General features: G+C 38.9%; 175 protein-coding genes, 1 rRNA gene, 1 pseudogene and 3 riboswitches. Of the genes and pseudogenes, 53 read left to right on the plus strand and 124 right to left on the minus strand.

What is annotated here, in order from left to right:
- Nucleotides 1–296: 296 nt before the first annotated feature.
- Nucleotides 297–1,190 carry a nucleotidyltransferase-like protein gene (locus AC3II9_RS04005; RefSeq protein WP_431027958.1) on the minus strand — a complete coding sequence of 298 codons (894 nt, stop codon included), beginning with the start codon at nucleotides 1,188–1,190 and terminating at the stop codon, nucleotides 297–299.
- Between the two features lie 137 nt (nucleotides 1,191–1,327).
- Between AC3II9_RS04005 and AC3II9_RS04010 the strand changes: the two genes are divergently transcribed.
- Nucleotides 1,328–1,672, plus strand: a complete 345-nt coding sequence (locus AC3II9_RS04010; RefSeq protein WP_391375306.1) for a YgzB family protein — start codon at nucleotides 1,328–1,330, stop codon at nucleotides 1,670–1,672.
- A gap of 104 nt (nucleotides 1,673–1,776) precedes the next feature.
- Here the strand turns inward: AC3II9_RS04010 and perR are convergent, their stop codons facing one another.
- The 3 genes from perR to bcp all read right to left on the minus strand — a co-directional run bounded on the left by perR (nucleotide 1,777) and on the right by bcp (nucleotide 3,821).
- Entirely contained in the window at nucleotides 1,777–2,232 is a 456-nt protein-coding gene (gene perR / locus AC3II9_RS04015) for a peroxide-responsive transcriptional repressor PerR (protein ID WP_489153328.1), read from the minus strand.
- A gap of 177 nt (nucleotides 2,233–2,409) precedes the next feature.
- Nucleotides 2,410–3,354, minus strand: coding sequence for a D-2-hydroxyacid dehydrogenase (locus tag AC3II9_RS04020; protein WP_489153330.1), 945 nt, complete (start codon nucleotides 3,352–3,354; stop codon nucleotides 2,410–2,412).
- 5 nt (nucleotides 3,355–3,359) lie between these two features.
- Nucleotides 3,360–3,821, minus strand: a complete 462-nt coding sequence (gene bcp / locus AC3II9_RS04025; protein ID WP_489153332.1) for a thioredoxin-dependent thiol peroxidase — start codon at nucleotides 3,819–3,821, stop codon at nucleotides 3,360–3,362.
- 120 nt (nucleotides 3,822–3,941) lie between these two features.
- On the opposite strand from bcp, the gene AC3II9_RS04030 reads away from it, so the two are divergent.
- Together AC3II9_RS04030 and AC3II9_RS04035 are read left to right on the plus strand one after the other, a co-directional pair.
- Nucleotides 3,942–5,228: a glutamate-1-semialdehyde 2,1-aminomutase gene (locus tag AC3II9_RS04030; protein WP_489153334.1), complete on the plus strand. Its 1,287-nt coding sequence runs from the start codon at nucleotides 3,942–3,944 to the stop codon at nucleotides 5,226–5,228.
- A gap of 61 nt (nucleotides 5,229–5,289) precedes the next feature.
- Complete coding sequence (locus tag AC3II9_RS04035; RefSeq protein WP_489153336.1) at nucleotides 5,290–6,381, plus strand: FUSC family protein; 1,092 nt, start codon at nucleotides 5,290–5,292, stop codon at nucleotides 6,379–6,381.
- Between the two features lie 88 nt (nucleotides 6,382–6,469).
- On the opposite strand, the gene AC3II9_RS04040 is transcribed toward AC3II9_RS04035, so the two are convergent.
- From AC3II9_RS04040 to mutY, 9 genes are all read right to left on the minus strand, one after another.
- On the minus strand, nucleotides 6,470–7,363 hold the full coding sequence (locus AC3II9_RS04040) for an ABC transporter permease (RefSeq protein WP_489153338.1): 894 nt from the start codon (nucleotides 7,361–7,363) through the stop codon (nucleotides 6,470–6,472).
- Nucleotides 7,364–7,376: 13 nt separating this feature from the next.
- Complete coding sequence (locus tag AC3II9_RS04045) at nucleotides 7,377–8,381, minus strand: ABC transporter permease (RefSeq protein WP_489153340.1); 1,005 nt, start codon at nucleotides 8,379–8,381, stop codon at nucleotides 7,377–7,379.
- Nucleotides 8,382–8,515: 134 nt separating this feature from the next.
- A complete protein-coding gene (locus AC3II9_RS04050) occupies nucleotides 8,516–10,147 on the minus strand; it encodes an ABC transporter substrate-binding protein (RefSeq protein ID WP_489153342.1) in 1,632 nt (543 codons plus the stop codon).
- 34 nt (nucleotides 10,148–10,181) lie between these two features.
- A complete protein-coding gene (locus tag AC3II9_RS04055; RefSeq protein WP_489153344.1) occupies nucleotides 10,182–11,162 on the minus strand; it encodes an ABC transporter ATP-binding protein in 981 nt (326 codons plus the stop codon).
- Nucleotides 11,137–12,156: an ABC transporter ATP-binding protein gene (locus AC3II9_RS04060; RefSeq protein WP_489153346.1), complete on the minus strand. Its 1,020-nt coding sequence runs from the start codon at nucleotides 12,154–12,156 to the stop codon at nucleotides 11,137–11,139. Before AC3II9_RS04060 ends, AC3II9_RS04055 begins: the two co-directional genes overlap by 26 nt.
- 190 nt (nucleotides 12,157–12,346) lie before the next feature.
- Nucleotides 12,347–14,092, minus strand: a complete 1,746-nt coding sequence (locus AC3II9_RS04065) for an ABC transporter ATP-binding protein (RefSeq protein ID WP_489153348.1) — start codon at nucleotides 14,090–14,092, stop codon at nucleotides 12,347–12,349.
- Nucleotides 14,093–14,248: 156 nt separating this feature from the next.
- Nucleotides 14,249–14,797 (minus strand): nucleoside tri-diphosphate phosphatase, encoded by a 549-nt coding sequence (gene ntdP / locus AC3II9_RS04070; protein WP_391375341.1) that lies wholly within the window; start codon nucleotides 14,795–14,797, stop codon nucleotides 14,249–14,251.
- Nucleotides 14,798–15,110: 313 nt separating this feature from the next.
- Complete coding sequence (locus AC3II9_RS04075) at nucleotides 15,111–15,320, minus strand: hypothetical protein (protein ID WP_489153350.1); 210 nt, start codon at nucleotides 15,318–15,320, stop codon at nucleotides 15,111–15,113.
- A 50-nt stretch (nucleotides 15,321–15,370) separates the two neighbouring features.
- Nucleotides 15,371–16,411, minus strand: a complete 1,041-nt coding sequence (mutY, locus tag AC3II9_RS04080; protein WP_489153352.1) for an A/G-specific adenine glycosylase — start codon at nucleotides 16,409–16,411, stop codon at nucleotides 15,371–15,373.
- A 125-nt stretch (nucleotides 16,412–16,536) separates the two neighbouring features.
- On the opposite strand from mutY, the gene AC3II9_RS04085 reads away from it, so the two are divergent.
- A complete protein-coding gene (locus tag AC3II9_RS04085) occupies nucleotides 16,537–17,523 on the plus strand; it encodes a metal-dependent hydrolase (RefSeq protein ID WP_489153354.1) in 987 nt (328 codons plus the stop codon).
- A 42-nt stretch (nucleotides 17,524–17,565) separates the two neighbouring features.
- Here AC3II9_RS04085 and AC3II9_RS04090 read toward each other — a convergent pair whose 3' ends face one another.
- Genes AC3II9_RS04090 through recX form a run of 3 tightly spaced genes read right to left on the minus strand, consistent with a single transcriptional unit; the run spans nucleotide 17,566 to nucleotide 18,969 of the window.
- Entirely contained in the window at nucleotides 17,566–17,835 is a 270-nt protein-coding gene (locus tag AC3II9_RS04090; protein ID WP_489153356.1) for a YfhJ family protein, read from the minus strand.
- A 1-nt stretch (nucleotide 17,836) separates the two neighbouring features.
- Nucleotides 17,837–18,166 (minus strand): YfhH family protein, encoded by a 330-nt coding sequence (locus AC3II9_RS04095; protein ID WP_489153358.1) that lies wholly within the window; start codon nucleotides 18,164–18,166, stop codon nucleotides 17,837–17,839.
- Entirely contained in the window at nucleotides 18,163–18,969 is an 807-nt protein-coding gene (gene recX / locus AC3II9_RS04100) for a recombination regulator RecX (protein ID WP_489153360.1), read from the minus strand. The genes AC3II9_RS04095 and recX overlap by 4 nt, the downstream gene beginning before the upstream one ends.
- A gap of 95 nt (nucleotides 18,970–19,064) precedes the next feature.
- Between recX and AC3II9_RS04105 the strand changes: the two genes are divergently transcribed.
- From AC3II9_RS04105 to AC3II9_RS04130, 6 genes are all read left to right on the plus strand, one after another.
- On the plus strand, nucleotides 19,065–19,964 hold the full coding sequence (locus tag AC3II9_RS04105) for a TIGR01777 family oxidoreductase (protein ID WP_489153362.1): 900 nt from the start codon (nucleotides 19,065–19,067) through the stop codon (nucleotides 19,962–19,964).
- Nucleotides 19,965–20,159: 195 nt separating this feature from the next.
- Complete coding sequence (locus AC3II9_RS04110) at nucleotides 20,160–20,921, plus strand: polysaccharide deacetylase family protein (protein WP_489153364.1); 762 nt, start codon at nucleotides 20,160–20,162, stop codon at nucleotides 20,919–20,921.
- A 78-nt stretch (nucleotides 20,922–20,999) separates the two neighbouring features.
- Nucleotides 21,000–22,379 (plus strand): 23S rRNA (uracil(1939)-C(5))-methyltransferase RlmD, encoded by a 1,380-nt coding sequence (gene rlmD / locus AC3II9_RS04115; RefSeq protein ID WP_489153366.1) that lies wholly within the window; start codon nucleotides 21,000–21,002, stop codon nucleotides 22,377–22,379.
- A 489-nt stretch (nucleotides 22,380–22,868) separates the two neighbouring features.
- Complete coding sequence (locus AC3II9_RS04120; protein ID WP_489153368.1) at nucleotides 22,869–24,260, plus strand: hypothetical protein; 1,392 nt, start codon at nucleotides 22,869–22,871, stop codon at nucleotides 24,258–24,260.
- 148 nt (nucleotides 24,261–24,408) lie between these two features.
- Nucleotides 24,409–24,843, plus strand: coding sequence for a DUF6526 family protein (locus AC3II9_RS04125; RefSeq protein ID WP_489153370.1), 435 nt, complete (start codon nucleotides 24,409–24,411; stop codon nucleotides 24,841–24,843).
- 47 nt (nucleotides 24,844–24,890) lie between these two features.
- Nucleotides 24,891–26,192 (plus strand): MFS transporter, encoded by a 1,302-nt coding sequence (locus tag AC3II9_RS04130; RefSeq protein WP_489153371.1) that lies wholly within the window; start codon nucleotides 24,891–24,893, stop codon nucleotides 26,190–26,192.
- 54 nt (nucleotides 26,193–26,246) lie between these two features.
- Here the strand turns inward: AC3II9_RS04130 and AC3II9_RS04135 are convergent, their stop codons facing one another.
- Entirely contained in the window at nucleotides 26,247–27,206 is a 960-nt protein-coding gene (locus AC3II9_RS04135) for a M23 family metallopeptidase (RefSeq protein WP_489153616.1), read from the minus strand.
- A 277-nt stretch (nucleotides 27,207–27,483) separates the two neighbouring features.
- Between AC3II9_RS04135 and AC3II9_RS04140 the strand changes: the two genes are divergently transcribed.
- Both AC3II9_RS04140 and AC3II9_RS04145 read left to right on the plus strand, forming a co-directional pair.
- A complete protein-coding gene (locus AC3II9_RS04140) occupies nucleotides 27,484–28,329 on the plus strand; it encodes a DegV family protein (RefSeq protein ID WP_489153373.1) in 846 nt (281 codons plus the stop codon).
- Nucleotides 28,330–28,503: 174 nt separating this feature from the next.
- Nucleotides 28,504–29,337 (plus strand): ion transporter, encoded by an 834-nt coding sequence (locus AC3II9_RS04145; RefSeq protein ID WP_489153374.1) that lies wholly within the window; start codon nucleotides 28,504–28,506, stop codon nucleotides 29,335–29,337.
- A 53-nt stretch (nucleotides 29,338–29,390) separates the two neighbouring features.
- Here the strand turns inward: AC3II9_RS04145 and AC3II9_RS04150 are convergent, their stop codons facing one another.
- Nucleotides 29,391–31,088, minus strand: a complete 1,698-nt coding sequence (locus AC3II9_RS04150) for a methyl-accepting chemotaxis protein (RefSeq protein WP_489153376.1) — start codon at nucleotides 31,086–31,088, stop codon at nucleotides 29,391–29,393.
- Between the two features lie 284 nt (nucleotides 31,089–31,372).
- Nucleotides 31,373–32,551 carry an MFS transporter gene (locus AC3II9_RS04155; protein WP_489153378.1) on the minus strand — a complete coding sequence of 393 codons (1,179 nt, stop codon included), beginning with the start codon at nucleotides 32,549–32,551 and terminating at the stop codon, nucleotides 31,373–31,375.
- 414 nt (nucleotides 32,552–32,965) lie between these two features.
- On the opposite strand from AC3II9_RS04155, the gene AC3II9_RS04160 reads away from it, so the two are divergent.
- Nucleotides 32,966–33,154, plus strand: a complete 189-nt coding sequence (locus tag AC3II9_RS04160; protein ID WP_391375397.1) for an SE1561 family protein — start codon at nucleotides 32,966–32,968, stop codon at nucleotides 33,152–33,154.
- A 41-nt stretch (nucleotides 33,155–33,195) separates the two neighbouring features.
- Here AC3II9_RS04160 and AC3II9_RS04165 read toward each other — a convergent pair whose 3' ends face one another.
- Nucleotides 33,196–33,972, minus strand: a complete 777-nt coding sequence (locus tag AC3II9_RS04165; RefSeq protein WP_489153380.1) for a YwqG family protein — start codon at nucleotides 33,970–33,972, stop codon at nucleotides 33,196–33,198.
- A 232-nt stretch (nucleotides 33,973–34,204) separates the two neighbouring features.
- Here AC3II9_RS04165 and AC3II9_RS04170 point away from each other — a divergent pair, with 232 nt between their 5' ends.
- Both AC3II9_RS04170 and AC3II9_RS04175 read left to right on the plus strand, forming a co-directional pair.
- Nucleotides 34,205–35,746, plus strand: a complete 1,542-nt coding sequence (locus AC3II9_RS04170; protein WP_489153381.1) for a fumarate hydratase — start codon at nucleotides 34,205–34,207, stop codon at nucleotides 35,744–35,746.
- 197 nt (nucleotides 35,747–35,943) lie between these two features.
- Complete coding sequence (locus AC3II9_RS04175) at nucleotides 35,944–37,842, plus strand: heavy metal translocating P-type ATPase (protein WP_489153383.1); 1,899 nt, start codon at nucleotides 35,944–35,946, stop codon at nucleotides 37,840–37,842.
- Nucleotides 37,843–37,876: 34 nt separating this feature from the next.
- On the opposite strand, the gene AC3II9_RS04180 is transcribed toward AC3II9_RS04175, so the two are convergent.
- The 3 genes from AC3II9_RS04180 to AC3II9_RS04190 all read right to left on the minus strand — a co-directional run bounded on the left by AC3II9_RS04180 (nucleotide 37,877) and on the right by AC3II9_RS04190 (nucleotide 39,991).
- Nucleotides 37,877–38,818, minus strand: coding sequence for a YihY/virulence factor BrkB family protein (locus tag AC3II9_RS04180; protein ID WP_489153385.1), 942 nt, complete (start codon nucleotides 38,816–38,818; stop codon nucleotides 37,877–37,879).
- A 31-nt stretch (nucleotides 38,819–38,849) separates the two neighbouring features.
- Nucleotides 38,850–39,179 carry a YtxH domain-containing protein gene (locus AC3II9_RS04185; RefSeq protein WP_489153387.1) on the minus strand — a complete coding sequence of 110 codons (330 nt, stop codon included), beginning with the start codon at nucleotides 39,177–39,179 and terminating at the stop codon, nucleotides 38,850–38,852.
- A 110-nt stretch (nucleotides 39,180–39,289) separates the two neighbouring features.
- Complete coding sequence (locus AC3II9_RS04190) at nucleotides 39,290–39,991, minus strand: SDR family oxidoreductase (RefSeq protein WP_489153389.1); 702 nt, start codon at nucleotides 39,989–39,991, stop codon at nucleotides 39,290–39,292.
- A 123-nt stretch (nucleotides 39,992–40,114) separates the two neighbouring features.
- On the opposite strand from AC3II9_RS04190, the gene AC3II9_RS04195 reads away from it, so the two are divergent.
- Nucleotides 40,115–40,336 carry a DUF1128 domain-containing protein gene (locus tag AC3II9_RS04195; RefSeq protein WP_431027994.1) on the plus strand — a complete coding sequence of 74 codons (222 nt, stop codon included), beginning with the start codon at nucleotides 40,115–40,117 and terminating at the stop codon, nucleotides 40,334–40,336.
- A 72-nt stretch (nucleotides 40,337–40,408) separates the two neighbouring features.
- On the opposite strand, the gene AC3II9_RS04200 is transcribed toward AC3II9_RS04195, so the two are convergent.
- From AC3II9_RS04200 to motA, 4 genes are all read right to left on the minus strand, one after another.
- Nucleotides 40,409–41,317 carry a pseudouridine-5'-phosphate glycosidase gene (locus AC3II9_RS04200; RefSeq protein WP_489153391.1) on the minus strand — a complete coding sequence of 303 codons (909 nt, stop codon included), beginning with the start codon at nucleotides 41,315–41,317 and terminating at the stop codon, nucleotides 40,409–40,411.
- Nucleotides 41,317–42,405 carry a carbohydrate kinase gene (locus AC3II9_RS04205; protein ID WP_489153393.1) on the minus strand — a complete coding sequence of 363 codons (1,089 nt, stop codon included), beginning with the start codon at nucleotides 42,403–42,405 and terminating at the stop codon, nucleotides 41,317–41,319. Before AC3II9_RS04205 ends, AC3II9_RS04200 begins: the two co-directional genes overlap by 1 nt.
- 101 nt (nucleotides 42,406–42,506) lie before the next feature.
- Nucleotides 42,507–43,307, minus strand: coding sequence for a flagellar motor protein MotB (gene motB / locus AC3II9_RS04210; protein ID WP_489153395.1), 801 nt, complete (start codon nucleotides 43,305–43,307; stop codon nucleotides 42,507–42,509).
- Nucleotides 43,291–44,091 (minus strand): flagellar motor stator protein MotA, encoded by an 801-nt coding sequence (gene motA / locus AC3II9_RS04215; RefSeq protein WP_489153397.1) that lies wholly within the window; start codon nucleotides 44,089–44,091, stop codon nucleotides 43,291–43,293. Before motA ends, motB begins: the two co-directional genes overlap by 17 nt.
- 201 nt (nucleotides 44,092–44,292) lie before the next feature.
- On the opposite strand from motA, the gene AC3II9_RS04220 reads away from it, so the two are divergent.
- The 3 genes from AC3II9_RS04220 to AC3II9_RS04230 all read left to right on the plus strand — a co-directional run bounded on the left by AC3II9_RS04220 (nucleotide 44,293) and on the right by AC3II9_RS04230 (nucleotide 46,554).
- Entirely contained in the window at nucleotides 44,293–45,528 is a 1,236-nt protein-coding gene (locus tag AC3II9_RS04220) for an aminopeptidase (protein ID WP_489153399.1), read from the plus strand.
- 119 nt (nucleotides 45,529–45,647) lie between these two features.
- The gene (locus AC3II9_RS04225) at nucleotides 45,648–45,809 is read left to right on the plus strand and encodes a hypothetical protein (RefSeq protein WP_391375431.1); all 162 of its coding nucleotides are present in this window, start codon (nucleotides 45,648–45,650) and stop codon (nucleotides 45,807–45,809) included.
- Between the two features lie 178 nt (nucleotides 45,810–45,987).
- Nucleotides 45,988–46,554, plus strand: coding sequence for a beta-class carbonic anhydrase (locus tag AC3II9_RS04230; RefSeq protein WP_489153401.1), 567 nt, complete (start codon nucleotides 45,988–45,990; stop codon nucleotides 46,552–46,554).
- 40 nt (nucleotides 46,555–46,594) lie between these two features.
- On the opposite strand, the gene AC3II9_RS04235 is transcribed toward AC3II9_RS04230, so the two are convergent.
- From AC3II9_RS04235 to AC3II9_RS04245, 3 genes are all read right to left on the minus strand, one after another.
- The gene (locus AC3II9_RS04235) at nucleotides 46,595–47,200 is read right to left on the minus strand and encodes a GNAT family N-acetyltransferase (protein WP_489153403.1); all 606 of its coding nucleotides are present in this window, start codon (nucleotides 47,198–47,200) and stop codon (nucleotides 46,595–46,597) included.
- On the minus strand, nucleotides 47,160–48,953 hold the full coding sequence (locus AC3II9_RS04240; protein ID WP_489153405.1) for a M3 family oligoendopeptidase: 1,794 nt from the start codon (nucleotides 48,951–48,953) through the stop codon (nucleotides 47,160–47,162). The genes AC3II9_RS04235 and AC3II9_RS04240 overlap by 41 nt, the downstream gene beginning before the upstream one ends.
- Nucleotides 48,954–49,133: 180 nt before the next feature.
- Nucleotides 49,134–50,003, minus strand: coding sequence for a polyphosphate kinase 2 family protein (locus AC3II9_RS04245; RefSeq protein ID WP_489153407.1), 870 nt, complete (start codon nucleotides 50,001–50,003; stop codon nucleotides 49,134–49,136).
- A 113-nt stretch (nucleotides 50,004–50,116) separates the two neighbouring features.
- Between AC3II9_RS04245 and AC3II9_RS04250 the strand changes: the two genes are divergently transcribed.
- Nucleotides 50,117–50,854: a tryptophan-rich sensory protein gene (locus AC3II9_RS04250; protein ID WP_489153409.1), complete on the plus strand. Its 738-nt coding sequence runs from the start codon at nucleotides 50,117–50,119 to the stop codon at nucleotides 50,852–50,854.
- 27 nt (nucleotides 50,855–50,881) lie between these two features.
- Here AC3II9_RS04250 and map read toward each other — a convergent pair whose 3' ends face one another.
- Together map and AC3II9_RS04260 are read right to left on the minus strand one after the other, a co-directional pair.
- Entirely contained in the window at nucleotides 50,882–51,634 is a 753-nt protein-coding gene (map, locus tag AC3II9_RS04255) for a type I methionyl aminopeptidase (RefSeq protein ID WP_489153411.1), read from the minus strand.
- A gap of 67 nt (nucleotides 51,635–51,701) precedes the next feature.
- Complete coding sequence (locus AC3II9_RS04260; RefSeq protein ID WP_489153412.1) at nucleotides 51,702–52,211, minus strand: GNAT family N-acetyltransferase; 510 nt, start codon at nucleotides 52,209–52,211, stop codon at nucleotides 51,702–51,704.
- 203 nt (nucleotides 52,212–52,414) lie between these two features.
- On the opposite strand from AC3II9_RS04260, the gene AC3II9_RS04265 reads away from it, so the two are divergent.
- Together AC3II9_RS04265 and AC3II9_RS04270 are read left to right on the plus strand one after the other, a co-directional pair.
- A complete protein-coding gene (locus tag AC3II9_RS04265; protein WP_489153414.1) occupies nucleotides 52,415–52,738 on the plus strand; it encodes a magnetosome magnetite crystal formation protein family in 324 nt (107 codons plus the stop codon).
- 83 nt (nucleotides 52,739–52,821) lie between these two features.
- Nucleotides 52,822–52,941, plus strand: a complete 120-nt coding sequence (locus AC3II9_RS04270; protein ID WP_489153415.1) for a hypothetical protein — start codon at nucleotides 52,822–52,824, stop codon at nucleotides 52,939–52,941.
- Nucleotides 52,942–53,111: 170 nt separating this feature from the next.
- On the opposite strand, the gene AC3II9_RS04275 is transcribed toward AC3II9_RS04270, so the two are convergent.
- The 8 genes from AC3II9_RS04275 to AC3II9_RS04310 form a co-directional block, all read right to left on the minus strand.
- Entirely contained in the window at nucleotides 53,112–56,189 is a 3,078-nt protein-coding gene (locus AC3II9_RS04275; RefSeq protein WP_489153417.1) for an AAA family ATPase, read from the minus strand.
- Nucleotides 56,186–57,355, minus strand: coding sequence for an exonuclease SbcCD subunit D (locus AC3II9_RS04280; protein ID WP_489153419.1), 1,170 nt, complete (start codon nucleotides 57,353–57,355; stop codon nucleotides 56,186–56,188). Before AC3II9_RS04280 ends, AC3II9_RS04275 begins: the two co-directional genes overlap by 4 nt.
- Nucleotides 57,356–57,577: 222 nt before the next feature.
- A complete protein-coding gene (locus tag AC3II9_RS04285; RefSeq protein ID WP_489153421.1) occupies nucleotides 57,578–58,444 on the minus strand; it encodes an SGNH/GDSL hydrolase family protein in 867 nt (288 codons plus the stop codon).
- Nucleotides 58,445–58,474: 30 nt separating this feature from the next.
- Nucleotides 58,475–59,704: an aminopeptidase gene (locus AC3II9_RS04290; protein WP_489153423.1), complete on the minus strand. Its 1,230-nt coding sequence runs from the start codon at nucleotides 59,702–59,704 to the stop codon at nucleotides 58,475–58,477.
- A gap of 3 nt (nucleotides 59,705–59,707) precedes the next feature.
- Nucleotides 59,708–60,919 carry a DEAD/DEAH box helicase gene (locus AC3II9_RS04295; RefSeq protein ID WP_489153425.1) on the minus strand — a complete coding sequence of 404 codons (1,212 nt, stop codon included), beginning with the start codon at nucleotides 60,917–60,919 and terminating at the stop codon, nucleotides 59,708–59,710.
- Between the two features lie 84 nt (nucleotides 60,920–61,003).
- The gene (gene cuyB, locus AC3II9_RS04300) at nucleotides 61,004–61,696 is read right to left on the minus strand and encodes a cysteate racemase (protein ID WP_489153427.1); all 693 of its coding nucleotides are present in this window, start codon (nucleotides 61,694–61,696) and stop codon (nucleotides 61,004–61,006) included.
- Nucleotides 61,697–62,926, minus strand: coding sequence for a carboxylate--amine ligase (locus AC3II9_RS04305; RefSeq protein WP_391375473.1), 1,230 nt, complete (start codon nucleotides 62,924–62,926; stop codon nucleotides 61,697–61,699). It abuts the gene before it with no gap.
- 162 nt (nucleotides 62,927–63,088) lie between these two features.
- On the minus strand, nucleotides 63,089–64,270 hold the full coding sequence (locus tag AC3II9_RS04310; protein WP_489153429.1) for an acetyl-CoA C-acetyltransferase: 1,182 nt from the start codon (nucleotides 64,268–64,270) through the stop codon (nucleotides 63,089–63,091).
- Between the two features lie 373 nt (nucleotides 64,271–64,643).
- Here AC3II9_RS04310 and AC3II9_RS04315 point away from each other — a divergent pair, with 373 nt between their 5' ends.
- A complete protein-coding gene (locus AC3II9_RS04315; protein WP_489153431.1) occupies nucleotides 64,644–65,240 on the plus strand; it encodes a metallophosphoesterase family protein in 597 nt (198 codons plus the stop codon).
- Between the two features lie 17 nt (nucleotides 65,241–65,257).
- On the opposite strand, the gene AC3II9_RS04320 is transcribed toward AC3II9_RS04315, so the two are convergent.
- From AC3II9_RS04320 to AC3II9_RS04340, 5 genes are all read right to left on the minus strand, one after another.
- A complete protein-coding gene (locus AC3II9_RS04320) occupies nucleotides 65,258–66,130 on the minus strand; it encodes a radical SAM/SPASM domain-containing protein (RefSeq protein WP_489153432.1) in 873 nt (290 codons plus the stop codon).
- Between the two features lie 194 nt (nucleotides 66,131–66,324).
- Nucleotides 66,325–66,951: a C40 family peptidase gene (locus AC3II9_RS04325; protein ID WP_489153434.1), complete on the minus strand. Its 627-nt coding sequence runs from the start codon at nucleotides 66,949–66,951 to the stop codon at nucleotides 66,325–66,327.
- Nucleotides 66,906–67,232 (minus strand): hypothetical protein, encoded by a 327-nt coding sequence (locus AC3II9_RS04330; RefSeq protein ID WP_489153436.1) that lies wholly within the window; start codon nucleotides 67,230–67,232, stop codon nucleotides 66,906–66,908. The genes AC3II9_RS04325 and AC3II9_RS04330 overlap by 46 nt, the downstream gene beginning before the upstream one ends.
- Nucleotides 67,225–68,319 carry a dipeptide epimerase gene (locus AC3II9_RS04335; RefSeq protein WP_489153438.1) on the minus strand — a complete coding sequence of 365 codons (1,095 nt, stop codon included), beginning with the start codon at nucleotides 68,317–68,319 and terminating at the stop codon, nucleotides 67,225–67,227. The genes AC3II9_RS04330 and AC3II9_RS04335 overlap by 8 nt, the downstream gene beginning before the upstream one ends.
- 11 nt (nucleotides 68,320–68,330) lie before the next feature.
- Nucleotides 68,331–69,254, minus strand: a complete 924-nt coding sequence (locus AC3II9_RS04340; RefSeq protein WP_489153440.1) for a S66 peptidase family protein — start codon at nucleotides 69,252–69,254, stop codon at nucleotides 68,331–68,333.
- 267 nt (nucleotides 69,255–69,521) lie between these two features.
- On the opposite strand from AC3II9_RS04340, the gene AC3II9_RS04345 reads away from it, so the two are divergent.
- From AC3II9_RS04345 to AC3II9_RS04360, 4 genes are all read left to right on the plus strand, one after another.
- Nucleotides 69,522–69,746: a spore coat associated protein CotJA gene (locus tag AC3II9_RS04345; protein WP_489153442.1), complete on the plus strand. Its 225-nt coding sequence runs from the start codon at nucleotides 69,522–69,524 to the stop codon at nucleotides 69,744–69,746.
- On the plus strand, nucleotides 69,743–70,006 hold the full coding sequence (locus tag AC3II9_RS04350; protein ID WP_489153444.1) for a spore coat protein CotJB: 264 nt from the start codon (nucleotides 69,743–69,745) through the stop codon (nucleotides 70,004–70,006). The genes AC3II9_RS04345 and AC3II9_RS04350 overlap by 4 nt, the downstream gene beginning before the upstream one ends.
- Before the next feature lie 28 nt (nucleotides 70,007–70,034).
- Nucleotides 70,035–70,604: a manganese catalase family protein gene (locus AC3II9_RS04355; RefSeq protein WP_391375523.1), complete on the plus strand. Its 570-nt coding sequence runs from the start codon at nucleotides 70,035–70,037 to the stop codon at nucleotides 70,602–70,604.
- Nucleotides 70,605–70,770: 166 nt separating this feature from the next.
- Nucleotides 70,771–72,441: a ribonuclease J gene (locus tag AC3II9_RS04360; RefSeq protein ID WP_489153446.1), complete on the plus strand. Its 1,671-nt coding sequence runs from the start codon at nucleotides 70,771–70,773 to the stop codon at nucleotides 72,439–72,441.
- Nucleotides 72,442–72,474: 33 nt separating this feature from the next.
- Here AC3II9_RS04360 and AC3II9_RS04365 read toward each other — a convergent pair whose 3' ends face one another.
- A complete protein-coding gene (locus tag AC3II9_RS04365; RefSeq protein ID WP_489153448.1) occupies nucleotides 72,475–73,539 on the minus strand; it encodes an LLM class flavin-dependent oxidoreductase in 1,065 nt (354 codons plus the stop codon).
- A 140-nt stretch (nucleotides 73,540–73,679) separates the two neighbouring features.
- On the opposite strand from AC3II9_RS04365, the gene AC3II9_RS04370 reads away from it, so the two are divergent.
- Nucleotides 73,680–73,898 (plus strand): hypothetical protein, encoded by a 219-nt coding sequence (locus tag AC3II9_RS04370; RefSeq protein ID WP_391375501.1) that lies wholly within the window; start codon nucleotides 73,680–73,682, stop codon nucleotides 73,896–73,898.
- Between the two features lie 305 nt (nucleotides 73,899–74,203).
- Here AC3II9_RS04370 and AC3II9_RS04375 read toward each other — a convergent pair whose 3' ends face one another.
- The 8 genes from AC3II9_RS04375 to AC3II9_RS04410 form a co-directional block, all read right to left on the minus strand.
- Nucleotides 74,204–74,698, minus strand: a complete 495-nt coding sequence (locus tag AC3II9_RS04375) for a YehS family protein (protein ID WP_489153450.1) — start codon at nucleotides 74,696–74,698, stop codon at nucleotides 74,204–74,206.
- Nucleotides 74,699–75,087: 389 nt separating this feature from the next.
- Nucleotides 75,088–76,560 carry a sodium:solute symporter family protein gene (locus AC3II9_RS04380; protein WP_489153452.1) on the minus strand — a complete coding sequence of 491 codons (1,473 nt, stop codon included), beginning with the start codon at nucleotides 76,558–76,560 and terminating at the stop codon, nucleotides 75,088–75,090.
- A gap of 11 nt (nucleotides 76,561–76,571) precedes the next feature.
- Nucleotides 76,572–77,324 carry an SDR family NAD(P)-dependent oxidoreductase gene (locus AC3II9_RS04385; protein WP_489153454.1) on the minus strand — a complete coding sequence of 251 codons (753 nt, stop codon included), beginning with the start codon at nucleotides 77,322–77,324 and terminating at the stop codon, nucleotides 76,572–76,574.
- Complete coding sequence (locus AC3II9_RS04390; RefSeq protein ID WP_489153456.1) at nucleotides 77,324–79,063, minus strand: methyl-accepting chemotaxis protein; 1,740 nt, start codon at nucleotides 79,061–79,063, stop codon at nucleotides 77,324–77,326. The genes AC3II9_RS04385 and AC3II9_RS04390 overlap by 1 nt, the downstream gene beginning before the upstream one ends.
- 547 nt (nucleotides 79,064–79,610) lie before the next feature.
- Complete coding sequence (gene thpR / locus AC3II9_RS04395) at nucleotides 79,611–80,177, minus strand: RNA 2',3'-cyclic phosphodiesterase (protein WP_489153458.1); 567 nt, start codon at nucleotides 80,175–80,177, stop codon at nucleotides 79,611–79,613.
- 228 nt (nucleotides 80,178–80,405) lie between these two features.
- A complete protein-coding gene (locus AC3II9_RS04400) occupies nucleotides 80,406–80,894 on the minus strand; it encodes a PaaI family thioesterase (RefSeq protein ID WP_489153460.1) in 489 nt (162 codons plus the stop codon).
- 50 nt (nucleotides 80,895–80,944) lie between these two features.
- A complete protein-coding gene (locus tag AC3II9_RS04405; RefSeq protein WP_489153462.1) occupies nucleotides 80,945–81,937 on the minus strand; it encodes a zinc-binding dehydrogenase in 993 nt (330 codons plus the stop codon).
- 170 nt (nucleotides 81,938–82,107) lie between these two features.
- A complete protein-coding gene (locus tag AC3II9_RS04410; protein WP_489153464.1) occupies nucleotides 82,108–82,674 on the minus strand; it encodes a cupin domain-containing protein in 567 nt (188 codons plus the stop codon).
- Between the two features lie 239 nt (nucleotides 82,675–82,913).
- On the opposite strand from AC3II9_RS04410, the gene AC3II9_RS04415 reads away from it, so the two are divergent.
- Together AC3II9_RS04415 and AC3II9_RS04420 are read left to right on the plus strand one after the other, a co-directional pair.
- On the plus strand, nucleotides 82,914–84,617 hold the full coding sequence (locus AC3II9_RS04415) for a methyl-accepting chemotaxis protein (protein WP_489153466.1): 1,704 nt from the start codon (nucleotides 82,914–82,916) through the stop codon (nucleotides 84,615–84,617).
- Nucleotides 84,618–84,819: 202 nt separating this feature from the next.
- On the plus strand, nucleotides 84,820–85,506 hold the full coding sequence (locus AC3II9_RS04420; RefSeq protein ID WP_489153618.1) for a ZIP family metal transporter: 687 nt from the start codon (nucleotides 84,820–84,822) through the stop codon (nucleotides 85,504–85,506).
- Between the two features lie 161 nt (nucleotides 85,507–85,667).
- On the opposite strand, the gene AC3II9_RS04425 is transcribed toward AC3II9_RS04420, so the two are convergent.
- Genes AC3II9_RS04425 through AC3II9_RS04445 form a run of 5 tightly spaced genes read right to left on the minus strand, consistent with a single transcriptional unit; the run spans nucleotide 85,668 to nucleotide 89,377 of the window.
- Nucleotides 85,668–86,687, minus strand: coding sequence for a ThiF family adenylyltransferase (locus AC3II9_RS04425; RefSeq protein ID WP_489153468.1), 1,020 nt, complete (start codon nucleotides 86,685–86,687; stop codon nucleotides 85,668–85,670).
- Nucleotides 86,684–87,451: a thiazole synthase gene (locus AC3II9_RS04430; protein ID WP_489153469.1), complete on the minus strand. Its 768-nt coding sequence runs from the start codon at nucleotides 87,449–87,451 to the stop codon at nucleotides 86,684–86,686. Before AC3II9_RS04430 ends, AC3II9_RS04425 begins: the two co-directional genes overlap by 4 nt.
- A 3-nt stretch (nucleotides 87,452–87,454) precedes the next feature.
- Nucleotides 87,455–87,658 carry a sulfur carrier protein ThiS gene (gene thiS, locus AC3II9_RS04435; protein ID WP_489153471.1) on the minus strand — a complete coding sequence of 68 codons (204 nt, stop codon included), beginning with the start codon at nucleotides 87,656–87,658 and terminating at the stop codon, nucleotides 87,455–87,457.
- A gap of 14 nt (nucleotides 87,659–87,672) precedes the next feature.
- Nucleotides 87,673–88,785 (minus strand): glycine oxidase ThiO, encoded by a 1,113-nt coding sequence (gene thiO / locus AC3II9_RS04440; RefSeq protein ID WP_489153473.1) that lies wholly within the window; start codon nucleotides 88,783–88,785, stop codon nucleotides 87,673–87,675.
- A complete protein-coding gene (locus AC3II9_RS04445) occupies nucleotides 88,769–89,377 on the minus strand; it encodes a thiamine phosphate synthase (protein WP_489153475.1) in 609 nt (202 codons plus the stop codon). Before AC3II9_RS04445 ends, thiO begins: the two co-directional genes overlap by 17 nt.
- 116 nt (nucleotides 89,378–89,493) lie before the next feature.
- Nucleotides 89,494–89,603: riboswitch (TPP riboswitch) on the minus strand.
- Nucleotides 89,604–89,836: 233 nt separating this feature from the next.
- Here AC3II9_RS04445 and AC3II9_RS04450 point away from each other — a divergent pair.
- Nucleotides 89,837–90,253: a DUF1284 domain-containing protein gene (locus AC3II9_RS04450; protein WP_489153476.1), complete on the plus strand. Its 417-nt coding sequence runs from the start codon at nucleotides 89,837–89,839 to the stop codon at nucleotides 90,251–90,253.
- Between the two features lie 157 nt (nucleotides 90,254–90,410).
- Here AC3II9_RS04450 and phaC read toward each other — a convergent pair whose 3' ends face one another.
- From phaC to AC3II9_RS04465, 3 genes are all read right to left on the minus strand, one after another.
- Nucleotides 90,411–91,508, minus strand: coding sequence for a class III poly(R)-hydroxyalkanoic acid synthase subunit PhaC (gene phaC, locus AC3II9_RS04455; protein ID WP_489153478.1), 1,098 nt, complete (start codon nucleotides 91,506–91,508; stop codon nucleotides 90,411–90,413).
- 43 nt (nucleotides 91,509–91,551) lie between these two features.
- Complete coding sequence (gene fabG / locus AC3II9_RS04460) at nucleotides 91,552–92,328, minus strand: 3-oxoacyl-[acyl-carrier-protein] reductase (protein WP_391374590.1); 777 nt, start codon at nucleotides 92,326–92,328, stop codon at nucleotides 91,552–91,554.
- An 81-nt stretch (nucleotides 92,329–92,409) separates the two neighbouring features.
- Nucleotides 92,410–92,841 carry a polyhydroxyalkanoate biosynthesis repressor PhaR gene (locus tag AC3II9_RS04465; protein WP_489153480.1) on the minus strand — a complete coding sequence of 144 codons (432 nt, stop codon included), beginning with the start codon at nucleotides 92,839–92,841 and terminating at the stop codon, nucleotides 92,410–92,412.
- Between the two features lie 219 nt (nucleotides 92,842–93,060).
- On the opposite strand from AC3II9_RS04465, the gene phaQ reads away from it, so the two are divergent.
- Together phaQ and AC3II9_RS04475 are read left to right on the plus strand one after the other, a co-directional pair.
- Nucleotides 93,061–93,591 (plus strand): poly-beta-hydroxybutyrate-responsive repressor, encoded by a 531-nt coding sequence (phaQ, locus tag AC3II9_RS04470; RefSeq protein ID WP_489153482.1) that lies wholly within the window; start codon nucleotides 93,061–93,063, stop codon nucleotides 93,589–93,591.
- 68 nt (nucleotides 93,592–93,659) lie between these two features.
- Complete coding sequence (locus AC3II9_RS04475; protein WP_489153484.1) at nucleotides 93,660–94,157, plus strand: PhaP protein; 498 nt, start codon at nucleotides 93,660–93,662, stop codon at nucleotides 94,155–94,157.
- A 234-nt stretch (nucleotides 94,158–94,391) separates the two neighbouring features.
- Here the strand turns inward: AC3II9_RS04475 and guaD are convergent, their stop codons facing one another.
- The 3 genes from guaD to AC3II9_RS04490 form a co-directional block, all read right to left on the minus strand.
- A complete protein-coding gene (gene guaD / locus AC3II9_RS04480; RefSeq protein ID WP_489153486.1) occupies nucleotides 94,392–95,756 on the minus strand; it encodes a guanine deaminase in 1,365 nt (454 codons plus the stop codon).
- A gap of 265 nt (nucleotides 95,757–96,021) precedes the next feature.
- Nucleotides 96,022–99,450: a pyruvate carboxylase gene (gene pyc, locus AC3II9_RS04485; protein ID WP_489153488.1), complete on the minus strand. Its 3,429-nt coding sequence runs from the start codon at nucleotides 99,448–99,450 to the stop codon at nucleotides 96,022–96,024.
- An 18-nt stretch (nucleotides 99,451–99,468) separates the two neighbouring features.
- Nucleotides 99,469–101,139 carry an L-lactate permease gene (locus AC3II9_RS04490; RefSeq protein WP_489153490.1) on the minus strand — a complete coding sequence of 557 codons (1,671 nt, stop codon included), beginning with the start codon at nucleotides 101,137–101,139 and terminating at the stop codon, nucleotides 99,469–99,471.
- A 197-nt stretch (nucleotides 101,140–101,336) separates the two neighbouring features.
- Here AC3II9_RS04490 and AC3II9_RS04495 point away from each other — a divergent pair, with 197 nt between their 5' ends.
- The 4 genes from AC3II9_RS04495 to AC3II9_RS04510 all read left to right on the plus strand — a co-directional run bounded on the left by AC3II9_RS04495 (nucleotide 101,337) and on the right by AC3II9_RS04510 (nucleotide 105,178).
- Nucleotides 101,337–102,053, plus strand: a complete 717-nt coding sequence (locus tag AC3II9_RS04495) for a FadR/GntR family transcriptional regulator (RefSeq protein WP_489153492.1) — start codon at nucleotides 101,337–101,339, stop codon at nucleotides 102,051–102,053.
- A gap of 252 nt (nucleotides 102,054–102,305) precedes the next feature.
- A complete protein-coding gene (locus tag AC3II9_RS04500) occupies nucleotides 102,306–103,022 on the plus strand; it encodes a (Fe-S)-binding protein (RefSeq protein WP_489153494.1) in 717 nt (238 codons plus the stop codon).
- A gap of 13 nt (nucleotides 103,023–103,035) precedes the next feature.
- Nucleotides 103,036–104,460, plus strand: a complete 1,425-nt coding sequence (locus AC3II9_RS04505; protein ID WP_489153496.1) for a LutB/LldF family L-lactate oxidation iron-sulfur protein — start codon at nucleotides 103,036–103,038, stop codon at nucleotides 104,458–104,460.
- A gap of 1 nt (nucleotide 104,461) precedes the next feature.
- Nucleotides 104,462–105,178: a LutC/YkgG family protein gene (locus tag AC3II9_RS04510; protein WP_489153498.1), complete on the plus strand. Its 717-nt coding sequence runs from the start codon at nucleotides 104,462–104,464 to the stop codon at nucleotides 105,176–105,178.
- A gap of 75 nt (nucleotides 105,179–105,253) precedes the next feature.
- On the opposite strand, the gene AC3II9_RS04515 is transcribed toward AC3II9_RS04510, so the two are convergent.
- From AC3II9_RS04515 to yeiL, 10 genes are all read right to left on the minus strand, one after another.
- Entirely contained in the window at nucleotides 105,254–106,660 is a 1,407-nt protein-coding gene (locus tag AC3II9_RS04515; protein WP_489153499.1) for a SpoVR family protein, read from the minus strand.
- A gap of 24 nt (nucleotides 106,661–106,684) precedes the next feature.
- The gene (gene yhbH / locus AC3II9_RS04520; RefSeq protein ID WP_489153501.1) at nucleotides 106,685–107,848 is read right to left on the minus strand and encodes a sporulation protein YhbH; all 1,164 of its coding nucleotides are present in this window, start codon (nucleotides 107,846–107,848) and stop codon (nucleotides 106,685–106,687) included.
- Between the two features lie 527 nt (nucleotides 107,849–108,375).
- Entirely contained in the window at nucleotides 108,376–110,271 is a 1,896-nt protein-coding gene (locus AC3II9_RS04525) for a PrkA family serine protein kinase (protein WP_489153620.1), read from the minus strand.
- A gap of 304 nt (nucleotides 110,272–110,575) precedes the next feature.
- Nucleotides 110,576–110,776, minus strand: a complete 201-nt coding sequence (locus AC3II9_RS04530; protein ID WP_489153503.1) for a gamma-type small acid-soluble spore protein — start codon at nucleotides 110,774–110,776, stop codon at nucleotides 110,576–110,578.
- 72 nt (nucleotides 110,777–110,848) lie between these two features.
- Nucleotides 110,849–111,070 (minus strand): hypothetical protein, encoded by a 222-nt coding sequence (locus AC3II9_RS04535; protein ID WP_489153504.1) that lies wholly within the window; start codon nucleotides 111,068–111,070, stop codon nucleotides 110,849–110,851.
- A 96-nt stretch (nucleotides 111,071–111,166) separates the two neighbouring features.
- Complete coding sequence (locus AC3II9_RS04540) at nucleotides 111,167–111,751, minus strand: helix-turn-helix domain-containing protein (protein WP_489153506.1); 585 nt, start codon at nucleotides 111,749–111,751, stop codon at nucleotides 111,167–111,169.
- 261 nt (nucleotides 111,752–112,012) lie between these two features.
- Nucleotides 112,013–112,771, minus strand: coding sequence for an ABC transporter ATP-binding protein (locus AC3II9_RS04545; RefSeq protein ID WP_489153507.1), 759 nt, complete (start codon nucleotides 112,769–112,771; stop codon nucleotides 112,013–112,015).
- 5 nt (nucleotides 112,772–112,776) lie between these two features.
- Nucleotides 112,777–115,095: an ABC transporter permease gene (locus AC3II9_RS04550; RefSeq protein WP_489153509.1), complete on the minus strand. Its 2,319-nt coding sequence runs from the start codon at nucleotides 115,093–115,095 to the stop codon at nucleotides 112,777–112,779.
- A 125-nt stretch (nucleotides 115,096–115,220) separates the two neighbouring features.
- Nucleotides 115,221–115,847 carry a TetR/AcrR family transcriptional regulator gene (locus tag AC3II9_RS04555; RefSeq protein WP_489153511.1) on the minus strand — a complete coding sequence of 209 codons (627 nt, stop codon included), beginning with the start codon at nucleotides 115,845–115,847 and terminating at the stop codon, nucleotides 115,221–115,223.
- A 294-nt stretch (nucleotides 115,848–116,141) separates the two neighbouring features.
- Entirely contained in the window at nucleotides 116,142–116,822 is a 681-nt protein-coding gene (gene yeiL, locus AC3II9_RS04560; RefSeq protein ID WP_489153513.1) for a transcriptional regulator YeiL, read from the minus strand.
- 77 nt (nucleotides 116,823–116,899) lie between these two features.
- Between yeiL and AC3II9_RS04565 the strand changes: the two genes are divergently transcribed.
- On the plus strand, nucleotides 116,900–117,595 hold the full coding sequence (locus AC3II9_RS04565) for a YjjG family noncanonical pyrimidine nucleotidase (protein ID WP_489153514.1): 696 nt from the start codon (nucleotides 116,900–116,902) through the stop codon (nucleotides 117,593–117,595).
- Nucleotides 117,596–117,722: 127 nt separating this feature from the next.
- Here the strand turns inward: AC3II9_RS04565 and AC3II9_RS04570 are convergent, their stop codons facing one another.
- From AC3II9_RS04570 to AC3II9_RS04600, 7 genes are all read right to left on the minus strand, one after another.
- Complete coding sequence (locus AC3II9_RS04570; protein ID WP_489153515.1) at nucleotides 117,723–119,036, minus strand: alkaline phosphatase family protein; 1,314 nt, start codon at nucleotides 119,034–119,036, stop codon at nucleotides 117,723–117,725.
- A complete protein-coding gene (locus AC3II9_RS04575) occupies nucleotides 119,033–120,280 on the minus strand; it encodes an MFS transporter (RefSeq protein WP_489153517.1) in 1,248 nt (415 codons plus the stop codon). The genes AC3II9_RS04570 and AC3II9_RS04575 overlap by 4 nt, the downstream gene beginning before the upstream one ends.
- Before the next feature lie 190 nt (nucleotides 120,281–120,470).
- Nucleotides 120,471–121,028, minus strand: a complete 558-nt coding sequence (locus AC3II9_RS04580) for a DUF4256 domain-containing protein (RefSeq protein ID WP_489153518.1) — start codon at nucleotides 121,026–121,028, stop codon at nucleotides 120,471–120,473.
- 248 nt (nucleotides 121,029–121,276) lie between these two features.
- Nucleotides 121,277–123,613 carry an ABC transporter permease gene (locus tag AC3II9_RS04585; protein ID WP_489153622.1) on the minus strand — a complete coding sequence of 779 codons (2,337 nt, stop codon included), beginning with the start codon at nucleotides 123,611–123,613 and terminating at the stop codon, nucleotides 121,277–121,279.
- A 10-nt stretch (nucleotides 123,614–123,623) separates the two neighbouring features.
- A complete protein-coding gene (locus tag AC3II9_RS04590; protein ID WP_489153520.1) occupies nucleotides 123,624–124,385 on the minus strand; it encodes an ABC transporter ATP-binding protein in 762 nt (253 codons plus the stop codon).
- A gap of 127 nt (nucleotides 124,386–124,512) precedes the next feature.
- Nucleotides 124,513–125,781 carry a HAMP domain-containing sensor histidine kinase gene (locus AC3II9_RS04595; RefSeq protein WP_489153522.1) on the minus strand — a complete coding sequence of 423 codons (1,269 nt, stop codon included), beginning with the start codon at nucleotides 125,779–125,781 and terminating at the stop codon, nucleotides 124,513–124,515.
- Nucleotides 125,778–126,467, minus strand: coding sequence for a response regulator transcription factor (locus AC3II9_RS04600; protein ID WP_489153523.1), 690 nt, complete (start codon nucleotides 126,465–126,467; stop codon nucleotides 125,778–125,780). The genes AC3II9_RS04595 and AC3II9_RS04600 overlap by 4 nt, the downstream gene beginning before the upstream one ends.
- A gap of 302 nt (nucleotides 126,468–126,769) precedes the next feature.
- Between AC3II9_RS04600 and AC3II9_RS04605 the strand changes: the two genes are divergently transcribed.
- Nucleotides 126,770–128,566: an AAA family ATPase gene (locus AC3II9_RS04605; RefSeq protein WP_489153624.1), complete on the plus strand. Its 1,797-nt coding sequence runs from the start codon at nucleotides 126,770–126,772 to the stop codon at nucleotides 128,564–128,566.
- Nucleotides 128,567–129,203: 637 nt separating this feature from the next.
- Here the strand turns inward: AC3II9_RS04605 and AC3II9_RS04610 are convergent.
- Nucleotides 129,204–130,172, minus strand: coding sequence for a tRNA dihydrouridine synthase (locus AC3II9_RS04610; protein ID WP_489153525.1), 969 nt, complete (start codon nucleotides 130,170–130,172; stop codon nucleotides 129,204–129,206).
- A gap of 647 nt (nucleotides 130,173–130,819) precedes the next feature.
- Nucleotides 130,820–130,920: riboswitch (purine riboswitch) on the plus strand.
- 158 nt (nucleotides 130,921–131,078) lie between these two features.
- Here AC3II9_RS04610 and AC3II9_RS04615 point away from each other — a divergent pair.
- Together AC3II9_RS04615 and AC3II9_RS04620 are read left to right on the plus strand one after the other, a co-directional pair.
- On the plus strand, nucleotides 131,079–132,152 hold the full coding sequence (locus AC3II9_RS04615; RefSeq protein WP_489153527.1) for an NCS2 family permease: 1,074 nt from the start codon (nucleotides 131,079–131,081) through the stop codon (nucleotides 132,150–132,152).
- Nucleotides 132,153–132,167: 15 nt separating this feature from the next.
- Nucleotides 132,168–132,704 carry a phosphoribosyltransferase family protein gene (locus AC3II9_RS04620; protein WP_489153528.1) on the plus strand — a complete coding sequence of 179 codons (537 nt, stop codon included), beginning with the start codon at nucleotides 132,168–132,170 and terminating at the stop codon, nucleotides 132,702–132,704.
- A 252-nt stretch (nucleotides 132,705–132,956) separates the two neighbouring features.
- Here AC3II9_RS04620 and AC3II9_RS04625 read toward each other — a convergent pair whose 3' ends face one another.
- From AC3II9_RS04625 to AC3II9_RS04645, 5 genes are all read right to left on the minus strand, one after another.
- Nucleotides 132,957–134,948: a methyl-accepting chemotaxis protein gene (locus tag AC3II9_RS04625; protein ID WP_489153529.1), complete on the minus strand. Its 1,992-nt coding sequence runs from the start codon at nucleotides 134,946–134,948 to the stop codon at nucleotides 132,957–132,959.
- Nucleotides 134,949–135,538: 590 nt separating this feature from the next.
- Nucleotides 135,539–136,390 (minus strand): DegV family protein, encoded by an 852-nt coding sequence (locus AC3II9_RS04630; RefSeq protein ID WP_489153531.1) that lies wholly within the window; start codon nucleotides 136,388–136,390, stop codon nucleotides 135,539–135,541.
- Nucleotides 136,391–137,274: 884 nt separating this feature from the next.
- Nucleotides 137,275–138,129, minus strand: a complete 855-nt coding sequence (locus tag AC3II9_RS04635; RefSeq protein ID WP_489153533.1) for a malate synthase — start codon at nucleotides 138,127–138,129, stop codon at nucleotides 137,275–137,277.
- A 1,083-nt stretch (nucleotides 138,130–139,212) separates the two neighbouring features.
- Complete coding sequence (locus AC3II9_RS04640) at nucleotides 139,213–140,679, minus strand: HAMP domain-containing sensor histidine kinase (RefSeq protein WP_489153535.1); 1,467 nt, start codon at nucleotides 140,677–140,679, stop codon at nucleotides 139,213–139,215.
- Nucleotides 140,667–141,347 (minus strand): response regulator transcription factor, encoded by a 681-nt coding sequence (locus tag AC3II9_RS04645; protein WP_489153537.1) that lies wholly within the window; start codon nucleotides 141,345–141,347, stop codon nucleotides 140,667–140,669. Before AC3II9_RS04645 ends, AC3II9_RS04640 begins: the two co-directional genes overlap by 13 nt.
- A 140-nt stretch (nucleotides 141,348–141,487) precedes the next feature.
- On the opposite strand from AC3II9_RS04645, the gene AC3II9_RS04650 reads away from it, so the two are divergent.
- Nucleotides 141,488–142,711, plus strand: coding sequence for a DUF418 domain-containing protein (locus AC3II9_RS04650; protein WP_489153539.1), 1,224 nt, complete (start codon nucleotides 141,488–141,490; stop codon nucleotides 142,709–142,711).
- 757 nt (nucleotides 142,712–143,468) lie between these two features.
- Complete coding sequence (locus AC3II9_RS04655) at nucleotides 143,469–144,764, plus strand: Na+/H+ antiporter NhaC family protein (protein WP_489153541.1); 1,296 nt, start codon at nucleotides 143,469–143,471, stop codon at nucleotides 144,762–144,764.
- Nucleotides 144,765–145,054: 290 nt separating this feature from the next.
- On the opposite strand, the gene AC3II9_RS04660 is transcribed toward AC3II9_RS04655, so the two are convergent.
- The 4 genes from AC3II9_RS04660 to AC3II9_RS04675 all read right to left on the minus strand — a co-directional run bounded on the left by AC3II9_RS04660 (nucleotide 145,055) and on the right by AC3II9_RS04675 (nucleotide 148,843).
- Nucleotides 145,055–145,726: a DUF6946 family protein gene (locus tag AC3II9_RS04660; protein WP_489153543.1), complete on the minus strand. Its 672-nt coding sequence runs from the start codon at nucleotides 145,724–145,726 to the stop codon at nucleotides 145,055–145,057.
- Nucleotides 145,727–145,799: 73 nt separating this feature from the next.
- Complete coding sequence (locus AC3II9_RS04665; protein ID WP_489153545.1) at nucleotides 145,800–146,108, minus strand: hypothetical protein; 309 nt, start codon at nucleotides 146,106–146,108, stop codon at nucleotides 145,800–145,802.
- Nucleotides 146,109–146,202: 94 nt separating this feature from the next.
- The gene (rlmD, locus tag AC3II9_RS04670; RefSeq protein ID WP_489153546.1) at nucleotides 146,203–147,564 is read right to left on the minus strand and encodes a 23S rRNA (uracil(1939)-C(5))-methyltransferase RlmD; all 1,362 of its coding nucleotides are present in this window, start codon (nucleotides 147,562–147,564) and stop codon (nucleotides 146,203–146,205) included.
- 364 nt (nucleotides 147,565–147,928) lie between these two features.
- Complete coding sequence (locus AC3II9_RS04675; RefSeq protein ID WP_489153548.1) at nucleotides 147,929–148,843, minus strand: diacylglycerol kinase; 915 nt, start codon at nucleotides 148,841–148,843, stop codon at nucleotides 147,929–147,931.
- 275 nt (nucleotides 148,844–149,118) lie between these two features.
- Here AC3II9_RS04675 and AC3II9_RS04680 point away from each other — a divergent pair, with 275 nt between their 5' ends.
- From AC3II9_RS04680 to AC3II9_RS04700, 5 genes are all read left to right on the plus strand, one after another.
- Nucleotides 149,119–150,768, plus strand: coding sequence for a peptide ABC transporter substrate-binding protein (locus AC3II9_RS04680; RefSeq protein ID WP_489153550.1), 1,650 nt, complete (start codon nucleotides 149,119–149,121; stop codon nucleotides 150,766–150,768).
- 103 nt (nucleotides 150,769–150,871) lie between these two features.
- A complete protein-coding gene (locus AC3II9_RS04685; protein WP_391374724.1) occupies nucleotides 150,872–151,801 on the plus strand; it encodes an ABC transporter permease in 930 nt (309 codons plus the stop codon).
- The gene (locus AC3II9_RS04690) at nucleotides 151,801–152,736 is read left to right on the plus strand and encodes an ABC transporter permease (RefSeq protein ID WP_489153552.1); all 936 of its coding nucleotides are present in this window, start codon (nucleotides 151,801–151,803) and stop codon (nucleotides 152,734–152,736) included. The genes AC3II9_RS04685 and AC3II9_RS04690 overlap by 1 nt, the downstream gene beginning before the upstream one ends.
- 13 nt (nucleotides 152,737–152,749) lie before the next feature.
- On the plus strand, nucleotides 152,750–153,802 hold the full coding sequence (locus AC3II9_RS04695) for an ABC transporter ATP-binding protein (RefSeq protein ID WP_489153554.1): 1,053 nt from the start codon (nucleotides 152,750–152,752) through the stop codon (nucleotides 153,800–153,802).
- Nucleotides 153,792–154,697 (plus strand): ABC transporter ATP-binding protein, encoded by a 906-nt coding sequence (locus AC3II9_RS04700; protein ID WP_489153556.1) that lies wholly within the window; start codon nucleotides 153,792–153,794, stop codon nucleotides 154,695–154,697. The genes AC3II9_RS04695 and AC3II9_RS04700 overlap by 11 nt, the downstream gene beginning before the upstream one ends.
- 48 nt (nucleotides 154,698–154,745) lie before the next feature.
- On the opposite strand, the gene AC3II9_RS04705 is transcribed toward AC3II9_RS04700, so the two are convergent.
- From AC3II9_RS04705 to AC3II9_RS04765, 13 genes and pseudogenes are all read right to left on the minus strand, one after another.
- The gene (locus AC3II9_RS04705; RefSeq protein WP_489153558.1) at nucleotides 154,746–155,303 is read right to left on the minus strand and encodes a thioredoxin family protein; all 558 of its coding nucleotides are present in this window, start codon (nucleotides 155,301–155,303) and stop codon (nucleotides 154,746–154,748) included.
- A gap of 96 nt (nucleotides 155,304–155,399) precedes the next feature.
- Nucleotides 155,400–156,845: an Asp-tRNA(Asn)/Glu-tRNA(Gln) amidotransferase subunit GatB gene (gene gatB / locus AC3II9_RS04710; RefSeq protein WP_489153560.1), complete on the minus strand. Its 1,446-nt coding sequence runs from the start codon at nucleotides 156,843–156,845 to the stop codon at nucleotides 155,400–155,402.
- 2 nt (nucleotides 156,846–156,847) lie between these two features.
- On the minus strand, nucleotides 156,848–158,311 hold the full coding sequence (gene gatA / locus AC3II9_RS04715) for an Asp-tRNA(Asn)/Glu-tRNA(Gln) amidotransferase subunit GatA (RefSeq protein WP_489153562.1): 1,464 nt from the start codon (nucleotides 158,309–158,311) through the stop codon (nucleotides 156,848–156,850).
- Nucleotides 158,312–158,330: 19 nt separating this feature from the next.
- The gene (gene gatC, locus AC3II9_RS04720; RefSeq protein WP_489153564.1) at nucleotides 158,331–158,621 is read right to left on the minus strand and encodes an Asp-tRNA(Asn)/Glu-tRNA(Gln) amidotransferase subunit GatC; all 291 of its coding nucleotides are present in this window, start codon (nucleotides 158,619–158,621) and stop codon (nucleotides 158,331–158,333) included.
- 309 nt (nucleotides 158,622–158,930) lie between these two features.
- The gene (locus AC3II9_RS04725) at nucleotides 158,931–160,100 is read right to left on the minus strand and encodes a CamS family sex pheromone protein (protein WP_489153566.1); all 1,170 of its coding nucleotides are present in this window, start codon (nucleotides 160,098–160,100) and stop codon (nucleotides 158,931–158,933) included.
- A gap of 15 nt (nucleotides 160,101–160,115) precedes the next feature.
- Nucleotides 160,116–162,116 (minus strand): NAD-dependent DNA ligase LigA, encoded by a 2,001-nt coding sequence (gene ligA, locus AC3II9_RS04730; protein ID WP_489153568.1) that lies wholly within the window; start codon nucleotides 162,114–162,116, stop codon nucleotides 160,116–160,118.
- Between the two features lie 12 nt (nucleotides 162,117–162,128).
- Entirely contained in the window at nucleotides 162,129–162,641 is a 513-nt protein-coding gene (locus tag AC3II9_RS04735) for a hypothetical protein (RefSeq protein WP_489153570.1), read from the minus strand.
- Between the two features lie 37 nt (nucleotides 162,642–162,678).
- On the minus strand, nucleotides 162,679–164,457 hold the full coding sequence (locus AC3II9_RS04740; protein ID WP_489153572.1) for a reverse transcriptase domain-containing protein: 1,779 nt from the start codon (nucleotides 164,455–164,457) through the stop codon (nucleotides 162,679–162,681).
- Between the two features lie 626 nt (nucleotides 164,458–165,083).
- A pseudogene (gene pcrA, locus AC3II9_RS04745) lies at nucleotides 165,084–166,925 on the minus strand (DNA helicase PcrA); the annotation flags it as partial.
- 38 nt (nucleotides 166,926–166,963) lie between these two features.
- Nucleotides 166,964–167,656 carry a heptaprenylglyceryl phosphate synthase gene (pcrB, locus tag AC3II9_RS04750; protein ID WP_489153574.1) on the minus strand — a complete coding sequence of 231 codons (693 nt, stop codon included), beginning with the start codon at nucleotides 167,654–167,656 and terminating at the stop codon, nucleotides 166,964–166,966.
- Between the two features lie 221 nt (nucleotides 167,657–167,877).
- A complete protein-coding gene (locus tag AC3II9_RS04755; RefSeq protein WP_391374760.1) occupies nucleotides 167,878–168,198 on the minus strand; it encodes a YerC/YecD family TrpR-related protein in 321 nt (106 codons plus the stop codon).
- A gap of 18 nt (nucleotides 168,199–168,216) precedes the next feature.
- Nucleotides 168,217–169,263 carry a DUF3048 domain-containing protein gene (locus AC3II9_RS04760; RefSeq protein WP_489153576.1) on the minus strand — a complete coding sequence of 349 codons (1,047 nt, stop codon included), beginning with the start codon at nucleotides 169,261–169,263 and terminating at the stop codon, nucleotides 168,217–168,219.
- Nucleotides 169,264–169,282: 19 nt separating this feature from the next.
- The gene (locus AC3II9_RS04765) at nucleotides 169,283–171,013 is read right to left on the minus strand and encodes an adenine deaminase C-terminal domain-containing protein (protein ID WP_489153577.1); all 1,731 of its coding nucleotides are present in this window, start codon (nucleotides 171,011–171,013) and stop codon (nucleotides 169,283–169,285) included.
- A gap of 213 nt (nucleotides 171,014–171,226) precedes the next feature.
- Here AC3II9_RS04765 and AC3II9_RS04770 point away from each other — a divergent pair, with 213 nt between their 5' ends.
- Nucleotides 171,227–171,466, plus strand: coding sequence for a YgaP-like transmembrane domain (locus AC3II9_RS04770; RefSeq protein ID WP_489153578.1), 240 nt, complete (start codon nucleotides 171,227–171,229; stop codon nucleotides 171,464–171,466).
- Nucleotides 171,467–171,607: 141 nt separating this feature from the next.
- On the opposite strand, the gene AC3II9_RS04775 is transcribed toward AC3II9_RS04770, so the two are convergent.
- Together AC3II9_RS04775 and AC3II9_RS04780 are read right to left on the minus strand one after the other, a co-directional pair.
- Nucleotides 171,608–172,213 carry an exosporium glycoprotein BclB-related protein gene (locus tag AC3II9_RS04775; RefSeq protein ID WP_489153580.1) on the minus strand — a complete coding sequence of 202 codons (606 nt, stop codon included), beginning with the start codon at nucleotides 172,211–172,213 and terminating at the stop codon, nucleotides 171,608–171,610.
- 180 nt (nucleotides 172,214–172,393) lie between these two features.
- Complete coding sequence (locus AC3II9_RS04780) at nucleotides 172,394–173,314, minus strand: hypothetical protein (protein ID WP_489153582.1); 921 nt, start codon at nucleotides 173,312–173,314, stop codon at nucleotides 172,394–172,396.
- A gap of 211 nt (nucleotides 173,315–173,525) precedes the next feature.
- Between AC3II9_RS04780 and AC3II9_RS04785 the strand changes: the two genes are divergently transcribed.
- The 4 genes from AC3II9_RS04785 (at nucleotide 173,526) to AC3II9_RS04800 (ending at nucleotide 175,946) form a co-directional block, all read left to right on the plus strand.
- Nucleotides 173,526–174,161, plus strand: a complete 636-nt coding sequence (locus AC3II9_RS04785; protein ID WP_489153583.1) for a BMQ_0737 family morphogenetic spore coat protein — start codon at nucleotides 173,526–173,528, stop codon at nucleotides 174,159–174,161.
- A gap of 120 nt (nucleotides 174,162–174,281) precedes the next feature.
- Nucleotides 174,282–174,857, plus strand: a complete 576-nt coding sequence (locus AC3II9_RS04790) for a hypothetical protein (protein ID WP_489153585.1) — start codon at nucleotides 174,282–174,284, stop codon at nucleotides 174,855–174,857.
- The gene (locus tag AC3II9_RS04795; RefSeq protein ID WP_489153586.1) at nucleotides 174,854–175,141 is read left to right on the plus strand and encodes a hypothetical protein; all 288 of its coding nucleotides are present in this window, start codon (nucleotides 174,854–174,856) and stop codon (nucleotides 175,139–175,141) included. The genes AC3II9_RS04790 and AC3II9_RS04795 overlap by 4 nt, the downstream gene beginning before the upstream one ends.
- Before the next feature lie 19 nt (nucleotides 175,142–175,160).
- Nucleotides 175,161–175,946 (plus strand): hypothetical protein, encoded by a 786-nt coding sequence (locus AC3II9_RS04800; protein WP_489153588.1) that lies wholly within the window; start codon nucleotides 175,161–175,163, stop codon nucleotides 175,944–175,946.
- A gap of 236 nt (nucleotides 175,947–176,182) precedes the next feature.
- Here the strand turns inward: AC3II9_RS04800 and purD are convergent, their stop codons facing one another.
- From purD to rrf, 17 genes are all read right to left on the minus strand, one after another.
- Nucleotides 176,183–177,433: a phosphoribosylamine--glycine ligase gene (purD, locus tag AC3II9_RS04805; protein WP_489153590.1), complete on the minus strand. Its 1,251-nt coding sequence runs from the start codon at nucleotides 177,431–177,433 to the stop codon at nucleotides 176,183–176,185.
- 450 nt (nucleotides 177,434–177,883) lie between these two features.
- Nucleotides 177,884–179,419, minus strand: a complete 1,536-nt coding sequence (purH, locus tag AC3II9_RS04810) for a bifunctional phosphoribosylaminoimidazolecarboxamide formyltransferase/IMP cyclohydrolase (RefSeq protein WP_391374775.1) — start codon at nucleotides 179,417–179,419, stop codon at nucleotides 177,884–177,886.
- A 510-nt stretch (nucleotides 179,420–179,929) separates the two neighbouring features.
- Nucleotides 179,930–180,496 (minus strand): phosphoribosylglycinamide formyltransferase, encoded by a 567-nt coding sequence (purN, locus tag AC3II9_RS04815; protein ID WP_489153592.1) that lies wholly within the window; start codon nucleotides 180,494–180,496, stop codon nucleotides 179,930–179,932.
- Nucleotides 180,496–181,551 (minus strand): phosphoribosylformylglycinamidine cyclo-ligase, encoded by a 1,056-nt coding sequence (gene purM, locus AC3II9_RS04820; RefSeq protein WP_489153594.1) that lies wholly within the window; start codon nucleotides 181,549–181,551, stop codon nucleotides 180,496–180,498. The genes purN and purM overlap by 1 nt, the downstream gene beginning before the upstream one ends.
- 29 nt (nucleotides 181,552–181,580) lie before the next feature.
- On the minus strand, nucleotides 181,581–182,999 hold the full coding sequence (purF, locus tag AC3II9_RS04825; RefSeq protein WP_489153596.1) for an amidophosphoribosyltransferase: 1,419 nt from the start codon (nucleotides 182,997–182,999) through the stop codon (nucleotides 181,581–181,583).
- Nucleotides 182,975–185,209: a phosphoribosylformylglycinamidine synthase subunit PurL gene (gene purL, locus AC3II9_RS04830; RefSeq protein ID WP_489153598.1), complete on the minus strand. Its 2,235-nt coding sequence runs from the start codon at nucleotides 185,207–185,209 to the stop codon at nucleotides 182,975–182,977. The genes purF and purL overlap by 25 nt, the downstream gene beginning before the upstream one ends.
- Nucleotides 185,196–185,879 carry a phosphoribosylformylglycinamidine synthase subunit PurQ gene (gene purQ, locus AC3II9_RS04835; protein WP_489153600.1) on the minus strand — a complete coding sequence of 228 codons (684 nt, stop codon included), beginning with the start codon at nucleotides 185,877–185,879 and terminating at the stop codon, nucleotides 185,196–185,198. The genes purL and purQ overlap by 14 nt, the downstream gene beginning before the upstream one ends.
- Before the next feature lie 4 nt (nucleotides 185,880–185,883).
- Complete coding sequence (gene purS, locus AC3II9_RS04840) at nucleotides 185,884–186,129, minus strand: phosphoribosylformylglycinamidine synthase subunit PurS (protein WP_489153602.1); 246 nt, start codon at nucleotides 186,127–186,129, stop codon at nucleotides 185,884–185,886.
- 3 nt (nucleotides 186,130–186,132) lie between these two features.
- Nucleotides 186,133–186,843: a phosphoribosylaminoimidazolesuccinocarboxamide synthase gene (gene purC / locus AC3II9_RS04845; RefSeq protein WP_489153603.1), complete on the minus strand. Its 711-nt coding sequence runs from the start codon at nucleotides 186,841–186,843 to the stop codon at nucleotides 186,133–186,135.
- 17 nt (nucleotides 186,844–186,860) lie between these two features.
- Nucleotides 186,861–188,156: an adenylosuccinate lyase gene (gene purB / locus AC3II9_RS04850; protein ID WP_391374795.1), complete on the minus strand. Its 1,296-nt coding sequence runs from the start codon at nucleotides 188,154–188,156 to the stop codon at nucleotides 186,861–186,863.
- 14 nt (nucleotides 188,157–188,170) lie between these two features.
- Nucleotides 188,171–189,295 carry a 5-(carboxyamino)imidazole ribonucleotide synthase gene (purK, locus tag AC3II9_RS04855; protein ID WP_489153605.1) on the minus strand — a complete coding sequence of 375 codons (1,125 nt, stop codon included), beginning with the start codon at nucleotides 189,293–189,295 and terminating at the stop codon, nucleotides 188,171–188,173.
- Nucleotides 189,292–189,780 carry a 5-(carboxyamino)imidazole ribonucleotide mutase gene (gene purE / locus AC3II9_RS04860; RefSeq protein ID WP_489153607.1) on the minus strand — a complete coding sequence of 163 codons (489 nt, stop codon included), beginning with the start codon at nucleotides 189,778–189,780 and terminating at the stop codon, nucleotides 189,292–189,294. The genes purK and purE overlap by 4 nt, the downstream gene beginning before the upstream one ends.
- A gap of 165 nt (nucleotides 189,781–189,945) precedes the next feature.
- A riboswitch (purine riboswitch) is annotated at nucleotides 189,946–190,045 on the minus strand.
- A 98-nt stretch (nucleotides 190,046–190,143) separates the two neighbouring features.
- A complete protein-coding gene (locus AC3II9_RS04865; RefSeq protein WP_489153609.1) occupies nucleotides 190,144–190,332 on the minus strand; it encodes an NETI motif-containing protein in 189 nt (62 codons plus the stop codon).
- Between the two features lie 242 nt (nucleotides 190,333–190,574).
- Nucleotides 190,575–191,627, minus strand: a complete 1,053-nt coding sequence (locus tag AC3II9_RS04870) for a LolA family protein (protein ID WP_489153611.1) — start codon at nucleotides 191,625–191,627, stop codon at nucleotides 190,575–190,577.
- Complete coding sequence (locus AC3II9_RS04875) at nucleotides 191,627–193,069, minus strand: HAMP domain-containing sensor histidine kinase (RefSeq protein WP_489153613.1); 1,443 nt, start codon at nucleotides 193,067–193,069, stop codon at nucleotides 191,627–191,629. Before AC3II9_RS04875 ends, AC3II9_RS04870 begins: the two co-directional genes overlap by 1 nt.
- Nucleotides 193,066–193,764 carry a response regulator transcription factor gene (locus AC3II9_RS04880; RefSeq protein WP_489153615.1) on the minus strand — a complete coding sequence of 233 codons (699 nt, stop codon included), beginning with the start codon at nucleotides 193,762–193,764 and terminating at the stop codon, nucleotides 193,066–193,068. Before AC3II9_RS04880 ends, AC3II9_RS04875 begins: the two co-directional genes overlap by 4 nt.
- 337 nt (nucleotides 193,765–194,101) lie before the next feature.
- Nucleotides 194,102–194,217 (minus strand): 5S ribosomal RNA (rrf, locus tag AC3II9_RS04885).
- Nucleotides 194,218–194,383: the final 166 nt, after the last annotated feature.

Consider the following 194,383-nt stretch of genomic DNA (forward strand, 5'->3'; position numbering starts at 1 on the left):
TTTGATGTCCAAAATTTTGTTTCTTATTCAGAAACATTTATTGTTAACGTTTTGCTTGTTCAGTTTTCAAAGTTCATATTGTTTTTCGCTCGTTTCAGCGACTTCTCTAATTTAACATTTCTACTTTCGATTGTCAACAACTTTTTTTAAAAAAGTTTTTTTATGACTCTCGGAAATTTATGTTTTAAAGCGTCACGTCTTAGCGACAATTAATATATTACAATACAGGAATATTAAATGTCAACACTTTTTCAAAAAAAATTTCGAGGCATGTTACACATGCCTCGATTACTATACTATAAGCCATATTCGCTTTCAATAAACTGTTTGTCTACTCGATAATGACGATGGAATACGATTTCATTTTTTGCGATTACAGGTTCTACAATAATGTAGCCTTTATCAATTAAATACTCGACAAATACTTCTAAATCCGTAGAGTAATAACTTAACTCTTCATGCGCGTGTAACTCTTGAATTTTCCAAGTCGGTTTAGTAAGCATTACTTCTACTATATGTTGAGCTCCATCGTGCGTTCTTGAATTAATGAGGAATTCGCTTGCTAGAAATAATAGCTCTAATCGTTTATCCAATGTCTCATTACTCGTAATCAATTCTTCATATAGTTTATACACAGCTGGTTCAATCTTTTTCACCTGCGCCCACACTGTCACTTCAGGATACAGACCACTATCAATGACCGATAAACGCCCAAGATGATGGAGCGACTCCACTACATAATTATAGGCATCTAAATAATCACCTCGTTCAAAAAACTCCTTCCCTTCTAAATACCGGCGGATTAACTTACTAAATTGAATACCGGTTTTAATTTTACGTCCGTAAAACGGAAACTCTTGTAGTTCAGAACGTAATTTATATAAAAATTCATTTCGGTCAAAGAGCACTTTCCCGAAGAAAATCCAATCGACTAACTTTCGGTTCGAGCCAATGAAAAGCCACTTTCGTAAACGTTTTTCAGTTACGACGTGCATCACCATCTTCGTATCACTATACAAATAATGCTTTGTAAAAATAGGTTGATCCGCCTCTTTTACAATAATTAATAATACCGAATCAAATGTATCTGTTAGATTGATGGCATCATCACGTTTATTAATCAATATTACACCTAATGTATCAGGATGACTCGCACGCTCCTGATAGATTGGACGTAAAATGTGTTCCATAAAAGTACCCCCTAAAGTTTACACTATTACTATGCTGAAATGTTCGACGTACTATTTAGTAAATCCTTTCAAAAGATTATAATTCTAAAATAAATTCAATCTATGGTATAGTAATTTTAGATTGGGAGGCAAATAAAATGAAGAAGTATTCTAGCAAAATAAATAAAATCCGTTCATTTGCACTATCACTTATCTTTATTGGATTTGTTATTATGTACGGTGCGATTTTCTTCCGCGAAAATCAAATTTTAGTACTGATCTTTATGTCACTTGGACTATTATGTGTGATTGGAAGTACAGTCGTCTATGGTTGGATTGGTTTATTGTCAACCAAAGCTGTACAAGTCGAATGTCCGAATTGCGGTAAACACACAAAAGTACTAGGTCGTGTCGATATGTGCATGTACTGTAACGAACCACTGACACTAGATCCTACACTCGAAGGAAAAGAATTCGATCAAAGCTATAATAAGAAGAATTAAAGGCTGGTGGTTAGCGCTAGCTTTTTTCTTTTCCTACAAGTAAGCTCATCACTTATCTTAAAACATAAAAAACCTAGTAGCTGTTTTACTACTAGGTTCACATGCTATAACGCTGTTTTGTTTTCTTTTGTCAGACACTCTTGGCAAGTTCCGTAAACTTCCAGACGATGCGAATTTACTTGGAAACCTGTCACATGCGAAGCAAATTGTTCTACTTCGTTAAGACCAGGATAGTGGAAGTCTACAATTTTACCACAACATTCACAAATCATATGGTAGTGATCGTTTGTGACAAAGTCAAAACGACTTGCTGCATCTCCATAAGTCAACTCTTTTACAAGTCCCACTTCACGGAACACACGTAAGTTGTTGTAAACTGTCGCGACACTCATATTTGGGAATTTACCTTCCAGCGCTTTATATATATCATCTGCTGTAGGATGAATCATGGAGTTAATTAGATATTCCAAAATAGCATGACGCTGTGGAGTAATTCGAACACCCGTAGTCTTTAACGTGTCTAATGCGTCTTTTAAATGCATTTCATCAGACATCGCCATGCACCTCATTTCATAAATAATTATTAATTTATAATTGTTACAAACAGTGTACGAAATTTATCCACAACTTGTCAACAATTCCTTAGCTATCTCCATACTTTCCCACATTAAAAGAGCGTTTTAGCTAAAAATATTCTCAATTAAATTAAATTAATTGAGAATTAAAAGTGTTTCCTTTTAATAACCTCTTAACAGATCCATTTCGTTTTCGAGCTGTCTCTCTCCATTTAACCATTTACGAAGACTTGGTTTAAAAATTTCCAGGCTACGCTCTACATAACGGGATGAATGACTGGATAAATGCGGTGATACCGTCACATTTTTCAATTGCCATATCGGACTGTTAGCTGGTAATGGCTCTTCTGCATACACGTCTAATACTGCGTGAGCAATGAGGTTTTCTTGTAACGCTTGTACAAGTACATCTTCCTCTACTAAATCCCCACGACCAAAGTTCATGAAAATCGCACTGTCCTTCATCACTTCAAAATGTTCACGCCCGATTAAGTTTTTTGTCTTTGGCGTACTTGGCAGCATGGAAATGACGATATCCGCTTTTGATAAATGCTGTAGCAAATCGGCCATCGGATATGTTTCGTTCATATAATGGGCCATTTCCCCTGAACTATTAATACCTATTGTATGTACGTCAAACGCCTGTAGAATACACCCAATTTCCTGACCAATGGCTCCTGGTCCTAAAATAAGTGCTGTGCTACCGTTTAACTCTGTTAACCGAACTTTTTTATTCCACTCACTACGAGCTTGTTGGGCATAAATACTCGGTAGCCCACGTTTTAATGATAAAATATGGGCTAAAATCGATTCGGTCATTGGCTTCTTATGAATACCGCGCACATTCGATACGTAAATGCCGCGCTCGGCAATAGCTTGCGCTGGCATTTTCTCGACCCCTGCAGAGGCCACAAAAATCCACTGTAATTTCTCCGCGACCGCAATTTTGTCGTCCGTTAAATCTTCGCCGTATGTGACAAGAATATCCGTTTCGCGAAGCACATCGTCCCGAACCCCTTGCTCAAAAATGAACTCCACTTCAGGAAACTCTTCTACTAATGGCTTACTTAAATTTGGCCTTGGTTCAAATGTAAAATAGACGCGCATCTCTCTTATTCCCCTTTTAACTGCGATAATACCGCTTCAATATGATTTTTCACTTTTACTTTACGCCATTCCGCTACAATGATTCCTTCTTCATTAATCAGGAATGTAGAGCGTTCAATCCCCATATATTCACGGCCGTACATTTTCTTTAGCACCCATACACCGTACTTTTCTGCAATTTCATGATTCGCATCCACTAGTAACGAAAATGGTAGACCATGCTTTTCAATAAATTTTGTATGCTTATTCGCATCATCCATACTGACCCCTAAAATCACTGCATTTAATGAAGAAAAATCTTCATACGCATCACGGAAATCACATGCTTCCGTCGTACATCCTGGTGTCATATCTTTCGGATAAAAATAAAGCACCACCTGTTTTCCTTTAAAATCAGACAGACTCACTTGCTCGCCCTTTTCATTTTCTAACGTGAAATCTGGTGCCTTTTGATTTAACAATGACATCGAATCCCTCCCTATCTTTTCTCTATCGTACCGAAGTCTCGTCAGTCTTTCAATTTCTTTGGCGTTTCAAAGAGATTGGGACTACAATAGACATGACAAACTAAGTTTGGAGGCAAAACAATGAATCATTCAAAATCCGAAGAAATTTATAAAGAAGCATGCGAACATATCGTAGGTGGTGTGAATAGCCCATCTCGATCATATAAAGCAGTTGGCGGTGGCGCACCTGTTGTCATGGCGCGTGGGAAAGGTGCATATTTTTGGGACGTAGATGGTAATCGCTACATTGACTACTTAGCAGCATACGGTCCAATCGTAACAGGTCACGGTCATCCACATATCACAAAAGCAATTACTCATGCAGCAGAAACAGGCGTATTATATGGTACACCAACTGAGCATGAAGTGAAATTTGCGAAAATGTTAAAAGAGGCTATTCCTACTTTAGACAAAGTACGATTTAACAACTCGGGTACAGAAGCGGTTATGACGACTGTTCGTATTGCCCGTGCATACACAGATCGCAATAAAATCATTAAATTCGCTGGTTGCTATCACGGTCACTTTGACCAAGTATTAGTAGCTGCTGGTTCTGGTCCTGCAACACTCGGCTCTCCTGATTCTGCAGGGGTACCACAATCCGTTGCAACAGAAGTGATTACCGTACCATTTAATAATATAGAAGAATTCAATTTAGCGATGGAACGTTGGGGCAACCAAGTAGCCGGTATTTTAATCGAGCCAATCGTTGGGAACTTCGGTATTGTGGAACCGCACCCTGGCTTCTTAGAACATGTACATGCACTTGCAAAACAATACGGCGCATTGACAATTCACGATGAAGTCATTACAGCATTCCGCTTCCATTATGGTGCAGCGCATACGATGTTAGGTTTAACACCTGATTTAGTGGCAATGGGGAAAGTCATTGGTGGTGGTCTACCAATCGGTGCTTACGGCGGCCGAAAAGAAGTAATGGAAACTGTTGCACCACTTGGGCCAGCATACCAAGCGGGAACAATGGCTGGGAATCCAGCGTCTATGCTTGCAGGTATCGCCTGCCTTGAAGTATTAGCACAACCTGGTGTATACGATGAAATGGATCGTCTCGGTGCTATCCTTGAAAAAGGCATTTTAGAAGCCGCTAAGAAACATGATGTGACAATTACGGTGAATCGCTTAAAAGGAGCATTGACAATTTACTTCACAGATGAGAAAGTAGAAAACTATGAACAAGCCGAAAACTCCAATGGTGAAATTTTTGGTCATTTCTTCAAACTAATGCTTTCAAAAGGTGTAAATTTAGCACCTTCTAAGTACGAGGCATGGTTCTTAACAACGGAACATACAGAAGAAGATATTTTAGAGACAATCGCTGCGGTTGATTACGCATTTTCACAACTATAAGAAATCATCCGGCGAAGTGTCTTCAGTGATTATCACATAGAAAGAGAGGGCTTCACGTTTTATGAAATTAGGTGCCCGTGTATTCAAAACTGGTGTCGCCATTATATTTGCACTATTTTTAGCTGAGCTACTCCATTTACCTTCGCCGGTATTTGCTGGAATCGCTGCGATTTTTGCGATTCAACCGTCTATTTATCGTTCTTATTTAAGTATCTTAGAGCAAATTCAAGGGAACTTAATCGGCGCTGCGGTTGCGGTGATCTTTGGCTTGCTATTTGGCCATCATATTGTTGCCATTGGCATGGCAGCCATTATCGTTATCGGGTTAATGATGAAATTTAACCTCGAAAAATCAGTAACATTAGCGCTTGTTACGGTTGTTGCCATTATGGAAATTCAGGGCGATGACTTTTTAATGTTTGGTCTTATTCGTTTTACTACGGTCATGGTCGGAGTCTTTGCAGCGTTTATTGTGAATTTAGTGTTTATCCCACCGCGCTATGAAGTGAAATTATTTAAAACGATTAACGCGCTTCAAGATGATATTATTCGCTGGACGCGCCTTGCGGTTCGCCAAGCAAGTGAGCATACATCAACGAAGACGGCATTAAAAAAATTAACAACTCGTATGAGTGAAGTGGATAATTTATATGACTTTTACAAAGAGGAACGGAGATACTTCCACAATCAAAAATTTGTAAAGGCTCGTAAACTTGTCGTGTATCGCCAAATGATAATCACTTCTAAAAAAAGTTTAGAGCTACTGCAGCGGCTACACAAACATGAAAACGAACTCGGCAATTTACCTGAACAGTTCCGTCTCATGATTCAAGAACGACTCGATTTCTTACTGACGTACCATGAGCAATTGTTACTTAAGTACACAGGGAAATTAAAGCCTGAACATTCACAGTGGATGCAACACGAGGAATATTTGCAGCGCAATGAAGTGATGGAAATTTTCATTAAACAAATTGCCTTAGCACAAGAGCTAGAAGATGAAGAGGAATTTTCAAGTTATCACTTACTCTATATTTTATCGCGTATTTTAGATTATGAGGAAAATCTAGAGCATTTAGATACGCTCATCGTGTCGTATCGTAGCTATCACGGAAAAGAAAAAAATGTGGATTTAGAAGAAGAGTTTTATTAACCGGTAAGCGAATCGCTTGCCGGTTTTTTTACGTGAGTTGAAGCTACCCATAAAAAATAGGAGCCCGTTGAAAAGCCCCTGTACGTGTCTAATTTTTCATCTTCGGATCAAGTGCATCGCGTAAGCCATCGCCCATTAAGTTAAAGCCAATCACCGTTAGCATGATCGCCAACCCTGGGAAAATCATTGCCCACGGTGCATTCAGTAAAAAAATACGCGCATCTGCTAACATTTTCCCCCACTCGGGTGTAGGTGCTTCTGCGCCAAGTCCTAAAAATCCTAATGCTGCTGCTTCAATAATCGCTGTAGCAACCGCTAAAGTCCCTTGTACAATAATCGGCGTCATCGAATTCGGTAAAATATGGCGCCATAAAATACGGGCATTTTTCATCCCGATTGCTCTAGCCGCATGGATATATTCTTCTTCTTTCACGGTGAGTACACGTGAACGAATGAGTCGTCCAAAATTCGGGACGTTAATAATCGCAATCGCAATTAAAGCATTTTGTAAAGACGGACCTAAAATGGATACAATCGCAATGGCTAATAAAATACTTGGAAAAGCGAGCATAATATCAAACAACCGTGAAATCATCGTATCGAGCCAGCGTCCATAATAACCTGCAATAATACCTAAAAAGCTCCCCGTAACGGCAGATAAAATGACTGCTGTAAAACCAACCGTTAATGAAATACGTGTCCCATGCAAAATGCGTGAAAAAATATCGCGTCCTAAGTCATCCGTCCCAAACCAGTACTCACTCGATGGAGGAGCTAGACGCTCAGCTAAATTTTGCTCATTAATCCCTTGCGGTGCAATGTAAGGACCAATTATAGCGAGAAGGATGAAAAATAGCACAATCCCCATGCCAACAAGAGCTGATTTGCTTTTTTTAAAGCTTCGCCACGCTTCTTTCCATGGACCAACTACTTTTTCTTCTTTGATTTCTTGCATGGGCGCATTGGATACAATCTGAGACATTTCTCATCCTCCCCTAATTATATTTAATCCTTGAGTCAATAACGGTATATAAAATGTCTACAAGTAAATTAATCATGACGAATAAAAATGCGACGATTAAAATCCCTGACTGAATAACAGGATAATCTCGGTAGCCGATTGCTTCATAAATATAGCGACCAATACCTGGCCAACTGAAAATCGTTTCTGTTAAAATGGCCCCACCTAACAGCAGCCCTGTTTGTAAACCAATTACCGTTAACACAGGAATTAACGCGTTTTTCAGTGTATGTTTATAAATGACAATCAACATGCGTTGCCCTTTTGCGCGAGCCGTACGGACAAAATCTGAACGCATCACTTCTAGCATAGAAGCTCTTGTCATCCGAGCGATAATGGCTGTTGGAATCGTCGCTAACGCGGTACCCGGTAGCACTAAATGTTTTAATACGATAACAAACTGATCAAAACGTCCTTGAATCAACGTATCGATTAAATAAAAATGCGTAATAGCGATGACCGGATCTCGTACTTCTTCACGGCCTGAAGTTGGGAGCCACCCGAGCTTAATACTAAAAAGCCATTGTTCAACTAATCCAAGCCAAAAAATTGGCATCGAAACACCGACTAATGCAATCAACATCACGATGTAGTCAAACTTTGAATTTTGGAACCATGCTGAAATAATGCCCGCGTTCATACCGACAATAACAGCAATCGCCATCGCGAAAAATGCCAACTCAAATGTAGCAGCTAAATACGGCCAAACTTCTGTCGTAATCGGTTGCCGTGTACGCAAGGAGTCTCCTAAATCGCCCGTGACGATATCTTGCAAGTAGCTAAAATACTGGACATACCACGGATTATTTAACCCCAATGATTCACGCAATGCTGTAACGGCCTCTGCTGTTGCTTGTTGACCTAAAATGACTTGCGCCGGATCTCCTGGAATGGCATGAATAATTAAAAAGACAATAATAGACATTCCTAGTAAGACTGGAATTAAATGAATAAGCCGTTTCATAATATAGTGAAGCATTGTCTTCACCTCTTCTAAAGAATTTGCTAGAAATTTAGACAAGCGCTGGAGCTACATACCGTTCAAACAGACAAATCGCTATGCTCTTATCTTTTTAGAAAAAAGGGAGGCAATATTCCTCCCTTTCTATTTCACTATTCCATTGATACATTCGATAAAATATCAGAGCCTGTTGGATGTGGTAAGAAACCTTTTACCGTTGATTTTGCCGCAAGTAATGGTGTCGAGTGTGCTAATGGTGCCCACGGTGCATCCGCATGAATCATCTCTTGCGCCTGTTTATACAAATCATTGCGCACATTTTCGTCAATTTCCGATTGTGCCGCGATTAATAAATCGTGCACTGCATCATTTGAGTAATATGCATAGTTATTGCTTCCGATATTATCTTTATCTAGTAACGTATATAGGAAGTTATCTGCGTCACCATTGTCACCCGTCCAACCAAGCATGAACGCATCCGCTTCCCCGTTCTTCGTCTTCTCTAAATAGACCGCCCATTCATATGTCACAATTTTTGACGGAATCCCTACATCTTCAAGGTTTTTCTGAATCACTTCCGCCACTTTCATCCCATCTGGCATATATGGACGTGGCACTGGCATTGCCCATAGTTCAATTGGAGAGCCATCATAACCAGCTTCTGCTAATAACGCCTTTGCTTTCTCCGGGCTATATTCATAGCCTTCGATTTCATCGTTATAGCCGCTAATTGATGATGGCATCGGATTGACGGCTACTTCTGCACGCCCTTCGAAAAATGCATCTACAATGGCTTGCTTATTAATCGCATGGTTCACCGCCTGACGTACTAATTTGTTGTCAAATGGTGGACGTGTATTCGTTAAACCTAAGTAACCAATATTCATAGATGGACGTTCGATTAATTGAAGTGCTGCATTCGACTCAATTGAAGTACCATCAGATGGATTAATCCCATCAGCTAAATCAATATCACCTGCTGTTAAAGCATTTAAACGTGCTGAGTTATCCGGAATTGAACGGAAAATAACACGATCTAATTTTGGTAATCCTTCTTGCCAGTAATCTGCAAACTTTTCAATCGTAATCGAATCATTGCGCTTCCACTCAACAAATTTAAACGGTCCTGTACCAACTGGATTGTCGCCAAATGAATTGCCCGCTGATTCAAACGCAGTTGGTGATGCGATGCCGAATGGGCTCATCGCTAAGTTCTTTAAAAATGGTGCTTGTGGACGAGATAATGTAAATACGACTGTATGCTCATCTTCCGCGATAACATCTGTAATAATATCTGCCCCTTCTGCTTTAAACATGGAATTGAAGTAATAGAAGTCTTCTTCTGTTCCAGCTTTCCAACGATTCACGTTTTTCACAACAGCTTCCGCATTGAAATCTGTCCCATCATGGAATTTAACACCTTGTTGCAATTTGAATGTGTACGTTAACCCATCGTCACTAATTTCCCAGCTTTCTGCTAAGCTAGGATTTACTGTTGTATCTTGTTCACCAAACTCTAGTAATGTTTCAAAAATATTTTTAGTTACTTTAAATGATTCGCCATCTGTTACAATAGCGGGATCAAGTGATACGGAATCGCCACCACGCCCAAACACTAACACTTGTGGTGACGTTGGTGCATCATTCTCACCATTTCCCTCTGTCTCACTTTCAGTACCTGTGTCCGTTGTTGCCGAATCGTCTGTTGCATCTGAATTACAGGCAACAAGCACAAGCGTTAACAGGAGCAATAATAGCCCAAGTGACCAAACTTTTTTATTCATTTTAAACCCCTCCTTATTTCTTTCACTTTTATCATTAGTGCTGCACATCATTGTATAAATGACAAGCAACAGAATGACCTGGTTTTACTTTTCTAAACAATGGTGCTGTCACTTTACAAATGTCACTCGCATACGGGCAGCGTGTATGAAATGCACAGCCAGCTGGTGGATTCGAAGGACTCGGTATATCCCCTTCCAATACAATGGGTTCCCGGTGATGTAGCGGATCAGGAATCGGAACTGCTAATAATAATGCCTGTGTATACGGATGAAGTGGTTCTTCATAAAGTGAATCGCTACCCGCAAGCTCCACCATACGTCCGAGATACATTACGCCAACGCGGTCGCTAATATGTCGAACAACACCTAAATCATGCGCGATAAATAGATACGTTAGCTTCAAATCCTCCTGTAGCTTTTGCATCAGGTTTAATACTTGCGCTTGAATCGATACATCTAATGCAGATACGGGTTCATCGGCAATGATGAGCTTCGGATTTGTCATTAATGCACGGGCAATGCCAATACGCTGCCGTTGCCCTCCGCTAAATTGATGCGGATAGCGCTTTGCATGATACGCACTTAATCCAACGATTTCTAAGTATTCATGGACCTTTTCTTTTCGCTCTTTCGCTTTCCCCATTCCGTGTACGATAAGCGGCTCTTCTAGTATTCTTTCAACCGTATGACGAGGATTTAAAGAAGCATATGGATCTTGGAACACCATTTGAATATCTCGCCGCATTTTACGCATTTCTTTTTCCGATAATGCGGTTAGCTCTACACCGTCAAAAGTCACTTTTCCACTTGTCGGTTCAAAAAGTCGCATAATGGCACGCCCCGTCGTCGATTTCCCACAACCCGACTCTCCTACAATGCCGAGTGTTTCTCCTTCATATAATTCAAAGGAAAGGTCATCCACTGCTTTTACTTCTCCTTTATTTGCAGAAAATAAACCGGTACGAATCGGAAAGTATTTTTTCAGATGCTCAACTTTCAACAACAACTTCGTCATATACTTCACCTCCTGCCCTTTCTTCTACTAAGAAGCACCGCGCCTCATGCCCATCCGTCGCTTTATACATAGGCGGATTTTCTTGTAGACACCGTTCCTGTGCAAACTGACAACGAGGCGCAAAACGGCATCCTGTCATAATCGAACCAGGCTTCGGCACATTTCCCGGAATCGAGTGCAAACGCTCCTTTTTAAATCGCATGTCTGGGACAGATTGAATTAGCCCTTTCGTATAAGGGTGTTGCGGATTTTTAAATATTTCTTTTACAGGTGCTTCTTCCACGATTTGCCCCGCATACATCACAATAACGCGCTCACATGTTTCTGCTACTACACCTAAATCATGTGTAATAAACAAAATGGCTGTATGTAATCGCTTATTTAAATCTTTCATTAGCTTTAAAATTTGCGCCTGAATCGTTACATCTAATGCGGTAGTTGGTTCATCGGCAATAAGAATTTTCGGATCACAAATCAATGCCATAGCAATCATGACACGCTGACGCATGCCACCTGATAATTGATGTGGATATTCTTTCATCAACTCTTTGGGACGAGGTAAACCAACGAGCTTCATCATTTCCATAGCCCTTTTTTTCGCACGTCTTTTAAACCACATTTTATGATGGATTGACAATGCCTCTACCAGTTGATTTCCAATCGTAAAAAGTGGGTTAAGTGAGGTCATTGGCTCTTGGAAAATCATCGCCATCTCTTTTCCACGGATTTTTCGCATTTCTTTTTCCGAAAGAGACGTTAAATCTCTGCCATTTAATAAAATCTTTCCTCCTGTAACCTTCCCTGGTGGATTCGGTACAAGCCCCATAATGGATAGAGAGGTCACACTTTTTCCACATCCTGATTCGCCAACGATCCCCACGATTTCACCGGCACGAACAGAAAAGCTAATTTGATCGACTGCTACAATATTTCCATCATCTGAAAAGAATGTCGTTTCTAAATTTTTCACTTCAAGTAATTGATCTGAATCCATCGAGCTGCCTCCTTTTCAAAAATGGCACTGCATTCTGTGTATCAAAACGGACTATTATTTATCTTTGAAAGTAGAATTTTTCTATCTTTTATTAATAGTATTCTCGAAGCAGCAAAAATATTAATCTTTCTCTTTTATTCCGTTTTGGAGAATCTATATAAAAATAAAAAAGAGAGGCGAATGCCTCTCTTTAATCTAACTTTTGAACTTGGAATAAATTATAATATGCACCTTGCTTTGCCATAAGCTCCTCATGGGTACCTGATTCAACCACTTGTCCATACTCGATGACGAAAATTTTATCTGCATGTGTAATCGTGGATAGACGATGGGCGATGACGATTGTTGTACGGTCGTGTGCTAATCGATCAAGTGACTCTTGAATGAGTGCCTCACTTTCTAAATCGAGCGCAGATGTCGCTTCATCTAAAACGAGGATTGGTGGGTTTTTTAAAAATACCCGCGCAATCGCTACACGTTGTTTTTGACCACCTGATAGCTTTACGCCTCGTTCCCCGACTTTTGTGTCATAACCTTGTGGTAAACTCATAATAAAATCATGCGCATTGGCCGCTTTAGCAGCAGCAATGACTTCTTCATCAGTTGCATTTGGATTGCCCATTAAAATATTTTGTTTCACCGAATCACTAAACAAAATATTATCTTGCAACACAATACCAATTTGCGAACGAAGTGATGTTAATGTCACATCACGTACATCGCGGTCATCTATTTTTATAGCTCCTGTGCTTGCATCATAAAAACGTGGAATTAAGCTAACAATCGTCGACTTACCGCCACCACTCATCCCAACAAATGCCGCTGTTTGCCCCGGCTCAATTGTAAAATCTACATGATCTAAAATAGTTTTACCTTCTTTTTCGTAATAGAACGTGACATTTTCAAAGGCAAGCTTTCCTTCTACTTCTTTTAGCTCTAGAGCATTCGGCTTATTTTCTACATCATATTTTTCATCCATTAACTCAAACATCCGGTCCATCGATGCAATGGCTTGTGTTAATGTTGTTGATGAACTAACTAAACGACGTAGTGGTCCGTACAGCCGCTCAATATAAGCATAAAAAGCAACCATCACCCCGATGGATAAATTGTCGTGAATCACTTCATAACCTGCATAAGCAATCACAAGTAGCGGCGCGATATCCGTAATCGTATTGACAACCGCAAATGATTTCGCATTCCAACGCGAGTGAGTTAATGCTTTATTTAAAAATTCCCCATTTGTCTCGTCGAAAATCGTTTGTTCATGTTTTTCGAGCGTAAAGCTTTTAATAATGCTCATGCCTGTTACACGCTCATGCAAGTAACTTTGTACACCTGCCAAAGCTTGTGAGCGCGCACGTGTTAATGCACGTAATCGCCCAAAGAAATACTTCACACTAAACGCGTAAAATGGAAGTGCAATTAACGAAACGATGGTCAGCTTTACATCCATGGAAAACATAATCGCTACAACAATGATGACTGTGACTAAATCGAGCCATAAATTCATAAGCCCCGTCATCACGAAGTTTTTCGTTTGCTCTACGTCATTGATCATACGCGAAATGACTTCTCCTGCGCGCGTATTCGCATAATATTTTAAGCTTAGCTTTTGCAAATGCCCATATAGCTCTTTCCGGATATCAAATAAAATATTATTACTTAAATTTTGTGCAAAATATTGGCGGTAATATTCAATTGGTGGACGTACCACGAAGAATAGAACAAGTGCAATGCCAATCCATGTAAATAGTTGCTTTGTTTTCTCCTCAGCTGATAAACTTTCTTCCAATAAAATATCATCTAAAATAATTTGTACTAACCACGGTAAAAATAGTGGAATAGCAAATTTCAAAATGCCAATTACAATTGTAAACATTAATAACCACTTATACGGCTTAACAAAGCGCATATATCTCTTTATACTATCCAATTGCTTCTCCCCTTCATTCTTTTCGCAATGTTTATTACTATATCACATTTTAGGGTGATGAATTAATCACTATATCTCCCCTCACTCACCAAAGCCTCCCAAAAGAAAAACATAGACAAATTTAGTATTGTCTATGTTTTAGTCATAACTTATTTTTTACTGTTGGTCTGCTTGGATTTCACGATACAGTTCATAGCGGTTTGTCCAAACTTCGATAAAATCTGGCGCAAACGGTCCTCGTCGCTGTTGAATCCAGCTAATTAATTTTGTTAAGTTGCGCTTTAAAATTTTATCAATGACTTCCGGATAGGCCATTTCTTGTTTATGTTGCTCATATTCATCCTCATCAAGCAATGTATAAGACATATCGGGAAAAACCTTCACATCCAAGTCATAATCAATATATTTTAAGGCATGGTTATCAAACACAAACGGTGAACTCATATTACAGTAATAGTACACGCCATCTTCACGCAACATACAAATAATATTAAACCAGTGTTCCGCATGAAAATAACAAATGGAAGGTTCTCTTGTGAGCCACGTACGACCGTCTGACTCCGTTACAAGTGTTTTTTCATTTGCACCAATTACAATATTTTTTGTACCTTTCAAAACCATTGTTTCTTGCCAGACACGGTGGATACGACCATTGTGCTTATAGCTATGTATTTGTATCGTTTCGCCTTCTACGGGTAATGCCATATTGAAGCCCACCTTTTCGTCGTCTACGCTATCTATAATCTAGCAGTCTCCTACTTATTATAACAATGGATGAATAAAAGGTGTAGTTAGAAAAACATAAATTTCGCAATACGTTGTAAAAACAAGGCGCTTTTTTGTCAATTGACGAAATAGTGTTAATCTTGGTGAGAAAAGCAAGAAAGGCTTCACTAATTTACCCACGGTTCCATTACCTAATAAGAAAGCCGGCATGTCTTTAACAGACACACCGACTTTTGCAGGGAATTCATACGTTTAACAACATTTCACTGCAGACATAGCTATTTAGCTTGTCTTACATATTGTTGTTATTGTTGCGGCGGTTTTGTTGGTTTTGTTGATTTTGTTGATTGTTTTGACGCTCAACTCGATTACGTTGTTGCTGCAACTGTTGGAAATCTTGTTCGTTGCCGAACTCCTCCATATTGTTTTGGTTCTGGTTGTTGTTCAGGAACTCGTTGTTGTTGTTGTTGTTATTATTTTGTTTGTTTTGATTTCTTTTCATGATGAATTCACCTCCACGCTACCTATTGTGTACCGCGCAGAATTTTTTATTCATTTAATTTCATTCCAAATTTTTAACATAGGGACTGGCATAGGTAAACGCTCGATTTGTTCTCGTGTAAAAAATTTTTCATCATTGGTTGCTTCCACTTCCACAAGCTCTGCTTCAATATGCCATGTTAAATGTGAAAAGATGTGTTTAAATGTAAGTACTTTTCCATGCTCTACCTTCACCTTCACATCATACTGTTGGATTAATTTATTTAATGCATCTTCCTCTTTTTTTATTTCAATCATCGGAAACTGCCACATATTTGCCAACAGCCCATTCGCATCACGCTTTTCTAATAAATAACGTCCTTCTTTGTCACGTACAATATATACTTTATAGTGTAGATTTTTCATTTTTGTTTTTTTTGTTTTTACTGGCAGCTGTGCAGCATCGCCCGCTTCAAATGCGCGGCAATACTCACGAACCGGACATAGTAAACACTTTGGCGAAGTTGGTGTACAAATCAGTGCCCCAAGCTCCATTAAGCCTTGATTAAAAGAAGATGCATTGTTTGGGTCAATTAGTTCTGTTACGGCTTCTTCAAATATTTTTTTTGTTTTCGGCAATGCGATATCATCATGAATGTGCAGTACACGACTTAATACACGCATTACATTCCCATCTACTGCATGTTCCGGCTTGCCATAAGCAATACTAAGAACAGCACCTGCCGTATATGGACCTACACCTTTTAGTTTAGATATATCTACTCGGTTATTCGGCACAACCCCACCATATGTTTCGACTACTTCTCGTACACCTGCTTGTAAGTTTCGTACGCGTGAATAGTAGCCAAGCCCTTCCCACATTTTTAAAATATCCTCTTCTGGGGCATAGGCGAACGTTTGCGGTGTAGGAAATTTTTCTACAAAACGATTGTAATAAGGGATGACTGTATCTACACGCGTTTGCTGAAGCATTACTTCTGAAACCCAAATTTTATAAGGATCGATTGTATGTCGCCAAGGTAGATCCCGCTTTTCTCGATTAAACCAATCCACTAATTCTTTGCGAAATTCTTCTGTATATTCATAATTCATTTAATTCACCTATAATTCGATTTTATTTTTGCTTTAAAGGGTATATTATTAATTATGATAGGAAATGTTAATTTTTCCCCATCATTGTTCGTATATTCGTTGCCATATACAAGGAGTTGATTGCTTTGGACACAGGTACACATTTAGTCATGGGTATTGCCATTGGAGGTTTAGCACTTGTCGATCCCGTCGTTGCAGAAAGCTCAGCCATGTTCGGTGCTGTTATGGCTGGTACGATTTTGGGGCAGCAAGCACCGGACGTAGATACGATTTTAAAATTACGCAATAATGCGATTTATATACGTCATCACCGCGGCATTACACATTCCATACCTGCTACTATTCTTTGGCCTATTGCCATTACGGCTATTTTATCGTCAATTGTCCCCGACGCCAACCTATTGCACTTATGGCTGTGGACACAAATCGCCGTTTTTCTCCATGTATTTGTTGATATTTTTAATGCCTATGGTACACAAGCATTTCGCCCACTTTCAAAAAAATGGGTAGCACTTGGTGTTATTAATACATTTGATCCATTTATTTTTGCTCTGCATTGTGTAGGGATTGTATTATGGGTGTTCGGGGCAAATCCTGTATGGACGTTCAGCGTCATGTATGTCATTATTGTAGGCTATTATATTTTACGTTTTATGGTGCAAAGAGCGGTTAAACAAGCGGTACACAACACGATTCAAGATGAAGAATACGTAATTGTAGCGCCCACGATGCGATTCTTTTATTGGCGCATTGCCGCTGCCTCTAAAACGCATTATTATGTCGGTCGTGCCTATCGTCGTTCGGTGAATATTTACGATAAATTTGAAATCGTTCCATTACCGCGCACACCCTATGTAAACGCCGCTATGCAAGATGAAAATTTGCGCTCATTTGTCTCGTTTTCTCCGCTGTACCGTTGGGAAATTGCTGAACTACCGAGCGGTTTAACAGAAGTACGTTTAATCGACTTACGCTACCGTAGTAATGATCGTTATCCTTTTGTTGCGGTTGCACATGTAAATGATAATTTAGAAGTCGTTAATTCATATACAGGTTGGATTTTCAGCGAGGATAAACTACAGCGCAAGCTACAAATCGGGGCGAGTGAATAAAGTGTGCGAAAGGCTCACGCTAAGTTAGCGTGAGCCTTTTGTTTATTGCACCGTATCTTCAGATGTGTTTAGTAAATGGGCATACTTTGGATTACGTGCGGCAAATAAATGGAGCTTATCGCCGTAACTTGTAATTAACTGACGAACTAAGTTTTCTGTGTACTCTGCTCCGCGAAATGCATAGCCTGCCTTCGCCGAAGTGGCTTCATAATCACTCCACAATAGCTCTACCCACACACGCGCTCGTCCTGCTGGCATTTCAGGGTTTTTCGCTAGCAACTCTTCTGTTAACTTTGCGATATTTGCTTCCATATTACTTCCCTGCCTTTATCGGTGCTAAAATTGATACTGGTAGTGCTTCCTCGTAACGGTCGCCCCCTAAACGGTACCCCCAAGCAAAGCGTCCTTTTAAACGTTCTACCATAAAGTACTCCCCTGGTGAGCCATCGATTTTATACATTTCGCCTGGCACAATCGTATCTAGGTCCACTAAATATGCGGCTGCCATTAATGCTTTTCGCTCATATACAGCATACTCATTCACAATCCCTAGCTGTTCTGCTTTACGTGCTTTCTCTTTTAAACGTGCAATTTCTTCGCGTAACTCATGTTCTGTCATCGTCGCATAGTTTTTTTCCATCATGCTTCTTCTTGCTCCTTTTCTTCAATAAAACGATTGATTACTTCTATAGGAAAGCCCTTTTGGTAAAGAGCTTGCTTTACTTTTAAGTTGCGCTCAGTTCCTGCAAACTTGGCTGCATACTTGCTCCATATTTTTTCCCCTTGCGCGGCAATCATTTCTTCCCACTCATCTTCTTCACGCTCTAACGTAATGCGTTCTAACACATCGCTTACAATACTAAAGGAATACCCTTTTCGCAGCAACACATCTTGGATTTTTTGTTTCACTTGTGCCGGTGTTTTTCGGTTTCCTGCTCGTACTTCTTTCTCTGCTAATTGTATTGCAATTTCAAGTTGTTCTTCATATGAAAACGACTCAAGCACTTCATCTTGCAATGATTTGTCGATTCCTTTTTTCTTTAAATCTTGCCTGATAGCATGGGGACCTTTTTTCATTGTGCGTTTTTTTGTTTCCAGCAATGCTTTGGAATACGTTTCATCATTTAAAAATCCAAGTGCCTCGAGTTTACGGATCGCTTCTAACACAACGGCTTCTCCGTATCCCGCATCCTGCAATTTTTTCTTTACTTCATATTCACTCCGCATTTGAAAACTTAAAAACGATAGGGCTTTATTAAAGGCTTTCGCAATCTCATCCTCGTATGTAATTTCATCGATATCAAACTGCTCGAGCACTTTGCCTTTTATTAAGCCAAATTTAATAAGTGTACCTTCATCTACTGCAAACGCATATTCATCGTTCAAATAAATATTATACCGCTCTTTGTTATTTTTTTGACGACCTATTTTTGTAATAACCTGCATGCGTTCACCTTCCTTTTCTCTCTAGTATACATATTTTTACGAAACGTTTCACGATTGGATATAATAGGGAAAGAAAAGCTTTGGAGGTGCTGGAAATGAAAGTAGCAATTTCAGGTGGTACAGGATTAGTTGGCAAAAGACTATGTGCATTATTAAAAGCACGTGGCGATGAAGTGATTGTCTTAACGCGAGGGAAAACAAAAGAAGAAAATAGCATTCGCTATGTAAAATGGCTCGGTGGCGAAACACCGGAAAAAGAGTTAGAAGGTATTGATGCATTCGTCAATTTAGCAGGTGTATCCTTAAATGAAGGACGCTGGACAGAAGAACGAAAAAGTGCTATTTATACTAGTCGAATGAACGCAACGGATGAAGTCATTCGCATCATTGAAAATTTAGAAACAAAGCCACAAGTACTTGTCAACGCAAGTGCAATCGGTATTTATCCATTTTCCACATCGAATGTTTATACAGAAAACGAAGTAAATTTAGCAAAAAATTTCCTGGGAAAAACAGTAGCTGATTGGGAGGAGCGAGCGAGTCGCGCAGCTACGTTAGGCGTTCGCGTTTGTTTAATGAGGCTTGGTGTAGTACTAGCACGGGATGCGGGCGCACTACCATTAGTTGCCTTGCCTTATCAGCTGTTTGTAGGTGGGACAGTAGGCTCAGGTGAGCAATGGCTATCTTGGATTCATGTGGATGATGTGTGTGGGGCCATCATTCACGCAATCGAAAAGCCTGAACTAGCAGGACCAATCAACGTTACATCACCGAATGCAAAACGGATGAAAAAATTTGGAAAAACAGTCGGGCATGCGTTAAATCGTCCACACTGGCTCCCTGTTCCAAGCTTTGCATTAAAACTCACACTCGGCGAAAAAAGTCAGCTTGTATTAGAAGGACAGTATGTCGTACCTGAAAAACTGCTACAATCAGGCTATCAATTTAAATTCGCATCCTTAGAAGATGCCATTGTTGATTTGTATAATATGTAGATAAGAAAAAACATCAAATAATAACCCCAATCACTCTTAGAAAGACATATCTCGACTAAAATAGTTCGAGATAATGTCTTTCTTATATGAAGATCCATAATTTTCAAACTCCCTTTCACATTCACACCATGAAAATCCATGTATAGTAAAACGATACGGTCGCAACCTACGTGTAAAAAGGAGGTTGCATTTTTTATGAAAAAAACAATTGGTCTTGCTGTTAGTATTACCATCATTTTGTTTTCCATCGTATCATTTGCTTTTGCAGATGAACTGCACTGGGGATTCAAAAAAGCATCCGGTGGTGCACAAATTGAAATTGGCAGTGAGCTTGAAAATATGCTGACGAAATATGATGCTATCTACCGTGGTGATCCAGAGTCCAAAACGATTTACTTAACATTTGATAACGGATACGAAAACGGCTTTACCGAAAGGATTTTGGATACATTAAAAAAAGAGGATGTCTCCGCTACATTTTTCTTAACAGGTCATTACGTAACGAGTGCCTCTGATTTAGTGAAACGAATGGTGAAAGATGGACACATTATCGGCAACCATTCCGATAAACATCCGAACATGGCTCGTTTATCCGAAGCACAGATGGTGACAGAATGGAAAAATTTCGATAAAAAGCTAAAAGAGGTAGCAGGTATCGAACGCACGTACTATACACGTCCACCAGAAGGCGTCTACAATGAAGCTGTGCTCGCAGCCGGGTTAAAGCATGAATATCGTCATATTTTCTGGTCGATTGCCTTTAAAGACTGGGAAAAGGATGTACGCCGTGGTGGAGACTATGCCTACAACGAACTTATGAAGCAGCTACACCCAGGAGCGATTATTTTAATGCACACGGTTGCGGAAGATAATGCAGATGCCATTCCAAAATTTATTAAAGATGCGAAAGCACAAGGATACACATTCGGCTCATTAGATGATTTATATAAAAAATAATTTAGTTCCACCTGCTTCCTTTTCTTTCGCTCTTCCGTCCGTTATAATAATGCGATGAACTTAAAGGACGTGAAGGCAATGAATCAAGTAACAATGGAAATCGGTCAAAAATTTCCGTTAACGATTAAACGGCTCGGCATTAATGGAGAAGGTGTTGGCTTTTATAAACGCAATGTTGTATTCGTAAAAGGCGCAATTCCTGGAGAAGAAGTAACCGTTAAAGTAACAAAGCTTCAGCGGAATTTTGCGGAAGCAGAAATTTTAACGATTCGTAAACGTAGCGAATCTCGTCAAGAGCCACCATGTGCTGTGTATGAACAGTGCGGTGGTTGTCAATTGCAACATATGACATACGAGGCTCAGCTTCTAAATAAACGAGATATCGTCGTACAAGCGATGGAAAAATACGCGCGCGATATCGCAGAACATACAGAAATCCGCACAACACTTGGTATGGACAATCCATGGAATTATCGCAACAAAAGTCAGTTCCAAGTACGAAAAGAAGGTAAGCGTGTATACGCTGGTCTTTTCACAGAAGGCTCAAATAAGCTGTTAAACATTAACGATTGCTTAGTACAGCACCCGATTACATCGCGTATTACAGTAGACGCGCGTAAAACATTACAAAAGCTAGGGATTACGATTTATGACGGGAAAACATTAAACGGTCTCGTGCGTACAATCGTCGTCCGTACAGGCATGCGCACAGGTGAAACACAACTTTGTATCGTTACAACACGCAATGAATTCCCACATAAAGAAGAGTTTATTGCCCGTATGAAAAAGCTACACCCAGCGATTGTCTCGATTACACAAAACATTAATCGTGAAAAAACGTCACTGATTTTTGGTGATGAAACGATTGTATTAGACGGCAAGGAAACGATTCATGAAGAATTAGGTGAATTAGCGTTTGATTTATCGTCTCGTGCATTCTTCCAATTAAATCCTGAACAAACTGTTCATTTATATAATGAAATTAAAAAAGCAGCCGCGCTGACAGGGAAAGAAACAGTTGTAGATGCGTACTGCGGTGTTGGTACAATTGGTTTATGGCTAGCAGGCGAAGCGAAAGAAGTGCGCGGCATGGACATCGTACCGGAAAGCATTCAAGATGCAAAAGCGAATGCACGTAACCATGGCTTTAAACATGCTCGCTATTACACAGGGACAGCTGAAGACTGGTTAGCTCGTTGGCGCCGTGAAGGCTTTACACCGGATGTCGTAACAGTCGACCCACCGCGCACGGGCCTCGCGCCAAGCTTTATTAAAACCGTATTAAAGATTCAACCAAAACGCATTGTGTATACATCTTGTAACCCTTCCACACTGGCAACGGATTTAAAAGAGCTCTCAAAGCTTTATGAGGTGAAATACATTCAACCAGTGGACATGTTTCCTCAGACGAGTCATGTGGAATGTGTCTCACAACTCATTTTAAAAGAAAAAAGATAGTACTTTTAAATTTTCATTTCGCCTACAAGCAGGCAGTGATTATTTGATAAAAACATGTAACACATTCATGAATAAAAAGTGACTAGTAGGTCATACTAAGTTCGGTTCCACTTCTAATCGATCATGAAACAGGAGGGTTACTACGATGAGTAAATCTGGCGCAAAAGATTCAACATCACAGGATGATCCGCCACGTTACGTTTCATGAATGATAAGTGTCACCTAGAGGCTTTCCTAAAAAGGGAAGCCTCTTTTCATTTGTTTGCAAATAAGCATTCATAAAGCCATGTCCGCTTTTAGTAGTTCTCCATTCTACTTTTCATATTGTTATCCTGTTCTAATAAAACATAGGAGTGAGAACATATCTTTTTTTTAATAAGAATAAACTAGGCTTTTTCCCTACAGCTCCCAAAATTATTTATTATTTTTAGGCGCTCACCACCTATCTTTTCCTTCCATATGCTATACAAAAAGGAAAAGAGGGAGACTATGGGGATTGAGTTAGTGGCTCTCCATTGGATATATATTGTATTCATCGTCCTCATCATAGGATTTATGGTGAAACGACTCGATACAACGCTGATTTGTATTTTAGGGATTTTCATTATTGCGATTGTAGCAACCGGGGATCTGACGGCTTCCATTAGTGGGGTGTTTAATAGCTTCATTTATGCCATTACCGAGCTATTATCAACCATTCTTATCATTTCCATTATTGTGGCGATGAGTCGTGTACTCGCCAAAACAGGGATTAATGAAGTAATGGTCGCGCCATTTACAAAAATCATTAAAAATGCAACACTGGCATATTGGACGATTGGGATTTTAATGATGATCATTTCTTGGTTCTTCTGGCCATCGCCAGCTGTCGCACTTTTAGGGGCTGTGCTACTCCCCGTTGCGATACGGGCTGGACTTCCTGCACTTGGTGTTGCTGTAGCAATGAACTTGTTTGGTCACGGCATTGCATTGTCGAGTGATTTCGTCATTCAAGGAGCACCAAAGCTAACAGCAGATGCAGCGGGGATTCCAGTAGCAGATGTCGTTGCTGCGAGCATACCACTTGTTATAACAATGGGCGTTGTCACAACGCTTGTTGCCTACTTCTTATTAAGACGCGATATGAAACGTGGAAAACTGGAATTAGTCGGAGCATACGAAGGCGAAATCGAGCAAGAAAAAACAGAAGATTTACTCACGATGACACAGAAACGATTTTTTGCGATTTTAATCCCGATAGCGTTTATTTTAGATGTAGTCGCGATGGCTATATTCAACTTACAAGGCGGGGATGCCACTGCTTTAATAGGTGGTACATCGGTATTCATTTTACTACTACTGTGTATCATTGCTCATAAGAAGAAAGGGCTTGAGGAAACAACTAATTATTTTGTTAAAGGTTTTCAATTCGGCTTTAAGGTGTTTGGTCCTGTTATTCCAATTGCAGCTTTCTTCTATCTCGGTGACTCCGGCTTCACGGCCATTATCGGGGATTATTTACCAAAAACATCTCACGGCATTGTGAATGATCTTGGTGTGGCTTTAGCCGCAATCGTCCCTCTTACTAAAGAAATCGCCGTTATGACGCTAACAGGAGTAGGCGCTATTACAGGATTAGATGGCTCTGGATTTTCAGGGATCTCACTCGTTGGGTCCATCGGTAATTTATTCGGGACTGCGATTGGAGAAGGCACCGCTACCTTAACAGCACTTGGTCAAATTGCGGCCATTTGGGTTGGTGGTGGAACGCTTATCCCGTGGGCACTCATCCCAGCCGCGGCCATTTGTAATGTCAGTCCGTTTGAGCTTGCCCGGAGAAACCTTATCCCTGTTGTCATTGGATTAATTGTTACAACCATCGTCGCTGTATTTTTAATTTAAATTTAGTTATTTACAAAGAGGCAATCACCCTTGCCTCTTTTTACTGTGCTTATAAGTACTCATCAAACATACAACCGCAAACAAATTAATCGCTTCTTCATCTCTAAATCTATATAATACCCATATAGGTATAATAGGAGGTGAAGAAGTGAAACAGCAATCCGCAACGAATCATACGAGATTTCATCCATTACAGCATTTTGTCTGGCTACCATTAAGCTTTGTTATGCTTTTGTCTATTATCATATACATAGTTTATAATGTTATGCATAAAACATTTTCAGTAGCATTGCTCATTTTACTAGGTGTCGTAATATTAGCTATTATTCCAGGTATGCTTGCGCGTATTTATGCGTTAACACTACAAGATCGTTTAATTCGTACAGAAGAACAATTGCGCTACTATATGTTAACAAATAAACGTATTGATAATCGCATTACAACACAACAACTCATCGCATTACGTTTTGCATCCGATGAAGAGTATGTACAACTAGTAGAAAGAACGTTAATAGAAAACCTATCAACAACAGATATTAAACAAGCTATCCAAACGTGGCGAGCTGATCACCATCGTGTGTAGCAGTTTTATACCTTGTTATGTATAAGGTGTAGAAGGGAGTCGATTTCATGAATCAAAAGAATTCCGCTGTGTTCGATCAATATATCAGCTCAACTGCTGCACAGCAAAAACTTTATAAACGGACATTAATCATCGTATTGATGTCTCAAATATTTGGCGGGGCAGGGCTTGCAGCGGGGATTACGGTAGGTGCTTTACTAGCAAAAGATATGCTCGGAACGGAAAGCTTTGCTGGATTACCTTCTGCACTGTTTACACTCGGTTCAGCACTCGCCGCATTTATCGTAGGACGACTTTCACAACGGTTAGGACGTCGATACGGGCTCTCTTTTGGCTTCATCGCTGGAGGGATTGGGGCAATTGGTGTCATATTTGCGGCCAATCTCAATAGTGTCGCATTATTATTTATTGCGTTATTTATTTACGGGGCAGGTACTTCGACAAACTTACAGGCACGCTATGCAGGAACTGATTTGGCCAATGAAAAGCAACGAGCAACAGCGACAAGTATCGCTATGGTGGCTACAACATTTGGTGCAGTTGCAGGACCAAATTTAGTGACGCCGATGGGAAAAGTAGCAACAGCTTTCGGTATGCCCGCTTTAACTGGACCGTTCATGTTAGCGGCAGTGGCTTATATTTTAGCTGGTCTGACACTGTTCATTTATTTGCGTCCCGATCCATTACTTGTGGCGAAAGCCATCGCAGAACAACAAGAACAGCAACAGATGAAATTAACGAATACCGTTAACGGCACACAACAGAAAGTAAATCGTATTGGCATTTTCGTTGGAGCCCTTGTATTAGTACTGTCACATGTTATTATGGTTTCGATTATGACGATGACACCGATTCATATGCAAGGACATGGCAGTAGCTTAAGTGCAATCGGCATGGTCATTGGATTACACGTTGCGGCGATGTATTTACCGTCACTCGGTACGGGATTACTCGTTGATAAAGTAGGACGCACATTTGTCGTCATTGCTTCTGGTATTACATTAGCATTAGCAGGCTTGTTAGCCGCTTTCGCACCAGGTGATTCGCTAATTTGGTTAGCCATTGCACTCATGTTATTAGGATTAGGTTGGAATTTTGGCTTAATTAGTGGGACAGCCATTATTATTGACTCCACGACGATTCACAACCGTGCCAAAACACAAGGCTCCATCGACGTATGGGTAGCGCTAGGTGGATCAGCTGGTAGTCTGTTATCTGGTGTCGTAGTTGCCTATTCAAGTTATGCTTATTTAGGATTTATCGGTACTTACTTAGCCCTATTTTTAGTCCCTGTTGTTATTTGGGCTCACATAAAGAAAAAAAATAAAATGGTGAATTCATCAGCCTAAAAACACGGTAAGCAAAAACCAGCACGATTAATCAGTGCTGGTTTTAAGTTTATATTATTTTGCTGCTGCTTTAGATTGTCGTTCCCATTGCTGGAGAGATGGGTATGGGTCAAATGCCCATTCTGTTCTCCCATTAAATTTATAAATACCGTAATGCAAGTGCGGTGGGAATTTGCCTGATGTACCCTCTTTCCCATACCCAGAGCTTCCCACATAACCAAGGATTGTACCTGGCTCGACGATCTCCCCTACTTTGATGCCTTTGTTATAATAGGCAAGATGCGCATAATAATGATACGAGTTATGGTTGTCCCGTACACCGACACGCCATCCACCGAAGTCATTCCATCCCATTACTTCCACAATACCATACGAGGTTGATACAACAGGTGTGCCATAGCTAGCGAAAATATCGGTCCCTTCATGAATCCTTCTTCCACCCCAGCCTCGATTAGCACCCCACGTTCCTCTATAGCTATAATGATGCTTTACGGGAATCGGAAAGGCATGTGTATCTAAATCAATCGTATTATAATGTTTATACAGCTTTGCCATCGTGACAATTTGGTTCACGGCTTTTTCACTTTGGTAATATTCCCACAGCGCTAATTTAAAGTTTTCTTCCCCTAATCCAAATTGCCCTAAATAACTCGCCATGGTAAAGAGGATATCTTCATCATCATCACGACTTGCCACCCCATCACTATTGCCATCCAGTCCCATCCCACCAAAATAACCGATTGTCACGGGAGATGTATCGTCACTTGATGGATTTAATGGCCCCGACCAGTATTCCTCTGAAAACTGGATAGCGATTAGACTGTCGCGCTTCGGAATATCAGAACGAACCGATTGTATATTTCGTTCGTATTGGTCAACCGCAGCTAAAAAGTACCAAGGAACAAGTAACTCTCCAAAATGTACGTAATGCGCGAGACGTTGCTCCAAAATTTCTTCCTTAGATGGCTCTTCATTTGCTGATGCACTAGTTGAAAAAACAGTGTTCCCAAACATAACTAATGCAAAAAAGGGAACAAGATATCGTCCCAAAAGACCAAACCTCCTTTTCCTTTTCTTTAGGATAACCGAATTTTTCTTTCCCATGAGTACATGTAATTTTTTTACATATTTTATTTGTAGCAATTATTCCTTTTTTATTGTGCTTTTACTCTTATCGGGATTTGACTTAAAAATTACATTTGTATACGTTGCTCTTTTTTATGCATATGCTTTATATAAACATACACATATTACATGAAATCTGTTTCTCTATAATGATTATGGAGGTGTAATGGCATTGATTAAAATTACAGCAGATAGCACTTGCGACCTCCCTCCAACAATTTTGAGTGCATTAGAGATAACAATTAATCCGCTACATGTTTTAGTAGATAACGCAAACTTCCGTGACGGCATTAACATCACACCACAAGATCTATTTAAGTATGTAGAAGTAGAAAATAAAAAATGTACAACAGCAGCTATTAATATTTATGAATACGAGGGATTTTTTGCTCCATTTGCAAAAGAATATGAGGCGGTAATTCATATTAATGTAGGTGCTCGCTTTTCTTCCTGTTATGCAAATGCAAAAATGGCAGCACAGCGTTTCGATAATGTGTATATTATCGATTCACAAAATTTTTCAACTGGTAGTGGGCATCTTGTATATGATGCAGCGTTATTAGCAAAACAAGGCTCTTCCGCTGAGGAAATTGTCGAGAAGATTGAAGCACTTGTCCCCAAACTTAATACAAGTTTTCTGATGGATCGTTTAGATTACTTAAAAAAAGGTGGTCGTTGTACAAATATCGAGCTATTTGCCACAACATTATTAAAAATTAAGCCTGCGATTGAAGTAAGGAATGGAGAAATGGTTGTAGGTAAAAAATATCGTGGCACCCTTTTAAAATGCTTAGAAAAGTATATAAAGGACCGATTCCAAAATAATAAAGACATCGATTACAGTCGTTTATTTATTACACATTCGATGTGTCCACCTAAAATCGTTGAACAAGTGAAAGCTTGGGTTATTCAATATGCACAGTTTCATGAAGTCATCGAAGCCTATGCTGGTACGGCACTATCTGTACATGCTGGTCCCAACACACTCGGCCTTTTCTATAAGCGAACATAAATCGTATATTTATTTTAGAACCCTTCATTTTTTCTAATCAGTGTAATCGATCACTTTATAAGGAATCGTTTACGCTTTTTTCTTGGCCAAAAAATTTCAAGCGTTTTACCTATTTTTAATATTCGTATGTTTACATTAACTTTATATACAGGAAAATAGAAAGGTCGATTTTTCATGAATTTTAAAAATTTTATTGAACATCCACTCTTTTCAAAGGCTATTATGACATTCATTGTTATTAATGCGATTTTGATTGGTCTAGAAACGTATCCAACGATTTATAATGATAACCAAATGTTTTTCAAAGTGTTTGATATTGCTTTACTTAGTATTTTTACAATCGAGATTATATTAAAAATAATCGTTTATAAAGGAAAGTTCTTTGTAAATGGTTGGAATGTATTTGATTTTACGATTGTAGCACTCAGTCTTCTTTTTATCGGCTCAAGCTTTATTAGTGTCCTACGTATTTTACGTGTGCTACGTATACTACGAACATTATCGACCTTTCCTTCATTACGTAGAATCGTCAATGCCTTATTTATGTCCATCCCGATTATGGGGAGTACTTTATTGTTGATGATGATTATGTTTTATATTTATAGCATTATCGGTACCCTGTTTTTTGGTAACACATCTCCTGAGTATTTTGGGAATTTGCAGCTCTCACTGTTAACATTATTCCAAATATTTACACTTGAAGCATGGGCAAGTGAAATATTCCGCCCAATTTTCGAAACACATAGCTGGTCGTGGATGTATTTTGCAAGCTTCATTATTTCAAGTGCATTTATTGTGGCAAACATCTTCTTCGGGGAACTTGTCAATAACGCGCAAAAACTATCTACAGAGCTTGAAACAGAAAACAATGCGATTGTCAACGAGCTGGATAGTGTACAAACCGAACTAATGAAATTACACAAACAAAACCAATTACTCCATATGAAATTAGATAAAATGACAAGACTAATGGAAGAAACAACTAAAGAAAAAGCACATGAAATATAGATTAATCCCAAATTACAAAAATCCACCTCGCTTGTGCGGAGGTGGATTTATCATTACAATTTAAATTGTTGTACTTCTGCATTCAATTGTTCTGCTAAAGCAGCTAATTGATCGGCACTTCTTACGACTTCTTCCATCGTGCTCACCGTTTCCTCTGTCGTGGCTGTCGTCTGTTCTACACCAGCAGCCGATTCCTCAGAAATGGATGCAATTTCGTCAATGGATGTACCGATTTCTTCTGTACTTGCTAACACATCATTTAAGTTAGCTGCAATCGTATCAATACTTTTAATCATATATTCTACAGCGCCAGAAATATCATTAAATGTTTCATTTGTTTCAGTAATTTGTTCTGTTCCTTTTTTCACTTCATTATAGCCATCTTGCAATGAACGCGTGACATTCCCTGTTTCTTGTTGGATACGACCCACAATCGCTGAAATGTCCGCTACTGAAAACTGCACTTGCTCTGCCAGCTTACGTACTTCATCTGCTACAACCGCGAACCCTTTCCCATGCTCTCCTGCACGTGCTGCTTCAATAGCGGCGTTTAACGCAAGCAAGTTCGTTTGATTTGAAATATCGTCAATAACAGATACAAGTTTTGAAATTTCTGCTGATTGCTCATTGAGTTCCTCTACTTTGCGAACGGACTCTAATACAATCTCATTGATGGTAGACATTTGCTCCGTTGAGCTCGTCATTAATCCTTTACCGGATTCTGTTAGTTTTTGAACTTGACTGGAATTATTTTTTAGTGTCATACTTTCTTGTGTTGTTTCTTGAATACGATGTGAAAACGTACGCATCGCCTCCGCTAAGTCTCCAGCAGTTGACGCTTGTGTTTCTGTCCCCGCTGCAAGCTCCTGCATAGTATAGACGACTTGCTCTGCCCCTGTTTTGACTTCATTTGAAGATTGTGCTAACTCTTCACTGCTTGAAGCAACGGTTACAGAAACTTCAGAAATGGATTGAATTGTAGATTTTAACTTATCATTCATACCATTTGCTGCTGTCATTAATGTACCCACTTCATCACGTCGTTGCCCTACCTGTAACGGTTCATTGCCTAAATGACCATCTGCTAGCTGTTGCATTCGATCTGCTACTGCTTGGATTGGTCTTGAAATTTGATTTGCTGTTAATAGCGCTAATACAATACCAATTACGGTAATTGCTAAACTAACGACTAGCCCTATTATTTTATTATTTGAACTTGTCTGTACTACATCATTTCCAACTGTTTCAATGCTCTGTGCTCGCTCACTCGCCATTTTCTCATAACCCGTTCGGACTTCTGTGACAAGACTGTTAATCGCCGTTAAGTTTTTAAGTGCCTGTTCTGCATCACCACTTTGGTACACAGCAAATACATCATTTTCTACCCCATTACTCCATGTACGTGCCGTTTCGACTAACTTATTCCGTTCTTCTGTATTCACATATTGCTCAATGATGGCGTTATTTTCTTCTGCCAGTTTACGGTATTCATTAAACACATCTATGTAAGTAGCATCACCTGTGATTACATAGCTTAATGCTGCAGATAATCGAACACTTACTGAAGTAGCTAAATTTTGACTTGCATTTAAGATAACAATATCTTCTTCTACGAGGGATTCCGCTTTGTTTTCCATTTGCGTATTGGAGAAAAAATTATAGCCTGCAAATATAGCAAGAAATACTAGTAAAATAATAAATACACTTAGAATACGCGTTTTAAGTGATCTAAAATTGAGTAAAGCTAACATTTAAAAAACTTTCCTTCCTTTTTAGATTATTTTTTATATTATAACAAATACCATTCTATAACGATTCTTATAATGATTTCAAAAGTTTTTCTAATATACTGTAAAAAAGGTGTTTTTGGCATAACGGGCGTATAAATAGTCATTAACGCCTTATTCCTTATAGGGTATTAGAACTATATGACCAAACTTTACTAATATAACACTATTCTTATTAGTATAAGAAAACTAGAAATAATCTATAAGATATAGTAAATATAATTTCAACAATTTGGTGCCATTCAAAGTTAGCGTGATAACCTCTTTGTGTTTTTAAATCGATAATACACATTTGCACATAAGCCGATACATAAAATACTTGCAATTAATAATAAAAAACTCATGCCTTCTGCAAGTTGTAAATAAAGTCCCCCTAGTGTTGGTCCACTTAGACTACCCAAACTAAAGAAAATACCACAAAGGAGGTTTCCTGTTGGAAGTAATTCTTTCGGCGTTAAATCGGCCATATACGTAATCCCTAATGAAAATAAAGAGCCCACACTCATACCTGCAAAGGCAAAAATAGTAATCATCATCCAGTCCGAATGTTCGAAGTAACTACAGAAGAAAAATAAGATGGTGCCGCTGAAAAGCCCTCCTACAATCACGTTACTTCTCCCAATTTTATCGCCTAATATGCCAAGTGGAAGCTGCGTAACGATTGCCCCTATCGAAAAAGCCGTTAACATTAACGATACGGTTGCTACATCAAAATCCAGTCGCAATGCATAAACAGGAAATAACGAGTTCATCGAAGATTCTAAAAAGCCATAGACAAACGGTGGTAAGAAAGCAATCCAACTAAATGTAAATACTAATTTATACCGTTGCCACCCTGTACTTGTCGCATCTCCTTTTAATGCTGCTGGATGCTCATTTTTGACAAAGAATACAAGGGACCAAGCTAAAAGACAAAGCACGCTCGAAATGATAAATGGCAATGCTTCTGACACTTCGACAAGATTGACAAATAACGGCCCTACAGCAAAGCCAATTCCAAAGGATAAGCCGTAAATAGACATTTTCTTTCCTAGATTGCCATTGTTAGCATCCGATGTCACCCATGTTTGTGTTGCAAAGTGTAACGCATGATCTCCAATACCAATTAGCATGCGTAATAAAAACCAAAATGTCGCTGATTTCCAAAACGGGAATAGGAAAAGCGCTATAAACACGAACGCACCGCCCATTAAAATAATTGGTTTATACCCATACTTTCTTAATGGCTGTTCTATAAAAGGAGAGATCAATAAAGTCCCTATATATAAACCCGTTGCATTTAATCCGTTAAGAAAGGATGAGACGCCATCTGTTTCAAAAATAACGGAAATAAGCGGAAGTAACATTCCTTGTGAAAAACCTGAAATCGATACGATAATGACTAAAATCCAAAACTTTCGTTGTTCATAATTTGAGATACTGTTCATACTTGCCTCCACCTACTTCGATATCCGTACTATCTTATCATAGGATCTAAACAGGTATGTTAGCTAAATTTTTCTCATACTAAAAAACCCTAGCAAACTTTATGTTTAAAAGTTTACTAGGGTTTCAACTATTCCTATGGATCATAATGATTAAAAAGCTTAATCGGCAAGCTCAGCCGAAAAATCCTTCATCCTCCCTCCTTTTCCTGTGGGATTGAGTGTTCATTGTTTCGTATTTTCCATCCCCCCTTGTATTTGATATCTATAATCTATCACAATATTTCAATTTTGTAAATATTCAAAATTTAATAACGAGGTATGAAATTACTAAATTTCTCTCCATGCTATACAAACATTGAAATTTACATAAAAATTCGCTACGATAACCTTAACAGTTGAAAGGTGGCACATCTTATGTCAAATCCGCTTACAAACAAAGAACAGCAAGTAACTTATTTAAAAGAACGTTTAGAAATTTTTTTAGAAGTATTAGATGCAATTGACCCAGAAACAACAGATTTAGAAGATATCGACCGCTTAATCAAAATGATGGATGATTTAGAAGAAAAAATGGATCAATTCCAATCGCGCGACGAAAAATAAATGGTGAGGTAACATTACGTACTCGTAATGTTACCTCTTTTTTAATGACAGTCCCAATTATATAGTACACGGTCAAAACGTTTATGAATTAAATCTTCTTTAGAGATAAAGAAATTGCCAACTCCTACATCTCCCCACATAATATCAAAGTCATCATCCGTATCAAGTTGGAATAATAAAATGAGCTGTTCTTGATAATCTCCATACTCTCGTGGGTCTGCTTGTGTAAAGTACGGATATCCACCGATTTTATGTCCCTGCGTTTCAAGCTCTTCAAAATACAAATCGTGTAACTCGTATGAATCATCTTCAATACCGATTACTTGATCAAATCGAAAATCACTTAACGTCATCGGCTCTTCCGCTACATGAAATGTCATGCTATAAGAACAATCAAAATCAAAGGGTCCATATTGTTCTTCATCCGTTTCTAAAAACGCAAAATCTGTTAGTAGTTTACTCTCATCATCTACAATCGTTTCATGATACAGCACACGGAAGTTTTTTTGACTTTGTCCGTTATCAAAATCTAACCCCATCACATCATCTAATGGATGAATATAAAATTGTAAAATGCCTTGTTGCGGGAAATCATGTAATACTTGAGGGATTTCCGCAAAGTTAATTTGTGCAAGCAAGCGAAGTGGTTGTCCGTCTTCGCCTAGTGGATAAGTATCCTCCGCTAAAAAATAAGGTGTTCCCCCCACTTTACTACTAAACCGATTCGTTTCTTCATCTGATAAAGTAATGCGTACAACTGTATCTAACGTTTGTTCAATTTTTGTACGATAAGATTCTAACGCAACTGGAAAACTCACAATATTATCCTCCTTCACCCTACTATTCCCTTTATTGTAATATAAACAAATACCAAAATCAAACATTTGTTCCTGTTTTTATTTTGAAGCTCAGATGAAAGAACATATAATAGACAGAATTTTTCATTAGCGAATGTTGGTAGTTGTACGTGTGCTCTTTTTTTTATTCATTTAAACAGTTATAATGATTAATGGTTTGAAATAATATTATTTTTCTGGGGGGAAAAATAGAATGACATACTTACAAACTTTAGAAAAAAGCCTATATAATTTAGTGACTGAAACGTCTACTAACTTACCAAAAGACGTTCGTCGTGCGATTAAAGCGGCAAAAGAAGCAGAAAACGCTGGTACACGTGCAGCGATGTCTTTAGACACAATTACAACAAACATCGTAATGGCTGAAGATAACGTTTCTCCAATCTGTCAAGATACAGGTCTTCCAACATTTAAGGTGTATACTCCTGTAGGCGTCAACCAAATTGAGATCAAAAAAGCAATCCAAAACGCAATCGCTAACGCAACAGGTGATGCAAAATTACGTCCAAACTCAGTAGATTCTTTAACTGGTAAAAACTCTGGTAACAATATCGGAGCGGGTCTTCCAGTTGTTAAATTCGAGCAATGGGAAAATGATTACATTACAGTAAAGCTGATCCTTAAAGGTGGCGGCTGTGAAAATAAAAATATCCAATACTCACTTCCATGTGAATTAGAAGGTCTTGGCCGCGCTGGTCGTGACTTAGATGGTATCCGTAAATGTATCCTACATTCAGTATGGCAAGCTCAAGGACAAGGCTGTTCAGCTGGCTTCATCGGTGTTGGCATTGGTGGGGACCGTTCTTCTGGTTACGATCTTGCAAAAGAGCAATTATTCCGTCATGTAGATGATGTAAACCCAATCGAAGACTTAGCAAAATTAGAGGCTTACATCGTTGAAAAATCAAACACATTTGGCGTTGGTACAATGGGCTTCGGCGGTGAAGCAACATTACTAGGCTGTAAAATCGGCGTAATGGACCGCTTACCAGCATCATTCTTCGTATCAGTAGCTTACAACTGTTGGGCATACCGTCGTATGGCAATCGACATCAACCCAGAAACAGGCGAAATCATGAACTGGCACTACCAAGAAGGTGAAAAAATCACTTTCCGCGACGAAGAACAAACAGCTGCTACAACGGACAATAAAGTAGTAGAGCTGGTTGCTCCAATCACAGAAGAACAAATTCGCGAACTTAAAGTTGGGGATGTAGTGAAAATCACAGGTCGCATGTACACTGGCCGTGACGCAATCCACCACCACTTAATCGGAGAAGGCGTCGAAGCTCCTGTTGATTTAAATGGTCAAATTATTTACCACTGTGGTCCTGTTATGGCAAAAGACGAAGAGGGGAACTGGACAGTTAAGGCTGCTGGTCCAACAACATCTATTCGTGAGGAGCCATACCAAGGCGATATTATGAAAAAGTTCGGTATCCGTGCGGTTATGGGTAAAGGCGGTATGGGTCCAAAAACACTTGCTGCTCTTAAAGAGCATGGTGGCGTATACTTAAATGCTATCGGTGGTGCTGCTCAGTACTACGCTGATTGCATCAAATCAGTAGATGGTGTTGACTTAATGGAATTCGGTATTCCTGAAGCAATGTGGCACTTATCAGTAGAAGGCTTTACAGCAGTTGTAACAATGGATTCACACGGTAATTCATTACACGCTGATGTAGAAAAATCTTCATTAGATAAATTAGCAATGCATGCAGAGCGTGTCTTCTAATCTAATCATTGAATACAATAAACTCGTAACGAAAAATTTTCGTTACGAGTTTTTTATTGCAATCCTTTTCCAAAAGATGTATCCTTTATTTATAATAATTATAAAAAAGTAATAAATAAAAATAAATGAAATCTTTTATCAATTAGCTTAAAATAAAGGTTTTGATACTGAATTTCATTATCAAGGAGGTCTTTGTGATGGATTCTAATCGAGAATCTTTATCATTAATTGAGAAAACCAAAGAACATATTGAACTGATTGCTGCGCTAACAGCAGGTCTTATTTTATTACTTGCTTGGCGCATGGATGCAGTTGGACTTGAAACAGCAGCGATTATTGCGTATATTTCCGCCTACGTAATCGGTGGTTTCGCGAAAGCAAAGGAAGGGATCACAGAAACAGTTCAAACGCGTCAACTAAATGTAGAAATTTTAATGATTTTAGCTGCCATTGGTTCGGCCATTATCGGTTATTGGGTGGAAGGCGCGATTTTAATTTTCATCTTCGCTGTGAGTGGTGCACTTGAAACATACGCCATGAATAAAAGCCACCGCGAAATTTCAGCCTTAATGGAATTACAACCAGAAGAAGCTTGGCTTGTCCGTGGTACATTTGAGCCGATCAAAGTAGCGGTAAGCGAATTACAATTAGGCGACCATGTTCTTGTAAAACCAGGTGAACGCATTTCTGTAGATGGGGTCATTTTTAAAGGGCATTCAACAATCGACGAAGCCGCTATTACAGGTGAATCAATGCCTATCACAAAAGAAACAGGCGAATCTGTATTTGCTGGGACAGTGAATTTAAACGGTGCTTTAACGATTAAAATGACAAAGCGAAATGATGAAACACTATTCCAAAAGATTATTACACTCGTTCAGTCAGCACAAAGTGAGAAATCTCCTTCTCAACAATTTATCGAGCGATTCGAAAGCATTTATGTAAAAGGAGTACTAGTTACAGTCGGCCTTATGTTGTTTTTGCCACATTATATCGTGGGCTGGGATTGGTCCACAACGTTTTATCGTGCAATGGTATTACTTGTCGTTGCTTCTCCATGTGCACTCGTAGCATCTGTTATGCCTGCAACGTTAGCAGCCATTTCAAATGGCGCACGAAATGGTATTTTATTTAAAGGTGGCGTTCATCTTGAACACTTTGGCCATTTAAAAGCATTAGCTGTCGATAAAACAGGGACACTGACAGAGGGAAAACCGGTTGTAACGGACTTTTTAGTACGAGATCATGTGGAAACAGAAGAGGCGCTAGCCATTTTAGCCACGATTGAGGACCAATCTATACATCCCCTCGCTGAAGCTATTTCTCGTTATGCAGATACGCTGCACATTACGCGTCATCGAAACGTAACGATTCAAGATATACCTGGTCATGGACTTGAAGCAACAGTAGATGGTGTACAGTACAAAGTCGGTAAACCAGACTTTATTGGACGTGAAGAAGTAGAACAGTTTGCTAACGGTGCATTAAATCGTCTCTCATCTGAAGGGAAAACAGTTATTTTCATGCGAGATGAATCGGGCATTTTAGCTGCTGCCGCATTGAAAGATACCGTGCGTGAAGAAGCGAAGACAGCTATCAGCGCTTTACAAGAGCTTGGCATTCGTGTCGTTATGTTGACTGGAGACAATCAGCATACAGCCAGTGTTATTGCACAGGAATCGGGAGTAAATGATTTTGTGGCTGAATGCTTACCTGAAACAAAGGTAAACTATATTAAACAATACAATGAACAATATCACTATGTCGGGATGGTTGGGGACGGCATTAACGATGCCCCTGCTTTAGCAACAGCTTCTGTCGGCATTGCAATGGGGGGCGGTACTGATGTAGCGCTCGAAACAGCAGACGTTGTATTAATGAAAAATAATTTATCGAAAATTGCCTATGCCGTGCGTATGTCACGAAAAATGCAGCGCATCGTAAAGCAAAATATGTTTTTCTCGATTGCTGTGATTATGTTACTTGTCATCTCTAACTTCTTTCAAGCAATTAACTTACCGCTTGGTGTCATCGGACATGAAGGCAGTACCATTTTAGTTATTTTAAACGGATTACGTATGTTGCGAAATATGTAAAAAGCGAGCAGGGGGCTTATCCCCTACTCGCTTTTTAACATTCTTGAGAATCGATGCTTGCATTGTTTGTTTTACTCATTCGCCTCTTCTTCACTACAACATTGATTAATCCGCCCAAAATTAAAATCATCCCTGTAAAATAGAGCCATAGCATTAACACGATTACACCACCGATGCTACCATATGTCGCACTATAATTGCCAAAATTATTAACATAAAACGAAAATCCATATGTTAAAATAAGCCAACCAGCTGTAGCAAAAATAGCACCTGGCAGTACGCTAGCGCACTTTAAACGTGGGTTTGTGTTCGGGACAATCCAATACATGATGATCATAATAAGAAAAATCATTAGCGGTGGTATTAACCAGCGAAACGTATTCCAAATCGATTCAAATGAATTGGCTACACCGATATAGGAAAATAATAAGTTTCCGATTTGCTTGCCGAAAACCGGAAATACGAGCGCTACTAAAATAATAAATACAAAAGCGAATGTAAAGAGCAGTGACCAAGTTCGGTGCAAAACACCTACTTGTGCCTCTACCTCATACGCTTGATTTAACGCCTTCATTAACGCATTAATCCCTTTAGAAGCGGACCAAATCGTGCCGATAATCCCGATAGAAAGTAAACCACTATTTTGATGTGTTAGCACTTGCATTAATGTTCCCTCAATCAGGGAATATACCTCTTCTGGCATTACATCGCCTAAAAACAAAAAGACGTGCTCCTGCTTTAAATTTAAGTATGGGAGCAGCGTCACCATAAAAATAAGTAACGGAAAAAATGATAACAAAAAGAAGTAGGCGAGTTGCGCACCCATTCCCGACATATCCACACGTTGAATGCCGACCATTAAATCTTGAAAGAAGCCTTTTACAGTTGTCCGATCGATTTCAGCTTCCTCTGGTGCTACAAATGATTTTACGAAAGTGACTACTGCATGAGAGGCAGTATTTTTTTGTTCTTTCATAAAAGTTCACCCCTTCTTCAAAACACCTGCACTATGCATCTGCATCTTTTTTCGAAAAAGCCTCTTTTGTTTCCGTTACAAGACTCATGACTGTTTGAGGTAACGCTTTTGCGTCTTCAATTTTTGTCATAACTACACCCATATTTTGCTGAGTTGACGAATAGACAGATTGGAATTGCTCTACCTTTGTTTCGAGAAGTTGCATGAATTCATCACGATTTTGTGTATAGTACGTTACTGTATCTTTCATTTTTTTTGATGTTTCGATTGTGTGCTCACGCGTTGCTTTGTCTAGCATACTAATCGCAGCGCCTGCCATAGCACCGATTAAAATTGCAGGTACTAACTTACTTTTCACCATAGCTATTCCTCCCCTATGTCCTTTTATGCTGAAATACATTGTATCAAAAGGTGATGCTATGTTTATTTTAAACAGTTTTGCACCTTTTTGAAAGTAATGGGCAAGTAAATTTACGCTTCATAAAGCATTTTTTTCGTCATACCACCATCAATGATGATATTTGTGCCCGTAATAAAATTATTTTCTGGATTCGTTAAATATAAACATGCTTGCGCAATATCTTCAGGCTTTCCAACGCGCATGGATAAATGCTGCTCATGATCAATTGCTCGTAAAGCTTCATAATTTTGCGTTTCAATCCACCCTGGTGAAATACAATTCACGGTAATACGTTGCTTTGCAAAAGATGCGGCAAGTGCATGTGTCAATGCTATGATACCACCTTTACTGGCTGCATATGCCTCTGTATATTCCTCTGATTGAAAAGCCCGTGTAGAAGCCATCGATACAATCGCTCCACCCTTCATATATTTTGAAGCTTCGCGGGCACATAAAAATACACTACGCAAATTTGTATTTATTACATCATCCCATACCTCAAGTGAAAGTTCCGTTGGTGGTGTGACAACGAATTTCCCGGCATTATTAATCAATATATCAATTGTACCGAATCGTTCAACGGTTTGTGCCATTAAAGCTTGTATATCCTGTTCACTTTTGACATCTGTTCGGATAAAATGCACCGTTGTATCAGCTGGTTCCTGTAAATCTGCTACAATTACAACGGCTCCTTGCTCAACATATTTCCGCGCAATCGTACGCCCAATTCCTTGTGCACCACCTGTGACGATGACCACTTTATTTTTAAACATCGAACCGCCTCCTTCCTTGCAAACGTATCACGTATTCAGCTGATTTTCAAACGGATTAGGAGTTGACTTTACTATAACAAAATGAAATGATATGTTCGTACACGCAGAAAGGTAGGTTAGATTATGGATTTATCTACACCATCACAAGACAATGTCATTTATATGATTGAACAAATGAAAGAAAAGCTTCGTATGGTAAATGTGGATGCAATGAAGCCCGAACATTTCAGCGAAGAAAACTATGAAGATTTACTATATTTATATGAAATGGTCATGAAGCGCGATTCATTTACACCAAGTGAAATGCAGGCAATTGTCGCAGAACTTGGCTCATTCCGCAAATAAAAATAGGACGGCTCTAACTAGAGCTGTCCTATTTTTATGAAAAAGATTATTTCCTCGGAAATGTTGTCGAAATTACTTATTTAATGCGACAGCAATCGCCGCACCAATACGCGCATTATTTTTTACAAGCGCAATATTCGCCTCTAGTGATTTCCCTTCCGTTAACTCTTTTACTTTGCCAAGTAAGAAAGGTGTGACTTCTTTTCCAGCAATACCGCGTTCCTCTGCTTCTGTTAATGCACGTTCAATAATGCCGTTAATAAACGCCGCATCTAGTGCCTCTGCTTCAGGAATTGGATTTGCAATAACAGCGCCTCCACGTAGACCTAAATCCCATTTTGCACGCATCATATTTGCTACTTCTTCTGCTGAATCTGCACGGAAATTCACATCGAATTGTGATTCGCGTGTATAGAAAGCTGGTAGCATATCTGTACCATAGCCAATGACAGGCACACCTTTTGTTTCTAAATATTCTAATGTTAAACCAATATCTAAAATCGATTTAGCACCTGCACAAACAACGGCTACATTTGTCACCGCTAATTCCTCTAAATCAGCAGAAATGTCCATTGTTGTTTCTGCACCACGGTGCACACCACCGATACCACCTGTAACAAATAACTCGATTCCTGCAAGCTCTGCACAAATCATTGTGGCAGCTACTGTTGTTGCCCCTAATTTTTTCGTTGCTAGTAAATAACCTAAGTCGCGACGAGATGTTTTTGCAACACCTTGCGCGTTCCCGAACATTTCTAATTCTTCATCTGATAAACCGATTTTAATTTGTCCATCGATTAATGCAATGGTTGCCGGCACTGCACCGTTTTCACGAATAATTTGCTCTACTTCACGTGCCGTTTGTACATTTTGTGGATAAGGCATACCGTGTGAAATAATCGTTGATTCGAGTGCAACAATTGGTAAGCCCTTCTCTTTTGCTTCTAGTACTTCTTGTGAATAAGATAAATATTGTTTCATTATGATTCCCTCCAAATAGTTAATTCATTTGATGATAAATCTTCCCGAACGGTTGTATCGCATTGTAATGTTTTGGATGCATTATATAGCCCGAAGCGTACCGCATCTATAAACAACTCTCCATGTAATGCAGCATGTAAAAATGCACTTACAAAGGCATCTCCAGCTCCTGTTACATCTACAATTGTTTCGATAGATATTGCATATAATCGTTCGATTTTGTCCTTACTCCCTGCAACGACTCCTGCACTACCAAGCGTTAACACGACATGCTCTGCACCTTTAGCTAACAAATCACGAACCGCCAACTCGTAGTCTTCCTCGGTTTGTAACGAGCGGGATAAATACGTTTCCGCTTCATCACGATTGCAAATAAAGTACGTGACACCTGTTAAATCTCCAGGCATACGACTCATTTTCGGTGAGGATACGGGTACAATAACAAATGGAATCGTTCGTAATTTAGCTAGTGCTAATGCATATTCCACCGCTTCTTTTGGACAGTTTAAATCTACGACAATACATTTGGCATCGAGTATACGTGATTCATGTTTACTCATTAGCTCTGGCAGTAACTCATCATAAATCGCCATATCCGCCATCGCAATGACTAATTCACCATCACGACTTAGTACAGCTGAGTACGAGCCTGTTGAGTGTCTTTGTAACGTCGCTGTCATGTCGAATGACATAAATTCTTCTGAATGCTGTTTTATTTTTTCTGCATCCGCATCTTCACCTAGCACCGTCATTAACTTAACGTCATTACCAAGTCTACCTAAGTTTTCTGCAATATTACGGGCTACACCACCGACACTCGTTGTAACATTTACAGGATTTGATGTTGCTAATTGCACAGCACCTTCTACGTGAAATTTCCGATCCACATTGGCTCCACCAATGGTGACAATCGCTTGTCTTTTCGGTAAAACGTAGGCACGCCCAACAACTTCCCCTTTCTTGATAAGCGAGGATACTGTATTCGCCAGTGCGGGTCTAGACATTCCTAATCTTTCTGCCATTTCCTGTTGCGATAAATACGGATTTTCTTGTATCAATCGCAATACAAGCTGTTCTTTTTCATTCAAGGTATTCACCTCCGGAATAAACATTTGTTTAAATTATAAACTTTTGTTTGAAGAAATGCAAATAAAAACAGCAAACCTATTTTAGTTTGCTGTTTTATCGCTTAATTATTTACGTCTGTTTTTATGTTATTCGTATTCGTTGTATTACCAACAGGTAAATCAGAGCCATCTTCTGCTACAAGAGGTTGTATTAACACCTCAACACGACGGTTTTTTGCGCGCCCTTCCGCTGTATCATTGGAAGCAATTGGATTATACTCACCGAAGCCCCTCACACTAAAGTACTTAGAATCCAAATCCGGATTTGAATTCACAATAATTTTCAAGAAGTTTACAGCGCGGATCACAGATAATTCCCAGTTTGAAGCAAATTCTGCTGTGTTCATCGGCACAGTATCCGTATGTCCCGTAATGATTACATTACGCGCTGGATTAAACGCTAAAATCTCTGATAATTCTTCCGCAATATTAGTATATTCCGGCTTAATATTTGCACTACCTGGCGCAAATAACACGCTATCACGAATCGTGATGAGTAACCCTTCATCCGTCATCACTGTTGAAAATTGACTTTCTAATTCATTCACAGCGATTAACTGCTCTACACGTTCCTGCGCTTCTTGTAATTGCTTTTGGTCTTCCAAATATTTAGTGGCAGCCTCACTTAATTGTGAACTATTCGGTGAAGACACAGGAGATGTATGTTCCATCACACCCGTTCCACCATCAAATACTTGATTGAACACCTCTGACATTTTTTGTAGTTTTTCTTGATCCACAGTACTCGAAGCAAAAAGAACGATAAATAACGCGAGTAGAAGCGTTAATATGTCTGCATACGGTACTAACCAAGATTCATCGATATGCTCTTCATGTTTTTTATGTTTACTCTTCTTTGCCAAGGCCACCCGCCCCGCTTTCCGTAATTTGCTTACGTTCTTCCATTGTTAAGTATGAAGCTAATTTTTGTTCGATTATACGAGGCGCCTCTCCTTCTAATACAGAAAGGATTCCCTCAATCATCATCATTTTTTGTTTTACTTCTACAGCTGATTTACGCTTTAATTTGTTGGCAAATGGGTGCCATAAAACGTAACCAGTAAAAATACCAAGTAATGTCGCGACGAAGGCTGCTGAAATGGCATGTCCTAGTTTATCGATATCTGACATATCTTTTAATGCTGCAATTAGACCTACTACGGCACCAAGTACCCCTAGTGTAGGTGCGTATGTACCAGCTTGTGTAAAAACTTGCGCACCACTTGCATGACGATCTTCCATCGCATGCACTTCTTCTGTTAATACATCTCTTATGTAATCTGCATTTTGCCCGTCAATGGCAAGCGTTAAACCATTCTTTAAGAATGGATCTTCAATTTCTGTTGCTTTACTTTCAAGCGCTAGCAACCCTTCTCGACGAGCTAAATCTGCCCACTGTGAGAACATTTTAATGATCTCTATATCATCTGCTAACTTTGTTTCTTTAAAGAGTTTACCAAATAACCTCGGCACACGTTTTAACTCTTTCATCGGGAAGGCAATGACGACTGCTGAAATTGTACCAAAAATAATGATTAGAATGGCTGCTGGGTTAACTAATACATCTGGTCCTACTCCTTTTAAATACATCCCTAATACTAGGGAGAAAAATGCTAGAATTATCCCTACTAATGACGAAATATCCATGCCTATACCTCCAATAACTCGCTCTTTTTTTTATTTCGACCTATTCTGCTTTTTATTAACATTTCTATTAATATAGTATAAAGGGTAATCTATTTTTTTTCGATGTCATAATGTTTTTTTCTTTCCAAATTAACAGTTTTTGATTATATTGAATCAATCATTGTAAGCAGTTTTGAATTTTTATATGGAGGAATGATAAAAATGATAGGTAATTTTAATAATAATCTTCTAAAGTATGCTGAACTCACCGTAAAAGTAGGTGTAAATATCCAAAAAGGGCAATTTCTTTATATCGCCGCTTCAACTGATGCAGTCGAATTTGTCCGTCTTGTGACAAAAATAGCATATGAAGCAGGCGCTAAACAAGTATTCGTGGATTTCTCCGATGATCAAATTGGCCGCTATCGCTATGAGTTAGCACCAGAAGATTCATTCGACTTCTTCCCCCCTTGGAAAGTACAAGAACGTGAATGGTTAGCAGAGCAAGGCGCAGCATTTATGAGCATTGTCTCCCAAAGCCCTGATCTATTAAAAGGAATTGAGCCGAAGCGCATTGCTACATTCCAAAAAGCGGCAGGTACAGCATTAAGTAAATACCGCCAATACGTACAATCAGATAAAATTTCTTGGACAGTGATTGCCGTTCCTTCGAAAGACTGGGCTGCTAAAGTGTTCCCACTGTTATCAGAAAATCAACAGATCGAAGCATTATGGGATGCAATTTTTAAAGCGACTCGTGCTGATTTAGAAAACCCTGTGGAAGCATGGGTACATCATAACCATACGTTGCATAAAAAAGTAGAGTACTTAAATGCTAAAAAATATGTAAAGCTTCATTATACTGCTCCTGGTACAGATTTAACGATTGAGCTACCAAAAGGACATTTATGGTGCGGTGCAGGCAGTATCAATGAACAAGGGAACGAATTCATGGCAAATATGCCAACAGAAGAAGTATTTACAGTGCCTCATAAAGACGGTGTCAATGGCTACGTTTCAAGTACAAAGCCTTTAAGCTATGGTGGGAATATTATCGATTGCTTTACACTGACTTTTGAAAACGGTCGCATTATTAATGTAGAAGCAGAACAAGGGGAAGAAGTATTAAAAAACCTAATTGCTACGGATGAAGGTTCTCATTACTTAGGTGAGGTGGCATTAGTTCCTTATAACTCTCCTATTTCTAACTCAGATTTACTATTCTTTAATACACTATTTGACGAAAATGCGTCCAATCACTTGGCAATTGGGAGCGCCTATGCCTTTTGCTTAGAAGGAGGAAAAACAATGTCAGCGGAAGAATTAGAAGCAAATGGATTAAACCGAAGCATTACCCATGTTGACTTTATGATTGGTTCTGCTAAGATGAATATTGACGGGATTACTGAGGATGGACAAGTAGAACCCGTTTTCCGTGGTGGAAACTGGGCATTCTAACACCTTCAAAATGTCGTCACAATTTTTGAATTTCCATAAATTAAACTATCACTTGTCTCATAGATTACGGTATAATTAGTGTTAAGGATTACTTTATTTATAGGAAGGAGCTTTTTAACATGAATCATCATCATCCATTTGGTCCAGAGTACTATACAACAGTATTAGGCTACTCTGTAGTGATCATTATTTGCTTAATGTTCTTCATTCATTATTTACGTGTAGGTTTAGATTCTCACGAGTCAGTACGTATCGATTCAAAAGCTAACGCTCATAAATAATTTGATTCAAAACAGCCATATTTGTGGCTGTTTTTTTAATGACTTTTATATAAATTCGCTTTATATATATCCTTTGTCTTTATTTTTATAATATTTAAACTCATTTTCGCTATTATTATTTGAATTCTCTTTCATTTCAACTAAAATAAGATAAGTGTAAGGAAAGGGGTAACGACATATGTCTTTATTAAACGAAATACTAAGCTTCAATCAATCATTCGTAGAAGAAAAGCAATACGAGCCTTATATTACAACAAAGTATCCAAACAAACGAGTAGTTGTATTATCTTGTATGGACACACGCTTAGTTGAACTACTGCCAAAAGCAATGAATCTTCGTAATGGCGATGTCAAAATTGTCAAAAGTGCAGGGGCTATCGTGAACCATCCATTTGGTGGGATTATGCGTAGTTTACTTGTAGCGGTTTATGAGCTACAAGCAGATGAAGTATACATTATCGGACACTATGACTGTGGGATGAGTGCAGTTGACCCTGATGTGATGATTGGTCATATGCTTGAACGTGGCATTAAACAAGAAACAATCGATACAGTAAACTATTCAGCTGGTGATTTACGTGACTGGTTACGCGGCTTTGGGGATATCGCAACAAGCGTATTAAAAAGTGTAGAGCTTGTGCGTCAGCATCCATTAATGCCTAAAGGAGTGCCTATACACGGACTTATCATCGATCCAGGTACAGGGCGCCTTGATGTAGTAAGTGACGGCAATCAAAATTTATAAAAATCATTTCAATCGAGGACAAAAGGTGTAGGGATAATCCCTACACCTTTTTCTGTAAATACTCTTCTTGTAACATCGCATACATATAATGGTCTACCCACTCCCCATTAATGAATAATAGTTTACGAAGTAGCCCTTCCCTAGTAAATCCAGCTTTTTCTATGACACGAATGGACGATATATTTTCAGGGGCAATATATGCCTCGACCCGATGGAGCTTGAGAGAACCAAAGGCTAATTCCACCACAAGCTTTACCGCTTCCGTTGCAATGCCTCGACCAACAAAATGCTGATCCATCGAATAGCCAATAAATGCGCTTGAATACGGCATACGTTTAATTGCATATAACGAAATATGGCCAATTAATTTTTCAGACTCCTTCTCATAAATGCCAAATGAAAACTCACGGTTTAAAGCAAGTAATTGTAATCCTTCTAGAATCTTTTTATACTGTGCCTCTTCCGTATAGTAATCATCTCGGTGTATAGGCTCATATGTTGACCAAAAGTGCTTATTGTTGTACAAAAGCATTGCTAACTCTCTTGCATCTGACTCCCCAAACGTACGTAAAAAGCATTTCTCCCCGTCCAACTTCACAGACCGATCACCCTTCTTTCGAAACAAGTTGAATAAACTCTTCAACATCTCTCACACAGAGCGCAATGCCCTTCTCCCAAAATTCACGTTTTGTAATATCTTCATTTAAATGCTTCAACGCTAAGTCTTCCACCGTCATAATAGCTGTATCACGAAGCAGTGCTATATATTTCTCTTCAAACGCTGCTCCTTCTTCTTTTGCCTTTGCATAAATACTAAGGGAGAACAAGTAACCAAATGTATATGGGAAGTTATAGAATGGCACACCTGTAATATAAAAATGCATTTTAGATGCCCAAAAATGCGGGTGTGCTTCACCTAGTGCACCTGCAAACGCTTCTCGTTGGGCTTCTTCCATTAATTCGTTCAATCGCTTTGTCGCAACAATTCCTCGCTTACGCTCTTCATAAAAGCGCGTTTCAAACAAGAAGCGTGCATGGATATTCATAAAAAATGCAATCGAACGCTGCAATTTATCTTCGAGTAAGGCGATTTTCTCTTCTGTTGTTGCTGCCTCTTCTACTGCTGCATCTGCAACAATCATCTCAGCAAAAGTAGATGCTGTTTCGGCCACATTCATTGCGTAACGACGGTTTAGTGGATTCACCGGACGTAGTGCATACGTATGGAACGCATGCCCTAGCTCATGTGCTAATGTAGCAACGTTTGACATAGTGCCGGAGTATGTCATAAAAATACGTGATTGTTCTGCCAGTGGGAAGCCCGTACAGAAGCCCCCAGGACGTTTGTTATCACGGTCTTCTGCTTCAACCCATCCATCTTCAAACGCTTGACGTGCGAATGCCTCCAGCTGTGCACCGAACTTTCCGAAATGCTTTAGGATAAATTCTGCACCCTGTTGATACGACACTTTTGTTGTAGAAGACGTCACTGGTGCATCGAAGTTATACCAATCCATCTTCTCCTTCCCAAGCATACTTGCCTTTGTTTTAAGGAATTTTACAAATGGTGCTTTATGATCTGAAATAGCTCCCCACATAGCTTCTAACGTTTCGTTTTTCATCCGGTTAATTTGTAGCGGCTCTTGCAACACTTCATCCCAACCGCGTTTTTTGTATGTCGTTAAACGAAAGCCAGCTAGATGGTTTAATGTTTTAGCGAAAAACTCTTCTTTCTCTGTAAATACTTTTTCAAGCGCATCAAAAGCACTTTTACGTACCGCTTCATTCGGATGTGAACTTAAGTTATTCGCTTGTCCTACAGATAAGTATTTCGTTTCTCCCTCTACATCAACTTCTACTTTAATATCACCAATGAACATATTGTAAAGCTGTCCCCACGAAGAATAGCCATCTACACTTAATTCTGCAATTAATGTTTCTTCTTCCTCCGACAGCTTTTGCTTCGCTTGTTCACGCCACTCCGTTAAAATGAAGGCAAACTCATGTAACAACTCTGAGTGGATTAGTGCATGAAAACGTTGCTCATCCATTTCAGCTAGTAACTGCTGTAAACGAAGAATCACAGGTGAATAGCTTGCTGAAATACTGCTTAATTGACTTGATAATAAAAGCGCCTTCGTATCTTTTATATTTTGAGCCGTTAAACATGAAAGCATGCCACCCGCATGAGAAATATGCATTAATGTGTCTGCAATTTGCGCTAAAACTTCTTTTAATTGTTGCTCATTAACATCTATTGTTAACGCAGTTATTTGTTTTTTTGTTGCTTCCACTTTATGTGGTAGTTGTTCTATAAATGCTTGGAAGGCTGGTGACTCACTGCCCCCTTCAAAAAACACATCTAAATTCCATACTTCTGGATAGTTTATTGTTGCCATTGTACTCCCCCTCATTATTCAGAAAATAATTTCCAAATAGCATTCAATTAGAAAAACATAACTCGCGCTACAAGGGCGCGAGTTGATGTCTTTTTAATTAAATATACTTTCCACCGAAAATTCAGATAAAATAGTTCACACTATTTTATCCGAATCCCGAAATATTAAATCTATTATATGTTATTTTCGTTTCTTTTTCGATTTATTTTTTCTCACCGATTTTACTTTTTTTACATCTTCTTCTAAGCTAGCGGCAACTTCTTTTTCAGCTTGTGCTAACTCCGCCAATGCTTTTTTCTCTTCTTGTTCAAAAACAGTAGGAATTTCAAGGCCTCGTCGTTTCGCTTCTTGTTGAATATGTGCTAACGTTTTTTCTAATACTTTTATTCGCGCATATTGCTTATTGTTCCCCTCTACGAGAATCCAAGGGGCATGTTTCGAGTCTGTTTTCTCAAACATCTCATTTGCAGCCACGGCATAATCATCAAATTTGTCACGATTTCGCCAATCTTCTTCTGTTAACTTCCACGATTTATATGGATCTTCAGCACGTGCTTCAAAACGTTTTAACTGTTCCTCTTTATCGATATGAATCCAGAATTTCAACAAAATGTACTCACCATTTGTTAATAGACGCTCAAAGTCATTAATCTCCTCATAAGCACGTGTCCATTCTTCTTCCGTCGCAAATCCTTCTAAACGCTCGACTAATACACGTCCATACCATGAGCGGTCAAAAATAGCGATTTGTCCATGTTGAGGTAACTTACGCCAAAATCGTTGCATGTAGTTATACCGTTTTTCATGTGGTTGTGGGGCAGAAATGGGATGTACAATATAACCGCGCGGATCGATACGTTCTGTTAACCGTTTAATCGCGCCTCCTTTACCGGCAGCATCCATTCCTTCAAAAGCTAAAATTAATCCAATTTTATTGTTGAATAAAAACTGCTGTACGTTTAATATTTCATATTGGAGTACTTTTAACTTTTTCTTATATACTACTTTATCTAGTTCTAACGACAGGTCTAACTCTTCAAGCTTTTGCATGGAACCACTCCTTTTACTATACTATCTCTATTGTAAACTAAAATGGTTTTAAATGGTATTTGTTGTTGCAAAGTAGCAAAATGTATATAATTCTAACGGAAGGAGAGGAATTTATGGGGCGTATTCTATTACTTTTTATTGCAACTATTGTTTTATCAATATACTCAATGATTGCGTTTTGGATTGGGATAAATGATCTAACAACAATTCATTCAATCAAGCGGCTACCACTTTTATTTTCTCCTGCCAGCTTTGTTTATTTATTTACATTCGTCTTATACGCTAGTCTTTTCGTTTATGTGTGGCAAGCTTACCAAAACCGCCAAACCATCTTCGTCACTACTAGATTACAAACACTTTTATTTGTACTAGCTTGCCTATTACAAATTGCCTTTTTCTATACATGGCATCAAGATTATTATATCACTGCATTTATATTGCTTATGCTACAACTCCTCTCTTTATTCGGTTTACATATGACGTATCCGTTTCATAGAGAATATATAAGCTTACGTATTCCAATTGCTATGTGGTTAGGTTGGAATTTATTTTTCACCTTGATCGTCATTAGCTACCTTACGATTTACTACGAGTGGCATGGATTGGGGTTAAGCAATGCCCTATGGGTTGTCATTTTGTTAACAGCGGGGGCAGCGACTGCTCTCCACCTTCGTTACCATCATTTTGACCGCATCATACCTAGTATTTTTATTTTAGGTTATATAGGCATTGCTGTAGCAAATGGTTTCACCGAGCTATTTGTATCAACTGCTGCACTATTTTTATGTGGGGTCATGGTTGTTGGCATTTTGTTTATGGAAAAGAAAAAGAAAACTGCTGAAGGGAGTTAATGCCTTCGCAGTTTTCTTTGCTTTTAGTTAGTCTTCTAATGTCGTTAAAATAATCGGTTTATCTTTTGTGATAACGATAGAATGTTCGATTTGAGCAACTAACGATTGATCTGGCGTAATAAACGTCCAGCCATCACCTGCTTCGACAATATGCTCTGCCTTTGCCGAGATGAACGGCTCTACTGCTAACACCATGCCTTCTTTCATGATCGTTGTATCCCATGCATCATAGTAGTTTAAAATATGGTCTGGCGCTTCATGAAGAGACTTCCCTAAACCATGTCCTGTTAAATTCATAATCACCGTTAAGCCGTGATCGCGCGCTTCACGTTCTACCGCTTTCCCGATTTGGTTTAATTTTGAACCCGCTTTTACTTTTGTCATCGCACGTTCAAATGCTGATTTTGCTACAGCACAAAGCTTTTCTTTCTCTTCATAGCCTTCCCCTACAACAAATGAAATACCCGTATCAGCGAAATAGCCGTTCCATGAACCTGAAACATCAATATTCACTAAATCGCCTTCTTGAATCACTTTATCACCTGGAATACCGTGTGCTACTTCATGATTTACTGAAATACATGTAAATCCTGGGAAGTCATATTCACCTTTAGGGCCCGAAATGGCATCTGCTTCTTCAAACATGCGACCTGCTATTTCGTCTAGTTCCCGTGTTGTAACACCTGGTTTTGTGGCAGCTTTCATTGCTTCACGAATTTCAGCTACAATGCGACCAATCTTTTTAAACGCATCTAATTCTTCCTGTGTCTTAATAATCATGCTCAAATCCCTCTCTTAATTAAAAATGTCCTTTACTACTATATCATATGGAAATGTACGTCACATACTAGAGTTCCTTGACCATTATATAGTCTGTACACGCTTCATCTGCAAACATAAAAATATGCTCGCCTTGACGAGTAAATCCCATCCTTTTGTAAAAGGCTAATGCCTGTTCATTTTTCTCCCATACACCAAGCCAAATACGTTTCTTCCCTTTTTGACACGCCATTTGCATCACTTCCTCGATTAACCGGCGACCTAAGCCACGACCTTGAAACTGATTTTGAATATAAATACGCTCCACTTCTAATGCATCTTCCGCCACATCATCCGTTTGTGCATCGTCCGTATTCAGCTTTATATAACCTGCTATTTCTCCGTCCAATACAGCAAAATAAAATTCGCTATAAGGATGAGCTAACTCTTTCAATAAAACTTCTTCTGTAAAGGCTTTAGCCGTATGTACCTGTACCGTCTCCATTGTAGAAAGTATGCTATATGTTTCCATATATGTATCGATGCTCAATTTTGATAATTGGGCACAATCGTGTGCTGTGCATTTCATCAGTTCCATAAAAATCACTCCAATTAAAAAGACATGCTATCTTTAGCATGCCTTAAAATAATGCCTGTTTCAATCATTTTAAGTATGATATATAAACCAGCATTTCTCCTTTTTTTCGCTGTTTTTGTACTTAAAGTATAAAAATTCATGAAACTTCCATACACTTGGTACGTACATAAGATAATAAAAAAATTTTAGAAGGGAATAAGTTGATGGATAATAGCAAAGGACTAAGTGCATTAAATTATTTCAGTATATTTTTTGCTCCATTTATCGTACCGATTATTATTTATTTCGTCAGTGCTGATGCGGAGGTCAAACGCCATGCAATCCGTGCATTATTATCACATGTCATTCCTGTTATTCTTGGGGTTGTATTAGTCGTTATACCGTTCGTTATAGGAATCTTTAGTTCTCAGATGAACGGGGATGTATTGTTTACTACTTGGATTCTTCTCATTTTAGGTTATGGCCTACTGTATTTAATCGTCATCATTTGGAATGTCGTTCAAGGGATTAAAGTGCTTCGCTCATAAAGTTTATATCTTCTCCTTGTTATGGACATATAAAAGAAGAACATACTAGTCGTAATCATAGTACTCCAAGGAGGTCAATATACGTGAAAGTAAAAGACATGTTAAAGGCAGCTATCAAACTGGCACCTGTTTTATATCCAGTTGTTAAACAAATACTCGTAAATAAAAAAGGAATGCGCTCCTCATCTACACGACGTCGATAATAAAACAGGGCATTCTTTACATGAATGCCCTCATATTGTGAATACGTCCTTGTAGACGGCGTTGCTTGCTTCACTCATTTTGTAGATGGGCAGAGCATTTGTTACTTGTAAGTGACAATTTTAATTTTTTCTAATCACATTTAGATTCCAATGTACACTTTTCTTATTTACTATTTCAATGTAATCTTCGTATAACTATACCCTTCTTTTTGCTTCATAACTTCTAGAACAGCAGGCATAGCATCTTTTAGTTCTGCTACGTGTGAAATGACGCCGACCATACGTCCCGATTTTTGTAATTCAATTAATGTATCGATGGCCCGTATTAACGATTCTTCATCAAGTGAACCAAACCCTTCATCGATAAACATCGTATCAATACGCACATTGCCACGGAAACTTTGAATGACGTCTGCCATACCAAGTGCTAAGCAAAGAGAGGCATTAAATTTCTCTCCACCTGATAGCGTTTTAACATCACGTGCTTGCCCTGTGTAGCTATCATACACATCTAAACTTAAACCACTTTGACGTCCATGGGCTTCTTGTCGATCTGAGCATTTTAGGCGGAATTGTCCGTTCGATAAACGCTCTAAACGAATATTAGCCGCTTCTGTAATCTGTTCTAAATACCCCATTTGTACGTAGCGTTCAAATGAAATACGAGGCTCATTTTTACCGCGCAATACATCATATAGTTGCACAATTTCACCTGAAATTCGTTCAAGCTGATCGATTTCCTCTGCTACAGCAGTCAACTTTTTTGCATAATAATTGCAGTGCGTTGCATATTCCCTTGTTTTATTTAATACATTAAACGCTTGCTCGTATGTCTCTTTTAATGTGACGAGTTGTGCTCGCATAGCTGCTACATCCACTCGTTCTTTCCCTTGTAATGCTTGTTCTTCTGCTTGTACAAATTCTGTTAATGTATGATACTCTTTTGTGAACTGCAAATATTGCTGTTGCAATGTCGCCATCTGTATATCTGTGCGTAACGCTAATTTGAACGCTTCTTCATTAGCAAATGTAGCTTGAGCAATCGCTTCTTGTAATCTCATTTGATCATCAGCCAGCTTTTTCGTTAAGTCCATTTTACGTTCGTCTGTATGCTTAATTGCTTCTTGTACTTTTACGACATTTGTATGGGCTAATTCGTAGTGTTGTTCTGCCTCTTTTAGCGCTTTCTGTAGCAGTTGCAATTCTTTTTCTATTTTTTCATAGGCTATATTTACTTGTGTCAGTGTTTGGAGCTCAGAAGGGATTGTACGCTGTTTCTCCATTAAAATCGTTTGTTGTTGCAGTAAAGTACGTTGCGCTTCTTCATGCTTCGTACGTAACTGAGCAAGCTCGTTTTCACATTGCTCCATCCCTTGCGTTGTCTGCTTTACTTGTGTTTTTAATTGGGCAAGCTCTTCATTTTTGCGCTGTAACACTTGCAGTGCATCGACTGTTGCTAAGTACTGCTCTTTATACATCGTCTCTTTTGTTACATCAACACCTGATTCCATTAGCTCTTTCTGTAAATCATCGAACTGAAATCTAGCAGCTTCAAGTTTTCCGCTAATAATCGATTGCTGTTGTTGAGCAGCCACTACTGCCTCTTTTGCTTGTTGCAATGCCGATTTATCAATTGCTTCCGTATCATTTATACATAAATTGGGGTGCTCTATACTGCCACAAACTGGACAGGCCTCTCCTGGAACAAGCGTTAAAGCTAATTCATACGCACGGTTGTGAATCCACTTTTGCTCCTGCTCCTCATATGATCGACTGACGGCTTCATAGTGAGCAGTTACTGTTTCTATATCAGCTTGTAAGCGTTGAATATTCTCATGTGCTTTATTTAATTTTGTAAACACATTTGTAATTTCTTTCAGCTGCTGTTCTCTAGCAAGTGTTTCCGGGATTTCAGCTACCTGTTTCTCTATCGCTTCCATCATTTCAGCATATGCGGCTAATGTGCCTTTGTGTTTTTCATAAAGCGCCTTCACGTTCGTCATTTCTTCATTTAACTGTTCAACATTTCTTTGTAATGTCGGTATCTTTTTGACGAGTATATCTACCTCTTCATAAATAGGCTTTATGTTTTCCAGTACATTCATGTCATTGATTCGTTTTGTACGCTCAGGCTCACGGGCTTGTTCCATTTTTAAATTATGATTTGCCTGTGCGAATGCTGCTTCCAATTGCTGACGTTGCCACTCATAGCCTTCTAGCTTTTCCGTTGCATCGGCTAGCTCTTTTTCCGTTGTACCGTACGTATTATAAAGTGGTAAAATGCTAGAAGCTTTTACAGCGGCTTCGTACTCTCTTTTCTTTTCTTCAAATAACGGGCGTTCATTTTCCTTTTGTGCTAATTGCATTTGCTTTGTTTGTAACACATGAATCCGCTCATTTAGCTGTTCACTTTCAATGCATTTCTCTTGCATCTCATTGTGTGCTTGAAAGCTTTGTAAATAATGTGTTTCATCTACTATTGCCTTTTGTTCATAATAAAGCTTTTCTTCTTCAAGAGCTTGTAAAATTTGATAAACATTCGCCTGATTTTGCAGACGCTCAAACAATAAAGAATGACGAGATGGAAGTGCCCCTGCAATTTGCTCAATATATTGATTGCGCATCGCTTTTGCCATTTTTGCTTGCGTTTCTGCTGCTTGCTTTTTATCCTCTAACTTTTTAGCAATTTCACCATAGTGTTCCGTTTTAAAAATTTTACGTAAAATAGCTTCTTTATTTTCCGTTTGAGAAGTAAGCAATTTACGAAATTCGCCTTGTGGAAGCATAATAATTTGGTTAAATTGGTCGTATGTTAAACCGATGATTTCTTCTATTTTTGCATTAATTTCTTTCGCTTTTTGCCGCTCCACTATTTTCAGGGCTTCGCCATTTGGGCCCATTTCAAAAAATGCATACTCTTCCCCAGTTGCTGTTTTACGCCCTTTTTTCACATGGGAAAGCTGCCTAAATACGCGATATGTCCGTCCTTTTACTTCAAATAAAAGCTCCACGGCCGTATGCACGTGATCCTCTGCAAATTGACTGCGCATCGATTTGTGATCTTTACGATCCGAACCACTCCCACTACCGTATAGCGCAAATGCAATGCCATCAAAAATGGTTGTTTTTCCCGCACCTGTTTTCCCTGAAATAACAAATAACCGATGATTTTCAAGCTTTGTAAAATCGATAACTTCTTCCCCTTTGTATGGGCCGAATGCACGCATCATTAATTTAAGTGGCTTCATTTCACAGCAACCTCCTGACTTTCACGTTTTTCAGCAAGTAGTTCTGCTAACGCCTCTGTAAATAATTGCTGCATCATTTCACTCGGTTCCTGCTTTGTCACTTCTTCATAAAACGCTTTAAATAATGTGAAATCATCTAATTTTTCTCGTTTGATAGTTTCTTTTTCCTCTTGTGTAGCTAGATGCATCGTTTTCCGTTCTACATGCATCGCATTTTTATACACTGTTCGAATTTGTTCCATCGCATTCACTACTGGTGTCGGTTCTGTTAAACGAACAAATACATAGTCGTCACTTTCAGGATGACGTAAAATTTGTTGCATGTCCCCTTCCACAATACGTAACTCTCTTCGTGGCGTAAGCTTGCGTTTTTCTACTTGAACAGAGCCGTCTGCCGCTAAATCTACAATATAAAAACCTTTTTCATGTTGCGCTTCTGATAGTGAATACTTTAACGGCGAACCGGCGTAGCGAATCGTTTCATTTAAAACATAGTGAGCTTTATGTAAATGCCCTAATGCTGTATAGTGAAATGGCTCAAAATGCTCTGCACTCACACATTCAGATCCGCCAATAGCAAGGGGGCGCTCTGAATCACTTGTATTGGCTGATTGTTCTCCGTATGGTGTGATAAACGCATGCGCTATTGCAATATGACGAACTCCCCGTTTCATATCTTTTTTTATATGCTTAATAATAGCTTGCATAGCATCATCGCAAGTTGCTATCGAATCATCCGTAAACAATTGTCGTACAATGCTTGGCTCAGCAAATGGAATAAGATGAAAATGGACCTCCCCATGCTCGTCCGCTAATACAACAGGCTTTAAGTCGGCTCTCATCTCACCTGCTAAATAAAGCCCTGATTCTTTCATTAGTTTACTCCCAAACTGCAAGCGAGTCGGGCTATCATGGTTACCAGCAATCGCGATAACGGGAATACCGCGTTTAAGTACAATGTCAGCAAATGTATCATCGAGTAAATCCACGGCATCAACAGGAGGAATTGCCCGATCATATAAGTCCCCTGCGACAATAATGACATCTGGCTTTTCTACATCAATTGCTTCTATAAACTGATTTAAAATATAGCGCTGATCTTCTGTCATATAGACGCCTTGCACAAGCTTTCCTAAATGCCAGTCTGCTGTATGAAAAATTTTCATTCTACCGCCTCCTTATAAATTATCCATATATTCTTACTATTGCATTAAATATACTACATCAATACACAAAAATCAAACATACGTTCTAATTTTGGTAATAAAAACACTTCAGGCAAGTGTCCTAAGATGTTTATTATATTAGTAATTCAGGGGACATTTCACCCTTTGTAATAGATAGCTTTCATAGGATAACATGATATTGTATTAAAAAAGACCCTTTCCCTACAGAAAGAGTCGCTTAAATCGGTCGTAGCCATAGTACACCACGTATTGTTCAATCGGCTTTACCGCTACTTGTTCTTCGATTGTCTGCTGTTGCTGTTGTTGCATTTGTAAAATTTCTTGGAATGTGAGTGGGTTAGGTTCAGGAATTTGAGCCGCACTTATTGGCATGACACCTAGCTTCTCTAAAAAAGCATTCGCCATCACCCGATATCCTTCCATATTCGGGTGTACGTCTGCTACATTTGGTAAATAGCGACTTGCCTCATCACCGAACGATACGTCCACAAACTGCGCATCATACGCACTAGCGACAGTTGCTAAAATGTCATTTAGCAGACGTAGCTGTTGTTTTACCCCTACCGCTTGTTCGGCATGGACACTGACGTAAGGAAAATAATACCCCATGACATACACATCTGCATTTGGTGCTACTTCATTTACATACTTTAATAGCTCTATATAATCTTCGCGCGCTTTATTTAATGCAAAATTAACAGAGAGCTGCGAAAAGCTCATTGTGCCGTTTTGTGGATTGTGCGCCACAAGAGGCAATAAGTTATTCGCACCAGCTGAAATGGTGATGATTGTCGCATTACGTAAAAGCGCATCCGCTTCTTCTGTTTGTACCCGCTCTAATACATCCCCTACCGAGTAGCCAGGAAATGCTAGCTGTTTTGTAAATGACTGGAGTTGACCAGTGCGCATGAGTTGCATCGCGATGAAATCGGTATATCCTGCATCAATTTCTGAATACGGCGTTTGTCCTGCTGCCAGGGAATCACCGAGTGCGACGTAGATTTCTTTCGCGGAAGCACTCGATGTAAACAGAAAAGATGCAAGGAGACATATAAACAGTTTTTTCACCTTACATCTCTCCTATTCCATATTATTTTTTTAAAATGCCCAGTTGCCTTGACGGAAAATCGGCTCCATTGTACCGTCCGCTAACTCACCATCGATATCCATTTCTCCGCTACCAATCATGAAATCTTCATGTGTAATCGATGTATTAATGCCTAGTGCTTCAAGCTGCCCTTGCCCTAGCTCACGTCCACCTTCATAACAAGTTGGATAGGCTTCACCGATCGCTAAATGGTTGGATGCATTTTCATCAAATAGTGTGTTGTAATATAAAATATTAGATGAAGAAATAGGCGATTCATGTGGTACAAGTGCTACTTCGCCTAAATAACTTGATCCTCCATCGGTCGTAATGAGCTGTTGTAGTAAGTCATTGCCTACTTCTGCATGTGCCTTAACAATTTTCCCTTTTTCAAATGTTAATGTGAACTGGTCAATAATATTGCCTTTGTAGGCAAGTGGTTTTGTATTCGACACAGTGCCATTCACACCGTATTTCGCTGGCATTGTGTATACTTCTTCCGTTGGCATATTCGCAATGAATGTGGTCCCTTGTGGCGTTTTGCTACCACCTGTTAACCATAAATGTTTTTCCGGAAGCTCAATTGTTACATTTGTACCTGGTGCCTTATAGTGAAGCTTTTTATATCGCTTTTTATTCAGCTCAGCTGCACGTTGTTCTAAATTTTCGACATGCTTACGCCATGCTTCTACAGCATTCCCTTCACCGATACGAACGGTTTTGAAAATAGCATCCCATAATGCATCTACTTGCTCGTTTTCCGGTAAATGTGGAAATACTTTTGCCGCCCATTTGGCAGAAGGAACGGCAATAATCGACCAAGCGATATCATCGTTCATGACTGCCTTTCGGTAATTTACAAGTGCTGCACCTGCTGCTTTTTGCTGGGTAGCAATTTTCTCTACTTCGATTCCAGCAAGTAAATCCGGGTCTGCTGCATCAATCCATAACAGTGCCCCGCCACGTTCGATTAATTCTTCACGCTGTGCCACAATCCATTTTGGAAACTTTTCAAGCTCCTCAACGGTTGTATGTTCAAAAAAGGCACGTTCAAAAACAGCATCTGTTAAGTTAACATGGACACGTCCTGCACCGGCTTCGTATGCCTTTTTGACAACCTCTCTTGTAAATTCTAATGTATCCGTAGAAGTATTAATTAAAAGGTATTGCCCTTGTTGAATATTGACGCCTACTTTCACAGCTAATTCTGCAAATGCCGCTAACTTTTCTCCAAAAGTCATATCCTATTTCTCCTTTTTAAATACTCTTTTTGATCTCCCACTTTTTGATTGATACGGTTTCTTGTTGTCTTTTTGTGGTGCGTTTTCGATTGTCTTCGCGTTCCCTTCGATTAATTCACCTTGCGTCCAAATTTTTTGAACCGGTTTGACTGGGATTTCACGTGTCCATTTTTTATATGTTTTTTCATCTTTATAGGACAGCAGCGTTAACACTTCTCCGTCGGCCCCTGCACGCCCTGTACGGCCTGAGCGGTGTAAATATTGCTCAATCGTACGTGGTACATCAACATGAATAACATGTGTCAGACCAGCGATATCTAAACCACGCGCTGCAATATCTGTTGCGATTAAAATACGTGCCTCTCCTTTACGGAAAGCATCTAGCGCTTTTTTACGCTCTTCTTTTTTCATATCGGAATGCAGCGTCACAATCGGTGCTTCCTTGTATTTTAATTTTGTTTCTTTCATTAATACTTGGTCGATATTGTTCACGAACGCTAAGCCGCGCAATCCTTCAATGTTGGCTAAACGACGTAATAAATCCGTTTTATCACGCTCTTCTACCTTAACAAAGGAATGAATGACTTTGCCGACCTTTAGCATATCTTCTGGCTTAATTTTAATGCGTACTGGCTCGAACATCATGCGCTCTGCCACAATTTCAATTTCTTCTGTAATCGTAGCCGATACGACAACAATTTGGCGTCCCCATGCAGCACCATCGATAAATGATTTCACGACAACTCGGTACTCACGGCTAAGTAGCTGATCACACTCATCCAGTACAACCGTTTCGATTTCTTTTAGCTTGAGCTTTCCTGCACGGGCTAGTTCATTTAAACGCCCCGGTGTCCCTACTACAATCGTCGGCTTTTTCTTTAACTTTTCAATTTGACGTGCTGAGTTTGCACCGCCGATTAATTGTTGTACGGTAATATCCGTCCCCTCTGTCCACTCGCGAATCACTTCGACAATTTGCATCGCCAGTTCCTGTGAAGGGGCAACGATTAATGCCTGTGTTTGTTTTTTCGTACCATCTACTTTATTTAAAATGGGTAATACATAAGCAAGTGTTTTTCCTGAGCCTGTCGGTGATTCTGCGACGATATCTTTCCCATTAAGCATCGCTGGAATCATTTCTTGCTGAATCTTCATCTCTGATTCGAATGACCATTTTTTTTGCCATGTTTCGTTTAATAATTGTATAGCTGACATTGTTTTTACCTACCTCTTTTATACTTGCCTTTAGTGTACCATATAAACGAATAAAAAGACCTGTCTCAAACGACAGGTCTACGATTACTGATTGATGTCATAGCCACATGCTGCAATAGCTGCTTCTGCTAATACGACGAGTGAATCAATATATTGTGTGCTTAATTTTAAATCCCGATTCACGATGGAAAGTTCTGTACACCCTAAAATAATGCGGTCACAGTCCGTCATCACCGCTTCAATTGGCGCCCATAATTCAGGGGTTACATCTCGCCCGGCTTTTACATAATCGTAAATTACCGCCATCACTTGCTGCTGAATCTGTGCATCGGGTACAACAGGTGTAATGCCTTGCTCCTCCAGCGCCGTTTGATACATCTTGGAAGCGAGTGTACCATCTGTTGCTAAAATCCCTACACGATTTGCGCCTAGCTCTTTTGCCCGTTTCGCTGTTTCACGAATCATATGGAGTACCGGTACAGATGTTGCTTCTTGCATTTCTTGATAAAACGTATGGGCGGTATTACAAGGAATACAAATGACACCAGCTCCATACTCTGCAAGCTTTTTCGCATCACGCTGTAAATACGGGATTGGATTTTCTTTCGTTTGATCTAAAATATATGCCGTACGATCTGGAATCGATGTATCATTATCGATAATTGTATGGACATGTTCTTGGTCCTTATCCGCTTTTGTACGACGCACAATCATTTCACCAATGAGCATCGTCGCAAGTGGGCCAACCCCACCTATAATACCTAATATTTTCTTCATTTACTCTGACAAACCTTTGTTATTAAAATATTTCTTATACTTGCGGTAGTAATTCAAACTATTGAGCGTTAATTTAGCCCAACGTTTCATATTCATATCTTGCTTGAAGAATAAAGAGTTTGTATACTTCCCTTCACGAATCAAGCTTTTTGCCTTGAGCTTCAGCTTTTCGTTTGATGCGTATTTGAATAACACGCCTTTTGGGATAATCATCCATAAATGCTCGTTATCTGCATATGTTAAGTTTTGCTTAATATCAAGCATATGGTCATCTGCTACATATTTCATTAAATTATAGCCAGCTGCTGTTACATAGTAGCTTGAGCGACCATTCCGTAAGTTAATTTCGAAAAGCTTGTACTGCTTATCGCGCACGTCGTATTTCATATCAAAGTTCGCAAAGCCTGTATAGCCGATATCTTCTAGGAAGAAGCGTACTTGGTCCATGAGCTCTTTATCGTATGTTGTCACGATCGCTGCATAACTACCGATTCCTTCTGGGGAATGTTCTTCTAAAATCGGGTTCCCTAAACACATTAACTTCACTTTACCGTCTTTCCCGACATACGCATTTAATACGCGCATATACGAATCATCCCCAGGAATAAACTCCTGTACAATCATCGTATCTTGGTATGTGGAGCTATAAATAGCTTTTAAGATCGCCGTTTTTTCCGCTTCATCATGTGCCACGAATACTTTCTTTTTCCCTGGAAATGAACATGCCCAATATTCCACTGAATTTGATGCTTTAATAATAATCGGATACTCAAAGGGCGGTGTAAAGGTTTCGTAATCTTGAGCTGTGACCGTTGTTGTACCTGGGTATTTGAATTGATACTTCTCGCACATTTTATAGAAATTTTCTTTTAGTAAAATTTCATCCATTAATGATTCATCAATATACGGTACAGTGAACCATTGTTGTAATGCTGGTTTATTTTTAATAATGAGCTTCGCATAATCATCACCACATGCTAATAATAGCAGCTCTTTATTTGGAAATTGAGCAGCGACCTTTTCCATCGCTCCGACAAATACTGCTTGCGTGTTTAATTCATCAATTTGTTGGAAATTTAAAATGCGGCTATCTTGTGTAGCCGTCAAATGTGAGCGACCTAGCACTAGTGGTTTTAATCCATATGCTTCATAAAAAGCACGTGCCATGCCGTATGCATTCATATCTGAACCTAGTAATATTGGTAAAAATGGTTGTTCTTTTACTACCATTATCTATTCAACTCGCTTTAGTTTAATTTCGTTAATGTTTAGTTTATCACATTTTGTGTAGTGGTCACACGGAAAGTCCCGCAAATTTTTAATAGTTTTCTCGTTCCTTTCCACATAAAAAAACTAGCATAACCCATGTTGGGCTACGCTAGTTTTTTCCGATTAAACCGCCTCAATAATTAATGCAATCCCTTGTCCACCACCGATACAAAGACTTGCTGCGGCATATTTACCACCGCGACGTTTCAGCTCGTATGCGGCACTCAAAATGACACGTGTACCACTTGCCCCTACTGGATGACCAAGCGCAATCGCACCACCATTGATATTTGTTTTCTCACGGTCTAAACCAAGGGCTTTTTCTACGGCTAAATATTGTGCAGCAAATGCTTCATTGATTTCTACTACATCTAAATCTTCTATTGTTAAACTCGCACGTTCTAACGCCTGCTTCATCGCTGGCACTGGACCAATCCCCATAATCGTTGGATCCACCCCAGCTACTCCCCACGATACGATACGCGCTATTGGCTTTAAACCATGCTCTTGTACAAACTGTTCACTTGCTACAACAACAGATGCCGCACCGTCGTTAATGCCGGATGCATTCCCAGCAGTTACGGTACCATCTTTTTGAAACGCTGGTCGAAGCTTAGCAAGTGAAGCCATCGTACCATCTTCTTTTATATGTTCATCTGTATCAATAACTGTTTCGCCTTTACGTGTTTTCACGGTAACAGGTACGATTTCTTCCTTCAATTTCCCTGCATCACGTGCTGCCACTGCACGCGCATTCGAAAGTAGCGCAAAAGCATCTTGCTCCTCACGTGAAATTTCATACTGCTCCGCTAATTTTTCAGCCGTCATCCCCATACCGTTCCCTGTGTACTGGTCCGTTAATGTGGCTGTCAACATATCGGTAAATTGTAAGTCGCCCATTTTCGCTCCGCTAAAGCGCTGTGTAAAATTCGAATATGGGGATTGTGACATATTTTCTGCCCCACCAGCTAGTACCGCATTTGCTTCGCCGAGTAAAATTTGCTGAGCTGCTGTCACGACTGATTGCATACCCGAACCACATAAACGGTTTTGTGTTAATGCGGGTACTTCCTGCGGTACACCTGCATATAGTCCGATATGACGCGCTAAGTAGGATGCATTTACGCCTGTTGCAATGACGCCCCCATAGATAACATGGTCAATTTGCTCCGGCGTAACACCCGAACGTTTTAATGCTTCTACTGCTGTTGCTGTTCCAAGTTGTACCGCATCTACCGCTGCAAATGAACCACCAAATGCTGTAAAGGCTGTTCTTGCTCCATCTACGATATATACATTTGTCATTTTCCTATCCCCTTTGTTTCAACATTTTGTGACGGTCTTAACGCATGTGTTAGTACTTTTCCACATGCACTGGGTGGAAACTGAGCGAAAGTCGCCCTTAATCAGAAAAGTGTACAAACCGAAAACTTCTTTTCCCTAGCCAAACCTTCCAAACATGCCTACTAATTTTTTAAGCCTTGTATTTCAAAATCTTTTTGGCAATAATCCTTTTCATAATTTCAGCTGTCCTTCTGAAACTAGAAAATTCAAATCTATTAATATTTTAACAATTCAGTTAGTTTGATAGCAATGAAAATTCATCACACTTTACAATGAGACTTGATTTTTAACAATAAAATTTTTTACTATAAATGAAGGAAACGGAGGATTAATGATGCAATACGCACTACTTGGTGATTTACACTCAAACTATAAAAATACAAAAGCTGTTTTAAAACATATTGAAGAAATAGCACCAAATGCACAAATGATGGGCCTTGGCGATTTATATGAATGCCTGATTGGGAAACGAAAAGCAGCTGCATTAACCGAGCATGTCCCACTCGAGCAAGCCACTATTATTAAAAAGAAATTTACTGAACTGCTGACATTCCCCTCGATTATCGGCAATCAAGAGGAACGTATTGCTTTCGTTACAGGCATACAACAATTTTTGAATTATAAAGAAAAAATCGTCATTGAAAATGCGACGCTCATGCACGGACATCAGTTTGATTGGAACGAGCATTTCGAACCCACTTTCCCTTCATATGAAACACCGTTATTATTTTTCGGACATAGTCATCGTGCTGCTATCTACATAAACGGCGTGCGGACAAAAATCGAGTACAATCAACCGATATATGTCGGCGACCGAACATACGAAATTAATGTTGGGGCCGTTGTAGAATCACGTGATTGGTGTTTATATGATAGCGAGCAAATGACGGTTACATTTTTACAAGCACCAAAAAACGATTCGAGCAACTAACTCGAATCGTTTTTTAATCAACCAAACTTTTGGCGGTAGCCGCATTTACGGCATAGCTCTTCCACCGCTTCACGGCGCGAAAAACCATCGACTAAATTGTTTGCTCGCTCGCTTTCCACAATTTCTGAAAACGATTGCTCATTCACATTCCCTAAATTAATGACCCCTTCACCATCTAAACAGCAAGGTACGACTGTTCCATCCACTAAAATAGCAGCTTGACTACGCAGCGCATGACAGAAGCCTTTCCCTGTATATTCAGGCTCTAGTAAGCTCGGCCATTTAAACTCATGGTCTTGATTCAAATAAATATTCCGTGCAATTTTCACACCTTTTCCTGGCTCTACACGCTCTTCAATTTTAAACGGTAAATTATATTCTTGTTCGAGAAGTTCTAGCGTCTCAGCATTTTTACGACGATCCGTCTCTGTCTGGTCATCCCGTTGTAAATTCCATAAGCGATACGAGAAAATAACGTTATGCTCACGTGCTTCACGTACAAAATCTAAAATATCCCCTAAATATTTCTCGCGATTTTCTGACCCTTCATGCCCGTCAAAACTGTGGAGCGAGAAGTTCATTTGACGAAGTGCTGGCTTGCCTAGCAATTTTTCACGTTGCTTTTTAATGAGTGTCCCGTTCGTCGTAATATTGACTTTAAAGCCACGCTCATGTGCCGCGTCTAATAGCTGGTCAATGCGTGGGTGCAGTAACGGTTCTCCCTTTACATGCAAGTAAATATATTTAGTATGCGGACGAATTTGATCTAAAATCTTTTCGAATTGTTCTACTTTAATAAGCCCTTTGGCACGTTGCGTAGGCGGACAAAAACTACAAGCTAAATTACACACACTCGTAATTTCGATATAGACTTTCTTAAATGTTTTCAAAGTTATTTCACCTTATCTTTTCTTTTAGCTTTATCTATTCTAACACTTTACACCACTTTATAGCTTATGGTTTGCATTTTAATAGGACAAAAGGAAAACCACAATCTACAACTAAGACTGTGGTGTCGTACAATCAATTTACTGTTTGTATAAATGACACGTAACATAGTGACCTGGTTCTTTCTCCATACCCCCTAGATGTAACGCCTAACCTGTACAATTTCTTGGTCAAGCTGATGCCCTTGTAGGTGAATGACTTCTACTTTGCCTCCCGCAATGGATGTATGTAACAGGCGATTTTTCCCTATATAAATCCCTACATGCCTTACTCGCCCTTCACCATTCGAGGCAAAAAACAGTAAATCGCCCACTTGCCAAGCAACTCTGTTCTCTAGGCTTACTTTTTGTCCACCTTTTGCTTGATCACTTGCATCTCTTGGAATTTGGTAGCCACAAGCCTTCATGGCGTTGTAAGTTAGTCCTGAACAATCGTAGCCGTATGCAGACATACCCGCCCAAAAATAAGGAATATCCAAAAACTTTAACATTTCATCCGCCAACTCTTGTGCTGTTTTCTTTGGAAAGGCGGATTTGTTAGTCGTAAAATCAACCGCTGCTTTTAATACTTGTCCTTGTCCTTGTGGTATCGCCACAATATAATAATGGCTCTCTTCTGAAAGCACCGGTAAAACTGTATTAAATGACAAAACGAGTAATGGTACACCTTCTTGATCATAAAGTTGGGTGCGCGGCTCTTTCACTCTCATATAGCCGATTACCTCTCGCTCCACTTTTTTTGTAATTGTGTAATCGGTATCCATCCCGGATAACCTGTATTGACATCACGATATGGCTGTTCAATCGCTCTCACTTTTGCCCATTCACCGTGAATGGTATCTACTTCAAGTAGTTCTCCGTATAATACTTGTGTATGAAGACGATTTTCACGGCATAGTGCATCACGTTCTTTTTTCATCATCTCCTCAATCCACTCCGAAATGGAAACTGGGTTAGAAACGGCATGTTTATCCATTTCCCGCACCATGTTTGGATGAGACCAAATAGATGCTACAGCTACTTTACATACATAGTGTTCAGCCATGCAACATTCCACCCTTTATGCCCTGAATGCCTAACCCGCTACCCTCTGGAAACGTAATGACACGCCCATTGTATTGAATACCACCATCAATCGTTTCTTTGGCAAGCATTAGTGGTGCATCAAAATCATAGCGCGTAATATTACGCTGACTCGCCGCAAAATGGGCTGCGGCACATACACCGATTTTTGTCTCAATCATGCTCCCTACCATACATTCCACCCCATACGCTTCTGCCATCTTATTCATTTGGTATGCTTTATAAATGCCCCCTGACTTCATGAGCTTTAAATTCACTAAGTCTGCGGCGCGTATTGCCAAAATACGCTTTAAATCATGTGATGAAAAGACAGATTCATCTGCCATAATAGGCGTATACGTATGATCAGTAACGTACTTTAATCCCTCCACATCGTGTTTACTAACCGGCTGCTCAATTAGTTCAATTGCTAGTCCCGCATCCTCCATTTGGCGAATCGCTCTGACGGCTTCCTTTGCTTCCCATCCTTGATTCGCATCAAGGCGTAGTTTGATTTGATAACCTACACGCTCTCGGATTGCTTTAATACGCGCGATATCCGCCCTGATCTCGCCGATTCCCACTTTTATTTTGAGTACATCAAATCCATTGGCAACATAGCTTTCGGCATCATCTGCCATTTCATTTGGTTCATTCACACTAACAGTAAAATCCGTTTCTACGGTGTCACGGTAACCGCCTAAATAACGAGATAGTGGCTGGTTGACGTGTTGTGCAAGCAAATCAAAAATCGCCATATCTAATGCCGCCTTGGCACTTGTATTGCCGATAATGGTTTCATGGAGAAGGGTAAATAATCGCTCTGAATTTGTTAAATCTTTTCCGATTAATACAGGCGCTAATATATGGTCAATCGTATGTTTAATACTAACGAGGGTTTCCCCTGTAATGACATGTGTCGGTGGTGCCTCCCCGTACCCCTTTTTTCCAGCCTCATCTGTTACAACGACATAAATCGATTGTGCTGTTGTCACAGTTCGGAGCGCCGTTTTAAATGGCTTGATTAAAGGTACAGCGACTTCAAACGTTTCAATCGATTGAATCTTCATCATCCCGCTCCTTACTCGACACCTGGTGAGAGGCGTAGCGTTTTACTATAAGTATCTAGCTCCCCTTCAACTCCTAAAGGAATCGCAAAATGCGGCTGACAATGTCCGATTTTAAAGCCTTTCATAACAGGGTATGGTCGGTCTTTAAAATAATCGTCCAGCACTTCCTCTAATGTCAATGAAGGCTTATCCCCCGTTGATAATGCATCGGCAAAATCACCAATAACTACGCCAGCTAACCTCTCTAGCTTATTTGCTTGACGCAGTTGATTTAACATACCGTCCACACGATATGGTTCCTCTCCAATATCTTCAATCAATAAAATTTTGCCACTTGTTTCGATTTCAAATATTGTGCCGATACTTTGCACTAATAATGATAAATTCCCGCCGATCATTTCTGCTTTCGTTGTGCCTTGACTAAGCACCGCTAGGTCACTTATTTTTTCATCATAGACAAGTGTTGTTGGTTCAAATAACTGTTCAAACATTTTAGCTGACAGTTCCGCAAAATCAGCGCTAGCCACATCAGATGTGAGCATTGGTCCATGGAACGTAACTAAGTTGGACAATTGACCAAAGGATGTATGCAAAAACGTAATGTCGGAGTACCCCCAAAATACTTTTGGGTTGTTTCGAATGAGCTCAAAGTCAATCTTGTCTGTCATTCTTGCTGCGCCGTAGCCACCCCGAGAGCAAATAATCCCATTAATCTCTGTATCTATAAACATGTCATGAAGATCTGCTAAACGCTCTTCATCCTTCCCAGCTAAATACCCCCATCGATTACTTGCATACTGCCCAAGCTTATAATTTAATCCGAGCTGTTCTAAAAAAAGAACGGCCTTTTCCATTTGCCCATCTCGGAATGGTCCAGATGGAGAAATAATGCCGATTGTGTCTCCCTTTTTTAATCTTTTTGGTTTTTGTCTCACCTGTTGTCATCCCCCTTTTAATGAAAATTGCTACACGAACAGACTTTGGAAGCGTCACGAGGAGCTGGCATTAGAGCGGAAATTAATAGTTATTTAAATGGTAATATATGTTTAAATATTTATGCATTATGAGTTAATTAATATATATTTACATAACGCTTTATTGATTCCAGTAACAAAGAACTTCTTAAGTAATTATTTTTTGTATTAGACCTTATTTCGTATTCATATAATTTAATTAATGTGTAAAGCAGAAAGGAGGATTTTTTGTTTACACAGTATAAATATTGGAAGCCTTATATTAGCCCGTTTGATCCATGTAAGCCTATACGGATTAAAAGCTATGCAACACCTCCACAACTATACATCGGTTTTCAGCCAGTCGGACTTGCACAATTTCACTCTCCACAACTAGCTTTAAGGCACGGGACACTTTGGCCTCAGCTTTACAGCCCTTATCCAGCTCCCCAAAAAGGGGGGGACAAAAAATGAATAAGAAAATGCCCCCAGAATTTTATAAACTACTCGAAGAAATTCAAGCGATCGATTTTGTATTAGTCGAATTAAACCTCTACTTAGACACACACCCTCATGATTTTGAAACGATTAAACAATTTAATGAAACTGCCCAGAAAAGTATGGAATTAAAGGTTCACTTTGAACAACAATTTGGACCGTTAATGAATTTTGGAAGAAGTTTCTCTAATTATCCTTGGAATTGGGTTGACACACCGTGGCCATGGCAAGTGTAAATCTCATCATTGAGGGGGAAGAACGCCTTTGTGGTATTACGAAAAAAAGCTGCAATACCCCGTGAAAGTAAGTGAATGTAATCCAAGGTTAGCGAAGTATTTAGTGGAACAATACGGGGGAGCTGATGGGGAATTAGCAGCTGCCCTCAGGTACATGAATCAACGTTACACCATTCCTGATAAGGTGATTGGTCTTTTAACAGATATCGCAACGGAGGAATTTTCCCACTTAGAAATGATTGCGACCATGATTTATAAGCTGACGAAAGATGCAACACCTGAACAATTAAAAGAAGCAGGTCTTGGTGATCATTATGTTGCACATGACTCCGCTCTTTTTTATAATAATGCCTCAGGTGTACCATTTACAGCTGCTTATATCCAGGCAAAAGGTGACCCAATTGCGGATTTATATGAGGATATTGCTGCTGAAGAAAAAGCACGTGCCACCTACCAATGGATCATCGATATGTCAGATGATGTAGATTTAAATGACAGCTTAAAATTCCTGCGAGAACGAGAAATCGTCCACTCCCTCCGATTTAGAGAAGCGGTCGAAATGTTAAAAGACGACCGCGATACGAAAAAGGTATTTTAGTGGTTATCATGCCATCTTCGAACTATTCGAAGGTGGACTTTTTCATTTATTCATAAAACAGATGAATTCCCTATGAACTTTTCATTCCTTTGTATAGAGCTAAAAATTCAAAGTAATACTAAAGAGTATTGTAGCAAATACAGTTCGAACTAAAGGAGGAATAAATGTGACAAGCCCTGATAATGCATTATCTATTTTAGCTTTAGGCGGAATCAATGAAATCGGGAAAAATATGTATGTTGTGCAATATGGTAATGATCTTGTCATCGTTGATTGTGGTGCGAAATTTGCTGATTATCACATACTAGGTGTTGATTTAATTATTCCAGACGTTTTTTATTTACAAGAGCATCGAGAAAAAATTAAAGCATTAATTGTGACACATGGACACGAGGATCATATTGGTGGTATTCCTTACTTTTTAAAGAAAATGAATATCCCTATTTATGCTACACGTTTTACACTCGGATTAATCGAACTAAAATTAAAAGAGCATAAAATTTTACGGGAATCGACGCTTCATGAAATTAACGCAGATACCCATTTAACGTTTGGGGAGATGGATGTGAGCTTCTTTAAAGTCAGTCATAGTATTCCTGATTGTTTAGGCATTGTGTTTCATACGCCAGAAGGAAAGGTCATTCATACAGGCGATTTTAAATTCGATTTAACACCTGTAAACGAGCAATATTCGGATATTCATAAAATGGCTAAAATCGGTGAAGAAGGTGTACTTGCTTTAATATCCGAAAGTACAAATGCTGAGCGCCCTGGGTTGACCCCATCTGAACAGCTTGTTGGTGGTCATCTTGAAGAAGCTTTTCTAAAAGCACAAGGAAAAGGCAAAATTTTTGTTTCAACATTTGCCTCCAACGTCAATCGGGTGCAACAAGTCGTCGATGCCTGCTTGAAAACGAATCGTAAGCTGGCACTGCTTGGCCGAAGTATGGTCAATGTCGTACATGTGGCGAGAGAGCGAGGCTATTTAGATATCCCTGATTGGATGATGGTCGATGCACGTGATATCCATCAACTCCCTTCTGAACGAATTGCTATTTTATGTACGGGGAGCCAAGGGGAACCACTTGCCGCGCTTGCTCGACTTTCAACCGGTAGCAATCGAGATGTCAAAATTCATCCTGGTGATACAGTCATTTTGGCTGCCTCTCCAATACCAGGAAATGAAAAAGATGTCTCACGTATCGTGGATAATTTGTTCCAATTAGGCGCACATGTCATTTACGGCTCTTCAAGTATTACCGGTATGCACGTTTCTGGACACGGTTATCAAGAGGATTTAAAGCTCATGTTAACACTTATGAAGCCAAAATATTTCATCCCAATTCACGGGGAATATAGAATGCTTCATCAACACCGTTTATTAGCTGAATCAGTCGGCGTAGAAAAAGGGCATACATTCATTATTAACAACGGCGATATTGTTGATATTCAACATGGGGTAGCACGGCAAACGCGTAAAACAATCGCTGGAGATACGTATGTCGACGGTTACGGCATTGGTGAAGTAGGACAAGTCGTACTTCGTGACCGGAAGCAACTCTCTGAAGATGGAATGCTCGTCATTGTCATAACGATTAGTAAGTTAGACGGCTCCCTCATTTCTGAGCCGGATACGATTTCTCGTGGATTTGTTTATGCAAAGGATGCAGAGGATTTGATTAACAATATTAATACACTCGTCAAAGAAAGCATTGACCGTTTTAAGGAAGCCAATCCTTTTGCGATGAAGCAAGCGATCAAAAAAGCAGTTGGTCAATATGTATTTACCCATACAAAGCGAAAGCCAATGCTTCTACCGCTTGTCATTGAAATTTAAAACACAGGGGGATGTGCTCCTCCTGTGTTTTATTTAATCTGCACGGTTGTGTTCTTCTTTTTCCCATCGTTCAATTTCTTCTCGAACGATAGGGGCGACTTCTTTTCCTAGTAGCTCAATGGATCTCATCACATCTGCATGCGGCATGGAGCCAACTGGACAGTGGAGCATAAAACGTGTAATGCCTACCTGTTTACGAAGGAAAATGATTTTTTCTGCTACGGTTTGGACATCTCCAACATACAAAGCTCCCTCTAGGCTACATGCATCCTCAAATGTTTCACGTGTGTAAGGTCCCCAACCACGTTCTCTCCCTAAAGCATTCATCACAGCTTGTGTTGGTGGGAAAAATTTTTCGACAGCCATGTCCGTACTATCTGCGATAAACCCATGTGAATGCGTAGCAACCATTAGCTTCGAAATATCATGCCCCGCTTTCTTAGCCGCTTTATAATACAGTTTAACGAGTGGTGCAAATCGTAACGGACTGCCACCAATAATGGCTAAAGCAAGCGGTAAGCCAAGAGTGCCTGCACGTACAACAGACTGCGGCGTACCACCACTTGCAATCCAAATCGGTAAAGAATCCTGGACTGGACGTGGATACACCCCTCGATTATGAATGGCAGGACGATGCTTCCCACTCCACTGAACGATTTCAAATTCTCTTATTTTTAATAGCAGATCTAATTTTTCATCAAATAATGCATCATAATCTGTTAAATCATAGCCAAACAACGGGAACGATTCGATAAAAGAGCCTCGCCCTGCCATAATTTCCGCACGTCCATTTGACAGTGCATCCACTGTTGAAAACTCTTGAAATACTCTTACTGGATCATCAGAAGAGAGTACGGTCACCGCGCTTGTTAGCCTAATTCGTTTTGTCAGCGGGGCAGCAGCGGCGAGGAACACAGCTGGCGTGGAACAGGCATAATCTTTTCGGTGATGCTCACCCACACCGTACACATCTAATCCTACTTCATCTGCCAGTATAATTTCTTCAAGTACCTCTCGAATGCGTTCAGCATGGCTAATCGTTTTTCCTGTATTTACATCTGGCGTCGTTTCAACAAATGTCGTTAACCCAATCTCCATTCTACTTTCCTCCTACATTTACCTATTGCTTTACTACTATCATAACGAGTTCAGCTACATTTGTCCTTTTTATGATATTTCTTTAACAGCTCATAAAACGTTCTATGTTGCGCACATTACACTTTAGGAGGTGAAAAGCGATGAGTAAAAATAATAAGAGAACAATGAATACACGTACACACAATCCATATGGTCTATATAAAAGCACAGACTTAGATGACACGAATAGCAATAACAATAATCCTAACGACAATTTAAACGAGGAATTCGCTGCTGAATTTGATGCGAAAGCAAAAAATAAAAACAATAAGACCAACCACGATAAAAATCAGCAGTCTAATAAAAATGAAAATAAATAGCTACACAAATATGAAAAGCGACACAAAAGAGCCATTCTGTGCCGCTTTCCCCCTCTTTTTTCATTATTTCACCTTGAACGTGTTAGCTAAACCTAGTAATCCTTCTGATACTTCCGATAATTTCTCTGATAATCTTGCGATTGATTCATAGTGAATGTTGAGATTACCTATTTTAATCATACCGTTTACTGAAATATTTACACTTACATTTTTAGGAATTACGATGTAGAAAAAAGGGCATCCAGAAAGCAACAACTTTCAGAACACCCAATTCAATCCTTAATCATTATCCATTAAGAAATACACTATCCGCGGTATTTCATTGTCAAACCTTTTAAGAAACAACGTGCGAAGCGATCGCCACATTCCTTATAGTTTTTATGACTCGTGTTGCGTAAAATGGCACCCATCTCTCCCTTGGATACCGTTACCCCACCTTCATACAACAAATCTAGTACATCTTCACTCGTTAGCTGTAAAGCAATCTTTACTTTCTTTAACAGCATGTTGTTAGCACTTTCCTTGCCTGTGACGGGCATCGGTCCTGCTACATTTCCGTCTTTATCTTTTTGCGGTCCACGCTTAAATGTAATAAAGCCATTTAAAAATGCCTCGAGCATTTTATTATTTACTTTGACGAAGTTTTCGGGTGCTTCCTCGTCTTCTCTTACTTTGATGAGCATATTAAGTACCTCTTCTTTTGTGAAGTGCATGCCCCCAAGCTTAAACATCTCTACTATGTCGATATTTTTAATATCTAGTGCATAGCGTAAGCGAATTAATATATCATTATTTGTCATATAAAAACCTCCTGTACTATTGTGCTATATCCAAACAAAACCTAACATGAATAAATAATAATGAGAAAATTTATCGTAATTATAATGGTTCTTCACCAAAACGTGTAATTGACTACACATTCCGTTACGGGCGGATGCTTTCCGCGGGCGAGGTCGAGCCTCCTCGTCGCTCATTCTTCACTCCATGTGCTTTTAAAATCCTATATTTTTTAATCAAGAATATATTTTGATATTGAACCATTTGTTAAACAGTATTTTATTCTAATTGAAAATACAGTAATTCACAAGCATTGATATTTATAGCTGTTGTATAAAAGAAAGTAAATATTCGTTCTCAATAAAAAACGACGAGGTCTATACATTGATAGTCTCTCGCCATTTTCATTATATTATTTACTTTCTACATCATCTAATGCTTTATTTTTTTCAACTCTGTGCATCTCTAGTACATGTTCAGTCGGAGGAACAAGTAAACTCACTACAATAATTGTAATTCCTGAAATCACAACACCAGAGAAAACAGGAGCTAACCATAGTTCATGCAGTAATCCTATAAACCCTTCTGATTGTATAGGGAGCGCAGGAACCGATGTCAATGAAGTCACTATGTAATAGATGAGCCCTACGGATATACTTGCCCAAACAGCAGGTGTACTTACTCGCTTCCAAAATGGTCCTAATACAATCGGCCAAAAAATCGTCACGAATATAATATCCCATGCTAAATACGCTAAGTCGATTACCCTTTGGAAGCTAACCGCTAATACTAAGCCTAACAAAGCACTTAAAAGAATCACGAGTCTTGAAAAACGCAATAATGTTTTAGGTTGCGGATTTGGGTTAATAAAATCTAAATAAATATTTTTCGTCATAATGCCTGAAGTAGCAACATAACATGCCGCAACTGTCGACATTCCCATAGCTGCCATTGCCGTTAAGAAAATGGCGGCTATAAGAGGCGGAAAGTACCCCTGTGCAAAAGCTAGCATCAAGGTTTCTGGATTATCGCTATTTGGATAAATCGTTCTGAACGCCTCACCTAACATCCCAGGAATCCAACTAATTGCAATAATGACAGCACCCGCAATCATCATACTACGCTGTGCTACCTTTGGACTTTTTGCTGCGGCAACCCGTTGTCCCAAGTCCACTGCCGGAATATCGCCAAGCGCTAGCACAAGGTATAACGACCAAAATTCTACTCCCGCTCTATTGAATAATTCGCTAATATTCCACCATTCCGGATTAAATGTAATATCAGGATAGTAAAATAAAACGAAAATAGTAATCCCTAAAATACCAGCAATCGCAAGTGCACCTTGTACAATCTCGGTATAGGCTACTGCCCATAGTCCACCGATTACTGAATATAATACGGTTAATGAAACAAATAATAACGCGGCTGGCAGAAAATCAATTTGTAACAATTGCTGAATAATATACGTTCCGCCAACAGTTAATGCAGCTGCATTGAAAACACCGAATGCAATAGCCATTACAATCCCTGTATAAGCACCTAATTTTTTGCTACCGTATCTTAGTCCATAGTAGTCTGCTAGCGTCCAACCTTTTAATCTTCTAAGCGGTTTCGTCCAAATGAGTCCACCTAAAATCATACAAGTACCTAGTCCACCCATTGTGGCCGTCCCTTCGAACCCACCACTCGTATAACCTGATCCAACAGCCGCAAAAAAGAATGGTGCCGCCAATAAGGCGGCAATTAAACTTCCTGTTACAACAGATAATGGCATACTCCAGCCTGCTACAATTAAGTCTTCTGCTGTTTGTACACGTTTGTAGCCTTTATAACCTACATAATAAATAAAAATTAAATATAGGCTAAATACAAGGATATTTAACATTTGAATACTCCTTATCCATTCATAACGACTCCACCATTAGGGGTTAAAATTTGACCTGTATAAAAATTAGCATGTTCTGAAGCTAAAAATAACACGCTTTTTGCTATCTCTTCTGGGTGCGCTAGTCGTTTTAAAGGATATTTAGCAGACTCTTCTTCAATATAATTTTCGCCAAATTCTTTTAAAATATCTGTATACGTTCCACTAGGAGCTACGGCATTTACTAAAATATGTGGAGCTAATTCTCTTGCTAAAGCTTTTGTAAATGCATTAATACCACCTTTTGCAGCTGAATAGTGTGTAAACTCTTCACATCCTAAGCTACCAAGATCAGAAGAAATGTTAATAATTTTTCCTCTACCTTTTTGCTTCATTCTTTTCGCCGCTTCTCTACTATTATAGAAGCAACCATACAGATGCACTTTAATCATTCGATCCCACTGCTCATCTGTTAAATCTATGATACTAGAAGACTGTGCAAATCCAGCATTGTTTACTAATATATCAATCATACCGAAGTCATTATCCATATAACGAAACATTTCTTGAACTTGCTGAGAATCCGACACATCAGCATGAAATTTCAACGCACGTCCCTCAAACTTCTCTGCTTGCACACGCACCTGTTCTGCCTCTTTCTCGTCTCCAATATAATTTATTAGAATATTGGCTCCTTGCTCTGCAAACGCTAATGCAATTGCCTTTCCTATCCCCTTACTTGCCCCTGTAATCAATACATTTTTTCCCGTAAAATCAAATTCCATTAACGATCATTCTCCAATTTAAATTTAGCTACGAGTGATTGTAATTCCTCTGCTGTTTCGCCTAGGGAAGCAGAAGCCTGCGTTACTTCTTGCATCATCACTAGCTGTTCCTGTGTAGCCTCTGACACATTCATTGAAAATGCAGAAGATTTTTGTGCTGAGTGGCTAATATTATTGACCGATGCTGTCACTTCTTCTGAAGAAGCTGATATTTGTTGAGATGCTGCAGAGATTTCTCTAATTTGACTCGCTACTTCTTCTGAAGAAGTTAAAATATCCTTAAAGATTTTGCCCACTTCATTTGTATAATCCATCCCAGCTTTTACATCTTCTTTTCCTTTTTCCATCACAATAAGAGAGGCATTCGAATCAGATTGAATTGTACTAATTAAATTGTATATTTCAGTGGCTGATTGAGATGATTGTTCTGCTAATCTTCTTACCTCATCTGCCACAACGGCAAATCCTTTACCATGTTCGCCCGCTCGTGCAGCTTCAATTGCGGCATTAAGTGCCAGTAAATTCGTTTGATCTGCAATTTCCGTAATAATGTTAACAATGTCACCAATTTTATTTGTATTTACATGCAAACCATTAATTGTTTTTCCAATTTGCTCAACGGATTCATTAATTAATTGCATTTGGGAAACAACTTGTTGCACAACACTATTCCCATGTCTGGAAGCTTGAGAGGAAGAATTAGATGATTCGGCTACACTATTTGCCGAATCTGCAATTTGCTGTATACCTATCGTTGTTTCTTCCATAGCAGTAGCTGTTTCTTCTGTTGTGGTTAAAGACTCTTCCGCATTTCGTGTAATTCGCTCTATGTCCTTTGCAATATGTGTAGAGCTATCGTATACGCCTGTTGCATTTGCATTTAGCTGATTGGCTGCAGCAGAAATATGGTTCGATGCATTTCGAATATTTAATATGAGATGTTGTAAATTTGAAACCATCGTTTGAATAGATTGAGATAAGTGACCAATTTCATCATTCGTAATTTCCAACTCTACATCTTTCAATTCCCCATTGGCTACTTGATTTGCTATCTCTACTACTTTTCCGAGTGGTTTAAACAGTCGTACAATGAGTATGTAAAGTAAGACTAATAAAATAGCAAGACCAATTACTGTAATCGCAATTTGTTTAATAATACTTGATTTGATAATGGTATTAATATAATCTGCTGAATAATCAATTCCGATTAACGCAATAATTTTTCCTGTATCGTCTTTAATTGGGGCAAATACTGTTCGCCACGTACCGAAAGCATCTTCAAAAATTTGCGTCACTTCTACTTGCTTATTATCAAGTGCTAGTTTCGCTGTTTCAGTATGCTCCGGCGCTAAATCAGAAAAGGCTTCCCCCGCTTCGTATACTTCATTTAAATTAGAAGTATAACCAATGGGAATAATGTTGTTATCTTCTATTTTCCAAAGATAACTCCAACTCATAATCCCTTGTTCATTTTGAATAGCATCTAACTGCTTTTGTACTTTTTGGAAAGTTTCATTATCCTCTCCCTTTATAGATAATAAAGATTGGATTTCTTCCTTATCAAGGGTCATCGCTGTTAGTATGCCTACACTTTTGAGTTCTTGCTCAAGATCTGCATCCATACGCTTATTTAGTTCATTAATACTTTGGGCTGTAATAATAGTAGTAAGTACTAAAACAGCAAAAGAAACGATCAATAACAATCTGTTCTTTAATGACATATTCTTTGTAAATTTCAAAATTTTACCTCCCTACGTTTCTATTAATTATACTTTTGTAATGAACAGCTGCCTTTAATGTAATGATAATATTTTGTAAAAAAGCTACACATACAACATTCCCTTTAACTCATTGCCAGTAAGTTTGCCTAAAAATGAAATAGAGGCAATTAAAAAAGCCTATTTAAACAATAGGCTAACAAGAAAATCATAATAACTGCAGCATAGATATGGATGATCTATTTCTCAGTTCGTGCAATGGATGGAAAATGAAGTCGCTATATTCCGGGAAAGTAGTTTTCTTGTATTAGCAAATGGAATAGCATACTTTTTTCACTAATCGACCAAGTATCACTGACTATCAATAATATGCTCGTATAGTTCACCCATCCTAGCATCTAACGCTTTAGATATTGCAATTTTGCACCTCTATTTTTAGTAGATCCACCTATTATCAACCTTAAATTACCATATCATATTTACTTAGTCAATTTATTCCTTAATTTTACCAATAAGTTATATACATATATATGAAGATACGTACACATTTCCACATCAAACTAAACTTTTATTTGATTGAAATAGTTGTAATTGGTTCATATTTAGGGATTTGTTCCATATTGGTTTTATATAATACAATTGTATCTACAGGAAAAGATAATGGCTTAGCTTGAAAGGGGTTATGCTTTGTTAATAGCTCCTTATCGAACCTTTCAGCACTAGACCATTTCCGTGCGAATGTAATATGAGGATGGTACGGACGAGTGTCTAACGTAAATCCAGCATCTAAACATTGTTGCTGCACAATGGCTTGCAGTTGAAATAATGCACGTTCCTCACTTACTGCTCCCCAAAAGATTCGCGGTATTTGCTCATTGCCGAAAATATTCAGCCCTGTAATTTGCAAAGAAAAGCTTTGTTCTTCGGTTATAGCGTCACTTATTTTATCAATCATCGTTTGAAGTGTTTGCCCTTCTACAGCGCCTAGAAATGCTAAAGTAATATGGTAATCCGCCATATGCACCCAACGGTTAAACTGAAAAATATGTTTTACATTTAGCAGTTCAGCATGAATGACTTTCTTAATCGTATCTGGTAATGGAACAGCCCAAAAATAATGTGGATTTTTGCTCATTTAATCCCTCTTTTTAATATATTTCGATTTCTCCTTTTACTAAAAATGATCAATATATTAATTCCCTTCATTCATATTGTTAGCCATATTGGCCATCATTATGTTCACTAGTTTTCGTCATTTAAGATGCTTGCAACTATCCATATGAAGAAAGCCCGAAAAGCTTTATCGCATTTTCGGGCTACAGTAATGATGATACGAGTGAAATAACAGTAATGACTCTAGTTTTTATTCTTCCTTCCGAAATGTTTTAGGCATTAACACAACGATTACTTCTCCCGTTACAACGAGTTGATCATCCGCAAATACTTCAGTGTACACTTTATACTTTTTCGGATGGATTTCTTCTATTGTACCGATTGCCTTTAATGGCCCGCCCATTGGAGTTGGTTGTTTATAGTTTACTTGTAACGAGCTTGTTACAAAGCGTGGTGGATTCACCCCGTCACCTATTTCATATCCATTTTGACGATGCAAATACAAAGAGGCTGAGCCGGCACTATGGCAATCGATAAACGATGCAAGTGCCCCACCATACACAAATCCAGGAATTCCCCCTGTATATTCTGGTCTTGGTGTGTAAATCGTAATCGTTTTCTCACCAAGCCAACCTGTACGAAGATGATGCCCCTGTTCATTTAATCGTCCACATCCATAGCACCCAGCAAAATCATCTGGATAATCATCTTGAATCGCTTTGATCACTTTTTCTTCCATGTTTCTCCCCCTTATGTATAGAAAATCTTTAGTTTTTCCTAGTTAACCCTTTAATCAATGACAAATCCGATTTTCCCTAATTGCTCTGCATTTTCTAATCGCTTAAATGCTTGTTCAAACTGCTCTAAAGGATACATTGCATCAACAATTGGCGTGATGTTATGCTGCTTTATAAATTGCAGCATGTCACCAAATTCTTCGGCGCTTCCCATTGTTGAACCTAAAAGGCTAAACTGACCATAGAAGAATGTGCGAAGATCGAGTGGCACCACATCCCCTGCCGAAGCCCCAAAAGTAACAATTGTCCCACCTGGACGAAGCTGCTCTAGTGACTTATTAAATGTCGCTGCGCCTACACATTCAATGACAAGGTCCATCTTTTCTCCGCGGAGTGCCTCGTTCCAATCTGTATTGCTATCAATTGCCTGATCAGCACCCATCTCTAACGCCTTTTTACACTTCTCTTCTGAGCGTGATGTCACATACACGATCGCGCCAGCTGCTTTGGAAAATTGTAATAAAAACGTGGCGACACCACTACCGATACCAGGAATGAGTACTTTCATTCCTGACTGTACACGTCCCCTCGTAAATAGAGCGCGGTAGGCTGTCAGTGCTGCGAGAGATAATACCCCCGCTTCTTCCCATGTTAAATGCCCTGGCTTAGGTACTGCATTTTCAGCAGGAATGACAACATATTCCGCAAATGTACCATGAAACGGTAGACCGAGAATTTCAAATCCTTCAGGTGGCGCATCACTCTTTTCTTTCCAGCCAAGTCCTGGATTAATGACAACTTCATCACCTATTTGAACATCGGATACCCCTTCACCAATTGCATCAATGATTCCTGCACCATCTGATCCGATAATAAGAGGGGGATCTGTTGGTTGATGACGGTTAAGGACAAATAAATCGCGGTGATTAAATCCAGCTACTTTAAGCTTTACTCGCACCTCCCCCGCTTTTGGTGGCATCTTTTCTATCTCTCGATATGTAAGACCTTCAAAGCCTATTGTCTTTTCATGCACAACTGCTTTCATCTATAACACTCCTTATTTTTCAACCCCATTATTACTCTATTAAATGAGTCAATTTCTTTCATAATCATATACCAAATATACAGACTATTCAAAATTTAAAATCCTTAGTATATAAAAAAACCTAACTCATTCATACGAATTAGGTTTCGAACACTCAATACATAATGGTCTTAATGATGTCCTTTTGCACGCATTGCATCTTCTTTCGTTACATGTACTGTGCCAAATGGATGTTGTGGAGGGGCATAAATCGAGTACAGCTTGAGCGGGATATTCCCTGTATTCGTTAAGTTATGCCATGTGCCAGCTGGTACGATAATGGCATCATCATCCTGTACAGTCCTGACAAAGTTTAACTGTTCTCTTGTTTTTCCCATTTGAGTAATCCCTTGCCCTTGTTCAATCCGTATAAATTGGTCAAGTTGAGGATGTATTTCTAATCCAATATCTTCTCCCGGTTTAAGGCTCATCAATGTTACTTGCAAATACTTCCCTGTCCATAAAGCCGTCCGGTACGTGTTATTCTGTTCCGATGCTTCATGTATATTAATGACAAACGGGTTCGGTCCGTAATCTTTTAACTCCATATGACTTCTTTCCATTGTAGATGGGCCAAATCCAAATGGGGACGTACCATTCATTGTCATCCCATAATTCAGCTGTCCCATACAATTACACATTGGCATAGACATGTAAGGAGAAGCTGGATATGAATACATCCAAGGTGCATAGTACATTTTCTTCCACCCTTTCGTACATTTCTCAAATTATCCTATGCAACGCGGGCAAAGAACGTACTGAATAATCATGTGATAACTATACAAGATGATTATCCTGTGACTTTTTTCGCACATTTTTCTCTTTAACAGGAAAAAAATATATTTAACTAAATTTAAAAACAGCCAATTAGCATTATAATAAAACCATATATAGATAGATAGATAGATACTTACGGAAAAGTTAAGGGGAGCTTATCATGCGTATTACTCAATTAAAATCAGTAAAGAAAAAAATTTTAGCGGGGTTCGGTATTGTTTTACTACTTATGCTAACGTTATCGAGCTATCTCGTTTTGACAATGAAGTACATTCATCAAAAAACAGAAATCGTCATTAAAGAGGAAGTAAACTTACTCGTATTAGATGAAACAATGGCATTCAATATTGCACAAAAAATTGCATTAGCGCGTGGTTATGTGCTTACAGGTGATACGAGTTATAAAGAGGAATTTGAACGATATAGCAAACAAACAATCGATTTAGAACAACAGCTAATCGCACACTCAGATTCCGATAAAGTAAAAAATCTTATTCAATTAGGTCAACAGTGGCAGAATACGGTTGAAAATGAGATATTTCCTTTATATGACCAAGGAGAGGCAGCGGCAGCGATTGCCTTATTAAGTGGTGAGGCACAAATACAAGCACGGGAATTAATGACAGGCTACAATGAAATGACGGCTAACCGCGAAGCAATCATGGCAAAGCAAGGGGATGAAATTAGCCAATTAGGCACTAGTATTATGATAATTAATATTATTTTCATTACAATCATCGTGATTATTGGGTTGCTTATTGCTCTCTATGTCACAAACAGCATTGTTAAACCAGTTAACCGTGTTATGCACCGACTCCAAAAAATTGCCGATGGAGATTTGAGTGATCAAGCACTTACAGTCAACTTAAAAGATGAAATTGGTGTGCTAATGCATGCTACCAATGCCGTCAGCGCAAATAATAATAAACTACTTCAGCAAATTCAACAGGCTGCTGATGACTTATATCAAGGTAGCCACAAAATTTCATACTCAACAAAAGAAGTGAGTAATGGCTCTAAACAGATTGCCATGACTATGAATGAGCTAGCAACAGGTGCGGAGGCACAAGCAAACCTATCAGGTGAAATGGTGAGCAAGATTGAATCATTCACACAAAACATCAATGAAATTAATGACAACGGGCAAAAAATGGCGATTCAATCGGATGAAATTCTTGAAATGACAACTCATGGTCAACAATTGATGAATCAATCGCTTTCTCAAATGGCGATGATTAATGATGTCTTTAAAATATCTGTTGTGAACGTACAAGAACTAGGAAAACAATCACAAGAAATTTATCAACTCGTTGCGGTCATCGAAGAAATTTCAGCTCAAACAAATTTACTTGCACTGAATGCTGCTATTGAGGCAGCTCGGGCCGGGGAAGCTGGAAAGGGCTTTGCTGTTGTGGCATCTGAAGTAAAAAAGTTAGCAGAGCAAGTTTCTCATTCGGTTGTCAATATTACTCAAATTATCGATAAAATTCAGTTCGAAACACGTACTGTCACAGACTCGCTTCAAAATGGCTATACAGAGATTGAAAAAGGCTCTGAACAGATGCGTGTAACAAGCGAAACCTTTGATAAAATCAATCAAGCTGTTCATCTCGTTACACAAAATATTCAAGATACGTCTCACCGTATTAACCAAGTAACAGCAGACAGTGAGAATGTCGGTAAAATAATTGAAGAAATTGCTGCTGTCACGGAAGAAGCTGCTGCAGGTATTGAAGAAACAGCTGCTTCTGCTGAACAATCCAGTAGCTCCCTACAAGAAGTAGCAAGTCGTGCTCACCAGCTTCTCGAAACAGCTGAACAAATGAAAGCTAGCATCCATCGTTATAAGCTACGAAGTGAATAAAACATCACGACTACAAAAGCGATACAAAATTTTACGATTTAAAAATTTCGGGCCAGTGCATAAATGTACTGGTCTTTTTGATGGATAGAAAAGTATATGTTTTCAAGGAACGACACATAAGAATATACGTATTTCCCACACATATAATTTATAGATCGATCTCCGATTACTCTCGATAGAAAGAAGGATACTATTGAATGTTATGATTGTGAGTGGCTTTATTTTTTTAAGTGTCAGTATTGGTGGGGGCATTGCTTGGCTCTTTTCAGCGCTATTTCGCCAGACAACACATCATTTATCGCTACTATGTGGCGGGTTTTTGATTGGATTACTTCTACTCGAAATTATCCCTAGTTCTATACAGATGTATGAGCTGTTAAGCCTTATACTTGGTTTTCTCATTGGGCATCTGCTTTTTCTCATACTGCACCATTTTTTCTATCAGACAAATTTACAAAAACAATCTGTCTACTTGCTCACCATTGCTATACTGATTCATACGATTCCACTTAGCCTCACAATCGGCAATTTACTTGGCAACGCGACACTCGGGATTGCTCTTACAGCTTCTATCGTGCTCCATCATCTTCCTGAAGGTTTTGCCATCACCACTATTATGCTCTCACAAGGTGAAAAACTTTTCGGATTGCTTCTTTATTTCACAGGATTTACCGCTTTCTTTGGTGTGTTTGTATGGCTTGGGTATTATACGAATCTCAGTAATGTATCTGAAGGAATCTTGATAGGCATTTCCATTGGGTTAATCGCTAGTACTAGTATTTCTGAATTTATTGTACATAACATTCGAGCTACATCGAAAATCAATGTGCTAACTTTCCTATTAATCGGCTATTTACTCAGCTTTGGATTTCATTTAGTCATTGGATAACAGGGCACTTAATGCAGTGGGACCTCCAAAAACATCACACTCAAGCAATATTATGCATCACATATCACGTATCTCTAGACATGATATAAACACTTTAAACAAAAAGTCATAGATAAACCACGCAGACAAAAGTCGATACGGCAAGTTTATCTATGACTATATTATTTTACCCCAATTTGCATAAATCGATTATACACCGCTCGTGCTATTTTAGGGTCCGTGACACTATGGATGATGGCACGCCCGTCCGCAAAAAAGACGATTCGACACTCCTCAAAGTGACAGGATAGCAAATACGGGTTTAACACCAGGTTTGTAACTTGATCGTTTATATTGTTCGCTATCTTTTCCAATGAGTATGTTTGTGTGATACCCGGTCTGAGTTGAACAGCATCTCGTCCGCAAAGTACATGTGTTTTCATTTGATTTTCAAATTGTAAAAAAGGATACGTTGGCTGCTCTCCGCAACTTGGACAAGAAGGGTTTTTGAGCTTTTGCACATTGATTTCAGCTCGTTCATCTTTCCAAAGATCGATGGATTGTACAATAGGTGCTAATGTTTTTCCAGCAAGCCACTTGAATACTTTTGTCACCTGATAGGCAGCTGTTACTTGCACAATTGGGCTAATGACACCAACCGTATCACACGTCATTGCATCTATTGGCAAATGATTGAGTAAACAATGTAAACAAGGTGTCTCTCCTGGAATAATCGGCAATGTCAACCCATAACTCCCTACACAAGCACCAAATATATACGGAATTCCTTGCTTCATCGCTGCATCATTGACAATTAAACTCGTTTCAAAATTATCTGTTGCATCTACGACAATGAAATGATCTTTCATTAATTCTTCAACATTGAGTCCGTGTACATCCTCAACAATGCCTACGATGGAGATTTCACTATTAATTTGCTCCAGTCGTTTTTTAGCAGCAATCGCTTTTGGCACTTTCTGTTGAACATCTTCCTCTACATATAACTGCTGCCTTTGTAAATTGCTCCATTCCACATAATCTCGATCGACAATCGTTATCTGCCCAACGCCAGCCCTTGCTAGCATTTCAGCACTAGCCGAGCCAAGTGCTCCTGCCCCAATAATGAGAATCTTCGCCTGCTGCATACTTTCTTGCACATGCTTCCCTAAGAATAATCCTTGTCGTGCATAGCGGTTATTCAAGATGTCACCATTCCCGTTGTAGGGCTACTTGCCACAGCATATTCTTTTTCTTCGATTCGTCCTGCCTCAAATCCTAATCTACCAGCTTCTACTGCTAGTTTCATCGCTTCTGCCATTTTCACCGGATCTTTTGCACCGGATACGGCTGTATTAAGTAACACCGCATCGGCTCCTAGCTCCATTGCATAGGCAACATCCTTAGGCGCGCCAATGCCTGCATCGACAATGACTGGAATCTCTGATTGTTCAATAATAAATTTTAAATTAAGAGCATTAATAATTCCTTTTCCAGATCCAATCGGTGAAGCGCCCGGCATAATGGCATGAACACCGAGATTTTCAAGGCGTTTCGCTAACACTACGTCATCCGATGTATACGGCAATACAATAAACCCTTCCGCAAGCAGCATTTCAGACGCTTTTAATGTTTCAATCGGGTCTGGTAAAAGTGTACGATCATCCCCAATGACTTCTACTTTAATCATGTCGCATAACCCAGACGCTTTCGCCAGTTTGGCAATACGCACCGCTTCTTCAGCCGTTTTAGCCCCTGCTGTATTCGGTAGTAACGTGTATTTGGTTAAATCTAGTTGCTCAAGAAAATTCGGCTGTTCCGCTGAAAAAATATTCATTCTTCTCACAGCAAACGTTAAAATTTCGGATTGTGATACTTCTACTGCTTTTTTCTGTACTTCAAATGATGGGTATTTCCCCGTACCTAATAAAAGTCTTGATTGAAACGTACGATCTGCAATTTTTAACATATTTCATCCTCCTCCAACAAAATGAACAATTTCTACAACATCGCCATGTGAAAGGCTAGTCGTCTCATACTTTTCTTTTGTGATAATTTCCTGATTCACTTCTACGACAACAATACGATTCTCTAAATTGTAATGAGCCAGCAATCCTTGAACAGTATGAACTGTTTCTGGCAGGTCAATTTGTTTTCCATTTACAATCATGGACATGCTTTCATCACCTCCTAAACAGTTAATGGCTTTCCTCGGTCAATTCGAAATGCCTCTATCCACTCTTCTTTTACGTCTCTTTTCAAAATAAGATTGGCAATCATCTCACCTGTTGCTGGAGCTAACAAAATGCCATTGCGATAATGCCCTGTTGCAAATAAAATGGATTCATCTTCCGGATGATGACCGATGAATGGTTTTTGATCAAACGTTTGTGGTCGTAATCCTGACCAAACAGCATCGATTTTCATATGAGCACTAGTAGGCAATAGCTCTTTCGCTTTTTGAATTAATGTTTCGATACCATTTAAACTCACTTGTTCTGTCCAGTCGTTCTCCTTCATCGTTGCGCCAATGACAAGCTTCCCGTTATTTCTTGGAACAATATAGTATTTATCATGAAAAATCGTATGCTTTAAAACAGCTTGTTCATCCGTAACGGATATGCACTCCCCTTTAACTGGTGTCATTTGATGCTGTAAACCTAGCTCTTTAAAGAAAGTAGTGCTCCAAACACCACTGGCAATCACAACGCGCTTCGCTTCCACAAGTCCTCGTGTCGTTTCAATTAGAAAAGCGTCATGCTGTTTTTTTATGTGTAGCACCTTTGTATAGTCAAAAGTCGATGCACCCAGAACTTGAGCACTTTTAGCAAAAGCCTGGCATACACCAATCGGTAGCACATTGATATCGTCTTGGATATATGCTGCACCTACTATATGAGGGGAAACATCTCGTTCTAGTTTTCTTACTTCATCTGCTTCAAGCCATGTAACAGTAGGTTGCGCTAATATGTCCCCTAATTCTTTTTTGTCACGATCAGAAAAGGCAAGCTTTAAAATTCCACCCTCTCTATACCCTAAGTCGATACCGCTTAACTCATATAATTCATCTTTCAACTTCGAATAAAGAGACTGACTATATCTCGCAAAAGGGAAAAAGACATTGACATCCCCTTCACATTCCGAATGAGCACCGAGCATACCTGCTGCTGCACTTGTTGCTTTGGCACCAATCTGGTTTTCTTCAAACACCGCTACGTCGATTTGCTCTTTTGCTAAATAGTAGGCGATGGCACTTCCCATAATTCCGCCACCAATGATGGCTACTTCATAGCTTGTTTTCATATTTGACCACCTCATCGAATTGACTTGCTACAGCGAATGGATTTTCTGCTAAAAAAATACCTGACATCACAGCAATGCCGTCCGCTTGTATATGTTGTAATGCCTGTACCCGGTCTAAAGTGATACCACCAATTGCAAAGACAGGAATCTTCAAATGTTTTTTCATCTCAAGGATTGGGGCAAGACCATGCGGAGCCTTTCCTTTTTTGCTATTCGTTTCAAAGCAGTGACCATATAACACATAGTCAGCCCCTTGTCGCTCCGCCTCTTGTGCTCCTGCATAATCATGTACAGACTTCCCTACCTTGATATGGGGAAATAACGCCTTCACCTTTTGCACAGGCAGTCCCTTTTCTGGCAAATGTACCGTTTGAATGCCACTACATAATGCAATATCTAGCCGATCATTTAAAATCAGTTTCCCTTTTTCAATACCACCCTCATCTAAATAGTGAAGCAATGTCATAACTTCTTTTACCGTCTTCGTCTTTTCTCGTATTTGAATAAAATCGACGTTATGCTGGATTTGAAGTATTTTCTTTGCTAGTTCAAGCACTGTATGCGAATCATCCGTTACTGCCATCAGCTTCATGTTAGATATATGCCCTCCTTTTTGTGATTTTTTCACAAATAAAAAAACCACTCTCCCGAAAAGGAAAGTGGTTCTGTTTGAATAAGATCCATGTACAAAAAAGTACACAAAAAAACCCCAACATCACTCTACTTCCCTACGCAGATGCAAATCTGATCAGGTTGTGAGGGTTTAAAAGTAACTACTTTCTTCTCAGCCCTTATCAAGGGATCCCCTAGTAAAATTTCAATTTATTCAATTATTATGAATTTAACCATTATTCTATTACACAAATTTTGAAATAGCAAGAAGGCTTTTCAAATATGTTACAAGTATCTCCACTTCAATTCATGTCGTAATCGCATGAGTTCTCCCTTTTTATCTAGGCATGTATGTTCCCTCTTCTAGTATGATAAAATATAAGTTAACTACTAACACAATAACGTTTACATAAAATCATTACATATGGAGGAAAGTATTATGTACAAACTACGCGGGCATCACCTTTTTTGCCTTTTAGGGTATCGAGGAATGGGCTACTCTAAAGAATACGTAGAAAATATGACGCGCATCCATCAAACATTGAGGGCTAATCCAAAAACACTTGTGCAGCTTGTTAAAGGCCCCGACCATTTATGCGAAAAGTACCCTAACTCCGGGGAATACCATTGCCAAGATGATAATATTTACGATAGAGATGCTGTCATTTTAGAAAAGTTAGGTCTTCATATCGGACAAATTTTAAGTTGGGAAGACATTGAATCATCCGTCCAACAACATGTCATTCCAAGTGATATTGGCATCGTTTGTGAAACATGTTCTTGGCGCTCTTACGGGGTATGTGAAGAAGGGGTTCAGCGAATTACTACAGGAAACGGGTTGTGGGAAGTGAAATAGACTGCATAAACGTCTCTTTCCTTCTAGTATAATGCTTTCCCACAGCAATCTCCTCTTGTTAATACGCTTGATTTTTTCAAAAAAATACGTAAACAGACAAAAGAAGCACTCAATCATTTTGTACGACAAAACGATTGAGTGCTCTCTCTTTTAACGACTAAAGTGAATTTTCCTTAAGCCACTTTTCAATATAAGGATAAATTTCATTTACTGCACGACGACCTGTACATACAGAAACGTGACCTGTTTGCACATCATGCAATGTCTTATTTTTGCTTGACACTTTATCATTCAGTGGCTTAATTTGTTGTGGTAAAACGATATTGTCACGAAGAGCACAAATATTCAATAAATTCGCTGTAATATCAGCCAACTTCACCTGCTGTCCACGGACTTCTAATTCATCATTCATTAATTTATTATCCTGATAAAAATCCCCAATCCATTGTCTATATGCTTCACCTGGGAAAGGCACTCCATCATTCAACCACTTTTGCATTAATTTCCAATTTAAAACCGATTCTTCATTATCCACACGGTTCGCTAAATTGATATATGTTCCTAATGTATTGGAAACTGGACTAAGCAATTTATTTCCATAGTCAATCATTTCAAATGGAATATTCCCCAATGTATCAACGAGTTTATCTAATTGGAAATAATCTTTATCTAACCAGTTTGTATATAAACCAGCGTCTTCAAAATCGATTGGTGTTGTCATTAATACTAAATTACGAATTGGTAGGATCTCATTATACAATGCTGTGAAAATCGCCGTCATTGTACCACCCATACAGTATCCAAACATCGTAATCTCTTTCGCATTTGAAACCTTCAGTATCTTTTTCACTGCTCGAGGTATATAGTCTACGATATAATCATCTAACTTCATATGACGATCTTCGTAACCTGCTGTACCCCAATCTAGCAAATAAACATCATGACCTTTATTCGTTAAATGTTCAATAAGGCTGTTGCCTGGATAAAGATCCAAAATATATGGTTTATTAATCAGTGCGTAAATCATTAAAATCGGCACTTTATTTGTTTTTTTCGTATTTGGTTGGAAGCGGTATAACTTCGCTTTATTTTTTGTCCACACTACTTCTTTTGGTGTTTGACCAACTTGCGGGTCAGCATCCTTCGTAAGCACTGCACTTACACGTTTGAATCTTTCAATATCACTTGAAAATGGGATTGAATAAGCAAAACGATCCATCCATTCCTCAAGTGGCTTTGTATCTAAGTTAATCATGGAACTCCTCCTAGTTAATGGTTTCATGCTCAATACGCAAAAATTACATGTATAGTCCACCATTAACATTAATTGCTTGGCCTGTTACAAAGCTAGCTTGCACTAAATATAAGACAGCCTCTGCCACTTCACTTGGTTGACCTAATCGTGGAATCGGCACTTTTGAAACGATCGATTGTTTTACATCTTCCGGCATTTCTGCAACCATTTCCGTTTCAATATATCCTGGACAAATGGCATTTACAGTAATCCCTTTACTAGCTGTTTCTAAAGCTAAAGATTTTGTAAAACCTAATAAACCTGCTTTCGTTGCAGCATAGTTCGTTTGACCAAATGCCCCCGCCTGACCAACGATTGAACTAATGTTAATAATGCGCCCAAATTTTTGTTCCAACATATGTTCAATCACTTGTTTTGTTGTATTGAAAACCCCTGTTAAATTGACATCTAATACTTGATCCCAATCTTCTTTTTTCATTTTACGGAATGAACGGTCTTTCGTAATACCAGCATTATTAATCAAGATATCCACTTTACCGAAATGCTTGATTGTTTCATCAATTAATTTTTGCGTATCTTCTGGAACGGCTACATTCGCTTGAACCGCTAAAACTGTCCCATCATTTTCTTCAATTTGCTGAACTACCTCAAGCATACATTCTGTCCCTTGTTGATAAGTCGCTACTACCTTTGCACCATTTTTTGCTAAAGTTTTTGCGATTTCTGCCCCGATACCACGTGATGCGCCAGTCACAATCGCCACTTTCCCTAGTAATGGTTTTTGAATCTCAACTTGGTTTTCTTGTAATAATACTGACATTAACAATCTCTCCTCTTAATTTAATATTCATTTGCTTTTTCGAAATATCATTTACTTCAATTTTTTGTAAATATATTTTACTTAGCTATTTGAATTACGCGGAGGCGAAGCGGGAGGGGTACTCGGTTTAGAAAGTAATTCAATGACCGTATCCAATTTTTTATCTAATTTCGTGACAGCTCTCTTTAAAGAATCAATTTCTTTTGCTGTATTTTCTGTTACGTTATCTAATTGATCTTCTAAATCAATAACTTTCGTTTCAACATTGATAATTAATGATGCCGTATTAGCCACATCCTCACGAGTAGGGACATTAATTTGCTTCAAGTAAGACTCTGTAATGACATTAAAAAATTCCTGTTGCTGTAAATATTGACTTTGTACTTGCCCTAGTACTTCCGAAAAAGATTTTTGTTCTAACGTCTCTTGAATAATATCACGCCAAGAACTTTCTGCTTTGTCATACAAATCCTTCCACAAATTGAAAGCTTCAAATGGAGTTTTATTGGTCAATATAAATCCTCTCCTATTTTTAGAATTTTCCCAACAATTAAAATTTACCATATATGTAAATTTTTTCAATATGTTATTGTGACAAAAATATTATTTTTACACAAAAAACACAATTGTAATTTTTGGTACTAATAATTTATGTATGTTAATTGTTGACAAAATATTCGTGTAGGTGTAAATTACACTTATAAGCTAATTAACTGTAGGTGGTGATAAATCATGCAATCAGAGGAAAGTAATGGCAAAGCAAAAAATCCGAATATTGGGGCACCTAAAAATTTTTTAGTTCCGATTATGTTATTACATCTACGTGAGTGGAATTCGCACGGCTATGAATTGATGGAAAAATTAACGACGTTTGGCATCAACTCTGTAGATCAAGGCAATTTTTATCGCTTATTAAGGCAGCTTGAAAAAGATTCACTTGTCACATCCAATTGGGATACAAATTCAAGTGGTCCAGCAAAACGTATTTATTCCATTACGGAAGCGGGCGAAAAATATTTAGATATGTGGGCAGGTTCTTTAAACCAGTACCAGAAGTTATTGAACAATTTTTTCAATTTATACAATCCTTTTTATACTCCAAGTCAGTCACTTCAAGAAAAACAACAAACCGTAACAGCTTCAGCAGCAAAAAAAACTACTCAGACTACTACTATCTCAGAAACGAATGCGCCTAAACAAAATACAACTGTTCGAAAAAGAAGAAATACGAGAACTGCTAGACAAACGAAAAACGAAAAATAATCTTTGGATGTTATGCACTTCGTTGCATTCATTATAAAAATAAAAGGTAATTAACAGGAGGCACAATGATGAACAATGATGTATTACTAAAAAGTATGGATACTCTTTGGGATGGATGGTTAAACAGCTTTAAATTAGTTCACCAATTTCAAGATGAAGTAGAGAAGAAAGCTATACAAGCAGTCGAAAGTCAAAAAGAATGGTTAAAATCTACTGTGTCTACATTAAATTCAATTGAGGAAGAATCGAAAAAAGCTTCTAAAGAATGGCAAGATAAAGTAAAGGTCAGTTTAAATGAGATGAATAAAAATAAGCAATTAGATCAAGTAACAAACTGGCTAGACAGTTTACAGGACATTAACGAAAAGGTACAATCCTTCACGTGGAAACCGAACCATGCTATCTTAGATCTTCTTGAAAATTCGCAAGAGCAATGGGAAGCGACAGCTAAAAAAGCAATCGAACATCAAAAACAAGAACGCAGCGAAGCGTTAAAGAAAATTGAAGAGCTTGCTGGTGAGTTAAAAGAAACACATAAACGTCTATTAGCAGTAGGCAAAGAGTAATAGTAGCTATTACTCTTTTACCTAAGCATTTGCCTTATACTCCACCTAAAAATTTTCAGGCACTACTAGGTTGTGACAGCTGCCACTGTCACAACCTTTTTTAATGGAAAATGCTCTTACGTAAATAGTAAAGGTTCTGTTGAATATGTGCAATCCATTTGGCTATTCAATTAAATGCAAGGTTACATAGAACATAGTGTATCCGATATGTGCACTATTTTAATAAACATTTAACTAACGTGAATGCACCTTTTCTCCTTGTACCCATACTTCACAAATATTTTCTGGGCGGGTCAAATACATTATTTTTTGGAAAATATCGTGTAAAGGCTCATTCTCCTCGTAAATTGGGAGTCTAGCTGATGGAATCGTCGTATCAATCACTTGAACATCCCACGTATAATTCTCAGCTAAACGCCCGATTGGTAAGCTTAAGCTTTCCCCACCACCAGCAGTGGCGAAGTAAAAGGATTCATTTACCGTAATGCGTGCATTCGGTACACCGCGCTCATTTGCAGGAAGCGCTGGATTCACCCCATCCTCTAACATACGAGAGGACATAACCGCTTGACGAATATTATCAAACAGACTAGGAGAAAAACCGCCCGAAATATCGGAGCCAAGACCAATTTCAACCCCTTTTTCATGGAAATGCGCAAGCGGAATTACGCTATTGGCAAAATACGCATTAGAAATAGGGCAATGACTAATCGCCGTTCCTGTTTGTGCAAATAATTCAGCATCGGCATCATCTAAAAAGTTGCAGTGCGCCATAACTGATTTTTCACGTAAAAGCCCAAAATCGTGTAAGGCAAAGGCGTCATTTTTACCATAACGTTCTTGTACATACTGATGTGCCCAATCACTTTCGCTACAATGCGATTGAATATACGTATCGTACTTAGCCGCTAATTTCCCTAAGCCTTGTAGCCCTTCACTTGTACAACTTGGGATAAAACGCGGTGTCACAACAGGGTAAACACCTTGCTTTACGGACTTCGCTAATTCCTTTACCGCTACAATAAATTCCTCTGTATCTACTAGCGCTGTCTTCGTATCGGCATCGCGATAATATGCTGGAGTCTGTTCTGGATCGTCCATTACGACTTTTCCAACTAAGCCTCGTTGTCCTTTTTTCGCACAAATTTCCGCAAGCAAAATACTGGCTTCTTTATGCACTGTCGCAAAATAAAGAGCTGTTGTCGTACCATTTGCTAGTAACGTACTGACAACATCCTCATATACCTTCTTAGCAAAGGATACATCCGAAAATTTCGATTCAATCGGGAATGTATAAGTGTTTAGCCAATCGAAAAGCGGAATATCTAATGCTGTTCCTGATTGTGCCCATTGAGGTGCGTGCACATGTAAATCAACAAATCCTGGAAGGAAGTACTGCCCTTCCGCTAACCGATGAAAATTGTCCTTGCCCTCATACGTGCTTAGTAATGTGTCATAATCATCCTCTGTTGGTGCAACGATCTTTTCAATCATGCCCTCTGCATTGATACAAAAAAGATGATTTTCTAATATTTGAAGTTCTTTTGGAGAGTTGCTCGAAAAAGCGGTTCCTTGAAAAATATGTGTGTAGTTCGACATAGATGCTCCTTCAATGTTGTAGTATTCGAATGCTATCAGTATAGAGTTTTTTTTAAAAAAAGTCGAAAGTTAATACTAGGTAACTTTGTTTAAATTTCATATGTTAATAGTTGGTGCAAATGTATCGCAATCTTCACAGGATTCCCCATTTCCCCTTGCTTGAGGAGCAACGTCTTCTGGGAAAATGATAAAAACAGGTGACGCACTATTTTCGTCACCTGTTTTAGCTAATAGTCTATATAAAATGCACTAAGGGGGGTGCAAATTACGTTAATTCAATGAGCAAGTCTCCTGTTGAAATGGAGTTACCTGCCTCTACATAAATTTCTTTTACGATACCGTCTTGTGGTGCTTGAACAGTCGTTTCCATTTTCATCGCTTCTGTAATCATTAAATGATCGCCACGCTTCACTTTGCTTCCTTTCGACACGACCACTTTTAATACAGTACCTGGCATTGTGGCACCGATTTGCTTCGGATTAGATGGATCCGCTTTTACGGATAAGCTACCGTCCACTTCAACTGTTAAATCTTTTACGACAATTTCACGTGATTGACCATTTAACTCAAAGTACATAACGCGTGTACCGTCATGTTGTGATTCTCCAATGGATACGAGCTTAATAATCAGTGTTTTCCCTTTTTCGATTTCCACTTCGATTTCCTCACCTAGCTTTAAGCCGTAAAGGAATGTTGGTGTGTCGAGTACGGATAAGTCACTGTATTGCTCTGCTGTTTTTGTATATTGTTCAAATACTTTCGGGTAAAGCGCATACGCTAACACATCTTGTTCGGATGGTTGGCGCCCTATTTTTTTTGCTAGCTCCTCTGTCAGCTGTTTAAAATCAATTGGCTCTAACAACTCACCTGGACGTACAGAAATCGCTTTGCGGTCTTTTAAAATGACACTTTGTAATTTTTCTGGGAACCCTCCATACGGCTGACCGAGGTAGCCTCGGAAAAATTCAATAACAGAGTCTGGGAAATCAAGCGTTTGCCCGCGCTCGTAAATATTGTCTTCATCTAAGTTATTTTGCACCATAAACAATGCCATATCTCCCACAACTTTCGACGATGGTGTTACTTTTACAACATCTCCAAATAGTAGATTGACACGTGAATACATTGTTTTTACTTCTTCCCAACGATCCCCTAGTCCAACCGCTTTCGCTTGCTGCTGTAAGTTGCTATATTGACCGCCAGGCATTTCATGAACATAAATTTCAGAGTGTGGTGCGTTCATGCCCGATTCAAAGTCAACATAGTATTTACGCACGTCACCCCAGTATGTTGAAAGTTGCTCTAGTCCCTTAATATCAGCACGTACATGGCGTTTTGCCCCTTTTAATGCATAGTAAAGGGAATTAGCACTTGGCTGTGACGTTAAACCAGCCATTGAACCGAGCGCCGTATCGATAATGTCGACACCTGCCTCAATCGCTTTTGCATAGAGGAAATTACCGTTTCCGCTTGTATCATGTGTATGCAGGTGAATCGGTAAATCAACCGTCTCTTTTAGCTCTGAAATTAAACGATAGGCTGCTTCTGGTTTTAATAGTCCTGCCATGTCTTTAATCGCTAAAATATGTGCACCTGCTTGTTCTAATTCACGTGCCATTTGTTTGTAATAATCTACTGTATATTTCGTGCGCGTTGCATCTAAAATATCACCCGTGTAGCAAATGGCCGCTTCTGCAATTTTACCTTGGTTACGTGTTTCATCAATCGCTACTTCCATTGCCTTTACCCAGTTTAAGCTATCAAAAATACGGAACACATCAATCCCTGATTGTGCCGCTTCTTTCACAAAAGCACGAATGACATTATCCGGATAATTCGTATAGCCAACTGCATTACTACCACGGAATAGCATTTGGAATAGTACGTTTGGAATTTGCTTACGTAGCTTTTCCAGGCGAGCCCATGGATCTTCACTTAAGAAGCGGTATGAAACATCGAAGGTTGCGCCACCCCACATCTCTAATGAGAAAAGGTTGTGTAGTAGTTTACTCGTTTCCTCTGCAATATCAAACATATCGTAAGAGCGGACACGTGTTGCGAGTAACGATTGGTGTGCATCACGGAAAGTTGTATCCGTTAACAGCACATCTTCTTGCTCTTTAATCCATTGCACAAGACCGTCTGCCCCACGCTCATCTAAAATTTGCTTTGTTCCTACTGGTGCTGTTATCATGTCCACGTTTGGCTTCGTTGGTTGTACAAAGATTGGTTTAGTACGTTTTTCAATACCCAGAAAACCATTTAATGTGACATTTCCAATATAGCTTAATAGCTTTGTCCCACGATCTTTTCGTGGTTGGAAGTCAAATAGCTCTGGTGTCGTATCGATAAAACTCGTATCAAAATTACCTGTAAGGAATTGATCGTGTACAACGACATTACTTAAAAACGGGATATTCGTTTTTACGCCACGAATACGGAATTCGCTTAAATTACGCTCCATTTTTGCGGCTGCCTCGTGGAACGTCATGCCCCACGTTGAAATTTTCACAAGTAAAGAATCATAATACGGTGTTACAACTGCCCCTTGGAAGCCGTTCCCCGCATCTAGTCTTACGCCAAAGCCACCTGATGAACGGTACACCATTAACTTTCCTGTGTCTGGCATAAAGTGATTTTGTGGATCTTCCGTCGTCACACGTGATTGAATGGCATAGCCAAACAACGGGACTTTCTCTTGAATCGGAATACCAATTTCTTTGCTATGCAGCGTATAGCCTTGTGCTACTTTAATTTGTGCATGAACGATATCAATACCCGTAATCATTTCTGTAATGGTATGCTCCACTTGAATACGCGGATTGACTTCAATGAAGTAAAATTCGTCTCCTGCTACTAAAAATTCTACTGTACCAGCATTCACATAATTGATGTTTTTCATCAACGTCACTGCCGCATCACAAATGCGCTCGCGTAAAGATGGTGAAAGCGCATTTGACGGGGCGATTTCCACTACTTTTTGATGGCGACGTTGAATGGAACAATCGCGTTCGTATAAATGAACAATGTTTCCTTCTGCGTCTCCTACAATTTGTACTTCAATATGTTTCGGCTTCACAATACCTTTTTCAACGTACACATCATCTAAGCCAAATGCTGCTTTTGCTTCTGATTTCGCGCGTTCATAGGCAGACGCTAATTCTTCCTTTGCTTGTACTAATCGCATCCCGCGACCGCCGCCCCCAAGAGATGCTTTGATCATGATGGGGAAGCCGTATTGGTCTGCAAAAGCTTCTACTTCGGCAAGTGTTGCAGGGCCATCTGTTCCTGGAATGACCGGAATTCCTGCTTTAATCGCTTGTTCACGTGCCTTTACTTTGTCCCCGAACATATCTAAATGCTCCGCAGTAGGACCAATAAATATAATCCCTTCTTCTTTACAACGGCGGGCAAACTCTACATTTTCTGATAAGAAGCCGTACCCTGGATGGATTGCATCGACATTTGCATCTTTTGCAATGGCGATAATGCCTTCGATATCTAAATAGGCATCGATTGGCTTTTTCCCTTTCCCTACTAAATAAGCTTCATCTGCTTTATAACGATGATAAGAAGCACTATCTTCACTTGAGTAAATTGCTACTGTTTTAATTTTTAATTCTGTACATGCGCGGAAAACACGAATGGCTATTTCGCCACGGTTTGCTACAAGAATTTTCTCTATACGTTTCAAATTTCTTCCCCTCCGTATTTATGGAATCATGAATGATAATATATTGCTTTGTAAAAACGTCAGCACACAAATCGCCAGCAGTAACCAAATACTATATTTTAATGCGAAGCGTAGTAATTCTGATTCACGCCCTACTAAACCTACAGCAGCAGCTGCTACAGCGATAGATTGCGGTGAAATCATTTTCCCTGTTACCCCACCAGATGAGTTGGCTGCAAGTGCGAGTACTGGATCCATGCCAACAGATTCTGCAGTTACTTGCTGCAACTTAGCAAATAAGACGTTTGATGAAGTATCAGAACCTGTAATAAATACCCCTAACCACCCCAGCACTGGCGAGAAGAATGGGAATAGTGCCCCTGTTTTCGCTAACACTAACCCTAAAGTTGTCATCATCCCAGCCGCATTTGTCACATATGAATACGCAACGACACAGCAAATTGTCAGTAAAGGGTATTTAATTTCATTGACTGTACTAGCCAAAATGCGGAAGAAATCGCCCCACTTCACGGCAAAAATAAACTTGGTTACAATGGCAGCAAGTAAAATCGCCGTACCCGCAGCACCTAAAATTTCCAGTTTATAAAACGCTGCAATCGGCTCGCCCGTAGCGCCATTCATGACTTGGTTATGTAAAAACGGTACTTCTGGATAATACGTTAACCAGCTGCCTAGTTTATTGACACTTTGCAAAATAACATTCGATCCTTCATATGAACCGATTAACGCCTTCTTAATCGTAGGGATCCCCCATAAAGAGATGAATACAGTTAATACGATGAAGGGAGACCAAGCTTTTGCTACTTGTCCACCTGTATATGTTCGTTGTTCTGTAACCATTTCTTGTTCATCATCTGATTTAAAACGATAAATGGTTTTTGGCTGCCATACTTTCATAAATAATGCGAGAGCTAGTAAAGAAACTAATGCCGATAATACATCAGGCAATTCAGGACCTAAGAAGTTTGAGCTCAAATATTGCGTTACGGCGAATGTGATACCAGAAACTAAAATAGCAGGCATCACTTCCCAAGCTTTTTTAAAACCAGCCATAATGACGACTAAAACGAATGGAATCATGACAGCTAAAAATGGTAATTGTCGACCAACCATTTTCGATATTTCCATCGCTGCAACACCAGTCGGGCCTTCCATCGCAGTAATTGGTATGCCGATTGCCCCAAATGCTACTGGAGCTGTATTAGCAATTAAGCACAGACCTGCCGCATATAACGGATTAAATCCTAAACCAACGAGCAACGCTGCTGAGATGGCTACCGGTGCGCCAAATCCTGCCGCTCCTTCTAAAAATGCGCCGAATGAAAACGCTACTAATAACGCTTGAATCCGTCTATCTTCCGTGATGGATAAGACGGAAGAACGAATAATATCAAATTGTCCTGTTTTCACGGTAATGTTATATACAAAAACCGACGTTACAATAATCCAACCAATTGGCAATAAACCGTATACAGCGCCTTGCGTGGCAGACATAACTGCTGTTTCGACCGGCATTTTGTAAGCGATTACAGCTAATATTAACGAAACGAGTAGCGTCGTAAAACCAGCGATATGTCCTTTCATCTTTTTGATAGCTAAAGTCCAAAAGAAATATAAGATTGGAATAATCGCAATAAGGGCCGACCACCGAAGGCTCCCTCCTACAGCAGTAAAATCTTGTGTGAACATTATTCTCCCCCTCTTTTATACATTGCCTTCCATCTGACGACTCGCTATCATTAGGTCATCAGATGATTTGATGTTTTTGATTATAATTATTAAATTCTAAACATTCAATAACTTTTTTGAAAAAATTTTTATTTTCAAATTTCAAAAGCAACTTCATGTATAATGAAAACAATGTGAATAATAAAGAGGTGTAACCTTTGGCATATAAAAAAATTAAAACGAAAAAGATTTACGAGGAAATAACGGAGATCCTACTACACTCTATTCGTTCAGGAGAATTAAAGCCCGGAGATCGGCTAGAGTCCGTTGAACAGCTGGCAGAACAATTACAGGTGAGTCGACCGGCCGTTCGAGAAGCACTTTCCGCTTTGAAGGCGATGGGACTAATTGAAATTAAGCAAGGGTCTGGTACATTTGTGAAAGAAACACCAAAACAAGAAATTGTTTTTCCATACGCTCCTCAACTGACGAAACAAGACATCGAACATTTACTGGAAGTGCGGAAAATCCTTGAAGTTGGGACGGCTGGCTATGCTGCTAAAAATCGCAATGAAGAAGATATAGCTACGTTAGAAGTTATTTTAGAACAAATGAAACAGGCTCATGGTAATGAAGAACTCGGTGAAAAAACAGATTTTCAATTCCACTCCGCTATTGCAAAAGCATCCCAAAACCCAATGCTCGTCAATTTACTCAACCAAGTTTCTGAAACGATGATTGAAACGATGCGTGAAACTCGCCGCATTTGGCTATATTCGAAAATTGCAACGAGTGAGCAACTATTTGAAGAACATATGAACATTTACCTTGCAATTAAAGAGGGCAATGAATTATTAGCAGAGCAATGTATGGATTTACATTTAGAAAATGTTCGTGCTATTTTAATGCAATATTTCGAATCAACTCACGGTTAAGACATTTTAAGATGGGTGTGTCCATAAAGTGGATGCACCCTTTTACGTTATCAATGAACAGAACTTTAGCCTGTCTACTCGACCTCTTCTTTGTCTCACTAACTCCATACGTTCCCTTTTTCCAAACATTTTTTTGAAAATTTCGCCTAAAGTGCTTTCTTTTTTGTTGACCTCTGTAGTAATATACTTATTAAATATCCAAGTCATCAGATGACCTGTTGAATTATACAAATATAATAAGGGGTGGAAACTTTGAAAGTTACTCTTTTTGCTACATGTTTAGTCGATATGTTCCAAGGGAATGTCGGAAAAGCAACTGTCGAATTGCTTGAACGTTTAGGGTGTGAAATTGATTTTCCAGAAAATCAAATTTGTTGCGGGCAGCCATCATACAATAGCGGTTATGTAGAAGAAACGAAGAATGCGATGAAAAAAATGATTACTGCATTTGAGCATGCGGAATATATCGTTTCGCCTTCAGGTTCTTGTGCTTATATGTTGAAAGAGTATCCAGAAATTTTTAAAGGGGATCCAATTTGGGCACCAAAAGCACAAGCACTTGCAAATAAAACATATGAGTTAACGGATTTTATCGTTAACGTTTTAAAAGTGGAACATGTCGGAGCGAAATTAAATGGGACGGCAACGTATCACTGCTCATGTCATATGACAAGACTATTAGGTGTGAAAGATGCGCCGTTGACATTGTTAAAAAATGTGGAAGGCTTAACTTTTGTTGAGTTACCAGGTAAGGACCGTTGTTGTGGATTCGGCGGAACATTTTCTGTGAAAATGGGGAACATTTCTGGACAAATGGTTGATGAGAAAGTACAAGATGTCGAATCGACAGGGGCGAATTATTTAATTGGGGCAGATGCAGGATGCCTGATTAATATCCGTGGGCGTATCGGTCGTGAAGGGAAACCTATTAAAGTAATGCATATTGCAGAAGTATTAAATACTCGCTAAGGGGGGATTGGCAATGTCGATGAAAACGAGTGATAAACAATTTAAAGAACGTGTGACAGATAATTTATCTGATACGTTTATGCGTGGTGCCGTATCAGCTGCACAGGAACGTTTCCAAACACGGCGTCTAGCAGCCGCTGAAACCCTCGGAAACTGGGAGGAATGGCGTTCACACGGTGAAGAAATTCGCCAGCACGTACTCAATCATTTAGATTATTATTTACATCAGCTTAGTGAAAATGTAGTGAAGCGTGGTGGTCATGTATTTTTTGCGCAAACCGCTGAAGAAGCATCTCACTATATTCAACAAGTAGCGAAAGAGAAACAAGCGAAGAAAGTTGTCAAATCCAAATCGATGGTGACAGAAGAAATTCATATGAATGCAGCGCTCGAGGCAATCGGTTGTGAAGTGATTGAAACAGACCTCGGTGAGTATATTTTACAAGTAGATGATCATGAGCCACCTTCTCATATCGTTGTACCTGCACTGCATAAAAATAAAGAACAAATTCGCGATGTATTTAAAGAGAAACAAGGCTATGATAAAACATCCAAGCCGGAAGAACTGGCGCTTCATGCACGAGAAAAATTACGCCAAGAATATTTAACAGCCGATATCGGCGTTACGGGCTGTAACTTTGCCATCGCCGAAAGTGGTTCCATTACACTTGTAACGAATGAAGGAAATGCAGATTTAGTCGCTGCCTTACCGAAAACGCAAATTACCGTCATGGGAATGGAGCGTATCGTACCAACGTTTCAAGAAATGGAAGTGCTCGTGAGCTTACTGACTCGGAGTGCGGTTGGACAAAAGCTGACAAGCTATATTACAACATTAACAGGTGTGCGCGATGAAGGGGATTCAGATGGACCAGAAGAATTCCATTTAGTCATTGTCGATAATGGTCGCTCAGATATTTTAGGTAGCGAGTTCCAATCAATTTTACAATGTATTCGCTGTGCTGCCTGTGTCAATGTTTGCCCTGTGTACCGTCATGTTGGGGGGCATACATATGGCTCGATTTATTCAGGTCCAGTAGGCGCCGTACTTTCGCCTCTTTTAGGTGGCTATGACGATTATAAAGAATTACCATACGCGTCTACCTTATGTGGTGCTTGTACAGACGCTTGCCCGGTGAAAATTCCACTCCACCAATTGCTCCATAAACACCGTCAAGTCATTGTGGAGCAGGAAGGACGAGCACCTTTCTCCGAAAAAATGATGATGAAAGCATTTGGTTTTGGTAGTACATCTTCAGGATTATATGGCTTAGCAAATAAAATAGCGAAACCTGTGATGTCTCCTTTTACAAAAGGCGATAAAATTACAAACGGGCCAGGACCATTAAAAGCTTGGACAGAGGAACGTGACTTCCCTGCCCCGAATAAAGAAAACTTCCGCCAATGGATGAAAGAGCGCACGAAGGGAGGCAAATAACATGAGTGGAACGATTCACAATCGCGATCAGTTTTTAACAAACATTGCGAGTAAACTTGGTCGTGAACGTTTGACGACTATCACAAAACCTACGTGGCAATACGAGCCGCAACATCAAGTGCTAGCGGGCTTAAGTCAAGATGAGCTGTTAGAAGTATTAATTGAACAATGTAAAAACATTCATACGAATATAATTGTGACAAATTCACATACATTACCTACTGTCGTGAACGACGTTGTCAAATCATACGGCGTAGGACCCGTTGTCGCATGGCAAGATGAGCGTTTTCAAACATTTGGACTAGACACACTCATGCATGAGCAATGGCCAAGTGAAAATATCCAACTTCATTATTGGCATGAAGAGGCTGGGGTTGACAACATCCGATTTGCTGAGCAGGCGAAAGTGGGCATGACGATTAGTGAAATGACGCTTGCCGAATCGGGTACGGCCGTTTTATATAGCGGGAAACATCGTGGCCGTTCTGTTAGCTTCTTACCTGAAAACTCCATTATACTGATACCTAAAAGCACAATCGTACCGCGTATGACACAAGCGGCTAAAAAGATACATGACATGATTGAAAATGGTGAACAAGTCGCTTCATGTGTAAATTTCATTACAGGACCAAGTAACTCAGCAGATATCGAAATGATCCTTGTAGTAGGAGTTCACGGACCAGTGAAAATGACCTATATTGTTATAGAAGATCAGTAAAGAAGTATGCTACTGTCAATAATAGAAAAGAGGCGTTCAGGAATAACTTCTTGGACGCCCCTTCGTTTGTTTATTTTATTTTACACTACGCGAGCTTTTCTTCCCGTCATAGGAGTAAATCGTTTGTTTATTTTCTACACACGTTTCTAAATGAACAGGGCGTCCCCATAGTTGATAAATATACGGTAACACATGCTCTAAATATTTTGGGTCTAGCTCGGTTCCTTCATAACCGTGCTTTAAATAGAGTTCGCCGCTTCTTTTGTAATCGCCATCCTCTACCACAATATAAGGGAAACCACCATTCACACGCATGGAAACAAGTTGATCGCGGACATTTTCATAGTCTTTATCTGTAATACGATATTCATTGCCCTTCTTCTCAAATAAATAAAGATCTTCTTGCTCTACTAGTTCCTTTTTTAAATAGTTACGAATAAAAGAAATGTCCGATTCAATTTCGCGTACCTCGAAAATTTTCTCTCGACCAGAGTTTGGTAAAACCCCTGCCTTTCGCATTTCCTCTGTCGGATGATTGTACCTGTTCTCAATATCTTCAAAAATTTTCAGTCCTAAATAATACGGATTAATTGTTGTCTTCGATGGTTGCACAACACCTGCATTTAATTTGGCAAATTCAATCGTTTCAGCTGTCGTTAAATCTAACTCTCGCAGTATGCGCTGATGCCAAAAGGATGCCCAGCCTTCATTCATAATTTTAGTTTCTAACTGTGGCCAAAAATACAGCATTTCTTCTCGCATCATCGTTAAAATATCTCGCTGCCAATCTTCCAATTCCCGACTGAATTGTTCAATAAATAGCAATAAATCCTTTTCAGGCTTCGGCGGGAATGGTTTTCGCTTTCGCTTCGGTACATCTTCTTTTGGTCCTTCATTATCTAAATTCCAAAGGTCATCATACGATGTTTTTTGAGCCGCTACTTCTTCGTCTTCTACTTCTAAATCATAATTCTCAATTAACTGCTTCGGTCTTAAAATCGATGGATCGATATGCTCTTGGATGGATAATACAGCATCTAAAAACTTTTCGACCTCCTCTTTCCCATACTGTAGTTCGTAATGGGCGATTCTGTCTGCTGTTGCGGACATACTTTCGACCATATCCCGTCTTGTATTCGAAAATCGAACATTATTTTTGAAAAAATCACAATGGGCTAATACATGAGCGATAATTAATTTGTTTTGGATTAATGAATTCGTATCGAGCAAAAATGCATAACAAGGATTGGAATTAATAACAAGCTCATATATTTGACTTAAGCCTAAATCATATTGCAGTTTCATCTTATAAAACTGTTTACCAAAGCTCCAATGTGTATATCGCGTAGGCATGCCATATGCCCCGATCGTATAAATAATATCTGCTGGACAAATTTCATAATGCATTGGATAAAAATCAAGTCCAAAGCCAGCCGCAATTTCTGTTATTTCATCGATGGCTCGGTGTAGTTCTTTTTCCATCTACATCCCCCTTAGACTTTCTAATCAAACGAAAGCATCTTCCTTTTTGAAAAATGTTTTTAATGCTTTATACACATCACTTTTTTGTTTCAAAACATAATGAAGGAATTTCGGGTTATCGATTCTTTTATAAGTGGACATTAGTGTAGAATATCTGCCATGAGGATTCACTTCCCCGTAGCCGAACATTCTAGAAACCCCCATTAACTCCTGTACTAATTTAATACATTTCTCATTGTCTGCTGACACATTCTCTCCGTCCGAAAAATGGACTGGGTAAATATTGTATTTTACCGGGCTATATTTCGCTTGAATGAGTTCTAATGCTTTTGCGTAAGCAGATGAACAGATTGTTCCACCACTTTCTCCTTTCGTGAAAAATTCCTCCTCTGTTACCACTTTTGCCTCTGTATGATGGGCAATAAATTCAATTTCAACGGTTTCATATTTCGAACGTAAAAATCGGGTCATCCAAAAGAAGAAGCTTCTTGCACAATATTTTTCAAAATAGCCCATGGAACCACTTGTATCCATCATCGCAAGCACGACTGCCCTTGATTCTGGTTTCACGGCTTCATCCCATGTTTTAAATCGTAAGTCATCATTATGAATAGGGCTAATCGCTGCCTTTCCTTTAATCGCATTACGTTTAATAGCAGAAAGAATCGTGCGTTTCTTATCGATATTCCCCATTAGCCCTTTTTTGCGAATATCGTTAAACTCAATTTTATCGGTCGTAATATCTGCCATTTCTTTTTGCTCTAAATTCGGCAACTCTAATTCCTTAAATAACATGTTCTCTACTTCTTCAAACGTTACTTCTGCCTCATAGTAATCTTCTCCCGGCTTATCGCCTGCTTCCTTCCCTTTCCCCGCTCCTTGCTGTGACGGGCTTCCATCTCGTGCTACTACATCACCGACTTTACTATCGCCTTTCCCTTGACCAACGTGCTTGGATTTATCATTGTTGTAACGAATTTTATATTCATCTAATGACCGGATCGGAATTTTCAAAACCTCACGACCATTCGACATGACAATGCTTTCTTCAGTGATTAAATCAGGCAAATTATTTTTTAGCGCTTCTTTTACTTTCTCCATATGGCGTTGTTGGTCTTGATGGCCTTTGCGATGGAGTGACCAGTTTTCTTTTGAAACGACAAATCGGTTATGCTGATTTTCACTCATTTTCATCCTCCTCCATCTTTTCATTGTTTGACATCTGCCAGGGGCTTCACAAAGCGAACAACATTCACTTTTTATCAAACGTGTTGATTTACCTTTTATTGTTAATGTAATCGTGTGAAACGTTGATTTCCGCTCCATTCGGCTCGCTTTCCACGGGCATGGCTTCAGCCTCCTCGTCGCTCGTACCTCACTGCTCCTGTCGCTACGCTTTCGTCGCAAATAAATTTCCTGCGGGGTCTTCGGGCCAACACGACGTTGGTCACGAAGGCGTTGTCACAGGACGTGACGATTTTAGCCTTCGTTCCTTTATTGCTATTCCCGTAGGAGTCTCGCCGATTCCGCTGCAATCAACTGGCAAGTCATTTTTTATTACGTTTTTGCTAAAGAAACACGCTTCTATACAGGAAATATTTTGATAATCAACACACCTGACTTTTTATATGTTATGACTGTGTTGAAAGTTTTTGTACATAATTTGGGTAAGAAAAAAGAGCGCCCAAAAAGCATTGGACACTCCGTTCAAAAGTTTAACGATTTAAGAGGCTGCCTACGTATTGTAGTAATTCGTTTGCGGAAGTTGAATTGTAGCCATGCTCATCGATTAATGTAGCAATGACTTCATTCATCTTTTTCAGTTGCGATTCATCCGGTGTTTTCGTTGAAGTTGTAATCTTCACTATATCTTTTAAATCAGCAAACATTTTCTTTTGAATGGCCTCTCGTAATCTTTCATGCGAATCGTAGTCGAACCGTTTCCCCTTTCGCGCAAACGCTGAAAGACGAATTAAAATTTCTTCACGAAATGCCTTTTTCGCATTTTCTGATACGCCTATTTGTTCTTCAATCGAACGCATTAATTTTTCGTCAGGATTCATTTCCTCTCCTGTTAACGGATCTCGCAGTCGATTTTTATTGCAATATGCTTCGACGTTATCAAGATAATTATTCATGAGTGTTTTTGCGGATTCTTCATATGAATACACAAATGCCTTTTGCACTTCATTTTTCGCAATTTCATCGTATTCTTTTCGCGCTACCGCGATGTAGTTCATATATTTTTTTCGTTCTTCTTCTGAAATCGAAGGATGTTGATCTAGTCCATCCTTCAATGAACGTAAAACATCTAACGCGTTAATGGACGGTACTTCTTTCCGGATAATAGCAGAAGAAATTCGATTAATAATATAACGTGGATCGATACCGTTCATACCTTCAGATGAATATTCTTTTTTTAGCTCCTCTACGTCCACTGCATTATACCCTTCTACACTTTCGCCGTCATACAAACGCATTTTCTTCACAAGATCGATGCCTTGTTTTTTCGGGACTTCTAGCCTTGTCAAAATCGAGAAAATAGCAGCAGCCTTTAAAGCATGCGGTGCAATATGCACGTCTGCCATGTCGCTATTTCTAATCATTTTTTTATAGATGCGCTCTTCCTCACTCACCTTCAAATTATAAGGAATCGGCATCACGATAATCCGGGAGTGGAGTGCTTCATTTTTCTTATTTGCAATAAAAGACCGGTATTCCGTCTCATTCGTATGGGCCACAATTAATTCATCCGCGCTAATTAACGCAAATCGGCCTGCTTTAAAATTTCCTTCTTGCGTCAACGATAATAAATGCCATAAAAACTTTTCATCCAGTTTTAAAATTTCCTGGAATTCCATCATACCGCGATTCGCTTTGTTCAATTCCCCATCAAAGCGATACGCGCGCGGGTCAGACTCTGAACCAAACTCAGCAATCGTTGAAAAATCAATACTGCCTGTTAAATCGGCAATGTCTTGTGATTTCGGATCAGACGGCGTAAATGTACCAATCCCAACCCGTTTGTCTTCTGAGAAGAAAATACGCTCTACCATTACGTTTTCAATACGTCCATCATATTCCTTTTCTAGACGCATTGTATTTAATGGTGATAAGCTCCCTTCGATTCGAATGCCATACTCTTCATAAAAATCATCACGTAAATGGTGTGGAATGAGATGAAGTGGATCCTCAAACATTGGGCATCCTTTTATTGCGTAAACGGCACCTTCATCCGTGCGGGAATATTGCTCAAGTCCCCTTTTTAACATGGTCACAATCGTGGATTTACCACCACTTACTGGTCCCATTAATAATAATATTCGCTTTCGAACATCTAATCTTCTAGCTGCTGGGTGGAAATATTCCTCCACTAGTCGCTCCAGTGCTGTTTCAAGCCCAAATATTTCTTGACCGAAAAACTGGTACATTTTGTGTCCATTTCTTTCCTCTACACCAGCACTTTTAATCATGTGGTACACGCGCGAATGCGCTGTTTGAGCCACTTCTGGTCTTTCCCTTACAATTTCTAAATACTCAGCAAATGTACCTTCCCACTTCAACCTATCCTCTTCTTCACGGTAGCCCCTGACTTTATTTAAAATGTCGATGACCATCCCTCCATTCAGGGCATGTTTTTAACATAGTATGAAACAAGACAAATGATGATACCTAATACTTTTGGATTCCTTTAAATATTGCTGATGTATTTTTCATTATTTTTATGGTATTGGACGTAAGCGCCTGCTGAGTCCCGACAAATCTTATTGAATGTGAAGTGAACGCAAAAGGGATCGCTATGTCCCAAGGCATATGCTTTCACTAAAATATTTTCATTTCTTTATATGTAACATTGTCTCATATCCTTACAAATAGAAAATGGAGAGATGCACCGTAGCATCTCTCCGTTCTTTTTTATTTATTTTTATTGGATGGGTTCTTTTCGTGATAAAATTCCTTTGCGATTTCCTCATTATTCGTTGTATCGTATCCATCTACTTGCACAAGCATTCGTTTTATTTGATTGTACGATAAACCCGAAGCCGCATTTTTTCGTTTGACGTCGTCTATATTTGTCCCAGAAGAAGTAAATTTATTATTGCTATTATTGGTCATGCATAAACCTCCTTGATTGTTTGCTTTTATGTTTCCTCAAAGAAGGATTATTATGACTGAATGTGCGTGAAATTATTTTTTACTTTTGTCGATGCGATGATATTCCGAAATTTGCACAACCCTTACATGTCTCATGTGCAACTCGTGATACATGCCTCGACTATCGGTAAATGAAATATACTGATCGCGCTCACTTCGAATCAGCTCCTCTGCTTGTTCTTGGGATTCCATATGAATGAAGCGTCGAATATAATGGTTTTCATCGAAAAAATAGGTGACTTTAAATTCCTTCATATGCTTTTAGCTCCTCAGGTATCAGGTATTATCGTTATATTCTCCTGATTGATGGGGAAATATAATGAGGATTATCACAGATGAATATATCATTTCTTAAATCAACTGATAAAATAATCCGTGTTGTGTGCAATACCATAGCAGCTTTCCATGTTTACGTTTCGGAATACGTGTTTGCAATGCCCATTCTGGATACTGTTTGATCATCTGCACTTGCTCTCCTGTAGCAAAAGCAATAAATGAAATATAATGGTCTTTGTTCATCGGATGGTTACTTGAAATATACCACTCATCTTCAACCACTGAAATTTCCAGCTTTTCTTCGTCTGTCGCTTTGGTCGGTACTAGCGCATCTAGCTTTCTGCCACAGCAAGAGATCGTGGCGTTCCCTGTAGATAAGACAATATTATGGCAGGCCGAGCATACAAAGTATGTTGATTTTTTCATATTTCCTCCTACAAAATCGTTGATGGTAAGTTCACCATCTAACATCTCTTCAATGTTTACACCGAGGAGGGAAGACAAATCCTGCAATAGCGAGATATCCGGGCAGCCTTGACCGCGCTCCCATTTCGAAATGGTACGGTCAGAAATATGCATTTGGTCCGCCAATTCTTTTTGCGTAAGCCCTTTTTCCTTTCGCAACGTTAAGATCAAGTTGCCAATTTTGCTACAATCCATCGCTTCACCTCCTGATACATTCATCATAGTTCGTAATCGCTTTTTCAACAACAAACGCTCCGTAGAGTACTACATAAAAAAAGAACGCATCCCCTTTAATCAGGTATCCGTTCTTACATTATTACGCTAATTATACTACCCTACACAACGAGTAAAGTTTTCTGTTTTCAATGTTTTATACCCTCTTAGAAGAAAACAACTACTTAGGAGATATTAGATCTAAATTATTATTAGTAAAACTCATGACTATGAAACAATAAATCATATGCCTATTTCTAGCATTTTCACTGTTATTTTTTGGACCCTGTCATCCATATCCGTACCGTCAAACTTCGGAAGCTTCATCTCACTTACAATTTTTCCGTCACGCATAAACAAAATTCGTTCTGTCCACGCTGCAACCTTTACATCGTGAGTGACAAGCATAATGGCCGTACCATCCGCATTAATTTCAGAAAATAAGGCCATAATCTCCTGCGCAGATTTTGAATTGAGGGCACCTGTAGGCTCGTCACCGAAGATAATTTTGGGATTGTTCATAAGCGCTCGGCATATGCCCGCACGCTGAAGTTGCCCTCCTGAAACTTGTGTAATATCACGCTTTTCAAGTTGCTCAATCCCTACTCTTTTCATAAGTGCTCTTGCTTTCTCCGTAATTTTTGCAGCATTTTTTCTATTATCACGCATCGATGGAAGAATAATATTATCTAGAACATTCAGATTTTTCAACATAGTAGGCTGCTGAAAAACAAATCCCATCTTTGTTCGACGTATATCTGAAAGCTTCTCCTCCCGAATCTCCGATAAATCTTTGCTGTCAAAACTAACTGTTCCACTATTAATACAATCTGTTCCGCTCAATACAAACATCAGCGTCGATTTTCCCGATCCCGAAGGCCCCATCACTGCAACAAACTCTCCCTCGTTTATTTCAACAGACACTCCGTCGAGAACATTATGCTTTTCACTGCCCTCGCCGAAAGATTTTACTATATGGTCACCGATAATAATCTTGCTCATATCCCCTACTCCTTTATGCTTTCTGAAATTTTTATGCGTCCGGCGTCCGATGTACCAAGCATGGTTGCGATAAGTACCGCACACATCATTAGCAGTGGAGAAAATAGGTACGCCGAAAGTGGATTGACCGTAAACTTAAATGACGATGCCCCAAACGAGGAGATCACTGCACCTGCAAGTACCTCTCCTAGCGTATTTGCGAGAAGCGTGCCGAGAATAATTCCGCTAATTAGAACGAATAGCGACCGTGAAATATACTGCCCCGCGATATCTTTATTAGTAAAACCTAGCACCTTCATTACAGCAATGGAATATTTGTCCTTTACCACGAGCATTTTCATAAATAATAGTGTCACTAGCACTGTGATAATGAGTGCAATCGTAACTGAAGCATAGGAAGCCATTTTAACAGAACTTATTGTCGAACCGAATGTCTGTTTAACAAATTCATCAACGTCTGAAATTTTGGCGAAGTTAAACCGATCTGCATACTCAGAGACTTTTCTGTCAACAAGAGATGGATCTGAAAATTCAGCGCTGATAATGCTCCACATAATATCTGTCGACTTGTCGGTAAATATAGCTTTTGCCGTTTTACCGCCGTTGGTAATATCAGAATATATTCCGCTCACTGTAAGCTCTTTCTCCTTTCCTTCTATTACTAACGTAAGAGCATCGCCGACCTTTTTGTTCATTTCATCAGCATTCATAGTTGAAAGCGCAATTTCATTTTCTTTGGCGGGTGCTCTACCGTCTGAATATTCGATAGGAAATGTCATATGATCGCCAAGTTCAATTTTTATATTTTCCTCCGATCCGTCTTCCATTTTTGCTTTGAATATTTTTGTTGTAAGAACGGTATAATTTGAAATGGTCGTGTCACTGCTGATCGTCTTTGAAATTACAGCGACTTTTTCAGCAATATTATCCGTCTGCTGAATGTCAATCCGCATATCGTAGTTACCGACTCCCATATATCCGATAAAGCTTTTGGAGGAAATCGTGTTGTATAGATTCTGAGGAACAATCAGTATAAATGCCGAAATCACTAACACCGCAAGCATTGTGGCATATAGTCTTTTTCTTGCGAGAACATCTTGAATCCCCAGAAAAATATTCGTATTAAACAACCTGTTTGTGCTTAGTACAAAACGCTTTGCACCGATGTTTTTTTCCTGTGAAGTACCAAAACGTATTGCCTCTGCAGCCGATATTTTTCGAAAACGTTTCAGTACTCTGTTTACATAGAAGAGAATCAAAAATAGTACGAGCAGTATGCTGATAATACCTAAAGCTGCAGCAAACGAAGAATTTTCACTTCCCCCCATATACAACCGTATATTTTCAAGAAGCATGCCTTTAAACATGATGGAAAGTCCAAACCCGAGAATGCCACCTACCACAGCAATCGCTGCATATTTCGCAAGGTAAATCTTCTGGATATCGGAAACACGTAAACCTATTGCTTTCATAACACCAATTTCAAGGTAGTCGTCTTCGATTTTCGCAAGAAGCGTAAAGCGTATGCACATAAATGCGATTATAATGATCAGTGCGCTTATAAGAAGTATCACGGCAATCATCATTCCATCTGAAAGTGCGTTCATCATTTTGAACAGTTTATAGGTAACTGTTGGTCCATTGGCTTCAAGTCCTGCAGAAGCGTAAGCCGTTTCAAATGCACCTAACTTAGAGAAATCCTTTAATCTGAACTCGATTAAATACTCTATACTTCCACGGCTTTTTATTTCCTCGTAATCATTTTCGCTAATAAGAAATCGCTTTGAAGCGGAGAGTGTGGAATTCATCTGCGAATCGCGGAGGAATCCCGCAACGGTAAATTCCTTCCCGCTTATTGTTGCCTTGTCACCAACATTTGTCATGTTATCTCTCATATAGCTTATTGGAACATAAAGCTCTCCATCAGATACATTTATGATGTTCCCTTCAAGGTCAAGCAGATAATCGAATTTTTTATTTTGTACGCTAAAGCCATTATCCTGAACATTACCCGCAAGTGCACTCTCACCTAATATAATCTGCGCACCATCTATATTGAGAAATTCTACTATCTGAAATTCATCGACATTACTATTATGCTCTGCAAAAGATGTAAGTCGTGCAGTATCAATTTCACCCGAATGCATTTGCATAAAATGTGGCGTTTTAGCTTTTATCATAAGTGTGTCTAGCGCACTTGAAAGATTAACCATCAATATCGCCGCAAGCGAAACGAGCATCGCTGAAATAGCGACAAATATTACTGTGATTAGCGTTATTAATTTGCTCTTTAACATGTCATTACGGATTATCCTGAAATACATAAGTCACCTCTGTTTTCAAACTTTTTACCGATTTATCATTGTACAGAATTACCTAGGTTACACATATCAGTACTCTTATGATAAGAAGAGAAATATCACTTTCCGCTACTGAAGATTTTTTCTAATTATTCATTGCTACCAAACATCTTTATAACTGACATAAGATTCCCGCTTTCAACACCAAGTAGCCTTTCTACATTAAAAATAAACGCCTGAATACGTGTAGCACGCTCCTCATTGGTCATTTGAACCAGATCATCATCAAAGATTGTATTTGCATATGTCACAACCATTTCCATACATTCATACGGGAATGGTGTGTTGAATAGCCCTTGCTCAATGCCCTCATAGATGATTTCTGCCAATATCGGCGTAAGGCCGTTGATGACGACCTTCTGTATTTTCTGATGCATAAGTGCATTCTGCGGTCTGTGAATATGCTCCATAATTTCCTGACTACTTTCACCACTTATGTTCATTGACATTACAACACGGATAATGCGATCAACTACAGGTATACTCTTGTCTGCAGCAATTTTCTGCGCTGTCTCTAAAAGACGAATACTATACCGCTCAATTAGTGCATCCATAATATCCTCCTTCGATTTGAAGTGGTGATACAATGTTCCCCGCGCAATTCCGACCTTTTCGAGAATGTCATTTGTACTTGTTCCGTCAAAGCCTTTCTGACCAAAAAGCTCATCTGCCGCATCCAAAATTTCGTTCCTGCGTTCCCCTGCTTCTTTTCTCATTTCTACTCCCCCTATAGACCGACTGCCTGTCTGTAAAATTATAACACCTCAATTTCAATTTTCAAGAATAAATTACAAATTAAAGGAAAATAAATTTATGAGAGGCGTTAGATTCTCCTTTCCTTTTTCTATGTAACTTAACGAATTAACATAATAAAAGCAGATGGGTAATGAGAAATTCACTACTGAACTTCTACCCATCTGCTTTCTATGTTTCAAGCCATATTAAATTAACCTCTCACTATGTCACTGTTTAGCAGGTATAGTCGATTTAAAGTAAAAAGCTCACCTATATTACATTTCATTCATCTGATTTGAACTTATTTTTTCTAATTCCTCTTTATTCAGGATAAAATACTGCCTTCCGTCTTTCGTTAATAAGCCATCTTGTTGAAATTGATTTAATGTATGCATGAGATGTCGATAGCTTACACCTAGGTACTCTGCTGTTTCGGTATGTTTTTCCCTGAAATAGCCGTCATTTTCTAGTTGCAGAATATATTCTGCCAATCGATTTTTGAATTCATAGTCTTGCATCACTGTATAATGATTCGTCCGTTTTAGTAATTTATCCCCTAAATATTTCGATAAATCATAAAGGAACAGATTATTATTTAACAAAAGGTCCTTCGATGAAGACAACGACATCGCTAAGCACGTGCAGTCATTGATCGCCACCACATCTTTTAAATTCTCCTCTACGCCAATTAAAGATAATTCCCCAATCAAATCATCTTTCTTTAGAAATTGAATTAACGTCCGCTTTCCATTTTCATGGACTCTATATATTTTTGCTCGTCCATCTATGACGAAAAATAAGTACGGCATGTTTTCATCAAAACGTACTATGTATTCATTAGCAACAAACTTATAAACAAAGGCTTGGTCTAATACAGACTTCGGAAATTTTTTCTGAAGATCATGATATATATCCACAAAATGTTCGGCATAATCCTTCAATAGTATTTTCTTCATTTCATCACCTCAATGTGAGATATCTCCTATTATTATATTCCGGCCTTCGGTATATTACTATTAAGAGGTGGATCATCATGAGCAAATACAAACATATTATTTTCGATTTAGATGACACGATACTTGATTTTCAAGATTCGGAGCAAAAAGCTTTAAAGCACATTATACTGGGATACAAGTTACCTTATACGCAAGAAACAATTGCCGTTTATAAACAGATTAACGAAAAATTATGGAGCGCCTTAGAAAAAGGCTCAATTTCTCGAGAAGATGTACTAAATACACGGTTTTCCCTTTTCCTAAAGGAATTTAATATTGAGGAAAACGGAGCAAAAGTGGAAGAGATATATCGTGAGCATTTAAATGAAGGGCATGAAACAATACCTTTTGCACAGGAGTTATTAAATGCTTTACGGATGAAAGGGTATCAACTCTATGTCGGCACAAATGGTGTCGGAAAAACACAAAGAAAAAGATTAACAGATGCCCAGCTGCAAGACTATTTTGAGCAACTTTTTATCTCTGAAGAAATCGGTTATGAAAAACCAAATCCAAATTTCTTTTATCATATTTTTGATGCTCTTCATACCGATCATAAGGAAGAATTTTTAATGATTGGTGATCGTTTAACATCGGATATTCAGGGCGCCATTAATGTTGGAATTGATTGCATATGGTTTAACCCGAAAAAAAGTGAACCTCCTTTGCATTCCCCGAAGAGTACTTATACCGTATCAAATTTAATGCAAATTATAGACTTATTAGAGGAATAGGCATGAAAAAGGGTTCCGTTCATCTGAAGTGCTACTAGAGCAATGTTTACGTTAAAACGAAAAGCAGACGAACGGGAAATTCACTATTGAATTTCTCATTCGTCTGCCTCTTTGTGTCTACGTGAAGCTACACGGTTACACCATTTGTTTTAAATATGTCCGTCAAAGCTCTTCCGTCACAATCAGTAAAGTTTATACCTAGGATAGTAGCGATAGTTGGTGCAATATCGATGACTTCTACTTCACCTAGTTCAAATTGATTTTTAACCGCTTCGCCTGATATGACAAGTACACTTGTATAGTTAGGTTTATTGGGGGAATAGCCATGTGTAGCATATTTGATACCGCCCTGATGCAAATCAACGATAATTGGTTCGTCGGCTGCATCTTCAAAGGCATAGCCCTCCTTCGCCTCTAGCATGTAGTGGAACTTGTCAGTGTCTACATGTAAGCCGTCGAGCTCATTTCTTGTATAGATGCTTTCAATTCCATAACAATCTTCAGCAAGAGCTCTTTCGAGTACTTCGAGTGCTCGTACTTGTGCTTCAGGGTCGCCTTCTCTAACATGCAAGTAAGCTGCTCCACCTGCTCCTTGTACATAGGCTCGCCATCTCATTTCACCGTTTTCTTCATAAATGAGCCCGTTATCTTTCAACAACCGATTTAAATACACCTTATATCGCACATCTAGCTGTCCGTGGTCACCTACTACGATAAAAGTAGTATGCTCTTTGATGCCTGCTTCTTCTACTGCATGCATTAAATCGCCTAGCCGTTTATCCATACGCCTAATCGCCTGCTCAATGTGCTCTCCCTTTGTGCCGAGCGCATGCTTCGTATCATCTAGTTCGATTAAATGGAGCAGCAGAAGATTTGGCTTTTTACGCTTGATCGTATCAACTGCACACATGGTTGAAAAGTCATCTAGATACGGCTGCTCAATCCCTTTCCGATATCGACCGTATTTGTATTCCATCCTCATACTGTAAAACGGGCTACCATTTTTTAATATTTTTAATGCTTGATTTTCATTTTTAATGGCCTTTATTTCTGGCATATTATATTGGATCGATGCCTTTCCTGAAACTGGCCATAAAATTCCGGCTACCTTCATCCCCTGCTTTGTTGCTTCCTCATAAACAGTCGGTACTTTTATATCGCGTCTAAACCAGTGCCAGCTCTGGTCCTGTTCGGGAATGAATGGTTGGAACGGATTATTATGATAAATACCATGCGTATTCGGATAAACTCCTGTTACATAAGACGTATGAATCACATATGTGAGGGTTGGGTAGACACTTTTTAGCTTTGTCGTCCATGCACCATTTCCAATTAGCTTCGATAAATTAGGCTGTTGACTAGCCATCTCCCAGTTGTCCTGAGAAAAGGCATCGTAAGAAATAACGATTACATATTTCTCATGCTTTGATTTCGAACTCATCCGATCACTTCTCCGCTGATTTTCTTTTCCTTTGGTAATGTTAAAAATACAATTAGCCCAATGATAAATAAGGGAATAATCGATAAAATACTTAATTTTGCGTTACCCGTTACAGTCGTAGTTAATGCCATTAAAAATGGACCTAGAATAGCGGCAAACTTACCGAAAATATTATAGAAGCCAAAAAATTCATTCGACATTTCCTTTGGTATAATTTTTCCGTAATAGGACCTACTCAGTGCTTGAATCCCACCTTGTGCGGACCCAATCAGTGCACCAAGAATGAAAATATGCCATACTGATGAAATGAAAAATGCAGCTATACAGGAAACGATATACGTAAAAATACCAACAATAATCATCTTTCGTGCTGAATACTTTTTCGCTAAATTTCCGTACAGAAGTGCACAAGGAAATGCAATGATTTGGATAACTAGTAAAATACCAAGTAATGTGAACGTATTAAATGCGTCATTCCCTAACACACTTGTGGCATATGGAACGACCATTTTAATAATCGTATCCACTCCATCAATATAGAAAAAGTAGGCGATTAAAAAAAGAAACACAACTTTATAGTTTTTAATGTGTAATAGGGTTGCACCTAGCCTTTTAAAGCTATTCACTATAGGTTTAGGTTCTGGCTCAATATAGTAGCGCTGCCGTACATCTCTAAGCATCGGTATCGTCAATAAGCCCCACCAAAGTGCCGTAATCATAAAACCAATCTGATACCCGATTGCCTGATCCATCCCCATAAAGAAAATGACGGCAAGACTAATCGCAAATGGAATGACACTGCTGATATAACCGTAAGCAAAGCCGCTAGTGGACACTTTATCCATTCTTTCATCGCTCGTTACATCAACTAAAAAAGAGTCATAGAAAATATTCGCACCAGCAAAGCCAATTGCTGATAATACGTAAAGTAGGATTAAAAGCTGCCACTGACCACTTTCAGGAGAGATAAATGTAAAAGAGCATGTTGCTAGGATGCCAAGTAATGCAAAAAACATAAAGAAGCGTTTTTTCTTATCCTTATAATCAGCGATTGTGCCTAATATCGGGCTAAGGATAGCAACCAAAATACTGGCTAAGGAATTAAAGTAGCCAAGGTCCATACTATTTGTTTCCTCAAACATACCGAATACAATCGGAAACAAAGCCGTCATAATCGCCATAGAATAAGCAGAATTCCCACAATCATACAGTATCCACGATTTCTCTTCCCTACTTAGCTTCATCCACCCACCCCTTTTTAGATTAAATCTGTTCCTGTTATTATATCATTCTCCTTTTATTCAAATGATTAAAGGTTTTGTTAATTTATAGTTAAGTGGAAAAGATGAGGTTAGTCCTTAATAAAAAAAGAACGAATTTCACCTTTAGAAATTCGTTCCTTCATTATATTGCACTGATTCCTCACAGCAAAAATTAGACCCTTAGCAAGCCACGGAAGCCTCTAGCAGCATAGTAGGATTCAGCTCCGTTGTGATACACAAAGACCGTATCGTAGCGACGATCACAAAAGATTGCGCCACCTAGCTTTCTAATATTTTCGGGTGTTTTTACCCAGCTCGATGTTTTCATATCGAAATTCCCTAACTGCTGTAGCTCACGGTATTGTTCTTCCGTTAAAATCGTAATCCCCATATTAGCAGCCATACCAATCGCGCTGTTCTGTGGTTTATTTTGTTTCCTTGACTCTAGTGCTTCGTGGTCGTAGCAAACACTTCTGCGCCCCTTTGGACTCTCTGCTGAACAATCCATGAAAATATACGCTCCTGTATTCACATCCAGACCTACTACATCAGGCTCACCTTCCGTAGCTTCCATTTGATGAAGCGACCATAGCTTGTCTGGATTCTCTTCAAGCTTTGCTAGTATCTGTTCCCATTCAATCCCTTCATGACGATTCATGTTTTTCTCAAATCTATCCTTTAAGGTCTGTACTAACTCCGTATGCTGCTCTTTTGTTAAACTCTTTGACATTTTAAGTCTCCTTATAATTGTAATAACAATGTATTCTTCCCTTTAAATTAACGGAGTATCTATTATTTCGTCAACAAAACGGCCGCAATATGTAAAAAGAATGCACCCTAAAAGAATGCATTCCTATAAAATCTATACTAATTCACAATGAGGCAACATAATTTTCGCTGGTGTATTTATTAGCAAATACAATAAATTCATCCCCCTTAAAATGGAACACACCCTGTTTATAATTTTCCTGATTCTCATTATTCTGTAATTAAACCGTAAGCAGATATTTTCTTAATTTTTAAAGATACGAGCATTGAGACAATGTAGGCTAACATAAGGAGTCCTACACAAACCACTGCAATAATCGGTAAATGGATGGTAAATTCCAAACGTTTAATACCTGCACTTGAAAGTAATACAGAAAGTATAGGATTAGTGAAGAATGTCCCTAACAAGCCACCAATACCAACACCTGTGATGATTATTGGTAGCAAACTGATAGATATTTGATTCATCAGTTGAATTGTTGAATAACCAATTGCTTTCATAACACCAAACTCTTTCTTACGCTTTATAATCATTGTTTGAATGACTAGATATAAAATCAATACAACAACTAACACAGTAATTGTCAAAATGATTACCATAATAGCAAATACTGCATCTGTATACATACTTGTTTGGCTTTCTACCTGTTTATCGAGATCTAATGTATCAACTATATAATCTCCGTACTGTTTTTGGACATTATTGATAAAGTCCTTGTTGGATATGCCATCTAAATATACAAAAAATGTAGTACCTTTATAGTTTGGTTGTAATCGCTGAATACCTTCCATTGTTAATGATGCTGTCTGCCCTACATTACCAACTGTTTGACTAAGACCTGTTATTAAATAATTGTCTGTTTCATCTCCATATTTTACGTTAACCGTATCACCAATTCCTTTATTAATTCGATCAGACACAACCCAAGATATAGAAATTTCATTTTCATATTTAGGCTGACGACCTTCATAGACAACATTATTTTCTAACCGATTAAAATTTTCCGTAACATTCGTATATACAGACTGATCATCAATTTTTATTGAAATAAGATCAACTATATTTGCGTTCCTTACTTCGTCCATCTGTTTAATGTCACTTAAAAGTTCACTTGTATTTGTATCTGGCTCAACATATATCATCACATTCGCCGGTTCTTCGCCAAATAAGTTAACAAATGCTGTCTTGTCAAAAGCAATATTGTAATACAGTACTATTGAAAAAACTGTAGCAAAAGTTAACGCCATAATAATTAAAAGGATCATGATATTTTGTTTCACATTTGCCAGCATTGACTTAATAGCTAATGAAAAATGAAGCCCGCCTTTTACTTTTTCCAAAGGAAGATAATTTTTTCTAAAACTATGTGTCTGAATACCCCCACGCAGTGCTGCAACAGGTAGAACTTTTCGTACTCGAAAGGCTGATAGTAATGTTACGATGACAACACAAACCGTCACAAAGAAAATACTGATTACATTAATCATCACATCAAAGCTATTAATCCATACTAATCCAGATAATTTTGAAATGATACTTCCGATTAACGGCATAAGAGCATATGACAATGCAATTCCTACTACGCTAGCACTAAGCGTAATTAAGAAATATTGAAGCATAATTGATGAAAGAATTTGCTTACTTGTATAACCAATGGATTTCAACACGCCGATGTTTGCCATGTCATCTTCAATATTATTCGAAACACGAAACTTAATGACAATTAATGAGACAATCACAATAATTGCCGAAAAAGCTATTAATATTGTAGCGATAATTTTAATAACTAATGAATCTACATTTTTAAGCATTTCAATATCTAAACTCCCGATATAAGAAGTTGATTCCACTGTTTGAGGTTTCTTTACATTTTGAAAAAAATCATTGATTAATTTCGAAGATTGTTTTTTGTCTTCCATCACTACAGATATCATGACACCTTTTGATTGATTAGCTAGTTCGTCTGCTAGTGATTCATAGGCGGTCTCTGCTAACATAAATTTCATTACACCGCTGTTATTTGTACCCATCATCGTTGTTTCTAAAAAACCAGCGATCCGGTAGTCATAGTTCTTATCTTGATAGGTGATGGTAAAGTCATCGCCTAATTTATAGCCCCCATTTGTTTTAAAAATGTAAGGCACATAAATATCATTGATACTCGTTGTATTCGACTTTTCAATTAAATTCAACGGTCCAATAGCACGTTTGGTATCCCCATTAAAAATAATAAAACTATCCGTTAATTCACCATTACCAAAAATAACTTTAGCAGTGTGCAAGTTGATAGTTTCTTCTGTTTCAGTTTCTTTTATTCCAGCATAATTTGCTAAATATTCGTTATGAGCCGCATGATAACTTGCTTGGTCCATTATAAATGTTACGTGAGGATCGTTTAATTGTTCGTTTTTTTGATCAAAAAATACATTGAGCTGTGTATGGACCATTAACCCCATATTCAGAAGTAGTGCAGCAACTAAAATGAATATAAATAAAGACATGGTAGCAGATTTACTTTTTCTAATATTCGCCATGGCTAGGTTCATGATTTTCACCTTACCACCCCATTTCTTCTAGGAAATGTTGAAGCTTTTCCTGCCGTTCGAGATTATTTTGTTCACTGTATGTACCTAACTGTAAATCACCACAAATGACACCATCTCGCAAAAATAAAATTCGATTTCCGCGTAATGCTGTTTTCATATCGTGCGTGACCATGACAATACTTTGGTCGTTTTGATTGACATTTGTTAATACATCTAACACACTTTCACTAGAAGCAGAATTTAATGCACCAGTTGGTTCGTCTGCAAAAAGGATTCTCGGACTGTTAATCAATGCCCGAACAATCCCCACTCGTTGCGCCTCACCACCAGAAAGTTGTGTCGGAAATTTAGACCATGCGTTTTCATCGATCCCTACTTGTATTAATAATTCTTTCGCTTTTTGTGCGAGTTCACGCTTATTCTTATTTACTAAAAGACCACTTGCAAGTACATTATCGAGTACGCTCATATTATCTAGTAAATAGATTTGTTGAAATACAAAGCCACAGTGGTTTCTTCTAAATATCGCTAGTTGATCGTTGTTTAATCGAGATATCTCTTTTCCAGCAAAATTGATTTCTCCTAACGTTGGTTTATCCATACCACTCATTGCGTAAAGTAAAGTAGATTTCCCAGATCCTGAACTCCCCATGATAATTGTAAAGTCCCCTTCCACTAAACTGATATCTAGGTTTTTCAAAACATGCTGTTGAATCCCACCACTCGAAAAAGTTTTACATAGCTTCTCTGTTTTAATAATAATCCCTGTCATAATGAAATTTGCACTCTCCCCTAATTGATTTTTAACTCAAAGAAAAAAGACCGTAATGAAGATTACAGTCTTAGCATACAAAATGAATTCTTATTAAGTCTTTGTGTAATTCTTAATTAATCCTTAATTAACTCGCGAGCTTTATTCTCAAGATTGCGGTAAAGCCATCCGCTCGATTGTAACAAGAAATTTGGCCGTACATATTTTCCATGAAGTACTTCGATATATAGAGACCTAGTCCTGACCCATTCTTCCCTTCAACATTTTTACCTCGATAATATTTGTTGAACAGTAGAGGCAATTCTTCTTCGTTAATTCCCGGTCCAAAATCTTCAATATGTAGCTCCAAATAATCCTGGATAATTTGTGACTTAATCGAAATTCCTGTTCCTGCATACTTATATGAATTGCTTATAATATTATCTATTACCTGCTGCATTCGTACGGGATCGGTTAAAATAATACAAGGTGGAATTGGTTCATAGACGATTTGATGATCGTAATTGACGTTTTCAAACATTTCAGCAAGTATTTCACTCGGTTCCTCAGTAACGGTTAATTTTAACTGTTGTAGTTCTTCTAAAGTAGCGTGAAACATATCCGTAACGAGTAAGTTAATTTGCTCTGCTTTTGAATTGATTGTGTTGACGTGTTTCATCATCTTTTCATCTTTTATTTGCATCAACATTAACTCACTAACCGCTTTTATCGAGGCAATAGGTGTCTTAATATCATGACTTATTGTGGCTACAAGCTCTTTTTTACTACGGTTGGATTCATACTCTCTTTGACGAGCAGCATAAAGTTCTTCACGTAATAAATCAAAGCTTTCCGTGAATGCCCCAAAGTAATTGTTCTTATCCATATTTAAAGGAATATCTAAATTACCTCTAGCAACATTGGCTGCGAAATGTTGCAGTTGCTGAAAAGGTTTCAATAATGTTCTATTAATATATAAAATATATATAATGCTAACAATCGCTAATAAACCTACTATTAAGCTGAAGGTTATTAGTAGTTCTTTTTTCATTTGTTGCACTATTTCTTGTTCGTTATTGCGGATAATTATTTTCCCTACGACTTTATCATTTTGCATTACATCTATAATCGTATCTCTATTTTTAATGGCATCGTATACATTGTTAAAATGATTGTTCGGTGTTTGATACATTACGTTTTCTAAGTTATCTATAATCGTAAGTGGTTGTTGAAAGCCACTACTATCCATTGTTTGTGTAGTAATGTTCCCCCAATTTTTTTCGACGATTTTAACGACTTCATTAATCGCTACAAGATTCACTTCTGAAATATTTTTATTGTTCATCATCATGATTTGAAAAGCTATTCCCGTAGAAAAAATAACTAAAATCATGCTAATAAGGAGTTTTACTCTCATTTTTTGTTATCCTCTAAAACATATCCTGTTCCCCATATCGTTTTTATAAATTGCGGGTTCTTTGGATTGTCTTCGATTTTCTCGCGTAAATGCCGAATATGTACATTTAGGGTGCCATCCCCGACAAAGGAATCTCCCCATACATTTTGAAACAATTCATTTTTAGTGATGATACGATTTTTATTATTCGCCAAATAATATAGCAGTTTATATTCCATCGTTTTTAGTTGAATATCCATCCCCTTTACTCGAACACGATGAAGTTTCGTATCAATTTGGATCTGTCCAACCTCTAAAATGTCTTGTTGGTCGCTAGAACTATTGCCATATCTTTTGAGTACTGCTTTTACTTTTGCTAGTAAAATACTGAGTGTATATGGCTTTTGAATGTAATCATCTCCTCCGATGTTAAGTGCAATGAGAACGTCGTCATCGCTGGAACGAGCACTTATAAATAAAATTGGAATCTGCGTCGTTTTACGCAACTTTTTACATAAATCAAACCCTGATGCATGTCCGAGGTTAATGTCTAGAAGAATCAGTGATGGCTCATGTTCCTCCAAAAAAACCTCGCACTCCTCAGCACTTGGTACAAATGCTGTTTTGACTTCAAACATATTAAAATATTCACAAGTTGTTTCAGCTAAAGCAATCTCATCATCAACAATTAAACAATCTAATTTCATTGTAAATCTCCTAGAAAAATACTTTTTTACTTGTTTAATAGAATATTTAAATTATACATTAAATTGAATAAGTACGTAAAATTTATGGATATAATTACATATTTTAAAAAAATAAAATAACTTCTTTATACATATTTTCTACCTCTAAATTTATCAATACTATAAAAATAAAAAAATTTCATATTTATGCAAGACTATTTAAATTTAAATCTTTTAAGAAGGAGTTTTGTAATTTTATGTCGAAATCATAAATTGGTAAAATAATATATTTTTGGAGGTGCTTTACTATTAAACTAAGCAAAATTCGCATAATAAACTTTAGAAGTATCGATGAAATGGAATTTAATTTATTTGACTTCACTAGTCTTATCGGTCCCAATAATTGTGGGAAATCAACAATTATTCGTGCTATTGAAATTCTACTTAATCAAGTAAAACCTAGTGCTGATGAATGGAAAAAAGGGTTTGAAGATAAAGAAATAATTATTGAAGGATTATTTGAAGATCTTGATGAGTGGGAAAGGAACACTCCTGGAATAGCCGGAATAGTAAATAATGGTAGTATCAAACTCAGAGTTGTAGCAAGAATTGAAAGAGAAGGTAAAGTTGAAACTACTTACGAAGCTTTTATTAAGCAATATGAGATAGTAGGCTGGGCAGAAAAATGGGTAGACTTAGCTCCTGAAATTAAAGAAATAGCTGCAACTTTAGAAATCGAAAGTGGAACATTATGGAGGACTAAAGCTAATAAGGAAAGAGTAAAAGAAAAGTTAATTCAAGAATGTCCTGAGCTATTTACAGAGATTGGAGAAGACTGGACTTCTGAAAATATTAGTATTTCTGCTGCATTAAAACAAGCATTACCCACAGCTGTTATAATACCTGCTGTAAAAAATGCAGAAGATGAAATCAAGTCATCAAACACAACAATTTTTGGAACATTATTAAACCAAATCATACTACCTGCTATCCAACAAATGGATGAGTATAATGAGTTAATAAATGTTGTAAATAATATTTCAAGAAAATTATCAGTTGATACAGATGATAGTGTCCCAATTATAAAGGAATTAACCGAAGATATAACCAATAGACTTTCTTCAATAATAGAATCACGTGTGAAAATTACAATGTCTGCACCTGATACAAATAAATTTGTTGGATCAAATACTACATTATTAATGGACGATGGTACTGAAACTGTAATAGGTAGACAAGGTCACGGTGCTCAAAGATCATTAATTTTCGCTCTAATTGAAGTTCTTGCTAATAGAAATTCAAGTATTGAAGAACAGGGACAACATAAGTCTATGATACTATTATTCGAAGAACCAGAATTGTATCTTCACCCTCATTTGATGAATAGACTTAAATTTGCTCTAAAGAGTATTTCTGAAAAAGAGAACTGGCAAGTTTTAATTAGTACACATTCGCCTTTCTTAATTGATGTTGTAGATAATCCATTATCATTAGTAATCTTAAGTAAAAATCAAACTAATGATTCACCTGAAAAAAATCAACTGTCACATGATCCTTTTAACGATCTTCAAACACGTGAAGATGAAAAGAATGCTTTAAGAGCCGCCTTGGATTTTAATCCAACGGTTAATCAAGCTTTTTTTGCTAAAAGAGTTGTCCTAGTAGAAGGTGATACTGAATTAGCTTTATTTAATCACTCAAGTAAATTGCATAATTATTTTGGAATCCAAGAAACCATTTATAATAATACAACTATAGTATCATGTGGTGGAAAATGGACAATTGTCCCCTTCGCCAAATTATTAATCGCTTTTGGTATTCCTTTTAGAATAGTGCATGATACAGATAGAAAAAATAGATCAAATGAGGAGTTATCTACCATATTACCTATCGATCCTTATAATGCAAATGAAAAAATAAAAACTGCAGCTAATGGTCAACCAATTTTTTTAGTAGAAGATACATTAGAGCATTTGCTTTGGAGCTCAGATAGTACTATAGCTTCAAAAAATAAACCTTTTGAAACCTGGAAAAGAGTTCATACTCTATTAGAAGAACCTGAACAGTTAGAACAACATCCCAAAATTAAAGAATTATTTGAGTTTGTTTATAATTGGTAATAAAAATAGAGGCTAGGGGCAACTTCAAAAAACACTATTTTTCTCGTTAAGGAAAATGGTGTTTTCTTATTATTAAGGAAATTACTTCTCTTTATAGGAACGATTTCAGAGAGCATTACCTGATCCTATATACTCAAGAGAAATGCTGTTCCACGAGGAGTCGCCCCTTCACTCTAATTAATTTATAGAGTATCAAATTCGTATTGTAGTTGTTCACCAATTTCTTTAAATTCTCTACTTATATTCCATCCTCATTGGTAACATTGCCTTTACTATAATGCCTATTTAAGTTCATTTAAAATAAATTCCCCACATCTTCTCTCCACCTAAAACCGCATTCCATCTTTGAGGATTAAAGATATTGCCCTCATTTTTAAACATTTTCGATCCCATTATGACCGCTTTTCAAACCTGTTTTCATCATTTATGAAGAAGCAATGCATTGACAAGACTTTAATGGATTTTGGAATACAAGACTTTATTTTGTGGTTACCATTCTTCAAGCAAAGCTACTTCTACACATTGTGCTGGGTTTACACGACAACATATGTGATGCTAGTAGGTTCAATCCCCCATTTATCCCTACCAATTTACTACTTCATAAGCGCTAACTTTTTGCAATTACATCATTCTATCGTCAGTCCACATTGTTAGATTCAAAATGCTCCAGCAATGCACGCACTTCATCTGTGGATTTCGTGTTCATTAATTGATTTCTTAATTCACCCGCTCCACGGAATCCTTTGACATAAATTTTGAAAAAGCGATGAAGCCCTGTGATGGAACGTGGTAGTACTTCTGCATATTGATCTTGAAGGTCAAGTTGCAGCCTTAAAAGATCCAGGTACTCTTTACTGCTATGCTCTTTCGGCTCCTTTTCAAAGGCAAAAGGATTTTTAAAAATACCTCGCCCAATCATCACACCATCAATACCATATTTTTCAGCAAGCTCCAGCCCCGTTTGACGGTCAGGAATGTCTCCATTGATGGTTAGTAGTGTATTTGGTGCAATACGGTCACGTAATTTTTTGATTTCCGGAATTAGCTCCCAATGCGCATCTACTTGGCTCATTTCTTTTCTTGTACGTAAATGAATCGAAAGGTTCGCAATATCCTGTTGTAAAATATGCGTTAGCCATTCCTCCCACTCATTGACATCGCTATAGCCAAGTCGTGTTTTCACGCTGACAGGCAGTCCACCCGCTTTTGCTGCTTGAATCAGCTCTGCCGCAACGTCTGGACGTAGAATAAGACCACTGCCTTTCCCTCTCGACGCCACATTCGGTACAGGGCAGCCCATATTAATATCGATGCCTTTAAACCCGAGCTCTGCCATGCCAATACTCATTTGACGAAAATATTCGGGATTATCTCCCCAAATATGTGCCACCATGGGCTGCTCATCTTCTGTAAAAATCAAACGGCCACGCACACTTTTCATGCCCTCTGGATGACAATAGCTATCCGAGTTTGTAAACTCAGTGAAAAATACATCCGGTCGACCGGCTGCACTTACTACGTGACGAAAAACAACATCGGTCACATCTTCCATTGGTGCAAGTACAAAAAATGGTCGTGGTAAATCACGCCAAAAATTATCTATCAATTTAAACTCAATCCTCTCATTATGAATACCACTTCAAACTATCAGTCAAAAATATGAAGCCAACTGTTCTACTTCTTTTACACTTATATCATGCTTCATTACTCATTATCAAACACAAGTACATTTATACTTTGTGAAAATCGACCATGTTTATTTTAACGAAAATCGATGCTGAATGGTATTGTTATAAACCAAACAGCAGATGATTTAAATTTTTTATATACTATCTGAGTTTTGACCGGATGTAGTGACTTTTTGCTCGGATACCGTTGCTTTTTGACCGGTCATCCCGGGCTTTTGCTCGGATACAGCCAGGTTTTGCTCCCACTAGATTGTTTTGACCGGTCACTGGCAAAAATTTTAAGTTGATTTATATAAGCCATTTAATCCTAACAGAAATGGGTTTTGTGTTGAGTGGTAAATAATCTAGAAAAAATTCATTAATTTCATTTCATTGAAATAATTTCCACACCCTTTCAACCTTTAACTTTTGTTCGCAAAAAAATATTCTTCGTATTAGTTTCTACGCTAACAACGCGTATATACCGCTATATTAACGAACAATAAAACACAAAAATAAATAATTATTCGTATTTAAATAGATTTAGTAATTGTGAAATCAGTTCAAATATGCTATTTTATTATCTGATTAAATAATCTATCACCCCCATATAGTCCTGATAATTGGGTTCAGGAGTTTCTACGGAGCAACCTTAATTGCTCTACTATGGTTGGTGCATTTCTTTTATTGTATAGAGCGCATTTTTTTATTGTATAGAGAGCATTTCTTTTTTATATAGATAGCATTTCAATTACTTTATTAGGCCTTTATCTTCATGAGGTTTTGTATCACGAATAGTGTCGTTTGTTGCTCCGCATATGGTGGCGTGTTGAGGGGAGAACAAGATGGACATTTGGAAGGACATTTTAGCAGCACTTAGTGGAGTATTAAATGCTTTACCACAGGGGCTGCTCGCACTTACATTCGGTTTCGCTTCCATTCCTACTGCACTTGCATTTATGGTCGGTGCGTTTGGGAATGCAGCAACGAGTAATGTCGCAGTTATTTCGTATCAGGCTGAAACGATTACATTAGCTGGTACAATGGGGAAAAACATGAGGGAACGACTCTCTATGATTTTCTTTGGCGCTGCAATTTTATTAATTATCGGCCTTTTTGGTATTTTAGAAACTATTATTGATTGGATTGGACCTATCATTACGGCAGGTATGATGGCCGGTGTTGGACTTATGCTTTCTAAAGTGGCATGGGACATGGCGAAAGGTGATCGCATCGTCGGTATCGCTTCAATGTTAAGTGCTTTCATCGTCTACTTTGCCACGAAGGACTTAGTATACACAATCACAGCATCTGTTATTTTATCTAGTGTGGTGTATGCATTTACTAAAAAAGAAGGCAATAATCTTGCCGAACGCCCTAAGGTTAAAGAAGGGTTTCATTTACAAAAATTAATTGTTAATCCAATGGTTATCCGTGGAGCCTTAGCAATGGTATGTTTAAATATCGGAGCCAATATTGCGTTCGGTAAAATCAATGGTGAAATCGCAAATACTGATGTCAATGTAGATACATTAACGATTATTAGTAGCTTGGCAGATATGGTTTCTTCATTATTCGGTGGAGCTCCTGTTGAAATTGTCATTTCAGCGACTGCAAGTGCACCTCACGCTGTTTGGTCAGGCGTTTTGATGATGGTATTGATGGCCATCGTTCTGATTACAGGGCTTCTGCCTAAAATCGGAAAATATGTACCAAGCTCTTCGATCGCAGGTTTCTTATTCGTCTTAGGTGCAATTGTTACTTTACCAGGGAATGCTGCAATGGCATTAACAGGCGAAGGTGCGGGAAATGGCATCGTTGGTGGTGTGACAATGGTTGTTACTGCCATTACTGACCCATTCCTTGGTATGTTGTCAGGAATCATTGTACAATTTCTTATGACTTTATTCGGATTTTAATGGAGGATTCATAATATGAACACATATACATTGACAATCGGCACTTTGACAAGAGAGCTTCCGATTATACCTATCTCTGATTCTTTAAGTATTGCTAGCTTTGTTATTCTTGGGGATACGGAAATCGTCAGCGTGACAGCACCTATGCTTGCTGATAAATTACCAGAAGTCGATCTTTTAATTACAGCTGAAGCAAAAGGGATTCCTTTCGTTCATGAGATAGCGAAGCATTTGGAAATGCCACGTTATATTGTTGCGAGAAAGTCAATCAAAGCATATATGGAAGACCCACTTATTAGCAAAGTAAATTCCATCACAACACAAAAAGAGCAATTTCTCTGCCTTGATCGAATGGATGCAGAATTCATTAAAGGCAAACGTGTTGCATTAATTGACGACGTCATTAGTAGTGGTGAATCCCTTCGCGCACTTGCAGAACTTGTTGAAAGTGCAGGCGCAAACATCGTAGCACAAGCAGCGATTTTAGCAGAAGGCGATGCAGCTAATCGCGACGACATTATATTCTTAGAAAAACTACCACTTTTTGAGTAATTGGTAACAGTGATTATATCTTAACAAAAGGAAACACCTTCGACGATTAATCTGCGAAGGTGTTTCTTTTTGTTCTATTATTATCGTGACATCTTAATCATTTTCATCATGCCCGTTTTTTCACTAAGTATGTTTAATTGCCTTCTTTTCAAATAAGTTACGAAACACACTCCACATGTTACGAATGACTATCCCCATTCATCAACTATTGTTCGTATCCATTTTATATGACTTAATCACTGCCACCAGTCACTACACCTTAAAGCGATTTACCGCCCCACTTAATTGATCACTTAACTTCTCCAGCGTTTCGGCTGCATCCGTCACAGATTGAATGGCACGAAGCTGTTCATCTGTAGAGGCACTCACTTCCTCACAGGCTGCGGCTGTTTCTTGTGAAGTAGCCGCCATCATTTGGATTGTTTCCGTGACGTCGTCTTTGTGCGCTGCTACTTTTTGAATTTCTTCATATACCGAGTCAATCGAATCTTGCATATCTGACATGAGCGTCGAGATTTCACTAAACGTTGTTTCAGTGGCATTGACGACGTTGCCTTGTCGTAGGAAGTGTTCACGTGTTTCGCCCATTTGCTCCGTGACGAGTCGAGACTCTGCTTGTAGCTCTTGAACGGTCACTTTTACTTCTTCTGTCGAGCGTGCCGATTGTTCGGCAAGTTTACGCACTTCTTCGGCGACGACTGCGAAGCCTTTGCCATGTTCCCCTGCACGTGCGGCTTCGATGCTTGCATTCAGTGCAAGTAGGTTCGTTTGTGAGGAGATTTCTGTAATAGTCTCCATAACACCGCCGATCGCTTTCACTTTATTTTCCAATGTGCTGATCACTTCAAACATCGATCGTAAGTTTCGCTCCCAATCATTGAAGGACAGTTTCAGCTCGTGCATTTTAACTTGTCCATCGGTGTTCATTTCGCCGGTTTTCATTGCGATATCCGACATGATTCTGGCTTTCACTGTGATTTCGTTAATTTGCTGACCAAGTAGATCTGCCCGTTCAGTGACGGTTTCTGCGTCTGCCGCCGATTTGGAAGCACCTTGTGCAATTTCACTAACTGCGTGAGAGACTTCGGTACTTGAAGCGCTTGTTTCTTGAGCAACCGCACTTAAACTTTCAGAATTCGCTCGGACGTTTTCCACAGAGCCATTCACGACCGTAATAATCGTATTCATATTGTCGATCATTGTGTTGAAATTCTCTCCAAGCTCACCAATCTCATCTTTCGTTTTAATATCGGAACGGACGGTCAAATCTCCTTTAGATACAGCATTCATCAGTGATTTTAGCGTACTGATCGGTTTGATTGTCCGACTAATCACGAAATATAACACCGTAAATAAGACGACTAACGTAACTAATGCTACTAACAGCATGTTGTTTCGTAGCTCTATTGCGGATGCGTTTATATTTTTACTTTCATAGGTTGCTGCCACTTTCCAATTCAGTTCCGGAATCGTTGTAAAGAGCAACACTTTGTCGGCACCTTCATAATTATAATGGATGTTCCCGTGATTCTTGCCTTCCGTATACATTTCCTTAATAAAAGGCAGTTCCATCATATTTTCACCGCTCAACGTCGGATGAACAATCGCCACCCCCTCTGGATCCAGTAGAATTGGATATCCATTGTAGCCAAGTTCCACTTCGAGAATAGTATTAGTAAGCGCAGATAGCTCTATGCTAATACCAATAACCCCTACAAGTTCCCCATTGCGTTGCACGGCTTTAGCTGCGGTAATCGCATAATCTCCCGTTGCCGCATCAATATATGGGTTCGTCCAATAAACGGCATCAGGATTGCTGACCGCTCCTTTATACCAACCACGGCTTGTTGGATCAAAATCTGAACCTAAATCTACATATGGAATGTGGATCATTTCTTTCGTTGGGAATGCAAAATAAATGAATGCCGCATCACTGTAGGTGTCTAAAAATTGGGAGAACTCCTTCTCAAGAACTGAGCTAGTATCGTTTTTAGGCTTGTCTACTTCCATGAAACCATCAAAAGTACGAGAATTGGATAACTGGTCGATCCCTTTTTCATATTGTTCTAGATAATTTTTGATGGAGACGGACATCTGATTAACAAAGACCGTGCTTTGCGCGACAACACTTTCCTCCGTTTTATTCTTCATTTGCATGATACTGATTACGCTCATCGTTGAGACACCGACAATGAACAGAATCATCACGATTAAAATAATTTTCGTTTTGATTGATTTGTACAAACTGAATCCTCTCTCTCTATTTGGATTTTAGTAATTATAACACAATTTTCTGTTTTTTCTTTAAATTTTTTAGTCTATGTATTCATTTCTCTTCATTTTTTTGGTGTCAAACGATTTAATTTACATAATATTACATATAACTTTTTGCCTAAATATATCTTTAGCGCACCATATTTTAACAATTATTTTTATGTAATTTTGGATTATAGCCTTTTACAATGTGGTGGCAACCTGGGGTATGGTAATACATGTAGTGGTAGTTCGTGAAAAACGTTATCTTGCATGAGCTACCATGACAGTACAATAGTTTAAAAGAGAAAGTGCAATAATAAAAACATCCAATTCAGAAAGGGCTAGAAGAAACTCAATCTGAATTGGATGCTTAAAAAGAAAAGAAATTCAATTACCAAGCGTGTCATTTTACCTTTTGTTGTTAATATAATCGTGTGAAACGTTGATTTCTGCTCTATTCGGCTTCAATCAACTCGCGAGTTATTTTTGATTGCGTTTCATATAAAAACACGCTTCTTATTTTAATAATCAACATACCTGTAAGTTTATATGTGAAAGATGTTTTTTCAAAACACTTTCTACTGTTCCATTCCTGCAATGCCAAATCCTCCAGGTCCCGCATGGGTGGAAATCATTGCACCTGCTTGCATCCACGTGACATTTTTAAAACCTGTTTCCTTTGCAATTTCCTCCATTCGTCTCTTAATACTTTCATCAAGTCCGATAGAGTAGATCAAATACAGCTGTTTTCGATCAATGTCGTATTCGTTTAAGTAGTCACGCATCAGTTTTTCCGCAACGATGCTCATATTCCCACGATATTTTCTAGTTGACACAAGCTTTCCTTCTTTTAATTCAATGCACGGCTTTATTTTTAACAACGATCCTCCAATATAAGCAATGTTACTTACCCGTCCACCCGCTCTTAGAAAGTCTAAACTGCCCGGAATGAAAGCCAGCCTTGTTTTAGGAACGACGGCTTCTATTTTTTCTATTAAGTGCACATGGTCAATGGACGGTTCTTCCTCAAGCAGTGTGACTGCATACATCACGATGGCACCTAATCCACCTGTCACGTTCAGTGTATCAATGAGGAAAAGATCTTCAAAATCTTCCGCTGCAATTAACGCACTTTGAAAGGAAGCAGATGCTTTTGACGTATAACCAATGTGAATAATGATGCTATCAGGGAAATTCATTCTGATTTTTGTAAATAAATTATGATACTCCTGTACATTCGTTGCAGCTGTAGATGGGATTTTCTTAGTGCGACGATGATAATCAAACACTTCCTCTACCGATAGCTCACCATCTAAATAATCCTTTCCATCCATAATGACGTGCATCGGTACTACTTGAATTTGATATTTTTCAACCAGGTCTTTCGGTAAATCCGCTCCACTCTCTGTCGATAAAATAATCTTTCTCATTGTACATTCCTTCCAATCAACGCAGCCATTCCTGCGTATTTATTTTGATTTATTCTAAATATACACTAAATGGGTAAATTATCCATTATAATACTCGGAAAGTTCATTCACTAAATGGCATGTCAGCATTAAACTGGACAAAAGTTATAGGGGGTTTTTGTTTGAATTTCACTGGTGTAGAGGCAACATTAAGCTTGACGATTATGTAACATCATCTATTGTTTCTTTAATTAATTTTACGATACTTACTTGCCACTATCTTTACATGGTTTAAACCTAGGATTAATGTAAAAGCAGACGGTTTTGAAATGCATCATCGCAAGAAAATCAAACAAGTGATTTTGGGATGAACAATTAAAAGAATACATAGGAGAAAAAGTAGTGAATAACATTTTAATCGTTTTATTAATTCTAACAGCAATCAGCCTTTTCATAATTTCAGAAACAGAGTTTATTGGAACATTTTTAAATGATATTTTAGTTTTATTAGTTCTTCTATCCTTTACAGTTTTGTTCTTAAACAGGAAGAAAAAATGATTTACATCAAACTCTGCATATAATTGCACTTTCAAAAAAGGATGGGAGTTCACTTCCCATCCTTTTCTCTCCTGCTTTTCTTCATGTAATGAGCAAGTCTTTATTTTCATTTCACCATGACTTTATTCTTTATGTCACGACTTTATTATTTCTTTACATCAGCTAGTTCAACCCACGCCACCGCTTCACAATGCGGTGAGTGTATGGGGCAACACATGGGGTGCTAGTGGGGTTATTTATATAGGCTAGGTTCCCAATAGCAAATAAATCTAGGTAATATCGGGAATTATCGAGGGGTGAAAAAATATGTTAGTCCCCTGTCCTTGTTATCATCTTTAAGCGAATGTCTAAATGTGCAGTAATGCGCCATTCGGCTTTGGTAACTCTCGCTCTGTTATCTGATTCATTTTACAAAAATGCTTAAAAAATTGTTGTGCTAGCTCTCGTTCCTTTGGGTCACTTTTCAGCGAAACGATATCAAGCAAAATTTGAGCCATCCATAAATTATCAAAATAACGATATTTGCCGGTATTCCATGACATTGTTTGAGGGGATTTTTTGTTCATGTAATATTTCCAGAAAAGTAACTGATCTGATTCCTGTTCCGTAAGTTGAAGCTTGTATTTTGAATGAGCAGGAACATTTCCATCTTCACAAAGCTTACCGATAAAATCTTCATTTACCATATAGACACCTAATATACGTCTATCTTTTTCAGGCTTGCTGGCATCTATTGCCGTTAACAGAACAGCGCTATTTTGGTGCAAGCGGCTCGGCTTGTTTGGCTTTCCTTTGTTATTTCCACTTTTAATTGCGCCCGAAAAAATGTTCCACTCTGAAACAGCACGACTCTTTTCTTCTATGTCACACCAAAAAACCATTTGTGATTCTGGATGAAGTTTATGATGTTTCATCAATTTTTCGTGTTCCAAGCGAAGTTCCAGTTTTTTTCGTTGTTGTTTTCTTTCCTCTTCCTTCTTCCACTCAATCTCTTTTCGTTCCATTTCCCGCTTTTGTATAATTTTATCAAGTGAACTAGCATCACCTTTATCCTGTAGTTTCAGATGCTTTTCAAATGCATCCGGGAAAATAAACATTTTATTTTCCGATGCGAAATGTATTTCAATAATAGAATCATTTTGTTTAACTATACTCCCCATGCCAAAAAGCTTGTGTGTAACTTTCTTATTAATTAGATTCATTATTCTAGCCCTCCTTGTAAATGTTTGATTTTTTTATTTTTCCCAAAAACGATATAAAAAAACGTATCCAAATTCTATCTGTAAAAAAGGCAGCTGAATTCGAAATACGTTTCAAAAAATAATTGTAAAACTATTATAACATTTTTTTAATAAATTCACAAATTTATTATTGACAACACATTTCAAGGAGAGGTAAAATAAAATTTTGTTCTCCACAAACCCTTAAATTAACTATGAAGTAAAGTTCTAATACCAACCATATTAGCTCACTTTAATAATAAAAGCAGACGGCCAATTAGAGGTGCGACACCAGCACTTCTAAACCGTCTGCTTTTTATATTTCAACGAATATTAAATTAGCTATTCCACAAAAACACATGTTAATAAAAGCTCTGTTCAAAAAACGCTTAAATGAGATTTAGTCAGCTAGTTCAAGCCAAGCAACCACTTCACAAAGTGGTGAGTGCTGACTGTGGACACAAAATTATAACAGAGATGTAGTGGGTTCACCAAAAGCATATATTTAAATTACTCCCAACGCCCGAAACACTGAATCAATCCGATCTGCGGAAAACACTGGTTGCACTTTCACCAACAAAACAGGTGAAACTGTTTGTAAGTCCATCACAGATGATGCAGGAATAAATTCTTTCTTTGTCCCTCTTCCATACGAAATCTGTATTTCATGCAAATAATCTAATCTGTTCAGCTTGGAGGTGCGTCTGCTTATTATTACGGTCCATATAAATGAGACCGTTGAACGCCTCCTCTTTGCCTAACATGAGAAACCATTCAATTGAATACTTCTTTTAAATCGAAATTACCGTCAGCGAAATTTTCGTATATACTTTATTATCAGTGAAAACACTTTTAACAGCGAAAGAATATGTAATAACACTTATAGCCATTAAGAGATTTCCATCTTTACCCGATGTTTGCACCTTGGGCAAGTTATTTATTCATTCCTATAAAAAGCTCTACACAAAATTCTCTTATATAGGGCTTACTCAATGCACTTCCATAAATCGTAATATTTGATTGTGCAACCGGTGCAGATTGTTCATTTTTCCACACTTCCCTTAGTTATAACTCACAAATCCTTACTTTCACATGCGCTCCACCAATTTCTCGGTTATTGACGGTAATCTCTCCTTTGTGCTTCTTTACAATTTCCTTTGCAATATATAATCCTAAGCCTGAGAGTCCATTAACTCCTGATTTCTTACTTTCTTCCTGATAATATTTATCGAACACATATTGTTTCTTTTCACTAGAAAAACCAGGGCCATTATCGAAAATGTCAAACAAAATACTTTGGTCTGGATTCATCGTAATAATCCATTCAATTTTTCCATTAGCAGGTGTGTAACGAATACTATTCGTCACAATATTATCAAGCACTTGAGAAATTCTCTCTTGATCAATTACTCTCATATATATTTCATCTTCATTAATCATTTGATATTGAAAGTCGATGCATTTCTTTACACACAGCCGTTGATATTCTTCTCCTTTTATTTGCACAAATTGATTAATGGATGTTTGTTTTGGATTTAGAGTGAACGTCGGCTTCTCAATAAGCGCCATTTCATTTAATTCCGCTATTAAATGGCTCGCATAATTTGTGTTTCTAATAATCGTTTGTAAATATGGCTCTAATCGTTCTTGTCGCCTTTTTCTACTTTCTAATAGCCCTTCCGCATGACCTTGAATAATCGTTAAAGGATTTCGTAAATCATGGGAAATAGCTGCTATCATCTTTCTTCGCTCTTGCTCTAGCTGAAGTTGACGGTTCAGTGAATCTTTCAATGCTGACCTCATTTCTTCAAAAGCTTGCGCTAGTTGTTCCAATTCAACAGAATAATTAATCGCTGGTAAAGTGAAATCTAAATCCTGTTCTTTTATTTTTTTTGTACTTTCAATCATTTCATTAAACGGTCGTTCAAACTCCCGACTTAGTCTTTTCCCAGAGAAATAAGAAAAAAGATAAAAAAACTTGAATGGTGCGATAACCAAAAGAAGAACCATACTACAAAACAGAATCAGCCATTTATTATGAGGATTTGAAGTGAGCAAGCTAAGTCCATACTTAAAAACAACAGCTCCCTGAAGTATTCCTTGTTCATTCTGAATGGGATAGAATTTGATAAAACCTCCACCTTTTGTTGTGACACCTGTTGCAATGTTTCGCTTTAATTCCTCCCCGTTATCTACCAACTTAGTCTGGTAAGTGCCATAAATGATGTGACCGTCTGAATCCATCACTTGATAATCAATCCCCTCTATAGGAATGACTCTTTCTAATCGATCTTGACTATTAGAAAAAAGTATAGACTCCCCAACATCATCAATATATTTTTCAATAGTAGGTAGTTGCTGTTCATAATAGTTAGCAGGGTTTAGCTTATTCGTCGAAAACAACATACTTATAGAAAAAACTAATAATAACCACGTTAGAATGGTAGCGACAATACTCTTAAATAAAACAAAGTGAAATGAAGTAATAAATCTCCTCCGTAATGTCTGATTATTTCGATTCACTTTTCCCATCGATATCCTCTTCCCCAAACGGTTGAAATTATTGAATCTTTTTCACCCGCTTTTTGTAGCTTTGCACGAATATTTTTAATATGTTCATTTATAGTAATCGAATCACCTGTTGCTTCTAATCCCCATACTTTCTCATAAATTTGCTCACGTGTGAGAGCTTGTCCACAATTAATCGCCAAATATCGGATAATTTCAAATTCCCTCATAGTTAAAGGCACTTCTTGAGAATCATAGAATAATTGGCAGCTCTGAAGGTCAATGTGTATCTTCCTAAAAAATAAACATTTCTGCTGACTCCTGCTTTTTCTTTCTTCGCGACGCAAATGGGCAAATACTCGCATTTTTAATTCCCTTAAGCTAAATGGCTTCACTAAATAATCATCACCACCAACAAGCAACCCTTGCACACGGTCATTTTCTGTTTGTTTAGCACTGAGAAATAAAATGGGCACATCTACACTTTTTCTTATTTGTTCGCATAACTCAAAACCGCTCATCCCTGGCATCATCACATCAAGAATCAACAAATCTGGTCCATGCTTTAATTGTCTTAATGCTTCCTCACCATTCGTAGCTTTCAAAACTTGATACCCCTCGTCTTCTAATGCATCGTACAAAAAAGTCAGTATTTCTACTTCATCGTCAACAATTAAGATTTTCTCTTTCATGATTAATCATCCTATTCATTTACTTCTCTCATTAAATCTACTTTATAAATATCAAGAATGGATAAAGTACGGTACTTTATCCATTCTTGATATTTATGGTTTACAGTTTCATTATCAAATTTTTTAAAGGATGGATAACAATGGAACAAAAGCTCTCACCTATTTCAGGAAAAGATCGCCTAGAAACAATCGATATGCTTAGAGGTTTCGCACTCCTCGGAATTATTATAGCAAATATTGCTTGGTATCTTTATCCTGCTTACCTGCAACAAGATTCCTCATTTAAAAATGAATGGACATCTTTCTGGAGTCCATTTGATTACGCCGTACTGTCTGTTCTTGATATGTTTGTTGTTGGGAAGTTTGTCATGCTCTTTTCTATGCTGTTTGGTTTTGGAATGGTCATTATGCAGGAAAGAACAGCTGTAAAGCAACTAAACTTCTGGGGCATTTATTCTCGACGATTAATCGCTTTATTCATTTTCGGTAGTATCCATGCGTACTTCATCTGGTTCGGCGATATTTTAACAGACTACGCAATCCTTGGGTTCTTACTCCTACTGATGCATAAGTTAAAGCCGAAAACGCTGTTAATTATTAGTATCACTTTATACAGCTTGTTAATTATTCTTATCACATTAGGTTCTCTATCAACCGACTCCTCTGCTATGTTGACGCAACTATCAGAAGAAGATCAAAAACTCATTGAATCAACAATAGAAGTACATCAAAATGGAAACATTCAACAATTAATGGAGGCAAACATCGAAGAAAGAACATATTATACGATGAGAAACGGGTTATATGCGCTATACTCAGGCATGCCACTTGCCTATTTATTTTCGAATCTTCCTTTTCTACTAGTTTTTATGTTTGGGGCAGCAATTGCAAAGAACAAGTGGGTGCACCATTTCAAACAACACAGAAAAGGTTTTTTCATCACTTGGCTTATCACCTTATTAACAGGAGGCACTTTAAATTGGGCTTTGCCATTTATAGTAGAGAATCAATACGCGGTTCAAACCATTCAATATGTTAGCTCACCGCTTATCACAATTTTTTATGCCATTAGCCTTCTCTTCATCTATCACACAATAAAAGGAAAGAAAATATTACATTGGCTCACTTTCCCTGGAAGAATGGCATTCACAAACTATATTAGTCAATCCATTATTTGCACATTCTTATTTGGTCCTTTTGCATTCGGAGTATACGGAAAACTGCATTTAACGACAGCCATTTGGATTGCCATCGCTATCTATGCCTTCCAACTATTTTTTAGTAAATGGTGGTTAACCAAATTCCGCTTTGGACCTTTAGAATATATTTGGAGAACGATTACTTATTGGGGGATTAGAAGATAATTATTTATGGGCGCTACGAATGAATTTATGTAGTGCCCTAATTTTTTTGCTATAAGTTTATTTGATATGTCAGAAGTTTATTTTGGGTTTACACCTTCAAAACCAACTTCGCAACCACTTCAACATGTATCAAGTGTATGCGGCAACACAATGGTGCTGCTAGGTTTACTATTCAAATCTGACTCCAGTTAGATCACGCGCTTGCGCATTGCTTATCATGGCATGGGTTTTTAGAAACTATAAAGTAGTCTCTTCAGAGGGTAGCTAAAGATGTTTGAAAAATTGTAACCTTTACATCATTATTTTCTTTAATAATTCGAGGGACTCTAATCCCTCATTTTTTGAAACGCAGTGTTTATGCCCTCTCCCATACCGAGTGCCTTTTTTATTATTTGAAAGCCTTTGATACCAAAAGGATTAGAATTGTGAATTTAACTTATACAATTGTCAAATTCTATTTTAGCCTCAAAGGAACCTTGTTTTTATATTATTCAAAAATAACAAACAAATTGACTTAACGTGAATTTTCTTATATTCTAATGTTTATTTCATAAGATGAAATTGTTGTTATCATGATTATTGTGGGATGACCATAATGAACGCTTCGCAATGAAGTAGTAAATGTCATGCTCAGCCCTACAAAAATTTTCTCGATAAATAAAACGCACTCTAGCATATGTGGTGCCTCTTCTTATTCATTTTAGAAGAGGCCCTTATTTGTATGCTAACTGATGTGTACTACTTAAAGGAGGAAAAAATGCAAAAAGGAAATCCGTGGGCATTAATTCCAATTGTTGTATTTTTAATTTTGTTTATCGGCTCAGGAATTGTATTAAATGATTTTTATGCATTTCCTGTAATGGTTGCCATTTCAATTGCAAGCACTGTTGCCCTTTTCATGAACCGCAAAGAAACGATGACAAAAAAAATTGAAACCTTTACGACCGGCGCCGGAAATTCAAACGTCATGTTAATGGTAATCATTTTCTTACTTGCCGGCGCATTTTCGGAAACCGCAAAAGGAATGGGCGCTATTGAAGCAACGGTAAACTTTGCACTCTCCATTTTGCCACAAAACTTATTAGTTATTGGCTTATTCATAATTGCCTGTTTTATATCTTTAGCAATGGGTACTTCAGTTGGAACGATTGTTGCCCTCGCTCCAATAGGCTTAGCGATTGGGGAGCAAACAGGACTTTCAATACCGCTATTAATGGCAACTGTTATTGGTGGGGCTATGTTTGGCGATAATTTATCATTTATTTCGGATACAACTATAGCATCGGTCCGCTCACAAGGCGCAGAAATGAAAGACAAATTTAAAGTTAACTTTTTCATCGTGTTACCAGCAGCAATTATTACCTGTGTTATTTTAGCCTTTTTGACGCTCAATTCCACAGCCCAAGTGACACATGCTAGCTTTGATTGGTACAAATTGATTCCTTATTTATTCGTCATTGTTTTTGCTTTGATTGGAGTAAATGTCTTTACAGTATTAGCAAGTGGGATTATCCTCGCTGGAACTATTGGCTTAATTGATGGTAGTTATGAGGTGATGACATTTATCAGCGCAATTGGTGACGGTATGAGCAATATGTTTGAAATGGCGTTTTTAGCGATGTTAATTGCCGGTATGGTCGAGATCATTAAGCATAATGGCGGCATTGATTTTATCGTACATATCGCAACGCGTAAAATTAAGTCGCAAAAGGATGCCCAATTTGCAATAGCAGGTTTAGTTGGTTTAACCGACCTTTCAACAGCTAATAATACGATTGCAATTATGATTGCTGGGCCATTAGCTAAAAAAATTGCCAATCAATACGATATTGAGCCACGTAAATCAGCAAGCATCATCGACATTTTTTCATGTGTCGTTCAAGGTTTAATTCCGTACGGTGCACAATTTTTAGCAGCTGCCAGTATCGCCGGCATTTCCCCTATTTTAATCATGCAATATTCGTATTACTCCATTTTAGTAGGGGTCTGCGGAGTCATTGCCATTCTCATCAGTTATCCGAAAACTAAAAATAAACCTATTCAAAAATCGTAAATGTATTATTCGCATTTACGATTTTTAGCATTACTTGCACTAAGTGCAAAAAAGTTCTTACAATTAACTACAATTCAAAAAGCTGTGCCGAAAAGCCCAATAAGAATCGGGTTTTTCAGCACAGCAAAATATTATTTAATAAATCAAACTAACTCTAACCAAGCGACCGCCTCGTAATGTGTGGAGTGTATGTGGCAACACATTGGTGCTGGTGGGTTTAAATATAAAGACTTAGATACTTATTTAATAGAATCACTGTTCCATCCGAAACTCTAGCTACTTTTCCTATGTTAACGGACTTCTGTTACCCAACCAAAGTAAAGGTTTATTCCATCTAATTGGATTGGACCAACAATATTATTCTCTAAAGGAGTTAAATCGAAAAGTTTAACGAAATTTGCATAATCCTTAAACCACTTTGCTTCATGACGGAAAGAATGAACTAACATAAGAGAATTCTTTGCATTTACTTTTTTAGCCTCAATTAATGCAGATGCAGTTCTATGCAATAATTGATATCTTATCTTTGTTATATGATTCTCGTGTAACCTTAGTAAACTAAGTAAATAATTCAATCGTTTCCTTTTACCATCACTCGGGTTGTTGCCTAACCATAGGCCCACAGTTTCTCCAAATGGTTCTGATACTTTACCTTCTACCATTATTGTTAAAAGCTCATTTTTAACCTTTGCAATTACATAGAGATCATTTTGAGAACTTGCATTTCCTCCAGGTATTGCAACCTTGTATTCAGGGAACCCGTACAACATTTCAACATCATCAAATATCGGTAACTTACTCTCTTTGAATACATTTTCAACAATCATTGGTAAGTTAGCAGAGCTTTCCCAACAGTGGGCCAATTCGTAAGCAGAATATCCCTCTTTCCATTGTTTTTCTGGATCTGCAAGGAAAGCTTTCCATGATTCTGGACCTTGTGATGGAACATAGAATTTACTCATTTAAACTACCCCTTTATTTAGAATGGCTTTACCTTTTAAATGCTGTATTATGATTTAAAAATCGTATAACAGCCTATTTCTTAATCGATTTAATAGCTGCCATAATATAAACTGAGTTAACTGTAAGTGCAGTAAGTTCTTTACTTAAACCTTTTTCACCAGTTCTCCATCTCTCATAATAAGGAAAGACTTTCTCAAAATTATTCTTATATATTGAGCGAGGTATTTTTAACTTACTTGATGGTTCAATTTCTGATTTATAAACAGTCAAACCTTCTCCATTTGATACTAGTTTAAAATTTAAACCTCTTTTCGTTTTAAGAACTAGAGGATTTTTCATACTTTTTATTATTAATTTTTTCCAAACCTCTTCAGCATTCACTATTATTACCCCCTTCAAAAAATAACGAAAATTTTAATAAATAAATTCAATAAAAAAGAACGAATTCCTCTAAGAATCCGTTCGCGATTATTTATTAAACTAACTCCAACCAAGCAACCGCTTCACAATGCGTCGTATGCGGGAACATATCAACCGGTTGAATTTCTTGCGTTTTGTAACCACCATCTTCTAGAATGCGAAGGTCGCGGGCTAGTGTGGCTGGGTTGCATGATACATAGACAACACGTTTTGGTTTTTGCTCAATAATCGTGTTGAGTAGTGCCTCGTCACAGCCTTTACGTGGTGGATCTACTACAAGGACGTCTGCTTCTTTCCCTTCCTTGTACCAGCGTGGAATGACTTCTTCAGCTGCGCCTGCTTCAAAATACGTATTCGTAAAGCCATTTAGCTCAGCGTTGCGTTTAGCATCCTCAATCGCTTGTGGGACGATTTCAACGCCCATCACAAAGCCTGCTTTTTGCGCTAAAAATAAGGAGATGGAGCCGATCCCACAGTAAGCATCGATGACACGTTCATTGCCTTCGAGCTGTGCATAATCAAGTGCTTGCTTGTATAGTACTTCTGTTTGTTCAGGGTTTACTTGATAAAACGAACGGGCTGAAATTTCAAAGCGGACATCGCCAATTCGATCTTCAATCGATTCTTTCCCCCATAATGTCATCGTTGTATCCCCAAAGATCACATTTGTTTTCTCCCCATTTACGTTTTGGACGATGGACGTAACATTCGGTACAAGACGCTGAATCACTTCGATTGCGGCTTCTTTTTGCGGGAATTTACGCGATTTTGTCACAAGTACGACCATCACTTCATTTGTTGCACGCCCTTTTCGTACCACGACATGGCGTAGCTGACCGCTATGTGACGCTTCACTGTACGGCTGGATGCCTAGTTTTACGAGTTCTCGTTTTAGCCCAGCTAAAATCGCATCGGCTTCTCCTGTTTGAATCAGGCAACGTTCCATATCGACAATGTTGTGGGACTTTGTTTTGTAAAAGCCTGCAATCGCTCCATCTTCCCCTTGTGCAAATGGAATTTGTGCTTTATTGCGGTAATTCCAAGGGTTGTCCATCCCTTTTACTGGATGAACGGGTGCGTCAATTTTGCCGAGGCGTTTCATGACGTTTTCGACCATTTTTTGTTTCCATTTCAGTTGTCCTTCATACGATAGGTGCTGTAATTGGCAGCCGCCACATTGCTTGAAGTATTCGCACGGCGCTTCTACTCGGTCTAGTGATGGCTCAATTATGTTGACCACTTTGGCAAAGCCGTAGTTTTTTAATGTTTTTAATACATGGACTTCCACTGTTTCTTGTGGCAGTGCCCCTTGGATAAATAACGGATAGCCATCGACTTTCGCTACACCATTGCCATCATGTGTTAAATCTTCTATATAAACTGTTGCACGGTCATTCTTTTTTACCGGTGCGCTCATAAAAATTCGCCCCCTCATTTCAATTCTTCTATTGTAGCATGCGCATTGAAAAAGTGCATTTTTATAATCAATTGGAGTGGATTTCGTTGGTTTTGAACGGATAGGCGTTTGGTTTTGCTGGGGTTCGCCGCTTTTTGACCGGATACAGCGGTCTTTTTCTCGGATACGGGACTGTTTTGACCGCATACAACTGGGTTTTGCTCGGATAATCGGTTGTTTTGCTCGAGCCGCTGCCTTTTGATCGGATACAGCGGTCTTTTTCTCGGATAACCGACTATTTTACTCCAGCCGCCTGTTTTGAACCGGATCTCTCCGTCCAACGACGAAAAAGCTTGCAAAACATAATGTTTTACAAGCCTTTCGGTTAGACACGATCAATGTCGCGAATTTCATTGATTGGTACAAACACTTCGATATGGCGTTTTAAGTTGACGAATTCGGCTGGCGCATCGCCACCGTATTCACCATCTAAATTTAAATGGATTTCTGCGTTTGTTGTGACTTTTACACGCTTGGCTTTACGATAAATCACACGAGGATCATTTAAATGCTCCCCTCTCGCAGCAAGTGTAATAATTCGCCCAAACTCCGGCAGTGAGCACTCCTCTAAAGCCATCACTGTAAAGTAGCCATCATTAATCGAGGCATCAGGGGCAATACGCTCAAAGCCACCAACTGAATTCGTGAGTGCACATAAGAACATCATCTTGTTTCCGTCGAACACCTCATCATCCAACTCAAGACGCATATGGGTTGCTTTAATGGACGGGATCATTTCAATGCCTTTAATGTAATAGGCAACCGGTCCAAGAATCGTTTTCATCTTACTCGTGACTTCATATGTCAGCTCTGTTAGCCGGCCACCTGCTGCGATATTAATGAAATACTTTTCGTTATTCATTAAACCGACATCCACCGGAATCGTGTCGCCTGCCAGTATAATGTCGACAGCCTCATCGATTTTGCGTGGAATGTGGACAGCGCGTGCAAAGTCATTTGTCGTCCCCATTGGAATAAGGCCAAGCTTCGGACGATTCTCACACTGGCTAATACCTGCAACGACTTCATTTAATGTTCCATCACCACCAACAGCAATGACGATATCAAATGCCCGCTCGACTGCGGTAATCGCTGCATTTGTCGCATCACCTGCGCCCGTTGTAGCATGACAAGATGTTTCATAGCCTGCTACTTCTAACTTTTCTAATACTTCTGGCAAGTGTTTTTTAAACGCTTCCCGTCCAGATGTAGGGTTATAAATTATTCTAGCTCTTTTCATTTTCATCATCTCACAAGTTTATTTTCTTTATACTATTTACGATATTTTACAAAAAAAGTTGCACTCTATTCATAATCTTAATTTTACTGTAATACAATTAATTTTAATACTATACAATTTTCTATTATGGGTATTTTTAAATATTTTTTATACCCTACTGAATTTCCATTTTTATAAAAACTCTTCAAACTAGATTCTCTTTTTTAGAAATTCGAATAGACCTGTATTCATTTTTCTAAAAATTGATTCAACTATAAATTTAAGGAGGGCATTCTATGAAATGGAACAAGTTTTTACTGTTGTTTATGGTACTAACCTTTGCTGCTATTCTTGCTGCTTGTAACTCTGACGGAGAAGAGACAACAGATACGGAAAAGGAAACAGATGATGGGACAACAACAGAAGCACCTGCCGAAAAAGAGTTGAACGTATTAGTTGCTTCAGAACCACCATCCCTGCATCCACAGCTAGCTACAGATACAACTTCCGGCTTAATTCTTCAAAATATATTTGAAGGATTAGTTACACTCGTTGATGGTGAGCCTGAGTTAACAGGGGCAGAAGATTTCAAGGTTAGTGATGATTTATTAACGTATACGTTCACTTTACGTGATGCAAAATGGTCAAACGGTGACCCCGTCACTGCTGAGGACTATGCCTATGCTTGGATGTTTGCATTAAATCCTGAAAACGCATCGGAATATGCCTCGATTCTTTACCCGATTAAGGGGGCAGAAGCATATAACTTAGAACAAGGGACAGCAGAAGATGTTGGCATTAACGTCATTGATCCAAAAACGATTGAAATTACGTTAGAAGCACCGACGCCTTACTTCTTAGAATTAGTTGCTTTCAAAACGTATTATCCTATTCACAAAGCGACTGCTGAAGCGAATTCAAAATGGTATACAGAAGCAGAAGGCTACGTATCAAACGGTGCATTTACATTAGCTGACTGGCAGCACAGTGGTTCGATGACGTTAAAGAAAAACGATCAATATTGGGATACAGCAACAGTCAAGTTATCCACAGTCAATATCGAAATGGTTGAATCTGAAGTAACGCAAATTACGAAGTTTGATTCTGGTGAGATTGATTTCTTAGGTTCTTCTTTTGGTGCGATTTCTTTAGATGCTATTGAGCGTTTAAAATCTGAAAATGCATTACAGATTGTGGACTATACGGGTGTCTATATGTATAAGTTCAATACGACGGATAAAGTTATGTCTAACGTAAATATCCGGAAAGCGTTAACACTAGCCATTGACCGTACAAACTTATTAAAAAACATTACAAAAGGTGAGCAAGTACCGGCGTTTGGCTTAGTACCAAATTCAGTTGAAGGATTTGGCGATGATGCCGGTTACTATAAAGATAATGATATTGAAGGTGCAAAAGCTGCTTTAGCGGAAGGCTTAAAGGAGCTTGGTTTATCTGATCCAAGTGAACTTGAAATCACGCTTTCCTTCAATACAAGTGAAGCACACTCTGCGATTGCCCAATTCATTCAAGAGGGCTGGTCGAAAAACTTAGGCATTAAAGTCAAGTTAGATAATGCGGAGTGGCAAGTGTATTTAGATAAGCTGACGAATTTAGATTATCAAATTGGGCGTTTAGGTTGGATTGCGGACTACAACGATGCCTACACATTTTTAGAGCAATACGACTCTGCTAAAAACGGTAATAATGATACGGGCTGGGAAAATCCTGAGTACACAAAATTATTAACTCAGTCTAAAACGGAAACGGACCCTGCCAAACGTTTAGAGCTTTTATTACAAGCAGAAGAAATTTTCATGGCGGAATTACCGGTAGCACCAATCTATTACTATACTAATCTTTATGTAAAACAAGATTATGTACAAAATATGAAGCCTGATGTATTAGGCAATATTAACTTAAAATACGTTGATATTACAAAATAATATTTAACGTGTCAGAAGTATACAGAAAGGCTGCGAATAATCGAGAGATCGGTTCAGGCAGCCTTTCTTATGTTATAAAAATAAATAACGAGGAGGTCATAGAATGCTACATTATATTGTGAAGCGGCTCGTTTATATTTTATTAGCCTTATTTTTAATTATTACTGCGACGTTCTTTTTAATGAAATTAGCCCCTGGTAGTCCTTTTGCTAGTGAACGTGACTTCCCCCCCGCCATTGAAGAAAAATTAAACGCGAAATACGGTTTAGATAATCCTTGGTACATCCAATATAAAGATTATTTGATTTCCACGCTGACATTCGATTTTGGTGAATCGATGAAATATAAAGGTCGTTCGACAAATGACATTATTTTTGAAAGCTTTCCTATTTCGTTCATGCTTGGTATTGAAGCGATGCTACTCGCGATATCATTCGGGATTTTATTAGGCATTATTTCTGCACTTTATCACAATAAATTACCTGATTATATTTCAACGATTATTGCCATTTTAGGCATTTCTGTTCCGTCCTTTATTTTAGCAGGTTTATTACAATACTATTTATCGTTTAAACTTCATTTGTTCCCTGTCAGTGGTTGGAAAGGTTTTACTTATAGTATTTTGCCTGCCACAGCGATTGCACTCACGCAGGCAGGATTTATCGCCAAGCTTACTCGTTCCAGCATGCTCGAACATAAACATAGTGATTATGTAAAGCTCGCACGTGCCAAGGGAATTGGCAAATGGGCCACCGTTTTCAAACATACACTTCGTAACGCCTTATTACCTGTCGTCACCTATTTAGGGCCATTAACTGCCGCTGTCGTTACAGGTAGCTTTATCATCGAACATATTTTTGCGATTCCAGGTTTAGGTCGTCATTTTGTCACGAGTATTACGAATCGTGATTACACCGTCATTATGGGCACCACTGTTTTTTACTCCATCATTCTACTTTTCTGTGTATTAATCATTGATATTTTATATAGCGTAATCGACCCCCGAATTAAACTGAAGGGAGCGAAAAAATAATGGCTAAACACAATCCTGATAGCGATCATTTTTCACCAGAAATGTTTCACATTGTTGGTAGCCGCATTCATGAGGCTGACAAGCTTTCTCAGAAATCGGTGTCCTTTTGGAAGGAAGTCATGCTCCGTTTCTCTCAAAATAAACTCGCCATTTTAGGATTAATCTTTTTAATATTAATTGGGCTAATGGCTATTTTCGTTCCTATTTTTTCTCCTTATAAATACAGTGATCAATTAGGACTTTATAATAGTGCCCCTTCTGCTACGCATTGGTTCGGTACGGATGATTTAGCTCGTGATATGTTTGTCCGTGTCTGGTATGGGGCGCGCATTTCTTTATTTATAGGATTAGCTGCTGCCTTTATCGATTTAATTATCGGTGTTTTATGGGGAAGTATTGCAGGCCTAGCGGGAGGGCGTGTCGATAATATAATGATGCGTATTGCTGATGTGTTAACCGCTGTCCCTCACTTACTCGTTGTCATTATTTTACTAGTCGTTATGGAGCCGGGTTTAGTTCCTATGATTATTGCGCTATCGATTACGGGATGGATTAACATGGCGCGTATTGTACGCGGTGAAGTGTTATCTATTAAAAACCAAGAATATGTATTGGCCTCCCGTACTTTAGGTGCAGGTAAATGGCATTTAATTAAACGACATTTAATTCCAAATGCGCTTGGTGCCATTTTAGTGACAATGACCTTAACGGTGCCTGTTGCCATTTTTACAGAGGCATTTTTAAGCTATTTGGGCTTAGGTGTTAGTCTGCCAAAAGCAAGCTGGGGAACAATGGCATCGGAAGGGAGTAAAGCTTTACTATCTGCACCGTGGCGGTTATTCTTCCCTGCTTTCTTTATTTCGTTAACCATTTTTGCATTTAACGCCGTTGGAGACGGTCTTCGTGATGCACTAGATCCGAAATTACGAAAATAAAGGGGGAGTTGTAATGAATAAACTACTTGAAGTAAAAGACTTACACATCCATTTTAAAACATTTGCCGGCATTGTTCAGGCGGTACGCGGTGTTAACTTTGAACTAAAAGCAGGAGAAACACTTGCAATTGTCGGAGAATCCGGTTCTGGCAAAAGTGTCACGAGTAATGCCTTAATGAAGCTCATTCCTCAGCCCCCTGGCATGTATAAAGGTGGGCAAATACTGTTTCAAGGGCGAGACTTAGTTCAACTAACGGAAAAGGAAATGTCAAAAATTCGCGGAAAAGACATGGCGATGATTTTCCAGGATCCGATGACCGCACTAAATCCTACGATGCGTGTCGGTCGTCAAATTACAGAGGTGCTATTAAAGCATCAAAAAATTTCGCGTCGTGCTGCGAAAATGCAAGCGATTGAATTATTATCACAAGTCGGCATTCCACTCCCTGAAAAACGTTTTCGCCAGTATCCCCATGAACTAAGTGGTGGCATGCGCCAGCGTGTTGTGATTGCAATTGCATTAGCAGCAGACCCAAAACTGTTAATTGCAGATGAACCGACTACGGCACTGGATGTAACGATTCAAGCGCAAATTTTAGAACTCATGAAGGAAATCCAAAAAAAGAAGCATACCTCCATTATTTTTATTACACATGATTTGGGCGTTGTTGCCAACGTAGCAGATCGTGTCGCTGTGATGTATGCTGGGCAAATTGTGGAGTACGGTACCGTAAATGACATATTTTACAATCCACAGCATCCCTATACGTGGGGCTTACTCGGTTCCATGCCTGATTTAAATAATGATTCAGATGAGCTATTACGAGCCATTCCAGGCTCCCCTCCTAACTTGATTGATCCACCGGAAGGAGACGCCTTTGCTCCACGGAATGAGTTTGCACTCGCCATTGATTATGTAGAGGAGCCACCGATGTTTCAAGTGTCGGATACGCATTTTGCTAAAACATGGTTATTACATCCAAAGGCACCGAAAATTCCAATGCCCCCTCTAGTTTCTAGGCGTATTGAGGGCTATTTACAGGAGGCGAAAAAGGATGCCGAATAAAATTTTAGAGGTGAAAAACTTAAAGCTATACTTCGGCACAAAGAAACAGCCGATTAAAGCGGTGGATGGGATAAGCTTTGATGTGTATGAGGGAGAGACACTTGGACTGGTTGGTGAATCAGGTTGTGGTAAATCAACAACAGGTCGTTCCATCATTCGCCTTTATGATATGACAGAAGGCGAAATTATTTTTAAGGGAAAAAACGTGAGTGCTATTCAATCTAAAAAGGAATTAAGGCAGTTTAACCGTGACATGCAAATGATTTTTCAAGATCCTTATGCCTCATTAAATCCTCGTATGACAGCTGGTGAAGTGATAGGCGAGGCATTTGATATTCATGGACTGTATAAAAATAAAGCAGAGCGGGCTAACAAAATTGCTTCATTGTTAGAGGCTGTAGGGTTAAATCGTGAGCATGCGAATCGATATGCGCATGAGTTTTCTGGTGGGCAGCGGCAGCGTATCGGAATTGCCCGTGCACTTAGCTTGAATCCTAGCTTTATTATTGCAGATGAGCCGATTTCAGCACTAGATGTTTCCATTCAAGCACAAGTCGTTAATTTATTAAAGCAACTTCAGAAGGAGCTGAAATTAACGTATTTATTTATTGCTCATGATCTGTCCATGGTGAAATACATTAGCGACCGAATTGCGGTTATGTATAGAGGAAAAATCGTTGAGCTAGGTCCTGCAGAGGAAATTTATCATCGCCCGATTCATCCATATACGCAATCATTATTATCAGCTGTGCCTCAACCAGATCCACTCTTCGAAAGCCGTCGTCAGCGCATCCCCTATGAGCATGAAGAAACGACTGCAAGAGAAAGCATGCACGAGGTTCGTCCTCACCATTTTGTTTATGGGGCAGAGGAGCAAATTAAAAAGTGGCGTTAAAGTAATTCCCCATTCACCGAAAATAGTGAATGGGGAATTTTACATTTTCTAGACTAATGCCGCTGTCACTTGTTTTTTGAAATCCTCATAAACATACGACCAAAGCTTTTGATTGCTTGCGTATTGCTGAAGTAAATTTTTATATAAATCCTTTTGTGCTTCCTCAAAGGTTGGGTCGTCCTTCTGTGGTAGACCTGCTCGCGCCTCTTGTACCATCTGCTGTAATTCTGGTGCGCGTGGTCCCCATTTCGCCACAATGTCCCCTGCTTCATTTAACAATAAGTAAATCGGAATGGCACGTCCACCATTCGTTAAATGGCGATCAATTAACTCGGTATCCGCATCACGAAGGGCTGTACACATTTCCATTTCTGCTGCTTCTGCTACTTTTCGGATAATTGGGTTATTCAGCATCGCATCGCCGCACCAATCTTCGGTAATCGTTAAAATGTGCAGATTTTTTTCCTTTAAGCGCTGAATAAAATCGTCATTGGGCACGTCAAATTGCTGATAAATCGCCATGCTTTGTTCTTTGAATTGCGCCATATTGTCCATATAACTTGCAATCGATTGAGCTTCTTCAAAATATTGTTGTTCTGTTTTCACGTGAAATCCCCCCTACTGTTATTCATTATAAACAATCTTGCATTTTTAGAGAAAGAAAAAGAACAGTCACGATTGCTCGTCACTGTTCTTTCGTTATTAGCGTTTGTTGATTTCTTCTAAAAGAATTTGGTTTGTTAATTGTGGGTTTGCTTGACCTTTAGATGCTTTCATAATTTGACCAAGAAGCGCTTTTAATGCACGCTCTTTTCCGTCTTTATAGTCTGCTACTGATTTTTCATCGTTATCTAACGCTTGTGTTACGAAACCACGAATCACTTCTGGATCAGAGATTTGTACTAAGCCTTTTTCTTTCACGATTTTCGCAGCATCGCCACCGTTTGTTACTAACTCTGTGAATACTTTCTTCGCAATCTTAGAAGAGATTGTACCATCAGAAATTAATTTCACCATACCTGCAAGGTTTTCTGGTGTTAGCGCTGTTTCACTAATTTCTTTTTGCTCTGCGTTTAAGTAAGCAGAAACGTCACCCATTAACCAGTTAGCAGAAAGTTTCGCATCTGCACCAGCTACTACCATTGCATCAAAGAAGTCTGAGATTTCTTTGTTAATAACAAGTACTGCAGCATCGTAAGCTGTTAAGCCAAGCTCTGACTCGTAGCGTGCTTTACGAGCATCCGGAAGCTCTGGAATTGACGCTTTAATACGTTCAACCCACTCATCCGAAATCGAAAGACGTACTAAATCTGGCTCTGGGAAGTAACGGTAATCGTCTGTCCCTTCTTTTACACGCATTAGGATTGTTTTACCTGTTTTCTCATCGAAACGACGTGTTTCTTGCTCGATAACACCACCCGCCATTAATACTTCTGCTTGGCGGATTTCTTCGTGTTCTAAGCCTTTACGTACGAAGTTGAATGAGTTTAAGTTTTTCAGCTCTGTTTTTGTACCGAACTCTTCTTGACCATAAGGACGTAAAGAAATGTTCGCGTCACAACGTAGAGAACCTTCTTCCATTTTACAATCAGAAACGCCTGTATATTGGATAATCGATTTTAGTTTTTCAAGGTAAGCATATGCTTCGTCTGGTGTACGGATGTCTGGCTCTGAAACGATCTCCACAAGCGGTGTACCTTGACGATTAAAGTCTACTAATGAATAGCCATCACCATGTGTTAATTTCCCTGCATCTTCTTCCATATGAAGACGTGTAATACCGATTTTTTTCGTGTAGCCTGGTGTATCACCTTTAGCTGGAATTTCGATTTCAATCCAGCCGTTTTTCCCGATTGGCTTATCAAATTGAGAAATTTGGTATGCTTTCGGATTGTCTGGATAGAAGTAGTTTTTACGATCGAATTTTGTTTCTTGCTCGATTTCCATGTTTAAAGCAAGAGATGCTTTCATCGCGAAATCTACAACGTTTTTATTTAACACAGGTAATACACCTGGGTAACCAAGGTCGATTACTGTTGTGTTTGTATTTGGCTCAGCACCAAAGTGATTTGGTGAAGATGAGAAGATTTTTGAGTTTGTTTTTAACTCAACGTGTACTTCTAAACCAACGACTGTTTCAAAGTTCATGATTATTTCCCCTCCCATAGAGCTGGAGTTTGCTTATGGAAGTCTGTTGCTTGCTCATAAGCATATGCTGCACGGTAAATTGTTTCTTCATCGAAGTGTTTACCGATAATTTGTAAACCTAGTGGTAAACCGTTTTCGAAACCACATGGAATCGAAATCGCTGGTACACCTGCTAAGTTGATTGGAATTGTTAAAATATCGTTTGCGTACATTGTTAATGGATCATTTACGTTTTCACCAATTTTGAATGCTGGTGTTGGCGCAGTTGGTCCAATAATCACATCATAGTCCTCGAACACTTTATCGTAGTCTTGCTTAATAAGTGTACGAACTTGTTGTGCTTTTTTGTAGTATGCATCGTACGTTCCTGCTGATAAAGAGTATGTACCAAGCATGATACGACGTTTTACTTCGTCACCGAAGCCTTGCGCACGTGTTTCTTTGTAAAGCTCCATTAAGTTTTTCACGCCCTCAGCACGGAAGCCGTAACGGATACCGTCGAAGCGAGAAAGATTTGATGATGCTTCTGAAGATGAAAGAATGTAGTAAGCAGCTAGTGCATATTTTGAGTGTGGAAGAGATACTTCTTCTACTGTTGCACCTAGTGATTTTAATACTTCTAATGCATCAAGCACAGACTGACGTGCTGCTTCGCCAACGCCTTCGCCAAGGAATTCTTTTGGTACAGCGATACGAAGACCTTTAATGTCGCCATTTAGCGCTGCTGCGTAGTTTGGTACTGGTACGTTTGCTGAAGTAGAGTCGTGTTCATCCACACCAGAAATCGCTTCTAATAGTAACGCATTGTCACGTACATTGCGTGTAATTGGGCCGATTTGGTCAAGTGAAGATGCGAATGCGACTAAACCAAAACGAGATACACGACCGTATGTAGGCTTCATCCCTACAACACCGCAGTATGCTGCTGGTTGGCGGATTGAACCACCTGTATCTGAACCAAGTGAGAATGGTACTTCACCTGCTGCTACAGCTGCTGCCGATGCACCTGAAGAACCGCCTGGTACGTGGTTTAAATGCCAAGGATTTTTTGTTGTTTTGTATGCTGAGTTTTCGTTAGAAGAACCCATCGCAAACTCATCCATGTTTAATTTACCGATTGTCACCATACCTGCTTCGCGCAGTTTTTTCACAACCGTTGCATCGTAAATTGGCATGAAACCTTCTAAAATTTTAGAAGCACATGTTGTTTCTAAGCCTTCTGTTACGATATTATCTTTTACCCCGATTGGAAGACCGAAAAGTGGTCCACGCTCTTCAAAAGGTACTTGATCTAATTCTTTGCTTATCGCTGTTGCTTGCTCTTTATTTAATGCTAAAAACGCTTGTACATCGCCGTCTAATGTTTCTACACGGTCGAATGCTTCTTTTGTTAACTCAGCGATTGTTAGTTCACCGTTATGTAGGCTTTCTTGCAATTCTTTCGCTGAACGCTCAAATAATGTCATGCGGTGCGCCTCCTATTGATTAGTCTAAAATTGATGGTACTTTGACTTGACCAGCTTCTTGCTCTTTTACGTTTAACATCATTTTTTCACGCGGTAGACCATTGCCCGCTACGTCTTCACGTAGTACGTTAACAAGTGGTAACACGTGTGATGTTGGTTCAACGTTTGTCGTATCTAGCTCATTTAGCTGCTCTGCAAAGTCTGTAATCTTTCCTAGTTGTTCAGCAAATTTTTCTGCTTCTTCCTCAGTAATTGCTAGTCGTGCTAAATGCGCTACGTGCTTTACTTCTTCTTTTGTTAATTTTGCCATGTTTACACCTCCAAATATAGAAAACATATCCGCTAAAAATGAGCGAGGAACATATCTTATTTTAGCGAATATTTCACATACTGCCTCCATTACAGAAGCATGTATTACTTTTATTTATAAAGTTAGGCTCAATCAGATAACCACGCCCATAATGATACCATTTTTGATTTTAAAAATCACAATTTTATTCAAAATTCCACAAACTACAACGAATGTCTGTCGTATAATTGTCAATTTGTGACGTTACAGCATGAAAGGAGTCATCTCACATGATTATGAGACAACTCCTTTGAGCAATCAGTCGACACATTAATCATAAATATGAACGAACGGCTCATCCTTATTTGCTTCTTTTTTAATAAGCGCTTCCGCTCCGTTTGATGATGTGATCGTTACTGTCGTTTGTACATCCCTCGGTAAATACTTCAGCATCGTGCCTGTTAAATATTGCGTAAAGCCAATAATTTCTGTTGTCCCATAAAACTGAATCGGTACTTCAATATCCAATTTCTTTAATCCATTATTTTGATAGAATCCTGTGCCAATTACACTTGTAAAATTCGAGAAGTATTTATCAATATCGTGTTTAAATTTTTGGAAGTCATCATTCGTTTCACGGTAAATGTCTTGAGGTGAAGACATCGGGAATGTCACGTATTTTTCATTAATACTTGTCCAGTCTCCTAGATTCGATGAATTAGCATCTGCTACGTTATAAGCAAAATACGTGCCTGGCACGATGGCATTACGCGCTTCTTGCTTAAACAATCCGATAAAAATCGGCACATCTGCGAGCTCTGAGCGTTGGCGTAGGCGATTGACCACTTCTTGTGCCAGCTCTTTTCCAACCTTCTCTAACTGTTTGTCATCAATCTTTTGCTCATAGTATTCACCGTATTGCTCTTTTTGATAATAATAAATTGAATTTAATGCTAAGCCGATCGAAATCCCGCCAAGCGTTACTTTATTTTCATCTGTTTTTTTCAAATAGTTTTGTTCGACTAAATGGGCTAAATAAACCGGTGCTTTTTCGGCTTTGACAACGGCATCTAGTTCATTGCCACTTGCATCTAGACTGGACGGATTTAAGCCCCTATATTCAGGTCCTTTATCCGTCGTTTGATTTTCCCTCGCTAACCAGTAACGAACTGTTTCTTCTGAAAGGTATTGCCCCTCTTGGAAATAGTAATCATCTGTATTAAATTCATTTTGCGAAAGGCGCATAAGCCCGGTTTCCACTTCATTCATATCGTATTTTGTATAAAGATTGGAGACCACTAAGCCACGGCTTGCACTTTCTTTATATGGAACTAATGTTTTATAATAATGATCGCTTAATGGAAGATTCGGGATAATCGTCGTTTCAACTTCAGCTTGATCGGATTCCTGTACGACTTCTTCATCTGGATTAATAGATGGTGTACAGCCTGCTAGCATTGCGCCTGCTACGATTGCTGAAATCCAGCGAAATCGCTTCATGATAGGTAAACCCCTTTACTGTTGTAAATTTTCGATTAGACGGTTTTCATCCCAAATTTCAATACCTAGGCTTTGTGCTTTTTCAAGTTTCGAGCCGGCATCTTCACCCGCAATGACCAAGTCTGTTTTCTTGCTTACAGAACCTGCTACAGTGCCGCCTAACTCTTCTATTTTCGCCTTTGCCTCGTTGCGTGTCAATTGGGCAAGTTTTCCTGTTAATACAATTGTTTTCCCCGCAAACGGGTTAGCGCCTGCCTCTACGACAACCTTTTTCCCTTTATACATCATATTGACACCGATATCTTTGAGGCGTGCTATTAAAGTTTGTACTTCTTCATTAGCAAAATAGGAGACGATCGACTGTGCCATTTTATCGCCAATTTCGTGAATGTTTGTTAAATCCACTACATCCGCTTTCATAAGTGCATCCATCGTTTCGTATTCAGCTGCTAAAATTTTCGCCGCCTTTTCCCCTACATGGCGAATGCCTAAGCCAAATAATAGACGCTCTAATGAATTGTCTTTCGACTTTTCTAGTGCTTCTACTAAGTTGGTCGCTGATTTTGTTCCCATCCGCTCAAGTTGTACAAGCTGATCAATTTGAAGTAAGTAAAGATCGGCTACATTTGTAATATAGCCTTCACGTAGTAGCTGTTCCACAACCTTTTCACCTAAACCATCCACATTCATCGCATTACGTGACACAAAGTGTTTAATGCCTTCTGCTATTTGGGCTGGACAGGCCGGATTGACACAGCGTAGCGCAACTTCACCGTCCACCCGAATGAGCTCGCTATCACAAGCAATACATTCTGTTGGCATTTCGTACGGCACCGCATCTTCTGGACGTTGTTCTAAAATGACACCGACTACTTCTGGAATGATGTCGCCTGCTTTTCGAATAATGACCGTATCGCCAATGCGGATGTCTTTTTCACGAATTAAGTCTTCATTATGAAGCGACGCACGGCTCACTGTCGTTCCCGCTACTTGAACAGGGGCTAAAATGGCTGTTGGTGTAATCACCCCTGTACGACCAACTGTTAAATCAATGTCGACTAGCTTTGTTGTTACTTCTTCGGCAGGAAATTTATACGCGATTGCCCAGCGCGGACTTTTCGCTGTATAGCCTAGTTCATCTTGATGGGCAAAGCGGTTTACTTTAATGACGATGCCATCAATTTCATATGGTAAATTTGGTCTTGCTTCCGTCCACTTATTAATAAACGCTAGGACGTCATCAATTGTTGCACAAGCTTGGCGCTCACGATTGGATGGCAAGCCTAGTTGCTCTAAATAATCGAGCATCTCCCCATGTGAGTCGATGCCATAGCTTTCACCGTCTCCCCCTATCGAATAAATGAATGTCGATAAATGACGACTTGCTGCAATTTTAGGGTCTAATTGACGCAGTGAACCGGCTGCTGCATTACGCGGATTCGCAAATAATTCTTCGCCTTTTTCAGCACGTGCTGCATTTAAGCGTTCAAACGATTTTTTCGGCATATAGGCTTCGCCGCGCACTTCAATCGTTACAGATTCTTTTAAACGAAGGGGAATTGCTCGAATCGTTTTTAAATTAGCTGTAATGTCTTCACCGACAACGCCGTCTCCGCGTGTTGCTCCTTGTACAAAACACCCTTCCTCGTAACGAAGGGAAATAGCTAAGCCATCAATTTTCAATTCGCATACGTACGAAAAGTGATCCCCGATTGCTTGACGAATTTTACGGTCAAAGTCACGCAAATCCGCTTCATTAAATGCATTGGAGAGGCTGAGCATCGGATAATTATGTGTTACTTTTTTGAACCCTTCTAGTACTGCTCCACCGACACGCTGCGTGGGCGAATCAGGATAAATAAGGGATGGATTTGCTTCTTCTAATGCGATGAGCTCGTGTAGTAGCTGATCATACGTCGCATCTGGCACAAGTGGCTGATCTAATACGTAATAGGCATGGCCATACTCGTGCAATGATTGATTTAACTCCGCAATACGCTGTTCGATTTCGTTCATATAATACCTCCATTATGCCTTTGTGATTGGCGCTAAACTTGCCAGTAATTTTTTAATACCAGCGTTCGGGAATGCTACTTTTAACTCTAATTCATCCCCTTCACCACTCACGCCAACGACCATCCCTGTACCGAATGCTTTATGTTCTACCTTATCGCCGATTTTCCAATCAAGTGCAGCAGCGCCTGTTGGCTTTGGACGTGTGACAGGTGGTGTTTTTTGTACATTCCCTTGTGTACGTGCATATGGTGCGCAGTCGTAACTATTGCGGCTTGCGCCAAATGGCATTGCGCTTTGCGTACGACTTCCCGCTTTTGAAACATGTTCTACAATATCTGATGAAATTTCGTTGATAAACCGTGAAGGGGCATTATAGCTTGAACGCCCGAAAATCGTACGAGACTGTGCACATGTTAAATACAGACGCTCTTCTGCTCGCGTCGTGCCGAATGGTGATAGGTAAGCCTTTGAAATTATCTCCAGCTTTTCCCCCACCCCACACCGTGCGTGCGAGTTTCCCCGCACACGGCGTTCCATCTAATCATCAATAGTCAATTTCGCATTATTTTAATGAATTATAACCACAAAGTTTTCTGTATTTGTTCAGTTGTTTTAAATTTATATAGGCAGGTAAATCTTCTAATTTTAAATTTACATCATGTACAAGTTTATGTGATGTTCGACTTAACATCACCAAGTTGTTATAACTGTCTGTACCTCCCATAATAAGTGGGATTTTATGATGTAAATGAATTTCTTGAGGCTCCATTGCTAAATAAGGTTTATCTAAAATCGGTTCTTTTTTATGCTGGTTCAATAAACTCGGAATGTAAATGATATTGCTACTATTTTTCCCTGTTTTTGTTCGGTTTTCAAAGAAATAATTAATCCATTCAAGAGCTTTGTATTCGGTTTGATTTGGTTCCCATAGTTTGTGAACTTCATACATATAATCAGCTGTACTTTTCACGCTATGTTGCCGCATTTCCCATAGATCAAGTAATTGGCCATTAATTTTAAAACTCACATGTGGATTTCTAACAATATCAATTTTCACATCGCCTCTACGACGACACATTTTCTTTAACAGTAGTATGTGTATCCTACTTATAAGCCACGTTAGATTCGTACAGATATTGTAGTAATTAAATATCCCTCTTATATATACGATGAAGTAATCCAAATTGCCTTTCCAAAGACACCATTCAAGTCTTTGTTTCGTTTCTTTCCAAAGTTTCTTTTGGTCTTTTACCGAAATGATAAATGAATTTTGTTTGGTACTGTGTGTTTTTCGGTATTTATATCCTAAGAACTCCAGTTGTGCATCACCATGAATTGGTATTAACTTTGTTTTATCACGATTTATTTCTAATTCGTTTTCTTTACACCAATCTTCTAGCATCATTATTGCATCGTATATATCATATTTCCCTTTGCTAATTAATACAAAGTCATCTGCATATCGAATGATTTTCACTACTCTACGATGTTGCAACCAATTAAAGTAAAATTCACGTCCACGTTTATAGTTCTTAACATGGTTTTTATGAATGTTAGGATTTTGGATAATCTGCCGACCGTTTTCTCGCTTAAAATCATTTATTTCATGAAGTCGAAGTTCAAAATCATGGAACATAACATTTGCCAGTATTGGTCCCAATATCGTTCCTTGCCTTAATCCAACGCCATTATACTTTTCTTTAGGGTGTATAAGATCAATCCACATTAAACGTTTGATGCATTTCAGAAATGCTAAGTCATGTATATTGTGATTGATTTTCAACTTATCTAGAACCTTGTCGATTTGTACTGTATCAAAGAATTCTTTCAAGTCGCAATCGTAAATATGACCTTCATGATTATACTGTAAAGTAGTAGCGATATAGGACATACATTCTTGAGCGTTTCGATTCTTTCTAAACCCAAAACTTTCAGGATTAAAATGTGCTTCAAGAATTGGTTCTAAAATATTCCTTACACATTGTTGTGCAATTCTATCGAATAAATTCGTAATGCCTAATGGTCGCATTTTTCCGTTGCTCTTTGGTATCATCACACGTCTTGCTTTTCCTTGTTTCGAACCAAATAACCGATTTTTAATTTCCTTTATAACAATATCAATATCCAGTTTCATAATGTCATTAAATGTTAACCCATCTGGACCTGCTGTTTTCTTACCTTTATTGCTACCTATAATTTTAATTGAACAAATAATATTTCTTTCATCTATGACGTATTGCCATAAGTGGTTAAATCTTGTTCTTGTTAATGCTTTATCAAATAATATTTGCTCGATGTCGTTCATACCATATCGCCAAATATCTTTTTCTTTGACTTTCAACCGTATCGCCCTCTTTCCACATGGGATAGCGATTACTATTGATGTTAGACTTGGGGCCTTCCCTCCACTTCCATTACAGAAGCTTCCACAGTACTATGCCCCTACTGACTCCCCTATTCATGCTCTTTCATGCGATTCGCAATCCCCAAGCGATTACTAAACGTTAGGGGTCTCAAACGTTCCGATATTACTAGGTATATAACTGTACTTAGGCTCCACCTTTATCCCGACTATATCTTTTCAGTAGAACAACCCATTAGTTCTATCCATCAGAATCCCATACGATAAATCCTTTGGAATATAGTTAATTAGACAACATTTCTATTGCCCGCTCTACGAGACGTACATTCAGTGGTTCGTCATTAAATTCTTAAATCCTAACCATATACAGCTACCCAGCCCGCACTATGTTCACAGTATGTTTAACCTTTCCTCAGCCTGACCTGTTAGGGCTACTTAGCGCGACTTCACCCAACTTCACACAACCTGTTACCAGTATTGCATGTGGGAGTATTAGCTTCCATCTAGTCACGGAGATTATTTGGGTTCTCCGCCGTGGTGTCGTAATATCAGTTGTTGTTAGTAAAACTTTCTACTAACCCTGCCAATCCTTCGCTCTAGGCGATTTCTGACAAACGTTTCATACCATACGCCAAGCGACGCTCTTCTTCCATTTCTTCAGGGTCTTCTAATGTTCGAGAATGCGGGAAAATATTTTCCTCCATTCCAATAATGAAAACAACCGGGAATTCAAGCCCTTTTGCAGCATGCATCGTCATTAAAATAATCGCACCTTCATTTTGCAATTCTTCCTCGTCTATTTTATCGATGTCTGCAATCAGTGCTAAATCTGTGAGGAAGGCGATCAGTGATTGGTCCTCACTGCGCTCCTCAAACGCTTGTGTCACGGTTAAAAATTCCTCGATATTTTCAAGACGGCTTTCGGCTTCGATGGACTTTTCATTTTTCAACATCGTACGGTAACCAGTTCGTTCAAGTACTTCTTCTACCAGCTCCGTTACCGTTAGTTCCTGTTGGCGCGCTGTTAAATCACTAATCATCGCATAAAAATACTCTGCAGAAGCGGCCGCTTTCCCGGTTAAGCCGATAAATACAAGTTCACGCATCGCATCGAAAATCGAACGGTCTTGCTCGATGGCATAGCGTGCTATTTTTTCAAACGATGTTGCGCCAATACTACGTTTCGGTTCATTAATAATACGTGCCAGTGACAAATCATCGTCATTGTTAGCAATTAAACGAAGGTAAGCAAGGATATCTTTAATTTCTTTACGGTCATAGAATTTCGTGCCCCCGACAATTTGATAGCTCATATTCGATTTAACGAGCACTTCCTCCATCACACGTGATTGTGCATTTGTCCGATAAAGAACGGCAAAATCACCTGGCTTACGCCCTTCTTTTTCCATTAAGCGTTGAATGGTTCCCGCCACAAATTGTGCTTCTTCTTGCTCGTTATACGCTTTGTAGTACACGATTTTTTCGCCTTCAGGGTTGTCCGTACGCAATTGTTTCGGATAGCGGCTTTTATTTTTTTCGATAATATCGTTTGCGGCCTGTAAAATGCGCTTTGTCGAGCGGTAATTTTGCTCAAGCATAATGACTTTGGCATCTTTGTAGTCTTTTTCAAATGATAAAATATTCGTGATATCTGCCCCGCGCCAGCGATAAATCGACTGATCCGAATCCCCTACAACGCAAATATTTCGGAATTTGCGGGCTAATAGTTTCACAAGTAGGTATTGGGATTTATTGGTATCCTGATACTCATCCACGTGGATATAATGGAATTTATTTTGATAGTATTCTAGTACATCTGGGGCTTCTTCGAATAGACGAATCGTCATCATAATTAAGTCATCGAAATCTAATGAAGAGTTGAGCTTTAAACGCTTTGTATAGCCTTCATACACCTGTGCCACGATGCGCTCAAATGGATTGCCTTCATTCATATTCGCTTTAAAGCCGTCGACTGTCATACATTCATTTTTAGCCGAACTAATCACATTTAAAATCGCACGTGGATCATATTTTTTCGGGTCAATATTGTATTCTTTTAATAAATTTTTCACGACTGTGAGTTGGTCACTTGAATCTAAAATGGAAAAGCTTTTCGAGTAGCCAAGTCGGTCAATATTACGACGTAAAATGCGTACACACATCGAGTGGAATGTGGAAACCCACATACTTTCACACGTACCGTTTCCTAAAATACCATCAATTCGTTCACGCATTTCGCGCGCTGCTTTATTCGTAAACGTAATCGCTAAAATTTTCGATGGATATACTTCCTTCTCCACGACTAAATAAGCAATACGATGTGTGAGCACGCGTGTTTTCCCTGAGCCAGCCCCTGCCATAATAAGCAAAGGACCTTCTGTTGTTTGTACTGCTTCTTGTTGCTGCGGATTCATCCCTATAAGAAGATTTCTTGAGATTTGTTCCATACTGCACCACCTTAATCGAACATTTGTTCTTATTTTAGTTATAACACAACAGACTTTACTGCTTCAACTGTTTTCAAAGCCGCTTTTAAGTCGTCATAAATAATGTTGCCGACAACGACTGTATCCGCTACACGCGCCATCTCGGTCGCTTGCGCTTCGGATGTGATCCCACCGCCGTAAAATAGTTTTGTTTCTTCGAGTACATCTTTTACAGCACTCACTAATTGCGGATCCCCGTAGGCACCGCTATATTCCATATAAAAAATCGGTAGCTTAAAATACTTCTCTGCCATCCGTGCATAGGCAATGACATCCTCTTCTGAAAGCTCGGTATTCGCATCTGTTACGTGTGCGACTTTGCAATCTGGGTTTAATATGCAATACCCTTCCGCTACAAGCTCTTCCCAAACCATAATATCCCCATACTCTTTAATCGCTTCATGGTGTAAATCTTTTACCCATTTCGTATCGCGACTATTTAATACAGACGGAATAAAATAATAATCATAACCTGGTGTCACACATTCTGCATTGGAGATTTCTAATGCCACAGGTACAGAAAAACGGCGTACACGCACTAACATATCGAGTACATTGTCTAACGTGACACCATCCGTACCCCCTACTAAAATCACATCTGTGCCCGATTCGCACACAAGCGCTAAATCCTCATCTGAAATGTCCTTTGCCGGATCAATTTTAAACACATGTCGCCATTGTAAATACTCCATGTTATTCCCACCTCATTCGTTATTTTGTTTTCAGTATAGCAAAGAAAAAAGTTTGAACGACACATCTGCCTGCAACTTAGAAATGCCGCTTAAAAAAACACAACTCGCGCTATAAGGGCGCGAGTTGATGTCTTTTCTTATGTGGCGTTCGTTCAAAACGGATATTCCCCTATCCGCTAACAACTGAGCTGCAAAGGCCCATCCTTTTAAACGAGTAAATATTATTTACTGCGGTCGCTAAACGGTTTCTCATCTGGATATAAACGACCTAGCATTTCATCATACGTATCGTTCCCGTAATCAAAGCAACGACGCACACGAGAAATGGTAGCTGTTGAAGCACCTGTTTCCTTTTTAATCGTTTCATATGTTTTCTTTAAGCGCAATAAATGTGCTACTTCAAAACGTTGTGATAACGACTGAATCTCGCTGATCGTGCATAAATCATCAAAGAACTTATAGCATTCTTCTAAATCTTTTAGTTCTAAAACTGCTTTAAATAATTGATCTGTTTGATGTCCACGGATTTTTTCGATTTGCATACTCTCACCCTTCCCAAGTTATTCGGAATACGTTACGCTCGAAGCTAGCCCTGGTGATGTTGGTACAAAGTGAACCCATGTTTGCCCTGCGACAAGTTGCACTTCACTGCCATCCTGTTCAACTGCTACAAGCAGACCGTCTCTATTTTCCCAGTTCACTTCACGGAGCATGCCTTGTTGTGCAACATACGCTCTACCGCCTGATGTGATATCTATATCTCTTCTACCTTCGCTATCAATGACACGATGCGCCATCTCAAAGAATAACACATTGGATAGCTCTACCGGCTCACCTGTTAAATGATCTACTGTCACCGTATTCGCTGCCGTTCTTGTATACGTCTGCTTCTCTACGTCGTACGTATATACACTATTAAACGAACCGTTGTTATTATAATTCATTTTCACTTCGTTAGCATTCTTTCCTATTTTAACACTATCTTGTTCTTCATAAAATGAATATGATACTTTTTTTTGATACAGTAACGAAGCACCAACTTTTTCTGCTGCAGCTGTTACGTTTTCTCCTGGCATATAGGAATTATGCGGCGCTTTTCGTTCATTCGATCGTTGGAATAAAGTCCCATCATACGCCATGCCATTGATATTATCGACAACACCACTTGTTAACATTGCCTTTGCTTCTGGACTATAACCATGTGCAATATAAAAGGCATCGAGTCCTTTTGCCATATCGATGAAGTAAGAACGGGCGCTACGAATGGGTCCAATCGTTGTTGGGATTTGGGATTGATATAATGCGAGTAGACGCGTCACATCGCCTTCTGCTAGCATTTCATATACCACATCTGCATATGCAATTCCTGACTGTGGACGTGCATCAGGATGATTATTAATCGTTACTAAAATAGGACGGAGAAATGACTCTTCTGCCACCTTTTCCCCTGTAAATGGCATTGTATATCGTAATTCTTCTACCTCTTCTACCTCTTCTACCTCTTCAGGATCTGCTGAAACAGGAACTCCATTTTCTACCTCATCTTTATTACAAGCAGCTAATAATAGCGCTGCACACACAACAAACATCACTCTCTTTTTAGTCATTTCCCTCTATCTCCTTTTGTTAGCGCATTACAGACGGCAACATGACCGTATTTTTCATCACATCAAAAATGCCCCGCGGCGTAACGCGAATATATGGTAAATGTGTAGATTGTAAAAATAGCAATGTATAAATCGCATCAGAATGTCGGTAGCCACGAGCACGCAACGCTTCTTTTAACGCGATTTCTTTTTCGATTAGGTGCTCCACTGGACCGTTATACATTGTACCAGCAATTGGGAGTGGTATGCTTGCGACAACCTCTCCATCTTCTATGAGCACAATGCCACCATTCATATTTTTCAGCTCGCAAAATGCTTGTTTAATATCGGCAATGCTTTTCCCAATTAAAATCAAATCTCCGGTATTAGAGTAGGAGGAAGCAAAGCCTTTCACATGTGTATCAAACCCTTTAATCGTCGTATTGACACGCCATTTCCCATTACGGTCAACAAGCATTAAATAACTTTCATTCTCACCTAGTGGTAATTCCTTTTTATGAGCGGGAACTTTTGCACTATATGGTTTTGTAATGACATCATTGACCATTTCAATCCCAATCGGCATGGAGAACTGGAAATCATCATCTTGTAAATCGAAGTGAATGTTCAAATCGCCAAGTATAGACCAATCCATTTCAGGGAATGTATACACTTGCTCACCGTCTCGTTTTAGCCAAACCCCTTTCGATAAAACCGACTCTGGCTGCGGTGTGAATTCGTCTTTTAAAATATTAAGTGTCGCATATCGCCCCGTTGCAATCATGCCATGTAAACTTGCCATATTATAGTAGCGTGCTACATTATAACTTGCCATTTGGTACGCATCAATTGGATTGACCCCAACATCCAGTGCGACTTGGATACATTTATCCATGACACCATCTCGGTGGAAGCTTGGTGTCGAGCCGTCTGTCGTCATCATTAAATGATCAAAAATATGGAGTTCTTTTTCTAAAATGCCTTTCAATAGATTCGGTAAATCTGGACGAATCGATGAATGACGGAGCGTTACTTTAATCCCGTGTTGAATCCGTTTGACGACTTCATCTGCTGTCATCGCTTCATGATCCCCATCTGCCCCGAAAAGGCGCATTTTAACAAGTGTGCGTTCAGATGCACCTGGGAAGTGCCCTTCGATTTTCTTCCCTTTATGTTTGGCTGATTGAATCCAATAGAGCATTTGGTCGTCGCCGCGCAAAAGACGTGGCCAACCTGTTAGCTCCCCACCAAGTAACACATCGTGACGCTCTAACCATTCTAGTACAGATTCGTTCGAGAAAATGTCTTCTTCATGCTCTAGCTCTGTTTGTGAATCAAACCGGCTCCACCAATAAAACGAAAAAGGTAGTTGGTTTAATTTGTCTATCATTGAAAACGCTTTCTTATTTTGTGATATTAAAACAAATGACATATTATCTGAAAGAAACGTTGTTGTTCCTGTTTGTCCTGCAAATTCTGCAAATGAATGTGGATTATATAATTGGTACGGGTGCACATGGGGCTCAATATATCCCGGTACAATCGTTTTCCCTGCGACATCTACCATTTCAGTGCCTTGCATATTTGATGGCAGTTCTTCTCCTACATACACGATACGATCATTCAAAATCCAAATGTTACCTGTCATCCATTGTTTAAACATACTGTGCAAGTAACGTGCATTTTTTAACACAATAGTCGGTGCTAATTTACCATCGATTACCGCTACTTGATCACGAATATTTTTTATCTTCCACTTAATTTCAGGCATAATGCACACCCCTCTCAATCTCGCGTATAGTCAATACAGATAAGCACATACTACGAATGCTTTTTACTGGATATACGATTTTATCGTAACATAGCACTTTCATAAAGCAAAGTATTTCATAGGGTTTATTTTAGGGTATAGGAAAATATAACCTTTTCCAGATTTAAGGAGACATATGGCACCATTTTATATGTTTGAGAAGGAGGTGATTGTATGCTTTCACAAAACATTTCTGAGGAAAATGCCTTTATGCGTATGACATGTGGTATTGCCCTTGCCTGTTTCGGCACAGCCCGTATCGCTCGTAATCCGAATTGCCTTATGGGGAAAGTGATGATTATGGCTGGTGCGATGAAAGTCGCTGAAGGATATTATCAGTATTGCCCGATTGTTGCCATGCTTAACTCTGATGAAGAACAGGAGGACTACGCTACCGCAAGCAACCATTTTTAACTAGTTAAAACAAGAATTCATCTAGTGAGCACCCTTTTATGTTAAACAATTCACATAGTCCTTATACAACATAACGACACAAAGAAAAAATCGGTAACGAAAAACAAATTGTTTTCGTTACCGATTTCATGATCATCCTATTTAAGAAATCGTGATACCTGCGCTTGCAGCACCAACAACAGCGCCAGCAATAGTAACACCTGAAACAGAGAATACCATGACTAAACGATCCCCTGGATTAACTGCCACACCAGAAATGTTAGCTGTAGCTTGGAATGTATCACCTACTGCTATCGCACCTGGTACCGGTAAATTTACTACTGCATTCGTAGCAGTGAATGTTGTACTGCCAGCCGGTGCACGGTAAATTCGAGCTACAATATTAGCTGGTCCTAGTAAAGCAAGTATAGCAGTTGCTGTTAATGATGCAGAAATTGCTGTAATCTTGCCTGCCCGCGGAACAGAGAAAGCCTCTGTAGCAACACCTAATGGTAGCGTGATTGTATTCCCTAAAATACTTAGCCCCGTAATAGTACTACCAAAGCCAATAGCACTTACTGTACTAAGCACACCATCAGCTATAGTAACTAAAGTAACAGGAGTTGCCCCTGAAGCAAACGGAATAATTGAACCCGTATTTCTTGGCGGGCATAATTTATTGACCGCTCTAAACGGACCTACAGAAAAGCATTGAGAACCACAAGGATAGGAACAACCACGACCGTGGTTATTCATACAATTACACATATTTTCACCTCCCTTTATCATTATCCTATTCACAAAAAAATAGGATTAAAGGGCGGTTATCTAGTATGATGTTATAGAAATTTTACTTTTACATCATACCCACTTGCATTCAAAAATGAGGGATTGTATAGATGATTTGAGAGTGCCTATGTTATTAAAAGATAGGCGAAGATAAGCATTTTATTTACGGAAAAAACTAAAAAATAAGTTACTCTTTTGTTTTTTCTCCTCAACATTTGGAATGTCGATTTCTTCAACTGGCAAAACTATTGCTTTTGGTTGTTCCAGCGTTTCTGCCATCACGACAGGAGACTCATCTATAGTAACACTGTCACTTTCTACTTCTTCAGGGATTGGAATAAGGAGATTGGTATTTTCAAGCGTTGGTGAATCAGAAGGTGGTGTACTATGGGCTATCTCATGTGCCAGTCCCTTTTCACTGTCGCTAACAAGGTTAGGTGTTGGCGTAGGATTTTTCACTTTCATCGGCATATTTCTATATAATCCATTATAAATATTAGTTGGTTGTGTACCAATAGACTGAAAATAGTGTTGATTAAAATGGGATTGTTGCTCCCTCGGATTAGGTATATACTCGCTCTTGTCTACAGATTGTCGATTTTCTTTGATTTCTTGAGCTTGAACAATGTGACCAGCTAAATTTCTTAGCTGACTGTATGACGGGGGATTCACTGTTTTTTCATTATATAGCAATGCCTCTGTATAAATGGGTTTAATATTAGATGTAATAGGAAGATTTTTTTCATCAATCTGTCCTTCTTGCCCCTCACTTCCGATTAATTTATTTAAAGTGGCTAACACTTCTTCCACTGTTTGATTCAGCAAGTCTAGTTGATGTGAAAATTGCTTCACCTGGTTTGCATATGCTTCGATTTGCTCGTATCGTACTTCGTCCATGTCCTCACGGTGAAAATCTATAGGAGACATTTGCAGTTTTAGTTCCTCGAATTCGTCCTTGATAAGAAGATACTCCTCTAAAGACGTTCCTAACTTTAGATTAGTTAAGACATTTTTATATGCAAGCATTTTTTGTTTTAATTTTTCAACATCCTCAGCTGTGTACAAATTGGAATTTTCCATCACATTTCACTCCTTTCAGTCTAAATATTTTATTAAAAATATTTATATTCTGTTACTACATACAACACAGTATATACCTTATTATTGTTAGATGCAGAAACCGCTACTAAAAGAAGCGAAAAAAATGATGATTGATTTATTTGCCTATACACTTATATTGACACGTCATATTATACAAACGAACGATGAAAATATATGGAGGTGTCAAAAAATGCAGGAAAATACGCCATCACAGGCGAGTGAACTCATTTGTATGAATGTTGAAAAGGTTTATGACTGGCTCGTAAAAGACATGTCATTCGAACTTTATCCAACAAACCCAATTGCTTTCCCAAGTTTACCAACTACTCTTGTAGATATGACAGGAGTACGTGTAACGTGTCAAGTTGTGCCAAATGAATATAATCCTGTTGTCGTGCTACATCGTGAAAATCGTAACTTTACTATTGATGGAACATCAGTATGTTTACAACAAATTACACTACAAAAGAATTTCACTGTAACAATTTGTGTTACTTTCCCAAATGGTACACAATATACAAGTGACAGCTTTGACGTTTCGCGTTGTGAGCATGTTGTAATGTGTGCACCAAAAGGGACAAATATAGACGTTACTTACACAGACCTTGATTGTTTCGTATGTTCAGCTAGCAACCCAACTAATAACAGCGACGGTACAATGTCTTTCGATAATTTAGCTCTCTCTGTAACAGTTTGTCAAAGCATCCAATCTACGTTCCCTGTAACTGTAGAGTTTTTAGCAGAATACTGTGAACCAAGAGCAGATTTACCGATTGCTTGCCCACCAGCTGGTCGCCCAAGCAATTGTTCTGTAATTTTTCCTTAAAGTATTAGGAATGTAATAACTGAAAACTTAATATCATAAAATAAGGAAAGGGAAAATGAGCCCTTTCCTTATTTTATGATATGGATAGAGCTCCCCCATCTTTTTAGTAAGGAGGTTTTAATGCTGGCTACTACAAACAATCAGCTTGAGGAAAAAATAAATAAACTTCAACAGCAAACAAATTTATATACAATGGAATTAAAAAAAATATGGGATACACTCCATGCTGCAAAAAGCAGTAAGGTCATGAGCTACTTTACATCATCATTTAACATTTCTTATGCATTAGAGCAGGAAAGCTTATGTTTAGGCTCTTACCATATTTGGAATATTGGTAATATACCACTAACCAATCTCACGATTACAATACAATTACCTGAAAACTCCCCGTTTTCTTTTACAGGAAGATATGTGTACAATCATTCCCCTCAAAATTTAAAACGTCCAAATGAATGGCTACGATTAAAAAACACTGAAGAGAAAGATACATTCTCTTTTACACCACTTTTGAAAACAACCCTTGAACCAAATGAACGCATTTCATTTGAAAATTTTCAAATCAAATGGCCATCCAATACATCTTATGAAGGTAGCATTACAGGCCTTACCTATTGTGAACAATTCGAGGATGGAATCGCTGTGATTAATCCTATTAATTTAAGTGTAATCAATCTTGAACAGGAGGGAGTAAAATGAGTCCATTAGATGAAAATCAATTATTACTTATAGAGCAGATTGTCAATCAATATATGAAAAATCACTTAACTAACTCAAAAGAAAATGTAAAGGAGAATGATAATAGTTTCATATTTTTAGAAAAAGGCACTTTGCACCTACTACTCATTTACCTATTATTTATGAATAAAGTAAAAAATGAACATATAGATTCTACCGAACTATTAGAGCAACTTGATTATGTGATGGATGAGAACAAAAAAGAGTTTGAAACGCTCATTAATTTATTCAGAAATCTTGCCTAGCATAAAAGGAGGGGTATAGATGAAGAATGAACATAGCCAAAACGACAACATTCTTCAATTAAAACAAAAGATCATATTCTTAAAATCTGAATTAGCTAGATACGAAAATGAAGTCACACAGCTAAAAAAAAAAGATTATTACTCACTGGCTCTTAGCCTTGAAAAGGAAAACTTCCAACTAAAAAAGCAAGAAAAACAATTATCTATGGAAATTTTAAAACTAAAAAGAAATTTTCAAAATGAAGTAAAGACTTTTCAAAAAGAGATTCGAGCATGTGAAGATAAAAGGATGAAACTTATTGCTTCCATTCAATCTTTAGTACAAGAAACAAATAATTTACGAAAAGAGAACAGACATTTAGTAGAGACTTTAAAAAAAACGGAACAGCAATTAAATACCTCTACATTACACTTGCAAGAATCCACTATAACTCCCTTTAGCAAACTATTCGAAAATGAACTGCCTAATTTTATTACAAAAATAAATCAACAGCTACAAACTATTCATGAAGAATTCAAGACAAGCCAAGTTCAATTAGATAACAATATTATCGAGAAAATTGAATATGAAAGTAACGAAATTAAAAAACTATTACATACTATTCAAGAAGCTAAAGTGAATGCTATTCCTTCAAAATCCAAAGTTCCTAAAGCTTCTAACCTCTTTGCTCATCTAGATGAGCAAATACAAATCATTTATAGTAAAACGCTAAACTTCGAAAAGCAATTGGAGAAAAAATTACAAATGCTAGACGATGTTGAACAGCAACTGGCTCAGCTTACGATTGACATAGAAAATAAATAATACAACATAAACAAGTGGAAATTCAAATCGAAGGCGCTTCCTCTTTCATGTATGCGCATCAGCTATTTGCCCTTGCAATTAAAAATGCCTTCTGCTGTGACATTTTCTATATAGGATGCCCATTTTTTATACACCACGATAACGAGGAGATTCAAACACTACAACTACCCTGTTTTTAGTCAATCTTTATAAGAGTGTCCCGAAAGCAACAAACTTTCAGGACGCTCTTATTTACATTATTTAAACGTACGCCAGCCGATGTCTTTACGGAAGAAGAAGTTTGTCCATTCTTTCTTCCCTAGCTCCGCGTATACTTTTTCTTGTGCTGCTTTTAAATCGTCTGCTTTCGCTGCCACTAATAACACACGGCCACCATTGCCGACAAACTGACCGTCCACTTGTTTTGTACCTGCATGATATACAGGTAACGCGATATCTGAAAGCTCCGGTAGTGGATTGCCTTTTTCTACATCTCCTGGATAACCTTCAGCCGCTACTACAACTCCTAACATTGCTTCATCATGCCATTGTAGGTCGAAATATTTTTCTTCCATTAATGCTGTCATAAATAAACCGAAGTCTGAAGCCATGCGTGGTAACACGACCTGTGTTTCAGGATCACCGAAGCGCGCGTTAAACTCGATCACTTTCGGACCTTTCTCAGTTAAGATTAATCCTGCATACAGAATCCCTGTAAACGACACACCTTCTTCTTCCATAGCTTTAACTGTTGGTTCTACGATTTCGATGTAAGCACGTGATACCATTTCTTGTGGAATTTGCGGTACTGGTGAATAGGCACCCATCCCACCTGTATTTGGTCCTTGGTCGCCGTCATATGCACGCTTATGGTCTTGCGCAATGACCATTGGGTAAATTTGCCCTTTATGTACAAATGACATAAATGAAAATTCTTCCCCGTCAAGGAATTCTTCGATTACTACACGTGATGAAGAGTCACCGAAACGTTGGTTACCAATCATATCGTTGACTGCCTCGATTGCTTCTTCTTCTGTCATCGCGACAATTACACCTTTACCAGCTGCTAATCCATCCGCTTTGACAACGATTGGTGCACCTTGTGCTTGAATGTACGCAATCGCTGGCTCCGCTTCTGTAAATGTTTCGTAAGCAGCTGTTGGGATATTGTATTTTTTCATAATTTCTTTTGCATAGGATTTAGAACCTTCAATTTGAGCTGCTGCCTTTGTTGGGCCGAAGATTGTTAAACCTTCTGCTTGGAAATGATCAACAATACCAACTGCAAGTGGTTGTTCCGGTCCTACGAATGTTAAGTCGATTGCATTTTCCTTTGCAAATGTAGTAAGCGCTGCAAAGTCTAACCCGTCGATTGTAACCACTTCTGCATCTTGTTTCATTCCATCGTTACCTGGTGCAACGAATACTTTTTCTACTGATGGCGCCTCGCTAAATTGCTTAGCGATCGCATGCTCACGACCACCACTACCGATTACAAGAACTTTCATGAATAAAACCCTCCTACTGTTTTTGTATTAAACTTTTCGTTAAAAAAAACGCTCGCCATATCTAGAATGAGGCGAGCGTTTTGTGCATTCTACAGTAACCTTTCAATAATCGTACCCGACCAAAATAGTCATGTTGAATAAGTTATTGTGTGAATGTTGCCGTTCTGCATCCCCCGACCAAAGTGGATGCATACTAAGCGGTCTATTTTAAATTAGCGTCATGCCCGGCCAAAGCCATGCGCTTTGCTCCATGTTCTTCCGGCCAGAAAGAACAAATGAAACAATTTCAAACGCTTCTGCTATTATCCGGCCAGAATAATAGCGAAACATTATTCAATTATAACGTGACTTACTTAAGAAAACTATTGTTTTTTACTTTGGGAGCAAGTGTTACCTAAATACCCGCGGAATTTAGTGATTTACCCGCGAATTTATCGGGTTTACCCGCGATTAGTGTTTAAAGTGGCGAACACCTGTAAATACCATCGCAATACCGTGTTTATTTGCCATATCAATGGAATCTTGGTCTTTAATCGAGCCGCCTGGTTGGATGATCGCTTTAATACCCGCTGCTGCTGCTGCTTCTACTGTATCGCCCATTGGGAAGAATGCGTCCGATGCAAGTGCTGCACCATTTGCTTTTTCACCCGCTTGTTCGAAAGCGATTTTTGCTGCGCCTACGCGGTTCATTTGACCAGCACCAACACCAAGTGTCATTTGTGCGTCAGATACAACGATAGCGTTCGATTTTACATGCTTTACGACTGCCCAGCCAAGCTTTAATGCTTCCCACTCTGCTTCTGTTGGCTCGCGGTCTGTTACGACTTTAATATCTGCATCTGCAAAGCCAAAGCGGTCTGGCTCTTGTACAAGTAAGCCACCTTCTACTGAGACAACATTGAATTTGTCTTGTTTTGCTTGTGCAAAATCAATTGTCATGAGGCGAATGTTTTTCTTAGCTGTTAAAATATCAAGTGCTTCTTGTGTAAAGCTTGGCGCGATGATGATTTCTAAGAAAATACCAGAAAGCTTTTCAGCTGTTGCTTGATCTACTTCCATATTTAGAGCAATAATCCCACCGAAAATCGATGTTGGATCTGCTTCATATGCTTTATTGAATGCTTCTTCGATTGTTACACCTGTACCAACACCACAAGGATTCATATGCTTCACTGCTACCGCTGCTGGCATTTCGAATTCTTTTACGATTTGAAGTGCAGCGTTTGCATCTTGGATGTTGTTGTAAGAAAGCTCTTTCCCGTGTAACTGTGTTGCATATGCGATTGAGAAATCAGAACCAAGACGTTTTGCATAAAATGCTGCTTTTTGGTGAGGGTTTTCACCGTAACGTAATGATTGTTTTAACTCATACGTTACTGTTAAGTTTTCTGGGAACTCTTCACCAATCGCTTCTGTTAAGTGGTTGGAAATATACGAATCATATGCCGCTGTATGACGGAATACTTTTGCTGCTAAGCGACGGCGTGTTTCAATCGTCGTCTTACCGTCTGCTTTTAACTCTTTTAGTACGCCTGCATAGTCGTTTGCATCTACAATTACTGTTACATAATCGTGGTTTTTCGCCGCTGAACGTAGCATTGTTGGGCCGCCGATATCGATGTTTTCAATAGCATCGTCCCAAGATACGTTTGGCTTTGAAATGGTTTCAACGAATGGGTATAAGTTTACACAAACGATTTCGATTGGCTCAATGCCGTGCTCTTGCATTTGTGCTACGTGGCTTGGCTCATCAAATTTCCCTAATAATCCACCGTGAATCATTGGGTTTAATGTTTTAACACGACCATCTAAAATTTCTGGGAATTTTGTTACTTCGTCAACAGCTGTTACCGGTACGTTGTTATCTTGAAGTAATTTTTTTGTGCCGCCAGTTGAAAGAACTTCGTAGCCTAATGCCACAAGCTCTTTTGCAAAATCTAAAATACCCTCTTTATTCGAAACACTGATTAGTGCACGTTTAGTCACAATAACGTCCTCCAATATGTTATAAGCCGTAAAAGCTTTTATTGTCATTTTCACAACAGACACTGCCTGCTGAGCTATTAAAAGTTAGTATACTAATAAGCCCGTTGATTTACCTTTTATTGTTAATATAATCGTGTGAAACGTTGATTTTCGCTCCATTCGGCTCGCTTTCCACGGGCATGGCTTCAGCCTCCTCGTCGCTCGTACCTCGCGAAGCCACTGAAAAAGTCGATTTACACAAAAAATCTTAATATAAATCCATTTTTACTGTTTGTATAATTACGAAAATCATAATTAGTTACTATGTTTTTTAGTGATTTATAAGTTTTTCAGTGCCCTAGTACCTCGCTCCTGCGGGGTCTTCCGCTCATGCTGTTCCCGTAGGAGTCTCGCCGATTCCGCTGCAATCAACTAGCAAGTCATTTTTGATCATGTTTTTCTAAAAAACACGCTTCTATAAAGGAAATATTTTGATAATCAACACACCTGGTATACTAATAAACTAGTACATCATTTACTAAATAAATGTTGTAATGTTTTTGTATAAAGCGCATGTTCTACTTGATGAATGCGTTCTTCTGTCGCTTCGCGGTTTCCGTCTACCACTTCTACCGCTGCTTGTGCGATGATAGGACCTGTATCCATGCCTGCATCGACATAGTGTACTGTCACACCTGTTACTTTCACACCATGCTCCATCGCTTGACCGATTGCATCTTTGCCAGGGAATGAAGGAAGTAAAGATGGGTGAATGTTAATAATGCGATTCGGATAGGTAGCAAGTAGCACATCACTGACGAGACGCATATAACCTGCTAGCACAACCCACTCCACATTACGCGCACGTAATTCAGCGATAATCGCCTCTTCATATGCTGCTTTTGAGTCGAATGTTTTTGGTGCAAGTTCTAGCACTGGGATATTTAAGTTATTTGCACGTGTAACGACGTATGCACCTGGCTTATCTGTTACAACAAGCTCGATGCTTGCTTGTAGGTCTCCACGTTCAATCGCTTCTTGAATGGCTTGGAAGTTTGAGCCGCTTCCTGAAGCAAATACTGCAATTTTCGCCGTCATTACACTAAGCTCCCATCATGCTCACCGTTGAATACAACGCCTTCACCTTTTACAACACGACCAATTTTATAGGCTTTTTCGCCGTTTGCTTCTGCAGCAGCAATTACTTTTTCTACATCTGATTCAGGAACAGCTACTACAAAACCAACACCCATGTTGAACACATTGTATAAGTCTTTGTCTGCTAACTGACCTTTGTCTTTTAAGAATTCAAAGATGCGTAGTACTGGCCAAGAGCCTAAGTCGATTTCTGTTGCAAGTCCTGCTGGCATCATACGTGGTAAGTTTTCATAGAAGCCACCACCTGTCACGTGTGCACAACCATGCACATCGCCTGCTTTAAGCATCGCAAGTACTGGTTTTGCATACAGCTTTGTCGGCACAAGTAACGCTTCACCGATTGGACCTAAGTCTTCATAGCCTTCTACTACTTGATCGACTGCGAACTCATTATCCGCGAATACGATTTTACGCACTAATGAATAACCATTTGAATGCACACCGCTTGAAGTAAGACCGATTAGTACGTCGCCTTCTACAATTTTTTCACCTGTAATGATGTTTGCTTTTTCACAAGCACCTACAGCAAAACCAGCTAAATCGTATTCATCTTCCTCATAAAGACCAGGCATTTCTGCTGTCTCGCCACCGATTAAAGCTGCACCAGACTGCACACAGCCATCCGCTACCCCTTTAACGATTTGCTCGATTTTAGCAGGCTCTGCTTTCCCTACTGCTACATAATCAAGGAAATAAAGTGGCTCTGCGCCTTGTGCAACGATATCGTTGACACACATTGCGACACAGTCGATACCGATTGTGTCATGTTTATCTACCATAAAAGCAAGCTTTAACTTCGTACCAACACCATCTGTACCTGAAATAAGAACAGGTTCCTTTAAGTTTAACGTAGACAGGTCAAACATCCCGCCGAAGCCACCAAATGTTCCCATCACACCTAAACGATTTGTACGTTCAACGTGTGATTTCATACGCTTCACTGCTTCATAACCCGCTTCAATATTTACCCCTGCTTGTTCATATGCTTTTGACATAAGCCGTTAGCTCCTCCTTAATAAACCTTTTAACATTCTTTTTCATGTGGTAAGACTGTATCTGGGAAAATTTCTGTTGGATATTTTCCTGAGAAGCAAGCCATACATAAGCCACGGTTTTCATCTTCAAATGGACGTGCAGTCGCTTCAATCATTCCTTCTGCTGAAAGGAATGTTAACGTATCTGCACCAATTGTTTCACAAATTTCTTCAACACTATGACTCGATGCAATTAACTCTTCATGTGTAGATGTATCAATGCCGTAGAAACATGGGTCTGTCATTGGCGGCGATGAAATTACTACATGCACCTCTGTAGCCCCTGCATCTTTTAACATTTTAACGATACGACGAGATGTTGTGCCGCGCACGATGGAATCATCTACCATCACGACACGTTTCCCTTTCACGACTTGCAGAACCGGTGAAAGTTTCATTTTTACACCGCGCTCGCGCAGCTCTTGTGTTGGCTGGATAAATGTACGGCCAACATAGCGGTTTTTAATTAAACCAAGCTCGTACGGGATGCCGCTTTCTTCCGCAAAACCAATGGCTGCTGAAATACTTGAATCCGGTACACCTGTTACAACATCTGCTTCAATATGGGCACATTCTTTTGCTAGTTGTTTCCCCATACGTTTACGCGCCATGTGTACATTAATACCGTCGATATCTGAATCAGGACGTGCTAAATACACATATTCCATTGCACACATCGCGCGATTATCTTTCGCTACGAAACGATCCGATTCTAAACCTTTATCGTTAATAATGATTAATTCACCTGGTTCTACTTCACGTACATATTCTGCACCGATTAAATCAAATGCACATGTTTCTGAAGCAACGACCCAGCCGTCGCCTAATTTCCCTAATGACAACGGACGTAAACCATGCATGTCACGTGCGACCATCATTGTTTCTTCTGTCATAATTAAGAATGAAAATGCCCCTTTTAATAAAGACAATGCATTTTTCACTTTTGCACGGAATGGTGAGTGCGTTGATTTTTTAATTAAGTGTGCTAATACTTCTGTATCGGAAGAAGAGTGGAAAATGCTTCCGCCTCGTTCTAAATACTGTTTTAAGTGATTAGCATTTACTAAGTTCCCGTTATGGGCAATCGATAAACTGCCTGTTGATGAATGGAAAAGTAAAGGCTGTACATTTTGAGGACCAGCACCGCCTTGCGTTGTATAACGAACATGCGCAATCGCTGCTTTTCCTTTCACTTTGCTTAACTTTTCTTCGTTAAACACATCATTGACAAGTCCTTCGCCTTTTACGGCGCGCAAGGTAGAGCCGTCTGTAACGACAATCCCTGCGCCTTCTTGTCCGCGATGTTGTAGTGCATGTAAACCGTAGTAACTAATTTGTGCTGGATCTGAGTGTCCCCAAATACCAAAAACCCCACATTCTTCGTTTAAGCCTCTGATTTCAGCAAGCATGGGATTGCTCCTTTCCAAGCAGAACGGAATTCCTCCACTGTACCTTCTACAAGCACACCGTTGTCACCGTTAATTGTTAATGTTGCCTCTTCTGTTACGACACCGATTTTTTGTGCGTCTTTTACGATTTCTTCAAATGCTGCTGCATTTTCTTCTTTTACTGTAAGAACAAAGCGTGATTGTGATTCAGCAAATAAGGCTGTTACAGCAGAACCTGTTAACGTCACATTGACACCTAAGCCGTTTGCTGCAAACGTTTTTTCTGCAAGTGCAACCGCTACACCGCCCTCAGAAACGTCGTGCGCTGATTGTACAAGACCTGCACGAATCGCCTCTAAAATCGTTGCTTGACGAATGGCTTCTACGTCTAAATCAATTGATGGTGCTTTACCTGAAATTTGACCTTCGATTAATTTTTGTAATTCAGAGCCACCGAATTCTGTTTTCGTTTCACCTACTACGTACACGATGTCGCCCGCTTGCTTCACTTCTTGTGTTGTCACGTGTGATAAGTCTTTTACTAAACCAACCATACCGATTGTTGGTGTTGGGTAAACCGCTTCACCTGAACGCTCGTTGTACATAGATACGTTACCACCGATAACTGGTGCATCTAATGCTAAACATGCCGCTGCAATCCCATCAGCTGACTTTTGGATTTGCCAGAAGATTTCTGGTTTCTCTGGGTTACCGAAGTTTAAACAGTCTGTAATCGCTAGTGGTTGACCACCCGAACATACGATGTTACGCGCTGCTTCTGCTACCGCGATTTTACCGCCTGTAGTTGGATCTAAGTAGATGTAGCGAGAGTTACAGTCAGTTGTCATCGCTAACCCTTTATTTGTACCACGTACACGTAACACCGCTGCGTCCGAACCAGGCGCTACGACTGTGTTTGTACGTACTTGATAGTCATATTGATCATACACCCACTCTTTCGAAGCAACAGTTGGTGCTTTTAAAAGTGCTGTTAATGTTTCTTTGTAGTCTGTTACAGTTGGTTCAACATTTTCCATCGCTTGGAACTCAGCAAAATAAGCTGGCTCAGCATCTGGCATATAGTAAACTGGTGCGTCTTCTGCAAGTGCATCTGCCGGTACTTCCGCCACAACCTCACCGTTGTGTAATAAGCGAAGCATTTTATCGTCCGTTACACGACCTACTGCTACAGCATCTAAATCATATTTTTCAAAGATCGCTTTAATTTCTTCTTCACGACCTGCTTTGACAACGATTAGCATACGCTCTTGAGACTCAGATAACATCATCTCGTAAGCTGTCATATTTGTTTCACGTTGAGGAACTAAGTCTAAGTTCATCTCTACACCCGTGCCAGCTTTCGAAGCCATTTCTGCTGAAGACGATGTAAGACCCGCAGCACCCATATCTTGAATCCCAACAAGCGCATCTGATTTCACTACTTCTAAGCAAGCTTCAAGTAATAGCTTCTCCATGAATGGGTCCCCAACTTGAACAGCTGAACGCTTCTCATCTGCTTCATCTGATAACTCTTCAGAAGAGAATGTCGCACCGTGAATACCATCACGACCTGTTTTTGCTCCAACGTACATCACTGTGTTACCTACACCAGCAGCTACACCTTTTTGGATGTCCTTATGGTCAATTAACCCTACGCACATAGCGTTGACAAGTGGGTTCCCTTCGTAGCAAGGGTCGAACTGAATTTCGCCACCTACTGTTGGAATCCCGATACAGTTCCCATAACCTGCGATACCCGCAACTACTTCTTCAAATAAGTATTTACCACGTGCTGATTTTAACTCGCCAAAACGTAAAGAGTTTAGCATCGCAATTGGGCGTGCACCCATTGAAAATACGTCACGGATAATACCGCCAACACCTGTTGCTGCACCTTGGTACGGTTCAATTGCTGACGGGTGATTGTGTGATTCCATTTTGAATACAACCGCTTGCTCGTCACCGATATCTACGATACCAGCACCTTCACCAGGACCTTGTAATACTTGAGGCCCTTTTGTTGGGAATTTGCGTAATACTGGCTTCGATTTTTTGTATGAGCAGTGTTCTGACCACATTACCGAGAATAAACCGATTTCCGTCCAATTAGGCTTGCGTCCCCCTAATTTCTCTACCGCTAAATCGTATTCTTCATCTGTCATACCCATGTCCGCATAAAGACGTTGCTCTTTAATTTGCTCCGATGATGGCTCGAATTTAGTTGTTGACATGTTGTTCCCTCCACTGCTTCACAATTGATTTAAATAATTTCAGCCCGTCTGCGCCGCCAACGATTTCGTTTGCTGCACGCTCTGGGTGTGGCATCATACCAAGTACGTTACCTTGCTCGTTAATAATCCCTGCGATATCTTCTAAAGAACCATTCGGATTGTCACCTGAGTATGTGAACACGATTTGGTTGTTTGCTTTTAAAGCTGCTAATGTTTCTTCATCACAGTAATAGTTCCCTTCGCCGTGTGCGATTGGAATATTAATGACTTCACCTTGCTCGTACTGATTTGAGAATAATGTGTTGTTATTTTCCACTTTTAACTGTACTGTACGGCACATGAATTTTAAGTTTTTATTACGTAAAAGCGCCCCTGGTAGTAAGCCCGCTTCCGTTAAGATTTGGAATCCATTACATACCCCAAGTACTGGCTTGCCCTCAGCTGCAAACTCCTTTAATGCCTTCATAATGTTCGATTGGTTAGCCATCGCGCCACAGCGTAAGTAGTCACCATACGAGAAGCCACCAGGTACTAGTGCACCGTCGAAGCCTTCTAAGCTATCCGCTGTATGCCAAACGTATTCTACTTCTTCACCTAATTCGTCTTTGATCGCATGATACATGTCGATATCACAGTTAGACCCTGGGAAAACGAGTACTGCAAATTTCATAGTATTATGCCTCCTCAATTTCGTAGCGGTAGTTTTCGATGACAGTGTTTGTTAACATTTTTTCACACATTTCTTTAACGATTGTCTCGATATCGCGGTCTGTGTCAGCGATTGTAACTTCTAAGTATTTACCGATACGTACATCTGCTACTTCACCATAACCGATTTTCTCTAATGAACCTTTTACTGCTGAACCTTGTGGATCTAAAATACTTTCTTTTAATGTTACGTAAATTTTAACTTTCTTCATTGTCTATTTTCCTCCAAGTCTAGTAAGTATGATTTCATATACTTCTGTTAAACTACCAAGATTGCGGCGGAACACATCTTTATCAAGCTTTTGTTTCGTTTTAGTATCCCAAAGTCGACAAGTATCTGGTGAAATTTCATCGGCAAGTAATACATTCCCGTTCACATCGCGCCCAAACTCAAGTTTAAAGTCGATTAGCTCTACCCCTACATCAGAAAAGATCGGACGTAGCACTTCGTTGACTTGAAGACCGCCATCGTATAGTGCTTGTACCTCTTCTGGTGTGGCAATACCGAGCACATCAATATGCTCTGTTGTAATGTGCGGGTCACCTAAATCATCATTTTTATAGTAATACTCTACAATCGGGCGCTTAAGCGGTGTCCCCTCTTCTAGCCCTAATCGTTTTGCGAGTGAGCCTGCCGCAATATTGCGCACGACAAGCTCGATTGGAATGATGTCGACTTTTTTGACAAGCTGCTCATTATCAGAAATACGTTGCACGAAATGTGACGCAATTCCGGCTGCTTGTAATTTTTCGAATATAAGGGTTGTAATACGGTTATTTAACACGCCTTTACCGGCAATGTCTTCCTTCTTTTCACCATTGAATGCTGTTGCACTGTCCTTGTATTCCACAAAGAGGATTTCTGGATTCTCTGTAGCATATAATCGTTTTGCTTTACCTTCGTACAAAAGTTGACCTTTATTCATGACATGTTCCCCCTAGATTAGTTTAGACCGCAACGTTCGAAAATGAGATCGACGTTTTGGATGTGATAGTTGTAATCAAAGCAATCGTCTAATTCCTCTTTGGATAGGAGCGACGTAATTTTTTCATTCGCTTCTACTAATGGTCGGAACTGTGTTTGCTCATCCCATGCACGCGCTGTTAGTGGCTGCACAGTATCATACGCTTCTTCACGTACTAAACCTTTATCAATTAACGCAAGTAGAATTCGTTGGGAGTAGATTAGCCCAAACGTACGATCCATATTACGCTTCATGTTTTCAGGGAATACAGTTAAGTTTTTCACGATGTTGCCAAATCGATTTAACATATAATTTAGCGCAATCGTTGCATCTGGAATAATGACGCGCTCTGCAGATGAATGTGAAATATCACGTTCATGCCATAGTGCTACGTTTTCATATGCCGTCATCATGTAACCTCGGATTAGACGAGCCATCCCCGTCATATTTTCAGATCCGATCGGGTTACGTTTATGTGGCATAGCAGAAGAGCCTTTTTGACCTTTACCGAACGCTTCCTCGACTTCGCGTGTCTCTGACTTTTGAAGACCGCGAATTTCTGTTGCAAACTTTTCAATCGATGTCGCGATTAATGCCAGTGTACTAAAGTACTGTGCATGACGATCACGTTGTAGTGTTTGCGTTGAAATCGGTGCTGCTTGTAAGCCTAAGTGTTCACATACGTATGCCTCTACGCGAGGATTGATGTTTGCGTATGTTCCAACGGCGCCGCTCATTTTACCTGTTTCAATCGTCTTCGCTGCTGCTTCAAAGCGCTCTAAGTTACGTTGCATCTCTTGGTACCATAAGGCAAGCTTTAAGCCAAATGTTGTCGGCTCAGCGTGTACCCCATGTGTACGCCCCATCATTACTGTGTATTTGTGCTCTAAAGCTTTTTCACGAATGATGTCGATGAAGTTGTGTAAATCTTTACGAAGAATATTGTTTGCTTGTTTGATTAAGTATGACAGCGCCGTGTCCACTACGTCTGTTGAAGTTAAACCGTAGTGTACCCATTTGCGCTCCTCACCTAACGTTTCAGATACTGCGCGTGTAAACGCAACAACGTCATGGCGTGTTTCCTGCTCAATCTCGTAAATACGGTCCACATCGAATGATGCGTTTGCGCGAATTTTCGCTACGTCCTCTTTCGGAATGTCCCCGATTTCCGCCCAAGCCTCACATGCTAAAATTTCGACTTCAAGCCATGCTTGGAATTTGTTTTGCTCCGTCCAAATAGCACCCATTTCAGGTCGTGTATAACGTTCGATCATAGTATGTGCTCCTTCTACTCTGGCCAGATACCAGAATCCTTGATTTGTTTTAGTGTTGTATTTAAATCATCCGTCATAATTGTGACGTGACCCATTTTACGGTTTACTTTTGCTTCAGCTTTTCCGTATAAATGAACAGACCAATCAGGATACTTCGAAATAGAGTTTGTCAATGGTACTACATGTTGCCCTAGTACGTTCACCATAATAGATGGTGACCATAGCTTTGGCTTACGTAGCGGCCAGCCGCACACCGCACGAATATGCTGTGTGAATTGTGAAATATTACAAGCCTCAATAGAATAATGACCAGAATTGTGTGGTCGTGGTGCTAATTCATTAATCACGATGCCACCATCTTCTAGTACAAACATTTCGACTGCTAATGTACCAACTAGTTCCAGATGATCTGCAATTTTTGCTGCTTCTTGCTCTGCTTGAGTAGCAGTCTGCTCTGCAATACGCGCTGGTACAATCGTTTCATGTAAGATATGGTGTACGTGAATATTTTCACCTACCGGTAAGCAACAAGTTTCGCCATGGCCATTACGCTGTACAATCACAGAAATCTCTTTTGTAAATGGCACAAAACCTTCTGCGATACATACAGAATGTGCAAATAACCCTTCTGCTAACGGTAAATCTTCTTTTATTTTTAGTAATTGTTGCCCTTTGCCGTCATAACCGCCGCGCGCTGTTTTGACAATACACGGGAAGCCAATTTCGTCAATTTTCGCCACTAGCTCCTCATACGTCTCTGCCACAACGTACGGTGCAACAGGACAGCCGGCTTCAACAATCGCCGCTTTTTCCGTTACACGATTTTGCGTAATTCGGACTAATTCAGCGCCTTGAGGCACATACGCGATTTCTGTTAATCGTTTTAAGCCCTCATAATCGATATTTTCGAATTCATACGTAATGACATCACTTACTTCTGCCAGCTCTTCTAAAGCTGACTCGTCGTTATATTGCGCCACAATACGAATATCTGCGACTTGTCCACAAGGAGAGTCCATTGACGGCTCTAACACCGCAATTTTAAACCCTGCTTCTTTTGCTGCGACTGCCATCATTCGTCCAAGCTGACCGCCACCGATAATACCGATTGTTTGACCTGGATAAATCATTTTCGTCACACTAAGTCACCTGTGCTTTCTAACACCTGTTGTTTTGTCACTTCACGACGAGCGTCAAGCTTTGTTGCTAACTCCGCATCAGTAGTCGATAAAATTTGTGCTGCAAGTAACCCTGCATTTGTTGCCCCTGCTTTACCAATCGCTACTGTTGCCACAGGTACACCACCTGGCATTTGCACAATTGAAAGTAGTGAGTCCAATCCATTTAATGCACGAGATTGAACGGGTACACCGATCACAGGTAATGTTGTTTTAGCTGCCACCATACCTGGTAAATGTGCAGCGCCTCCAGCACCAGCAATAATGACTTGAATGCCACGTCCACGTGCATTTTCTGCATATTCAAACATTAAGTCTGGTGTGCGGTGTGCGGATACAACTTGCTTTTCATAAGGGACTGCGAGTTCATCTAAAATATCACATGCATGCTTCATTGTTTCCCAGTCACTAGAACTGCCCATAATAACGCCAATTTTCGGATTCATGAATTTGCTCTCCTTTTAACAACTATTTATTGCCCCATCTGAACAATAAAAAAGTCCCCAAATAAACTACTTTCTAAGCGCGAGAAAGCAATCTACTTGAGGACTAAATTTGAAAGAATATGCAGATAAAAGCATCTAAAGCCACACCCTTTTCTTCAATCGTTCCAAAAGTTGCTTTCCCTGCATAGTCCGGAATTTACGGTACCGGGTAGAAACACTGGAGCCATATTCTCCAGCATATATGTAGGGATCTAATGTTTTTCCTGTTCACATTTTAACAAGGGTTGGCTATAAAATCAACGACAAAATGCGAACAATATTTTTTAGTTAAACATTATCGTTCGGATTTTAACGTTTTTTTTATTATTCTTCTAGTAATATTCCTTTGAACTGTATTTTTTGACGTAGGTATGTCGGTTCCCCATTGACCTCTTGAAAAACGGGCTCTTCCTTACGCCCACATGGCATATAGCCGTCTTGCTTCATTCGGTCTAGACATTGCTCGATTGTTTCATTTTCTTGTACTTCATACCATACTTGCTTTTTGCCCAAAATGGTCATCCTTCCAGTTTGTAAATATTGCTCTTACTATAACATGTTCCCCCAAGACCGTTACAAATTATCGTAAGAAAATTGTGAACGATTCGTCACATTCTTACAATAGAGTGGTTTTTGTGTGTTGGGGATTTTTACGCGGGTTTGGGACGGTTTTACGCGACTTTCCTGCACTTTTACGCGACTTCTCTTATCTTTTAAAAAAAGCAATCCGATTATGAGTCGGATTGCCTTTAATGTTATTGCACCATTTCCATTTGCTCGATATATTCATAAACTTCTTCAAACGTTACGTCTGGGTTTTCTAAGATCACGCCGTATTGGTGATTGTTTTCTGTCCATTGCACATAGCGGAAGGCATTCATGTCAATCTTTTCTCCTTGTTGCCCACGCACTTCAATCGTCTCTCCCGTCTTTGGACCAATTTCTGTATAGCTTTCAGTTGGTACAAAAACAGAAAGGGCAAAGGCTGGTTCGCCGTCTAATGAATAGTTAAGGACAAATTCAGGTCGTTCCTCCACCTTCATATCTGTTACAGATTCTAATGTAATGCCGTTTTGTTCTTTCATCACTAAAAACTCACCAAGTGCTGCCTTTGCTTCCTCGATCGTTACTTGTGCTGGGGAAATCATTTCTTCCGTTTCCACCGTTACGTCAGCCGGTAAATCGAGTACAAATAAACTATCCTCTATTTTTTGATCCACATCAAACATTGTATATTCAATCGTCAACACCAGATCACCGCTACGACTTACGGATTTTAACGTCATCCATGTTTGTTTATCGACCCATATCTCCAAATCACCTATTAAACTATTCTCTTCCTTTGCCGTTGCAATAAGATGGTAAGTGTCACGACCAGCTACCTTTTCTTCCTCACCAACTGAAATGTCATGTGTATTCTCCACCATTTTCAGTAGCATATGTGCCTGTTCCTTTGGTGATGGTTGCATGAGAGGCTCGGCACCTTCTGTTGTTAAATGATAGACAAGCGCTGATTTTGATTGTTCATCATAGGAAGTAAGGGTTTTGCCATCATTTACTGTAATGACATTTGCACCGCTTTCATCTGAAACTTCGATACGGCGTTTCCCATCCTTTTCCCATTGTTTGACTGTCGATGGCTGCCCATCCCCTGTATCCATGACATACTCCCCGTAAAACGAAGATACTTCGGTTGTTTCCTGCATGACCTGGTCAATAATTTCCTGTGGGGAATAGTTTTCTGCATCACTGCATGCTGCAAGTGATAAGGACAAAATAAGTGCTGCTGAATAAATGATTTTTTTCATTAGGATTCTCCTCCTGGTAGCCAGCAAATAATGGCTGTACTATTTTGTTGTGACACGGCTTGAATCGTACCGTAATGTTTTTCAATGATTTGTTTTGCAATGCTTAAACCTAACCCTGCACCACGCTGTCCCATTTGGCTACGTGCTTGGTCAACTTGATATAAAGGATCAAACATGCGTTCACACTGCTCTACTGTTAATGTGTCACCGCTATTTTGCACGATGATATAGACACCGTTTTCACAGATAAGTTGTGCCTTCACATACTGCTCACACCACGACGGAATATGCGGAAGTTCAAAAGCTGCGATCCCAATAAACCCACCATCGTTTGTATATGTCCACGCATTCGATACAACATTATCGACAACACGCATCAACTGCTTTGGATGTACCTCGTATATCCCATCCACATATAAGTCTGTCCTTGCTAAAAACCCTTTTTCCTGACTAATTTGCTCATAGTCTGCAAGGAGCATCTCAAAAAGCTCAGCTCCCTCTACGGTTACAAGCTCTAACGCATAATGGGGCGATTGCAGTAATGTATACATCATCAAATCCTCTAGCAGGTGCTTCATATAATCAGACTTCGATGAAATGACTGCTAAATAGTCCTGCTGTTCCTGAATACTTAAGCTCCCCGATTGTAAGCTTTCTGTATATGCCTGAATCGATGTAAGCGGTGTTTTTAAATCATGTGAAAGGCTGGCAATCATAAATTCCTTTTGACGCTGCTGCTCATTAAGTTTTTTACGTGTCTCTTCTATTTCTTGCTGCATTGCCTGAAAGCTAGCCGTTACCTCGCCAAGCTCATCCTTTTTAACAGGTAGGCACTCCGTCGGTTCTCCCTTCGCAAAAGCAGCCATTTGATGTATTAATGCTTTCATTGGTCGATGAAGACGGACGTTTAAAAAATATACAACGGCTGCATATAACAAGGACAGTAGAACAAGTAAACCCAACCCTACTATAAGCGTTTTAGTATTGATTTGCTTCGTCCATTCCTTACGTATGGATATCACTTCATAAATACCAACCATTTGCCCCTTCTCATACACTGGCTCCTTATACACAAAGGTTTGATAATTTTGTTGAAACTCATATAAATGCTTATATACACGTTCCCTATCCTCGAACATACTATAAGCCGTCGTTAACGGATTCGATGAATAATAAATCCGACCATTAGGTGCATACAGTGTCACCATTAATTCATTCGATGTTAATATCTCAATCTCGCTAAAATCTGCATCTTTCTCATAAATCCTTGGATTAGCTAATACCGGTTTTAGGGAATTTATTGTATTCCAGTTATCAAAATACTCCTCCACATTCTTATCCTTGTAGTAAGCATTTATAGATACATATAAACCGTAAACACCGACAAGCGGCAAAATCATCACGAGTAAATACGTGAGTAACAGCCATGTTTTAATTTTCACAGCAGTTCACCTACAAAGCGGTAGCCCTTTCCCCAAACAGTTTGAATAAAATGAGGGTTTTTTACGGGATCTTGTAGCTTCTCTCGCAGTGCTTTAATATGAACAGTTACAGTATGTGTTTCCTCTAATTCAGGTTGTTGCCATACATGTGTATAGAGCGCTTCTTTTGAGAAAAGCTCCCGTGGATGTTGTGCCAATACTTTTAAGAGGGCAAATTCCTTTTGTGTTAAATTGAGTTCGTTGTCATGTAAGAATACTTGCTCACGTTTCCAATCAATTTTTAGCCCATATGGAAATTGAGCAATTTCTTCTGCTACATGTATTTTATTGTAGCGTTGCCAACGTCTTAGCTGACAAGCAACACGCGCTTTTAATTCTCCTAGTGAAAATGGTTTAGCTAAATAATCATCTGCCCCTTGTAGCCCTTCCACTTTATCAGCTTCTTCGTTTCTTGCACTAATCATAATAATCGGTACATCACTTTGTAGGCGTATATGCTCCGTCAATTTTAACCCGTCCATTTCTGGCATCATCCAATCAACAAGTAATAAGTCATAGTTGCCGGCTTGAAAATCTACTAATCCTTCCATACCTGTTGTGGCCCAAGTTACCCGGTAGCCTTCCTTTGTTAATGTATCTTTTATAATCCGTGCAATTTCACGATCATCTTCAACTAACAGAATACGTTGCTCCATGTTGTCGCCCCCTAGTGTTACTATATCAAGTGTTTCATCTAATCTTTTGAACTTTATAAATTCTTTATTTTTAGCATAGAGGAAAATATAGGTATCGTGAAGTTTGAAATAAGAAATCAGATGTAGAAAAGGTACTTTATGGAGGCATGGGCAAAATTGTCGTATAAATGACTATCCATTAATGCGGGATAAACAGAAATATCTTCTAGCTTTAATGAAGTCCATCTGATTAAGATAGTCATGGATATATCCTAATTCGCTGAAATCGTTGTATATGAATGAAGTATTTGAAAAAAGCCAAATAAAAAAAGGATTCGATTTCATCGAATCCTCGTGTGCCTAGCGACGTCCTACTCTCACAGGGGGAAGCCCCCAACTACCATCGGCGCTAAAGAGCTTAACTTCCGTGTTCGGTATGGGAACGGGTGTGACCTCTTTGCCATCATCACTAGACTATGGTCGACCTCCAATACACGGCGTATGCCTGTGTGTTGAAGCTCTCTTGTAAGAAAGAAGTTGTTCTTTCAAAACTGGATAAACGGTGCATTGTGCACAACACAAAATGTGGTTAAGTCCTCGACCGATTAGTATTCGTCAGCTCCATGTGTCGCCACACTTC

The organism is Lysinibacillus sp. RU7, assembly GCF_057837305.1.

Bases quoted from the DNA above. Each gene is read 5' to 3' on its own strand.
- AC3II9_RS04005 (WP_431027958.1), bottom strand. From the start codon at position 1,190: ATGGAACACATTTTACGTCCAATCTATCAGGAGCGTGCGAGTCATCCT.
- AC3II9_RS04010 (WP_391375306.1), top strand. From the start codon at position 1,328: ATGAAGAAGTATTCTAGCAAAATAAATAAAATCCGTTCATTTGCACTA.
- perR (WP_489153328.1), bottom strand. From the start codon at position 2,232: ATGGCGATGTCTGATGAAATGCATTTAAAAGACGCATTAGACACGTTA.
- AC3II9_RS04020 (WP_489153330.1), bottom strand. From the start codon at position 3,354: ATGCGCGTCTATTTTACATTTGAACCAAGGCCAAATTTAAGTAAGCCA.
- bcp (WP_489153332.1), bottom strand. From the start codon at position 3,821: ATGTCATTGTTAAATCAAAAGGCACCAGATTTCACGTTAGAAAATGAA.
- AC3II9_RS04030 (WP_489153334.1), top strand. From the start codon at position 3,942: ATGAATCATTCAAAATCCGAAGAAATTTATAAAGAAGCATGCGAACAT.
- AC3II9_RS04035 (WP_489153336.1), top strand. From the start codon at position 5,290: ATGAAATTAGGTGCCCGTGTATTCAAAACTGGTGTCGCCATTATATTT.
- AC3II9_RS04040 (WP_489153338.1), bottom strand. From the start codon at position 7,363: ATGTCTCAGATTGTATCCAATGCGCCCATGCAAGAAATCAAAGAAGAA.
- AC3II9_RS04045 (WP_489153340.1), bottom strand. From the start codon at position 8,381: ATGCTTCACTATATTATGAAACGGCTTATTCATTTAATTCCAGTCTTA.
- AC3II9_RS04050 (WP_489153342.1), bottom strand. From the start codon at position 10,147: ATGAATAAAAAAGTTTGGTCACTTGGGCTATTATTGCTCCTGTTAACG.
- AC3II9_RS04055 (WP_489153344.1), bottom strand. From the start codon at position 11,162: ATGACGAAGTTGTTGTTGAAAGTTGAGCATCTGAAAAAATACTTTCCG.
- AC3II9_RS04060 (WP_489153346.1), bottom strand. From the start codon at position 12,156: ATGGATTCAGATCAATTACTTGAAGTGAAAAATTTAGAAACGACATTC.
- ntdP (WP_391375341.1), bottom strand. From the start codon at position 14,797: ATGGCATTACCCGTAGAAGGCGAAACGATACAAATACATAGCTATAAG.
- AC3II9_RS04075 (WP_489153350.1), bottom strand. From the start codon at position 15,320: ATGAAAAGAAATCAAAACAAACAAAATAATAACAACAACAACAACAAC.
- mutY (WP_489153352.1), bottom strand. From the start codon at position 16,411: ATGAATTATGAATATACAGAAGAATTTCGCAAAGAATTAGTGGATTGG.
- AC3II9_RS04090 (WP_489153356.1), bottom strand. From the start codon at position 17,835: ATGGAAGCAAATATCGCAAAGTTAACAGAAGAGTTGCTAGCGAAAAAC.
- AC3II9_RS04095 (WP_489153358.1), bottom strand. From the start codon at position 18,166: ATGATGGAAAAAAACTATGCGACGATGACAGAACATGAGTTACGCGAA.
- recX (WP_489153360.1), bottom strand. From the start codon at position 18,969: ATGCAGGTTATTACAAAAATAGGTCGTCAAAAAAATAACAAAGAGCGG.
- AC3II9_RS04105 (WP_489153362.1), top strand. From the start codon at position 19,065: ATGAAAGTAGCAATTTCAGGTGGTACAGGATTAGTTGGCAAAAGACTA.
- AC3II9_RS04110 (WP_489153364.1), top strand. From the start codon at position 20,160: ATGAAAAAAACAATTGGTCTTGCTGTTAGTATTACCATCATTTTGTTT.
- rlmD (WP_489153366.1), top strand. From the start codon at position 21,000: ATGAATCAAGTAACAATGGAAATCGGTCAAAAATTTCCGTTAACGATT.
- AC3II9_RS04120 (WP_489153368.1), top strand. From the start codon at position 22,869: ATGGGGATTGAGTTAGTGGCTCTCCATTGGATATATATTGTATTCATC.
- AC3II9_RS04130 (WP_489153371.1), top strand. From the start codon at position 24,891: ATGAATCAAAAGAATTCCGCTGTGTTCGATCAATATATCAGCTCAACT.
- AC3II9_RS04135 (WP_489153616.1), bottom strand. From the start codon at position 27,206: ATGTTTGGGAACACTGTTTTTTCAACTAGTGCATCAGCAAATGAAGAG.
- AC3II9_RS04140 (WP_489153373.1), top strand. From the start codon at position 27,484: ATGGCATTGATTAAAATTACAGCAGATAGCACTTGCGACCTCCCTCCA.
- AC3II9_RS04145 (WP_489153374.1), top strand. From the start codon at position 28,504: ATGAATTTTAAAAATTTTATTGAACATCCACTCTTTTCAAAGGCTATT.
- AC3II9_RS04150 (WP_489153376.1), bottom strand. From the start codon at position 31,088: ATGTTAGCTTTACTCAATTTTAGATCACTTAAAACGCGTATTCTAAGT.
- AC3II9_RS04155 (WP_489153378.1), bottom strand. From the start codon at position 32,551: ATGAACAGTATCTCAAATTATGAACAACGAAAGTTTTGGATTTTAGTC.
- AC3II9_RS04160 (WP_391375397.1), top strand. From the start codon at position 32,966: ATGTCAAATCCGCTTACAAACAAAGAACAGCAAGTAACTTATTTAAAA.
- AC3II9_RS04170 (WP_489153381.1), top strand. From the start codon at position 34,205: ATGACATACTTACAAACTTTAGAAAAAAGCCTATATAATTTAGTGACT.
- AC3II9_RS04175 (WP_489153383.1), top strand. From the start codon at position 35,944: ATGGATTCTAATCGAGAATCTTTATCATTAATTGAGAAAACCAAAGAA.
- AC3II9_RS04180 (WP_489153385.1), bottom strand. From the start codon at position 38,818: ATGAAAGAACAAAAAAATACTGCCTCTCATGCAGTAGTCACTTTCGTA.
- AC3II9_RS04185 (WP_489153387.1), bottom strand. From the start codon at position 39,179: ATGGTGAAAAGTAAGTTAGTACCTGCAATTTTAATCGGTGCTATGGCA.
- AC3II9_RS04190 (WP_489153389.1), bottom strand. From the start codon at position 39,991: ATGTTTAAAAATAAAGTGGTCATCGTCACAGGTGGTGCACAAGGAATT.
- AC3II9_RS04195 (WP_431027994.1), top strand. From the start codon at position 40,115: ATGGATTTATCTACACCATCACAAGACAATGTCATTTATATGATTGAA.
- AC3II9_RS04200 (WP_489153391.1), bottom strand. From the start codon at position 41,317: ATGAAACAATATTTATCTTATTCACAAGAAGTACTAGAAGCAAAAGAG.
- motA (WP_489153397.1), bottom strand. From the start codon at position 44,091: ATGGATATTTCGTCATTAGTAGGGATAATTCTAGCATTTTTCTCCCTA.
- AC3II9_RS04220 (WP_489153399.1), top strand. From the start codon at position 44,293: ATGATAGGTAATTTTAATAATAATCTTCTAAAGTATGCTGAACTCACC.
- AC3II9_RS04225 (WP_391375431.1), top strand. From the start codon at position 45,648: ATGAATCATCATCATCCATTTGGTCCAGAGTACTATACAACAGTATTA.
- AC3II9_RS04230 (WP_489153401.1), top strand. From the start codon at position 45,988: ATGTCTTTATTAAACGAAATACTAAGCTTCAATCAATCATTCGTAGAA.
- AC3II9_RS04235 (WP_489153403.1), bottom strand. From the start codon at position 47,200: ATGTTGAAGAGTTTATTCAACTTGTTTCGAAAGAAGGGTGATCGGTCT.
- AC3II9_RS04240 (WP_489153405.1), bottom strand. From the start codon at position 48,953: ATGGCAACAATAAACTATCCAGAAGTATGGAATTTAGATGTGTTTTTT.
- AC3II9_RS04245 (WP_489153407.1), bottom strand. From the start codon at position 50,003: ATGCAAAAGCTTGAAGAGTTAGACCTGTCGTTAGAACTAGATAAAGTA.
- AC3II9_RS04250 (WP_489153409.1), top strand. From the start codon at position 50,117: ATGGGGCGTATTCTATTACTTTTTATTGCAACTATTGTTTTATCAATA.
- map (WP_489153411.1), bottom strand. From the start codon at position 51,634: ATGATTATTAAGACACAGGAAGAATTAGATGCGTTTAAAAAGATTGGT.
- AC3II9_RS04260 (WP_489153412.1), bottom strand. From the start codon at position 52,211: ATGGAACTGATGAAATGCACAGCACACGATTGTGCCCAATTATCAAAA.
- AC3II9_RS04265 (WP_489153414.1), top strand. From the start codon at position 52,415: ATGGATAATAGCAAAGGACTAAGTGCATTAAATTATTTCAGTATATTT.
- AC3II9_RS04275 (WP_489153417.1), bottom strand. From the start codon at position 56,189: ATGAAGCCACTTAAATTAATGATGCGTGCATTCGGCCCATACAAAGGG.
- AC3II9_RS04280 (WP_489153419.1), bottom strand. From the start codon at position 57,355: ATGAAAATTTTTCATACAGCAGACTGGCATTTAGGAAAGCTTGTGCAA.
- AC3II9_RS04290 (WP_489153423.1), bottom strand. From the start codon at position 59,704: ATGACTTTTGGAGAAAAGTTAGCGGCATTTGCAGAATTAGCTGTGAAA.
- AC3II9_RS04295 (WP_489153425.1), bottom strand. From the start codon at position 60,919: ATGTCAGCTATACAATTATTAAACGAAACATGGCAAAAAAAATGGTCA.
- cuyB (WP_489153427.1), bottom strand. From the start codon at position 61,696: ATGAAGAAAATATTAGGTATTATAGGTGGGGTTGGCCCACTTGCGACG.
- AC3II9_RS04305 (WP_391375473.1), bottom strand. From the start codon at position 62,926: ATGGTAGTAAAAGAACAACCATTTTTACCAATATTACTAGGTTCAGAT.
- AC3II9_RS04310 (WP_489153429.1), bottom strand. From the start codon at position 64,270: ATGACAAATGTATATATCGTAGATGGAGCAAGAACAGCCTTTACAGCA.
- AC3II9_RS04315 (WP_489153431.1), top strand. From the start codon at position 64,644: ATGCAATACGCACTACTTGGTGATTTACACTCAAACTATAAAAATACA.
- AC3II9_RS04325 (WP_489153434.1), bottom strand. From the start codon at position 66,951: ATGGATACCGATTACACAATTACAAAAAAAGTGGAGCGAGAGGTAATC.
- AC3II9_RS04330 (WP_489153436.1), bottom strand. From the start codon at position 67,232: ATGGCTGAACACTATGTATGTAAAGTAGCTGTAGCATCTATTTGGTCT.
- AC3II9_RS04335 (WP_489153438.1), bottom strand. From the start codon at position 68,319: ATGAAGATTCAATCGATTGAAACGTTTGAAGTCGCTGTACCTTTAATC.
- AC3II9_RS04350 (WP_489153444.1), top strand. From the start codon at position 69,743: ATGAATAAGAAAATGCCCCCAGAATTTTATAAACTACTCGAAGAAATT.
- AC3II9_RS04365 (WP_489153448.1), bottom strand. From the start codon at position 73,539: ATGGAGATTGGGTTAACGACATTTGTTGAAACGACGCCAGATGTAAAT.
- AC3II9_RS04370 (WP_391375501.1), top strand. From the start codon at position 73,680: ATGAGTAAAAATAATAAGAGAACAATGAATACACGTACACACAATCCA.
- AC3II9_RS04375 (WP_489153450.1), bottom strand. From the start codon at position 74,698: ATGACAAATAATGATATATTAATTCGCTTACGCTATGCACTAGATATT.
- AC3II9_RS04380 (WP_489153452.1), bottom strand. From the start codon at position 76,560: ATGTTAAATATCCTTGTATTTAGCCTATATTTAATTTTTATTTATTAT.
- AC3II9_RS04385 (WP_489153454.1), bottom strand. From the start codon at position 77,324: ATGGAATTTGATTTTACGGGAAAAAATGTATTGATTACAGGGGCAAGT.
- thpR (WP_489153458.1), bottom strand. From the start codon at position 80,177: ATGAGCAAAAATCCACATTATTTTTGGGCTGTTCCATTACCAGATACG.
- AC3II9_RS04400 (WP_489153460.1), bottom strand. From the start codon at position 80,894: ATGGAAGAAAAAGTGATCAAAGCGATTCAAGATGATTATCCAGATGAT.
- AC3II9_RS04405 (WP_489153462.1), bottom strand. From the start codon at position 81,937: ATGAAAGCAGTTGTGCATGAAAAGACAATAGGCTTTGAAGGTCTTACA.
- AC3II9_RS04410 (WP_489153464.1), bottom strand. From the start codon at position 82,674: ATGTACTATGCACCTTGGATGTATTCATATCCAGCTTCTCCTTACATG.
- AC3II9_RS04415 (WP_489153466.1), top strand. From the start codon at position 82,914: ATGCGTATTACTCAATTAAAATCAGTAAAGAAAAAAATTTTAGCGGGG.
- AC3II9_RS04420 (WP_489153618.1), top strand. From the start codon at position 84,820: ATGATTGTGAGTGGCTTTATTTTTTTAAGTGTCAGTATTGGTGGGGGC.
- AC3II9_RS04430 (WP_489153469.1), bottom strand. From the start codon at position 87,451: ATGTTAAAAATTGCAGATCGTACGTTTCAATCAAGACTTTTATTAGGT.
- thiS (WP_489153471.1), bottom strand. From the start codon at position 87,658: ATGTCCATGATTGTAAATGGAAAACAAATTGACCTGCCAGAAACAGTT.
- thiO (WP_489153473.1), bottom strand. From the start codon at position 88,785: ATGAAAACAAGCTATGAAGTAGCCATCATTGGTGGCGGAATTATGGGA.
- AC3II9_RS04445 (WP_489153475.1), bottom strand. From the start codon at position 89,377: ATGAAGCTGATGGCAGTAACGGATGATTCGCATACAGTGCTTGAACTA.
- AC3II9_RS04450 (WP_489153476.1), top strand. From the start codon at position 89,837: ATGTACAAACTACGCGGGCATCACCTTTTTTGCCTTTTAGGGTATCGA.
- phaC (WP_489153478.1), bottom strand. From the start codon at position 91,508: ATGATTAACTTAGATACAAAGCCACTTGAGGAATGGATGGATCGTTTT.
- fabG (WP_391374590.1), bottom strand. From the start codon at position 92,328: ATGTCAGTATTATTACAAGAAAACCAAGTTGAGATTCAAAAACCATTA.
- phaQ (WP_489153482.1), top strand. From the start codon at position 93,061: ATGCAATCAGAGGAAAGTAATGGCAAAGCAAAAAATCCGAATATTGGG.
- AC3II9_RS04475 (WP_489153484.1), top strand. From the start codon at position 93,660: ATGAACAATGATGTATTACTAAAAAGTATGGATACTCTTTGGGATGGA.
- guaD (WP_489153486.1), bottom strand. From the start codon at position 95,756: ATGTCGAACTACACACATATTTTTCAAGGAACCGCTTTTTCGAGCAAC.
- AC3II9_RS04490 (WP_489153490.1), bottom strand. From the start codon at position 101,139: ATGTTCACACAAGATTTTACTGCTGTAGGAGGGAGCCTTCGGTGGTCG.
- AC3II9_RS04505 (WP_489153496.1), top strand. From the start codon at position 103,036: ATGTCGATGAAAACGAGTGATAAACAATTTAAAGAACGTGTGACAGAT.
- AC3II9_RS04510 (WP_489153498.1), top strand. From the start codon at position 104,462: ATGAGTGGAACGATTCACAATCGCGATCAGTTTTTAACAAACATTGCG.
- AC3II9_RS04515 (WP_489153499.1), bottom strand. From the start codon at position 106,660: ATGGAAAAAGAACTACACCGAGCCATCGATGAAATAACAGAAATTGCG.
- yhbH (WP_489153501.1), bottom strand. From the start codon at position 107,848: ATGAGTGAAAATCAGCATAACCGATTTGTCGTTTCAAAAGAAAACTGG.
- AC3II9_RS04530 (WP_489153503.1), bottom strand. From the start codon at position 110,776: ATGACCAATAATAGCAATAATAAATTTACTTCTTCTGGGACAAATATA.
- AC3II9_RS04535 (WP_489153504.1), bottom strand. From the start codon at position 111,070: ATGAAGGAATTTAAAGTCACCTATTTTTTCGATGAAAACCATTATATT.
- AC3II9_RS04540 (WP_489153506.1), bottom strand. From the start codon at position 111,751: ATGGATTGTAGCAAAATTGGCAACTTGATCTTAACGTTGCGAAAGGAA.
- AC3II9_RS04545 (WP_489153507.1), bottom strand. From the start codon at position 112,771: ATGAGCAAGATTATTATCGGTGACCATATAGTAAAATCTTTCGGCGAG.
- AC3II9_RS04550 (WP_489153509.1), bottom strand. From the start codon at position 115,095: ATGTATTTCAGGATAATCCGTAATGACATGTTAAAGAGCAAATTAATA.
- AC3II9_RS04555 (WP_489153511.1), bottom strand. From the start codon at position 115,847: ATGAGAAAAGAAGCAGGGGAACGCAGGAACGAAATTTTGGATGCGGCA.
- yeiL (WP_489153513.1), bottom strand. From the start codon at position 116,822: ATGAAGAAAATACTATTGAAGGATTATGCCGAACATTTTGTGGATATA.
- AC3II9_RS04565 (WP_489153514.1), top strand. From the start codon at position 116,900: ATGAGCAAATACAAACATATTATTTTCGATTTAGATGACACGATACTT.
- AC3II9_RS04570 (WP_489153515.1), bottom strand. From the start codon at position 119,036: ATGAGTTCGAAATCAAAGCATGAGAAATATGTAATCGTTATTTCTTAC.
- AC3II9_RS04575 (WP_489153517.1), bottom strand. From the start codon at position 120,280: ATGAAGCTAAGTAGGGAAGAGAAATCGTGGATACTGTATGATTGTGGG.
- AC3II9_RS04580 (WP_489153518.1), bottom strand. From the start codon at position 121,028: ATGTCAAAGAGTTTAACAAAAGAGCAGCATACGGAGTTAGTACAGACC.
- AC3II9_RS04585 (WP_489153622.1), bottom strand. From the start codon at position 123,613: ATGAACCTAGCCATGGCGAATATTAGAAAAAGTAAATCTGCTACCATG.
- AC3II9_RS04590 (WP_489153520.1), bottom strand. From the start codon at position 124,385: ATGACAGGGATTATTATTAAAACAGAGAAGCTATGTAAAACTTTTTCG.
- AC3II9_RS04595 (WP_489153522.1), bottom strand. From the start codon at position 125,781: ATGAGAGTAAAACTCCTTATTAGCATGATTTTAGTTATTTTTTCTACG.
- AC3II9_RS04600 (WP_489153523.1), bottom strand. From the start codon at position 126,467: ATGAAATTAGATTGTTTAATTGTTGATGATGAGATTGCTTTAGCTGAA.
- AC3II9_RS04615 (WP_489153527.1), top strand. From the start codon at position 131,079: ATGGACATTTGGAAGGACATTTTAGCAGCACTTAGTGGAGTATTAAAT.
- AC3II9_RS04620 (WP_489153528.1), top strand. From the start codon at position 132,168: ATGAACACATATACATTGACAATCGGCACTTTGACAAGAGAGCTTCCG.
- AC3II9_RS04630 (WP_489153531.1), bottom strand. From the start codon at position 136,390: ATGAGAAAGATTATTTTATCGACAGAGAGTGGAGCGGATTTACCGAAA.
- AC3II9_RS04635 (WP_489153533.1), bottom strand. From the start codon at position 138,129: ATGAATCTAATTAATAAGAAAGTTACACACAAGCTTTTTGGCATGGGG.
- AC3II9_RS04640 (WP_489153535.1), bottom strand. From the start codon at position 140,679: ATGGGAAAAGTGAATCGAAATAATCAGACATTACGGAGGAGATTTATT.
- AC3II9_RS04645 (WP_489153537.1), bottom strand. From the start codon at position 141,347: ATGAAAGAGAAAATCTTAATTGTTGACGATGAAGTAGAAATACTGACT.
- AC3II9_RS04650 (WP_489153539.1), top strand. From the start codon at position 141,488: ATGGAACAAAAGCTCTCACCTATTTCAGGAAAAGATCGCCTAGAAACA.
- AC3II9_RS04655 (WP_489153541.1), top strand. From the start codon at position 143,469: ATGCAAAAAGGAAATCCGTGGGCATTAATTCCAATTGTTGTATTTTTA.
- AC3II9_RS04660 (WP_489153543.1), bottom strand. From the start codon at position 145,726: ATGAGTAAATTCTATGTTCCATCACAAGGTCCAGAATCATGGAAAGCT.
- rlmD (WP_489153546.1), bottom strand. From the start codon at position 147,564: ATGAGCGCACCGGTAAAAAAGAATGACCGTGCAACAGTTTATATAGAA.
- AC3II9_RS04675 (WP_489153548.1), bottom strand. From the start codon at position 148,843: ATGAAAAGAGCTAGAATAATTTATAACCCTACATCTGGACGGGAAGCG.
- AC3II9_RS04680 (WP_489153550.1), top strand. From the start codon at position 149,119: ATGAAATGGAACAAGTTTTTACTGTTGTTTATGGTACTAACCTTTGCT.
- AC3II9_RS04685 (WP_391374724.1), top strand. From the start codon at position 150,872: ATGCTACATTATATTGTGAAGCGGCTCGTTTATATTTTATTAGCCTTA.
- AC3II9_RS04690 (WP_489153552.1), top strand. From the start codon at position 151,801: ATGGCTAAACACAATCCTGATAGCGATCATTTTTCACCAGAAATGTTT.
- AC3II9_RS04695 (WP_489153554.1), top strand. From the start codon at position 152,750: ATGAATAAACTACTTGAAGTAAAAGACTTACACATCCATTTTAAAACA.
- AC3II9_RS04700 (WP_489153556.1), top strand. From the start codon at position 153,792: ATGCCGAATAAAATTTTAGAGGTGAAAAACTTAAAGCTATACTTCGGC.
- gatB (WP_489153560.1), bottom strand. From the start codon at position 156,845: ATGAACTTTGAAACAGTCGTTGGTTTAGAAGTACACGTTGAGTTAAAA.
- gatA (WP_489153562.1), bottom strand. From the start codon at position 158,311: ATGACATTATTTGAGCGTTCAGCGAAAGAATTGCAAGAAAGCCTACAT.
- gatC (WP_489153564.1), bottom strand. From the start codon at position 158,621: ATGGCAAAATTAACAAAAGAAGAAGTAAAGCACGTAGCGCATTTAGCA.
- AC3II9_RS04725 (WP_489153566.1), bottom strand. From the start codon at position 160,100: ATGAAGCGATTTCGCTGGATTTCAGCAATCGTAGCAGGCGCAATGCTA.
- ligA (WP_489153568.1), bottom strand. From the start codon at position 162,116: ATGAACGAAATCGAACAGCGTATTGCGGAGTTAAATCAATCATTGCAC.
- pcrB (WP_489153574.1), bottom strand. From the start codon at position 167,656: ATGGAGTATTTACAATGGCGACATGTGTTTAAAATTGATCCGGCAAAG.
- AC3II9_RS04755 (WP_391374760.1), bottom strand. From the start codon at position 168,198: ATGCAAATCGAAAAAATCCGTGGACATCAAACAGATCAATTATTTAAA.
- AC3II9_RS04760 (WP_489153576.1), bottom strand. From the start codon at position 169,263: ATGACTAAAAAGAGAGTGATGTTTGTTGTGTGTGCAGCGCTATTATTA.
- AC3II9_RS04765 (WP_489153577.1), bottom strand. From the start codon at position 171,013: ATGCCTGAAATTAAGTGGAAGATAAAAAATATTCGTGATCAAGTAGCG.
- AC3II9_RS04770 (WP_489153578.1), top strand. From the start codon at position 171,227: ATGCTTTCACAAAACATTTCTGAGGAAAATGCCTTTATGCGTATGACA.
- AC3II9_RS04775 (WP_489153580.1), bottom strand. From the start codon at position 172,213: ATGTGTAATTGTATGAATAACCACGGTCGTGGTTGTTCCTATCCTTGT.
- AC3II9_RS04780 (WP_489153582.1), bottom strand. From the start codon at position 173,314: ATGGAAAATTCCAATTTGTACACAGCTGAGGATGTTGAAAAATTAAAA.
- AC3II9_RS04785 (WP_489153583.1), top strand. From the start codon at position 173,526: ATGCAGGAAAATACGCCATCACAGGCGAGTGAACTCATTTGTATGAAT.
- AC3II9_RS04790 (WP_489153585.1), top strand. From the start codon at position 174,282: ATGCTGGCTACTACAAACAATCAGCTTGAGGAAAAAATAAATAAACTT.
- AC3II9_RS04795 (WP_489153586.1), top strand. From the start codon at position 174,854: ATGAGTCCATTAGATGAAAATCAATTATTACTTATAGAGCAGATTGTC.
- AC3II9_RS04800 (WP_489153588.1), top strand. From the start codon at position 175,161: ATGAAGAATGAACATAGCCAAAACGACAACATTCTTCAATTAAAACAA.
- purD (WP_489153590.1), bottom strand. From the start codon at position 177,433: ATGAAAGTTCTTGTAATCGGTAGTGGTGGTCGTGAGCATGCGATCGCT.
- purN (WP_489153592.1), bottom strand. From the start codon at position 180,496: ATGACGGCGAAAATTGCAGTATTTGCTTCAGGAAGCGGCTCAAACTTC.
- purM (WP_489153594.1), bottom strand. From the start codon at position 181,551: ATGTCAAAAGCATATGAACAAGCAGGGGTAAATATTGAAGCGGGTTAT.
- purF (WP_489153596.1), bottom strand. From the start codon at position 182,999: ATGCTTGCTGAAATCAGAGGCTTAAACGAAGAATGTGGGGTTTTTGGT.
- purL (WP_489153598.1), bottom strand. From the start codon at position 185,209: ATGTCAACAACTAAATTCGAGCCATCATCGGAGCAAATTAAAGAGCAA.
- purQ (WP_489153600.1), bottom strand. From the start codon at position 185,879: ATGAAATTTGCAGTACTCGTTTTCCCAGGGTCTAACTGTGATATCGAC.
- purS (WP_489153602.1), bottom strand. From the start codon at position 186,129: ATGAAGAAAGTTAAAATTTACGTAACATTAAAAGAAAGTATTTTAGAT.
- purC (WP_489153603.1), bottom strand. From the start codon at position 186,843: ATGAATAAAGGTCAACTTTTGTACGAAGGTAAAGCAAAACGATTATAT.
- purB (WP_391374795.1), bottom strand. From the start codon at position 188,156: ATGATCGAACGTTATACACGACCTGAAATGGGTGCTATTTGGACGGAG.
- purE (WP_489153607.1), bottom strand. From the start codon at position 189,780: ATGAATCCGAAAATTGGCGTTATTATGGGCAGTTCTAGTGACTGGGAA.
- AC3II9_RS04870 (WP_489153611.1), bottom strand. From the start codon at position 191,627: ATGAAAAAAATCATTTATTCAGCAGCACTTATTTTGTCCTTATCACTT.
- AC3II9_RS04880 (WP_489153615.1), bottom strand. From the start codon at position 193,764: ATGGAGCAACGTATTCTGTTAGTTGAAGATGATCGTGAAATTGCACGG.